Source organism: Tamlana sp. I1 (assembly GCF_015355625.1).
Lineage (GTDB): Bacteria > Bacteroidota > Bacteroidia > Flavobacteriales > Flavobacteriaceae > Pseudotamlana.
This window is the reverse complement of record NZ_JACLAF010000001.1, coordinates 115,344-346,029: the sequence shown is the minus strand read 5'-3', so window position 1 is coordinate 346,029 and position 230,686 is coordinate 115,344. Positions and strand designations below refer to the sequence as shown.

Here is a 230,686-nt window from a genome sequence, read left to right as displayed (position 1 = left end):
TAATGATATCTTCTTTGGTAAGCACTTGCTTGTCCATTCCAATATCAAGACCTAATTTTTTGTTCATTCTATAACGACCAACCTCTCCTAAAGAGTAACGTTGATCTGAAAAGAATAATTTATCTATAATACCACGTGCTGTTTCCTCATCTGGCGGCTCAGCATTACGTAGTTGTCTGTAAATATGTTCAACAGCCTCTTTTTCAGAGTTTGTTGGATCTTTTTGAAGCGTATTGTGAATAATGGCATAATCACCTTGTTCAGTACTTTCTTTGTGTAAAAGAATCGTCTTTACATCAGCTTCAAGAATTTCTTCTATATTATCTTTGTCAAGAATGGTATCACGATCAAGCACAATCTCGTTACGCTCGATAGATACAACCTCTCCCGTATCTTCATCAACAAAATCTTCATGCCATGTATTTAATACACGTGCAGCTAATTTTCTTCCTAAATATTTCTTTAATCCAGATTTTGAAACTTTAGCTTCTTCGGCTAAATCAAAAATCTCTAAAATGTCTTTATCACGCTCGAAACCGATAGCACGGAAAAGCGTAGTAACAGGTAATTTTTTCTTTCTATCAATGTAAGCATACATTACCTGGTTAATATCTGTAGCAAACTCAATCCACGATCCTTTGAAAGGAATAACTCTTGCTGAATATAATTTTGTTCCATTAGCATGGAAAGATTGCCCGAAGAAAACTCCTGGCGAACGGTGCAATTGAGAAACAACAACACGTTCTGCACCATTAATACAAAAAGTTCCAGAAGGCGTCATGTAAGGAATAGTTCCTAAGTACACATCTTGAACAATGGTTTCGAAATCCTCATGTTCAGGGTCTGTACAATATAACTTTAACCTAGCCTTTAGCGGAACGCTGTAAGTAAGTCCTCTCTCAATACACTCTTCAATAGCGTATCTTGGTGGATCTACGAAGTAATCTAAAAATTCTAATACGAATTGATTACGAGAATCTGTAATTGGAAAGTTTTCCATGAAAGTATTGTAAAGACCTTCATCACCTCTTTCCTCTGATTTAGTTTCTAGTTGGAAAAAATCCTGGAAGGATTTAATCTGAATATCCAAGAAGTCTGGATATTCCGTTCTATTTACAATAGAAGAGAAATTTAATCTTTCAGCTTGTGTTGATAACATCAATGGACGGAATTTTGATTAAAAAAAATAATAGTAACGTATATAACTGTTATATACGCAAAATGGTTTAGATCTGAAGACGATTCTTCAGACCTAAACCTTTATGTGTTTAAGGTACTAAGCTTACTTAAGCTCAACCTCTGCTCCAGCCTCTTCTAAAGATGCTTTTAATGCTTCAGCTTCGTCTTTAGAAACTGCTTCTTTGATTGCACTTGGTGCATCGTCAACTAAACCTTTAGCTTCTTTTAATCCTAAACCAGTTAATTCTTTAACTAATTTTACAACTGCTAATTTAGAACCACCAGCCGCTTTTAAAATAACATCAAATTCAGTTTGAGCTTCTTCAGCTTCACCACCTGCAGCAGGACCAGCAACAGCAACTGCAGCAGCAGCAGCAGGCTCGATACCATACTCATCTTTTAATATAGTTGCTAACTCATTTACTTCTTTTACAGTAAGGTTAACTAATTGTTCTGCGAAATCTTTTAAATCTGCCATTTTTCTATCGTTTTAATAATTTTGTAATAATATATTTGTAATAAAGTGCGTACTATTTAAGACTATCCTTCTTTTTCAGATAGTGTTTTAATAAGTCCTGCTATTGTGCTACCACCTGATTTAAGTGCAGAAACAACGTTTTTAGCAGGAGATTGTAATAAGCCAATAATCTCACCTAATAACTCTTCTTTAGACTTGATATCTACTAACATGTCTAACTGAGCGTCACCAATGTAAACCGCTTCCTCAATAAAAGCTCCTTTTAATAAAGGCTTTTCTGATTTCTTACGGAAGGTTTTAATTAATTTAGCTGGTACGTTACCTGTTTCAGAATACATCACAGATGTATTTCCTTTAAGCACTGAAGGTAAATCTCCAAAATCACGATCTGAAGCTTCCATTGCTTTTGCAAGTAATGTATTTTTAACAACTGCCATTTGTACGTTTGCTTTAAAAGCAGCACGACGTAAATCTGAGGTAGTACCCGCGTTTAATCCTGAAATATCTGCTAAATAGATATTTGCGTTATTAGCTAAGTCTGCAGTTAATTCCTCAATTACTAATGATTTTTCTTCTCTTGTCATAATAAAAGTTTTAACTTAATTAACCAACTTTAGGATCAACAGCGATACTTGGGCTCATTGTAGAAGACATAAAGATGCTTTTTACGTATACCCCTTTTGCAGTTGTTGGTTTCAATTTAATTAATGTTGTTAATAATTCATTTGCATTGTCTGCAATTTTATCAGCACTAAATGATGCTTTTCCTATAGCAGCGTGTACAATACCAGTTTTGTCAACTTTAAAGTCAATTTTACCAGCTTTTACTTCTGTTACAGCTTTAGCAACATCCATAGTTACTGTACCTGTTTTTGGGTTAGGCATTAAACCACGAGGACCTAATACACGTCCTAAAGGACCTAATTTACCCATAACGCTTGGCATAGTAATAATAACATCTACATCGGTCCAACCACTCTTGATTTTATCAAGGTACTCGTCTAAACCTACATAATCAGCACCAGCTTCTTTAGCTTCTGCTTCTTTATCTGGTGTTACTAATGCTAATACTTTTACATCTTTACCAGTACCATGAGGAAGAGATACAACACCTCTTACCATTTGATTTGCTTTACGAGGATCTACTCCTAAACGTACTGCGATATCCACAGACGCATCAAATTTCGTATTGGTAATTTCTTTTACTAAGGCCGATGCATCTTCTAATGAATATACTCTTCCTTTTTCTAATTTCGCTAAAGCTTCTTTTTGCTTTTTTGTTAATCTTGCCATTTTCTAATGTCTTTTATAGATTAAGAAGGAAATTTCCCTGTTACAGTTATTCCCATTGATCTTGCTGTACCAGCAATCATTTTCATAGCCGACTCTGGAGTAAATGCATTTAAATCTACCATTTTGTCTTCTGCTATAGTCTTGATCTGATCCCAAGATACTTTAGCTACTTTTTTACGGTTTGGCTCCCCAGAACCCTTCTTCAACTTAGCTGCTTCCATTAACTGAACAGCAGCAGGTGGAGTTTTGATTACAAAGTCAAATGATTTGTCTTTGTAAACAGATATAACAACTGGTAATACTTTACCAGCCTTATCTTGGGTTCTAGCATTGAATTGCTTACAGAACTCCATGATGTTAACACCTGCAGCTCCTAAAGCGGGTCCAACCGGTGGCGACGGATTCGCTGCACCTCCCCGAACTTGTAACTTAACTACTTTACCTAATTCTTTTGCCATTTTTAATAATTTAATTTTGATTTATCTCTCTTTTGGAAGCGAAAGACTCATCTATCTTACTGTAACATTATTATACTTTTTCAACTTGCATATAACTTAATTCTAATGGTGTTTTTCTTCCGAAGATTTTCACCATTACTTCAAGTTTACGCTTCTCTTCGTTAATCTTTTCGATAGTACCATCAAATCCATTGAATGGTCCATCAATTACTTTAACGGTTTCTCCTTTAGTAAATGGAATCGCTACATTTGCGGTTTCCTCTACTGATAATTCATCTACTTTACCTAACATTCTGTTAACTTCAGATTGTCTTAATGGCACAGGATCACCTCCTTTAGTTTCACCTAAAAAACCAATTACATTAGTAACCGATCTTATAATGTGAGGAACTTCACCAGTTAAATTAGCTTGAATCATTATATAGCCAGGAAAAAACACTTTTTCTTTGTGAATTTTTTTCCCGTTACGGACTTGTACAACACGTTCTGTTGGTACTAAAACTTGGTCAACATAATCTTGCATACCTAAACGAGCAATCTCATTCTCGATATAGGTTTTGATTTTGTTTTCCTGACCACTTACAGCACGAACAACATACCATTTTTTTTCGCTTACTTCAGACATAAATATTCTTTTTACTGTTTAGTGTTAACTAATCCATTGAAAGTAAGTCGCTATAACTTTGCTGAATACGGTATCTACTCCCCAAATAGCTAGAGAAAATATAATTGAAAATACAGCCACCAAAACAGTTAAACTCTGTCCTTCAGCCCAAGTAGGCCAAGTCACATTATTTTTTAGTTCTCCGAATGATTCTTTTATATAGTTTACAATTCCAGCCATTTTCTTTATTTTTTTAGTCTAAATTGAAGTCGTACTCCTCTTTATCTTAATAAGCGAGCTTATTAATAATACACGGTTTGATAAATTTCCTTTGACTTGCTCGGGATAAACTTCTCGTATCGTGTGTATGTTTACTATGAAAACACCTTTATTTAGATAGCATTTTCAATTTATGCACGGGCGGAGAGACTCGAACTCCCGACACCTGGTTTTGGAGACCAGTGCTCTACCAACTGAGCTACGCCCGTAAACATAAGTCAAGGTATTCCGATAGTTTACGAAATACCTTAACTTAATATTTATTTAAACTATAATTAGTCTAATATTTCAGTTACCTGACCTGCACCAACTGTTCTACCACCTTCACGGATAGCGAAACGTAAACCTACGTTCATTGCAATTGGTTGAATTAACTCAACAGTAATAGTTAAGTTGTCTCCAGGCATAACCATCTCAACTCCATCAGGAAGCGCAATGTTTCCAGTTACGTCAGTTGTACGTACGTAGAACTGTGGACGGTAGTTATTATGGAATGGAGTATGACGTCCACCTTCTTCTTTTTTCAAGATATAAACCTCAGCTTTAAATTTAGAGTGAGGAGTTACAGAACCTGGTTTAGTAATAACCATACCTCTTGAAATTTGAGATTTCTCAATACCTCTTAATAAGATACCTGCGTTATCTCCAGCTTCACCTCTATCTAAGATTTGACGGAACATTTCGATACCTGTAATTGTAGATGTTAATTTCTCAGCACCCATACCAATAATCTCTACAGGATCTCCTGTTTGAGCAACACCAGTTTCAATACGACCAGTTGCAACAGTACCACGACCAGTAATAGAGAATACATCTTCGATAGGCATTAAGAAAGGCTTATCCATATCACGTACAGGCTCTTCGATCCAATCATCACAAGCTTGCATTAATTCTAATACAGTATCAACCCATTTTTGCTCACCATTAAGTGCTCCTAAAGCAGAACCTGAAACTACAGGACCATTATCCCCATCGTACTCATAGAAAGATAATAAATCTCTAACTTCCATATCTACTAATTCTAAAAGCTCTTCATCATCAACCATATCAACTTTGTTTAAGAAAACAACGATACGAGGAATTCCTACTTGACGACCTAATAAGATGTGCTCGCGAGTTTGTGGCATAGGACCATCAGTAGCAGCAACCACTAAGATTGCACCATCCATTTGAGCAGCACCAGTAACCATGTTCTTTACGTAATCGGCGTGACCTGGACAGTCAACGTGAGCGTAATGACGGTTAGCTGTTTGATATTCTACGTGTGAAGTATTAATTGTAATACCTCTTTCTTTTTCTTCTGGAGCGTTATCAATTTGATCAAATGATCTTGCTTCTGAGAAACCTGCATCAGCTAATACTTTAGTAATAGCAGCAGTTAAAGTTGTTTTACCGTGATCTACGTGTCCAATTGTACCAATATTTAAGTGTGGTTTTGAACGATCGAAAGTTGCCTTTGCCATGTTTTTAAATAATTTTAATCTTAGTTATATAATAATATTAGTGTATTCTAATTTTTTCAATCTCAATATAGAGCCAATGACGAGAATTGAACTCGTGACCTCTTCCTTACCAAGGAAACGCTCTACCCCTGAGCTACACCGGCGTAAAGTTTTTATTCCCTATTCTTTCAAGCATATACCTTAAAAGAAGAGATTCCTGACTTTACAGGAATTGGAGCGAGAGACCGGGTTTACTTCGACTATGCTCAGCATAAACTTCTCACCTGCTCCTCGCTTAGAGCGAGAGACCGGGTTCGAACCGGCGACATTCAGCTTGGAAGGCTGACGCTCTACCAACTGAGCTACTCTCGCATTTTGATAAGCTTTAACTTATCTTGGTTTTCAATATTTCAATTAGATTTCTGCCTGCACAGAAATTTGTTGTGGGGAGAGCAGGATTCGAACCTGCGAAGACGTAGTCAGCAGATTTACAGTCTGCCCTCGTTGGCCGCTTGAGTATCTCCCCGGACCACTTGAAATTTCTATTATAAAATTTCAAAGTTATTTTTTAGTTTTTTTTAAAGAACTTCTCAAAACATTAAAATTTTGAGATTCCTTCATTCGAAGGAATTTAGAGCCGATGGAGGGACTCCCTTCGACCACGCTCAGGATAAACTTCTCGTCCCAAGTTTAACAATGTTTACAACACCATTTAACTTCCTGTTCGCTTTTCAATATTTCAGAGCCGATGGAGGGACTCGAACCCACGACCTGCTGATTACAAATCAGCTGCTCTAGCCAGCTGAGCTACATCGGCTTTTTTCTACCTTTTTTACACATAAAAAAAGTCCGCTATTTCTAACGGACTGCAAATGTATAGTTTTTTTATATTATTCAAAACATTTTTACAAAAATTTTACTATAAATGTGCTCTTAATTTTTCTTTTCGCTTTTTTAGCTGTCTTTCTAACGATGCAACTGCCATATCCGTACCTTCTTCAAAACTTTTACATTGTTTTTTAACTATAAAACTATCCCCAGGAACACTAACACGGGCTTCAAATATTTTATTTTCTTTATCGCTTGTGTTTTCTACTTTTAAAAAAACATCTGATTTAATAACCTTGTCATAAAACAAATCTAATTTATCCATACGTTTTTGGATAAACGTTAACAATTTTTCATCGGCATGAAAATTTACGGATTGTGTGTTTACTTTCATCTGTTTACTTTTAATTTAACAAATAAGTGCTATGAAATTTATCTTGATTAATTAGTAAGATCTATTTAACGCTTCAAAACTAATTTCACACTACTTATTCTTGGTTAGACATAAATTTTTTATTGTTTTTTACTCCTTGGATGTGCATTTACATGCACTTTTTTAAGTTCGGCTATACTGTTATGTGTATAAACTTGTGTAGCAGCCAAACTTGAATGTCCTAGAAGTTCTTTAACAGCATTTAAATCGGCACCTTGGTTTAATAAATGTGTTGCAAAGGAGTGTCTTAGTATATGTGGACTCTTCTTTACTTTCGAAGATGCCAAACTAAAATAATCATTTATTATTCTGTACACAAGTGTTTCATATATTTTAACGCCTTTTTGGGTTAAAAACAATCCCTCACGGTCTACAATCTCTTCTAAGTCACTTCTAACTTTTAAATACCTTTTTACTGTTTCTACAACGGAACTAATTAACGGAATAATACGTTCCTTATTTCGTTTCCCTAATACTTTTAACGTTTTATTGTGTAAATCTAAACTTGATAATTTCAACTCGACGAGCTCAATTCTTCGTATGCCTGTTGAATAAAACAACTCAATAATTAATTTATTACGCAGACTTTCAAAATCGTCGACAAAATTTAAGTCGTCTAAAACTGTTTTAATTTCAGCTTCCGAAAAGGGGATTTGTATTTTTTTGCTCGTTTTTAAAGCTTTATGTTTTGATAAGGGATTCAATTTGATATCGCCAACTTTCAAAAGAAATTTATAATAGGTATTTAAAGCAGAAACTTTTCTGTTAATGGTTCTATTGGAAATGCCTTTTTCATTCAGCAGCACAATCCAAGATCTTATTTGTGAATAATTCACATCATGAATTGAATCTGAATCAAAAGTATTTTTTATAAAATCTGAAAAATCTGTGATATCATTAGAATACGCCTTAACCGTTAACTTTGAATAATTTTTTTCAAGTAATAAATAATCTGTAAATGATTTGAAAGCCATTTGAAACGGTTTAATGCTTAAAGTTAGATGTTTAATAATTGTAGTACAACTTATGCCTGTTAAACTAATTATAATGAAAATATAAAGCAAAAAAAATCCCGCTAATTGCGGGATTTTAATAATCATATTAAGATTGCTGGATATTAAACATTCTCTGCATCTCTTAGTCCTTGAATGTATTGCGCTTTTTGAATTTGTGCTCTACGTGTTACTGAAGGCTTGTCAAATTGCTTACGTGTTTGTAACTGACGTTTTGTTCCAGTTCTATCAAACTTACGCTTATAACGCTTTAGCGCTCTATCTATATTTTCTCCTTCTTTAATTGGTATTATTAACATAGTGTCTTAACCTCCTTTCTTTTAGAATTTTCAGGCTGCAAATATAAAAATATTTATTAATTCTAAAATTATTTTTTAAAAAAATTATTTACCATAATGATACCGACATGCAGCAATCCATATTTGATCATCTTTATGCTTATAAACCAACCGATGTTCTGATGTAATTCGTCTAAACCAATAGCCCTGTAAATCTCCTTTTAATGCTTAAGGTTTGACCTAAAATCTGTGTAATTTACTGTTTCCTTAATACAAAAACAGCAAAAAGTACTTATACAAGTACTTTTTGCTGTTTTATTTATAAAATTCAGAAGAATACTAGCAACCAAAAATTACGTCGCTGGCTTGTATGTTTTTTTATCGATAATAATTTTAGCTAAAATCTCTCTCAAAATCTCTGAAGTTCCACCACCAATAGGACCTAAACGGCTGTCGCGAAGCAATCTTGCCATTGGATAATCTTCCATATAACCATATCCACCTAAAAATTGTAGGCATTGGTAAATAACATCGTCGGCTACTTTGGTTGTTTTTAACTTAGACATCGTTGCTTCTTTTACCACGTACTCCCCTTGATTTAAGCGATAAGTTACCGAATAATTAAAAGCTTTACAGAATTCTACTTCGGTTTGCAAGTCGGCAACAGTATGACGTAAAGCTTGAAATTGATCGATTGACCTTCCAAAAGCATGACGTTCGTTCATATATTTTAAAGCATACTCCAATGCAAATTCTGCACGAGCATGTGCATTAACACCCATTATTAAACGCTCCAATGAAAAATGCTGCATAATATAAGGAAACCCTTTTCCTTCTTCACCTAAAAGATTTTCAACGGGTACTTTTACATTATCGAAGGCTAGTTCTGCGGTATCTGAAGCACGCCAACCTAATTTATCTAATTTGGTTGCCGATATACCAGGCATATCTCTGTCTAGCACAAAAATACTAATCCCTTTTCCTCCAGCTTCAACAGCAGTTTTGGCTGCAACAATTAAATAGTCGCTTAAAATGCCGTTAGTAATAAATGTTTTAGAACCATTAATGGTGTAAAAATCACCTTGTTTAACAGCGGTGGTTTTCATGCCTGCAACATCACTTCCTCCAAAAGGTTCGGTAATGCAAAGGCATCCAATTTTATCGCCAGAAATACTAGGTGCTAAATATTTTTGTTTAATCGCTTCACTGCCTTCCGCATTGAGGTGCGTCATTGCTAAATAAGTATGCGCCCAAATAGCAGCTGCAAAACCACCAGAATTTATTTTTTGAAGTTCTTCTAAAAGAATGATGGTATAGAATAAATCTAAATTCATACCACCATAAGCTTCCGGATAGTTAATTCCAAAAAAGCCCATGTCTCCAAATTTCTTCCAAATAAATCTTTCGATATTTCCAGATTGCTCCCATTTTTCAATGTGAGGAACAACTTCCTTTTGTAAAAAATCTTGAAGGCTCTTTCTAAAAAGATGATGCTCTTCAGTGAAGTACATACTATTCATTTATTTTTTTTTCGAGGAGCAAATATAATCGAATTATATTGATTTTATTTACAGGGAAGTCTTTTACTTTCAATAAATCATTCCACGATTTATAACCAGCTCTCAATTGGCGTTGTTCAATAATTTCATAAGCCAAATCGTAATCTATATAAGGTATGGTTACTAAATCTTCAACTGTTGAAGTATTTAAATCTATTTTCTGAATGATTTTAGGTGTTTTAACAGTAAACGTATTTGTTATTTTCTGAATTACCTCGGGCGATAAACCATAGACTTCTTCCAACTGAACATCTGAAATAAAACCACCAACAAACGTATTTCTATATTTAATAATCCGTTCGGACAGCACTTTCCCTACCCCATTAACCATTTGAAGTTGTTGTGCCGTAACCTTGTTTAAATCGTCTTTTTGGGAATAACTTTTTGGAGTATTGTGATTTGAATACGGTTTCGATTTTTTTTCTGCGGATGTATCTACCCAATTTGGAAATTTAAAATATGGAGATATCACATTAAAAAGAGAATCGGAAATTTGGGTAACAGCTTTAAACTGTTCTGAAGAATTAATCCACTTGTTCTGCTTTCTAAACGCTAACAATCTATCAATCTCATCAGTGGTCATCCCTAGTGCAGAACCTTTATAGTCATCAATATAATTAGGATTGAAAGGTTTCATTTTTGGTTTGGCTTCTTCTAGTTTTAGCAACCTTAAAGAATCGACCTCCTTTTCAAAAAAAGCCAATTGTGTTTTGTTAACTTTTATGTCTTCCGAAGAGAAATCAACAAAAACATAAATACTTTGAAAAACAACAATAAGGACAACCAATAAAAAAATCCCATTTCGCTGATTTTTAGAAAACGTGAAATGGGACTTCATATCGTATAATGTATATTATTTAAACTATTACATGTGCTTAGTTAAGTCTTCGGCACCTTCATCTAATGCTTCTTCTTTTACCTTAATAGCCTTCAAGTATTTTTTTAACTCACGATTAATAACTGGTGATAAAATAACAACACCAATAATGTTTGGCACTACCATAGCGAAAATCATGGCATCAGAGAAATCGATAACTGCTCCAAGACTTATTGATGAACCAATTACTACAAAGATTAAGAATAAAAACTTATAAACTAAATCGCTTACTTTTCCTTTTCCGAATAAGAACACCCAACCTTGCATCCCGTAGTACGACCAAGAAATCATGGTTGAAAAAGCAAACAAAATAACAGCAATGGTTAAAACGATCGAGAAATGCGGAATCACAGAATCGAAAGCAATCGCCGTTAACTCAACCCCCTCTTTAATAGGAACCCCGTATTCCATAAAACCACCATCAAAATTAGTAATTACAATCACTAAAGCCGTCATGGTACAAATAACCACGGTATCTACAAACGGTTCTAAAAGCGCTACAATACCTTCACTGGCAGGGTATTTTGTACGTACTGCCGAGTGTGCAATAGCCGCACTACCAACACCAGCTTCGTTTGAAAAAGCCCCACGACGAATCCCCTGAATCATAACACCTACAAGACCTCCGGCAATTCCTAAACCAGAAAAAGCACCTTCATAAATTAAAGCAAAGGCATCATCAATTAAATGCCAATTTGCTCCTAAAATAATTAAAGCTGCCAAGACATAAATTCCTGCCATAAAGGGTACTATTTTTTCGGTTACCGAAGCAATTCTTTTAATACCTCCAATAATAACAACCGCTACAATGGCAGCCATTACAAAACCAAAATACATGCCTGCATTTGAATTTTCGAAAGCAAATAATTTAGTAAACTGTGCTGCAGCTTGATTGGCTTGAAACATGTTTCCGCCACCAAAAGAACCTCCAATTACAAATATGGCAAAAAGCACTGCGAGTACTTTACCAAAGCCTTTCATACCTTTTTCTTTAAGCCCTTTAGTTAAATAGTACATTGGGCCGCCGTACACTGTACCATCTTCGCCTACATCTCTGTATTTTACACCAAGCGTACATTCGGCAAATTTTGAAGCCATACCAAGCAAACCTGCCACAATCATCCAAAAAGTTGCTCCAGGCCCTCCAATAGACAAGGCTACTGCTACACCTGCAATGTTTCCTAAACCAACGGTTGCCGATAATGCTGCTGTTAAAGCTTGGAAATGCGATACTTCGCCGTGCGCACTATCATCCCTTAATGTTTCTATAATATTTTCGTCTTCATTTGGAGTTTGATCACCATATAAGGTATCGGCACCATGCTTTTCAATATCTTCATATTTTCCTTGTACCACACGCAATGCCGATCTAAATCCTGTGAAGTTTATAAATCTGAAATAAATGGTAAAAAATATTGCACCACCCATCAAAACAATTAAAACCCAAGGGATTTTATAAGTTTCAGAGAATGGTATTTCGTAAAAAATTGCCTCTACAAACCAACCTGTATACTCTTTAAATTTCTTCATAAGGTAGTAATTATAACTTTTTTTTGAGAATTTCGTTTTAAAAGTTAGCAAGATGCTAAAAAAAAATGGTTTTTTAAAACTGAGCTTGTTAAAAAACTAATCTATATTATATAACGAATTTAAAACGGCTATTTGTTCTGGTCTTCCTAAAACGATGATTTTTGAGCTTGGCACCAAGGTTAATTCAGCTTCTGGATTTACAATATAATCGCCATTTTCATCTTTATAACCAATAACGGTACAGCCCGTTTTTCGTCTTAAATCTAAATCTTTTATCGTTTTTAAATCTTTGGTATTATAAAGTTTTTCAACGGCAATTTCTTCAACATTAATATCCGATTTTCCAACAATAGATAAATTATCAATAAATTCCATTAAACCAGGAACTACCACTAAAGATGCCATGTGATCGCCTCCTATTTTATCTGGTAAAATTACATTATTAGCCCCTGCAAATTTTAACTTATCGTAAGACGATTCGTTGGAAGCCCGACTAATAATATTTATTTCACTATTTAATTGTCTTGCCGATAGCACCACAAACAAGTTATCGGCATCGTTTGGCAAAGCCGAAATAAAACAAGCCGCGCGGTTTACGCCTGCTGCGATTAAAATTTCGTCTTCATTGGCATTTCCAATAACATAAGGGATGTCATCAATTTGCATGCGCTCGGTCATCTCCTTATTCTTTTCAATAACAACAAATTGTTTATTATAGGCTTTTAACTTTCTTGCTGCTTGTTTTCCGTTTCTTCCGTAGCCACAAATAACGATGTGGTTTTTAAAACTATCAATCATTTTTTGCATCCTTTTCTGTTTTAATTCTTCAACATCATTTTTACTTAAGATATACTCGGTAATTATGGAAAGGGCATACCCCACAATAACAACACTGGCTAAAATTAAAAAAATTGTAAAAATTTTAGATTCCGCATCTAGCGGAACCACTTCGCTAAAACCAACGGTTGTCATGGTTATAACGGTCATGTACAAAGCATCAATCCAAGGATAATCGGCAATAAAACGATACCCTAAAACACCTATAATTAAAATAATAAAAAGTAATAATACCGCCTTATAGATTCTAATTCTAAAAAATTTTACAACTGGATTCATAGGCTATAAGTCAAAAACCGATGAGCGTTTTGTATAAATTAAGTCTTTTATGCGAATCCAAAAAGCTAAAAATAAATACAAGGCAAAACCAAAACCAACAGTTACAAAAGTGAGGTACATAAAAGAAGTACGTACAACTTTGGCGCGAATTCCAAATTTATCAGCGATTCGCTGACAAACATAATAGCCGCGTTTTTGAAAAAACAATAAGAGTTTGTAAATATTGTTCATGCCGCAATTTAAGACATCCTTTAATGCTTTAAAAGCTATTTACTTAAAAGTTGATTGCCAACCGCGCATTTTAAACATAAATTTTTATCGCAATATTCTGTTTTAAGCTGAATTAAAGCCTGAGATTCTAGAGACGACACAGATACTTTTTTTAAAGCATTAAAAGCGGTGATAATCCCGTTGCTTTCAGAAGCTATTTTATTTGAAATAGCTATTAAATCGGATGAAATTTCTTCGCCACGTTGTTTTGCATACAAGAACTTAAGTGGCAAAATGGTGTTTATTAACAGTAAGTCGACAAATGATTTACTAAGCGTTTTCACGGAAGGTTTAGATGATTTTTGAAATGTGTAATGGTTTTTCCAATAGGCTGAAGTTTCCACATGAAATAACTCATAAAAATGCTGCAATTCGTTTGAAGCTATAATTTTTGAAAACAAATTTTGATGTTTAAAATACAAACTTGCCAATTGCGACAATCGTATGGTTGGAAAATTAGGCGGTCGTAATCTAAAGAATTTCAAAGGCAACACCTGCTGATTTTCTAATTTAAATTTTTGCTTTAAAAACTGATAGTCTTCAACCAAACTTAAATAATAAGCATCTTCAATGTCCTGCTCTAATAAACCAGATTGCCCGAAAAATAAAGCTTCTAGTTTATTTTGATTGTTTTGCGTTTTCCTCACTATTGAAAAATCTATGGATTGAGCCAAAGAAAAAAACGCATCCCCATTAACTTTGAGTCCGAAATTTTTAGCCAACATTTTAAACAAAACCGCTTCCCAATCGTTTTTGGAAGCCTTTAAAAGTTGTTCTATGGTTTTCGATTTTCGCTCTAATCGTTCAAAATACAAACGCTCCAACCAATTCGTTAAAATAAATGGTTGGGTTGAAGCAAAATCGTTTTCACAATTAATCCATCTATTAGTTTTAGAAAATAGCGCTTCGTAACTGTTTAAAATTTCAAGATGTATGTACTTTTTAAGCTCTAAGGTTGGAATTACGCTATTATCTTTGCGGAATACATCAGTGTCGTGTTCCCAAACGACGTGTAGAATCACATTATCGTAAGCCAGATCTTGCTCATGATTATGCACATACCAATCGGAAGACTTTACATGAATTTCTACATTTCCAGCCCAAAGTTGTTGACCAATATTTAATTTTGAATTAAAAAAATCGGGCCCCGAATTAAAATTATGTTGCCCTACCGAAGCAATGGTTACAGCTTCACCTTCAGTAGTTTTTAAATGATGAATTTCAAATTTTTTATTTTTCCAGATGTAATGTAGAAAATCTTCCTTCATAAATTAAATATAAAATTCCTACACAAAAACACCAAATTTTAAAAGCTTATTATTTTAGAAGCAAGGAACTTAGTAAATTTGCCTAAAATTACTTGTACATGCACGAACTTACTTTAAACACGCCAGCGCTATTATTTTCGGCTATTTCACTAATAATGTTAGCTTACACCAACCGTTTTTTAGCCTATGCTTCAGTGGTTAGAGATTTACATGATAAGTACCTTAAAAATCCCGACGAGCGTTATATAAGACAAATAAGAAATATAAAAAAACGCTTGTACCTTACGCGCGCCATGCAAATTGCAGGCATTTCAAGTTTACTGCTTTGCGTGCTTACCATGCTATTAATTTATATTGAACAAAACACTATTGCCATTTGGGTATTTGGTTTTGCCTTACTTCTATTAATTCTTTCGTTGGCTTTATTGATAATGGAAATTCAAATTTCGGTGAAAGCTTTAGAGCATCATATTAGCGATATTGAGAATAATTAATTGGGAATTTTTATCAAAACCATACAAACACCCCTATAATCCCTCTAGGGGATAATCCAAACATAGAATACGAAGAATTAGTACTCTATTTTGAACTTCTGTTCTCGACACCATTTTCTATTGAAAATCACTCGAACTAACATTTGTTTGAAAAGAGTCATCGAAATAAAAGCCTATAAAAACACTTTTCAATCACAACCTACTGAAAACGCATCGCTTTTACAGGTGATATTTTTGTGATGATGTATGAAGGCAATAAAAGCATAAGCAAACACAGTACTAAAGTGCCAATATTTAAAGCTACAATATAGCCTAAGTTTATATAAACTGGTGCTTCGGTTACATAATACACACTAGGATCTAGGGGTAATAATTTAAAATACTTCTGAAGAAAAAGTAATCCTAAACCAATAACATTTCCCCAGAATAACCCTAAAAGAATTAAATAAGAGGCGTTGAACAAAAACAGTTTTCTAATGCTCCAATTGTTACTTCCTAAGGCTTTAAGAATACCAATCATTTGGGTACGCTCTAAAATTAAAACCAATAAAGCAGTTATCATATTTATGCCTGCAATAAGAATCATAATCCCGATGATGCCATAAATATTTTTATCAAATATTTTTATCCATTCGAAAACAGAATAATATCTATCGGTGATGCTTTGGGTATTAAATGTTGAAGGTGTGTTTTCATAAATTTCACGACTCTTTTCGTCTAATTGATTGTAATCTTCTAAAAACACTTCAAAAGTCCCAATTTCATCTTCATCCCAACGGTTTATACGTTGTAAATGCCGAATATCGCCAATAATATATTGCGCATCCAACTCCTGAAATCCTGAATTATAAATACCCACAATTTTAAAAGTGATGATGTTTGGAATTTTCTCAGGATCTTCCTTTGCAAAAACCATTTGCATCTTATCACCCACCTTAAAATTCAATCGGTTTGCTAAATAGGTTGATATTAAAATATCTTCATTACGCTTATTTGTATAGTCTGGCAGGTGGCCTTCAACTAAAAAATCTTTAAAATAACGCCAATCAAAATCACTACCAACCCCTTTTAAAAAAGCGGCTTCAAAATCGGTTTCCGTTCTAATAACTCCAAATTTTGATGCCACTGCTTGCACGTGTTTAACGCCGCTAACCGATTTAAATTCAGGATAAAAATCTTGATTTTTTGAGATTGGGACACTACTTTCATTAGAATGGTTGCTGTCATAATTTGAAATGGTAACATGCCCATTAAATGCTACAACTTTATCACGAATTTTTTGTTGCAAACCAATTCCTGTGGCGATCGCAATCATCATCACCACAATACCAATAGCAATTGCAGCGATGCCAATTTTTATTATTGGTGCCGAAATGCTACTTTTATACGCTTTACTGCCAATAATGCGTTTAGCTATAAAAAATTCGTAATTCAAATTATCTTATGAAGTTTAATATTTTCAAAAATACAGTTTTATTATTTGTTTTGGTAATCATTTCTTGCGCGTCTAAAGTGAAAAATGAAAAGACCGAAACACAAAGTAAAATTGCCCCTCAAAATCAGTCATCAAATAAACTTCAAGTCATCGAAAAAATTGTAGTTGGCGCTAATCAAACAGAAAAATATTTGCCGTTAATTAGCGGAAAACGTGTTGGCATTGTTGCCAATCAAACCTCGGTAATTTTTAAAAACGACGGTACATACACACATCTTGTAGATTCATTAGTCGCTTTAAAGGTTCCTGTACAGAAGGTGTTCGCTCCCGAACATGGTTTTAGAGGCACCGCCGATGCGGGCGAAGTTGTAAAAGATGGTATAGACACGAAAACCAAATTACCAATTGTATCGCTTTATGGGAAAAACAAAAAACCCTCGGCTGAGCAACTTAAAGGTTTAGATGTTGTTATTTTTGATATTCAAGATGTTGGTGCGCGGTTTTACACCTACATTTCATCTTTACATTATGTGATGGAAGCATGTGCAGAACAACAAATTCCTGTTATTATTTTAGATCGCCCCAACCCAAACGGCCAATATATTGACGGACCAATTTTGAAAAAAGAAAACAAAAGTTTTGTAGGCATGCATCCCATTCCTGTGGTTCACGGTATGACGGTTGGTGAATATGCCAACATGATTAATGGTGAAAAATGGTTAGAAAATGCCGTGCAATGCGAACTTATTGTAATTCCGAATAAAAATTACAATCACACATTAAGCTATAGTTTACCAATAAAACCGAGTCCGAATTTACCAAACGACCAATCCATAAATTTATACCCTAGTTTATGTTTTTTTGAAGGTACGAATGTGAGTGCAGGAAGAGGCACCGACCATCAATTTCAAATATTTGGAAGTCCGTTTTTAAATAAAGACTTGTTTTCGTTTCAATTTACACCACAAGCAAATGATGGAGCGAAATACCCAAAACATCAAAATAAATTATGTTATGGCAAAAATTTATCTGAAGAAAAAAATATTGATTTCTTGAATTTAGCATGGCTTATTGAAGCTTATCAAAACACAAAAAATCAAAAAGAATTTTTCAACAACTTTTTCATCAAATTAGCAGGAACAGACAAATTACAACAACAAATTGAAGCTGGTTTAACTGCGGAAGAAATTAGAGCGACTTGGAAGGACGGTTTAGAAGCCTTTAAAAAAACTAGAGGAAATTATCTTATTTATCCTTAGTTTTTGGTTTTTGGTTTTTGGTTTTTGGTTTTTGGTTAAAAAAATATTTCAAAAAATACTAAAAATCATATATTTACAAATATAGTTTTCAAAAAATATTAAGAATTTTCAGTTGGTTTTCTATACTTCTGAAATGGTTGTTTTAGTAAATTTTTAATTGAACTATTTTCTTTTTCATCGGGAAATACATCAACACCATACACAATTTTATGGGGTTCTAATTCCTTATAAGTACCAAATAAACGATCCCAAACCGAAAAAATATTACCGTAATTAGAATCGGTATAAGGCATTTTAAAGTGATGATGGACTTTGTGCATATTAGGAGAAACGATGAAATAACTAAGCCATTTATCTACTTTTTCAGGAAGCTTAATATTGGAATGGGTGAATTGGGTTGCCACAACAGACATCGATTGGTATAATAATACGATCCCAATTGGCGTACCAATAACAAAAACGCCCATTAAAGTAAAAACATAACGAATAACACTCTCGATGGGATGATGCCTGTTTGCCGTTGTTGCATCAACATGATGATCGGAATGATGCACCAAATGCACCATCCAAAGCGGTTTTACTTTGTGTTCAATAAGATGCGGTAAATAGGCTCCAAAAAAATCCATAAATAATATACCAACAATCACGTACAACCAAAGCTGCATTTCTGGTAGCCAGTTTAAAACTCCGAAATGGTTTGCCATCACCCAATCGGCAGAAAGCAACAATAAAAAAGCCATGGGCAGATTAACAAGAATAGTGGTTATGGTGAAGAAAATATTAGGAATGGCATGTTGCCATTTTTTATATTTAAAATTAAAAAGCGGGACAGCACCTTCTAACAACCAAAAAAAGGTTAAACCTCCCACAATAATTAATCCTCTGTGAAGCGACGGAATCGTTTCAAAATAATTTAGAAGTGTTTCCAATAGATTGGTTTTAGTTCTAAATATACTTATTTAATCCGTTTTTTCATAGCTTCAACAATATTAAAGGCGGCAGGGCAAATCGCCACATTTTTTAAAGTTAAATTGGATATTTGCTGAAACTTCTTTCTATCGGTATGCGGAAATTCGCGACATGCTTTTGGCCTTACTTCATAGATAGAACAATAATTATCGGCACCTAAAAAAGTACATGGTACAGCTTGTAAGACATAATCCTGCTCTTCATCAATACGTAAATATTGATTAATAAATTGCTGCGGTTTCATTCTAAAAAACTTAGAAATCCGGTCTATATCTTTATCGGTAAACAAAGGCCCTGTGGTTTTACAGCAATTTGCACATTCTAAACAATCTGTATTTTTAAACTCCTGGTCATGCAATTCTTGCATGATATAATCCATGTTTTTAGGCGCTTTCTTTTTTAGCTTTGCAAAGAATTTTTTATTCTCGTTATGCTTATCTTTGGCCTGCTTTGGAAGGTTGTTTATAATTTCCTGCATGGTGCAAAAATAGTCCTTTTGATGATTAGATGAATTATTATGTGAAATATTACACAGAGTTTCACGAAGAATTTCTCAAAGCACCACAGAGTTCTTTTGTTAAGTTTATATTTATTTACTCAGTGCATTTCGGTGTTAAAACAATATAATTTTTAGTCATTACAGTTATGAAAAGATTTTCGCCTTCGCGGAAATGAAAAATAGTATTATTTATGAAAGACCTTTTCGGGAAAGCTTTACTAGATTATCAAAACGGAAATTATTCTGAAGACCTTATTACAGAAACCAATATTTCTGATGAAGATAGCCTGCCACTGCCCTACTTATTTCGCGATTTCAAGGAGATGCCTAAACTAGAACAAAAGGCCTTAAAACTTTGTAAAGGCAGGGTTTTAGATGTTGGCTGTGGTGCTGGGAGCCATAGTTTATATTTACAAAAAAAAGGTTTTGAACTAAAAGCTATAGACATATCGAAAGGTGCTATTGAAGTTTCAAAACAACGAGGTATTAAAACCGCTGAAGTGATTTCTCTTCTAGATGAAACGAAGCAATTTGATACCGTTTTACTGCTTATGAATGGTACTGGAATTTTCCAAGAAACCAGTCAGGTTTCCAAATATCTAACACACTTAAAAAGTCTTTTAAAACCTAAGGGACAAATTTTAGTGGATTCATCGGACATCAAATACATGTACGAGGATGAAGATGGTGGCTATTGGATGGATATGAATTCCAATTATTACGGCGAATTGGATTATTTCTTATCCTATAAAGGCGAAAAAGAAACCCCAATGAAATGGCTTTACTTAGACTTTGATACTTTAAAATTAGCCTGTGAAACCGTAGGACTAAAATGTGAATTAATTGAAGAAGGCGATCATTTTGATTATTTGGCTCGTATTATTGATGCCTAGAAAAGAATTTCTTGACTTTAGCCTTAATCACTAAAAAAGATTCCCGCTTTCGCGGGAATGAAAAAATAATCTTTTAAAAATCAAACTTATACGTTGCTCCTGCTATAATTTGAAAAGTCTGCACAGGATAATTCATCCATTTTTGGTATGCATTATTTGCAATATTATTGGCTTTCATAAAAACCGAAAACTGTTCATTAACATGGTAACCGCCATTTAAGTTAATATCAAAATAACTATCTAAAGTTACGGTTTCATGTTCAAGCGCTGTTTCTAAACTTCTTTGGTCTTTACGTTTTCCAACATAAAATAAATTAGCGCCCGCAAACCATTGTTCATCAATTTGATAATCGAAAAACACAGACCCTGTAATATCTGGTAAATTCCAAGCTTCTTCTTCTCTATCTGTGTTGTATGCGAAATACTCAAGTTTCGTCCCTAATTTAAAATTTCGATTAATATCTACATTCAATTCGCCAGAAACCCCAAAAGTGGTTACATCATCATAAACAATTCCGAAAGAATTTCCGTAGTCGTAATCATTTTCACCAGAATTCACTTTAATCGTATTCGCTTTATATAAAGGCTTATACTTCTCGGCAGTATAATGACCTCCTACATTATAACTTACCGTGCTTGTTGCTTTACCTTTTAATCCAGCAAAAGCATTATAAGTTTGATCGGTTGGAGAAATAATTAAAGTTGGAGAAACAAACGGATTTTCGTTTGCAAATGCATGATAAGTATTCTGAACTAAATCCCCTTTAACCCCACCATAAGCAATTAATAATTCGTCAACAAATCTATACGAGGCTGAAATATTTGGGTAAACATAAAATTTATTTTCGCCAGCTTCCATATCGTTTAAATAGACTAAATTCACTCCTAAATTAACCGTTACATCGTCTTGTATGTACTGAAAAGAAGGCGAAATACCTAGTTGAAAATTGCTGTATTTATAAGCTTCATCAATTTCGTATAACCTATCAAAATTTCCGCTTAAATAATCCAATTTAAATGCTGTTGAAATTTCAAAATCATTGATAGGCACTTCCATATCTGCTTTTATTAAGGCTCTATTTTCAGCCGAATCACGACTATCTGAAAATCGTCGAAGTAGTACGCTTGCCGAATTCACATAGGAATCTTCAAACGTAAACTCACTTCCTAAATCAATATCAAAATAGGAATGCCCCACATCTAAATAATAAATTAAAACATTATCGCTGGCAATAGGCTCTGGAATTCCGTACCAATTATAGAATTGATGTTGAAATCCGCCATCAACCTTCCATGTTAAATCACGTAAAGTTGAACTGTAATTCATTCTTAATTTTGAATTGGAAAAGCCATTATTAACAACCGCATCTTCAATCCCCCCTTTAGAGGAATGATGACTGATGTAACCTCCAGCACTTTCGCTACGGCTTATCATATGATTGACATAAAACTCCCCTAAAAATGTTCGGAAACTCCCCATGCCAAACGAAGCGTAATTATCGTACAGTCTAACACGTTTTGCCTTTTCTACTGAAGCAGGATTTCCTTTGGCAGGCGTAAAAGTTGAAGCTACCGGAAAAGAAAAAATATTGTATTTAATCTCCTTTTTGGTATCGGTGTTTTCATCATCTAAAGATGGGGTTTCTTTAACTTTAAAAGCATCGGAAATAGTAGGCACATAAGGTTTTACTACATCGATAACACCTGTATTTAAGGTATCGTTTGGCTTTCGCTGGGAAAAACCTAAGGTTACGCTTAATAAGAAAACAACTGAAAATATATTTTGAATGTGCTTGCGCATTGGTATAAATTTACTTTTGTGAATGATTATTTTAATCTTCGGATTGAACTGATGCATTAGTTTTAGCTTCGGCTCCTTTAACAATAGCCAATTCGTTTGTTGCTTCAATTACAACATCGTCAAATTCTGAAAAATTCTGAATGACACTTTCTAATATATAAGTGGCCTGAAAAGCATCTTTTAAAGCATAATAATTCTTTGCCATAAGCACCAACCCTTTTGCACTGTAATACTTATAGCCCGAATAATCTTTTGCTAATTTTTGAACTGCTTGATTAGAAGCTTCAAATTCACCGTCTTGATTTTTAAAATAAGCGTTGTAATATAAAGCTTCGGCAGCTGTTTCGCCAGTAGCAACTTTTTCTACATTTTTATACGCAGCTTTAGCTTTGTTTTTATCACCCGTTCCCATGGCAGAACGCGCAATAATAATGTGTGCATCGGCTTTAATTTTATTATCAATTTTCGGGTTAGCCAAAACTTTATCGGCATAAGCGACAGCTTTTTCGTAAGACTTCAATTGGTAGTTAGCCTTCATTAAGTTAGATTGTGCAAAAACCACATTATGTTGAAAACTAGCTTCGTTTTCTAATCTTTGAAGCAATGGTGTTGCGGCATCCCAATCTTTTTTATTTAAATAATATTGTGATAATCGCATTAAGGCTTCTTCTGTAAACTGACTTTGAGGTGCTTGAACAACAAAGGTATAGTGCTTAGAAGCGTTATCGGTTAAACCGTCTTTATGGTAAAGTTGCGCCACATAAAAATGGGCGTTTAAAGCATGTAAACCGTTTGGAAATTGAATTAAATAACCATTAAACTGCTTTATTGCCTTGTCTGAATTGTTATCTAAATATTGTTTTTCTGCGGCTTCGTAAGTCGTATTATCCAAATCGGAATCTGAAACTTCAACATAATCTAAAGTTTTAACCCAAGAGGCATAAGCATCTACTTCGCCTAAATCGATATAAATTAAACGTGCTGTAGCCACGGCTTGAACCGATTCTGGACTTCCAGGATAATCGCTAGCCACCTTTTTAAATTTGGTTAAGGCCTTAATGTTATCGTTCGCATTATAGTAAACCAAACCTTGACGTAGTAACGCTTTTGGAACAAACGAACTGGTTTTATATTCGGTACTCAAGGCATTGTAGGTTGCCATGGCCTTATCGACATTGTTTTCTTTAACATAGGAATTACCTAATTCGTACATCGCATCATCACGCAATTTCGAATTTGGATATTGATTAATAAACTGCTCTAATTCTTTTATTTTTTTTGAAGATTGCCCCGTATACCCTACACTCATTGCTTTTTGAAAAGCAGGATAATCGGATGCAATTTGGTCTAATTTAATAGCTTTTTCATAAGCTAAAATGGCATTTTCATAAGCGCTAGACACAAAATAAGCATCGCCTAAACGTAAATAAGCATCGTTTAATCTTACCGAATCATCTGTGTTTCCTTCAACAAAACGTGTGAAATACTCAGCAGATTTCTCATAGTTTTTCAGCTTAAAATACGTGTAAGCAATGTTGTAATTAATGTTATTATACTCTGGAGTTTCAGAAGCTTCTGTTTGCTGTTCAAATTGTTTAAACCCTATTAAAGCTTCATCATATTGTGTTAAATCGTAATCGGTTTCCGCTTTCCAAAAAGTTGCTCTTGTTGTAAATTTCGGGTCTCTAGGCTCTTTTAAAGAACCATCAAACATATCTTTCGCAGCAGCGTATTGTCCGTCGTTATATAGTTCTAATCCACGGTAAAAACTCACTTTTTGATAAGCTACTTTATCGTCAAAACTATGTTTGTTTTTTAATAAATTTAAAGCTTCTTGATAGTTTTTTGAGGTGATATACGAGTCGATTAAAAGGGTTTCAATCTCGGTAGTATGACTCGATTTAGGATAAGCATCCAGATAACTATTTAAAACTTGTGGTGCCGATTGATAGGGATTTCCTATTTCGTAACTTAGTCTGGCATAATTTAACCAAGCATCTTCCTGAATTTTTTTATCGAAATCCATTTTAGAAGCATAACCAAAAGCATTTAAGGCTTCTTGTTTTTTATCTAATTGAATGTAACTTTCACCTAAATGATAATAGGCGTTTTGCGCAATATTATTGATGCCATCGACAATTTTATTAAATTCTGAAACGGCATTTTCATAATCTTCTTGCTTGTAATAAGCGTATCCTAATTGATAGAAATCGGTATTCGTCCATTTGCCTTCTGTGCCTTCATAAGCTTTCAAATAAGGAATGGCTTCTGCGTATTTTTCTAAATTAAAATAACTTTCACCTATAATTTTAGAAAGTTGCGATACCTCTTCATCGGTGCTTGAATCTATTCGCTCTTTAGCAAGGGTAATGGCTTTTTCGAAATTACCAAGTTTAAAATTTAAATCGGCCTGATAATAAGACATTTTCTCTTTGTAACGTTCTTGGTCGTTAACTTGATCGAAATATTGGTTGGCAGCATCGTAATCATCACCTTGATAAGCCATATAACCTATATAATACTTCGCTTGAGAACCGTATTCTTGAGAACTTTCAATTTTATTGAAATATTTTTTAGCCTCGCTATATTGTTTTGATACAAAAAAAGAATAGCCTTTATTGAAGTTATATTTCTCTAATTCGTCACGGCTTAATGCACTTTCGTTTACCTTACTATACCATTTTCGCGCATAAGGGTATTTTGCATTTTCAAAATAATAGTTACCAACATCTACATAAGCTGTGTTTCTTTTTGTGCTTGTTGGGTAGTCGGCAACAAAATCTTCAACCAATTGCTCGGCATTGCGTTGATTTAATCGAATAGCACAATTTGCTATATAATAGGAACAATCGGATTCTACATTATATTCATCAGTCGCTTTTTTGGCATCTTGAAAAAGCAAGAGTGCTGCCCCATACTGTTTATCGTCGTAAAGCGTTAGAGCTTTTTGGTATTCGGCTAAGTGACTTGTGTAAATGGCAGTTTCCTGCGCTATAATTTGTAAACTAAAAGGTATTGCCACTAGAAGTGACACCATATTTTTTTTAGTCATTAACGATTAGTTTTTAATTTAAATTCAAAGATAAAATATATAACGTAACTATCTAACCTTAATTATAAACCAAGAGTCTAAATAAGATTCTTAGCAGGAAATAAAGCAAAGTTTTAGGCGTTACCTTTTAAGATTTAACTTTTTAGTAATACATTTACAACGCTTAAAAACTCACGTTATTTCATGTCGAATCCTATTTTACAATTAAAAAACGCATCTATATTTCAAGGAGAGAGTCTTATCCTTTCTGATGTTAATGTGGAAATTAATAAAGGTGATTTTGTTTACCTAATTGGTAAAACAGGTACAGGTAAAAGTAGTTTTATGAAAACCCTTTACGGCGATTTACCGCTTACTAAAGGTGAAGGCCATATTGTAGATTTCGATTTAAAAAACTTAAAAGAAAAGGATATTCCGTTTTTAAGACGAAAACTAGGCGTGGTATTTCAAGATTTCAAATTACTTACCGATAGAACGATTAACGACAACCTGTTATTTGTTTTAAAAGCCACAGGCTGGAAAGATAAAACAGAAATGAATACCCGCGTTGAGGAAGTTTTAACCAAAGTTGCTATGAAAACGAAAGGTTTTAAATTTCCGCACGAACTTTCTGGAGGTGAACAACAACGTGTTGCTATTGCCAGAGCTTTACTAAACAACCCCGAACTTATTCTAGCCGATGAGCCTACAGGGAATTTGGACCCACAAACTAGTATAGAAGTTATGGAAGTACTCCAGGACATTAGCAAAAATGGCAACACCATTTTAATGGCAACCCACGATTATGCATTGCTACTAAAATATCCTAGCAAAACGCTAAAATGCGACGATAGCCAGATTTATGAAGTGGTACAGAGGAAGGGGTAGGTATGTATAATACATTAAAGAATATTGCTAAAGCTTTAATTCCTAATAAGTTTCTAATTAAAAACGAATTGCTTTTCAGGAACGTTTTTAGCTTTTTTTATATTGGGAAAAATCACGAATGTCAGATTTGTAACAACACTTTAAAAGCATTTGTACCTCTAAATGAGAATGATCTAATTTGTCCGTGCTGTGGAAGCTTATCAAGAAACAGAAGGCTTTGGGCGTTAATTAAAAATGATGCTAACATAAACGGCAAAATATTACATTTTTCACCATCAAGAAGTTTATTTAGAAAATTAAAACAAGCCTATAAATCAAATTATTTTAGCAGTGACTTTGAATCTGAATTTATAGCAGATTACAAATTCGATATTACACAAATTAATCAGGAAAATCACACATTCGATTTAATTATTTGCTATCATATTTTAGAGCATATATTAGATGACCAAAAAGCTATGAACGAACTTTATAGAGTTTTAAAGCCTGGTGGAACAATTTATATCCAGACACCTTTTAAAACTGGTGAAATTTATGAAGATGCTTCGATAGTACTTCCTGAAGAACGGGAAAAACATTTTGGGCAAAATGATCATGTTAGAATATATTCAGTTAAAGGCTTAACAAATCGTTTAGAAAACAGTGGCTTTAAAGTAAACGTTAAAACTTATAATAAAGAACAGGATGATTTTTATTTTGGTTTAAAATCTCCTGAAACCGTTTTAATTGCTAGTAAATAGTTAAAAATTTAAACACCATGAAAGGTTTAAGTATTTGCATTCCAGTTTACAATTACAACTGTATTGAAACTATAAAAATACTCTGCAAGCAAATCGAAGAACTTTCTATAAATTCTCAAATTATTGTATTTGACGATGCTTCTCCACACGATTTAAATGATTTATCTGGTTTTAAAAACCCAAATTACAGCTACAAAAAACTACCCCAAAACGTTGGAAGGTCGAAAATTAGAAATTTATTAGCCAATGCTGCGATTTATAATTCTATTTTGTTCTTAGATGGCGATTCTGGCATTCAAGATAACTTTATTAAAAATTACGTTGAAACCATTGCAGCGCACCCAAACTCGGTTATCTGTGGCGGTAGGATTCATTTGTTTACTTCATATCCAGAAAAAAAATTAAGATATCGTTATGGAGTTAAATTTGAAGACACCAAAGCTTTAAAAAGAAATAAAGCACCTTATAAAAGTTTTATGACCAACAATTTTGTTGTTACTAAACAAATTATGGCTTCAATTCCATTCAATGAAAAACTCAATAAATATGGACATGAAGACACATTTTTTGGGTACGAATTAAATAAAAACCATATTAGCATAATCCACATCGACAACGCTGTTATTCATTTAGACCTTGAAAACAGTAACGAATTTATTGAAAAAACTAAAAACGGCATTGAAAACCTCGTACTACTTAAAAACACATATCCTGATTTTATAAGTCATAGTAAGCTATTATCACTAATTGAAACATTCAAAATTTTAAAATTTAAACCTATAAAATATGTTTCAAAAATTTTGGCATCTTACTTCGAAAAGACAACCTGTAAAACAAATAATATTTATAGATTTCAACTTTTTAAGTTATTTTACACCATAACAATTAGCTAAAAGATGAATTCTCAAGCGAATAAACCCTTTTTTTCTGTTATTATCCCACTATATAACAAAGAAGAATTTATAGAAAATACAATAAAAAGTGTCTTAAATCAAACCTTTAAGAATTACGAAATCATAATCGTAAATGATGGCAGTACCGATAATGGCGTTAATATCGCTTTAACGTTTAAAAATGAGAAAACTAGAATAATTAGCCAAAAAAACTCTGGAGTATCTGTTGCCAGAAATCGGGGTATCGAAGAATCGAACGCCACATATATTGCCTTGTTAGATGCAGACGACATATGGCATACTAATCATTTATCAGAATTAAAAAAACTTATTGAAACATTTCCCGCAGCTGGATTATACTGTAACAACTATCAAGTGTTCCGTACCAAAAACATTTATACGCCTGCTAAATTTAATTTTAAATACCATAAAGATTGTGTAATCGTTGATGATTTTTTTAAAGCAAGTTTGGTTAATTGTGTCGCTTGGACTTCGGCAGTTGGGTTTTCAAAAAATAATTTTGATTCTCTAGGAGGATTTAATACACATCTTAAAACCGCACAAGATTTAGATTTATGGATTAGGTTCGCGTTACAATACCAGGTCGCATTTAATCCAGCAATCACGATGTCTTATAATTTATATGTGGGTGATAGTTTATCGAAAAGTGAACTTAATCATATTCGATATGATTTTATAAATAAATATTCAAAAGAAGAACAGCAAAATAAATCTTTGAAACACTATTTAGATTATAATCGGTTTGCCGTTGCATTACGATGCAAAATGAACGATGAAATAGATTTATATAACAAATTAAAACAACAAATAGATCTAAAGAATTTAAATTTCAAACAAAGGTTACTAATTAACCTACCTATAAAAGCACTTGAAATATTAAAAAAAACACAGTTGTTTTTAGTTAAAAGAAAACTTTACCTCACTGCTTTTAAATAATACAACAGGCAATTAATCCAATAAAGTTTTCCATTTTAAGGCTATTTCATTAATAGAAAACCGTTCAACACTTTGTCTACAATTTGATTTACAAAAATTATAAAGCACTTCGTTTTCTATAAAAGAATCAAATGCATTTGCTAATGCTTTTGAATTATAATTTTCTACCAAAAGCCCATTAAATTCATCTTTTATTATTTCTTTAGGTCCCGACTTACAGTCTACAGAAACCACAGGAGTTTCACAGGCTAAAGATTCTATCAACACCCTTGGAAAACCTTCATATCTACTAGTCAAAACCGAAAACAAAGCCTTTTTAACATATTTGAAAGGATTTTTAGTAAATGACTTTATTACAACTAAGTTTTCTAATTCCAACTCACTACTTAATTGTTTTAAAAAACCAATATCTTTTCCATCTCCTACGATATAAAGCTTAATACCTATACTTGGCAACTTAGATTCTTTGTATGATTTAAATAGTAGAGTAAAATTTTTAACTTTTTCTTCTATTCTTCCAAAAAAGATAATAAATCGTTCATTAGGAGCAATATCTATTTTTTCACTTCCCTTTAATTTTATATCATTTAAATTTATTGGATTATAAATCTGCACACAATTTTTAAAATGATACTTTTCAATAAGTGATTTCTGAATTTCTTTACTTACGGCTACAATTTTTGAATTCTTACCATAAAGCACACAAGCTAGAAATTTATTTTTCGGTAAATAATTATTAATATTATAACTACGAACAACCGAAATCATATTTTGGGTTTTAAAAACATGATGATATAAAATATATTCTTTTAAAAACCCAGGTCTAGTACGATTATCAATAATGACATCAAAATTTTGTTGTTTAAAATATGATTTTAGTAGTACTATTTTTTTGAAATTAGATACATCTTTTCCATAGGTCTGCTCCAAATTGAACATAAAACCGCCAAACTCATAATCTATATCATTTTTGGTCATTAAAATATGAACCTCGAAGCCAAGATTTGAAAGCATTTGTGAAAGCATAGCACTAGAACGCTCTGCACCTCCCTTTCCTAAAGAAGTTGTTATTACACAAATTTTCTTCATATTATACTCCAATTAAAACTCAAGTTATCATTCAAGATTACCTCTGTTTATAACTTTGATAAGCTTCAAACTCTCTAATATAATCTTCTTCTTCGTACACATTCGAAGCTAAAACAAGGCAAACTGCTCCTGAAGAAAAATTTTCTAACTCACGCCATATCCCTGGTTTTATTAATAACCCTTTAGATGGGTTATTAAGGGTTAACCTGTTTTGATCTTTACCATCCTTTAATACAACATCAAAACTTCCACTTAAAGCAACAAGAAATTGAGTTAAGTTTTTATGAGCATGACCACCTCTAGCAGAACCACTGGGAACATCGAACAGATAGTAAACACGTGCAATAGTAAAGGGAATCACCTCTTTTTCAATTACCGCTAAATTCCCACGGTAATCTTTTATCTTAGGAATTTCAATAATAGGGCAATCACTTACTGTTAAGTTCATCATTTTGTGATAGAAGTTTTAAATCGAAATAGTGCGGCATCTAAAATAATTAATAATTAATCAATATGCGTTTTTTTTGAATGATTTATTGAAATAGAATCACTAAATAAAACCTTATAGTTTGAGACAAACTTATATATTTGATGAATTGAAAAGCACATAAATGAAAATTTTATTAATAGGTGAATACAGTAGGCTTCATAATTCTTTAAAAGAAGGATTAATAAAAAATGGTCATGAAGTACTTTTAGTAGGTTCTGGTGATGGCTTTAAAAACTATCCTGTTGATATCGATATCTCAGCTAAAACAAAAAAAATTGGAGCACTGTTTTTAATTACAAAGCTAATTCATAAACTAACAAGATTTGACATCTCAAAAATTGAAGTTGCTATACGTTTTTATTTACTATTACCAAAGCTTAAAGATTTTGATGTCGTACAACTTATTAATGAAAACACCATTAAAACTTTTATATCAACAGAAATTTGGTTTCTAAAAAAAATAAAAGAACAAAACAAGAAACTATTCCTTTTATCATGTGGCACAGACTATGTTAGTGTAAAATACGCATTTGATAAAAAAATTAGATATTCAATTTTAACCCCGTTCCACAGCAACCCAAAACTTAAAAAAAAGTATAAACATAGTATTCTTAAATATATTTCTAAACAAAACTATAAACTTCATGATTTTTTATACAAAAACATCAATGGAGTTATTGCATCTGATATGGATTACCATATTCCGTTAGAAAACAACACCGCTTATTTAGGCCTTATACCTAACCCTATAAATAGTGATAAATTAAAATTCACCCCAATGCACATCAAAAATAAGATTACTATTTTTCATGGCATTAATACAGAAAACGCTTTTAAAAAAGGGAATTTATTTTTTTCGGAAGCCCTAAAAAACATTGAGAAAAAACACCCTGACAAGGTGAAAATCATAACAACTGAAGATGTTCCGTATAACGACTATATTAAATCCTATAATGAATGCCATATTCTTTTAGACCAAGTTTATTCGTTTGATCAAGGTTACAATGCACTTGAAGCTATGGCTAAAGGAAAAGTTGTTTTTACTGGTGCTGAAAAAGAATGGTTAGATTATTATAATTTAAAAGAAAATACGGTGGCTATTAATGCGCTTCCAAATACTGATGACATAACAAAAAAACTAGAGTGGCTCATATTAAATCCGGAAAAACTAATTGAAATTTCTAAAAATGCTAGACATTTTATTGAAAAAGAACATGATTTTATAAAAATAGCACAGCGCTATGTATCCTGTTGGGAAAAGTACTAACTGGTTTTCTTTTTTTCTAACTTAAAAAAATAGAACCAGATAGTACATATAATGATAATAAAATAAATTAAACATCTATAAAAATGTGCCATAACCACACCTTCGGCACCATATAAAACAACCAAGTTTTTTGATAAGAAATAAAACACCCCTAATGAAATTAACTCTGTTACAACAAAACTTCCTACCATTTTCTTTGCTAAAAATTGATGAGATATAACAAGTGCTGCAAGCCTAACAAAGTCTCCTAATAACTGCCATTTAAACAAGGGTTCTAAACCAGTAAAATCTGGGTATATCAACTCAATAAACACCCTTCTAAATAGATAAACCAATAGCATTCCTATACCAAATAAGGGTAGTATTGTTTTATATATATTAATCACTTCCTTTTTGAAAAGCGGTAGCGTGTGAATTCGTGCAAATTTTGGGATAACATAAAGTGTAAATAAACTTGATGAAAATGCCATGTAGTTTTTTGATATAAAATTCATGGCGGTCCAATATCCTGCTTCATCAATGTTAATTTTATCAGTAATAATAATCCTTAAATCTAGTTCGATATAATTTAATAATACCGTTGAAATTATAGACATTAATGTAAATGCCAATAATTCTTTAGCAAAAGGTATTTTAAAATCTAAAGATTTAAGCTTAAAATACTTATTTAAGGTGGCTCCAAATACGTAGAGAATTATTACCAATTGAATTATTGGAGCTATTATTATGGCGAATAGTACTCCTTTAAGATTAAATTGATATAGACAAATTACGAGTAATAGAGCAGACAAAACATTACTAAACAAATCAATTTTAGCGAATGTTTTATATTCGGTTAGCCCATTTACAATACCATAAAAAACTCTATTTAAACCAATAATTAAAGGTAGCAAGGTTAAGCACCTAATAACATCAACAAACTCTAAGTCACCAAATAACTCGGTCGTTATAAAAGTCACATTATAATAAAGAACACCTGATGTAATTACAGATCCTATAAAAAGAAAACCAAAAATACTTGAAAACAAACCATCAATTTTCTCTTTATTCTCCTTGTATTCCGAGACATATTTAATAACTCCATTAAACGTGCCTAATGTAGATGAACTCGTTATAATTTGAATTAAATTTCGAAGCTGACCAATTTTAGCTATACCAGCTTCTCCAACCATTATTGCTAATAGCCTTTGAATAAAAAGAGATATTATTAACCTAAAAACTATTACAATAGCATTTAAAGAAGTTATCTTTAATAATAAGTTGTTTTTTATAACTGATTTAAAATTCATCAAGTCAAGTAATAGCTATTTTATGGTTAATATTGATTGATAATTTTAATAACCTTAAGTACTTCATCAATTTCCATTACTGGACTTATAGGCAAACTTACCACCTTATCATGAATCATTTCTGTAATTGGTAAAGGCCTAGTTTGCAAATGCGCTAATGGTAATTGTTTATGCGGAGGAATAGGATAATGTATTAAAGTTTCTATTTTATTCTCAAGCATATAGGCTATAAATTCACTCCTATGGTCTACTAAAACCACAAAAGCATAAAAAACGTGATTGTTAGTAAAATCATAAGAAGGAAGTGTTACCTTCATATTATCAATTCCCAAAAGGTATTGCTTAGCTATTTCACGTCTTTTTTTATTATCAGCATCTAACAATTTCAATTTTATATTCAAAAAAGCTGCTTGAATTTCATCTAACCGATTATTTACACCTTGAATTTCATATTTATATTTAGTAGTTCCGCCGTAATTACGAAGCTTTTTTATGGTGTTAATTAAAATGCTATTATTTGAAACAACGCCTCCGGCATCGCCTAATGCGCCAAGGTTTTTACTCGGATAAAAACTAAATGCTGCTGCATCCCCTAAATTTCCCGCTTTAACTCCATTTTTATTTATTGCTCCATGTGCTTGTGCAGCATCTTCAACAACAATTAGGTTGTGCTTTTTTGCCAGTTTATTTATGTCTTCCGTATCAACGAGCAACCCGTAAAGATGAACTACAAGAATTGCTTTTGTTTTTGGAGTTATATGCTTTTCAATACTAAAAGCAGAAATATTATAAGTTTCAATGTCTGGATCAATTAAAACAGGTTTTAAACCCACTGCTCCAATAGCTAAAACACTTGCTATAAAAGTATTTGCAGGAACTATAACCTCGTCACCCACAGCTAAAACTCCTAATTCTAAGTAGCCTTTAAAAATTAAACTGAGGGCATCAAGTCCATTGCTTACACCAACACAATACTTGCTACCGCAATAGTTTGCAAAATTTTCTTCAAAATTTGAAACTTGGCTCCCCAATACATAATTTGCAGATTCTAAAAATAAATTAAAGACCTCATGATACTCCTGATGAAATCTAGAATTCACTTTGTGTAGGTCTAAAAACTTAATCATATCATGACGTCATTTAAAGAATTATAACTTGAGGTTGAAACTTTATAAAAATCTTGGGTTACAGTTCTTGCGCCAAAACCCTCCTTCCAAAACTGTAAACCCTTATTAATTTGCATACCTTTATTTTCATTTGAAGTCCCAAAATCAAAATACTTCTTATGTTTAAATATATCATTTATGAGTGTTACATGTAAAAAATCTAAACTTCCTAACTCATTATTATCTGCATTGCCTGAAATATATTGAGAATGCACAACATGTTCAGATTCAAAAATTGTTGTACCAGCAACAATCTGGTTGTTTTTATAGACATTAAATTGTCTGATATTATTAGGAAAACGGCTTTTCAACATCCTTATTTCATCTAATGAATGTACTGGTTTGGCATTGTGCTTTTCTTTTAAGTTTTTAATTAGAATCTTGTTCCAAAATAATTCAAAATCATCTTCTTCTTTAAGAAGCAATTGGTGCTTGTTTCCTCGTTTAAATCCTTCCAATCTATTGTTTGAAATTTTCAATTTATTATTCAAATCAATAACTGAAAGCGTATCCCTTTTTATTAAATCAGCATTTAAAATAAACATTAAATATTGAACTTCTTCAGTAAAAAAAGTGTTATAAATTGAAGGGATTTGCTTGATAACAAGAGTGTCAAATCCGTTTTTGTTTAAGAACTCAAGAAGTTCTTTAAAAATTACGATTACACTATCAAACTTAATGGTATGTAACAAAATGAGCCCTCCATAAGTTAATCCTTGATGCGAATAAACAGTATCCCCCGACTTATTAGCTGGTAGAACGGCAATGAGTTTATCTTTTTTAAAAATAAGTAATGAATAATCTTCAAATCGATCTTGATGATACTCCATGAAATCTCTATTAAAAAGAAATGTAGCATTTTTTGATTGCTCTATGAATACATTCCATTCATTTTTAAGATTAGGATTATATGTTTTAATGGTATAAATAACGAATACGGTTTTATGAATTTAAAATACTAATATGAGGATTAAATAATATCATTTAAAAGAGTATGAAAAATTATTTATTGACTGAATCAATATTTGAATCTGCTATAATATACAGCGGTCTATCAATAACATTTTTATTAATACGGCTGATATATTCTCCTATAATACCAATTGAAAATAATTGAATACCACCAATAAACATGGAACTTATAATTAGGGATGACCACCCCGTAACGGTTTCTTTTAAAACAAAATGTGCAAAAATGGTGTACAAAATAATAAAAAATGAAAACACTGAAATTATAAAACCGAGTCTGCTTACTAATGCTAATGGTTTATCTGAAAAACTAGTTACAGCATCAATAGCTAGTTGAAACATTTTACTATAGGAGTAACCAGATTTTCCATATTGACGTTCATCTCTATTAAACAACACATGAGTTTGCTTAAATCCTAACCAAGCAATTTGACCTCTTAAAAATTTATTTTGTTCAGGCATGCTTTTCAAAGCCTGTACTACTTTTTTATCAATCAGCCTGAAATCTCCTGTATCCAGAGGAATTTCAAAAGAAGTTAATTTTCTTAAAATTCTATAAAATATTTTAGAGGTTAACTTTTTCAAAATGGTTTCTCCTTTTCTTTGTTCTCGCTTTGCGTAAACGACATCAAATCCTTCCTGATACTTTAGGTACAATTCAGGTATTAATTCTGGAGGGTCTTGTAAATCACCGTCAATGATTACAGTGCAATCTCCCGACACATGATTAAGTCCTGCTGTAACCGCTATTTGATGCCCAAAATTCCTACTAAAACTTAGGTAATGTACTTTTTCATCTTTTGCTGCAATAGCAAAAATTTTTTGTATAGAATCGTCTTTACTACAATCATTAACAAAAATAAATTCGTAATCATTTGTAATTTTAGTTACCGAATTCACCAAACGTTCGTAAAGCAAATCTATGATTCCAGATTCATTATAAATGGGGATTATTACTGAAAGTTTTTTACTTGTTTTCATATCTAGACCACAATATAAAAAGTTAAACTAATTATTCATGTATTCTTGCTGTTTTATAAATATTAAAATACGCGTTACTCCAAACGATTTCGTAATCATTATCAATTAAAAAGGTTTTTAAAAATTCATTTTTTCTGCCGTCATAGGCATTAATTACTCCATGGGTATTGGTTAAATTTGAATCTAAATAATTAGGTATCGGTTTGGAAAAATCCAATATAGTTTCAAACTTTTGAGCTACAACAATTGGGTATACCTCAATTTCCTTTTCTGCCTGTTTCAGCTTGTTTTCAAAAGTATGACTATCATAAATCCAAACCCATGAATTATACATATACGGTCTAGTTTCTGTTAAAAAATTAATCATCGGTATTTTATCATAAGCTAATAAATAATCATTAGGCTTTACGTATTCTTTCAAATTAACCAACAAATTATTAATTATTTCAGCTCTTCTTTCCGTTGTATAAACCCCTTTGGCTAATTTACTATTAATGGTATATGTTTTATCGAATCGGCTCCCATTGTCAAAATAGGCTTGCTGTGAAATATTAAACCCCTTTGAAAATAGAAATGCTATTGAAATAAATAATACAAATCTTTTAAACCCTTTTTCTGATAAAACTATTTTTCTAGAAGCAACATGTCTGTTTAAATTAATAGTAGTGTTTTTTAAATTAAACAAAAAAGTAAAGAAAAACGGCATTGACAACCAAATACACATGTAACCACTGCTATGTATAGCACCGCCACTTCCCAGAGGTAAAAAAGTTAACATAAGCCCTCCTAAAAAAGCCAAAGTTTTTACCCCTGAACTTTGATTTGTAAACAAAATCAATATTGTTCCTGTATAACTCAAAGCATAAATAGGATAAATTTCACCACTTTTAAACCACAAAAAAGTATAGCAAAATAATAAAACTAAAAAAAACATTCTAAGCCATAAGTTTTTTTTAAAACAACTAGAAAAAAGTAAAAACAAAATGGTTATTATTGAAAGTTGCCCCATCACATCCAACAAAGTCTTGTACCCGCGTAAATAAACTAGTATCAACCCTCTTATGTTATGAGAGCTGTCTTTAGCTGCTCCTAAGTCAAACAGACTAGAAATCGCTTTTACCATAATTTCAAACTGTCCTAAAATCAACAATAGTCCAGTTATAAAACCAAAACCTAAAATAATACCTAAGATAAAATATAAAGATGGCTTAATAGCTTCGTGTAAAACCTTATTTGATATGAAATAATAAAATGGAATACCTAGAATAAAAACAAACAAAGTGAGATTCGGTATTCTTGAAAATACATTAACTCCGATTATAAATCCCGAAATTAATATTAACACCAAACTATTTTTAGTTAAACCTTTTAATAAAAAGTAAACACTAGTTACTGCTAGTAATGCTGTTATATGGTTATGATAATAAACTAAAAACCCATAATCATTAGCAAATAGAGCCATAAATAAGCCTAAAACAATAATAAACTTGGATACAAATGGTTTAAAAACATGATAAGCTACAACAAAGGTTAACGTATTAATAATTACAGTAAAAATCTTAAACCACAAAATACCTCCGTTGGGATACAGCTCGTACCAAATACCACCTATAACACCCGAAAACCAATACACAAAGCTATACTCCACAGTGGAAGGATTATGATATATTTGCTGATAAAATGTAAGTACAAAACCATCATCACAAACATCGAAACCCTGAAACATAAGCAATGCCTGTAAAGCAATAATTACTAAAAAACTAATGTATACAAATTGTTTAGATTCGAAGAAATTTAAATTATAATAGCTTAATTGTTCTGACATAAATGTTAAAAGAAAAACCAAAGATACTATTATCTTACAGTTAATTCCAGTAATTTTACAGCTAGAAATCTAACAATTATTCACTTAAGAAATTGGACGCAAGAGCTATTTTAAAACATCCCATTATTTATAATACGTATCAGAAACTGGTGGGAGGCTATAGAGCAAGACAACTATTTGTAAAAAACAATGTTAATGCCAAAACTGGTCAACGAATTTTAGACATTGGTTGTGGCCCTGGTTATATTTTAGATTTTTTACCAAAAGTGGAATACACAGGTATAGATTTAGATAAAAGTTACATCGAGCAAGCTAAAAAAAAATACGGCAGCAAAGGCCATTTTATTTGCAAAAGTGTAGATGATTTTATTTTAGGAACTTCGCAAACTTTCGATATTGTAATTGCTGCAGGTGTATTACATCACCTAGATGACAATCAATGCATCAACTTATTTAATATAACAAAAAAAGCTTTGAAGCCCGGCGGAAAATTTGTTTCCTTTGATGGTGTTTATGTGAAAAATCAGAATAAGATAGCCAAGTATTTTTTAGATAAAGATAGAGGACAATTTATTAGAAATCAAAAGGACTATGAACAATTGACTGAAACTAGTTTTTCTAAAACATTAAGTACAATAGACCATTCTTATTTTTATATTCCATATACTTCAATAATCATGGAATGTTATTTATAAACCACTTCAATAAGTATTTTATTTCAAAGCATCTCGTTATTCATTTCCATCTCCCTTTAAATCTTTAAATTCGTTTTATCACTAACCTCCACCCCAAAAAGAGTCCCTCCAAAGGTGAGTAAAATAATGCCAAAATACATTATATAACTCACAAAATGTGCGATTACAGCTCCCTGAATGCCATCAAATAAATCTATAAAATAGATGCTTGTGGTATACAGTGTAATAACTAAAAAAGTTTCGGTTAAAACATAGTGCCAAAACATTTTTTTGGCTAGAAACTGGTAAGCAATAACAATAGATAATACTTTAATAAAATCGCCTAACAGTTGCCATAAAAACAAATCTTCTACGGGTTGAAACTCCTCAGAAAAAACCAGTAAAACAATATACTTTCGTAACAGATAAATTAGCAAAAGGCCAACACTAAGTATAGGGATTATGATTTTATAAAACGTAAAAACTTCTCTCTTAAAAATCGCATTATCTTTAATTTCTGAAAAACGCGGCAATAAATACAAGGCTATTAAAGCGCTAATAAACATGAGGTAATACTTAGAAATTCGTGTCATCGCTTCCCAAAAACCAGCATACTTATAGCCTATGTGTTCAATAATATAGGAGCGAATAGAAAGTGTAACAAGTGGTAACAAAACCGCCGTAAAAAACGCCATTAACGAATAAAAACTCATTTTTTTAAGAAAGCCAAAACTACAGGTGCTTGCCTTTATTAACGGCATTAAGCTACGCCTATTAATAATACCTACTAAAGTGATTAAAAATATTAAGGCTTCGGTGATAACCGCGGCTATTAAAGCCCCGTCAATCTTGTTTTGGTAGATTAAAATTAAGGCGATAGAAACCCCTAAAATCTGACCAATAATATTAATTACAATTAGTATTTTATACTTTGAAAAACCGTTCATTATCGAGAATGAAAACATATTCAAAATATAGAAAGGCAGTGCTATGGCAAAAATGCGAATTACATAAGCGTAATCATTGTAAGTTGGAAAAATAAGATCGTTAATCCATTCGGCTTTAAAATAACAGAAAAAACAAACGAGTACTGTTGATATAAACCCAGCGTAGAAAACCGAGGAGATGACTTTACTAAGTTCTAAGGTACTTTCTTTTACCTCGGCTACATATTTTACAATGCCTTTGTAAAAGCCAAGAGAAGCAACCGTTTGAGAAGCAATTACAAAATTTCGCAAATTACCTATTAATGCTAGACCTTCAGCACCAATAAAAACAGCAATAGCTTTAGAAGTTAACAGCCCTGCAAATATTCTAGTTAATACAGCGACAATTTGTAAAGAAGCTACTTTTTTTAAAATCTTGCTCCTAATAAAGTCTATTAATTTCTTCAATTAATATGTTGGTTTGGTTGTTTAATTGACTTTTAGATAAAATACACCCTCATTTATTTTACCATTAAAAACAAAGCTTTTTGTTTTTAATCAACATCTATAAAACCAAATATACAAAATCATTTAAATTAATGCACTGCTTTTAAATTCATGATGATTTACATCATTTTAAAAAAAAAGCAAACTATACTTTTTTAAAAAGTAAATAATATACATTAATGCACGCAATAGCTGAGTTTGTAATGATGATAGGAAGTGAATACGGACTTAACGCCACGCCATAAAACACGAATAGTAAACACCCAATGGTATTTACTATTCGTAATTTATTTAAAGATTTCATTAAAAAGGAAATTAAAACAATAGCCATAGCTAAATAACCAAGCCATTCTACCCATAAAATTCCTAAAAACGTCATCTTACATAGATTTATTTCTTTTACGCTCTACCTCTGTTAGATAAATTTTACGCAGACGTAAAAAGTTTGGTGTTACCTCTACATATTCATCTTTCTGGATATACTCTAAAGCTTCTTCTAATGAAAATTTAATTGCAGGAACAATTTTAGCTTTATCATCGGCTCCAGAAGAACGTACGTTACTTAACTTTTTAGTTTTTGTTACGTTAACCGTCATATCATCACCACGAGAATTTTCGCCAATAACTTGACCTTCATAAATATCTTCCCCTGGATCTACGAAAAACTTACCTCTATCTTGTAATTTATCAATAGAATAAGGAATTGCTTGACCTTTTTCCATAGATACTAACGAACCATTTTGACGTTCTGGAATACCACCTTTTAATGGTTGGTATTCTTTAAAACGGTGTGCCATAATAGCTTCACCAGCCGTTGCTGTAAGTAATTGGTTTCTTAAACCAATAATTCCTCTTGAAGGAATTAAAAATTCGCAAACCATACGCTCACCTTTAGCTTCCATACTTAACATTTCACCTTTACGCATGGTAACCATTTCTACTGCTTTACCCGAAACATTTTCTGGCAAATCAATAGTCATCTCTTCAACAGGCTCACATTTAACACCATCAATTTCTTTGATGATTACTTGTGGCTGACCAATTTGAAGCTCGTAACCTTCACGACGCATGGTTTCAATTAATACTGATAAATGCAGTACACCACGACCAAAAACTAAAAATTTATCAGCACTATCGGTTTCATTAACACGTAAGGCTAAGTTTTTTTCAAGTTCTTTTGTTAAACGGTCTTTAATATGGCGCGATGTTACAAACTTTCCATCTTTCCCAAAGAAAGGCGAATCGTTAATTGTAAACAACATACTCATGGTAGGCTCATCGATAGCAATTGTTTTTAGACCTTCTGGATTTTCAAAATCGGCAACAGTATCACCAATCTCAAAACCTTCTAATCCTACAATCGCACAAATATCACCCGTTTGAACTTCGTCTACTTTTATACGGCCTAAACCTTCAAAAACATGAAGTTCTTTAATTTTATTTTTCACAATACTTCCGTCGCGTTTCACTAAAGAAATATTTTGTCCTACTTTAAGTCCGCCACGTGTTAAACGACCAATAGCAATTCTTCCTGTAAATGAAGAAAAGTCTAAAGATGTAATTAACATTTGTGTATTCCCTTCAGGAATTTTTGGAGCAGGAATATGTTCGATAACCATATCTAATAATGGTTCGATGTTTTCAGTTTGCTTTTGCCAATCGTCGCTCATCCAGTTGTTCTTTGCAGAACCATAAACGGTTGGAAAATCTAATTGCCATTCTTCGGCACCTAATTCGAACATTAAGTCGAAAACTTTTTCATGTACTTCCTCTGGCGTACAGTTTTCTTTATCCACTTTATTTACAACCACACAAGGTTTTAAACCTAAATCGATTGCTTTTTGAAGTACAAATCGTGTTTGTGGCATTGGTCCTTCAAAGGCATCAACTAATAAAAGAACACCATCGGCCATGTTTAAAACACGTTCTACCTCACCTCCGAAATCGGCGTGACCTGGTGTATCAATAATATTAATTTTTGTGTCCTTATAAATTACGGAAACGTTTTTAGAAGTAATTGTAATTCCTCTTTCACGTTCTAAATCGTTGTTATCAAGAATTAAATCACCTGTATTTTCGTTTTCACGAAAGAGTTGACAATGATACATGATCTTATCAACTAACGTAGTTTTACCATGATCTACGTGTGCAATAATTGCAATGTTTTTAATATTAGCCATAATAGTGCCTTATTTTGAGCATGCAAAGGTACGCTATATTTTAACACTTAAACTATAATTTAGTTAATTATATGTTATAATGGAAAATAGAAAAAACTTTTACTGTAATTTCAACGTTACATTGAAAAAGAACAGAATTTAAACATTCTAAAAGTGTTTAAAAAAAATTAATAGCTATGAAACTCTCTCACAATTACACAAAACTCATCCCTTACCTTTATTTTATTGCCATTACCGCATATTGGTTTACTATGGTTAATAGAGAAAACGGCCTTTCTGCCTACCCTATTTTACTATTTGGTATTCCTTTTTTATGGCAAATTATCAAGCCAAACAAAAAATTAAATTTCACTCTTGGTATTACTTTTGTTTGCATTTCCTCATATTTAATTTTGGCTTTTATATCTAATGCTTTAAAAATTATACCTGTTTCACAACACTTAGAACCACTCTGGATTAATGGTGGCGTGTTTATTTTTGGTAGTTTCATAATGGCATTATGGATTATAAGAAATAGTTTAAAGAGACATATTTAATACGTAACTTTGCAGCTTAAATTTTAAGCAACATGAACCTTAACGAAGTTCCTAAGATAAAACATCTCAATTCTAATAATTTCTTTTTATTATGTGGCCCATGCGCTATTGAAAGCGAAGACATGGCACTAAGAATTGCCGAAAAAGTAATAAACATCACAAATAAATTAGAAATACCTTATGTTTTTAAGGGCAGTTTTAAGAAAGCAAACCGCAGTAGAATTGATAGTTTTACAGGCATTGGTGATGAAAAAGCATTAAAAATTCTTAAAAAAGTTTCCGATACTTTTGATGTCCCTACCGTTACTGATATTCATGAAATATCTGATGCTGCTATGGCTGCGGAATATGTAGATGTTTTACAAATTCCAGCTTTTTTAGTACGTCAAACCGATTTGGTAGTTGCAGCTGCAAAAACAGGCAAAGTGGTAAATTTGAAAAAAGGACAATTTATGAGTCCGGAAGCCATGAAACACGCCGTGCAAAAAGTAAAAGATGCTGGCAGTAATAAAGCATGGATAACCGATAGAGGCACCATGTTTGGTTACCAAGATATGATTGTAGATTTTAGAGGGATTCCTACCATGCGCAAATTTGCACCAACAGTTTTAGATGTTACACATTCTTTACAACAACCTAATCAATCGGCTGGGGTTACAGGCGGCAGACCCGATATGATAGAAACCATTGCGCGCGCAGGTATTGTTAATAACGTTGATGGTTTATTTATTGAAACCCATTTCGACCCTGAAAATGCTAAAAGCGATGGGGCCAACATGCTTCATTTGAATAATTTAGAAGGACTTTTAACAAATTTAGTAGCCATTAGAAAAACCATAAACAGCCTGTAACTTCACAACCTTTACATGACATATAAACCCTTATTAGGCTTTGCCTTCTTAGTGCTTTCATTGCACACATTTGGCCAAGATACCAAGCCTATTAAATACACAGCCTCTAATAAGGGAAAGATATTTTTTAGCTGGGGAGGAAATCGAGAATCATTTTCCAAATCCGATATTACTTTTAAAGGTGAAGATTACAACTTCACCATAAAGGATGTTACGGCTAAAGACAAACCCAAAGGTTGGCACATCGACTATATAAATCCGGTTCGATTAACCATTCCGCAAACCAACGCTAAAGTTGGTTATTTTATTTCTGATAATTACACCGTATCAATAGGTGTAGACCATATGAAATATGTAATGTACCGAAATAGAACCCGAACTGTTGATGGTTATATTAACTTACCAGACACCGAGCTAGGAAGTGCATTTAATGGCACTTATAGCAATGAAGCTGTTTTTATTTCTGAAGACTTTTTAAAGTTTGAACACACCAACGGTTTAAATTATGTTTATGCTGAATTTGCTAGATATGATGATATTTCTAAACTCTTCAACATAAGAAACACCGATAAATTTCAAATTAATATCACCGAAGGTTTAGCTGGAGGTGCCTTATACCCTAAAACCAATACAACACTACTAGAAAAGGAGCGCTATGATGAATTTCATGTAGCAGGTTACGGATTTTCGGCTCACGCCGGACTTAACTTCACCTTTTTTAAATACTTTTTTATGCAATTGGATTTAAAAGGTGGTTTTATTAATATGCCCGACATAAGAACCACAAGCAACACAGCCGAAAGTGCCTCGCAGCACTTTTTTTACATACAGCGTGTAATTGCTTTTGGGGGTATTTTTAGAATTTAGTTAAAAAAAACAATCAAGTTTAGAGAACTTATTATTATAACTGATTTCAAAATCCCAACTAATTCACATAATGCCCTTCCTCCTTAAAACACACTATATTTGAAGTATTTATAAAAATCACACTCCATTTTTATTAACTTATTAAAAAATAATAATGTTTATATCAAAACATTTTATTTACTTTGCAATTCAAAGTACTTTAATATGGAATCAAAAGATTATCTAAAAAACATAAGTGAGATTAAAGACTTAATGAATAAGTCTTCTCGCTTTATTTCACTAAGTGGTTTATCAGGTATCATGGCTGGTATTTACGCTTTAATTGGTGGCGCCATCGCATATTGGTTAGTTGACAATTCAGGAAATGACTATTTAATTCTTGATGGGAGAATATTTACTTTGGCCATGCTTGATTTATTCTTAATTGCTTTTTTAAGCATTATTACAGGGATATATCTTACTACAAAAAAAGCAAAAAGAAACGGTGTAAAAATCTGGGATAATACCTCAAAAAGATTAGTCATAAACTTTATAATTCCATTATTAGCAGGCGGACTTTATATTTTAATTATTTTAGGGCAAGGAAAATACGGGCATACCGGTGGACTCATGCTTATTTTTTATGGTTTAGCGCTAATTAATGCCTCAAAATATAGTATTGGAAATATAAGATATTTAGGTTTTACCGAAATCATTTTAGGGCTAATCGCAGCATTACTACCTGGTTACGGTTTCTGGTTGTGGATATTAGGTTTTGGAGTAGCCCATATAATTTACGGCACATGGATGCATTTTAAATATGATAAAAATTAATTTCATCTAAAGCCCAAAACACGAAACCTAGCAGTAAACACCCTAGCTTCAGACCGAAAACATAAAAATGAGCATAATAACCAACATAAATAAAGTATTCGATCATAGAATTAGATTGGGCATCATGTCAATTTTAATGGTTAATGAGTATGCCGATTTTAATATGCTGAAAGAATTATTAGAAGCCACAGATGGTAATCTTGCAAGTCACACCAAAGCTTTAGAAAAAGCAGATTATATCAAAGTGGAAAAACAATTTATTGGTAGAAAGCCAAACACCCGTTACTCTACCACCGAACTAGGCAGCATGGCATTTAAAAAACATATTGAAGCGCTTGAAAAATTAATAAATAAACAATAACAAAAAAATTTATCAACTTACTTTGAATTTCAAAGTACTTTACATTTTACAATTATGGAAACACCCGAAAACACATCTCAAAACAACAAATTTGGAAATTGGTTAAAATATTCAGCTACTGCAAGAATGCTTATGGTAGGCTTCCTTGTTATAATTCTATTAATTCCCTTATCATATATCAAAAATTTAATAGAAGAAAGAGCCTATAGACAAAAAGATGTGGTTAATGAAATCAACGAAAAATGGGGGAACAACGTTTTGGTATACGGTCCTATTCTTAAACTGCCCTATAAAACCTATACCGAGACTAAAACATACAATGAAAAAACTAAAACCTATTTCAAGGAAACACAAACCCATATAAAACACGCTTATATTTTCCCTGAAAAACTTAATACTTCAGTTAACGTAAATTCAAAAACATTAAATCGTGGCAATTTCGAGTCGGCAGTTTTTACGTCAAAAATGGACTTTACAGGACATTATACACCCATTAATTTAGAGTCCAAAGGCATTAAGCCCGAAGATATTATTTGGAATAAAGCCTCTGTAATTATTGAAACCTCCAACTTAAAAGGCATTAAAAGCGAAATACAATTAAAATTTAATAACAAAACCTACAACTTTGAAACCAATCTAAACGAAAGAAAAAACACCAATTTAGACGTTTTAGAATCGAATTATATAAATCAAGAAAATTATTTACAGAATAACAATACAGAATTTAGTTTTTCAATAACTTTTAATGGTAGTAAACAAATACAACTCATTCCAATTGGAAAAACAACACAAATGCAAATGGTTTCCAACTGGGCCGACCCCAGTTTTATAGGTAACTACCTCCCTAACGATGAAACCAAACAAATTTCTAAAGATGGCTTTAAGGCAGACTGGAAGGTACTTCATATAAACCGAGCATTTTCACAACAGCATTTAAAAAACATCCCAAATTTAAAACAATTTGCCTTTGGCACTAAATTTATGGTTATGGTTGATGAATATCAAAAAAGTGAACGCTCCGCTAAATATGGTTTTCTGGTTATTGGGCTAACCTTTTTGATATTCTTTTTAATACAAACCTTAAGCAATATAAATATACACCCCTTTCAATATTTAATGATAGGAGTTGCACTAACCATGTTCTACACATTATTAGTCTCCATATCAGAACACAGCAACTTTTTAAAGGCCTACCTTATCGCAGGCACTTCGGTAATTGTACTCATTACGTTATATGCTAAATCCATTTTAAAAACCTATAAGTTTCCACTGTTCATAAGTGTTAGTTTAGCCGCTTTATACACCTTTATATATGTTATCATTCAGTTAGAAAACTACGCGTTACTTGTAGGAAGCATTGGTCTATTCCTAATTTTAGCAAGTGTTATGTACGTTTCAAGACGTATTGATTGGAATAACGGATAATCAATTTGGGCGTTACCCCCGAGAAAAATCGGGGGTCATGCTTTCCGCTATATCTTTCTTGTGCTGAACTTGTTTCAGTATCACATCAAATAAGTGACCCAGATCTAAGTTCGAAATAATTTAAAATTTTAAACTAAGCACAAAAAAGGATGCCGCTACAATCATTAACGCAAACAGTAACTCCCAATGAAAAACCTCATATACTTAGGAAAAACTACAGCTATTTTAAGTTTTATCATAGGAACAACAATACTTTCCTTGTTCCTATATTTTGACCATTCGAACCTCATAGAAGACATCGGATTTCAATATGTTTTAATAGCCATACCATTTAACTTAATGGTATTTATTATAAGCCTGATAGCACTTATAGCTAATAATAAACACCGCGTAGAATTATTAAAAACATGTGGGATTATGCTTCTAAATATTCCAATCGCGTGCTATTACTTTTATATTGTTATAACCGTTAAATATTAAATAAACAACTTATTCTCATGTCATTTAGCCTTAATAAAACATATATCATAATCACCATACTCCTATTTTTAATAGAAGTAGGAATCGCAACCTTTATAAAAACAGGATTTATACGCCACACGTTTGGCGACTATTTAGTTGTTATTTTACTGTATTACTTTTTTAAAAGTTTTATAAAGGGATATGACTTTAAAATAGCCATTTCTGTATTGGTATTTGCATTTTTTATAGAATTCCTACAACTTATCAATATCTTACAAGCACTTAATTTACAACACAATAACCTTATAAAAATTATATTAGGCAGTACATTTAATGTTTCAGATTTAGTTGCTTATACGCTAGGCATACTAACTGTTTTATGTATTGATTGTGAGTTTAAAAAATCTATACCCAGCTAAAAAGAAGATTTTTAATAGCCTGATATTAGAAAAGCAATTAACACAGCCAAAAGCAGATCAAAGCAAGTCTTTATTGTAGGGCGCGATTACTTTTGGGGGTAGTTTAGAATTTAGTTAATCGCAAATAGCAACGGTAAACGCTCCTTCAAAAATACTTTCTTCTGAAACAGGACTTTCCTCTTTGTTAAGTTTCATTTTTCCAGAGATTTCTGTATCACTTACAGCAGTAATTTCAACGGTACGGTTTAAATTATTTACAGGGGTATTATTTCCGTTTTGTGTTACAATATTAATATCGTTATAAACACCAACTGATTTTGGTACGGTGGCACTAATTTTAAGTCCGTAGTCTAAAACATAGTCTTCACAACCAACAACTTCATTAGTAAGGTTAACCGAATATAAATCTTCATTATTGAATGAGGTTTCAAAAGCTTTACCGGCAACAAAAGTAAAAGATTCACCTTCTACAGTTCCTGTTAAATTTTGATTAGAAATGGAGCTTCCTGAACTGGAATCGTCGGAACTTGAACAGTTAAACAATAATACTAAAACGAAGCATGCTAAAAGTGGAAATTTCATGATTTTTGGGGTTTGGTTGGTTTGTAAAAAACCTAAAAACGCTTTTTTAGGCAGATTTGGGAATTTCGATTAAATATTTTAATCGTTTCTATTTTTGGCCTGTATTTTTCTAACAATGTTAGTGGCTGCATTACGTGTAATAAAACGCGGAATTGTTGCTAAAAACTTATTAAAACCTCCAGGAATTGCATAGGTTTTTCCATTTAACATGGCTTTATAACCGTAAAGTGCAACTTCTTTAGCGCAGGCCGTATTAAATTTGATTTTGTTGGCGGTGGTATTTTTAGAAACCGTTTCTTGAAAAGATGTTTTTGTTGGTCCAGGGCATAATGCCGTTACGGTAATTCCTGTGCCTTTAAGTTCGTTTGCTATTGCCTCTGAAAACGAGAGCATATAGCCTTTTGAAGCATAATAAATAGACATTAAAGGTCCTGGTTGAAAAGCTGCCAAAGACGACATATTTAAAATTTTACCAGAACCGCGTTTAACCATGCCTTTTAAAACCAACTTGGTTAAATGTGTTGTGGTAATAATATGTACGTGTAGCATGGCGAGTTCGCGTTCCCAATTGGTGTTAGCAAACGAACCAAACAACCCAAAACCAGCATTGTTTATTAAAACATCGATTGGAGCGTTGTCAATATCGTCCATAATTTCTTGGGAGATATTAGGCAGGCTTAAATCTTTAGCTAAAGCAATAACTTGAACGTTATAGGTTTGAGTAATTTCTGCTTGAGCTTTTGCTAAACTCTCGGCATTAACATCTACTAAAATTAATTTGTATTGATCTTTGGCTAATAGTAGCGCTAATTCGTAGCCTAATCCTGATGCCGCTCCTGTTATCAATGCCGTTTTTGTCATAGATTTAAGTTCCAATTTGGTAGTCTAAAAAAGCAAAGCTATTATTTTTAGCTTATATAGCATTATTTGGAATAATTTTTTCTCTAAATTTCTAGTATTTTGGAATTTCTATTAAAAACAAAACCCTTTCTATGACATCACAGAAAGGGTTTTTAATATTCTTAATATAAAGACTACTTAATCAACTTATGAGTAATTCGACCTTCTTCGCCTTCAATAACCACTAAATAAACAGAAGTCGCTAATTTTGAAATATCTACACGTTTTTGAACGCCCATGCCTTTTAAATCCTGTACCGTTACTAAACGCCCATTAAAATCATAAATCTCAATACTATATAGATTAAGAGACTTAGGGTTACTTAAATATATCTCTTTCTTTGCTGGATTAGGGTATAATGTAACCGAATTCAAATCTGAGTTTAACGAATCAAGCCCTAGTGTAATATCTCCAATAGAGAAGTCGTCAATAGCTACATCTGCATGATAACCAGTAACCGAAGTAGTATAATCAAATCTAAATTGCACCGAAGCTTCATTAGTATATGCCGAAATATCAACAACCTTTTCTTGCCAAATATCTACATTATCTGTAAATGGAGGAACCAAGTTAACCCAGTTCGCTCCGCCATCTGTTGAAATATCTACGGTTAAATCTCCCATATCAACTCCCATCATATGATACCAGAACGACATCTCGGAAAGAGTTAAAGATGGTGATGTGAGATCAAAAACAGGTGACAAAAGGTGTGAAGTTGTACTAACTAGATGGCACGGATCTGAAGTTTCCACATAAAGATATGTACCCAATTGGGTTCCTAAAGTATGGTCAACAGTTGGTCCTGTATCTGCTGTTGGGGTGGCTGCTTTATTTGTTATCCATTCATCTTGATCGGTATAAACATTGGTCCAAGATTCTTTTAGAGCACAAGGCTCCCCACAGGTATCTATACAATCTACAAAACTATCAAAATTTTGAATGTAAGGATAATTTGAAACCTGCGCACTAATCAACTGAGCAAAAAACAGTATACAGAGTTGAAAACTTAGAGTAATTTTTTTCATAAATTAATTTTTAAAAAGGTTAATATAATGTATTGTAATTCACTATTCGATATACCTCCAAAAGGTTAAAAAATCACATCCCTCAAGCAAAATTAATCCTCAAAACTTGATATATAACAATTCAGTATCCTTAAATACTGTAACAAATATATGACAAAAAATAACAAAAATCTTACTAAACAATATAAAACTCACTAATTACAAAACAAAAAAACTAATGTATTTTTCCATCTACATAAGCTTGTAAATAGGCAAAACGCTTAGTTAATTTTCCGTTTTCGGTAATTTTTGCACGTTCTAAAATACCATTAGCATCCTGATTAAAAAAAGCAGGCATGATGTGTTCTAAAAACATATCGCCAAAACCTTCGCTGGCATCTTGTGGAATTTCGCAAGGCAAATTATTTACCGCCATGACCGCTATGGCGTTTTTAGCTTTAAAATTGGTTTCGGCTCCGGTTTGTTTATCGTAACCATAAATAGGATTTATAATATCTGAAGCTCTAATGGTTGTTGCAATTGGCCCTGCAACATCGCAGCTAATATCGGCAACCACTTTAATATTGAAATCTTCAGACTTCACATCGGCTTTCGTATACAAATACGGAGCGCCTTCTGCATAAAAATGACCTGTAATAAAAAAATCGGTTACTTTAGCGAATCGCATAAAATTGGACTCGTAATTTTCTGGATTTTTATAAAAATCTTGACTGCTGAATGGCTTTTGGCCTTTGTGCTTATTATAATCTGATACATGAATTTTACAATACACACTTTCGTTGAAGCTACCGTTTACATACTCGTTAACCAAAACCTCCCTAATCTCCATGGCATCCAACATGTTTTTTGCTGCATGGGCAACTTTACCGTTTCCTGTTAATAGAATTTTTAGGTTTGGAAGTTTAATGCTTTTTAACGCGTTTAATAAAGCTTCTTGATTTAATAATGTACTTGCTTTGGGCAGTTGCCAGGTATTATATTTTAACCCCCAAGTTCTAAATCCATTATAAACCCCAACAATGCCTGCATATTTACCAAAACCTATTAAGCGTTTTCCGTTTTGGTTTACCATGGTTTCATGATCGTAAAGGGTGATGTTTTTTTCGATTATGGCTTGTAATAAAGCACGATTATGGGGTTGCTTTTTTATGGTATGTGAAAAGAAAATGTATTTTTTATTTGGAATTAAGGCTTGGATGGGAACTTCTTTAATGCCTATAAACACATCACAATCGGAAACATTAGTAGTTACCTCGAACCCTAATGCACTATAAGCCTCGTCTGGAAATACACGAACTGCTGATGATTCTACTCTAAAAATCGCTTTGGGAAACCTTTTTTTTGCCTCCACTAATTTTGAAGGTGAAAATACCACTCGGGGGTCTGCTGGAATTTTACGTTCTTTTATGAGGGCGAATTTCATTTGGTTGTTGGTTTTTGGCTATTGGTTTTTGGTTGTTTATTCTTGAAAACGTTGATTTGTTTTGCTTTAAAAATGAATTGGCATAAGTTTTGAACTAAATTTAAAGGTTTTGAAGTGGTATACAAAGTTTTTTGGTAACTTTGCAGGCCGCGTTAAGGATTGAGGCATTGTTGGAGCTCTTTTTTGTTTTTCTCAAAAAAAGCGACTGCCGAAAGCCTGACCCTTTTTAGGGTAACGCCCACTTCTTGATACAATTTCGACAAAAAAAATCGAAATTAATAGAAGTGAAAAAAATATTTAATTGATGAGTTCCCGAAATACTGAACTAAAATCAGCACAAACATATTCGGGATTAATTCGATTAGATAAATTAGAATTTTACTATTTCATTAATAATGGGGTCGACTGGTTTTGACAGCGAGATTAATTGAACGGTAAGCACGTCGTGTAATGGCATTGAAACACGTAAAAGGCTAGACCAAATTTTAAACGGCGAGAATAACTACGCTTTAGCTGCATAATTCGAATTATAGTAGAATTGGCCTAGTCCCGCAAGGCGGGAAAGCTTTATGTCTCCGGAAAGCCTTGATTGACGGCGTTCCATTTTGAGGCATCGTAAATGTCAATATAGTTTAAGCAGCGCTTTGATGCTTTTACGAAACTAAAGAAGCTAAGTTGTAAGTGGGTTGTCTTTAACCAGCTTGCAATCGAAAAAACAAGAAAAGAATAAACGTGTAGAAAGCCCTTTGGTTACTTGTTTGGACGAGAGTTCGATTCTCTCCGGCTCCACTTTTCGGGTATTAAAACCCAACAAAAACCCTGTAATCACATGATTTACAGGGTTTTTCATTTTGTGTAATATCATATAAAAAACTCAATCGAGACCAATTCGGTGACTCATTTAAGAGTAAGTTTTACATTGACGAGAATTATGCTTTTTTTCCGGCCTTCTTTGTATTACAATCCACTACTAAAACTTAATAAAGGATGACAATAGAAACTAAAACATTTATTATCAGTATTTTATATTTATATTTTTAATTTCTTGAACGAGAATTTTTAACTGCTGATGAAGCACATGAATTATACACTAAAGAATTACATTTTGACCGTTTAAAATTGGTTAGAGGTTACAAAATAGAAGCTTTTAAAAAACACCAAAAATAACATTATCGTGTAGATTCCCTCTTTACTAATGCAGTTTCTAATACAATTTCCTTATAGTCAATAGGTTTGTTTTTTTTAACAGCCTTCATTTCTTTATAGAGTTGTTTAAATGCTGCTTTTCCCATTTCAAATCCTGGTTGGTCAATGGTGGTTAACGTTGGCGAAATAACAGAAGACATAAACCAATTGCTAAATCCAACGATAGAGATATCTTCAGGTACTTTTACACCTTGTGCATTAAATTCTGTCAAAGCTCCAATGGCAACCAAGTCGGTATTTATAAAAATACCATCTACATCTTTGTGGTCTTTTAATAGTTGTTGTGCGTTTTTTTTACCTTCTTCAAAACTCATATCGTCACATTCGCAGATGTATACTAATGATGGATCGTAATGCATGTTATTATCAATCAATGCTTTTTTGTATCCAAGAAATCTATCTATAGAGTTTTGAGGCAAAAGCGCACCTCTAAAATGGGCAATACGTTTACAGCCTGTATCTATTAAATGCTGGGTTGCCATATATGCTGCTTTTCTATCGTCGATTATAATTTTGGAGCATTTAACAATTTTTGCAATTTTATCGAACATTACTAATGGTTTATCCTGGGCAATAACATCATTGAGATGGCTAAAGTTTGCAGTGCCATTGGCGAGTGATATTAAAATACCATCAACGCGTTGGCTCATTAATAAGTCTATTTGTTTTTTTTCAAGTTCATACGATTCATTAGATTGAAGAATGATAACTAAATAACCTTTTTTTTCAGCTTGAGAAACAATACCTCTTATGACATTGGAAAAAAAATGATGAACAATTACTGGAATTATTAAACCTATCGTTTTGGATTCTTTAGTTCTAAGGTTTACCGCAAAAGTATTGGGCTTGTAGTTTAGTGTTTTTGCCAATTCTTTAACTAAAGCTTTTGTTTTAGGGCTAACATCAGGATAATCTTTCAGGGCTTTAGAAACAGTTGTAACAGAGATTTTTAATTGTTCTGCAATTTGTTTTAAGGTTACGGGTTTCATTATTTTTTTCAATTTGAATAAATTAAATATACTAAAAAATCAAAAACGAAATCGTTTTCGGTTATTTCGAAAACGATTTCGTTATCAATATCTTAATTTTAGTAGCCTTTAAATGTAAATTGCATCACATAATAGCTAAATTTTTATTAACTAATTAAATTTAAGACATAATGAAATCAAAAAAATTTACATGGAGTTTATTCCTAATGTTGTTTTCAGTATCGACAATTTTTGCACAATCAACGATTTCTGGAACTGTTAAAGACCAAACAGGTATGCCATTAGGTGGAGTAAACATTGTTTTAGACGGAACTACTAAAGGATCTGTTTCTGATTTTGATGGAAACTATTCTATTAGTAGTGTAGAAAATGGAACCTATACGTTGTCTGCAACCTATTTAGGGTATGCAAAATCTTCTCAGAGTGTGACTATGCAGGATGCTGATATTACTCTAAATATTACAATGACTGAAGATGCAGAATCTTTAGACGAAATTGTTGTAACCGGTGTAGTAAATCCTAAATCTAAGATAGAATCAAGTGTTTCTGTTTCTACAATGGATGTTAAACTTATAGAGCAAGCTTCTCCAAGAAGTTCCGGAGAACTTTTTAGAAATATACCTGGTATTCGCGCTGAATCTTCAGGAGGGGAAGGTAATGCGAACTTTAACGTTCGTGGTGTGCCTATTTCTTCTGGTGGGTCAAGATATTTTCAAATTCAAGAAGATGGGTTGCCATTAAATTTATTTGGTGACACCTCTTTTGGAAACCCAGATAATTTTTTACGTATAGATTCTAATGTTGGACGCGTTGAGGCCATTAGGGGTGGTTCTGCATCAACCCAAACTTCTAATGGGCCAGCAGGTATTATTAATATGATTAGTAAAACAGGTACAACAGAAGGTGGGTCTATAGCAACTACGTTTGGTTTAGATTATCAAACAAGTAGATTAGATTTTGAATATGGTTCACCATTAGGTAATGGATTTTCTTATCACTTAGGTGGCTTTATGAGAACAGGTGAAGGGCCTAGAGAAATTGGTTACGAAGGAAATAAAGGAGGGCAATTTAAAGCTAATCTTACAAAGCGATTTGAAGCTGGATATGTTAGGGTTTACGCTAAGTTTTTAAATGACAAATCTGTAATGTATTTACCAATGCCTATGTTGTTAGAAGGAGACAATTCAAATCCAACCTATTCTAACTTATCAGGTTTTGATATAACTACAGATGCATTACAATCTGCTTATTTACAACAAAGTGCAGGCACTTCTCCATTTACAGGAGAAAGACATGTAAATGATGTTAGAAATGGTAATAATCCAGTATCAAAGGCATTAGGGACTGAGTTTTCTTTTAGTTTACCAAAAGACTGGAAAATAAGCGGTAAAGCGAGATATTCTAATAATAGTGGAGAATGGGTTGCGCCTTTTTCAGCTGTGGTTGGAACAGTTTCAGAAATAGAAATCACAGCAAGAGATGCTTCTAATGCTACAGGAGCTTTAGTGTATACTAATGGAGATAGGGAGGCTTTTAATCCGTCAAATGGATTAGCTCAAATTATTCACATGTTTGATGTTTCAATTGAAGATTTAAGTAACTTTTTTGGAGATGTAAAAATAAGCAAAAAAATAAATGATAACATTGGAGTTACAGCGGGTATATTTACTGCGACGCAAAACACTAAAATTGGTTGGCAATGGAACTCTTTTCTTTCTGAGGTAAAAGGTGGCGGACAAGCAAGATTAGCAGATTTTGATGGTTTTTCAAGAAATGGGCAATTTTCCTATGGCACACCTGTATGGGGTAATTGTTGTCAACGTAAATACAATACAGTACATAATGTGAATTCGCCTTATATTGGTGTTGACGCTGATATTACTGATAAATTGAATTTTGATGGTAGTGTTCGTTTTGAAAATGTTAAAGTTACAGGTAACATTGCAGCAGGTCCTACTACACAAGATAATTTCGATTATAACGGAAACGGAACTATTGAAGGTATTGAAGAAGTTGTGCCAATTATTACAGGTGCAGATGGTCAAATTGTAAACGATAATTATAACTTTATTTCTTATTCTTTAGGACTTAACTATAAATTTAATCAAGGTGCAGCTGTTTTTGCTAGATATAGTTCAGGTGCTTCAGGTAGAGCTGCAGATAGAAATAATTATGGTTTAGATGGCAAAGGAGATGTGCAATTTGATGAGCTTTCTCAACTTGAAGTTGGATACAAGAAAAAATTAAATAACGGGGTGCTTAATCTAACAGGGTTTATGAGTAACACTGATGAAGGACTGAGTAACGAATTAAATCGTGAAGTAGGAAACCCATTTAAAGCTATAGGTTTAGAGGCGGAAACAGCTCTGTCTTTTGGAGAGCACTTCTCTTTTAATGGTTCCTTAACTTGGACTAAAGCAGAAATTAATGGAGGTGATAATAAAGGAAACACCCCAAGAAGGCAAGCCGATTTGATATACAATGTATCTCCATCTTATAACTTTGGTAAATCTAGACAACATAACGTGGCTTTAAGTGTTTTAGGCACAACAAAGTCATATGCTCAAGATGATAATGATTTAGTAATGCCAGGGTACGCATACTTTAATTTAATTGGTCGTGCCGGTTTAACTGATGGACTTTCTTTAGTTTTAAGTATAAATAATTTTTTTGATACTGTAGGTATTACAGAGGTTGAGGGAAATGGTGATGGCGCATTTGGATCTAATCGTTTAGTAAGAGCTAGATCAATTAGCGGGCGTTCTTCTACACTATCATTACAGTACAAGTTTTAAAAATTAAGTTTAGTTTGGTTTTTTAATTAAAGAGTTGGAGCTTATGCTGTACTCCAACTCTTTTCACTCAATTTTAAATATGCCCATATGAAACGTTTAATTTATTCTATTGTTATAATTATTGCCATAACATGTAGTGGCTATAGTCAAGCTCAAGAACAAGTTTTAAGTATATCTAATACAGATAAAAAATCACCAAAGCTAATAATTTATGGCAGTGATACTTGTCATTATTGTATCGATACTAAGGCTTATTTAAAGGAAAAACAAATCGATTTTGTTTACTATGATGTTGATGTAAACCTTTCAAAGCAAAGAGAAATGGTTTTAAAACTACAAAATGCAGGTATATCTTTAGATAATTTGTCACTTCCGGTAGTAGAAAAAAAGGGTGAACTATTAATGAATAATGGTAATTTCGATACTTTTCTTAAAGGACTAACTGAATAAAAACACCACGAAGATGTTAAAAAAACCAAACTTAAGTTTCTGGCAGATTTTCAATATGAATGTAGGATTCTTAGGAATTCAATTCAGTTTTGGTTTGCAACAAACAGCAGTTAACCCTATATTTTCATTTTTAGGAGCACATCACGAAGATTTACCCCTACTTAATCTTGCAGGTCCTGTTACAGGTTTAATCATTCAACCCATAATAGGAGCTATTTCAGATAAAACGTGGTCGCCTCGTTGGGGAAGACGTAAACCCTATTTTTTAATTGGAGCACTAATTGGTAGTTTATGTTTATTCGCTTTTCCTTTTAGTCCAACACTATGGTTTGCCGTTGGATTGCTATGGATTTTAGATGTTGGTAATAATATGGCCATGGAGCCTTACCGTGCCTTTGTGGGCGATAAATTACCTAATAAGCAGTTAAGTTTTGGATATCAAATGCAAAGTTTGTTTGTAGGTGCTGGGATTGTATTAGCCAATGCTTCTATTTTCCTTTTTCAAGATTGGTTTGGTGGTGTAGAAACAGTTACAGAGGCTGTAAGTGCTATTCCAAAATGGTTGTATTATTCCTTTTTTATTGGAGCTGTATTATCAATAGGGACCATATTGTGGTCTGTTTTAAAAACACCCGAAATACCACCTTCCAATGAAGAATTAGAAGATATTAAAAAACACAATGCTTTACCGGTTTCAGATAGGATTAAAACACCGTTTATTGAAATTGTTCATGCCATAAAGGATATGCCCAAATTTATGTGGAAACTGTCGGGTGTTTATCTTTTTCAATGGTATGCGTTATTTGTGTATTGGCAATTTATTTCTCCCATGTTTGAAGAAAGTATGGGTTTTGATAAATCCCAGGCATTAAGTCAGGCAGCAAAAATGAATACGACCTATAATGTTTCTACAATTGTTTTTGCATTGGCCTTGGTGCCATTAGCATTAAAATTTGGTGGTAAAAAAGTATATGTTCTCAGTTTGTTTTTAACAGGAATTGCCATGCTTACCATTCCATATATCCAAGATCCATTCTTGGTTATTTTACCTATGATTTTATTTGGAATAGGTTGGGCAGCTATGATGGGTATACCATACTCCATGGTTTCTAAAATTGTTCCTCAAAAGAGACGAGGTGTATACATGGGAATTTTAAATATGATGATTGTTATTCCAATGGGGATCCAAACAGTAACCTTTGGGCCTATAGTGAAAAACCTGTTAAATAATAGTGCTATTAATGCCATATTGTTTGGAGGCGTATTTTTTATTATAGCAGGTGTTTTGGCTTTACGTTTAAAACAGCCTAAAGTAGAAACAGAGCGTTTGAATATCATTTTACCAGAAGACGAACATTAATATTATTAAAAGAGATGAAAAATAAAATAAAAGATATAGATATATTATGTGTTGGCGAAGTGCTCGTAGATTTTATTGGGCATCAAGCAGGAGTACAGATTAATAATACAAGAGATTATCACAGGTATTTAGGTGGCTCGCCTACTAATGTGGCCATGAATTCTGCCAGATTAGGATTGAAATCTGTTTTGGTGGCAACGGTTGGAAGTGATGGTTTTGGTGAATATATCTTTGAAAGATTAAATGAGGTAGGCGTAAAAACCGATTTTGTTAAACAGGTTGAAAATGAACCCACAAGTGTCATTTTTGTATCAAGAACCGATAGTACTCCAGATTTTATACCGTATAGAAAAGCAGATTTTTGCATAACAGAAGATCAAATATCAGAAAAAACGCTTTCAAATACGAATATATACCATACCACTTGTTTTGCATTAAGTAAAAAACCCGCTCAAACCACTATTATAAAAAAGGCTGGCGATGCACATCGGTTAGGTTGCAAATTAAGCATTGACATTAATTACGCCAAAAAAATATGGGATAGTCAAGAGGAAGCACTAAGTGTAATTAAAGCATATTGCCAGTTAAATCCATTGGTAAAGGTTAGTGAAGACGACATGCTAAGACTTTTCGAGAAAGAATTGCCACATGAAGATATATTTGAATTCTTCCATTCCCAAGGAGTGGATATTGTTTGTTTAACTTTAGGTAGTAAGGGGGTTAAATTATCTCAAAAGGGTGAAGAAGTCATTCAATTGCCAGCAATCCCTATAGACCTAGTGCAAGATGCAACTGGTGCTGGCGATGCGTTTTGGTCTGGGTTTTTGTTTGCTTATATCAAAGAAAAACCTATTGAGAAATGCCTAGAGGTAGCCTTGCAACTTGCCGCTTTAAAACTTCAAAATGTAGGTAGGTTGCCAGATAACATTAATATATTATCAGAACTTTTGTAAATCTTAAAAAGCCATGTCAAAAGAGAATAAAATTAGTAAAGGTGTTATGCTTAATGCCTATCCAGATAGTATAGGATGTAATTTAAGTGATATAATAACGATGTTAAAAATGCCTGAATTTAAGGATGCCTTTTCGTTATTTTATGTATTGCCAACCTTCTTTAATAGCGATTTAGACAGAGGTTTTTCGGTTATTGATTACAACTTAAATAAAGAATTGGTTTCAGAAGAAGATTTAAAGGCTTTAGATAAACTCAATATTCAATTAAAATTCGATATCGTTTTAAATCATTTATCGGTAGCATCACCTCAATTTAGAGATTTGTTAGAACACGGAAATCAATCAAAATATAAAGACTTTTTTATTAACTGGAACGAGTTTTGGGAAGGACATGGTACTATGGATGCTGATGGTGTTGTAATTCCTAACAAAGAATTTCTCAACAAACTATTTATGAGGAAATCTGGTCTTCCTATATTAAAAGTTATGTTTCCAGATGGGACTGAAAAACCATACTGGAATACCTTCTATCAACAAATATCTTATAATAAAATAGCAGAAAGTGATTTGCTAAGTGTTAGCAGGTTAAATAGCCAGGAAGCTAGGTTTGTTACAGATAGAGTAAATAAAGCTATTGAAGAAAACCAAGATTTAACAAAGCTAGATTTTGAAGATTGCAATGATGTTAAAGGCGAGATATTGCAAATTATAAATAAAAAACGCAATTATTTAGGGCAAATGGATGTCAATGCCAATTCTGAATTAGTATGGGATTTTTATGCTGAGACGCTTCAAAAAGTGAGTAATTATGGCGGTAAAATTTTAAGATTGGATGCTTTTGCTTATCTGCATAAAGAAATCGGACAATCCAATTTTTTTAACAAACCAGGAACCTGGGAGCATCTGGAGCGCATCAAACAAATAGCAGATAAAAACAACTTAACGCTCTTGCCAGAAATTCACGCAGAATATGGATTGCATTTGCATGATGAAGTCGCCAGTGAAGGTTATCAAATCTACGATTTTTTCTTACCTGGCTTAACTATTCATGCCATTGAAAACGCTAACAGTAAAGCACTTGTAACTTGGGCTAATGAAATTATAGCAAAAGGTTATCAAACAGTGAATATGCTTGGTTGTCACGATGGTATCCCGGTACTTGATTTAAAAGGAAAGGAAGTAAATGGCACGTATAACAAGGGCTTGTTGGAAGACACCGAGATTGAATCCATTATGAATAAAATCATGGAGCGCGGAGGTAGAGTTAAGAACCTATACGACCCATCTGGTAATAAAATTTCTTACTATCAAGTAAACTCTACGTTTTTTAGCGCTTTAGGTGAAGATGAGCAAAAACTATTGCTTGCCAGAGCCATACAAATGTTTATGCCTGGAATTCCACAAGTATGGTATTTAGATATTTTTGCTGGTAAAAATGACTATGAAGCAGCCGATAAAGGCGGTAGTGCAGGACATAAAGAAATTAATAGAACTACATTATCTCTAAAAGATGTTGACGCTGGTCTTAAAACAAATATTGTGCGTAATCAGCTTGACTTAATACGATTAAGAAATACATCTAAGGCGTTTTTAGGAACAGTAACCATCAACGATTCAAATGATAATGAAATTGATATTTTGTGGAAAAATCAGAATGATTTAGCACATTTAAAAGCTAATCTTAAAGACCATGCATTTACTATACAGTATACTGAAGCGGGGCGGAGTAAAAAAATAACCTTTTGATAGTATATCTACTCTCTAAATTTATTTTAATGATAACTAAATATTTATCCATCTTATCCGTGAATTAATTAGCGTTCTTATTGACCTGAGCTTATTTTTTCGTGAAAAACAAATCAGTTTTTGTTCAAATATTCAATCGTAAAAAACACAAACAACTGATTGTTATCGTTTTGTGTAAAATAAAAGTTATATAATCCCGCGCCAGCGGCTTACCCTCTTGCTACTCCATTCGCATTTAAAACTGTTTGAGAAAACAAAAAAGTAGAGCTCATTAAAGCTAAACCGAATAATATAGTGGATGTTTTCATAACTGTAAATAAGCTTAGTAATCATGTAGCTTTTACGATTTCTACTAAGTCTTTTATTGATTTTAATTGGGAAATTAAATTACAATAACTTTTTCAAAAACTAAATAATACACAACATCTTTATTTATGAAACTTATAAAGTATTCTGTATAAAAAGCCCTTACAAATTTATACGAAGTGCACTTTAATTTAGAATATAAAAACAGCTTTATACCAATTAAAAAGACCATGAAAGAAGCTGTTTCAATTTCAAATTTACAGGATTATTTAGTCTTTAAATTTGTTTATTATATCTTTAGAAACACGAATACAAAAGCGCATTGAAATCATGATAAAAAAACACCTTCCGTACTATCTCCTTATTGTTCTTTTATTGAGTCTATCTTGCAGCAAGACAAAATCCAACAATAATTCAGCTAAAACAGTTGAAGCTATACTAGATAATCGTTACCAAAAATTAGCCGAATATCAAGTCGATTCTACAGCATTTCCACGCAGCCTAAACTTAAAAACAAATACCATACAAAAGGTACCCTCTAGTGACTGGACCAGTGGTTTCTTTGCGGGAAACCTGTGGCAAATTTATCAACTTACAAAAGAAGATCTTTATAAAAATCAAGCTAAAAAATGGACTGCATTTATTGAAAAAGAGAAACATAACAACAGAACCCACGATATGGGATTTAAAGTGTTTTGCAGTTTTGGTAAAAGTTTAGAAGTTGAAAACAACACCAATTATAAAAAAATAATTGTTGAAAGTGCCGAAACTTTAAGCACCAGATTTAATGAAAATATTGGCAGCATTCGTTCATGGGATTTTAATGCTGACATATGGCAGTTCCCTGTGATTATTGATAATATGATGAATTTAGAATTGTTATTTGAAGCAACTAAAATTTCAGGCGATAGCACGTTTCATAAACTAGCTGTTACTCACGCCAATACCACCTTGAAAAATCATTTTAGAGCAGATAACAGTTGTTTTCATGTGATAGATTATGATACCATTACAAACCAACCTAGATTGAAAGTGACCCACCAAGGCTTTAACGATGCCTCTTCTTGGGCACGCGGACAAGGTTGGGCGATTTATGGTTATACCATGGCTTACCGTTACACCAAAGATTCAAAATATTTAGAGCGAGCTAAAGCCACTGCTGCCTTTTACTTAAATCATAAAAACTTACCCGAAGATGGTATCCCTTATTGGGATTTTAACGACCCTGCCATACCAAATGCTCCTAGAGATGTATCAGCAGGTACTGTAGTAGCTTCAGCTTTAGTTGAATTATATGGTTATACCAATAATAAAACCTACCTAGAGTACAGTAAAAAGGTTATTGATAATCTAAAATCTTCAAATTATATTCTAGATGAAAAAAATCCAGCACCATTTATTTTAAATCACAGTACTGGAAATTGGCCAAAAAACGACGAGATAGATGAACCCATTGTCTATGCCGATTATTATTTTTTAGAGACCTTACTTAGATTAAAAGCTTTATAATAAATGACAATATCATCTACAATCAGCAAGCTTGCAGTCTTTTTTTTCCTTAGTGTAATTATACTTGCCTGCGAATACCCCTCTGAAAAAAGCAAGCAAGAACGCCATAAAACGAACATTAATAACGATTGGTTGTATTTAGAAAATAATACACCAAACATTGATGATGCTTTGAAACAAGAAACCTGGCAACCCATTAATTTACCACACAGTTGGAATGCTTTAGATGCCACAGATTTAGAGCCCGGCTACAGACGCACAGGTAGTTGGTATAAAAAAGAATTACACATCCCTGCTGTTATTTCTGGTCAAATCTATCAACTTTATTTTGAAGGCGTTAACATTACCAGCGAAGTTTATATGAATGGCAAAAAAGTAGGCGGTCATATTGGTGGTTATATTGGGTTTAATGTAAATATTACCCAAGCTATTTCTGCCGGAAAAAATAACATACTCGTTCGTGTAGATAATGGTTATAACCCAGAAGTTATTCCGTCTCAAAAAAGTGATTTCTTCATTTATGGTGGCATTACTAGAGATGTTTGGTTGGAAACTTTACCTGCCGAACATTTGTCTAATTTAAAAATCTCAACACCTCAGGTTTCAGTATCAAGTGCCGAAATAAAAGCAGAAGTTTCAGTTTCTAACCCAAAGCATTCAGCATTAAAAGTTAAAGCCACTTTATTGGATACTGAAGGAAATACAGTTCAAACAGAAACATTTGATGTTACTGAAAACACTTCAGAAATACATTTTAAAAACATTGTAAATCCGAAACTTTGGGACACAAAAAAGCCTAACCTATATACCTTAAAAGTTGCCTTGTTAGAAAATGATGTAATTAAAGATGAAATTTCAGATCGTGTAGGTTTTAGATGGTTTGAGTTTAAAGAACATGGTGCCTTTTACCTTAACGGAAAACGTTTATTACTACGAGGCACCCACAGACATGAAGAACATGCAGGCGTAGGCGCTGCCATGAGTAACGCCCAACATCGTGCCGATATGGAGCTTATAAAAGAGATGGGAACCAACTTTGTACGTTTAGCTCATTACCCTCAAGATCCAGAAATCTATAAAGCTTGCGACGAGCTAGGTTTGTTGGTTTGGGACGAGCTACCTTGGTGTCGAGGCGGTTTAGGTAATGCGGCGTGGAAGAAGAACACAAAAACAATGCTTAAAGAAATTATCGAACAAAACTACAACCACCCTAGCGTTATAATCTGGTCTTTAGGAAACGAAATGTATTGGTTACCCGATTTTGAAGGTGGCGATAATACAGAGCACATGAATGCCTATTTACAAGAGCTGCACGACTATGCCCATCAATTAGACCCCTCTAGAAAAACAGGCATTAGAAAATATTACGAAGGGGCAGATATTGTAGATGTTTTTTCTCCATCTATCTGGTCGGGTTGGTATTCTGGAAGCTATAAAAGTTACCAAAAAGCCATCGATCTCTATAAAGCTGAATACCGCCATTTTTTACATGCCGAATACGGCGGATCGAGTCACTTAGGCAGACATACCGAAAACCCGATTACAGGTGAAGGCGAAATTCAAGCCGATGGCTGGGAAGAAGCTATTGTGCAAACCGATGTGGCTAATATTGCGCAAATTGGCGATTGGAGCGAAAATTATATAGTAGATTTATTCGATTGGCATTTACGTATTTCTGAAAACGATTCCACCTTTGTAGGCAACATACAATGGGCTTTTAAAGACTTTGGCACACCATTACGTCCTGAAAATGCTATTCCTTACATGAACCAAAAAGGCTTGGTAGATCGTGCCAACAACCCCAAAGACGCCTTTTATGTGTTTAAAAGCTACTGGAATAAAACAGATTCTTTTACATACATAGAATCGCATACGTGGACAGAGCGTCAAGGGCCTAAAGGAACAAATCGCGATGTAAGCGTTTATAGTAATTGTCCGGAAGTAGAGTTATTCTTAAACGGTAAAAGTTTAGGCACCAAGCAACGTAATATAAAAGCATTTCCTGCAGCAGGACTAAACTGGAATTTAAGTTTTAACGAAGGGGAAAACAACTTAGTTTCGGTTGGAAAAACCAAAGACGGCAAAACAGTAAAAGATGAATTAAAAATAAATTACAGATATACTAAAAACAACAAAGCCATAGGTTTAAAATTAGACTATAAGCTTTTGAATAGCGGCAATTATCTATTAACAGCAACTGCTTATGACGACCAAGGTTTACGCTGTTTAGACTATGAAAAACGCGTTTACTTTCAATGTTTATCTGGCGGAGAAACCCTTAAAAGTATGGGAACGCCAACAGGTAGTGAAGCTTTAGAAATGGCCAATGGAAAAGCATCTATTGAAGTGAAACGTCATTCTAAAGATGAACCTTTAATCATGATGGTTTTAAACCAAAGTTTTAAAGGCACTTATTTAACCATAGAGTAATCATTTTTAGAATATAACAACATAAAAAAGGCTTCTTAATCATCTAGTTAAGAAGCCTTTTTAATGCATTTAAACACAAAATTAGTCCTGACGTAATCCTATTAAATCACGCCCATTATTATCTTTAAGTAATGGCGATTTCTCACTAGGAATGTATAGATTTTTATCTTCCCATCTTGGGTTTTTATAAATAACATCTTCAATTTTAGCACCTTTACTAGCTTTAGGAAAACCACTATCGTTAATTAAACAATTTTGAATGCTAGCTTTAAAACCTTCAATACTCATGGGAGTTTTAATTTTATAACTGTTCATAAACACCGAGTTTTTTATTACGACTTCATGAATCCCGTTAGATCTGATAATTTTACCTTTCTCTTCATTAAAAACCTTATCAAATACACTATTGGTAACGATTAATTTTCCGCCTTCAATATTGGCATCAGGAATAGATCGGATGTAATTTATTGCGAATTCTTTTATGTTAGCAAATACACAATTATCAATTACAATTTCTAAAGCATTGTATTTCCCAAAGTTATCTTTATCATAAGAAAGATTTAAACCTCTATAACTGTCTAAGAATTTACAGTTTTTAAACACTAAACTACGCGCTATGGTACCTTCATAGGCTTTAAAAATACTACCACCATTTTCATTGGTAAAGTTTTTAAAACTGCAATTTTCCGCACTAAGCGCATAATTACCAGATTCCATTTTGTCTGGTGATACTATCGCATATTTAGGCGGACTTTTATGTGACGCATCAAAAGTGATATTTTTTAGGGTTAAAGATGCGTTTTCGCTTACTCTAAAGAAATAATCAAAAGGGCTTTCAATGCCGTCTTGCATGTTAATTATGGTACCACCATTTTCAGCTCCAACAATGGTAATCTTATTTTTAACTTTTAATTTTTTATCAAAACTATAAACACCTTCTTTTAAAATAATAACATCGCCATCTTTGGTTTTACTTAGTGTTTTAGTTAATGTACCAACACCTGGCTCGATCACTAAATCTTCAGCTTTTACAACTGGAGCAACAATATTAGGTTTCCATCCCGGACCATTTCTAGACAAAATGGCCATAGGAATTTTTGTGTTATCAAGGTTAAATGCACCTGCCACATAAGTTTCTCTAGCTGCACCTATCATATCATTTTCTGGACTTTTAGGCGTTTTAGTAACATCTTTCAATACAGGGTTATTGTCGGTAGGCATTGGCATCGATTTTAAAATCGCCCAATCTATTTTTGTTTTAGTAAAATATTTAGGATCAACCTGTGCTTCACTATCTACAATATTTCCTGAAAAAGTTATACCATCAACAGTATCCCCTATTTCAAGAATTTTACCGCCATTGGTATTGGTTATAATATTATTCGCAAAAACGGTATTTATGGCAGCCAGACTTTTTTCTTCATCTTTACCAGCACCAAAAGTCATAGGACCACAGTTAATTATGGTATTATTTTGAATATCTACATTTTTAACCTGATCGTATCGATTTAAAGGTGAATTAGGAACACCATTCATAATTACAATAGGGCCTCTGTAATCATCGCCAGTTAAACCTATTAACAAGTTATTTCTAACCACATGTCCTGCGTTAATAATTCTAATACCACCAGTACTAGGCACATTATTACCTAAAAATACGTTGTTTTCTACAAGCGCATTATCACCATGCCTTAACGTTATGGTACCTTTACTTTCTATAAAAAGGTTGTTTCTAAAAATATTATCGCAAGATTTATTAGAGATAATTTCAATCTCACCATCGCATTGTTTGAAGGTGTTATTTTCAACAATTGTTTTAGAGGATTTCTTAGAATTTTCACTGGTACCAATTCTAATAGTTTCACCCCCATTTTCGCCTAATTCTGGTCGAGGTCCAAAATAATTATGATCTATTTGATGGTTATTTTCAATATGCTCATCCCCTTTTAACCAAACAACAAGTGTAGTACCTGCCGATGTTTTTCCTGTGAAATTATTATGATCTACACGGTTATTTTTTCCCCAGATATCAACCCAATGGTTTTTATTGTTTTCATCTACAACATCAAAATATGAAATTGTAGAATTGGTGAACCTACAGTTATTAGCAAAAGTTTTAGAGTCCTTTCTAAATTGAACCACATGTTTAGAATTTGTTTTTCCGTCTTTAAACCAAAGGCCACTTACAATAACATAATTACCATAAATACTTAAGCTAGAATCTCCGGTTAACATAACCTGTCCTGCGGTTTCTGCTTTAATAACCACAGGGTTTTCCTTGGTTCCGTTACCATGCGCTAAAAGATTAGCGTCCTTCCATTCGCCATTTTTTAAAATAATGGTACCTCCCGAACTTACCTGAGTAAGCGCTGCGTTATATTCAGCGATATTGGACACGGTAATGTTCTGTGCCGTAACCAGATTTATGAATAAGAATGAATAAATTAGTAAAAAAAGTGATGTTTTTTTCATTTGTCTAAAGAGTGAATATTTCATGTGATATAAAATTAATTAAAAGTGGCGCCTCGTTATATGTCAAAAGTCATAATACTTTGGAGTTGAACATATTTTAGGATTATTTTAGGAGTGATTTAGGAAGATTTTAAGATGAGTTGTATGATTTTACTACGCACATATTACAATTTTTTAATAGTTCTATTTATTTATAAAAGTTTAAACGTAAAAAAGGCAGATGAAGAAAACTTCAGCTGCCTTTTACCAAACATTATGAAACGGTTATTTTTTAATAACGCGCTTCGTAATACTTGTGTTCTTTCCTGTAAGTCTGAAAATATATAATCCAGAATTTAAATTTGAAATATCTACAGTTTCACCTTGAATGGGTTGATTAATAACCACTTTTCCAACTTGATCGTAAACGGTAAGCATTTCGTAATCGCTAGCACCACTAATATTTACAGTGTTTACTGCTGGATTTGGCCAAATTGACACCGCAACAACCTCATCTTGTGATTTTAATGTACTGGCTTTTGATGTCGATCCGTTTGCATAACCAAACACGCGCAACTCTTCTATACTTATCCAATCTCCAGAGTAGCTTGCTGCACCAGAAACAGTGATTCTTACATATCTCGCATCAACATTTGAAAATGCATCTGCAATTGGCGAATCGTTAGAACCTCCAGTTGTATTATTCGATCTGTCTACTACTTGAGTGAACGTGTTTCCATCGGTAGACACTTCAATAGTATACTGGTATGCACGATCTTTAAAACAAATAACCTCGGTACTATTTACAGTATAAAGACCACCTAAATCAACTGTTACCCAATTAGGATAAAACTCTCCAGACCATCTAGAATCTGCATCGCCATCAACTAGATTAGATGCTGGGTTTGAAGATTGCTCATTAGAGGTGGTAACCGATTTTCCTAAAGCCACATTCGTTAAAACTACTGGTTCAGAAGTTACTGTAACCTCTGCAGTATCTGTAAATGCCCCATCGGCAGTTGTTACTGTAATGGTAGCGTTACCCGCTGAAACTGCTGTTACTAATCCGTTACCATTCACAGTTGCTACAGTTGTGTTGCTACTGCTATAAGTTACCGCTTGGTTATCAGCGTTACTCGGACTTACTGTTGCCGAAAGTTGTTCTGTTTCATCTTCGTTTAAAGTTACACTAGAAGGTGATAAAGACACCGAAGTCACATTAACTTCTGGATCTACCACATCGCCTTCGCCTGCAAAAACTCTAAGTTCTAATAAACTTATCCAGCTTCCTGTATAATCATTGGCACCAGTTACTGTAATTTTTACATATCGCGCTTCAATACTATCGAAGGTATCGATAATAGGACTTGAAGTAGAACCTGGTGTTGCGTTATTACTTCTATCTACAACTTCTGTATAAGTACCGTTCTCTGATGAAGACACCGAAATAGTGTATTGGTATGCACGATCGTTATAGGTTACTAATTCTGTACTACCCAAAGTGAAATTAGAACCTAAATCGATAGTCGCCGATTGTGGGAAACCTGAAACCGACCATCGGCTACCCGTATTTCCATCAACTAAATTAGCAGAGACATTATCGCCATCGGCAGTTCCAGTTCCTGAAACCGATTTATTTAATGCTAAATTATCGCCCGTTGAAGGTGCTGTTACTGTAACAGATACCGTGTCTGTATAATTTCCTTCTGAAGTGGTTACTGTAATGGTTGCTGTTCCTTCTGAATTTGCTGTAACAACACCATTTGAATTTACAGAGGCCACCGATGAATTACTACTGCTAAAACTAACCGCTTGGTTTGTCGCATTACTTGGCGATACAGTTGCAGAAAGTTGAATTGAAGCGCCTAATCCTAAAGATTCTGTGCTAGAAGAAAAACTAACTCCGGTAACATCAACAGGTTCTGTTGTACCTCCATCACCATGACTCACTGAAAAATCGTAAACTAAAACTTCCCCATAGTTTTCAGGGTTATCTGTTTCATCACCTTCTTTTTCAGGATTACTTTGCGTGTAGTTACCAACTTTAAAATACGATTGATCATAATTTAAGTCCATTACATAATCATTTCCATCTGCTTGTACCAAATACTGTGAAGCATTACCATTGTTATAAGCTTCAAAAAGGTTACCATCTTCAGCATAGTAGCAATAGTGCTTACCATCAACAACTAGAAAAATAACTTCATGTGGAGTTCCTAAAACATAATCTGTTTTAATGGTAACATCATCTCTTAATTTACCACCGTTAAACGAAAGAAATAAATGAGAATTTTCAAGTCTCATTACCATAGAATCATCAATCCCATCGGCTTTATTACCATGAATTTGTGTCGCTACTAAATGTGACTTTACAAGAGGTAAATGTGTAATGGCCTGCTTAACATATAGCATGTGAGACCCTTCAGTTGTCCAATAAATATCAGAGCTTCCTGTTTCTACACGCTCTCTAAGTTCCGAACGGATATAATCGGAATTCGGCGTAGAACCATTATTGCTTCTAATAGGCACACGAAAAACAATGGCATCACCATCATCATTCACATAAAAGAATTCGTTATTAGCTTCACCACATAAGGTTTTATCTTCATCGCCAGTTGGATATGTAATTTTCCATTGGTTACAGTTTTCCATTAAATCTGATGGAATTTGAGCTGTGCCACCACCTGTAGAACCTGCTGTAACTTTAACAGCAACCGTATCGGTAAAACCTCCATCAGATGTTGTAACGGTAATAGTTGCAGAACCAGCTGAAACCGCTGTAACGTTTCCGCTAGAATTAACTGTAGCTACCGATGCATTATTAGTGCTGAAACTAACATTTTTATTAGTTGCGTTTGAAGGACTTACTGTTGCCGATAATGTTTGGGTATCGCCAACCGTTAAACTTGCTGAACTTACAGAAAAAGAAACACCTGTAACATCTATATCTACAGGGTTTTCGGTAGACTCGCCACCTTCAGCATCAATAAAACTAGCACCCACTGATACGCCTACCATACTATTTGTATGTGGACTATAAATTGAAGAACCTTTACCTGCTGCTGGCCCTGAACTGTTTGTTCTAAAAATCTCACCACTAGCAGAGAAACCTGGATTGGCTTCTGTAAAACCGCTATCCGAAATTCCTAATGTCGCACCATAGTAAATGTTTCCGTTGTAAGTCATCCCTTGTCCTGTTCCAGAGATATCACCACCAACAACATCAGATAAAGTGGTATAAATCACATTGTTTTCTAAAACGCCTGTTGGATCGTAACTTGAACGGTCGTTATAAAAAATTGGCGATTCTACATTATATAAAGTATTATTCGCCACGACAATATCGTCTACTTTTTGGTAGCCGTTTGTAATCCCTCCAGAAGTATCAGAACCACCAACTAAAGTAATTCCGTTATTCCATTTATCGCCAGAGCTAATTAAATCTTGGAAATAATTATTAGTAATCACGTGGTAACTATCGGTAATACGAATACCTCCTGTACCTTCAACATTTTCACCTAAAAAATAGTTGCCTTGTACCGTAGCACGTGCACCATGACGCATTACTAAAGACCCTCGACATCTTCTAAAGGTGTTGTTTTTATAAATATTATCGGCACTTTTGTTGGTTATAATTTCATTCTCGCCATCGGCTTTAAAGAAATAATTCCCTTCCACAGTAACACTAGCACTTTTATCTTGAAATTCGCTTGTCCCTACACGAATGGTTTCACTATCGCCAGAGTGTGTTGTTGAAGGATCTCTTTTAATAAAATTATAGAAGTAATTATTTCTAATAATATGTCCTACTGGGTTATAATCATTGTATTCTAATTCTACTAAAACCAAGGCTCCAGGACTGTTTTTATTAAGAAAAGAACAGTTTTCTACCGTATTATTTGTACCATAAAGTACCACCCAACGGTGTTTATCGGTTCCGCTAGGCGTTAGGTTATTAAAAGCACAATTTCTTATAGTAGAGTGGTTCGCATAGGCGCTACTTTTTCTAAATTGCACATGGTTGTTACTTGATCCTCCACCATTCCAGTAGAAGCCATCAACAATAACATAATCTCCAGAAATATCCATATTGGTATGTCCTGTAAAAATAACTCCTCCTGGGGTTTCTGCTTTTAATATAATAGGGTTTGATGCGCTACCGTTTGAAGTGAAGCTAATGGTTTGGTCGTTACTGTAAGTACCATCGATCCAGGTTACCACATCGCCAGGTGATAAACTGAGACTGTTAAACTGACTTGCAGAACTAACAGTATAGTCTGTTGCATGGGCAAAAAAAGCACATAACATAGTTGTGATGCATAATGCCATTCGGCTTATGCGACTCATTAAATAATTTTTCATTTTAATTTAGTTTAGTTTAGGGTTAATAGATTAATTGGGGTTTTAAACTGGTTAATCACTTTGGTTAACCAGTTATGGTTTGGCCAAATTAAATAAAAAAACCACATCTTGCAACTGAAAATCAAATAGTTCTAAAAAATTTATTTAAGCTATATGTTAAAATTTTGATGTTTATAGCCGTATTGCTGATGATTTGGATTAATTATCATGGAGAAAAATTTCAAAAAATTGGTGTAAGTTTTTTTAAATGATGATTTAGACATTAAAAAGCATCTAATTATTAGGTAAGTGAATTTTACGAAGGTAATAATGACACCTTTTTGTTAATTTATTTAGTAGGTCAACAAAAGTCTTAAGATATATATAATGAAGATTGATGGAAAAACAATTATTAATAGCTTTGAAATAATTTAATAAAAAATATTAGTGATGAAATAGGTACTAGTAACCGGAGTAACAGGAAAAACATCTACTACTCTCGCCGAATTTATCACAAGAGAAAAATCGGCATTAAGCCCTACTCCATCATAAATACGAATTCTTTTTGGTGGTGATTAATTTTACCGCACCTTTTAAAAGTTCTATTTCTAATGATTTAAAATCGCCTATCACCTCACCATCCAGTTGTAAAACTTTGGGTTCATCAAATGCTATTTTAGCATGTGTAGTGCTTATAGTGGTTTGATTTTGGCTATCGGAAAACTTCTCATTAAAACTAGAAAGCCCTGCTTTAATTAACATATTGGCATTTATTTTTTCAATTAAAACAATTTCAAACACGCCATCCATAGGATTGCCATTTACATTTAAAGGGACGCCTGTGCCGTATTTTCTAGAATTACAAATACCTAACATAACACCTTCAGCATCTAAAGTTTCCCCATTACAATCCACTTTCATTTTAAAAGGCTGAACGTTATTTAATTCTTCTATAAAATATTTAGCATAGGTAACCATGCCGCGTTTTTCATCATTCTCAAAGGCTTTTACAATTTTCGCATTAATTCCCACATCGCCCATATGAATTGAATAATGTTCTCCGTTTACAACCAACATATCCAAATCGCCAGAAATATGAGACATTAAAATATCCTTCAAAGCCTCTAAAGGTTTTTGTGCTACACCCAATTCTACCGCCATACCATTTGCAGAACCTAAAGGGACAATACCCATAGGAATATTGGTGTTTTTTACTCCTACTGCAGTAAACAAAGTGGTGCCGTCGCCGCCAACCGAAACAACTTTATCGGGTTTAAAATCTTGTAACGCCTTTTCAAGTTTAACAGCATCATCAGTTCCCGTTGTTTTAAAAACATGGTAGTCTATTCCGTATAAATTACAAATTTGCTGGGCTTCTGTTAAAAAAGGTTGCTTATCAATACCGCCTGATATGGGGTTCACTACAAAAAGTAATTTCATACGAGTTCTTTTTTTAAATCTTCAATTTCATTTAAAACAGAGTTGGCATGCTCTGGCACAAAATAAGATGCTGAAACGCCTGTAGCTTTTAACTTTTGCCACATAAGCTGTTGCGTTTCGTTAACTTTTTCTCTGGTTTGTCGAATGTAAACCTTTAAAATTAATTGCGGATAGGCTTTAACAATTTCGGTATAAATAGCCATGTCTTTTTGGCTATCGTCTCCAACCAAAACATAATACTTACTTCTTGAATTCTCTATTAAAAACCGTATCGCGTTCAGCTTAAAATCTACAGGTTTATCGCCTTTTATAAGTTGAAAAAAACTTAAGTAGGGTGTTAAAGTTAACATGCCCTGTGGTAAATTATTATGCTTTATAAATTTAGTTAAGCGTATAAACAAATTGCTTTCACTTTTAGAAACATAAAAAATTCTAGGGTTTACACTTTTCCAAGCTTTAAACATGTTTTGGGTAAATTCGATAACCGCGCGTTTTTCTGGAACCAGTAGTAATAATGTTTTAATGCGCTTATAGAAATGGGCTGTATTAGATACCATAATGGTATCGTCGATATCTGAAATAATATCTAATGTGCGCTGTGGTTCTTTAAAACTAATAGGATATTCCTGTACAATTTTTAAGGGTAGATTTGTTTCGGGTAAAGTTATAGTGAGATTTGCATCCAATTCTTGAGTTGTTATAATTTGAAACCTGCCATAGGCATCAGTCTGCGTTTCTATTATTTCATTATTTGAATGAATACAAATTTTTTGATGCGCATACACCTTTACAAAATAAGATTGCACCACATGAATGGCATTTTTAAAAGCATTGGTTTTACTATCCTTAACCTCATGGTTTCCCTTTAAAATAAGTCCGCCACACCATACTCTATTTTCGGTAAGATCTAAAATTGCGAGTTGCCATACTGTTGCTTCTTTATTAAAGTTCATTTAATGTGTTTAATTTCATCAAAAGATATAGAAAAAAATGCAGGGAAATAAACGCATCCATTTTAAATTTTTAAAGGGTATATTTTTAATCTATTTTTTTAACTAAACTTTAGCCTTCAAAGGAATTAATCAAAAAAAGCTTCAAACAAAAACCAATATATTTGCAGGACTACTTATTTACCCTAAAACTAAACAGAAAGGAATTAAAATGAAATCGGATTCGATTCAAATAAAAAATAAAATAGCTGAAATTTCTACCATAAAAATAGAACCTTTCGACACCAGTAAGCGTTATACCAAACCGCATAAACACAATAAATATTTCGAAATTGTATATTTATCTGAAGGCTCTGGCACACACACTATCGACTCTAAAGTTTATACCATTGAACCGCCTGTTTTTTATTTTGTAAAACGCGAAGAAGTTCACCATTGGGCAATTGATAGCGAACCAAAAGGCTATGTTATTATTTTTAAAAATGCTTTTATTGAACAGACAACCGACAAGCAAATTAATGCGTTATTAATTCAATTATCGAAGTGGAATCATTTAAAAATTGAAGACGCTAGCATTTTCGAACAACTTTTTAATTTATTGTGTTTAGAACAAAAAACAGCCAGAAATAAAGATGTTACCGAAGGTCTCTTAAAAGCGCTGCTTTCTAAAATTGTTTTGTGTTCGAATAAATCGAAAACAAAATCACCTAAAAATAAAGTGGAGCAGCTGCTGGACTTACTCAACGAAAACCCACAAAATAGCGTGTCGTTTTATGCCGAGCAATTGCACATATCGCCACAGCACTTAAATGGTTTATGTAAAGAACATGTATTAAAATCGGCTTCAGAAGTAATTGCTATTTATGTAAACAAGGAAGCCAAACGTTTACTTTTATACACCGATTTAAACATTACCGAAATTGCACATCAACTTCAGTTTAAAGACGTTTCTCATTTTGTAAAATACTTCAAAAAAAACAACCAAATAACCCCGCTTCATTTTCGAAAAACAAGCCTATAAAAAACACCATAAATTTTTCAAATAAACCATAAGTTAACCTAGGTAATCTGTACATTTGCAGCCGTTAATAGCAATATTTGATAAATGACTTTTAAATTTTATTTCTCACTATGTTTTGCCATAGTGTTTTCTTCTATTTCAACAGCTCAAATTACAGGAAGCGTAATAGATTCTCAAGACCAAAAAGGCATCGATTATGCCACAGTTGCCTTATACCAATTACCCGATAGCACTTTAGTTTCTGGTGCTGTTAGTGTAGAATCTGGGCGATTTTCTTTAGAAAACATTAAAAAAGGAAACTATTATTTAGAAGCTTCTTTTATTGGTTACCAATCTACTAAAACCGCCGCTTTTCGTATTTCTAAAAACGGCGAATTAAAAGATTTAGGTCGTATTTTAATTCACCCAAGTAACGAAATGCTTAATGAAGTGGTTATTACGGGGAATACAAATACGGTAATTAATAAATCTGACAGACAGGTTTTTGCTACTAAAAATTTTCAAAATGCTGTGGGCGGTACAGGCGTTGATGTTTTAAGTAATGTCCCCGCTATAACCATTAATGGCGAAGGCGCAATTGCCTTAAGAGGGAGCACCAATTTTGTTTTGCTTTTAAACGGCAAACCTATACAAAGTAGCGCCACTCAAATTTTAATGAATTTGCCTGCAAATGGCATCGAGCGCGTGGAAGTTATTACCGCACCATCTGCAAAATACGATCCTGAAGGAAAAGCCGGAATTATAAATATAATTACCAAAAAAGGCGCTTTAAACGGGGCTTTTACACAGGTTGGTGTTAAACTAGGGCTACCAAGTATTGAAGATTACGACAATGAAGAATTCGCTCAACGCTATGGTGCCGATATTACCTATAACCTTAGAAAAGACAAGTGGAATTTCTCGCTAGGCGGCAGTTACCAACGCAATGATATTGCAGGACGACGCGAAGGCGATGTATATACCATTATAAACGATACCTTAACACGGTTTCCTTCGGATGGTGAGCGTAGTTTTGATGGTATTAACTATTCTGGTCGATTTACGGTCGATTTCACCCCTAATGATAATAATAATTATTCGGTAGGTGTTTATGCTGGAAAACAAACTAAAGACCGAAGAGCTAACATTTTATATTACGACAACCATGCCAATACACCTGCTGATGGTGATGATGTTAACGACCGTATTTACACCATCCAATATTTAAATGATAATTTACGAATTCGAAAAAGTGATTTCTTTGTGGCGAGTTTCGATTATGACCATACCTTCAATAATAAATCAAAATTAGCAACCTCTTTTTTATATGAATACACCATGTTGGGAGGACCAACAACTAATGAAAACCTAGGTTGGCCCGATACCTCCCAAATTCTTCAAGAGGAATACAACACCAACGACAATCCTTTAAATGGTGTTCGTGCGCAGATTGATTATGAAATGAAACCATTAGATCTAGGCGCCATTAGTATGGGCTATCAATACAGAAATTTAGACCACAAAGGGGATTTTGTTTACGAACGAAAAAATTTAACAACTGGCGAATTTGAATTGGTTCCTGAATTTTCAAGTGAAGTTAATTTAAAACGACTTATTAACTCTGGTTATGCACAACTGGATCACAGTTCAGAAAAAATAGATTATAGCATTGGTTTTCGTTTAGAAAGTATGAATCGTGATTTATTTTTGAAGGATAAAGTGGGCGTTGTAGATACCACGTATTATTACGATTATGTGAAGCTGTTTCCATCGGCTTCAATTCAATATAAAGTCAATGATGATTTAAAGTTGAAAGCAGCCTACAGCAAACGTGTGGAACGTACCACCTCTTTTAAAATGAATCCGTTTCCAGAACGCGAACACTCTGAAACTTTAGAGCAAGGCGACCCAACACTAAAACCAGAATTTATAGATTTAGTTGAAGTTGGCGCAGTTAAAGATTTTGAAAACGGTAATTCTGTTTATGCAACAGGTTATTTCCGTTCGGTGCAAAACTTGGTAAATCGTGTAAATACCATTTACAACGACACCATTTTAAATCGTATTTATTCCAATGTTGGAAAAGGAACTTCTTTAGGACTTGAACTAGGTTCGGAAGTGAAATTCACTAAAAATTGGAAAAATGTTTTAGGTGCTAATTTATATTCCTATGCTATTGATGGCGCCTACGATGGTAATAAAATTGACACCAGTAGTTTTGTGTATTCTTTAAATGCAAATTCAACTTACACCTTTAACCCAACAACATCTTTACAATTTACCTTTAATTATTTATCAAAACGTGTCACAGCACAAGGGGAAGATTCTGCTTTTTACTCCCCTAACCTCGCGTTTAAAAAGACGTTTTTTGATAACAAACTGGTAGCCACTGTACAATGGCAAAATATTGATATGGGCTTATTACACACCAACGAGCAGCGTATTACAACAGAAGTTCCGGGGTCGTTTTATACCACAACTAATTATGTTTACGAAGTAGATGTCGTATTTTTAAACCTTACCTACTCCTTTAACAACAGGAAAAACGAATCGAAGTTTATAGAAAGTGAATTTGGAAAGCGTGAGTTTTAATTTAAAACGGATCGTTTAAAAAACTAAAAATCAACACATTCATAAAAACCAAACATGTTGAATTCAAATTAATTAGTTTAAATTCTTCTATATTAAAAATTCAAAGAGGTTTAGTTTGCCCCAAAAAGCGCAATCAGTAAAAAAAAACAAGAAAAAGAAAACACCTTTAATCAAGAGAAAAAACACCATAAAACCTAGACACAATAAGAATTTTATTGATAAAGCTAACCTGTCTTCAAAAAATTAAAGTCTTTTAATTTATAAATTAATCGATTCTCAGCCCACCCATTAAGTAATTTCAAAATCTAAACTAAGATTAATTATTAAAAATGAAATTATGGGTAAAAAACAACTTTTAAAATTCAAATTATTTATAATTTGTTTTATTACATGTTCTCCTTTGCTTTTTTCGCAAAGTAATTGGATAACAATGGCCCCTGGTGGTGGCGGACAAATACAAGATATATATTTAGATCCAGATACACCAAATAAATTGTGGCTATCTAGTGATATGGAAGGCTGTTATGTGTCTAACAACCTAGGCGATTCCTGGGAATTTATAGGAAGAGACTTAAGCCATGGTATGGCCTTCAAAATACGAAAATCACCAAACGGAAACCTTTTACAAGGTAGTTTATGGGGAGCTCATATATCGACTAATAACGGGGAAAATTGGACACTCATACCAGAAACTAAAGCAGATGCTATTGCAACTATTGCCTTTAATACAGACGGTAGTACTATTGTTTTAGGGCCGAGTTGGCTCACAAAAGATCCTCAAAAAATTCAACCAAGTATCTCCGACCCTTTACAACAACTTACAGGTGAAAGATATATTTACTTATCACAAGATGGTGGGAGCACATTCACAAAAATAGTATATGAAACAACGCCGGGATACTATCAAGTTTATAACGCATTTATCCACCCGGTAACATCACTTATTTACCTTGGAACAGCATCTGGTTTATATGTATCAACCGATGCTTCGGGAACAGCATTTAATCGTATTCCTAACCCATCGGATGCTTATTTAGGTGAAGATGCAGGAATTCAAACCATGACGGTTTATAAAAGTGATGGCATTACAATAGATCCTAATGGCTATAAATTTAGTGGCGGTCTTTCAGGACTTGGTGCTTCTCCAGATGGTTCAAGATTATATGCTACTTTTCAAACAGGAAATCGGAATTGGGCCATATACACCATAAAAACATCTAACATGAGTGCATCTACACCAGAATGGGTGAAGGTAAGTGATAATTTATCGGATAAACCACAGTGGTTTAACCCAACTGTAGACCCACGTTCTACGGCAACATCTCATAAAGTGTTGGTTGGCACAGTATTTCTTGGCAGAGAAAATCGCGTGGGCTTGTTTGAAGGCACTATAAATTTTGATGCTTCAGGAAATGTAACAACAAACAGCTGGCAGCAAGTACTCTCTAAAGGCGGCGATTTTAAATTCGAAGAAGGATGGGAAAATGCAAGTCTTATTTCTAGAACTTATGGATATACTCCTGTTAGCTGGCCAGAAAGAAGAATTATATCTGGTGGAGGAAATAATTATTTTTACAGTAATGATCCTGCTGCTAGCGGCTGGCCATATAATGAAGATAGCTGGTTACCTATTTACACAAAAAAATCGACCGAAAGTTTTGGACCAGAGCATACCTGGTACTCTACGGGTTTCGCTAATACAGTATCCTACGATGTAGATTCTTATGGTAATTATGCTATTCAAGGAAATGCCGACCAAGGTATTTTAGAAAGCTGGGATTATGGTAAAAGTTGGACAAAAAACACCGTACCAAGAGGTATTACCAATGCTCAATCGGTTGCTATTACACATACAAGCACACCTATAGTATTAATGGATACACGTCCGGGTTACGGTATAGCCAGTTTAACTATAGGTAAATTCTACGCTAGAAAACTCACCGATTTAACCACCCAACCTGAAAGTAGCGATTGGCGTTTAATTGGTGGTGGATCAGATAAATCTAATATTATTAATGGACTACCTAATAGACAAGTTCAAGGGATTGCATTAGATGAATTACACCCTAGTCGTGTGTATTTAGGATTGAGATCAACCTATAGTGTAGGTGGCATTTTTGCTACAGAAGATATTGAAGCCGTATACAATAACGAGGCCAATTGGGTTGAAATTTCAACCCCTGGAATGCGTAATATAAGTTCGTTTAACGATATTTTTGTCGATCCAAACAATTCAAATGTTATTTGGGCTTCAGGGAAAGATATATACAAAGGAACCCGTACAGCACCAAACACATGGAGCTGGGAAATGTATGATACAACGATTCAAGACATGTATGTTTGGGATGATAATGGAACCACACGTGTAGCTGTTGCCCTAACAAATTCTAGCAATACAGAAGTGTTTCTACTTCAAGACCCAGATCAAGCTGGCTGGAATTCAGAATCTCGATTTATAGGAACTGGATTAACCATTGAAGAAACACTAAATATTCGTCCGCAAGTTTGGGTAGAACCCAATGAAACGATTGCTTTTGGCTTAATGGCTGGTTATAAAGATCAAATTTTTGTAGGTACAGAAAACTCAAAACATAAAAAAGGACTTGGGGTTTTTAAAGGCACCATTTCATCTTTAACACAAGTTGATTGGGTTGATTTTTCAACAGACGATCAAGGTCATGATCTTATCTATTCTAGAGATGCCGGCTCCGATTCTAAAATAATTAAAGAAATTAATGGTGATGTAAATTATTACATTCCTACATTTGGAACAGGAGTTTACAAACGTTTAATTGACACAGGTGTCATGGAAACGGCGGTAAAAGTTGACAAAAGTGCCTTAAGGTTTACTTCAATAATCAATAGTGAAAACACATTAACTATTGAAAGTACAACAAGCTGGAATTTAACAAACCTGCCTAGCTGGTTATCTAGTAACACAGTTTCAGGAACTGGAGACGCAACCATTACATTTACAACAACAGAAGCTAATACATCACCACAAAATCGGATAGCTACTGTAAAGTTAAATGCAGGCTCAAAACAGATTGAAATTTTAGTAACACAAACAGGAACGCCAATTCCAATAAACTTTGTGGATACACCAATAGGAATAGATGGAATTCAAGATGATCAATGGGATGCTATTACATGGCAAAACATAGATGCTAACCTTTTTGGAACAACTACAGATACTAGAGATAAATTTAAACTAGCCTATACAAGAGACAAACTATATATACTTGTAAGAGTTCAAGATGCGACTATTAACAAAGGTTCGGATGTGATGGCTGATCATATTCAATTGGCTTTAGATATCAATAATGATAAAAAAAGCATTATAGGCGACAGCGATTATCAATTTGTAATTACAAGCGACAATACGGTTATAAACCTACAAGGTATGCTTAACAACACCGAATCTGCAGCTAAAACCATAGCAGCTGGTTATGTATATGAAATAGCCATTCCTTGGGATGACTTAGGTACTATACCGGTTAACTTAACAGAACTTGGCTTTGAAATTCAAATAGCAGATAACCAACAAGGAAGTGATGTCGATCAAGCAAACCAATGGTTTTCTGATGTAAACTTAACTGACAACAATCCTTTTTCTTGGGGTACAGCCGCTCTAAATGGACCTGATGTACCTTGGCTAGAAACCTTTGATTTAGTGCCAAATTCAACTGAAGACTTAGGGTACACAGCCTGGTCAATTGATTTTGGAAACACCGATTTAGCCGATGAAAACGATTATGTTAAAGTAACCGACGATGGTATTTTAGAAGCTAGAGATATAGACGGCGTTGCTATTTTTAAAACCGAAGTCATAGACATTTCTCAAATTTCAAAAGTACGCGTACGCTTAGACGCTAAGGAGAAAGGAGACAATTTTAGAGAAGAAGAGTCTAATTTCATTAAATTATATGTCATTTTAGATGGCGGTGAACCACAACTCGTAGATCAATTAGTTGGCGATAGCCCTGAAGACGACATGTTTGTTGAATTGTCTACCAATGGTTTAGAAGGCAACTCTATTCAGGTTCTTGTTGAAATTTCTAACGACAGAGGAGGTACGTTTCACGCCATTGACAATCTTTTAATCGACTTTGGTCAAGACGAAGTATGTAATGCGCCAACAGCGCTTAATGTAGATAGTATCACGTATTCTGCAGTAATTTTATCTTGGGATTTTGAATTAGATGGCATAAACACGTTTCAACTTGAAATTAAAGAAACAGGAAGTGGTGTTTGGGAATCAGCCGAAATTCAAAATCAACTTAATCATCAATTCGACAACTTAATTCCCGAAACAACTTACGAATGGAGAGTACGCCAGAATTGCATTACCGGTACTTCGAGTTGGGTAAATGGTGATAATTTTACAACACCTATACAACCTATATTATCCTCGGTTTTTAGTGAAACTTTCGACGAAACAGGATGCTCACCTTCCAATGATGCTACTGTAGATTCTTATGAATGCTATAACAACCCGACTTCATATTATTCTGGGAATACAGGATTTGATGATAAATCGAATGACGGCACCTATGAAGGGGCTTCAAACGGACATCACATTTTCCTTACTGAAGTAGATCAAACTTTTGAAATAAATGGTATCAATACAATAGGGTATACAGGAACATCATTTCAGTTTTCAGTTAGGAAAAACGGAAACAATCAAGATGGTTCAGATCTTAAATTAGAAATCACTACAGATGGCGTAAATTGGAATAGAATAGATGTTATTTTACCAAAAGGGACAGACACAGCATTGCTTTGGTACCTTATTAAACCAGATGTCATGATAGAAGAAACTTCAAATTTTGGAATTCGATTTACAGCTGAAGGGAGCTCGAAGTATAAAATTGATGATATTAGAGTTAGAGGTGAAGAATTTTCTGAAGACGAATCCGATGATACAACTTTAGATATCAAATCCATTAATAAGTCAACAGGTTTAAGCCTATACCCTAACCCTGTTACAACATCATTAAGAATTAACGCCCAAAATACCACCTTAAATTCTGTTAGTATCTTTAATTCTAAAGGACAAATGATTCAAAATATCATTTCTAATACTAAACAAAATTCTATTTTAGATGTTAATACAGCACATTGGGATCAAGGTGTTTACATTCTGAAAATTCAAACAGACACTGAAGTTAAGATTTATAAAATCATTAAAAAATAATAAAAGAGTAACATATTTTTAATTTAAAAGGCAGTCTTAAGAAATTAAGACTGCCTTTTTTTATAAATCTACTCTTTAAACAACAGAAAAAAGAATCTTAGTTTATTGAGAGTGAATTTGGTTAATATGAATTAAAAAAAATGGAAGGCTGAAACTAAACCAAATGCATTTTACTGAAGGATTTGTTTAAAATAGTTTCATCGTTTACTGCCAGCCATTTATCTAAAATGGTCGCGTAAATAGACCTAAAATCTACCGTATATTTTAAGTCGCCATTGCTATCTAAATTCATTAAATCTGGTACTTCATTGTAAAAACCAGGCGTTTTTAAATTTTTCCCAATTAGAAATACATTATTTGCAGCACCGTGGTCTGTACCTTGCGCTGCATTTTGTTTTAATCGACGGCCAAATTCAGAAAAAGTTAGAATTAAAGTATCTTTAAAGGTATCGTTGGCTTCTAAATCTTTTACAAAAGCATCCATGGCATTTGCATACACATCTAACAATTTTCCTTGCTTGTTTGCCTGTCCTGCATGCGTATCGAAACCGCCCATGGCCACATAATACACGCTAGTACTTAAATGAGAGTTAATAAATTCTGCTGTTGTTTTTAGCTGTTTTGAAAACGGATCGTTAGGATATTCTTGCTTGCTTTTAAACGTTTTCGAGGTTTCGTAAATATATTTTGACGACGATTGAGCTTCAATCATAGTTTGGTATAAATAGCCCAAATTATGCTCACTTAAATGCGCATCACTTTGGGTGTCTAACACCTTTTTAAAATACGGTGTTTGCATATTTCTATTTAAAATAGCAGGATCTTTTGTAGCAATACCGTTTAAGTTTTTTCCTTTTAATATTAAAGACAAGCTATCGTCTATTTCAATGCCACCGTAAGGTTTTTTAATATATTCTTCTACATACCTACCTAGCCATCCGGAAGTTAAAAATTCATCTGAAGCACTTGCTGTTTGCCAAATATCTGTCGATCTAAAATGAGAACGATTAGGATTTGGATACCCCACGTTATTAATAACCGACAAATAACCTTTATCAAACAAATTTTTTAAAGGACCTAAATTTTTATGAAACCCAAGATTATCAGTCACCTTGATAAGATCGGGTTTAGAAAGGCTAATTTCTGGTCTGTTTTGGTAGTAAATATCATTGGTATAAGGTATAATGGTGTTTAGTCCATCGTTACCGCCAGCCAACTGAATAACCACTAATTTTTTATGACCTAAAGTAGCTTTATTTACCTTTTGAAAGGCGCTAATAAAATTAGGCACAAAAAATAAACTACTCGCTAAAGTACTCTGTTTAATAAAATCGCGTCTTTTCATAATTTACATTTTAGCACAGTTGGTATTCTGGAATAGACATTAATTGAATACAATAATTACGTTGATCTTCAAACTTTAAACGCGATAAAAGCGCTTCGGTATCTGGATCTATTTTAGCAATAATAAGCGTTTGCCTTATATCCTTTTGGGATACATCATGGTATTCTTTTTCAAAAACTTCCCAATGTTTAGTTGTTTTTATAAACCGCTGTTTATTGTTTTTTGAAGCGTAATAGGCTTCAAAATCATCTTCTAATTCGCCTTTTTCGTCTATATTAATTACGGCATTATTTAGCAAAATAGCTGGCAGTTTTAGTCGCAACATAAGTGTGTTACTGTCTATCCAGTTTCTGTCGCCTTTCCATCCAGCCACATTGGGCGGATATAGAAGCACTTGTCCCATAACCCGTTGAATGTATAGAAGTTGCTTCTTTTTTTGAAACGTAATAGGTACGGTTTTTTGTATGCCTACCAATAGTTCCATGGGTGATTTTATTTTGGAGCCAATATTTTTTTCATCGTAAAACCAATCGGAATTAAATAGATAAAGCATTAAATCTTTAATATTGTAATTTTTATAAAACTGATTGGTTAAAGCTTCAATATGAATGGTATCTGGCTCTGGATTTACAAAATATCTGTAAATTTTATCACAAATAAATCGTGCACATTGTTTTTGTTGTAAAATGATATCAATAATAGCATCACCATCAAAATTACCAGTTTGTCCAAAAAAAGTTTTTTCACCAAAATCATGATGCCTTTTTCTTAAAAAGAAAGACCCATCGCGCTTAAAAGACCACCCTGTAAAGGCACGCGCCGATGCTTTAATATCGGCTTCAGTATAATTTCCTACCCCTAAAGTGAATAATTCCATGAGTTCTCTGGCAAAATTCTCGTTTGGGCTCGCCTTTACATTTTGCCTATTGTTTAGGTATTTACTCATGGAAGCTTGACGCGCCATTACTTTCACAAAATCGCCAAAATTACCCAATGCAAAACGCCTAAGCATATTGTTATACTGCTGCATGTGATACACCGAATTATCGCGACAAACAAAAACATTGGCCCAGAACAAGGTCATTTTTTCGGCTAAAACAGCTTCTGAAGTTGTTAATCGATTAATCCATGCAGCATTGAATTCTATCGTTTTTTCACGACCTAATTTTTGAAGTTTTCGTTGTTCCGCTTTTTCTTCAACTGTTGAAGGCTTTTTGTAATCTGAATTAAAATACGATTCAAACTCCGAAAGATCCAGACTAAGCGGTTCTACTTTTTTAGAGGCTTCGAATAACTTGGCAACAATTTCTTTTTTAGACTGTTTTTTTAATTGCTGAATGGCCTTATAATCTAAACCAAATCCGGCTCTAAAATACAAATGTTGAAGATGTCTGGTTTTCATAGCTTTGGAGATTTAAAACTTTAGACTGAAATATAAGCAATTGGTTTAATTCTGAATAGAAATAAAAAAAAGGCCATCTAAAAAGTAAGTAAATTTGATTTGTCAGGTTGAGCTTGTCAAAACTGATAGTGATTAGCAATCAGTTAGAAATATTTCGACAAACTCAATATGATATCAATTATACTTTTTAGATAACCTCTATAGTATGCGCTTAATAAAATTCTATGCGCTTTATTTTCTATTTTGCTTAACAGGGTATTGCCTATGGCGAGCAAATTTATTGGTAATGTAGGCCGTTATTAGTAAAATTAAAACACCAATCCCTACTGGGTTAATAACGTATAAAAATCCTAAATCTTTAATTTGAGCACTTCCTATTACGGCTATTAACGCTGTTGCGCCTCCTGGCGGATGCATGGTTTTTGTTATTTGCATAACCACAATAGCTAATGAAACGGCTAAAGCGCAAGCCAACCAACTTAACTCGGGATTTGGAATTAACTTCGCAATAAGTACACCTATAAAAGCACTTAACAGATGGCCGCCAACCAAATTTCTTGGTTGTGATAACGGACTACTAGTCTCGCCATAAATTAGAACTGCCGAAGCACCAAACGAACCAATTAAGAAGATGTTATCCAAAGAGGATAAGGTTATACTTTGTAAACTTCCTATTAAAGCAATTCCAAAAAAGGCACCAATAAAAGACCATAAATGATCGATAGGGTCGATTACGGTTTGCTTTAAAACCATAATTTTTGCTTTGCGATATGTTTTACGACGTTTCATTTTACGTTCCATAATTACAGAGAACTGTTTGTGAATTTTAAAACAAAGGTAAGCCTTCATTATAATACAAATGAAATAAAAAAAGTTATATGTAATAACTTTTAGTTATGATTAAGTTTGATTAATTTCTCGAAAAAATCTTTAGTTTTCGACTGAAACCCTTGGCGGGAAACAAAATAAAACCAACGTTCAAGATTAAAATTCTGAATATCGATAATTTTAAGTTTGTTGTTTATTAAATCGTCGCTTACAGAGTGAATAGATAGTAAAGCATAACTTTTGGAATGGTATAAATAATTTTTAATCGCAATGGTACTGTGCAACGTTACGTTAGAATTTAAATGCTTTATACCGTATTCGTTAAGTTTTTTATAAATAATTTCGCGAGTTCCAGAGCCAAGTTCACGCTCTACCATTGGTAAATGTTCAATATCACTTAATTGCAACATGCCCGTTTTAAACTTGGGGTTATTCGCGCTGGTTACCAAAACAATTTCATCTTTTATAAATTTTTGGTATTGCAATTGTTTGTTGTGGCTGCTGCCTTCAATAATTCCAAAATCTAATTGTAATCCTGTTATTAAATGTTCGATATGCTCGGTGTTCCCACTAATTAACTGAATGCTGGTATTTGGCGTGTTTTTTTCTGATTTGGCTAAAATTTGCGGTAAAATAAAATCGGCTAAAGTCGTACTCGCCCCAAATTTTATATGCTTTTGCTCGTCTTGATCTAGAGTTAAAAAATGATTGTCTAAATCGGCATAAAGGGCAAGGATTTTTTCAACATATTCTAAAAACTCAAGTCCATCGGGCGTGAGTTCTATATTGTTCCCTAAGCGAATAAAAAAAGTCTTTTTATAAGTGTCTTCAAGGCTGCGAATGGTTTTAGACACCGCAGGCTGCGACAGATTTAAAATTTCGGCAGATTTAGTAAAACTCAGGTTTAAAGCAACTTCTTTGAATATTTTAAATTTAACTTTCATAAAAAATTTATATGCGGAACAATTTAAGGATTCCAGTTTATAAACCATAAAAATTATAGTTCTAAAACTTTACTACCGCATTAAAAGTACACAAGTAAAAATCAACCATAATTCGAAACTGAAACAACCGTAATTTCAACACAGAATTGACACAACAAAACCTAAACGCTATAAAAACTAAATATCAACAGTTATTTTTACCCTTTCTAATTCCTTTTTGTTTGATATTAGAAACCATACAAATAGTTCTTAAAAAATTAATTTAACATTTCTTTAATAGGGGAAGAATCAATTTAATGCCTCTATATAATAAAACAACTCACCATGATACAACAACCAAAGTTCAAAATTATTTCGGCAATTGTACTGTTTATGGCAGTATCCTTATTTGGCTATGCTCAAAAAAACAACGCAAACTTTTCAAAAGTAAAAGAACTTCAAGGCATTGAAGAATACCTGTATAAACCAAACAACATGAATATCTTGTTGGTACAGGATAATTCGGCTCCCGTTGTTACCGTACAAATAGTATATCGCGTAGGGTCAAAACACGAAGTAACAGGAAACACAGGTTCAACACACCTTTTAGAACATTTAAATTTTAAAGGCACTCCTACTTTTAACAAACGTAACGGCAACTCAATATCTAAAGTGTTACTAGGTATTGGCGCAAAAATGAATGCTACCACTTGGAAAGATAGAACCAACTACTATGAAACCATTCCAAGCGATCAATTGGAATTGGCACTTCATATAGAATCCGACCGTATGCGTAATTCGTTATTGCTAAAAGAAGATAAAGATTCTGAAATGACTGTGGTTAGAAATGAATTTGAACGTGGTGAAAACAGTCCAAACCGCTTATTAGATAAAGAAATTTGGGCAACAGCTTATATGGCGCACCCATATCACCATAACACTATTGGTTGGCGTTCGGATATTGAAAACATGCCTATAGAAACCTTAAAAGATTTTTACAACACTTACTATTGGCCAGATAACGCCACATTAACGATTATTGGCGATTTTCAAAAAGACCAATTATTCTCACTAATTGATAAATATTTCAGTAAAATATCCAAAGCACCAAATAGCATTCCTGAAATTTATACCGAAGAGCCTGAGCAATTAGGACCACGACGTATCACTATCAAAAAACCAGGTCAGCAAGGCTTAATTTCTATTGCTTACAAGATTCCTGGTCGTATGCATGACGATTTACCTGCATTACATATTTTAGGCGAAATTATTGGCTCTGGAACCTCATCTACCATCAACAAAACTTTTGTTGATACTGGTTTAGCTCTTTATGGTTATGCAGGGGCATCCAATTTTGCAGATGTTGGTCTTTTTAGTGTGAGCCTTGGTTTGGCTGCAGATAAAAATCTTGAAGACATGAATGCTAAAATGTTAAGCATGATTGAAAAAGTGAAAGATGAAGGGGTTCTGCAAGAAGATGTAGACCGTATTGTGGCTAAAATTTCAGCACAAACTATTTTATCTCGTGATGGTTCTGGTAGCATTGCAGGGCAATTAACAGAAGCCATTGCTGGTGGCGACTGGACCGATTATGTTAACAGCGTGGAACGACTTAAAAAAGTAAATGCTGATGATGTAAAACGCGTTGCCAACACCTATTTAGTTGAAGACCAAAGTACCACTGGATTTTTTATTCCAAAAACATCTGGTAGTAACGAGGAAACTACTGAAGAAGCTTCAGAATTTATGCAAAATACGGATAGCAAAAATTACTTCAGAAACCCAAAACACGATCATGATGCTTCCTGCTTCGATGATCATTCTGAAAACGTTTCACAAAAACAATTTACTGAAATTACTTCGGCTTACGAGAGCATTCAGCCAACTGCAAACAACGACCGTTTTACAAGAAAAACTGTTGCTGGAATCGATGTTTTAACCGCTAAAACTGGAGCAAACGATTTCCTTACAGTAAATGCTAGCTTTCCTATTGGAAACTATTTAAACACAAACGGCAATGAACGCATACCTGGGTTAACTACTCAAATGTTAAGCAATGGTACTTTAAAAAATGATAAGTTTCAATTTTCAAATAAACTAGATAAACTAGGGGTAAGACTATTTGTAGGAGCTGGAACTTACACTATTGACATCAATTTTAAATGTTTGAAAAAAGACTTAACTGAAGTTATCAACTTACTTGCTGAAGAATTAAGAGAACCTTTATTTGACCAAAAGGAATTCGATTTGTTAAAAGAACGCATGTTAGGAAACATAAAAAAGAGCTTAGAAAGTCCTGCTGCACAAGGAAGAACTGCACTTTCTCAAGCCATATATCCTAAAGGGCATCCTAATTATACATCAAGCACTGAAGATGTAATTAAAACCTTAGAGTCTGCTACTTTAGCAGATGTAAAAGCATTTCATAAAACCTATTTTGGTCCTGCAGGAATGCACCTTGTTGCTGTTGGAGATGTGGATAACAAAACCTTATACCATGCGATAAACAAAGCCTTTAAAGGTTGGAAAGGCGGTATTAAAACCAAAGCAGAATTTAAAAACCCAACAAAATCTGAGGCCTTAACAAAAGTAATTACCATTGCCGAAAAACCAAGTGCAGAATTGTTTATTGGTGAATATACAGGCATTGAGAGAATGGATAAAGACTACTTACCATTCTATATGGGGACAAATATTTTAGGCGGCGGATTTTCTGGAAGATTAATGCAAACCGTAAGAGACAACGACGGATTAACCTATAGCATTCGCGCACAACACTCAGGTGAAGTTAATACAGGTGGTTTTTGGTTGGTAAATGCTTCTTTTAACCCAAGCTTATTTCAAAAAGGATTGGATGCGACTATGGTTCAAATAAACAAATGGGTTAATGATGGCGTTACTGCTGAAGAATTAGCCTCTTATAAATCAAATCTAAAAGGGAGTTATAAAGTAAGTTTAGCGACAACCACCGGCTTATCGAGTGCTTTATTAGATATTTTAGAACGCGGTCAAGACCCTAGCTATATCGACCAATACCCTAAAGATATTGATGCGGTAACCTTAGAAGCCGTTAATACAAGTATCAAAAAATATATTGATCTAGATAAACTAATCATTATAAAATCTGGTTCGTTAGACGAAAATGGTCAACCTTTAAAATAATATAAAAACATCTTTTATAAACTTTAATGTTATAAAGTTGAGTTAGTCAAAATTAAAGATGCAAAAAGCGGCTGTTTTAATCTAAAAGCAGCCGCTTTTTAAACCAATTTAACCAGTATAAAAAGCCACAATAAGCGTTAACAATAAGCTCCTAAATTGTTTAAGATTGAAATTATTTTCAAAACAAAAAAGAAAGGTTAAAAAAAAGATTTCAATAATAAATGCTGCCGTACACTATGTGGTTTTCGATGCTAATAAAGACTTACCTCCTAAAGCCATACAATTGTTTTTTAATTTGAAATAGAAACTTCTTCAAGCCCTTTTAAAGTTTTCAAAATAAAACATTATAGCCTAAATCAATTAAATTTGTAAGCATTTAAACCCATAAACAACAATTTTAACAACTACAAACTCAATATTATTAAAAAATAATTACCTTTATTTCTTTTTAAATTGAGTGAAGTACTTCACTAAAACAACTATTAAAAATGAATAAAATAAGTAATCTTATAAAAGGTGTTGTTGGTTCGAAAAACACAACATCTCAATCTAAATTAGAAACTCATTTTGCCCCATTTAGAGAAAATATTGTTGGTAACGACACTTATTTTATTTCACCTTACGGAAAGAAAAAAATTATTTATGCCGATTGGACGGCTAGTGGTCGATTATACAGACCTATTGAAGAAAAACTACTCAATGAAATTGGTCCCTTTGTAGCCAACACACATACCGAAACCTCTATTACAGGCTCGACAATGACGAGAGCTTATCATGATGCCAGACACATTATAAAAAACCATGTTAATGCTTCTAAAGACGATGTTTTAATTACGGTTGGTACAGGAATGACGGGTGCCATAAACAAGTTTCAACGTATTTTAGGCATCAAATTAAATGAAAATTTAAAAGACCATGTAGAGATTCCTGATGCCAAACGCCCTGTGATTTTCGTTTCGCATATGGAGCATCATTCTAATCAAACGTCATGGTTAGAAACCATTGCTAGAGTAAAAGTCATTCCTTCAAATAAAGAAGGATTACCTTGTTTAAAAAGTTTAAAAACACTTCTAAAAGAACATCAAGAATCCCCTATTAAAATAGCTGCCGTTACGGGCTGTTCAAACGTGACTGGTATTCGCACAAATTACTACGAAATTGCCAAAATCATGCACCAAAACAATGGTTTGTGTTTTGTCGATTTTGCCTGTTCTGCACCTTATGTAGCTATAGACATGCATCCTAAAGATGAAGACAAATATTTAGATGCCATCACCTTTTCACCACATAAATTTTTAGGTGGCCCTGGCAGTTCTGGAGTTTTAGTATTCAATAAAAAACTATACAAAAATTTAGTACCCGATAACCCTGGAGGCGGTACCGTAAATTACACCAACCCATGGGGCGACCATGATTATATAGATGATATTGAAACCCGTGAAGACGGCGGAACTCCTGGTTTTTTACAAGCCATAAAAATTGCACTTTCTATTCAGTTGAAGGATAAAATGGGAGTTCAAAATATTTTAGATCGCGAGCATGAATTAAATGCTATCGTTTTTAAAAGACTTTCTAAAATTAGTAATTTAAATATTTTAGCACCTAAGCATAAAGACCGTCTGGGTGTGTTTTCTTTTTACATAGAAAATGTGCATTACAATTTAATTGTAAAACTTTTAAACGATCAGTTTGGCATTCAAACACGTGGTGGTTGTTCATGTGCCGGCACCTATGGTCACTACTTATTAAATGTAGATGAAACCACATCAAGATCTATTGAAAAGAAAATATTAGATGGTTGTTTGATAGAACGTCCAGGTTGGATTAGAATGTCTATTCACCCAACCATGACCAACGAAGAAATCAACTTTATTTGTGATGCCATTGAAGACGTTGCTAAAAACTATAAAACTTGGGAAAACGATTATGAGTATAACGCCACCAAAAATGAGTTTACACATAAAAACGACTTAGACATAGAAAAAACAATCACCGAAAATTGGTTTAAATAATTGGTTTAGTAATTAAGGTCTTCGAGGGGAATCGAGTACCCTTTCAGTTGGATAAATTGTTACAGAGTTTCAAAGATTCAAAGTCACAAAGTTTCAGAGCTTCAGAGCTTCAGAGTGATAAAGCATGTTGGAGTTTTGTGTGGAGCACATTTATTTCTGCATCAAATTAAACAAGTTTCTAATCCCATATTTTCAGGGAGCGCAGTTGAGAAGTGATTTTTTGACAAAATTATTGTTCTCGACTCCGCTTGAATACCCAAAACACATCATAAAAAAAGGTAGCCATTTAAAAACAGCTACCTTTTTTAATTTATATAATTTACAATCAAACTCTAAATTAGAGATCTTGATGTTTAGAATAATGTCTCCATTTTTCAATACACTCCTGAATATCATCTGGAATTGGCGTATCAAAACTCATAAATTTTGATGTTTTTGGGTGTACAAAACCTAAAGTTTTGGCATGTAAAGCCTGTCTTGGCAGGACTTTAAAACAATTATCTACAAACTGCTTGTACTTTGTAAAAGTTGTTCCTTTCAATATTTTTTCACCACCATAACGTTCATCGTTAAAAAGGGTGTGTCCAATATGCTTCATGTGTACACGAATTTGGTGTGTACGTCCTGTTTCAAGCTTACAAGACACCAAAGTGACGTAGCCTAAACGTTCTAAGACTTTATAATGCGTTACTGCTGGTTTGCCCTTATCTTCTTCATCGTCTAAAAACACGGTGTTCTGTAATCTGTTTTTAGGATGACGTCCAATATTGCCTTCTATAGTGCCTTCATCTTCTTCAATATTCCCCCAAACTAAAGCTACATATTCACGTTCGCTGGTTTTTTTAGCAAATTGTAAGGATAAATGTGCCATTGCTTCTTCAGTTTTGGCTATTACAAGTAAACCACTAGTATCCTTATCAATTCGATGTACCAAACCTGGGCGTTCGCTAGAATTATTTGGCAAATTTTCAAACCTGTGAATCAAGGCATTAATAAGCGTTCCCGAATAATTTCCATGACCTGGATGCACCACCATTCCGGCAGGTTTATTTACAACCAAAAGGTCGTCATCTTCATAAACTACATCAATTGGAATATCTTCACCAACCAATAAATTTTCATGGGGCGGATGCGAAAACAAGACCCTAATTTTATCGTTAGGCTTCACCTTGTAATTCGATTTTACAGGCTCATCATTCACATAAATACTACCGTTTTTGGCAGCAGCTTGAATTTTATTACGCGTGGCGTTTTCAATAAAATTCATTAAATATTTATCTATTCTAAGTGGTGCTTGCCCTTTATCTACTGTAAAAGCATGATGCTCAAACAAATTGTCTTCGTCTGGTAATTGCGGTGTATAATCATCCATAAATTAAGGGCGGTTGCCGTTTCCTAGTTGTAAATCTATCACAGACGTTTTTTCTAATTTATCGCCAGCATGAAGTGTGTTTCCTTTGTTTGATAATTTTAAAACCATGTCCTTACCAATGTTATCTACATAGGTAATTTTGCCAATTTTAAAACCAAAAGCTTCTAAAGTTGGTTTTACTTGTCGGAAAGTTTTATCAATTAAACCATCTGGAATGGTCATTTTTCGATATCCTGAAGGATTTACGGTAACATAAATTTTTCGATCTTCCTTAACTTTCGATCCCGACACAGGTTCTTGATCAATTACCGAATATTTAGGATAATCGGGGTTGTAATTGGCAGAATCCTGAACTTTAATCTCTAATTTATTATCTTTTAAAATCACTTGAGCCACATGAATCGATTTGCCTTTTAAATCGGGAACGGTTTCAAATTCGCCATGATTGGTTGTAATATTCAACCATTTTAAAATAATATAACAAAGCACAACTACAGCTACAATAGCTAACCCAATTTGCTTTAAAAATGTTTTACTGGTAATAAATTTAACTAAGCTCATTTATAGATTTTTCAGTAGCACAAATATATAAAAACAGAACTGTTTTTTCTTTTGGCATTTATATGATATTTTAGCTTAACTAAAATAAATGTCGATTTATTGCCATTTATAGTCTTAAACCAGGTTTTAATCATATTCCCTACAAACGGAATTCACCAAATAAAAGTAATGATGAAAAAAAATATTGCTATCATCATGGGCGGTTATTCTAGCGAATACAAAATCTCCCTTACCAGCGGAAACGTTGTTTACGAAACTTTAAACCCTAATAAATATACCGCCTACCGCATTCATATCTTTAAAGACAAATGGGTATATGTTGATAAAAGCGACAATGAATTCCCTATGGATAGAAATGATTTTTCGGTAAACGTACAGGGTGAAAAAATCACATTCGACTGTGTGTTTAACGCCATTCACGGGTCGCCAGGTGAAGACGGTTATATGCAGGGCTATTTTAAATTATTAAACATCCCACACACCAGCTGCGACATGTATCAGGCTGGTTTAACCTATAACAAACGTGATTTATTAAGCGTATTAAAACCCTACGGCATAAAAACTGCAGAATCTTTTTACTTAAATCAAGGCGATACCTTTAATGAAGATGCCATTATTGAAAAAGTAGGTTTACCATGCTTTGTAAAAGCCAATAAAGCAGGCAGTAGTTTTGGTGTGAGTAAAGTGCATAAAAAAGAAGATTTGCAAAACGCAATCGATGTGGCATTTAAGGAAGACGACGAAATTATTATTGAATCTTTTTTAGATGGCACCGAAGTTTCGGTAGGCGTGATTACCTATAAAGGAGAAACCAAAGTACTGCCCATAACCGAAATAGTTTCAGAAAATGATTTTTTCGATTACGAAGCTAAATACCTAGGAAAATCGCAAGAAATAACCCCTGCCCGATTAACAAAATCGCAAGAAGAAAATGTAAGCCAACAAGCCAAAAAAGTTTACGAAGTTTTAAAAATGAAGGGGTTTAGTCGCAGCGAATTTATTTTTAAAGACGGTGAACCGCACTTGTTAGAAATGAATACCATTCCTGGTTTAACCCGAGAAAGTATTTTACCGCAACAAGCCGCTGCTGCAAATATTTCTTTAGCTGATTTGTTTGATAATGCTATTGAAGAGGCCTTGAAAAAATAAGCTTAATTCTATTTGAATTTCTTTAGGTTATACTATAATAAAACACTTCATATTTGGAAAAAGTTATCTTTTAAGTTAACTTTGTTTGATGATTAGAAAAATAATCTTCTTTGAAAATCATTTCATTGAGTTTTATCAAAAACAGAATATTAAGGTAAAAGGAAAGATTCAATATACATTTGAACTACTTAAACAAGTGGAACGTGTGCCTGAAAAATTTCTAAAACATTTAACTGGAACAAACGGACTTTATGAAATCCGAATTGAATACCAATCAAATATATACCGAATATTTTGCTGTTTTGATGATGGTAAATTAGTAATACTTCTCAATGCTTTCCAAAAGAAAAAGCAAAAAACACCGAAAAAGGAACTTGAAAAGGCTCAAAAATTAATGAAATTGTATTTTGAAAAAAAAGCTAATGAAAATGGATAAATATAAAAACATAACAGATTTCGATCAACTAATTGAAGTTGAGCACGGAAAAATAGGGACTGAAAGCAGAAACAAATATGAGGAAAATGCCCAAATGTTTATTATTTCCGAAATGCTTAAAGACGCTCGAAAAGCTGCGAACATGACTCAAGAGCAGTTAGCCGAAAAAGCAGGAACGAAAAAAAGCTATATTTCCAAATTAGAAAATGCCAAAGGAAATATTCAGCTTTCTACATTAATCCGGATTTTTGAACAAGGATTAAATAAACGAATCGGATTAACATTTCTCTAAAAACACCATCCTTAATCTCTCCTAAGCAACGAGCGAAACCACTAAGTGAATAGCTATTAGAATTGTATCTTTATAACAATTTACTATCTCCTACAGATTGTTATAAGGACATTTAAAATAAAGAAATTAAATACGATTTCCGCCTTTGCGGGAATGAAAAAAAGGCATTTCTATGAAACGAGCATTATTTCCAGGATCTTTTGACCCCATTACATTAGGACACTACGATATTATTACCCGTGGCGTTACCTTATTTGATGAAATTATCGTAGCCATTGGCGTTAATGCCGACAAAAAATACATGTTCTCTTTAGAAGAACGCAAAAAATTTATAGAAGAAACCTTTGCACACGAACCTAAAGTAAAAGTGGCAACTTATGAAGGTTTAACCGTCGATTTTTGCAAAAAAATAGATGTGGAATTTATTTTACGCGGCCTAAGAAACCCTGCCGATTTTGAATTTGAAAAAGCCATAGCACACACCAATCGCGATTTAGCACCCATTGAAACAGTGTTTCTTTTAACCTCTGCCCAAACCTCATACATTGCATCAAATATTGTGCGTGATGTAATTCGAAATAATGGGGATTATACCAAGTTGGTCCCTAAGAATGTTAGGGTTAAGTAGAAATATTGTTATGGAGTTATGGAGTTATGGAAAATAAGCTTAATTTCAGACAAAGCTAAAACCGTTATCTTAAACTAACAACCAAAAACCATCAACCAAAAACTAACAGCCAACAACCCTAAAACTTATACTCCGAAAGGCCTTTTGTAAACGCCTCTGGGTTTTCAGCTAAATGGTATCTAGGGTCGTCAATATCTTCAATAACAACTTCTCTAAATTTAGGATTCGATTTGTATAAAAGAATTTTACAATCTTCACTTAAGTGTTTCAGTTTGATTTGTTTTCCAGCTTCTTCATATTTGTTCACCAAATTGAAAATAGCTTCCATCGCCGAATGATCACTAACTCTAGATTCTACAAAATCAATTTCAACCTTTTCAGGATCATTTTTAACGTCAAATTTCTCATTAAAAGCCGTAATTGACCCGAAGAATAAAGGCCCCCATATTTCATAAACTTTCGTGCCATCTTCGCGCATACGCTTTCTAGCACGAATGCGTTTAGCGTTCTCCCATGCAAAAACCAAAGCAGAAATAATAACACCAACAAATACTGCAATAGCTAAATCGAAAATTACAGTTACTGCCGATACAACTATTAATACCACAGCATCCGATTTTGGTATTTTACGCATGATACGGAAACTAGACCAAGCAAAAGTTTCAATCACCATCATAAACATCACACCAATTAAAGCAGCAATAGGCACTTGTTCAATTAACTTATCGGTAAATAAAATAAATGTAAGCAAAGTAACGGCCATCATAATCCCAGACAAGCGTCCGCGACCGCCAGCTTTAATATTAATTACAGTCTGACCAATCATACCACAACCACCAGTACCTCCAAAAAGTCCCGACATAATATTTCCTGCACCTTGCGCGATACATTCTTTATTTCCATCGCCACGACTATCAATAAGCTCATCGACTAAATTCATGGTCATTAAAGACTCGATTAAACCAACACAAGCCGCTAAAAACGCATAAGGCAGTATAAAACTAAACGTATCTAAATTAAATGGTAATTTTTGCCAAAGCTCTAAATTAGGCATTGGTAACTCGCCTTTTAATCCGGTTCCTCCGCCTTCAATAATATAAGATCCTACTGTTGATACGTCCATGCCAAATCCAACTACAACCAAAGTGGTAATTAAAATAGCCGTTAAAGCTGCAGGGATTTTAGTAGTTATTTTTGGTAACACCCAAATAATTCCCATGGTTAAAGCTACTAAGCCCATCATAATATAAAGCTCGGTACCTTGCATAAACGTATTCACGTACTCGTTAACGCCTTCTGCCGAAACCTGTAAAGTTTTGTGTGAAAACATTTTTACTTGTGCCCAAAATATAACAATGGCTAAACCGTTTACAAAGCCCATCATAACAGGATGCGGAATAAGTCGCACAAAGCGTCCTAATTTAAAAACACCAGCAAATATTTGAATGATTCCCATTAAAATCACACAGGCCATTAAGTAGAAAAACCCCATATTTTCAATAGGCTGATCGAATAACATCCCTCGTGTATGTCCTTCAGCAATCATACCCACAAAAATAACAGCAACTGCTCCTGCTGCTCCTGAAATTAAGCCTGGTCTGCCACCAAAAATTGCAGCTACTAATCCGATAATAAAAGCACCAGAAAGCGCCATTAAAGGGTCTATTTGCGCCACAAAAGCAAAGGCTACCACTTCTGGAACCATAGCTAAAGATACTGTAATTCCTGCTAAAACATCGTTTTTTGCGTTTGCGGCACGCTTAATAATAAAATCGGTCATGGTTCGTTTTTTGGAGGTGCAAATTTAAGTTTAATATGTTGTCATGCAAGTAGAAGTCTAATAAATTGATTTTAAGAGACACTATAACGTTTGATTTTCTTGACTTTAGACTTTAGACTTTAGACTTTAGACTTTAGACTTTAGACTTTAGTAAAGAAAAAATATTGAAAATGGATACAACTATAATTTGATAAAATTTGAGGAAAAAAAGTGATGAAAAACACACCATAAAAAGGTATCGCTTCTAACTAGAAACAAACTTTAAACCCACAATTGAAGCGATAAGAGTGGTTATAAAAAATAAACGCCAAAAGGTGGCTGGTTCTTTAAAAACTAGGATACCAACTAGAACGGTTCCAACGGCACCAATGCCTGTCCAAACCGCATAAGCAGTACCAATTGGTAATTCCTGAGTCACTTTTACAAGCAAATACATACTGATAGATAAACAGATTAAAAAACCCAAATACCAATAAGTAGATTCTACACCTGTTGCTGTTTTGGCTTTCCCTAAGCAGGCAGCAAAAGCGACTTCAAACAACCCCGCAATGATTAATAAAATCCAATTCATTATTTAAAATTTGTATCGGGCTTAGCCAATTAATCTTAATGTATTTCTTTTTGATATAAATTATAGATAGATAGCGGTAATTCTTTAATTCCAACCTTTTTAAACCCTTGATTTTCGTAATAATTACAAAGTTTTGGGTTTTTAGAATCGGCATCTAATCGCAAGTATTCAAACCCACTATCTTTGGCTTCATGTTCAATTTTTTGAAGCACCAGTTTACCAATTCCTTTGCCTTCAAACTCTTCAATAACCACTAAAGAATGAATATATTTCGATTGATCTTCTTGCTTACCCCAGTACAATAAGTCTTCATCTAAAATCCTAACCATTCCAATCGTTTCAGCATTAGTATTTTTAATAAAGAAAAATTCATTATTAACAATACCTGCTTCAACCCATTTTATTTTGTCAATGGGAGGATTTTTCCAATACTGCCAATGGTCAATTTTCTTTTTTGAAATTTTTTCAGCAGCTTCTTTGAATAGTTTTAGAACCTTATTCTTATCTGTAATTTTTATCGGAGTGAATGTTATCTTCATTTAATTTCGATAATGTTTTAATTTTCATATCCAAAAACAGTATGATCTGAATAAATACAATTCATATCATTATTAAATAATAATGCCTATTTTTAAGATAAACCACTTAATAACACAAAGGCTTAACACCATAACTTTTTTAACTCCCTACACCAACAATTTAATATTGGCATAAGAATTTTGAAGCGCTTCATGGGTTTCATTAGTATTTAGCCATGAAACTTTAGTGATACCTTCCTCCTCTTGCGCATATAAATTTCCTGAAAAATTGGTTTTCATTTCAAACCAATGGGTGATTTTAATTTTATATTGACCATTGCGTTTAAAAATATGGTAAGTCGTATCTAAAGGTTTGGTTATTTGCAAACCAGCCACACCTGTTTCTTCGGTCACTTCTCTAATGGCAGTTTGCTCAATAGTTTCATGTCGCTCTGCCTTCCCTTTTGGCAAATCCCATTTATCATTTCTATAAATGAATAAAATATCGCCATCTTCATTATATACTTTTCCGCCACCTGCAATTACATTAGGCAATTTCTTCAAAAACTTTTTAAGTAATTTATCTGGGTTCTTATGAATTAATCGGGCTTCCTTTAATGACGTCGTGTTCAACTTACGAATAACCTTTACAAGATTTACTGTGTTTAACAAATAATTCCTGAAGTTCGTTTCCTCCTCCACTTGCGTTGTTAAAATTATTGGCTTGTCACCAACAAAAACTTTATACATAGCTCTACTTTATTAACTATTTCTTTAAGGTAAAAATATTAATTTTGTTCACATTGCAAACCATGTTTAAAAATATTTTCATTAAATATAAACTGATTTGATTTAAAATTAAATTTATCCGTAATTTTGCCAACATGATTTTTAACAAAGACACTGCTAAAAAAACGGCTGAAGTTTTACTGCAAATAAACGCAATTAAGCTTAGCCCTCAAGACCCTTTCACATGGGCTTCAGGCTGGAAATCGCCAATTTATTGCGATAACCGCATTATTTTATCATTCCCTCCAGTGCGTAATTATATTCGTGAAACGATGGGGAAACATATTGAAAAAGAATATGGAAAACCCGACGTTATTGCTGGCGTAGCCACTGGCGCCATTGGAATTGGTATGTTGGTTGCCGAATATTTGGGACTTCCTTTTATTTATGTTAGGCCCGATGCTAAAGGTCATGGCCGAAAAAACCAAATTGAAGGTTTTATTGAAGGCGGACAAAATGTTGTGGTGGTTGAAGATTTAATTAGCACAGGAAAAAGTAGCTTAAATGCCGTAAAAGCTTTGAAAGAAGCACATGTAAATGTAAAAGGTATGATTGCTATTTTTACTTATGGTTTTGATGTGGCTGCCGAAAACTTCAAAAAAGAAAACATCCACTTAAATACCTTAAGTAATTACGAAAACTTGTTAGAACAGGCTTTGGAAACCAACTATATTTCTGAAAAAGAACTAAAAACGCTATCAGAATGGAACACCAATCCGAGTGAATGGAATGCTATTTGATAGAAAATCAACAGACCGTTTAAACAGTTCAACAAATAACAGTTTTATATTATGAATTTAGAATCCCCAAAAGTTAAAGTAGGTAAATCGCCAGAAGAAGTTTATAATTTCTTATCCGATGTTAAAAATTTTGAAGCTCTAATGCCTGAAAACATTAGCAAATTTGAAATTCTAGACGATGATAAATTTCTTTTTGCTTTAAAAGGGATGCCAGAAATTGTACTTAAAAAGAAAGAGGTCATTCCGCCAAACAAAATTGTACTTGGTGCTGCAGGTGGAAAAATTGATTTTGCTTTAGTTGTTGCGATAGATAAAATAGATGAAACGTCAAGCGATGTACAATTAAAATTTGATGGCGATATAAATCCAATGATGGCCATGATGATTAAAGGCCCTATTGGTAAATTTATTGAAACCTTGGCTGGAAATATTCCAAGCGCCGTTTAATACATCAGGGTAACTTCTTTTAAATCGAAAGTTTTTATAATGTTATCTTCTAATAAAATTTGAAGATGCCCATTATTTGAAACTCCTTTTATAAATCCAGAAAATAACAAACCTTCAGCATCTTTAAATGTTGAAGGTTTATTTTTTCTGAATAAATAGGATTCGTATTCTGCTTTTATCACTTCAAAACCTTCATTGTTTAAAACTTTAAAATAATCTTTTAGATAATTCAGGATGGTACGCGCCAACTCATCTAAATCGTAAGTAGTTCCTGTTATTTTTTTTAAAGATGAAGCTTTTGGTAGGTTTTCAAAATTTATTTGATTCACATTTAAGCCAATTCCAATAATGGAAGCTGCTATTTGGCTCTGTTTTATGACATTTTCAATTAAAACACCACATATTTTCTTATTAGCTGACAAAATGTCGTTAGGCCATTTGACACTTAATTGCGGAATAGCAAAAATTTGTAATGCTTTTCTTAAAGCTAAAGCCGTAACCATACTCATAGCAAACGGCTTTTCTATTTGAAGTGACTCTGCATCTTTAAAAACGCTAAACGTTAGGTTTTTAGCCTCTTGAGAAGCCCATTTAGCGCCCATTTGTCCCCGGCCATTGGTTTGCTTTTCGGCAATAACCGCAGTGAAATCTTTAACGGTTTGAGAGGCATAAAGGCTTCTTAAATAGCTATTTGTAGAATCGATGGCATTAAGTTTGATAATACACATAAAGAAGTTATTGATACAGGACTAAATCTTATCATATTTTTAAAGTATAAAGAACTAAAAAAATAATAACTTTGCACAAATTAAATCAAATTAATGGCGAAAGAAAATATAAGCGCAGACCAACTAATATCCGTAATTTTAAGTGGTATAGAGGATGTTAAAGGAAAAGAGATAAATATTCTAGATTTAAGAGAGATTGAAAATACGGTTTGTGACTACTTTATTATTTGCGAAGGATCGTCAAATACACAAGTAAGCGCTATTGTTAACTCCATTCAGAAGAAAGTAAGCAAAGAACTTAAGGATAACCCATGGCATACTGAAGGTATGGATAACGCCGAGTGGGTTTTAATTGATTACGTTAACGTAGTTGTTCATGTCTTCCAAAAACACATTAGAGAATTTTACGACATTGAAAGTCTTTGGGGCGATGCAAAAACAACCGTAATAGAAACAAGTTACTAAAAATATCAGATGGCAAAGGATACTAAAAAACCAAAAGAAAATAAACCAAAATTTAGTCCGTACTGGATTTACGGCATATTAATCGCCCTATTTTTAGGGTTTCAATTATTTAGTAGCACAAGTACTGAAGGCGGCAACAAAACAACGCCACAAGATTTCTTTAAATATCTTCAAGAAGGAGATGTATCACGTGTGCTTATTGTAAAAAACACCCGTGTTGCTAAAGTTTACTTAACGCCCGATGCCGAAGCTAAAGAAGAACACAGAAACTCTATCCCTAAAACATTTATTCCATCTGCTACCAAATTACCAAATTATAGATTTGAATTTGGTGATCTTCAGAATTTTGAAAATAAATTAAATGAGATTAATGAAACTCTAGGTAAAGACAAGCAAGCTGAAGTAAGTTTTGATACTGAAACCAACGATTTAGGAAACCTATTAATGGGTATCTTACCTTTTATCTTACTAATTGGGGTTTGGATTTTTATCATGCGACGTATGTCTGGCGGTGCTGGTGGCGGTGCTGGTGGTCAAATTTTTAATATCGGAAAATCGAAAGCTAAACTTTTTGATGAAAAAACCGAAGTTAAAACAACCTTTAAAGATGTTGCCGGATTAGAAGGCGCTAAAGAAGAAGTTCAGGAAATCGTAGACTTCCTAAAGTTCCCTGAAAAATACACAACCCTTGGTGGTAAAATTCCAAAAGGCGCTCTACTTGTAGGCCCTCCAGGAACAGGTAAAACCTTGCTTGCAAAAGCTGTAGCCGGCGAAGCTAAAGTACCTTTCTTTTCATTATCTGGTTCAGATTTTGTTGAAATGTTTGTAGGTGTTGGTGCTTCTCGTGTTAGAGATTTATTTAAACAAGCCAAAGAAAAATCACCTTCAATCATTTTTATTGATGAAATTGATGCTATTGGTCGTGCCAGAGGAAAAAACGCCATGTCTGGAAGTAACGACGAGCGTGAAAATACGCTTAACCAGTTACTAACCGAAATGGATGGTTTTGGAACGAACACAAACGTAATTGTTATTGCAGCAACCAATAGAGCTGATATTTTAGATAAAGCCCTTATGCGTGCTGGACGTTTTGATAGACAAATTTTTGTTGATTTACCAGACGTTAGAGAGCGTGAAGAAATTTTTGAAGTGCATTTAAGACCACTTAAAAAAGCTCCAAATCTAGATTTAGACTTCTTATCGAAACAAACGCCAGGATTTTCTGGAGCAGATATTGCCAATGTTTGTAACGAAGCCGCTTTAATTGCAGCAAGAAACAACAAAAAAGCTGTTGATAAACAAGATTTCCTTGATGCTGTAGATAGAATTATTGGTGGTCTGGAAAAGAAAAATAAAATCATTACACCTAGCGAGAAAAAAGCTGTTGCTTATCATGAAGCTGGTCATGCAACCGTAAGTTGGATGCTAGAACACGCCTCGCCACTTGTAAAAGTTACTATTGTACCTCGTGGTCGCTCTTTAGGTGCTGCTTGGTATTTACCAGAGGAAAGACTTATTGTTCGCCCAGAGCAAATGCTAGACGAAATGTGTGCTGCCCTTGGTGGTCGTGCTGCAGAAAAAGTGATTTTCGATAAAATTTCTACAGGCGCCTTAAGTGATTTAGAAAAAGTGACTAAACAAGCTAGAGCCATGGTTACCATTTATGGTTTAAGCGATAAAGTTGGAAATTTAACTTATTACGATTCTGGACAAAGTGAATATGGATTCACTAAACCATATAGTGAGCAAACGGCTGAGTTGATTGATAATGAAATTTCAGCAATTATAGAAGAACAATACCAACGCGCTATAAAACTGCTTGAAGCCAATAAAGATAAACTAACAGAATTGGCTGAAGTTTTATTAGAAAAAGAAGTTATTTTTAAAGACAACCTTGAAAAAATATTTGGTAAACGTCCCTTTATAAAAGAAGAGGCTACCGCTTCAAAACCAGAGGTTAAAGACTCAGAAGAACAAGCTTAATTTTACAAAAATTTTTAAGCCCAAATTAAAAATCTTAAATTAATCATTTGATTAGTTTAAGATTTTTTATATTTGATAACCCTCTAGATAAAATCAGACAATAGCGACTACTAAATGAGTCTTTTTAGAAAAATATTTGGTTCCAAATCTAAACAACCTGATGAGGAGCTAAAATCGGATAACAGAGGCAAATACATGCCTGAAGTAAAACTCCCCATAGACGAAAGGTTTACCATAAACTTTAAAGCTAACGGCGGGAAGTTCCTGTATTGCGATAATTTGGACGAAGTACATCAAAATTTAGGACTTATCATTAATGAAAATAAGTGGCAAGATGAACAAGTTTTAATACTAGACTCCAATTTAGAAGATAAATTTAAAAACCTGAATTTACAGGCTACAAAAAAACTAAACCAAACTCCTTATTTTTTAACCACCTGCGAGAATCTAATAGCCAACGATGGTTCTATTTTAATTTCTTCAAAACAAATATTTGAAAAAAAACTTATAGAACTTCCTTTCAATTTTATTGTTTTTGCAACAACTAGTCAGCTTGTTGAAAATATAGGCGAAGGTTTACGCGGAATTAAAGCTAAAAACAAAAAACAAATCCCTACAAATATCACGACAATAAAACATTTCAACTCTGGAGAAGACAAAGACTTCTTGAGTTATGGCAGCAGCGCCAAAAACCTATACCTCCTACTTTTAGAAGATTTATAGAATGAAAGAAGTTTTAGTTCGAGCATTTTCCGGGTTACTCTATGTAACTATTTTAATTGTTGCCTTGTTTTTTGAACACCTACTAATCGCGCTTTTTTGTGTATTCGGATTAATCTGCTTAGCTGAGTTTAGTAAACTTATTCAACTAAAAAGTAAAATTCCTTATATCATATTTATAGTGATCTATGGCATTTTTGGGTATTGGCAAACCGTATTAAACACCAATGAAGGTTTAGATGAAGCCACTCAAATACTTATGGTGCTCACCATTTTTGTAAATCTGTTTTTAATTAAAGATTTATTTTCAGAAAAAACAATACCCCTTTTTAGCACCAAACGCTTTTTACTAACCACCTTCTACCTGTCTAGTGCTTTTGTATTTTTAATCCTTATCACAACCAATCACAAAGAATACAATCCTAAAATATTATTTGGCGCTTTTATACTAATTTGGGTGAACGATACTTTTGCTTACTTAGTAGGCAAGAATTTTGGAAAACAAAAACTTTTCGAAACTATTTCACCTAAAAAAACCGTTGAAGGTTTTCTTGGTGGCCTATTCTTTTCCTGTGTAGCAAGCTATTTTATTGCTACCTTTACAGCAACTTTAACCTCTACAAATTGGCTGGTTTTAAGTATTATTATTAGTGTTTTTGGAACGCTAGGAGATTTAATAGAATCTAAGTTTAAACGACAAGCTAACGTAAAAGACAGTGGTGTTATCATGCCTGGTCACGGCGGATTGTTAGATCGATTAGATAGTATTATTTTTGCTGCTCCGTTTATATATTTATTTTTAAGAATTTTACATTATGTTTCATAAAGAAGGCCATAAAATTATATTTATAACATTTGTTATTGTTGTAGGTAGCGCGCTGCTGATTGATAATTTTATTGATATAAACTGGTTAAGAACCATTATTTTACTTGCTTTAATAGCCTTTTTGATTCTAATTCTTCAATTTTTTAGAAACCCTAAAAGACACACGGTTTTAAATGAAAATCAAGTTTTATCGCCTGTAGATGGTAAAGTTGTGGTTATTGAAGAAGTTTATGAAAAAGAATATTTCAAAGAAAATCGCCTTCAAGTTAGTGTATTTATGTCGCCAATAAATGTACATGTCACGCGTTATCCTATTAGCGGGAACGTTATCTTTAGTAAATACCACCCAGGTAAGTTTCTAGTAGCATGGCACCCTAAAGCAAGCGAAGAAAATGAACGCACAACCGTAGTGGTTGAAAACGAAACTTACGGTAAAGTATTGTACAGACAAATCGCTGGTGCTTTAGCAAAACGCATTGTAAATTATGCTGAATTAAACGACAAAGCTGTACAAGGAAGCGATTCTGGATTTATAAAATTTGGCTCTAGAGTCGATTTATTTTTGCCTTTAGACACTAAAATAAATGTAGAATTGAACCAAGTAGTTCGTGGAGGCGAAAGTATTATTGCCGAATTAAAGAAATGAGTAAAAGCAAATTAGATATAGAATTTGATGAAGCGGTAGACCGCGTTAATGCCTATACCGAGCCTTTTCCTGCCGATACTTTATTAAAACTTTACGCTTATTATAAAAAAGCTACAAACGACTACGGGCGTCCGAAAAGTAAAAAGCCCATTATAAACGCTTTTAAAACCAATGCTTTATTTCAAGCCAAAGGCCTTACGGAAGATGAAGCGAAACAATTGTACATCGATTTAGTAAATAAATATTTCTTGTACAGAAAATAATTTAACAACCTTAGCAACCAACCCTTTTAATTATTTGAATTCAAACACTTATGGCTTCAAAAAACAATAAGGCATTATCGCAAGACCAGCAAGAAACCATTCTTGACATTTTAAAATCGCGTTTTGAAAATAACGCAAATCGTCATGAAGGTTTAGATTGGAATTCAATTGAAGCTAAACTTAAAGCAGCACCAAATAAACTTTGGTCGCTTAATGAAATGGAACAAACAGGCGGCGAACCCGATGTGGTTGGTTTCGATAAAAACACTTCTGAATATATATTTTTCGATTGTTCTGCTGAAAGTCCTAGTGGAAGAAGAAGCATGTGCTACGATGCTGAAGCGCTTGAGTCACGAAAAAAATTCAAACCTAAAAATAGCGCTATGAATCTGGCTTCACAAATGGGCATTGAACTGCTTAACGAAGCTCAATATCGCGAACTACAACAACTAGGAAATTTTGATACAAAAACCTCCAGTTGGTTAAAAACTCCAGACAATATTAGAAAGCTTGGTGGGGCCATTTTTGGTGATTTCCGTTTCGATACTATTTTTATTTATCATAACGGAGCAGAATCCTATTACGCTGGCCGCGGTTTTCGAGGCGTTCTAAAGGTTTAAAAGTAACATAACTACTTCTTGTTAATTTAACAGCAAACAAACTCATAAAACAAAAAAGCTTTTCAAATGCGATATGCTCACATTTTGAAAAGCTTTTATATTATTAAACAAAATAGCAAAAATTGTGTTACACCAAACTTGCTAAACTCGCTTTTAAGGTTTCTATTTTAGCTAAAGCATCTGCTTCTTTTTTCTTTTCGCTAGCCACAACTTGCTCAGGAGCACCAGCCACAAAACGTTCGTTAGCTAATTTCTTTTGAACCGATTTTAAGAAACCTTCCGTGTAATTTAACTCTTCGGTTAGTTTTGTTATTTCGGCTTCAACATCAATAGCGCCAACCATAGGAATAAAATATTCATTCGATTTTACCCTAAAAGTTAAAGCGCCTTCAACCGCTTCATTGGTATAGTCCATACGTTCAAGATTTCCTAATTTAGCAATCACACCGTCAAAAGTCGCACTTGAATTTTCATTATTTATGACTGAAAAATCTATAGCATCTTTAAAGGCAATATTTTTTTGTTTTCTAATGTTTCTAATACCCGAAATAACTTCCGAAGCAAACTCAAATTCATTGATTAATGCTTGATTTACCGCTTTACTTTCTGGCCATTTAGCAACGATTAAAGCCTCTTCTGGCGTTCTTTCTTTAATATATTGCCAAATATCTTCCGATAAAAATGGCATAAACGGATGTAAAACTTTTAAATTATTTTCAAAAGCTTCAATAACCGCATTATAAGTTTTTGCATCAATTGGTTTTTGGTAGGCTGGTTTTATAATTTCTAATAACCAAGACGAAAAATCGTCCATAATTAATTTATAAATAGCCATTAAAGCATCACTTAATCTGTATTTACTAAAATGATCTTCAATTTCTAACAATGCTTTTTGGAATTTTGCTTCATACCATTCCAAACCTATTTTAGAGGTTTCTGGTTGTGGAATATCAGCATCAATCTCCCAACCTTTAATTAAACGGAAGGCATTCCAAATTTTGTTTCCAAATCCTTTTCCTTGTTGGCAAAGCGCTTCATCAAACATTAAGTCGTTACCAGCGGCAGAACTTAATAATAAACCAACACGTACGCCATCGGCGCTGTACTCTTCTATAAGTTTTAAAGCATCAGGAGAATTCCCTAACGATTTACTCATTTTTCTGCGTTGCTTATCGCGTACTAAGCCCGTTAAATACACATTATTAAACGGTTTTTCATCTTTGTATTCGTAACCAGCAATAATCATACGAGCTACCCAAAAGAATAAAATATCTGGCCCTGTAACTAAATCGTTTGTTGGGTAATAATATTTAATGTCTTCGTTTTCAGGGTTTCTTATACCATCAAAAACAGACATAGGCCACAGCCATGATGAAAACCAAGTATCTAAGGCATCGGTATCTTGACGTAAGTTACTGATTGTTAGTTTTTGGTTATTGGTTTTCAGCTTTGCTTTTTCTAAAGCTTGTTCGATAGTTTCTGCTACAACAAAATCTGTTTTTCCATCACCATAATAATAAGCAGGAATTTGTTGCCCCCACATTAATTGACGAGAAATATTCCAGTCGCGAATATTCTCCATCCAATGACGATAAGTGTTTTCAAACTTTTTAGGAAATAAATTAATTTCTGATTCTTCTCCTAAAACCGCTTCAATAGCAGGTTTTACAAGTTCTTCCATCTTCAAAAACCATTGATCACTTAAACGTGGTTCAATTACAGCTTTTGTTCTTTCAGAAGTTCCTACCTTATTAATATGTGTTTCCGTTTTCACCAAAACACCTTTTTCTTCTAATTCTTTGGCAATTTCTTTTCTAACCACAAAACGATCTTTGCCTTCGTAATGCAATCCGAAGGTATTTAAAGACGCATCTTCATGAAAAATATCGATAACTTCTAAATTGTGCTTATCGCCAAGATTTTTATCGTTTTCATCGTGTGCAGGCGTTACTTTTAAACACCCTGTACCAAATTCAACATCAACATAGTCGTCTTCAATAATAGGAATCACACGGTTACAAATAGGTACGATAGCTTTTTTTCCTCGTAAATGAGCAAAACGCTCGTCCTCTGGATTAATACAAATTGCGGTATCTCCAAAAATAGTTTCAGGACGCGTAGTGGCGATGGTTAACGTTTCTTCGCTACCTTCTATTTTATACTTTAAATAATATAAATTTCCTTGACGTTCTTCATGGATAACCTCTTCATCAGACAAGGTTGTTTTTGCCTCTGGATCCCAGTTAACCATACGGTATCCACGATAAATAAGACCTTTTTCATATAAATCGACAAAAACCTTAATCACGGCTTCACTCATCTCATCGTCCATGGTAAACTTAGTACGTTCCCAATCGCAAGAACAACCTAATTTTTTCAACTGCTCTAAAATTACGCCGCCATATTCGTGAGTCCAATCCCAGGCATGTGCCAAAAATTCATCTCTTGACAGGTCATTTTTATCGATGCCCTGCTCCTTTAATCGTGCCACAACTTTAGCTTCAGTTGCAATAGAAGCATGATCGGTTCCTGGCACCCAACATGCATTTTTTCCTAATAATCTGGCACGACGAATTAATACATCTTGAATGGTATTATTAAGCATGTGTCCCATATGTAAAACTCCCGTAACGTTTGGTGGCGGGATAACTATGGTATAAGGCTCTCTTTCATCGGGTTCTGAATGAAAATAATTGTGTTTCATCCAGTAGTTGTACCACTTACTTTCTACCTGACTTGCATCATATTGTGATGGAATTTGCATGCTTTGGAATAATTTTTGAATAATGAAGTGCAAAAGTACTTATATTTCTTTTTCTGTGAAACTATAAAATGGATTGATGCTAGGGAAGAAATTAATATTTTAACAGTTTTTATATAATATCATTTAGAAGCTATCCGTACATTTGGTTTGAAAATTCTGTTACTAGCTAAGTATTACAACTATAATTCTTGCAGATTGCAGAAAAAGTAAGTATGTTTGATTCCATTTGTTAGGAATTAACTGATAGCTATTTAAAAAGGAAGAAACCCTAAATGACACATTAAAACCATAAAATTTAAACCATGAAACAATTATTAACAATTTTATTTATCGGATTACTAAGTTTTTCGATAAATGCACAGGCTAAAATTGATTTTGAATCTGAAACCATAGATTATGGAACTATAGAAAAAGGTTCTAACGGTGTTCGCGTTTTTAAATTCACCAACACAGGAGACGAACCACTTATCATTTCTAAAGTATCTTCAAGCTGTGGATGTACAATTCCTAAAAAACCAAAAGATCCTATTTTACCTGGAAAAACTGGCGAAATTGAAGTAAAATACGATACTAACAGAGTAAACCCTATTAGAAAAACCATAACTGTAATTTCTAATGCCGCCGATACACCAACGGTCGCCTTAAAAATTAAAGGTTTAGTAGTAGACCCTGATAAAGCCAATATTCTTGAGAAAAAAGATAAAAGTGTTATGCAATAATTAAATGATTGCAACCCAAAAAGAATAAAAAGGCTTAAACAAATGTTTAAGCCTTTTTATTTAACCTTAAACCAAACTGTGTTTTTAACAAAAACTCGTTCTAATTCGCAACAAGCCAAAACATTCCTTACATATTTCTTTAGATTTTGCTTAACGATTTAAAAAAATATCAATAATATTTTTGCAACTTTGCACCTTAAATTTTTATAAATGCCAACCATATCAAACAAAGGCCACCAAATGCCTGCCTCACCTATTAGAAAACTTGTTCCTTATGCTGAGCAAGCTACTAAAGACGGCAAACACATTTACTATTTAAACATAGGACAACCCGATATAAAAACACCAGAAGTCGCCCTTAATGCGGTAAAAAACAACGATATTGACATCCTTTCTTATTCAAGATCTGAAGGTTCTGAAGAATACCGTTTTAAATTAGCGCATTATTACAACAAACACGGTATTAAGGTTACCCATGAAGATATTATTGTAACTACTGGAGCTAGTGAAGCTTTGCTGTTTTTATTTAGTAGTATTATGGATCCTAATGATGAAGTCATTATCTCGGAACCATTTTATGCTAATTACATTGCTTTTTCAACGGCCAATGGCGTGAAAGTTGTTCCTGCAATTTGTAATATCGATGATAATTTTGCTTTACCATCGGTTGAAACTTTTGAAAAATTAATTACACCTAAAACTAAAGCCATTCTTATTTGTAATCCAGGCAACCCAACGGGCGCCTTGTATTCAAAAGAAGAAGTTGAGCAACTTGCCGCATTAGCCATAAAACACGATTTGTTTTTAGTGGCCGATGAAGTTTATAGAGAGTTTATTTACGATGGCGATAAACACTACTCGATTATGCAAGTTGATGGTATTGATGAACACGCCGTTATTATCGATTCTGTTTCTAAACGCTATAGCATGTGTGGTGCACGTGTAGGCTGTCTTGTTTCAAAAAACAAAGTGGTTATGCAAACGGTTCTTAAATTTGCTCAAGCCAGGTTAAGTCCGCCAACATACGCCCAAATCGCTAGTGAAGCTGCTTTGGAAACACCTCAAAGTTATTTTGATGAAGTGATTAACGAATATGTACAGCGTAGAAATACTTTAATTACCGAGTTACGTAAAATTGAAGGCGTAAAAGTTGCCAAACCAAAAGGGGCTTTTTATTGTATCGTAGAATTGCCTGTAAAAAACACCGATGATTTTGCACAATGGCTTTTAGAAAAATTTGATATTAATGGCGAAACCATTATGGTTGCTCCAGCCGGAGGATTTTATTCTACGCCTGGTCAAGGTTACAATCAAATTAGAATTGCTTACGTGCTTAACCAAGAAAGCTTGATAAAAGCGGTTCATATTTTAAAAGAAGCTCTTAAAGTTTATAAAGATTAATGCAAATTCAAGAAAACATATCTCTAAAACCTTATAATACTTTTGGTATTGATGCTAAAGCAAAACACTTTGTTACTGTAGCAAATATTTCAGAGTTAGAACAGGTTCTTACTTTAAAAAACTACCCCAACAAACTCATTTTAGGTGGTGGTAGTAACATGCTACTCACTAAAGATTTTGATGGTTTAGTGATTAAAATGAATTTAAAAGGCATTGAGATAGTTTCAGAAGATGAAACCTTTGTTACCGTTAAAGCACAAGCTGGCGAAGTTTGGCATGACTTTGTACTTTGGACGATAAAGCATGATTTTGGAGGTATTGAAAATTTATCTTTAATTCCTGGAAATGTTGGCACAGCACCCATTCAGAATATTGGTGCTTACGGTGTTGAATTAAAGGACACATTTGAATCTTGTGAAGCCATGGCTATAGATTCTAAAACCCTAAAAACTTTTGAAAAAAACGACTGTAATTTTGACTACAGAAACTCGATTTTTAAGCAAGAAGCCAAAGGGAAATACATTATTACAAGTGTTAATTTTAAACTCACGAAAAGCAACCATAAACTAAATATTCATTATGGTGCTATAAGCTCTGAATTAGAAAAAGAAGGCATTAAAACCCCAACTATTCAAGATATTTCTAGAGCGGTGATAACAATTAGAGAGAGTAAATTACCAAATCCGAAGCTTATAGGAAACTGTGGAAGTTTTTTTAAAAACCCCGTAATTTCTATCCAAGAATACGAAAAACTGACTAAAAACTTTAACGACATACCCAATTATCCGGTTTCAGATGATACGGTTAAAGTTCCTGCAGGCTGGCTTATCGAAAAGGCAGGATTTAAGGGCAAGCAATTTGGCAATTATGGAGTACATAAAAATCAAGCCTTAGTCTTAGTTAATTATGGAGGCGCTTCAGGAACCGATATTTATAATTTATCAGAATTAATTCAAAAAACAGTAAAGCGTCTTTTCGGCATATCAATTGAAGCCGAAGTAAACATCTTATAATCAAAAAGAAATTTCTAACTTTGTGAGCTTCAACTCCCATAAGTTTATCTATAAACGCATTATAAATTGATTTCAGCAATAGAAAAAGAAATAGTTACCCTTCTTAAGAAAGAAGACAAACGGGCCATAAGTTTGCTTTATGAAAACTATGCCGATGCGTTGTATGGTGTTATCCGAAAAGTGATTATAGACGAAGACATTGCGCAAGATGTGCTTCAAGAAACTTTTGTAAAAATCTGGAGATACGCCAAAAAGTACGATTCTAGTAAAGCAAAACTATTCACCTGGCTTTACAGAATTGCGTATAACACTGCGATAGACAAAGTTAGGTCGCTTAAAAATAAAAACACCAATGAAGTCCAGATAGAAACTTCAACCGTATATAAAGTAACATCCAACGAACTAAATCAGGATGTTTTAGATATCAAAAAACATCTAAGCAGTTTAGATGAAAAGTATCAAATAGTGATTAATGCGCTCTTTTTTGAGGGCATGACGCAGCAAGAAGCAAGCGAAGAATTAGATATTCCATTAGGAACTATAAAATCAAGATTAAAAATTGGATTACGCGAATTGAAAAAAATTTACAATCCTTAAAAAATGAAGTCATGAATGAGAAAGTAAATACTTTTTTAAATTCTGGCCTATTAGAAAAATATCTATTAGGAGAAACTACTTCTGCAGAAACAGAACTGGTGGAGTCTCACATTTCCAGATATCCAGAAGTACAGAATGCCTACAACACTTTACAATTTAACCTAGAAGTGGTTGCTAAAAGTAATGCTGTTGAAGCCCCTAAAAGCATCTTAAATAATATTTTAGATGAACTTGACGAGAAACCAGTAATAGCATTAAAGCCTCAAAGAAATTATAGAAAATGGTACAAATACAGTATTGCAGCTAGTATAACTGCTTTACTTTTTGCGGCGACATCCTATATTTTTTACAATCAGAATCAAAAACTTGCGCAAGAAAACCAAGTGGTTGTTGAGGAAATTTTTGATTTGCGCAACGACATTGACAAACACAACGAGATGCTTGACAAAGTAATGCGACAACTGTTAAAGCTTAACAACCCTGAAACTGAAAAGTACATTATCAAAGGAAACGAACGTGCTAAAAACTTAAAAACGGTTGCTTATATTAACGCCAAAGAAAAAACATCGATGATAGATGTTGTTTCACTTCCTCAACTACCAGAAGAACAATGCTATCAAATTTGGGCAGAGTTACAAGGTAAAATGGTAAACCTTGGTATTCTAGATAAAGCAGACCGAAAGCTTAGAAGCATTCCTTACATGGAAGATGTGCAAGGCTTAAGTATTACCATAGAACCTAAAGGCGGTAACAACATCGCCTCTAAAGAAAATTCGGTTGCGAATATTACTTTACATTAATCCCGTTGAACTATAATACCAAAAAAGCCTCGTTTTAATTTAAAACGAGGCTTTTTTATATGATTAAATTCAGCTTATTCTTTATCGAATAAAGCTTTATGAATAAATCCTGCAACTAAAGCGCCTGCAATGGGAGCAATCCAAAACAACCAAAGCTGCGCAGGATAATCGCCTCCTGCAAAAAAGGCTTGACTTGTAGAACGAGCTGGATTAACCGATGTATTTGTAATTGGAATACTAATTAAATGAATTAAAGTTAATCCCAATCCAATAGCAATAGGAGCAAATCCTTTAGGAGCTCTTTCATTTGTACTTCTTAAGATAATAAGCAAGAAAAATAGAGTGAGTAAAAATTCTGCAATCAAGGCTGCAGTCATAGAATAACCATTTGGAGATAACGCACCAAAACCATTCGCAGCAAAAGCGCCTGCCTGAGCACTATCTATAATAAAACCTGCTTTACCTGATGCAATAACGTACAAAGCTCCAGCTGCTAAAAAAGCACCTATAAGTTGAGCTATGATGTACCCTACTAAGTCTTTGCCTTCAAATTTACCACCTGCCCATAATCCAAATGAAACAGCAGGATTAAAATGACCACCTGAAATATGCCCTACAGCATACGCCATAGTTAAAACTGTTAAACCAAAAGCCAAGGCTACGCCAGCAAACCCAATACCTAATTCGGGAAATCCAGCAGCAAAAATAGCACTACCACAGCCCCCAAAAACAAGCCAAAACGTTCCAAAAAACTCTGCAAATAATTTTTTCATAATTAATTTAAAATTGATTAGTAATTTAAATGTACAAATAATTAACATACAAAACCTTACTTATTTCGTTGTCGCACAAACATTTTTAGTCATAGAACTATTAAAAAAACTTATCTAAAAACCTTATCTTTGCATAAATAATTACTTTTTTAAAATGAAACTTTTCATAATCACCATCATCGTGTTAGGACTAGGTATTGCTGGTATAGCAATAAAAATTTGGGCAAAAAAAGACGGCAAATTTGCAGGCACTTGCGCCAGCCAGAACCCTATGCTTAATAAAGAAGGTGAATCTTGTGGGTTTTGCGGAAAAACACCAGATCAATTTGGCGATTGTAATGAACCAAAACATTCCTAAGTAGTATATGGCATGTCTTTATGTTTTGGGCTACGTGTTTTATGTCGTAGTTGGTATTCAAATTTTATTTTATTTTGGATGCTTCGCAAAATTTGCCTTCTCTAAACAAAATAAAAGCGAAGAAAAAACCATCCCTGTTTCTGTTATCATTTGTGCAAAAAATGAAGCTGAAAATTTAAAAACATTTCTACCTTCAGTCATTTCTCAAAATTATTCCGATTTTGAAATTGTGCTTATTAATGATGCTTCAACTGATGATACACTAGAGGTTATAGAAGACTTTGCCAATCTTCACAACAACATTAAAATTGTGAACGTTAAAAGTATTGAAGCCTTTTGGGGCAATAAAAAATACGCCTTAACTTTAGGGATTAAAGCTTCAAAAAACAACTTTTTATTATTTACCGACGCCGATTGTAAACCGCTATCGGAAAACTGGATAACCGAAATGTGTTCGCATTTTTCAAATACAAAAAGCGTTGTTTTAGGTTATGGTGCCTATGCTAAAATTAAAAATTCGTTACTAAACAAACTCATCCGTTTTGAGACTCTAATCACTGCTACCAACTATTTTTCTTTTGCCATGGCAGGCATGCCTTACATGGGTGTTGGGCGAAATCTAGCATATACAAAAGATGAGTTTTTTAAAGCTAACGGATTTATCAATCATATAAAAGTTCGTTCTGGCGACGACGATTTATTTGTGAATCAAGTCGCGACTTCAAAAAATACAGCAACCTGTTTTTCACAAGGTAGTTTTACAGAATCACTTCCTAAAACAACTTTTAGAGACTGGTACAAACAAAAAAGAAGACATGTTTCAACTGCAAAACACTACAAAAAAAGGGATAAAATATTACTGGCCACCTTGTTCGCAACTAACTTCCTTTTTTGGGTTTTAGCGCTCATTTTATTAGCAACCCAATTTCAATGGAAAATTATCTTAGGCCTTTTCGTGTTTCGTTTAGTCCTTCAATATATCATAATAGGCTGTTCTTCAAAAAAACTTAATGAAACCGATTTAATCATTTTGTTACCTTTTTTAGAAATTTTTCTAATTATCGCACAATTAACTATCTTTATAAATAACCTCATATCAAAACCCAATCATTGGAAATAGAGAAAGCTATTAAAAGTGCGAAAGCAAACAACCAAAAGGCCTTTAATTATTTGTTAGATGTTTTCTGGGACGACGTTTATGGTTTTCAACTAAAACGTACTCAAAACGAAAATGACGCTGAAGATATCACCATTCAAACCTTCTCTAAAGCCTTTGATAAAATTGAAACATTCGACGAGCAATACACTTTTAAAACTTGGCTCATCACTATTTCTAAAAACATTCATATTGATTTACTTCGGAAGGAAAAACGTTCTATTTCACAATTCATCTCAAAAGATAATCGTGAAGTTTTTGAAGTTTTAGATGAATCGCCTTCACCTGAAGACATCTTAATAACCGAGCAACATTTAGCCAAACTGCTTCGAGACATCAAGAAATTAAAACCACATTATCAGGAAGTTATAAACCTACGTTATTTTCAAGAATTGAGTTACAAGGAAATTTCGGAAGAACTTAACGATCCTATAAATAATGTAAAAGTGAAACTTCTTCGCGCCAAAAAACTACTCGCTGAAATTATTCGAAAAAAATAAATGCTTTCTAGACTTAAAAATTTAGGACCGGGTTTATTGTTTGCTGGTGCAGCAGTAGGCGTTTCACACTTAGTTCAATCTACGCGTGCAGGTGCCGATTTTGGCTTAGGCTTACTTTGGGCTTTGCTTTTAGTAAATCTATTCAAGTATCCTTTTTTTCAGTATGGCCCACGCTATGCAACAGCAACCGGAGAAAGCCTTTTAGATAGTTATAAAAAATTAGGAAAAGGTGTTTTACTAATTTATTTTGTGGTAAATCTAGCCACCATGTTTACCATACAAACTGCCGTAACCATTGTTACAGCAGGATTAGCAAGTTCTTTATTTGGCGATTTTATAAGTCTTGAACTCTGGACGATTATCATCCTTATTATTTGTGTGAGTCTTTTACTTTTAGGACGCTACAAATTGTTGGATCGCATGATGAAAATTATCGTAATCACATTAACATTAAGCACATTAATTGCTGTTTCAATCGCGTTTTCAAAAAACACAACTGAAATTTCCGTGCTGCAAATACTCCCCAAAAACCAATTAGAAATTGCTTTTTTAATCGCTTTTATGGGTTGGATGCCCGCGCCTTTAGACGTTGCAGTTTGGCAATCATTATGGACTATTGAAAAAAATAAAACCGTTAAAAAATACGATACCAAAACAGCATTATTCGATTTCAATATAGGATATATCGGAACTATTTTTTTAGGAATCGGCTTTGTACTGTTAGGGACTTTAGTCATGTTTAATAGCGGTGAAACCTTTAGTAATTCGGCCAGTGTATTTTCTAAGCAATTAATAAATATGTACACCTCCAATTTGGGTAATTGGGCTTATGTTGTAATTGGCTTAGCGGCTTTTACTACCATGTTTAGCACCACATTAACAACCTTAGATGCATCTCCTCGGGCAATGACTAAAACTACACAGTTGTTATTCAATAAAAAAACAGCTCTCAATTATAATTTTTGGATGGCCATACTTTTTATAGGGTCTATTTTAATCTTTTTATATCTAGCTTCAGAAATGGGGTTTTTAATAAAAATAGCTACCATTTTATCGTTTATAACCGCGCCTTTCTTTGCGATTATCAACTATAAACTAATTTCAAGCAAGCATACTCCTAAAGCGTGGCGCCCTTCCCTAGCCTTTCATATATTAAGCTGGCTAGGCATTCTATTTTTAATCGGTTTTTGTGCTTGGTATCTCTTCACCTTATAAGCACATTTAAAAGAATACTTTGTATCTTTGCAGTCATATTTTTTATACTATGAACAGCGAAACTGCGTCAAATATATTACCAGAAAGACAAGCAAAACCTAAATGGCTTCGTGTTAAATTACCAACAGGAAAAAAATACACCGAATTAAGAGGTTTAGTTGATAAATATAAATTAAACACCATTTGCACCTCTGGAAGTTGTCCAAACATGGGCGAATGCTGGGGTGAAGGCACAGCAACTTTTATGATTTTAGGGAATGTTTGCACGCGCTCTTGTGGTTTTTGTGGCGTAAAAACCGGCCGACCTGAAACTGTTGATTGGGATGAGCCTGAAAAAGTAGCCCGTTCTATAAAAATTATGAATATTAAACACGCGGTGTTAACGAGTGTAGATCGTGATGACTTAAAAGACATGGGAAGCATCATGTGGTCTGAGACTGTAAAAGCAGTAAGACGCATGAACCCAGAAACAACTCTAGAAACCTTAATCCCAGATTTTCAAGGCATTGAAAAACACATCGATAGAATTATTGATGTGGCTCCCGAAGTGGTTTCGCATAATATTGAAACCGTTCGTCGTTTAACGCGTGATGTTAGAATTCAAGCACAGTACGACCGTAGTATGGGGGTTTTAAAATATTTAAAACAACAAGGACAACGTCGAACTAAATCGGGAATTATGCTTGGTTTAGGTGAAACGCGCGAAGAAGTTATACAAACGCTTCACGATTTAAAAGCTCATGATGTTGATGTGGTTACAATTGGGCAATACCTTCAGCCTAGTAAAAAACATCTTCCTGTGAAAAAATTTATAAATCCAGACGAATTTAAAGAATTTGAAAACATCGGATTAGAATTAGGTTTCCGTCACGTAGAAAGTAGTGCGCTTGTAAGATCATCTTATAAAGCTCAAAAACACATTAATTAGTCATGATTCAGGTTGCTATCAATGGTTTTGGTAGAATTGGCAGGCGCGTTTTTAGGTTGCTTCAGGATTATTCAAACATCCAAGTAGTTGCTATAAACGATTTAGCCGATGCTAAAACTTTAGCCCATTTACTAAAATACGATAGTGTACACGGTATTTTAAAAGGTGATTTTTCTTCAGATGACAATCATATTATTTTCAATGGTAGAAAAATTCCTTTATTCAACAAAAAACATCCAAAAGATATCGATTGGGCGCCTTATAAAGTTGATTTTGTAATTGAATCAACAGGAAAATTTAAAAAGCGTTCCGAATTAAATCATCATATAAAAAACGGTGCATCACAAGTTGTTTTAAGCGTGCCTTCAATTGATGAAGACATAAAAACAATTGTTTTAGGAGTTAATGATAGCATGCTTAATGGTTCGGAAACTATTGTTTCAAACGCTTCTTGTACTACAAATAATGCCGCACCAATGATTGATATTATTAACAAACTTTGCGGCATCGATCAAGCTTATATTACTACAGTGCACTCCTATACCACCGACCAAAGTTTACACGACCAACCGCATCGGGACTTACGCCGTTCTAGAGCTGCTGGACAATCTATAGTTCCAACAACTACAGGCGCTGCAAAAGCATTAACAAAAATTTTTCCTGACCTTTCTGATGTTATTGGAGGTTGTGGCATACGCGTTCCCGTAATAAATGGCTCGTTAACAGATATTACGTTTAATGTAAAAAAAACGGTTTCAACCGAAGATATAAACCAAGCTTTTAAGGAAGCTGCACAACATCAATACAAACATATTCTAGAATATACAGAAGACCCTATTGTTTCTATCGACATTGTTGGTAACACCCATTCTTGTGTTTTTGATGCACAAATGACTTCGGTAATCGGAAATATGGTTAAAATTATTGGTTGGTATGATAATGAAACTGGGTATTCAAAAAGAATAATTGATTTAATGCTGTTTATGTCGGAAAAAAAACACGCTTAAACGTCAAAAAGATTATATTTGATTGTTAGTATTACAAATATGGCAAAAATTAAACCCCACCTATTTATTATATTATTGCTCTTAACTTCAACTGTTTCAGCTCAAAGAACGCTTGAAGAAGATCCAGAAATTGTTCAAAACAACATCAATTATCGCATTACCCAATCTCAAACAGAGCTTGAAAATTACCATTATTATAATGCTCAAAAAAATCTTGATGAAGCTTTAGAACTTGCCGAAAAAGTAGGAAACAAAAAAAGTATTGGTGTTATTTATGCTTTAAAAGGACGCTTGCAACTCATCATCCAGCAGGAAGATAAAGCTATAAAATCGCTTAACAAAGCCATTGAAATTCAACGTATTATCAACGACAATAAGAACCTAGGGCACTCTTATAAAACCTATGGCGATGTATATGTTGCAAAACAAGATTACTTCGCCGCTTTAGACTCGTATACCGCAGCGAAATCTAAATTTGAAGAAGAGAACCTAAACGAATCTCTTGCCGAAACTTTACTACGCGAAGGAAAAGCCTATTATCAATTAAGAAATTATAAAAAATCGAGAGATGTAATCGAGCAAGCTTTAGCGATTTCAAAAAAATATGATTATTACAAAATACAAAGCGAAGCCTTAAATAATCAAGCCATTGTATATAGTAAATTAGGAAATACCGAAAAAGCTATAGTTGCTGCTTTAGAAGGTTTAAACATTGCAAACAAACATAACTTCACAAATATCACCAATGATAATTACCTAATTATTAGCGATCTATACAGTAATATTGGCAACTACAAACTGTCGTTAAAATATTTAAAAGACCATTTAAAACTTTCGGACTCCATTAGAGGGTTAAATCGAATATATGCTTCAAACAACCAAGAAACACAGTATTTACTTAACGAAGAAATCGAAAAGAATAATGAAATTGTAGAAAAATTAGAAAAAGCCGAAGACGATAAAAGTTTAGGTACTTTAATTTCAATTTTAAGTGTGGCTTTAATCACCATATTATCACTACTTACCCTATCGCTCTATAAAAACAATAATATTAGGCTAAAAACCAATAATATGCTTCATAAAAAAAATGGAGAATTAATTATTGCCAAAGAAAAAGCCGAATTAGCCTCTAAAACAAAAGCCAACTTTTTATCTACTGTAACCCACGAGCTTCGAACACCGCTTTATGCCGTTACAGGATTAAGTAACATGCTTTTGGAAGAAGACCCAAAACCAGAACAAGTACAGCATTTAAAATCGTTAAAGTTTTCTGGCGATTACCTTTTAACCTTTATAAACGACATTCTTCAAATTAACAAAATTGAAGCAAACAAAGTGGATATCGAGCCCGAACCGTTTAATTTAAAAAAGAAAATTAACAATATTATTTTGGCTTTAAATAATTCGGCAGAAGACAATGACATTAAAATTCACTTTGAATACGACCAAGAACTCACCGAAAACTTTATTGCCGATCAATTAAAAATTTCTCAAATTTTAATCAATTTAATTGGAAACTCTATAAAGTTTACCAAAGGCGGCGATATCTGGATTCGCGTTTATAAAATAAACGAAGCTGGTAAAATTTACACCCTACGTTTTGAAATTGAAGATAACGGCATTGGCATTAGCCAGGAGAAACAAGACCATATGTTTGAAAGTTTCTCACAAGGTTCCATTCAAATTAACCGAAAATATGGAGGAACTGGTTTAGGCTTGTCCATTGTAAAAGGGCTTATCGACATTTTAAAAGGGAAAATTTACGTAAAAAGTGAATTAAACAAAGGCACAACTTTTTATTTTGAAATCCCTCTGGAATACACTTCTGTGGAAGAAGCCCAAGAAACACAAAACAATTATTTTAATATTGACAAAACCGATTTAGACCTATCTAATGTTAAAATTTTGGTTGTTGAAGACAATAAAATCAATCAAATGATAACCAAGAAGATTCTAAGCAAAATGGATCTTCAGTGTGATATTATTGATAACGGTGAAGAAGCTGTTAAAATGATTCGTGAAAACAATTATAACATTATTTTAATGGATATTCACATGCCTGGAATAAGCGGTATTGAAGCCACAAAACAAATAAGAAGTTTCGATAAAACACTAACTATTTTCGCACTTACTGCCGTTACTATTGAAGATAAAATGCACGAGTTTGAAGAGGCTGGATTTACGGACATCATCCCGAAACCTTTTAAACAAGACGAGTTTGAGAAAAAACTTTACAACGCTTTAGCGAAAAAGAAAAACGCCTCGTCTAACGCTTAACAAAAGCTTCAATGAGCTTATTAAACTTTTGGGCATCATCTATCTTTACATGAATTGGCAAATAGTAAAGTTTATCTTTTAAAACTTCATATTGCTTTAATCGCATAAAATCTTTTTCGGTGGTAACAATGTGTTGCTTTTTACTAAGTTGCTCAATTTCTTGAGCTGTAAAATCATGATGATCGCTAAAATTTAAATGTTCAAAACTCAAACCTTGTTCATTTAAAAACTGTACTAAAGGCGTCGCGTTGGCAATACCTGTAACCAGTGTAAAGCTTTTTAAATCATCAAAAGTTTTGGTTTTAGTTTCAGAATATAAAGTTTCAGAATAAGCAATGCTGCTAAAAAAAACATGCTGATGTTTTTCAGGATTTATTCGGTTTATAAACACTTCTTTTTGAATCGAATTTAAATCCGAAGGACATTTAGTTACCACTATAACATTCGCGCGCTTGGCTCCTGCTCTTGGCTCTCTTAAATCGCCAGTTGGTAAAACTATATCTTTAAAATAAGGATTAGAAAACGTAGTTAAAAGCACATTAAAACCTGCTTTTACTTTTCTATGCTGATAGGCATCATCCAATAAAACAACTTCTGGTTTTGGTTGCAATTCTTGCAGTTTCGAAATTCCGTGTTGCCGGTTAGAATCTACTGCAACTGCTATGTCTTTTTTGAATTTATTATAAAACTGAAACGGCTCATCACCAATAGAATCGGCTGCAGCATTTTCATCAGCCAACACAAAACCTTCCGTTTTTCGTTTATATCCACGGCTCAAAGTAGCCACTTTATAATCAATCTTCAAAAGCGTTACCAAGTACTCTATCATAGGTGTTTTTCCTGTTCCACCAGCACTTAAATTTCCAACACAAATCACAGGAAAATCATAAGATTTAGATTTTTTAATCCCTAAATCGTATAATTTATTCCGCAGCCAAGTCACCATAAAATAAATGGGCACTATTGGAAATAATAGGTATCTTAAAATTTTCATGACAACGAAAATATAATATTTATATTTGTTTTAAACCAATACCCTAAAATTAAATGATCGTTCAAGAGGTTATAAATCATTTAGAAGAATTAGCGCCTTTAGCTTACGCAGAAGATTTTGACAATGTAGGTCTTTTAGTTGGCGATAAAAACGCTAAAGTAACAGGCGTTTTAGTGAGTTTAGACACCCTAGAAGCCGTTGTTGATGAAGCGATTTTAGAAAACTGCAACCTTATAGTTAGCTTTCATCCCATCATTTTTAAAGGTCTTAAAAAAATTACAGGAAAAACATATGTAGAACGTGTGGTTTTAAAAGCGATTAAAAACGACATTGCCATTTACACCATGCACACTGCGTTAGACAATGCCTTACAAGGGGTGAATGATAGAATTTGCACGCAGTTAGAATTAATTAATAAGCGCATTTTAATTCCGCAAAGTAGTACCATAAAAAAACTTACCACCTATGTGCCAAAATACGAAGCCACACTGTTAAGAAACGCCTTGTTTCAAGTAGGTGCTGGCAGTATTGGCAACTATAACGAATGCAGTTTTAACGTAGAAGGTTATGGCACTTATAACGGTAATGAAAACTCGAACCCAAGCCTTGGCGAAAAAGGGCAAACACACACCGAGGAAGAAACTAAAATTAGCATTACCTATGCCAAACATTTAGAATCTAAGGTGCTTCAAACCCTTTTTAAAACACATTCTTACGAAGAAGTCGCGTACGAAATCACCACGCTAGAAAACAAAAATCAGCATATTGGCATAGGCATGATTGCCGAATTGGAACAGCCTATGGACGAATTGAGTTTCCTAAGTTATTTAAAATCCAAAATGAATACAGAGTGCATTCGTCATTCTGCTTTTTTAAACAAAAACGTAAAAAGAATTGCCGTTTTAGGAGGCTCTGGAAGCTTCGCAATTCAAGCTGCTAAGGCTGCTGGTGCTGATGTATTTATCACTGCCGATTTAAAATACCACGACTTTTTTATGGCCGAAAACAACATTCTTTTAGCAGATATTGGGCATTATGAAAGCGAGCAGTACACAAAAAGCCTTTTAGTTGCACATCTTAAGAAAAAAATTACTAATTTTGCAATCATTTTATCGAAGACAAAAACCAATCCCGTTAAGTATTTTTAAAGTATGGCTAAAAAGAAAGAAGTAACTGTTGAAGAGCGCTTAAGAGCTCTATACGATTTACAACTCATAGATTCTCGTGTAGACGAAATAAGAAATGTTCGTGGGGAACTTCCTTTAGAAGTTCGTGATTTAGAAGATGAAGTTGCTGGATTAAACATTAGATTAGATAAACTTGTTTCTAATTTAGAAGTAATAGACAACGATATCGCAGGAAAGAAAAATTTAATTGAAGAGTCTAAATCTTTAATCAAAAAATATAGCGAACAACAAAAAAATGTTAGAAATAACAGAGAATTTAATTCTTTAACTAAAGAAGTTGAATTTCAAGAATTAGAAATTGAACTGGCTGAAAAACACATTAAAGAATTTAAAGCTCAAATCGAACAGAAAAAAGAAGTAATCGCTGAAACTAAAGAGCGTTTAAAAGAACGTGAAAATCACTTAAAGCATAAAAAGAACGAATTAGACGCGATTTTAGCTGAAACTGAAAAAGAAGAGCAAGCTTTAATTCAAAAATCTGAGGATTACAAGCAACAAATTGATGCTAGATTAGTTGCAGCTTATACAAGAATTAGAACTAATGTAAAAAACGGATTAGCCGTTGTGCCAATTGAAAGAGGTGCTTCAGGAGGATCTTTCTTTACTATTCCACCACAAGTACAAGTTGAAATTGCTTCTCGTAAAAAAGTAATTACAGACGAGCACAGTGGACGTATTTTAGTTGATGCTGTTTTAGCTGAAGAACAAAGAGAAAAAATGGAGAAAATGTTTTCAAAACTATAATCCATTTTAAACCATATTTTAAAGCCTTCATAAACTTATGAAGGCTTTTTTGCTTTAAGACATTAAGGTTTTACATATTATTTCGTCTATTTATACAGAAATTTAAACTTTATGAAACAGATACTTCCTCTTTTAGCGATTACTTTATTTTTTAGTTGCCAGAATAATGCACAGTCTAAAACCGCACAACAAGCCGTTATAAATGCAAAACCTGTAGAAGTCCCTCTTGTAAAAGGCAAAGCCAAGGCCTATTTTGCAAGCGGCTGCTTTTGGTGTGTTGAAGCCATTTATGAAAACGTTAAAGGCGTTGAAGAAGTTATTTCGGGATATTCTGGAGGTCATACCAAAAACCCAACCTATGCCGAAAGTAACACTGGTAAAACTGGTCATGCCGAAGCTGTTGAAGTAATTTACGACCCTAAAAATGTGAGTTTTGAGACCTTAGTTGATGTTTATTTTGCTTCTCAAGATGTTACACAAGTAAACGGACAAGGAAACGACAGAGGCTCGCAATACCGTTCAATTATTTTTTATCAAAATGAAGCGCAGAAGCAAATTATTTTAAACAAGAAAAACGCCCTAGCTGAAAAATTAGGCGTTAAAATTGCTGCTGAAGTTTATCCGTTTCAAAAATTTTGGATTGCTGAAGATTACCATCAAGATTATGAAAAACGCCATCCTAATAACAGTTATATAAAAAATGTTTCGATACCGCGACTTAATAGATTTAAAGCCAACTTTCCTGAAGCACTACTTAAAGCCACTCATTAATACAAAACTCAAAGCATAAAAAAATCTCTTCTTATAATTTCTGCAAAATATGATCACTAACGTATCTTTGCTGAAATTCTAAACCTATGAAAAATTGCATTCGTATTACATGTTTAGCCTTATTGCTAATGGCTTGCAAAAACGACAAACCGCTAACACCCGAAGCTGTTGCCGAAAAAATTGCGCAAGCACACGGTTTTGAAAACTGGAAAAATGTATCTGAAATCGAATTTACTTTTAATGTCGATAAAGACAGCATGCACTTTCAACGCATTTGGAGCTGGAAACCAAAGGCAAATCAGGTTACACATTATCGCAGACGTGACACCATTCAATACCTTAGAACCAAAATAGATTCTACCTTCGCACAAACCGACCGCGCGTTTATAAACGATAAATTTTGGCTACTTTTCCCGTTTCAATTAGTTTGGGACCACAACATTACTTTTTCAGAAATTACAAAAGCAGAAGCACCTATTAGCAAACTTCAACTAAATAAGTTCACGATAACCTATCCTGCAAAAGGTGGTTACACCCCTGGCGATGCTTATGATATTTTTTTCAACAACAATTATATCATTCAAGAATGGATTTATAGAAAAGCCAATCAAATAGAACCTTCTATGATAACAACTTTTGAAGATTATCAAGATTTTAAAGGCCTAAAACTGGGCTTAGAACATAAGAAGGCAGAAGGGAGCTGGAATCTTAATTTCACAAATGTTAAAGTGATTACCAACTAATTTTTAGGATAAAAACATCCAAGAACAAAGACCTCAACGTATATAAAATATATTATTTTTCCGCGTTATGCGTCTATATATATTAAAGCGCTTAAACCAATGGTTTAAGCGCTTTTCCTTTTTAAAAGACTCTTAAATACTACAATCAATGCCTTGTTTAGAGTTATGATTTCTAAAATTATAATGCTTATTTTTGTTAGAAACCCTAAACACGTACACTTTGTCCACATACAAAACGGGGCTTGAATATGCCTTAGAGCAAGATCAAAACGACCCATTAAATTCATATCGAAGCCAATTTCACATACCAAAAAACGCTGCTGGTAATGAATTAATTTATATGACGGGCAATTCCCTTGGTTTACAACCCAAACACACCAAGGCTTACGTTAACCAAGAACTTGACGACTGGGCACAATTAGGTGTAGAAGGACACACGACTGGAAAAACACCTTGGCTACCTTATCATGAATTTTTAACCGAAAACATGGCAAAAGTTGTAGGTGCAAAACCCATTGAAGTGATTGTGATGAATACCCTCACGGTAAACCTTCATTTTATGATGGTGTCTTTTTACAAACCCACAAAAAAACGCTATAAAATCCTTATTGAAAGTGATGCTTTCCCTTCGGATAAATATGCCGTAGAGTCGCAATTAAGACATCATGGTTTTGATGATAAAGAAGGTTTAATCCTTTGGAAACCTAGAACAAATGAAGAATTATTGCGATATGACGATTTAGAAAACATCCTAGAAAATGAAGGTGAAACCATTGCACTAATCCTTATTGGTGGGATAAATTATTACACAGGGCAGTTCTTCGATTTTAAACGCATTACCAAAATAGGACATCGTTATGGCTGTAAAGTAGGTTTCGATTGTGCCCATGCTGCAGGAAATGTCGCTTTAAAATTACATGACTCTGGAGCCGATTTTGCAGTTTGGTGTACCTATAAATATTTAAATTCTGGTCCAGGGAGTTTAGCAGGATGTTTTATTCACGAGCGCCATGCACACGACAAAAACCTCAACCGTTTTACAGGATGGTGGAGCCATAATAAAAAAACACGTTTTAATATGCGTGATGAATTTGACCAACTTCCAGGAGCCGAAGGCTGGCAATTAAGCAATCCGCCTATTTTATCCATGGCTGCTATAAAAGCATCTTTAGATTTATTTGAAGACGTTGGCATGGATAAACTCAGCGAAAAATCTAAAAAACTAACTGGTTATTTTGAATTTTTGCTGAAACAATTAGGTGACGAAACCATTAGAATTATAACACCAAACAATCCTGAAGAACGCGGCTGCCAATTATCCATACAAGTAAAAAACGGTAACAAAAAATTACACGATCAATTAACTGAAGCTGGCGTAATAAGCGACTGGCGCGAACCTGATGTGATTCGATGTGCGCCAACACCTTTTTACAATTCGTTTGAGGATGTTTACCTTTTGGTTGAAAAATTAAAAAAAATAGTAAACGCTTCATTAAAGCCTATTTAATAAAGTAATGCAAAACAAGCCACAAAACATATTAATTATTGGCGCAGGCTTATGCGGTGCCCTACTCGCTTTACGTTTGGGACAACGTGGTTTTAAAGTTTCCGTTTACGAAAAACGTCCAGATTTACGAAAAGTAAACCTTAGTGCTGGACGCTCCATTAATTTAGCATTTTCAAATCGTGGCAATAAAGCCATAAAACTCGTGGGTTTAGAAGAGCAGGTTAAAGCCCTTTGCATCCCCATGTACGGCCGCATGATTCATGATAAAAATGGCCATACCAAACAATCCAATTACAGTGGTAAAGGTTTTGAGTACATCAACTCTATATCTCGAAGCGATTTAAACGGACTACTTTTAAATGAAGCTGAAAACCATGAAAACGTTCAGATTTATTTCAATAAAAAATGTAAATCGGTCAATTTTGAAAAAACAACAGCCCTATTTCATGATTACGAAACTAAAAAAGAATTTGTAGAAGATGCCGATGTTATTTTCGCCACAGACGGTGCAGGCTCTGTTTTACGTCAGAGTTATGCGCTGGGCAAAAAATTTCTGTTCAGCTTTTCCCAAAACTATTTAACACACGGCTACAAAGAACTTAGTATTCTACCAGATTCTAACGGTGGTTTTCAAGCCTATAAAAATGCCCTTCATATTTGGCCTCGAAAAAGTTTTATGCTAATTGCATTACCCAATTTAAATGGCAGTTTTACCGTTACTTTATTTCTAAGTTATGATGAAGGCACCTACAATTTCAATAATTTAACTTCTGAAGAAAAAGTACTGGATTTTTTCAAAAAAGAATTCCCAGATGCTTTAGAAATCATGCCCAATTTGGTTGCCGATTTTTTTAAAAACCCAACCTCACCACTCGGCACCATAAAATGTGCGCCATGGCATTACAAAGGAAACACCCTTTTAATGGGCGATGCCGCGCATGCTATTGTTCCGTTTTACGGACAAGGTATGAACGCGGCTTTTGAAGATGTAGTTGAGCTAGATAATATTTTAAACTTGAATTTAGAAAACTGGGAAGCCACTTTTAAAGCCTTTGAAGCACAGCGAAAAAAAGACACAGACGCTATTGCTGATTTGGCTATCGATAATTTTCATGAAATGAAAGACCATGTTTCCAACCCCATATTTCAAGAAAAACGCAAGTTAGAAATGCTTTTAGAAAAAGAGTTTCCTGAAGAATATGCCTCTAAATATGCTTTAGTAACATTTAACGAAAACATAGGCTACAAAACAGCCATGTTACAAGGGCGCGCCCAAGATAAAGCCCTTTTAAATTTGCTTTCCGATGGTGAAATTTCAACTACGGTCGATTTGAATAAGACGGCTTTAAAAACAATTTTAAATAAAATTAAACAGGAAACCCATCGTATTCTTGAAGACGATAGAATTGCTGGTTTAAAACAATAATTTATGAAAACATCTGTAACACCTCGCGGCGCATACCCACATACCAAACGAGTAGGCGATTTCATTTTTGTTTCTGGAACAAGTTCTAGACGCCCAGACAACTCTATTGCTGGCGTTGATATTATTGACAACTTGGGCACCAAACAATTAAATATTGAAGTGCAAACTCGTGAAGTTTTAAAAAATATTGAACGAAATTTAAATAAAGAAGGTGCTGCTTTATCAGATATTGTTGACGTTACGACCTTTTTAGTGAATATGAACGATTTTGCTGGTTACAATAAAACCTATGCTGAATTTTTTGAAGCTGAAACAGGCCCAACTAGAACTACAGTTGCTGTTCATCAATTGCCTCACCCCGATTTGCTTATCGAAATTAAAGTGATGGCTTATAAAAAACAATCATGAAAATTAAAAACTTCATAAATGGCAGCTTTCAAAATCCTGTAGCTAATGAGTGGTTAGACAATTACAACCCTGCTTATGGAAAAGTTTATGGACAAACGCCAAACTCTTCAAAAACCGATGTTGAATTAGCGTTTCAAGCTGCTAAAAACGCTTTTCCAAGTTGGTCGCAAACATCTGTAGACACACGCAGCAAAATTCTAATTAAAATTTCAGAATTATTAGAAACCCATTTACAACGCTTCGCAGAAGCCGAAAGTAAAGATAATGGCAAACCGCTACATTTGGCCAAAAGCATCGATATTCCTAGAGCTGCAAGCAACTTTCGTTTTTTTGGAAATGCCATAACACAGTTTTCAAGCGAAAGTCATGAAAGTATTGGCGAAAACGCCATAAACTATACATTACGTCAACCCATCGGCGTTGTTGGTTGTATTTCGCCATGGAATCTTCCGCTATATTTATTCACATGGAAAATTGCTCCAGCATTAGCATCAGGCAATTGCGTTGTAGCAAAACCTAGCGAAATTACACCTGTAACCGCTTTTTTATTAGGTGAGATTTGTAACGAAGCAGGACTCCCAAAAGGCGTTTTAAATATTGTTCACGGTTTAGGCACAACCGCCGGACAAGCCATTGTTGAACACCCCGAAATTAAAGCCATTTCGTTTACAGGAGGCACAAAAACAGGAGCAGCCATTGCTAAAATAGCAGCCCCTTTATTTAAAAAATTATCATTAGAATTAGGTGGAAAAAACCCCAATATTATTTTTGCCGATTGCGATTATGAAACCATGTTAGAAACAACGCTGCGTTCTTCATTTTCAAACCAAGGTCAGATTTGCTTGTGTGGAAGCCGCATCTTTGTTGAAGCTTCCATTTATGAAAAGTTCAAAACCGATTTCATTGCAAAAACACAACAACTCAAAGTTGGACATCCGTCGCAAAATTCAACAGATATTGGCGCCCTCGTTTCAAAAACACATTTAGAAAAAGTTTTAAATTATATTGAAATCGCAAAAACAGAAGGCAAAATTTTGTGTGGCGGAAATCAAGTTATTATTCCAAGTTTTAAAAATGGCTATTATTTAGAACCTACAATTATTGAAATAGACAATAACAACTGCCGCATCAATCAAGAAGAAATATTTGGTCCCGTAGTAACCATAATGCCTTTTGAAACTGAAAACAATGTATTAGAAATGGCAAATCAATCGGAATATGGCTTATCTGCCACCTTATGGACTAACAATTTAAAACGCAGTATGCAATTTACGCAACAGCTAGAAGCTGGCATAATTTGGGTAAATTCTTGGATGTTACGCGATTTAAGAACCCCGTTTGGAGGTGTAAAATCATCAGGAATGGGGCGCGAAGGCGGTTTAGAATCGTTACGTTTTTTCACGAAAACTAAAAATGTTTGTATAAAATATTAATTCCTAGATTCTGTAATCTTTGAAATTATAAAAAATAAAAATTATGGATTTAAAACTAAACAACAAAAACGCTCTAGTTTGCGGAAGCACACAAGGCATTGGAAAAGCAACGGCTATAGCGCTTGCTGAAGAGGGTGTTAACGTTACCCTCGTCGCGAGAAATAGAGAAAAACTTAAAGCCGTTTTGGCTGAATTACCTCAACACAGAAACCACAGTTATATTGTTGCCGATTTTTCTAACCCTAGAGAATTACAAGAACAAGTCATCAAATTTATAGAGAAAAATCATGGTTTCCATATTGTTATTAACAACACAGGAGGGCCACGAAGTGGAGCGATTTTAACAGCGAGTTTAGAGGAATTCGAAAATGCCTTCACCATGCACCTAAAATGCAATCATGTGCTGGCTCAAGCCACAATTCCTTTTATGAAATCTGAAGGTTTTGGGCGTGTTATTAATGTTATTTCTACTTCGGTAAAAGAGCCCATTCCTGGTTTGGGTGTAAGCAATACCATTCGTGGCGCCATTGGCAATTGGAGTAAAACACTTTCGGTTGAAGTGGGCGCATTTGGTATTACTGTGAATAATGTACTCCCAGGTTTTACAGACACCGAACGCTTAGCTGAAATTATAAAAATTAAAGCAAAAAATGAAGAAACTACGGTTGAAGCTATGGCAGAAACTATGAAAAATTACACTCCAGCCAAACGTTTTGCACAACCCGAAGAAACTGCTAATGTGATTACGTTTCTTGCTAGTGAAGCTGCAAGCTATGTTAATGGGGTTAATATTCCTGTGGATGGCGGACGCACAAAATCATTGTAAAAGCTGTTTTAAGCTTTCAAAAGAAAATCGAAATTAGCGTAATCCTAAGATGTTTTTTATCTTTAAACTAAATTTCAACCACATGTTTAATATTTACTCAAACTTCCCGTTTTGAGTAGCTCTCTTTTTGGGAGATTAAAAGGGACTTTCCTATGAGTCATTTAACTTCACCTATAAATTTTAAAGCTTGGATAGAGGAAAACAGACACCTACTTAAGCCCCCGGTTGGCAATAAAGTGGTTTGGAAAGATGGCGATTTTATCGTCATGGTAGTTGGTGGGCCAAACAGCAGAAAAGACTATCATTACAATGAAACTCCCGAATTTTTCTATCAAATTGAAGGCGATATCATTTTAAAAATTATTGATAATGGCACGCCTAAAGACGTTAATATAAAAGAAGGCGATATTTATTTACTGCCGCCTAAAGTACCGCACTCTCCGCAACGTGGCGCTAACACTGTTGGTTTAGTTATTGAATACAAACGCCCCGAAGGCACTCGCGATGCGCTTTTATGGTTTTGCGAAAACTGTGTCACCAAACTTTATGAAGAAGATTTTACCCTAGAAAATATTGAAACCGACATGCCTAAAATTTTCGATAAATTTTATGGAGATAAAGCTAAACGTAGCTGCCCAAACTGTGGTGAAATTATGCAAGCGCCCCAAAAAGTTAAAATAGATTAACCTCTCGAATATCCTGAAATTTGTTTTTCAGATAACATCATGACAAAACGTAAACTACGCATAAACGGCCATTCGCATTTACTGCCTTACCCAGAAGACATTCCTGATTTCATGAGAGAAAAGGAAATTTTTTGGGTAGATAAAGAACGTAAATTCATGCTTCAAAAAGATTGGAGCCGCCCCGTAACACACTCTAGTTTTTTTCTAGACGAGAAATTAGAATGGATGGCGCATAACCAACTTGATCATGCTGTAGTTTTAAATCTTTCGCAATTATACGGCAATGGTTTACGGGTTGAAGAGATGAAAAAAGCCCTGCGCTTTCAAAACGATTTTAATGCAAAAATTCAGCAGGAACATCCGTCTAAATTTACTTGTGGGTTTGTAGTTCATCCCGGATTTGTAAATAGTGCCTGTTGGGAAATTGAACGTTGTGTGGAAACTCTTGGTCTGCAATTACTTTGCCTACCAACGCATTATATGGATACCATAGGAACTTGGCGCTGTATTTTTGATGAAGAAAACGAGCCCATTTTTGAATTGGCTAATAAGTATAATTTAGCGGTTGAAATTCATCCTTATGATGGCGAAAAATTTATAAAATTAGAAAACACATCTTGGCGTTTTCATCTTATTTGGATGCTTGCTCAGTGCGCCGATGCCTATCATTTTTTAACCTTAAATGGTTACCAAGAAAAATATCCCAATATGAGAACTTGTTTTGCGCATGGCGGACAATTGGCACAAATTAATTTAGGAAGACGTATTCAAGGTTTTGATGGCAGACCCGATTTATTTGAAGGCAAGCACCACCCCAGAAAAGCTGTTGGACATAAAAACATCTTTTTTGATACTTTGGTTCACGATACAGGAAGTTTGGAATTGCTTATTAAAAATCAAGGATCGAAACAAGTAATTATGGGCTTAGACGACCCCTACCCTTTAGGCGAAATGGAGAGCGAAAAACAATCATCCTACCCCGGTAAAATATTAGACTTAGCCAAAGAACGAAAAATAATAACCGAAATTGAATACGACGCTATTTGGGAAAATAACGTGATTCAATGGTTATGTGGTGATGATAAATTAGCTAAAGAAAATTTAATTAATAGAATTTTAAGTTAATTTTGAAGTGTCTTAGCGTAAAACATCAAATACGCAATAAACGAAAAAAGCATGCATTTTATTCCTGAAAAACTAGATGATTATGTTGTAGCCCATTCTGAAAATGAACCAGAATTATTACAACAATTAACCCGAGAAACTTATCAAAAAATATTGCAACCCCGTATGCTTAGTGGGCATTACCAAGGACGTGTTTTAAGTATGATTTCTAAACTCGTTAATCCAAAAAACATTTTAGAAATAGGTACATACACAGGATATTCAGCGCTTTGTTTAGCGGAAGGCATGCAAGATTCAGGAGAATTTCACACTATGGATGTGAATGAAGAACTGTTTGATTTTCAGCGAAAATATTTTGATAAATCCGAATATGGTCATCAAATTTTTCAGCATTTAGGCAATGCATTAGACATTATTCCTGAGCTTGATAAAACCTTCGACTTAATTTTTATTGATGCCGATAAAGAAAACTACCCCAATTATTTCAATCTGATTATAGATAAACTTAATGTAGGCGGTATTATTTTATCGGATAACGTGCTTTGGAGTGGTAAAGTGTTAGAACCTTTAAAACCCGATGATGCTTCAACAAAAGCCCTTTTAGAATACAATTCGCTATTAAAAGAAGATTCACGCATTGAAACTGTGCTATTGCCTATTCGAGATGGATTAACAATTAGCAGAAAATTATAATCTGCTTACTGGAAATACTCAGGGCTTAAAAAAAATAAAAGGAAGCTGTCTGAAAAGCTAGTTAAATTTAATTTGTCAGGTTCAGCTTATCAAAACCATAATTGATTAACAAGCAGTTAAAAATGTTTTTGACAAGCAATATGACATCAAATACCCTTCTTAGAAAGCCTCCTTTTTAGGTTTTAAATTGAAAAATAGCGCTTATTTAATTAGGCATAAATCGACTATGATCTTCGGTAACAACAGGTGCAGGTGTTTCGGTATTCGAAATAACTGTTTGTGGTTTTTTAGCGATTTCACTCGTATATTTAGCTAATAATGCATCATATTGACTTGAAGTTAAATCCAATGCTTTTGCCATTTTTTTCATGAGTTTAATTTCTGATTTATCTACATTTCCATCAGAAGCAGCTACTAAAAAAGCACATCTCAAAATCAGTTCTTTCCCTTGAAAATTTAACATCGAACCAATTTTCTTTAAATAAGTTGATACATCCTCACGGTCTCTTTGCACTTCCTGTATATAACTAGTTAACTGGTGCATATCTAGCTTATGTTGGCAAAACTTATTAATAATCTCTAAAACTTGTTGCTTTTCATTGGCATCAATTTCACCATCGGCAAGCATGGTTAAAACCATGGAATGTTTTATTGCTTTTTCGTGTAATACTTGAAAAATTTCTTTATTCTCAGCAGTGTTGTTTTCAAGTACTCTTGCAATGTATGTGTTATTGCATCCCTTACATTCTACATACTCGCCTTTATTACCCAAAGGAATAATCGGGATAAAATAAAGTGTAAAAAACTTGGTAACTTTACGGTGTCTAAATGGTTTAATTTGATTGCATTGCGGACAATTAAAATCTCCTGTTTTAATGGTAGATTTTACGCCTCTGGTTCCAAAAATAATCATAGGTTAAATTTAGTTGGTTAATTGGTGGTTTAAATAATTTTCAAAATTTGATGGCCTGTTTTTCTGAAAAAAATAGTTAATAAAAGTTCAAAAAAAAACAAAAGCACAATTTTAAAAATACTAAATTAAAAGTTTTAGTGAGCTAAAAAAATTGATAAATATTCAAACTAATCTTATAACTAAAGTAAGTTTACTCACGTTTCTTAGGAAAACTATTTTTGTAGGAGGCTAAATAATCTGTGGTTTGTTTAAATGTTGCTACCCAAATTTTATCGCGGTTAGCATCTAAAAATTTCAACATTTTTTCGTGATCTTCTTTTGATACGCTTAAATATTCCGCGCCAATACCATGAAATGTAAAGGTGCTAAAAGTTTCATTTTCGATAATATTTTGAATATAACCAATAAGCGCTTCTGCATTATGGCCGTTTGGCGCCCAAGATGGCACCTTATTCAAATCGATATCTAATAGCTCTAATAAGGCTTCACGTGCTTCCGAACTATCTCTTGCCGACAAAAATTGCGATGCTACAAATGGTCTATAACTTTTTCCACTGGCTATATGATGCGCACATGGATAAGCAAAAGTACGGTCTTTTTCTCCATCGATTGCCATTAACATGGTATTTGCCAATTTAATTTCTTCAGATATTTGATCTAATGTATAGTTGTCTAAATCATGATAAGGTTTTACCCAATCCATCCCTGCTGCAGATTTCTGACACGGATGATAAACGGTATGATTTCCCAATTCATGGCCGTTGTTAGCAAGCGCTTTCCACTTATCCATGTCTTCATAAATTGAAGATGAAGCCAATGTTGGATAAAAAGTGCCTTTAAAATTGTATTTTTTAAGTGCAGGTACTACAGTTTTTATATGACTGGGAAGTCCGTCGTCGTAAGTTAAACAAACGGCTGCTTTTGCTCCATTTGGCCAAGAAAAATCTTTTTTTGACTGCCCAAAAGCGACTGATAGTGTTAAAATAAGGCAACTATATATTATTAGTTTTGAGTTAATCACGCTTTATTTAGAGGATTTATAGGCTGGCTTTCCATTTATCATTAATGTCTTGGTGTTAATGATGTAGTTATAATTTCCTGAAGTGTATTTGCCCTTTTCTAATGCACTTAAAATAACCGTCGATTTTTCATTAGGTAAGAATAATTCAAGTTTAGACTGGTCATCATTAAACAAAACAAACACCGGTTTTTCAGTCTCATCAATAACTGAATTTAACCGTTGTCCTGCTTCAAATAGGCGTACACAATCTTGTTTCAATTCGCTCCATGTATATCCTGCAGAGCCAACACAATCATGCTCATCTTTATCGTTACCAACAATTTTTTGTGTATTAATATCACTGTCTTTGCTCTTACTCGTATTTCCACATGAAATAAGAATAAATATTCCGAAAAATAAAAGGCCTGCTTTCTTCATTTTTGTTTTATAATTTGAAACTCAGTTTTAAAGGTATAAAACATAGTTCATACAAGAAATAAAGTGGCTATAATTTTATTAAGGATTCTAATGAACAAACATTGAAAAAGTAAACTTAAACTTTATAAGTCTACATTTAGTTGTTGTATCTCTCGTTATGAATTGAAGTACTGTTAGAATGCCTAGTAAAAAGTAACTGCAGAAATATTATGCTTAGAATTTTCGGCGTACAGAACCTGTAAACTCGTTTAAGTCGTCTTTAACTTTGTCGAGTTCTTTTTTAACATCGGTAGTAATGCTAGTATCTATACCACTATTTTCGGCAGTTTTGGTGATTTCTTGCTTAATGTCGTTTGTGGCATCTTTAAGTGTACGCATGCCTTGCCCTAAGCCCCTAGCTATTTCCGGAAGCTTATCTGCTCCAAAAATCATGATAGCAATAAATAGGATAAACGCTATTTCTGCTCCGCTAATAAATAAAAATGTTGCTTGCTGTATCACAATACAAATATACTAAGTTGTTTGATAAGAATAAAAAAAAGCCGATTTTAAAAATCGACTTTCTTTTAATTATTCTAAAGCCTTATTTTACGGCTGTCTTTTAGCTTTTTAATTTATTGTCTTTAAACTGATCGAATTCACTTTCTTGAGCTTGTTTTGGCCATGAATTATTACTTGTATCTATATCGGCCGTTTCTTCGTTTGGATCGATTTGAATTGATTTAATCTCCTTTTCGGAAGCAATAGCCTTAGTAACTTCCTTATCGTTTAACCTCCAAATTTGTGCCGGATAAGTTTCCGTTTTTGAAGTACCATCTACATAATTGTATTTCACGATAATTGGCATAACTAGACCTCCTGGCTTATTGAAAGTGATGTTATAGAAAAATTTTGGCGTCTTTAAATTTTTACGCTCTTCCGGCGTAAAATTATCCATAATATATTCCTTTAAAGGTATACTATTTTCTATAACCGTTCCAGATTTAAGTTCTTCTTTATAATCTTCACTACCTTCTTCAACAATAAAAACTAAAGGACGTAAATCTTTAACATCAAATCCGTTTTTCTTAGCGATATCTTTAATATAGGTGTTTGGCTCTGAAGTAACATATAATTTCTTTACGTCTTTAATGCCTATATCAACCCAATCGGTGGTGTAAAACCAACCTCTCCAATACCAATCTAAATCGAATGCTGAAGCATCTTCCATGGTTCTAAAAAAGTCTTCTGGAGTTGGGTGTTTAAATTTCCAACGGTTTGCATATTCTTTAAAAGCATAATCGAACAACTCGTGTCCCATAACCGTTTCTCTTAAAATATTTAAAGCAGTTGCTGGTTTTCCGTAGGCATTATTACCAAATTGGTAGGTATTTAAACCTTTTGTCATTATTGGTGCAATAAAATCTTGATTACCGCCCATGTATGGCACAATCATTTTTGCTGGACCACGATCGGATGGGAAATGTTTATCGTTGGCCGATAAAGCTGCCGGGTACTTTTTACCAAAATCTTGTTCGGCAATGTATTGTACGAAGGTATTTAATCCCTCGTCCATCCAAGTCCATTGACGCTCATCACTATTTACAATCATTGGAAAAAAGTTATGTCCAACCTCATGAATAATAACGCCCATCATACCATATTTTACACGATCGCTGTAAGTACCATCTTCTTTTGGGCGCCCATAGTTCCAGCAAATCATAGGATATTCCATCCCTTGACGCTGTGCATGTACTGAAATCGCCTTATGGTAAGGATAATCGAAAGTCATACGCGAGTACGATTCCAAAGTACTTCCAACGGCTCTGGTAGACCATTCTTCCCAAAGTGGGTTCCCCTCTTTAGCGTAAAGCGAAACAGCCATAACATTTTTTTCGCCAATTTTTACAGCCATCATATCTAGGATATATTTTCTAGAAGTTGCAAATCCAAAATCGCGTACGTTTTCAGCCTTTAATTTCCATGTTTTTGTGTCTTCAGAAAATGACTTCTCACGTACTTCAGCTTCAGCTTGATTGGCTATAATTACAGGCTTATCAAAAGATTTTTTAGCAGCTTCATAACGCTGCATCATATCTTTTGAATATACCTCTTTTCTATTTGTTAAAACTCCTGTGCCATCTAAAATATGATCGGCAGGAACTGTAATATTCACCTCATAATCTCCAAATGGTAAAGCAAACTCATCGCGTCCCCAAAATTGAGAATTTTGCCAACCTTCAACATCGCTATACACAGCCATTCTTGGAAAAAACTGAGCAATAACGTAGGCTCTATTACCATCTTTTGGGAAAAACTCGTAACCCGAACGGCCACCATCTTCAACGTGATTATTGATGTTATACCACCATTTTATTGAAAATGAAAACTTGTCACCAGACTTTAAAACCTTAGGAAGCTCTACACGCATCATGGTTCTATTAATCATATAACTAAGTGGCTTACCGTTTACGCTAACTTCCTGAATATTAAATCCGAAGTTAGGTCCATCAGTTAAATATTTTGAAGCAAAATCGTCTGGTTGAAAAACAGGTGCTAAGGCACTAGATTCTATTAAAGGTGATTTTGAATCTTTGGCTCTAACATTCTGGTCTAGCTGAACCCATAAATATTTAAGATTATCGGGAGAATTATTGGTATACGTTATCGTTTCAAAACCAGAAAGCTTAGCATTTTTATCATCTAAAACAATATCCATTTTGTAATCGGCTTGCTGCTGATAATATGCAGATCCTGGTGCTCCAGAAGCCGCCCTATACATGTTGGGTGTTGAAAACTCATCGTACAACTGCTTAAACTTATTGGTGTTTGTGTGTCCGACTTTAGGTTGTTCCTTTTCCTGTTCTTTTTCCTGGGTTTGGGCAAACACTCCAGAAGTAAAAAATACCAATGAAAGACAGAAATAAGCGATTTTTCTCATATGAACTCTTATTTTTCAGTTTTAAAAATAATTGATTTTGATTAATTTTATTGAAAAAATAACATCAAAAACGCACGAAATTACTAAAATTTAAAAGCAATACCTCAAAATTAATCAAATTTTAACACCGCATGATCTTTTTGAGGGTAAAACATAAAACTTTTCTGCTTCGAATTTATGTTAGTTTTAACGATATTTTGCTGATCTTCAAACAAATCAAACAACACTCTATTGCTTATTTCAATAGACTTTATAGCATTAACTTGTTCTATTTCTATATAACATTTCATAATATCGGCATCATAGGCTTTCCCTATAAATTGAAGCTCAACAGGCTTACCGTTAATTTTAATCTTCAATTTATCACTTAAATAACGGGCAATATACAAATCGACATTTTCGGTTTCATTATCGCCAGCTAGGGTAATATTTTCATCATAACGCTCTCGTAATAAGCGTTCAAAGTCATCGATAAAAATTCTAGAAATTATCTGTACCGCTTGCTTGTCTTCAACATAATCTATTTGAGTCACACTTACATAATATTTGTGTACGCCCGTAAATGCGCAAAGCGGAATAATAAACAATAGCAGAAATAACCTGTTTAATTTCATTGAATTTGTTTTTGCAAAAATAATTATTTTAAAACCATAAACTGCGGCAATTTGTCTTTATAAACATCACTGCTTTTGATTTTCAATGTATTCTACATACTTTTTCTCTAAAAAAAGTAAAACTTCAAAATCGCTTTTGTTTTCACAAGCTTCAAGAAAATGGATGTCTTCTTCACAGAAATAAAAAAAGTCGATTCTCTTTTCTTCAGCTAGCGGATTAGATTCAAAAAAAGTTTTTGAAAATGTCACTTTTATACGACGCATTAAATTGGCTTTCCTTTCTATTTCAACATGACTCTTTAAAGTTTTAGTTCTACCAGAAATCGCATTAATTATTGGATCTACAGCAACATTTAAAGTTAATGCTTGAAGTAATAAGGTTTTAAAAGCAACGCCCTCTCCATTAGCCTGATCTAATCGGCGTTCGCTTTGCGTTGCAATTTTGCCTGTATAACCTGGAATGCCAAGGTCGAAAAAATTTAAAGGTGCTTTTCCTGTAGTGTTTTTGATATCAGCCATTAAATCACCCGTTAAAACTTTACCAACACGAACTTCTTCAAGCTGATTAACTTGCTCTTCTAAAGTTACAATTACGGTTTTTCGAGTTAAAATCTCTTCTGAAATAATAAGCGTTTTGGGTATATGCTGAATGGAAGTAAAACGTAAAGTATCATTTAATTTTACCAAAATATGAAATTCGCCATGCGTATTTGTTATCGTGAAAAGCTGCTGAGTTGCATTAACAACATGAATGTTTTCAATATTTGCAGTACTTATCACTTTTCCTGATAATTCAACAGATTGTCCAGACATTAAACCTGTCCAACAAATGGCTATTATAAAAATGAATTTACGTTTCAAGCTTGTAAGATTAGTTTACAAAAAACGCAGATAAACTCTTAAAAGACTATTAAACAGATGGTAATGTTTTGTTAATACAAAACAAAAGTATTCTTAAACCTCAATTAAAAAATAAATATTGCTAATATTTTTGGCGGTTATATCTATTATTCACCCTTCAAAAATGCAATACTTTTTTTATTTAAAAGCTCAAGAAACTCCATTTCCTTACCGTAGTTTAATAATGTAAAATCGAAATCGTCTGCTTCAACATATTGAATAAATTCATGCACACGATGCTCTGGAATATTAAAATTAGTAACTAAAAAATCGGAACCAAAATAATGTTTAACCGATTCTATTGGCACATCTGGCACACCCGCTTTCTTTTTATCTACAACACTCGAACGGAATAATGGCAGTAATAATTGATCGACTACATTTACAATATTTAACCCATTTATCATGTGTTGCTGTTGGTAATTCATCCCTAAATTACTTACTCCAGATTTATTATCGGCTGTAAATTCATGCTCCATATTATGCTTAATTCCAAAATACAAAGCATCTAATTTGGGGTTAAAAGTTTCAGCTTCTTCAACATCTACAGCTAAATTCCCCGTTAAATGCTTGGTTTCAACAACAACCTCTTCCAACTTATTAATTTCTTCAATTAAGAAAACATGCATTCTTTTAGAAGCCATAATAGCATCATTAACTTGAAAACTAATATTTTGATATTGCAATGCGCTCACTTCAATAGTATCATTTAAAGTAACAGGCATTTCAAACTCACCCAAATCGTTAGTAACTGTGCCATCCTTTGCCGATTTATTATACACCGTTATTCCCGAAATATCGTTGCCTTCAACAATAATTCTACCCTGAACCAAAACCCTTTTAACATCCTGAGCATAAACATGTAAGGACGCTAAAACAACAACAAAAAGTAGTATTTTTTTCATATAAAATTTTTACTTCAATTTACCAATTTTAATCCTGTCCTTAAAGTAAAATTGATTAAAGTTTTATTAAAAATTAATTTTAACTAGCTTTATCTTCAAATAAATTTTTCATGAAAAATATAATTATTGCAAGTACTTCCACCCTACATGGCGGTGGTTATTTAGACTATATTATAGACGAACTAAACGTATTTTTTAAAACTGCTAATACCATTATATTTATTCCCTATGCAAGACCTAGCGGAATTTCACACGATGATTATACAAAACTTGCCCGTACCGCATTCGCAAAAATTAACAAAAAAGTAAAAGGGATTCATGAATTTGAAAACCCCGCTGAGGCCATAAAAAATGCTGAAGGTATTTTTGTTGGCGGCGGTAACACCTTTGTTTTAACCTACCAATTGTACAAGAACAAACTTATTGAAGCTGTGCAAAACTCGGTTAAAAACAGCACCCCTTATTTAGGAACAAGCGCCGGAAGCAACATTTGTGGCCTAACCATAAAAACCACAAACGATATGCCCATTGTTTACCCACCAAGTTTTAACGCATTAGGGTTTGTACCGTTTAATATTAATCCGCATTATTTAGACCCCGACCCCAAAAGCAAACACATGGGCGAAACTCGAGAAATGCGCATTAAAGAATTTCATCATTACAACACACCACCTGTAATTGGCTTAAGAGAAGGCAGTTGGCTACAGGTTAAGGGCAATTCCATTATTTTAAAAGGTGATTTAGACGCTAGAATTTTTGAATACAACAAACCACCCTACGAAATTGAAACAGGCACAGAATTAAATAAACTGTTTTAAAATACAAGTTTTTAGGCGGGTTTTTAAGAAAAATAAAAACCGCGCTATCCGTTACTAGTTTTGTAAAACCATAGATGGTAGTTTTACAAAAGCTATCCTCTTCTATCGCTCCCGCATCTACCTGCTAGGGTTCGGAACACAAAATTTTAATTAAAATAGATCAATTAGCTTTAATCTGTTCTATAAAACATTAATAAAACTTGCTCCTCACTTCGTTTTGAAGGGAGAAAAATTTCGATTTCATCGAAATTAGGAGGGTTAAATTATAAAAAAATATAAAGGTTTTCAACTTCCGAACAGTAGTGCTTTAAAAACCTGAAGGATCTACGAAATGCGACCATGAATAGGCTAGCGTTTTGATGATTTCTCAATATAAAAACTCCATAAACTTCTCACCCCTTTTTTCACTCCTGACTCTTGACTCTTATTGTCTAAAAATCTAAAAAAAATGTGCATAAAAAAAAGCTCCATCGTTCTGATGAAGCTTTTCGAGCGAGAGACCGGGTTTACTTCGGCTACGCTCAGCATAAACTTCTCACCCTAATTTTTAGACATATTCAAATTTTGGGCATAAAAAAAGCTCCATCGTTTTTGATGAAGCTTTTCGAGCGAGAGACCGGGTTTACTTCGGCTGCGCTCAGCATAAACTTCTCACCCTAATTTTTAGACAAATTCAAATTTTGAGCATAAAAAAAGCTCCATCGTTTTTGATGAAGCTTTTCGAGCGAGAGACCGGGTTCGAACCGGCGACATTCAGCTTGGAAGGCTGACGCTCTACCAACTGAGCTACTCTCGCATTATTCCGGTTGCAAATATAGAGAAACCCAATCATTTTTTCCAAGAAAAATTTACAACTTTTTAAAAAAATGATAGCCAAGAATCCTAAACCCCTGATTATAATAAAACTTATGCGACGAAAAATTATTCACATAAGTATTTAATTCCATCGATTCAAAGCCTTTTTCCTTAACATAATTGGAAATCCAACCAAAAAACTGCTTACCTAAACCACTATTTCTATACGATTCTTCAATAAACACATGATCGGGTTCCACGCTTTTCCCAGAGTAATGTCGGGTACAAAACCACAATCCGCAAACACCAACTAAATCAGTACCATCAAACACGCCAGCGCATTCATAATTCTGACTAAACATTTCGGTAAAACGCGTAGTAAGCAATTCATCCGAAATTTTATAATCATTCAACACGCTTACCAAAGGCACAATCAATTCAATGTGTTTACGTTCTAAAATTTTAAAAACTAAAGCCATGATTTTTTTTGTATGAAGATAATTAATATCTACCATTTTTTTATTTAAGTTTGAATAAACACTAAACATCAAAACAGATTAATACACACCATTTTCATATAAAAACAATCACTTCCGCTGAAACATTTAAAGTGCGACATGCGGTTTTAAGACCAGGAAAACCAATTGAAACTTGCGTTTTTGAAGGAGATGATTTAAGTACAACCTTTCATTTAGGCATTTACTTTAACGATACGCTTGTAGGTGTTTGTTCCTTTTTCAAAAACAACCATCCCGAAAAAAGTGATGCTAAACAATACCAACTTCGAGGCATGGCCGTTTTATCTGATTATCAAGGAAAGCAGCTTGGCAAACAGCTTCTAAATTATGGTGAAGCTATATTAAAATCAAAAAAAACAACAATGGTTTGGTGTAATGCCCGAGAAGTCGCTTTAACTTTTTACAAAAAAAGTGGTTATCATATTTTCGGAGAACCCTTTGATATTCCAACCATTGGGAAACATTATAGTATGTCTAAACAATTACAATAAAAAAACGCCCATTTTACAAGGCGTTTCTTCTAAGGACTAACTCAAAAAATAATTATAATAACTACTTTTATTTTTTTGATGCTAAATGCGTGTCAATAACAGCTTTTGCATCGTGAGCACCATGCATTTCAGCATATTTTGCAGCCGTGTTACCTTTATCGCATTTGGTTTTTAAATCTGCGCCATTTTCAATTAATAAATTTAAAATTTCGACACGATTATATTTAGCCGCATACATAGCTGGTGTCATTCCTGCAGATTTAGCATTTACATCGGCACCGCGTTCAATTAATATTTTAACGGTTTCAAAATCGCCTTTTGCAATAGAAACACAAAAGGAATTCACTTTATAAATTGCTTCGATTTTATAATCTTTAAACGTTAAATGTTCAGGGGTTGCATAAATACTCCCCACAGATAAGCATAATGCCATGGTTGAAATAATGATTGATTTTTTCATGATGAAAGATTTTAAGTGTGATTTAATTAATTATGTTTTTTGATATACTAAAGAGACGACTAAAATTTTAATTTGTTACACTAAAAAATAATTAATAATAAATTTTTAACACCTGACTTACAATCTCTTAACAAATAAACACTTCATAAAAAAAACACCTAAACCTCTTAATTCTCAATACTTTTCGAGTGATTTTATAAACCATATTTTAACAAACTTCCGTATCTTTGCGACGTTTTAAAATTTATAAAAAATGAACAAAAAAGTTATCTTAATGATTCTTGACGGATGGGGAAACTCTCCAGATCCAAAAGTTTCTGCTATCGATCATGCAAACATTCCATTTATTGATTCTTTATATAAAAAATACCCTTACGCGACATTGCGTACCGATGGTTTACACGTTGGTTTACCTGAAGGCCAAATGGGTAATAGCGAAGTAGGACATATGAATTTAGGTGCAGGCCGTATTGTGTACCAAGACTTAGTGAAAGTAAATTTAGCTGTTGAAAACAAAACACTTAACAAAGAAAAAGTACTTGTTGACGCTTTTGAATATGCTAAAACTAACAATAAAGACGTTCATTTTTTAGGATTATTAAGCGACGGTGGTGTGCATTCACACATCAACCATTTATTTGGTTTGGTTGATGCTGCCAATGATTATGGCTTAAAAAACACCTACATCCACGGATTTACCGATGGTCGTGATGTCGACCCTAAATCTGGTGCTGGATTTGTAAAACAATTAGAATCGCATATTGAAGGCACAAATACCGAAATTGCAACTATTTCTGGGCGTTACTATGCCATGGATAGAGACAAACGTTGGGAACGTATTAAATTAGTTTACGATGCTGTAGTTAATGGCGAAGGTGAAAAATCTACCAATATCACAGAAAATATTGAAGCCAATTACGCGAATGATGTGACCGATGAGTTCATCAAACCTATTATTGCTGTTGATGATAATAACGAACCAATCACCAAAATTAAAGAAGGTGATGTGGTTATCTTTTTCAACTTTAGAACCGACAGAGGCCGTGAATTAACCGAAGCTTTATCGCAAACCGATTTTCATGAGCAAAACATGCATAAACTTGATTTGTATTATGTAACGCTTACCAATTATAACGATACATATAAAAACATCAATGTCATTTTCAACAAAGAAAACCTAACTGAAACCTTAGGTGAAGTCTTAGAAAAACATAACAAAAAGCAAATTAGAATTGCTGAAACTGAAAAATATCCACACGTAACCTTCTTTTTCTCTGGCGGAAGAGAACAAGAGTTCGAAGGTGAAAGTCGTATTTTAAGAAACTCACCAAAAGTTGCCACATACGATTTAAAACCAGAAATGAGCGCTTACGAATTACGTGATGCTTTAGTGCCCGAACTTGAAAAAGGTGATGTCGATTTTGTTTGCTTAAACTTTGCAAATGGCGATATGGTAGGACATACCGGTGTTATGGATGCTGCAATTAAAGCTTGCGAAACCGTAGACGAATGTGTGAAATCTGTAGTTACTACAGCTTTAGAAAACGGCTACACTACGCTATTAATTGCCGACCATGGTAACTGTGAAACCATGATAAACCCAGACGGTTCACCAAATACAGCACATACCACAAACCCTGTGCCTGTTATTTTAATAGATAACGAATTGAAAGAAATTAAAGATGGTGTTTTAGGTGATGTAGCACCTACCATTTTAAAATTAATGAATGTACCACAGCCAGAGGCAATGACGCGTCATGCATTAGTTTAATTCACTTTATTATATACAAATTGCAAAACCCTACATTAGTGGGGTTTTGTCGTTTAACAGGCCAATAGAACACAATTGTTAATAAAAATTGCCTAAAAATTATTGTATTTTTGCTACAAACCCTATCCTAGTATTTATTTATGACCTTTAACCAACAGTTAATTATTGCAGTCGATTTTGATGGAACTATAGTTGAAGATGCTTATCCGAACATTGGAAAACCCATGATTTTTGCGTTTGAAACACTTAAAAAACTTGAAGAAGATGGTCATCGCCTAATTTTATGGACCTACAGGTCTGGTGAAAAATTAGATGAAGCTGTTAAGTTTTGTGAAGATAATGGCATCCACTTTTATGCCGTAAACCAAAGTTTTCCTGAAGAAGTATTTGATCATACCGTAAGCCGAAAAATAAATGCCGATTTATTTATAGACGACAGAAATGTTGGTGGTTTTATAGGCTGGGGTGAAGTGTATCAAAAACTCACGAATACAGAGCCGCCATTTCCTGAAAGGAAAAAAAGCATTTTTGATTGGTTCAAATAAATCATAAAATGCAGCATTACTTATTATGTTAACGTCTTAAGCTAAGATACATTTCTGTTTTTAAGTATCTTTGCAGCCTATATTTATAATTATGATTATTGTTAAAACACGAGAAGAGATAGAATTAATGCGCGAAAGTGCTTTAATCGTTTCAAGAACTTTAGGTGAATTGGCTAAAGCTATTAAGCCTGGGGTAACCACACTTCAATTAGATAAAATTGCTGAAGAATATATTAGAGATAACGGTGCCATTCCTGGCTTTTTAGGGTTATACGATTTCCCTAACACGCTTTGTGTGAGTCCGAATTCACAAGTCGTTCACGGTATTCCTAATGGCGAGCCCTTAAAAGAAGGCGATATTATTTCGGTAGACTGTGGTGCCTTAAAAAATGGATTTTACGGCGACCACGCCTATACTTTTGCTGTTGGAGAAATTGCTCCTGAAACTAAAAAACTACTTCAGATTACTAAAGAATCGTTGTATGAAGGCATCAGAGAATTTAAAGCCAATAATCGTGTTGGCGACGTTGGCTATGCCATTCAAAAATATTGCGAAGATCATGATTATGGCGTTGTTCGCGAACTAGTAGGACACGGATTAGGAAGCAAAATGCACGAAGATCCAGAAATGCCAAACTACGGAAAACGCGGACGCGGAAAGAAATTTGTTGAAGGTATGGTAGTGGCTATCGAGCCTATGATAAATTTAGGTACCCAACGCATCAAACAACATCGTGATGGCTGGACTATCACTACAATAGACAATAAACCTTCGGCGCATTTTGAACATGATGTGGCTTTAGTTGATGGCAAACCAGAATTGCTTTCTACTTTTGCTTATATCTATGAGGCTTTAGGTATTGAAAGTAACGAAGAAGATGAGTTTCGTCGTGAAGCTTTAGTGTTATAATTGCTACACTGAGATTAGCAGAGAGACACAGAGATACACGGAGCGTTCATTGCTTTTATAAAAAACTAAACCTCATTGTTAATAAGATTTCAGAAAATATTATTGGCGTAGCTCTTGAAGTGCATAAAGCTCTTGGTCCTCGCTTATTGGAATCTGCTTGTCAAGAATACCTTTTTTATGAGTTAAAAACTGTTGAAAATTTTACAGATGTACATTCTACACAAATTCTAACTTATATGAAGCTGGACGATTTCCCATTAAGCTTGTTAATTAACTTGCATACAAAACTTTTAAAAAACGGTATTAAAAGATTCATAAACACTACCGAGTAAAACCTCTGAGAGACTCTGTGTCTCTCTAAGAATCTCGGTGTAACACCTATGAAAAAAACTTTCAAATTCATTTTAAACACCATCCCAAGGCCTTTATTAATAAGGCTGAGCTATGTTATTCGCCCTGCTTTAGCATTATATCTAAAAGGAAGCTCTTTCACAGACCCTATAGATAATAAAAGCTTCAAAAGTTTTTTACCTTATGGCTATGGCAACCAACGTAACAACGTATTATCGCCTTCCACGCTATCTTTAGAACGCCACAGATTGCTTTGGATGTTTCTTAAAAACGAAACCAATTTCTTTACAGACCAACTCAAAGTTTTACATTTTGCTCCCGAACAAGCCTTTTATAAGCGCTTCAGAAAGATGAAAAACTTAGAATATGTTACTACAGATTTAAATTCGCCTTTAGCTGATGTAAAAGCCGATATCTGTAACCTTCCTTTTGAAGATGACGAATTTGATGTTATTTTATGCAATCACGTTTTAGAGCATATTCCAGATGATACCAAAGCCATGCAAGAACTTTTTAGGGTTTTAAAAAAAGGAGGAATGGGCATTTTTCAGATTCCTCAAGATTTAAATCGTGCTGTTACTTTTGAAGACGATACGATAACCGATAAAAAAGAACGCGCTAAAATATTCGGACAATACGATCATGTTCGCGTTTATGGTCGTGATTATTTTGATAAGCTTAGAAGCATCGGTTTTACTGTTGATGAAGTTGATTATACTTCAAAATTCACTGAAGAAGAAATAACAAAATACTGCTTAGCAAAGGGAGAAATTATCCCCATAGTTTACAAAAACATTTAAATACTATATGACTCCACAAATAATTATAGCAACAGGCGCTTTATATGGAATGTTAGCTGTTATTTTCGGTGCTTTTGGTGCACATGCTTTAAAAAAGAAATTATCAACTTCACAATTACAAAGTTTTGAAACGGGTGTAAAATATCAAATGTATCATGCCATCGTTTTATTGGCACTTGGTTTTAGCACAAGCATTAGTATTCCTGAAGCGGTATACTGGTGTTTCAGCATAGGCATCTTACTATTTTCATCTAGTATATACGGATTAGTTTTATCCGACGCCAAAGGCAAAAAACTTAAATTTTTAGGCCCTGTAACCCCGTTAGGCGGACTACTTTTAGTAACGGGTTGGTTATTGCTAATTATTCACGTATTTTAATTAAACGGAATTATTTTTCAGGAAATCCATTTAAAGCTAAAGTTTCTAATTCCTGATTGTCATTTTCAAAAATTAAAAATACTTTAAGCTCTGGGTGCGACTTTAAAAACGATTTTACATTCTCCAAGCCCATTGCTTTAAAAGCAGTGGCATAGGCATCAGCAGTCATACAATCTTCTGCAATTACAGATATACTTAACAAATTCGTCTTGCTAGGATAGCCCGTTTTCGTATCGATAATATGCGCGTAGCGATTGCCGTTTTCATCAACTTTAAACTTTCTATAAGTTCCTGAAGTAGCCATCGCTTCGTTATTTAAGGTTACCACTTCAAAAATAGACTGTTCACCTTCAAAATTAGGACGCTCTACGCCTACTTTCCAATGCGATTTCTTTTCAGCATTCACGCCTCTTGTACGAATCTCTCCGCCTATTTCAACTAGATAATTTGAAATATTCTGCGATTCTAAAAATGCTCCAATCACATCGACGCCATAACCTTTTGCAATGGCATTAAAATCTATAAAAGTGCCCTGAGGCTTCAAAATTTGATCTTGATTTCTAGAAACTTTAGACAAGCCAACCGAAACCATTAAAGAATCGATTTTAAGACTATCCAAATTCACAATTTTACCTTCAGGACCAAAATCCCAAGCATTAACAACAGCGCCAATAGTGGGATCGAAAGCTCCTTTAGTTTCTTTATAAATTTCTTTTGAAGCTTCAAAAACCTTAATAAAATGCGCATCAACTACATTCAACTCATTTCTGTTCAATTTTGAAATAATTGAATGGTCTTGATAGGTAGACATCGAATTATTAATAACCGTAAACAAGCTGTCAAATTGTGTTTTATATGACACTTCAGAATTGTAAATAATAGAATACGTAGTTCCAAAAACGTCTCCTGAAAGTTTAGAATTTTTAACTTCTGTTTCGCAAGAAAAAAACGAAACAAGTAAAACAAATAGAGCTAAATGCTTCATGATACAATCGGTTTAATTTAGATTGGTTTCCAAAAATTGAATCCCGTTATACTCTAGCAAATAATCCTTATTCAAATAAATAGGTTCTTTTTCGCCTTCTAAACTACCTATCCCTACGCCTGCATAAAGTACTTTGGCATCTTGTTCTCTAGCGTGATTTTTAAAAGATTCCATCCAAACCACATCGTAATTATTAGGGTTTTCAGGAAGAATTACAGCACGTACAATCACAAAAAAGTACTGTTTATTTTTATCCATACACACAAATTGCGGATGTTTTTTAAGTTTACTATTTATCGCGATGAATTCGAAACCACGTTCTTCCAAATCTTTACCAACGTGATTCATAGCCAAATTATGTAGTTCTTGTTCCGAAAGGGGTATACTCATAGTATCAAAATATAATCTCTTGACAAACTTAAGAATATTTTAAATATCACGCAGTATACAATAGCTTTTGAATAGCAATAGTTATGATGAAAATCAAATTTTCGTCCTTTTTTTCTTCGGAAGACGATAGCTTACAATCAGGATGATTTACTTCGTTGACAGCAGGATTATTTCCGTTTGATGATTTTTTCTTATCTTAATACATAAAAAAATTTCATTATGAAAACGAGTTTTAGGTTTGAATCCACCATAAAAAAATTATATAGCGCCTTTCATAACAACACCCTAAATCCAGAATGTTGTAAGCAATGTGCCGTTGGAAATATATTGGATAATTCGGATGGCTGGAAACACCTTTCAGACCATCATGGCAGTCTAGATTTAAATTACGTTGGCAAAGTTAATCAAACATTAAACAGAAAATTTAACGGCTATTCCCCTATTGAATTACTACAAATAGAACATACTTTTTTAGAGGCCTGCGGATTTAAAACCCCGCTACATCACACAAATTTCAAACCTAAAAACCCAACAGATAAAAATGTTTTATTTGAAGGGTTATCAGCCGTGATTACTTTGCTTTGTGAAATGGATAATATTCCTAATGTAATGAGCTACAAAAAACTATTTAAAAATAATGATAGTGCTGTAAAACACGAATTAGAAATATATTAACAAGCTTAATTAAAGTTCTTATAATAACAAAAGCCCAACATCACATGCTGGGCTTTCTTTTTATAATGATTTGCTGAATTTAAATCAGCATAAAACTTCATTTTGATTAAATCACGTAGCGACTTATCCTCCAAAGTCATCAAATCGAATATGCTCATCTGGGATTCCAAAATCTTCTCCCATTTTCTGAACCGCATTGTTCATTAATGGTGGTCCACAGAAATACAATTCGATATCTTCTGGAGCGTCGTGTTTGCTTAAGTAATTATCTATTACACAATTGTGAATAAATCCAACAAACCCATCACCTGGAGAATCAATATCGGCTTTAACTTGCCAGTTATCTTCTGGTAAAGGCTCAGATAATGCTAAGAAGAATCTGAAGTTAGGGAACTCTTTTTCTAAATCACGGAAGTGCTCTAAGTAGAATAACTCACGTTTTGAACGTCCACCGTACCAATACGTTACTTTACGTCCTGTTTTTAAAGTTTTAAATAAGTGGTATAAGTGTGAACGCATTGGTGCCATACCAGCCCCACCACCTACGTAAAGCATTTCGCTATCCGATTCATTGATAAAGAACTCACCGTAAGGTCCTGAAATGGTAACTTTATCTCCTGGTTTTTGGTTAAAAATAAAAGATGAAGCAACCCCTGGGTTTACATCCATCCAACCGTTTTTAGCACGATCCCATGGCGGACAAGCAACACGAACGTTCAACATAATTTCACGTCCTTCAGCAGGGTAAGAAGCCATAGAATAAGCTCTTTCAACCGTTTCGCTATTTTTCATAACTAGAGGCCAAAGGTTAAATTTATCCCATTCCGCTTGAAATTTATCTGGGGTATCATGTTCTTCTGGATGCGCAGTAATATCCATATCTGAATATTTCACTTCACATGGAGGAATTTCAATTTGAATATACCCACCAGCTTTGTAGCCCATATCTTCTGGAATTTCAACAACGAATTCCTTGATAAAAGAGGCAACGTTATAATTACGAACAACAGTAGCTTCCCATTTTTTAATACCAAAAACCTCTTCAGGAATGGTAATATTCATGTCTTGCTTAACTTTAACTTGACAAGCTAAACGTGCGCCATGCTGTAATTCTTTTCTTGTAAAATGAGGCACCTCAGTTGGAAGTGCTTCTCCACCACCTTCTAAAACATGACATTCACATTGAATACAAGTTCCTCCTCCACCACAAGCCGATGGTAAGAATATTTTTGAATTTCCTAAAGTAGAAAGTAAACTTCCTCCTGAAGCTACTTCTATTTCTTTTTCACCATTGATTGTAATTTTTACAGGTCCTGATGGTGAAAGTTTCTGTTTTACAACTAATAATAAGGTAACTAGTAAAAGGGTAATAATTAAAAACGCTATTACTGTTACTACGATAGTTCCTGTTGTACTTGCAGCTAAAATCATATTACTCATTTACATTTATGTTGTTAGCGATCACTTTTATGTTTTCTGAACCGTCCTTAGAAGTTTCAACTTGAGCTGTTTTTTCTTCTTTTGGCGCTTCATCATCACCTCCTGTTAACATTCCACCAAAACTCATGAAACCAATGGCCATTAATCCTGTAATGATGAATGTAATACCTAAGCCTCTTAAAGCTGGTGGTACGTTAGAATATCTAATTTTTTCACGAATGGCAGCAATAGCAAGAATGGCTAAAAACCAACCAATTCCTGAACCGATACCGTAAGTTGTTGCCAATCCTAAAGAAGGAATTTCACGAGACTGCATGAATAAAGAGCCCCCTAAAATAGCACAGTTTACAGCAATAAGCGGTAAAAAGATACCTAATGAATTATATAATGATGGCGAAAATTTCTCTACTACAATTTCTACCAATTGTACCATGGTTGCAATCGTTGCAATAAACATGATAAATGATAAGAAGCTTAAATCGTAATCGGCATACTCTGCACCTAACCATTTTAATGCTCCTGGTTGTAAAAGATACTGATCTAATAACCAGTTTAAAGGCACGGTAATAGCAAGTACAAATATAACTGCAGCACCAAGACCAACAGCCGTACTAACTTTTTTAGATACCGCAAGGTAAGAACACATCCCTAAGAACGTGGCAAATACCATGTTATCTATAAATATTGATTTTAAAAATAATTCTAAATGTTCCATATTTTTTAGTTTTTAGTTTTTTGTTTTTAGTTAGTGGTAAATGACTATCAACCAATAACTATCAACTATCAACTATTTAATGATCTTCTACTAAAGCTTTATTTCTTGTACGTTGTACCCAAATAATAATACCTACCACAATTAAAGCCATTGGCGATAACAACATAAAACCATTGTTTTCGTAACCAAAAGCATATAATCCTGTTTTAGCAATAGGGTCTCCTAATACAGGAAAGCCTAATAAAGTACCAGATCCAAGTAATTCTCTAAAGAATCCTACAATGATAAGAATTACGCCATACCCTAAAGAGTTTCCAATACCATCTAGGAAAGATTTCCAAGGTCCGTTTGCTAGAGCGAAAGCTTCAAAACGTCCCATGATAATACAGTTGGTAATAATTAATCCTACGAAAACCGATAAGGTTTTACTTAACTCGTAAGCAAAAGCTTTAAGCACCTGATCTACTATAATTACTAAAGCAGCAACTACCGTTAATTGTACGATAATTCTAATTTTAGAAGGTATGATGTTACGCATTAATGAAATAACAACGTTTCCTAAACCTAAAACGAACATTACCGAAATAGACATTACAATTGAAGCTTTCAACTCTGCTGTAATGGCTAATGCCGAACAAATACCTAATACTTGAATAGTAATAGGGTTATTATCCGCTAATGGGTCTGTGATTAACTTTGTGTCTTTTTTTGATAAAAGTCCCATAAATTAATTATTTTTTAAATTATCGAAATAAGGTTTGTAAAGCTTTAAATCGCTTTTAATCATTGCTGTTACGCCATCACCTGTAATAGTCGCTCCTGCAATGGCATCCACCGCGTTATCTGTTTTGTCTTCGTTTGTTGGATCGGCATTTCCTTTAGCAACTTCAACACCTTTAAAGTTTCCGTTGGCATCTAAAAGATGTTCTCCAATAAAATCATCCATAAAGTAACGTTGCTTAATGTTAGCTCCTAATCCTGGAGTTTCACCTTTATGATCGAAATAGGCACCTTGAATCACCATGTTATCATCTAAAGAAACATAACCCCAGATAGCATCCCATAAACCTTTTCCATAAATTGGAATGATATGAAATGTAGTGCCATCCTTTTCTCCTATAAATAAAGGTAAATTACGCTTTGAAGCATCGCCTGCTGCTGCCGCTTTATCCTTTTTAAGATCTATTAAATAAGCTTCTTCATCTTCTGAAGCTTGTCCGTTTTTAATCACTAATTGCTTCGTGATGTATTTATCAAATAACTCTTGAGCTTCTTTAGTTGATACAAATACAGCACTAGATTCATCATTTTGATTTACGCCCATAGCATATAGAATGTTTTGTTGTTTTTCTATACGCTGATTTTCTGAAATCTTCGGACTTAATGAAGACGCCGTAAATGCTAATACCGCTCCTACAATTACTACCATGGCAATGGCAAATAATATAGTATATGAATTTTTATCCGTTCTATTTTCCATGGTTAAGCCGTTTTTACTTTTAAACGTTTCCTTCTTTTCTTCACATTACCCTGAACTACATAATGATCGATGGTTGGTGCAAACACATTCATTAATAGAATCGCTAACATCACACCTTCTGGGTATGCTGGATTAAATACGCGAATCAAAATAGAAATAAATCCTACTAAGAAACCGTAATACCATTTTCCTTTATTAGTTTGAGAGGCTGTTACAGGATCTGTAGCCATAAACACCGTACCGAAGGCAAAACCTCCAATTAGTAAGTGGTGCCAAAACGGCGTACTCATTAATCCGTAAAACTTGCTGCTTTCTGTTACAATTCCAGCATCAACAACCTGGTTAAAAATTAATCCCATTACGATGGCTCCTATTGCTGAAGACAACATAATTCTCCAACTTCCAATTTTAGCGAAGATTAAAAATAACCCACCTAATACAATTAAAAGTGTAGAGGTTTCTCCTATCGAACCAGGAATAAATCCGTAGAACATATCGGCTACAGAATGCATAACCTCTTTACCTTGTGCTAAAGTACCTAAAATGGTTTCACCTGACACGGCATCTAGATTTTGTCCTGCTGCAATAGCTTGGTCTCTTCCAACGGCACCTTGAACCCATACTTTATCTCCAGACATCCATGTTGGATAAGCGAAGAATAAAAAGGCTCTAATAGTTAATGCAGGGTTTAGAATATTCATTCCTGTTCCTCCAAAAACTTCTTTACCAATTACAACACCAAAAACTACGGCTACAGCTAACATCCATAACGGAATATCGATTGGCACAATAAGTGGCACTAACATTCCTGTTACTAAGTAACCTTCTTCAACTTCATGACCTTTTATGATGGCGAAAATAAATTCAATACCTAAACCAACACCGTAAGACACTATAACTAATGGTAATATTTTCCAAAAACCAACTAAAAAGTTATCTAGCGTCCAGAACTCGGCACTAAAAAAACCTCCTGAAACGGCTTGAATACCATCAAAAGCTAAATGATGCTGATAACCAGCGTTAAACATACCAAAGATTAAACATGGTACCATAGCCATAATTACGGTATTCATGGTACGTTTTAAATCGTCGGCTACTTTTATATGAGTCCCGTTATGTGTGGTCTCATCTGGTAAAAATAAGAATGTGTGAATTGCTGAAAACGCAGGCAACCACTTTTTATCCTTATTTTTTACTTTAAAATCGTGTAAATTCTTTTTTAAACCCATTATCCTATCTCTTTAAGCATTAAGTCTAAACCATCTCTTATTATTTTTTGATGCGGTTGTTTTGACACACATACAAACTCTGTTAAAGCAAAATCTTCTGGAGCTACTTCGTACATCCCTAAAGCTTCCATTTCATCTAAATCTTTATACAAACAGGCTTTTAAAATTTGTAATGGGAAAATATCTAAAGGAAAAACTTCCTCGTAAGTTCCTGTTGTTACAAATGCTCTATGCTCGCCGTTTGTATTGGTATTTAAATCGTAAACTTTATTTGGCGCTAACCAAGAAAAGGTTAATGCTCTAGAAGTAGACACCTTATTAAAGATAGGTTTAGTCCATCCGAAAAACTCATAATCATCACCTTCTGGAATCACAGAAATTACATTGCTGTAATAATCTAAACTTCCGTCTGGTTTAATTTCTTTTCCGCTTAAAACATTTCCTGAAATAATACGATCATGACCTGCTTTATCGACACCTTTGTCGTAAATCATAGTCGCTACTTCGCTTCCAATACGTGTTTTAAAATATCTAGGTTTTTGTACTGAAGACCCCACCAAAGCCACAATACGCTCGGCGTTGAATTTCCCAGTTAACAACAACTCACCAATAATCACCAAGTCTTGAGGATTAACTGTCCAAACAGTTTCTCCTTTATTAACCGGATCTATTTTATTGATTAGCGTTCCCACATTCCCAGAAGGGTGCGGCCCAGATACTTTGTGTAAAGTAATGCCTTGTAAACCTGAAAGCGGTGAATTGGCATTTTTACCAACCGAAACATGTACTTTACCCGCTGTAAGTTTACCTAAAGCGGTAACTGCAGCTTGTAATTCGGCTTCTTTACCTTTTAAAGTAAAATCTAAATCTGCAGCTAAAGGAGCACTGGCGTATCCAGAAATAAAGATCGCTTTTGGCGTTTTATCTGGGTTTGCAACAACATCATAAGGACGTTGTTTTACAAATGGCCAACATCCCGAAGCAAGTAAATGTGCTTTAACTTCATCTGGTTGAGCGGTTTCAACATTTAGCGTTCCAAAATCGACAAAAGTTTGCGATTTATCAGCTTGAATTTTAATGGCATCAATGCGCCTTTTTGGTCCACGAACCACCTCTATGACTTTTCCAGAAACAGGAGATGAAAACCTAATATTTTCATTAGTCTTGTCATAAAACAAAGTACTTCCAGCCTCGACTGTAGCACCTTCTTTAGCAATAAGTTTAGGGATAACCCCGTGGAAATCTTCTGGCCTTATGGTGCAGTACGTACTGATAACTGCCTGTTCAACAGTTTTCTCAGCCTCACCTTTAAGTTTAATGTCCAGACCTTTTTTAATACGAATGTCGTTTGACATATTTATATTTATTGAAATTAGTTGTCTAAAAATCGATGCAAAAATACAAATTAAAAATACAGATTTCACAAAAAAACATATAGAATTTTACTCAATTCGAAATCATAAGATTATAGGCACAAAATTTGATTATATTTACCAAAAAACACGACACAATGCCCCATAAATATCTGCTTTCATTTTGCTTATTATTATTTCCTATAATCCTTTTTTGTCAAGTTGATGAAACAAATCCGCCAGAATATATAAAAACCATAAATTTTAAAGGCGAAACCAACGAAAACCAACTGCCTATTATAAGAGTTAATGATGAAGTTACTTTGGAATTTGATGCTCTTAACGGCGATGAAGCTGATTTTTACTATAAAATTAAATATTACAATGCCAATTGGACACCTTCTGTATTAGTACAATCGGAATACATGGAAGGTTTCGACAACCAACGCATTCGCGAATACGAAAACTCATTTAATACCTTTCAAATATTTTCGCATTATAAACTCACCATTCCGAACGCACAAACTAGGGCTTTAAAAGTTTCAGGAAACTATATGTTATTCATTTATAATAGCGATAGCGAACTTGTTTTTTCAAGAAAATTCATGCTTTATGAAAACAATGCCGATATTGGCGTGCTTATAAAACGCGCTAGAGACATCGCTAATATTGAAGAAAAACAACGCGTAGAACTTGTTATTTCTTCAAACAAAATCCCTTTTAATAACCCCGATCAAACTATTAAAACGGTTATCATTCAAAATAACAACTTAAAAACAGCCATAACCAATTTAAAACCACAATACATTCTTGGCAAACAATTGATTTATAAATATGACACAGAAACCAGTTTCTGGGGTGGTAATGAATATTTTTATTTTGAAAATAAAGATGTTCGTGGCGCAAACAACAACATTCAATACATCGATTTAAAAGATTTATATCACAATTATTTATATACAAACATCCGTCGAGCATTTCGCCCCTACACATACAACCCTGATATAAACGGCAATTATGTTATTGGCAACATAGACGGATCAAACCCAGATATCGAAGCCGATTATGTATGGATGCATTTTTCGTTAGCTGCAGATAATAATCTGATAGACAAAAAAATTCATGTGTATGGAAGTTTCAATAATTATGCGATAGACGACAGCACATTGATGACTTATGATGTAGAAAAAAACAGATACACAGCCAGTTTATTACTAAAACAAGGGTTTTACAATTATAAATATGTTGTTGAAGAACCTAATGGCATGATTAACGAAGGATTTATTAGCGGTGATTTTTGGCAAACAGAAAACAGCTACAAAGTTTTAGTTTATTACCGACACTTAGGCGGGCGATACGACAGAATAATTGGTGTTAGTGAAGGAAATTCCATAACAATTACCAATTAAAATTCATCTTTTAGTCGATTTTAACGTCAATCACGTTAAAATTTGCGCTAGACCCGTAATATTTGCTATTTTAGCAACTGTAAACATATTGCAAATCAACAGTTAACATGGTTCAACAGGTTACAAAAGGCATAAAAATTTCCGTAAAAACCACTTACGAAGGCTCATTTTATAAAAACTATAAGATACACTATGCCTTTGGATATACGATAACTATTGAAAACCAAAGCAAAGATTCCGTACAGCTTTATGCACGCCATTGGGAAATTCTAGATGCTTTAAATAACATTGAAACTGTTTCTGGTGAAGGTGTTATCGGCAAAAAACCCGTTTTAAAACCAGGCGAATCACACACCTATACTTCGGGCTGTTTACTAACATCGCCATTTGGTGCTATGCAAGGCTATTATAGTATGGTAAATTTTACAACCACAAGAAAGTTTCAAGTGGCCATACCTGCTTTTAAATTGAGTGCCCCATTTGCCATCAACTAAACGTTTTAATCTTTTGTAATAATTCTTTTTTCAGATTTGTGCAGCGTATGAAAAAACTTAAATTTCCATCAGCACAAACCATTTTAATCATCATCGCAGGTTTTGTTGCTCTCCTAACATGGATTATTCCTGCTGGAAAATATGACACCCTAAGTTATGATGCTTCAAAAAACACTTTTATAAAAACGAGTTTAAATGAATTTGAAGAGTTACCTGCAACTCAAGAAACACTAAATTCATTAAACATAAAAATCCCTATTGAAAATTTTACAAGCGGTGCGATTTACAAACCTATTGGCATCCCAAATACCTACAAAGAACTTGAACCAAATCCTCAAGGCATTTCAGATTTAGCCAAATCGCCTATTAAAGGCATTATTGCAGCTTCCGATATCATTTTTCTAATCCTTATCATTGGAGGACTAATTGGCATTATGAATCTTACAGGAGCTTTTGATGCTGGAATTTCTTGGATGGCTGAAACCTTAAAAGGCCGAGAATACCTTTTAATTATTGTAGTTACCACACTCATTGCCGCAGGCGGCACTACATTTGGGCTCGCTGAAGAAACCATGGCCTTCTACCCCATTTTAATTCCTGTTTTTCTTGCTGCAAAATACGACGCCATGGTTGGTGTTAGCTGTATTTTCTTAGGCTCAGCGGTGGGTACGATGTGTTCGACTACAAATCCGTTTTCTACCATTATTGCTTCTGATGCAGCCGGAATTAGTTGGACAACTGGTTTACAAAGCCGTATTATTATGTTAGTAATTTGTTTAACTATCACCATTTTATACATTCTTAGATATGCTAAACGTGTAAAAAACAATCCTTCAAAATCACTTATTTATGATCAGAAGGAAACTATAGAGCAGTTATTCAAATTAAATACTAACACGACAACTAAATTCACCCCTAGATTAAAACTGATCACTTTTGTGTTTTCGTTAGCATTTGTAGTTATGATTATTGGTGTTTCTTTTTTCAGTTGGTGGTTTGTAGAAATGACAACCACATTTCTAATTGCAGCCATTATTATAGGTTTTATTGCTAAAATTAAAGAAGGGCTTTTTATTGAAACTTTTGCTAAAGGCGCTGCCGATTTGCTAAGCGTTGCGTTTATAGTTGGTATTGCTAGAGGCGTGACTATTTTAATGGAAGATGGTCTAATTAGCGACACATTATTATATCATGCGAGCACCATAACCCAAGGCATGCACAAAGGTGTATTTGCCAATTTTATGCTAATAATTTATGCAGGATTATCCTTTTTTATGCCATCATCATCTGGCATGGCGGTATTAACCATGCCTATAATGGCACCACTTGCCGATACAGTTAACCTAGGCAGAGAACTTATAGTAAACACCTACCAATACGGCATGGGATTACTTTATTTAATTAGTCCAACTGGTTTGATTTTAGCTGCTTTAGCCATTGTAAAAATTGGTTTTAACAAATGGCTAAAGTTTGTAACACCGCTACTACTAATTTTATTTTTCACCACAATAGGTTTTCTTACGCTTTCTGTTTATTTGTAATTTTCATCTGAAAGCAAACACCAAAATCAACTTAAAAATTTAATACATTTTATTAAATTTTAACGTGTATTTAAGAGCATAGGTGCTATTTCTCATTTGAAAATTATTAGATTTGTTCAATAACTAGTGAAAAATCAATAACAAAAATCCGAAAATTATGGGAAAAGGCTTTTTCAATGTACCAATTGCTATTAACGAACCTGTAAAATCTTACGCTCCAGGAAGTCCTGAACGCAAAGAGGTTTTAGAGGCTTACAAAACCATGTTTAACAGCAAAATTGATGTACCATTATATATTAATGGTCAAAATATAACAACTGGAAATACAAGAACGATTTCGCCTCCCCATGATCACCAACATATTGTTGGCACGTATCACTTAGCTGAACAATCGCATATTGACGAAGCCATTTCTACGGCTTTAGAAGCTAGAAAAACGTGGAGTTTAATGCCTTGGGAGCAACGTGCAGGTATCTTTTTAAAAGCTGCCGAACTAGTTGCAGGTCCATACAGAGCAAAAATAAATGCTGCAACCATGATTGGGCAATCTAAAAACATTTATCAAGCTGAAATTGATTCAGCTTGTGAATTGGTTGATTTCTTACGTTTTAATGTTCAGTACATGACGGACATTTATCACGAGCAACCTGAAAGCACAAGTGATGCTTGGAATCGTATTGAATACCGTCCTTTAGAGGGTTTCACCTATGCCGTATCGCCATTTAATTTTACAGCAATTGCTGGAAATCTTCCGGCTTGTATGGCTTTAATGGGCAATGTTGTGGTTTGGAAACCTAGCGATAGCCAAGTGTATTCAGCTAAAGTTATTATGGATATTTTTGAAGAAGCAGGTGTTCCTCCAGGGGTAATTAATGTGGTTTTTGGAGATCCTGTAATGATTTCAAACACCGTATTAGCGAGTCCAGATTTCTCTGGCTTACACTTTACGGGTTCTACATTTATCTTTAAAGAACTTTGGAAACAAATAGGAAACAACATTCATAACTATAAAACTTACCCTAGAATTGTTGGCGAAACTGGTGGGAAAGATTTTATCGTCGCTCACAAATCAGCCAACCCAAAACACGTGGCTACGGCTATTGCTCGTGGCGCTTTCGAGTTTCAAGGACAAAAATGTAGTGCCGCTTCTAGAGCTTACATTCCAAAAAGCATCTGGGCAGAAGTAAAAGCATTGGTCTTGGAAGATGTAAAATCCTTTAAAATGGGTTCTCCAGAAGACATGAGCAACTTTATTACTGCTGTAATCCACGAAGGTTCTTTCGATAAATTGGCTAAATATATAGATCAAGCTAAAAAGGATTCAGAAGTTGAAATTATTGCAGGTGGTGGACATGACAAAAGCAAGGGTTATTTTATAGAACCTACTGTAATTGTAACCAAAGACCCGAAATATACAACCATGTGTACCGAATTATTTGGCCCTGTAATTACCATTTATGTTTATGAAGATAACGCTTACGCGGAAACCTTAAAACTGGTAGACGAAACTAGCGAATATGCTTTAACAGGCGCCATTATTTCTAAAGACCGTTATGCTATTACACAAGCAACTGAAGCTTTACAAAACTGCGCAGGAAACTTTTATATTAATGACAAACCTACAGGAGCTGTTGTAGGGCAGCAACCTTTTGGAGGCGCAAGAGCATCTGGAACAAACGACAAAGCAGGAAGCCCTCAAAACTTATTACGTTGGGTATCTCCTAGAATGATTAAAGAAACATTCGTAACGCCGTTAGATTACAGATATCCGTTTTTAGGCGAATAAAACATAAAATAACACCAATTAGCAAGAGGCTGTTTAAAAAGTAAGTAAAATTTGATTTGTCAGGTTGAGCTTGTCGAAACCGATATTGATTAGCAATCAGTTAGAAATATTTCGACAAGCTCAATATGACATCAGGTATACTTTTTAGACAGCCTCTTCTTTTTTTATATTTTGATTAGAAAACATACCCCATTGTATTTATATCTAAAATAATCATTAACTTTATTTTTCTAAAACGGCACATTTATTGCTCATATAAATCCTTATGAAAAAACTTTTTTTTACCCTACTCGTTATCATGCCACTAATTTCTATCGGGCAAGCTAATAAGCTTTACAGACAAGCATTAAAGACTACCGATTTAAATAAAAAAATAGCATTATTAAATGAAGTTATAGATTTAGAGCCTAAAAATCTTGATGCTTATTTTCAAAGAGGACTTGCAAAAAATGATTCTGGCGATTATTCTGGAGCCATTGTAGATTATTCCAAAGTTATAGTTGAACAACCTGATGCAGACACCTACTACAACCGCGGAAATTCTAGATATAGCATGAAAGATTTCAAGGAAGCTAAAGAAGATTATGCTAAAGCTTATATTTTAGATGAAAATTTTATTGATGCGCTGTATAGTCTAGCCTGTGTTCGATTTGATTTAGGCGAATATGAAAAAGCCATAATTGATTTCAATAAAGTTATAAAAGCGGTACCGTCACAACCAAAAACTTATATTTTAAGAGCTTCAGCATATAAAGCTTTAGAAAATTATCAAAAAGCTCTTGAAGATTATTCTACAGCCATTTTAATTGAAGCTAGCTCTGATAATTATTTCAGTAGAGGAGAATTCTTCATGGAAATTAAACAATACCAAAACGCAAATATCGATCTTACAAACGCCATAATTCTCAATAAAAATAATGCCTTTGCTTATTTTTATAGAGGGGTTTCTAATTTACTTTTATCAAAATACAAAGATGCTGTTTCAGATTTTTCAACAGTATTAAATTTTGATTCGAACGATTTTGATGCCAACCTTGGCTTAGCCATGGCGTACAATAAATTGAACGATACTGCTAAAGCTAAACAACATTTTGACCGTGCTAATGCTATTTTAAACCTACACGAAATAACAAATATTGCGCAGTATAGTAACACCTATTGGTTTGAAAATCAATATCACTATTTAAACATCGAAGTTTCTAAACTAGTGAAGCTTTAAAATTTAACCACGGTATTTTAAAGGCAGATGAACCACTTTTTTAGTTTCATAAAAATCTTCCGAAAAATAATCGGATAAATTATAAATAGTTGTAGTTCTGTAATCTTTAAGCTCTTCGGTTAAATCGCCACCTTTTAAATAAAGGATCCCATTTTTTAAGTCGTTATTTTGGGTTCTAGCAATTTTACCCTTTACCCAATGCACAAAAGTTGGCATAATGGCCACAGCTCGACTTACAATAAAATCAAACTGATCATCAATCGCTTCTACTCTACTGTGGGTTGTTTTTACGTTAGTTAAACCTAAACCTTCAACCACTTCATTAACCACTTTCAATTTTTTCGCGATACTATCAACCAAGTGAAAAGAGCATTCTGGAAACATAATAGCTAAAGGAATTCCAGGAAACCCACCACCTGTTCCAACATCTAAAATTTTGCTTCCATCATTAAAAGTCATCACTTTAGCAATACCTAAAGAATGTAAAACATGACGTAGATAAAGTTCATCTATATCTTTTCTAGACACGACATTTATTTTAAGATTCCAATCCTGATATAACGATTCTAACTGTTTGAATTTGTTAATCTGATCTTCGGTAAGGTCAGGAAAGTATTTTAAGATGAGCTCCATTATTGTTAAATTTTCAACAAAAATATACTTTTTAAACCCATTTTTTTACATAAAATTGGGATTACTTAAAATTGATTATGACTATCTTTGCGCAGAATATGGCAAAACGAATTCATTTCTATGCCGTATTAATAATTTTTATAGTATGACTAAACAAACATTATCCTTTTCAAGAACAGATTCTGCAAAATTTTTTCGAACACTAAATAAGCGTGTTAATGATTATTTTAAAGAAAATAACATTAAACGCACCGGGAACTGGAAACTCTATGTAAAAGCAGTAATCATGTTTGCTTTACTCATTACCCCTGTCGCTTTAGTATTAACGGTAGATATGCCATGGTGGGCACAAATATTATGCATGATAATCACCGGCATAGGTATGGCTGGTGTTGGTATGAATGTGATGCATGATGCCAATCACGGATCGTTTTCTAGCAAAAAGTGGGTAAACAAATTAATGGGAAGTAGCATTTATATTTTAGCCGGAAACGACTACAATTGGAAAGTGCAGCACAATGTTTTACACCATACTTACACGAATATTCAAGGTCATGATGAAGATATTGATGCCGGAAGAATTATTCGTTTTTCAAAGCATACCAAATGGCTTAGAATTCACAAATACCAACGTTTTTACGCTTTCTTTTTATACGGATTGCTAACTGCAAATTGGGCGATAACAACCGATTTTATTCAAACCGCCAAATACTTAAAAAGAAAATTAGCCTACGGTAAACTTCCTAGTCCTGCAACACAATGGACCAAACTTATTATTGGAAAAATAGTATATTACTTAATCTGGATTGTTTTACCGCTATCACTAGGGTTTGCATGGTGGCAAGTTTTAATAGGCTTTTTAGTGATGCATTACACGGCAGGCATCATATTAAGTGTTATTTTCCAGCTGGCGCATGTTATGCCTAACACAGAAATGCCTACACCCGATGAAAATGGCAACATGAAAAACACATGGGCCATTCATCAATTATTTACAACATCAAATTTTTCACCTAAAAGTTGGTTTGCCGAATTTTATACTGGCGGATTAAACAGACAAGTGGAACATCATTTATTTTCTAATATTAGTCATATTCACTACAGCAAAATAGCTAAAATTGTTAAAGAAACTGCCAAAGAACACCGTTTACCTTACAATGAATATTCTACATTTTGGCAAGCTGTTTCAGAACATTACAGACAACTAAAAGTATTAGGAAAAAAACCTAATTTCGCATAAATTTTAAACTTACCATATAACAAATATTTTTAAATGCAATTACTATCTGATAGAATTTTAAACATGGCTACCTCTGCAACGTTAGCCATGGCTGCTAAAGCAAGAGAACTTAGAGGCGAAGGAAAAGATATTATTGGACTAAGTCTTGGTGAGCCAGACTTTAATACGCCAGATTTTATTAAAGAAGCCGCTATTCAAGCTATTAACGACAATTACAATTCATATTCGCCAGTTGATGGCTATCCTGAATTAAAAGAAGCTATCATCACAAAATTTAAACGTGATAATAACTTAACCTATTCGCCTGCTCAAATTGTTGTTTCAACAGGAGCAAAACAAGCTTTAGCAAATATTGCTGGAGTGATGATTAACAATGGTGATGAAGTTATTTTACCATGCCCTTACTGGGTAAGTTATGCTGATATTGTGAAATTACACGACGGTGTTCCTGTAGAAGTGAAAACGACTATTGACACTGATTTTAAAATGACACCAGCACAACTAGAAGCAGCGATTACTCCAAAAACAAAAATGCTTTGGTTTAGCTCGCCTTGTAACCCAAGTGGATCGGTTTATAGTGCATCTGAATTAAGAGCTATTGCCGATGTATTGGTAAAACACCCTAATATTTATGTAGTTTCAGATGAAATTTACGAACACATAAACTATGGTGAAAAACACACAAGTATCGCTGAATTTGAAGATATGTACAACAACACAATTACTGTAAACGGTGTTTCTAAAGCCTTTGCAATGACTGGTTGGCGTGTTGGTTACATTGGTGCTCCAGAAAAAATTGCACGTGCATGTAACAAACTTCAAGGTCAAATTACAAGTGGTACAAACTGTATCGCACAACGTGCCGTTATTACAGCTTTAAACGAACCACCTGCTCGTGTACAATACATGATTGATGAGTTTAAAGTACGTCGTGATTTAATTCTAGATTTATTAAACGATGTGGAAGGTTTTAAAACAAACGTTCCTGATGGTGCTTTTTACGTGTTCCCTAATGTGACACATTATTTTGGAAAAACCTTAAGAGGAAAAAAGATAAACAATGCAACAGATTTTTCTTTATACTTATTGGAGGAAGCCTTAGTAGCAACCGTTACTGGTGAAGCTTTTGGAAACCCTGATTGTATTCGTATTTCTTACGCCGCTTCTCAAGAACAAATTATTGAAGCGATTAAACGTATTAAAGCAGCTGTAAGCGAATAAAACTTACACTTATAATATATTAATTAAAAAAAGCTGTCTGTGAAGGCAGCTTTTTTTGTTATAAAGAACAAATATTATTCTTTAATTAATCCTTATATTGACCTGCCCAATATTAAAAACCTCATTATGTTTAATTTGAAAATCCTACTTATCAGTTTATGTTACTTCCCCTTTTTACTAGCTTGTAGATCGGAAGATAACCAAGATAAAGTTTTAGAAAACGAGCCAATTGAAGACTTATCAACTAGCACTACTGCAACAGACTCTAACGGAAATTCCTATGAGGTTGGTTTTAATCAAGTAAGTGCCATTAACCAAGACCCTTATGTAAGAAAGAAAAATGCAAAAGGCGAAAGCATCTGGTATATTGAGCATGAAAAATCTGAAGTTGATGGTAGAGCAACACTAATTTTTATAGATAATGAAGATATTCCATGGGTTGTTTTTACACTTGTTGGTGGAAGTTATAATGAAGAATATCTTACCAAACGCGAAATTGCCAATTCAGATTCATTTAAAAATGTTTATGCGCCTAGTTATGGTAATGGTGGTGGTCCCAAAGTTTCAATTATCGCTCAATTAAATCCTGAAAACGGTAAAATTATCAAAGGGTCGTTTGTTGTTGCTAAAAAAAATGATGGAAAAACAAATGGTTTTACAATAAAGAGTTTTGGAATGAACAATAACATGCTAGCTTTTACAGCTAGTACAGCCGCTTGGCCTCCAGGAGTAGGCACATCTTATAGTAAATTCCCTAACATCACCGACGCCGATCGTGTAGATAATGCCTTTAAATTGTATTATGAAATGGATACAGATCTTAAGGCAATTACAAAAGCAAGCCTAAACAAAGAATAACAGGAACTAGAAATATCAACTGATAAATATCAGAAAGCACGACATACTAAGTTAATAACTGTAAAAGGATAAATCTAATTTAGTTTTAGGAATGTACTTAAAGCTACTTAGGAAAAACAAAACTGAGTGCTACTCCAAAATTATTTGCATTGTATGTTTTACCCAATTCATCTTTATACTCCATAAGTGTATATCGTAAACCTACCCATCTCCAAGCTAATTCAAACATAGCGCCTTTTGCATTTTCAAATTTGATGTCTTCGCCCAATCCATCAGCTCTAAACTTAACACCAGTTTGAAATGCGACCCCAGACCCCACACGAATGTTTCTTGTAATCATCCAGTTCGCAGTTAGATTAACAGGGATTCTAGTCAAAGTAATATGGGCATTATCAGCCTGTGTTGTTAAAAACTTATAACCAATCCAACCTCTAAATTTAAGTTTCTCTAAACTAGGAACTATATATTCTCCTCCTATTGCAATAGCAACCCCCTGTCCTGCTTTAACCGATTGATCTTCTCCGTTTGTAAAGTACACCTCTGCAATTGGGTCTCCTCCAAACTCGGCTGTAAAATCAATCAACGCTCGAAAAGAGCGCTGAGTATTCTTATTTTGCGCAAAAGCTTGTAATGGTAGTAGGTTTACATATATTAAAAAACAAATAATAAATTTAATTCTCATTGTAGACTAGAAAAAATAGGTTTTATTTTTTTGTTTATAGATAAATAATTAATCTATATATTTTTACAATTAACTAAAGAGGAAAATCTAAGGAGTAACTTCCTGATCTGCTTGTTGACGATTTAAAAATTTCTTAAAATAATCAAACAAAGTAGTGTTCTTATTTGATTCTGCTTCAAAGGCTGCAAGTAGCTCTTTGTCACTTGAGATAAGTTCTCTTAAACTATCCTTATCTAATTCAACTGCTTTATTATTTTCCATATCAATCAACCCTTGACCAAGCGAATGCGAACTAGATGATTGAGACCCTACAGAAGTCGTGAGTGTACTTAAATACTTAAAGTAACAAAAGTTATAAATGAACTGACAATTATAAAAACGGGCATTAGAACTTAATATGGGGGAGCCAGGGTTAATAAACACTTTTTTTCCATCAGAAAAACCAAATACATGCCCTATTTCTTTACCTTTTTTGTTTTTCACTTTCACATAATTTACAGGAACACTTCCTCCAAAACCAAAAAGACCATATTTCATATTCTTTTCTTTAAATTCATAATCAAAAGGAATAGAAGGACTATTATTAAGAAACTCCTGGTAGGTTTTATAAATTCCTGTTTTATACTCAGTAGTCGAAAATATTTTAGTTTGGCCAATTAAATTTAGTCCAAAAAGCATAAAAAATGTAACTGATAAAATGCACTTCATTGTAATAGTTTAAAATTCAGGGTTTTAGATTTGGTTTTACATAGCTTCTTACAAAAAGTGGCATACTTAATTTTATAAAATCTTGAAAAACAGGGAATTATTAATATTTTTCTTTCATTAATGGTAAATAAGCATGTAAACACTACATAAAAAGATATATTTTCGGTCAAATATAAAAAAATATCTAATTTAGACATAACCTAAAAATTGGTTATGAAATAAGTTAAATTAGTCAACAGTAATGTAAATACTAAAATTCAGCAACTTCAAATCAAAAAACACTAACTCAAATAAAAAATCCCAGTGTATAAAACCTATCTATTACGCCAAAAGAAAGGTGTAAATAAAATAAGTACGGTAAACAACTCCAAACGCCCAATTAACATTAAAAACGAAGCCCACCATTTTCCTAAAGCAGGCAAGGCAGCGTAATTGTTAACTGGTCCGAAATCGCCAAAAGCAGGTCCCACATTCCCTAAAGTTGAAGCAGCTAAGCCTACAGATGAATGAAATTCTAATCCAAACATAGAGAACACTAAAGATCCTATAATAAAAGACAACATGTACAGGATAAAGAAAGCCAAAACATTAAAAACGATAAATCTATTAATTGCTTTTTTATTATATCGCACAGGAATAATAGCATTAGGGTGCAGTGTACGTTTAAACTCTAAAAAACCATTTTTTATCAAAATTAAATGACGTACCACTTTAACACCTCCTGAAGTACTTCCTGCCGAACCTCCCAAAAACATCAATCCGAAGAAGAAAACCACCAAAAAGGGCGTCCATAAAGTATAATCTGCCGAAACAAATCCTGTCGTTGTTATAACAGATAAAACTTGAAATAAAGCATGCCTAAAAGCACTTTCCCCTTTTCCCCAAACCATAGGATGATGAATGGTCGAAGTATTTAAATCAGCTTGAAAATAAATAATTAAAGCCGCAATTGCCGTAAATACAGCGATGAATTTAAAGTACAATCTAAACTCTTCATCATGTAATATTTTTTGAAATTTTCCTTTGAAAGCAAAATAACTCAATACAAAATTCGCGCCTGCTAAAAACATAAACAAACAAATAATGTATTGAATAATTGGTTGATGATTCCAATAAGCAACACTTGCATTTTTAGTTGAAAATCCTCCCGTAGATAATGTACACATGGCATGATTTATCGCATCGAAAAAAGACATGCCCGCAACATTTAAAAGCAAGGTTTCGGCAGCTGTAAACCCGAAATAAATAAGCCATAAACGCTTGGCTGTATCTGTTATTCTAGGGTGCAATTTATCGGCACTAGGCCCTGGCGCTTCAGCAGCAAAAAGTTCCATCCCACCAATACCTAATAATGGTAAAATAGCAATGGCCAAAACGATAATTCCCATACCGCCAATCCAGTGCGTTAAACTTCTCCAAAATAAAACTCCTTTTGGAACAATTTCTATATCATTTAAAATAGAAGCTCCCGTTGTGGTATAACCAGACATGGTCTCGAAAAAAGCATCTGTAAAACTGGGTATGCTTTCTGTTATTACATAGGGCAAGGCTCCTGAAAGCGACATGAAAATCCAACCAAAAGTCACCACAATGTAACCTTCACGCTTGTTCATTTCCTTTTCGTGTTTTCTTGTAAACACCATGGCAATAACACCAACCAACATGGTTAATAATCCTGCGATTGCAATTTGAAGCGTAACCCCGTCTTGATAAATTAAACTCACCAAGGCAGATAAAAGCATAAAACCACCATTAAATAATAATAGTAATCCTAAGAAGTGAAAAATTATTTTAAAATTGAGTTTCAAAATGGTTAATTAAGTAAGTTTAAATGAATAGTTTTTCAACTCGTTTTATCGATTTCAGTAAACAACAAACCACCACACGATCGCCTTCTCGAATTTTGAAGCTTCCTAAAGCAATCATACCTACTCCATTTCGTATAACACCACCAATAATAGCACTTCTTGGAAAATCGATAGATTTAATGGTTTTATTACAAACTGCCGACGAGCCTTTAACTTCAAACTCTAACAATTCTGCATTTAAATTGCTAAGCTTAGTCATGGCAACCACTTCACCCCTACGGATGTATCTAAAAATATTATTTGCGGCAAGTAACTTTTTATTAATTAAAGTATCAATTCCAATGGAATGCGACAAATCGAAATAATCCATGTTTTCAACCAAGGCAATAGTTTTTTTAACGCCTTTAGTTTTCGCTACTAAGCAAGACATGATATTGGTTTCAGAGTTTGGCCCAACAGCAATAAAAGCATCCATATCACCAATATTTTCTTCATCCAATAAATCGACGTTTCTACCATCGCTATTAATAACCAAAACTTTAGTTAACTCATCTGCAATATCGAAAGCACGATCTCTATTTCCCTCTAAAAGTTTCACATTAAAACCTTTATTACTTAAATCGCGTGCTGTTTTAAAACCTATTTGTCCGCCACCTAAAATCATGACGTTTTTAATTTCTCTATTAACCTTCCCTGTAAGTTTACAAAGCTCATCGGCACCACCTTCAGAAGTTATAAAAACCACGCTATCGCCGCGTTTAAACTTGGTATCACCTCTAGGAATGGTTGTAAACTGTGTACCAAAACGCTGAATAGCAATAGGTACAAAATGTATTTCTGGGAAAATTTCGGCAGCTTCTTTTACAGTTTTGCCAACAAAAGAAGCCGATCTAGAAAGTGTTAATCCTGCCATGGTTAAAGCACCTTGCTCAAACTCGTAAGTTTCATTGAATGAGGATTGCTTTAAGGACAATTCAATCTCTGCAGCCGCTAAAGCTTCGGGAGAAATTAACTCATCGATACCAAATTTGGTAAAACCAACTTCATCTTTATGACGAATAAATTCGGTATTGGATATTCTGGCAATGGTTCTTTTTGCACCTAGTTGCTTGGCTAAAACACAAATAGTAATGTTAGTAGTTTCGCTTGAAGTTACCGCAATAAACAAGTCGCAAGTATCAATTCGAGCTTCTTTTAAAATAGCTATAGAAGTGGCATCACCTTTAACAACACGAATGTCTAAATGGGTGTCTGCATACGCTAAACTTTTTTTATTGGGGTCTATTAATGTTATCTCCTGAGATTCGTAAGACAATAATTTTGCCAAATGAAATCCAACCTCACCAGCTCCTGCAATTATTATTTTCATTTTTCTATAATCATAAAAGTAGCACAAATATAATATAAAATAGAGGGCGCTTCATTAAATTGAATCAATATAATTATTTAGAAACCTAATTATGTAAAGCTTTTTTAAAAGTTTATATTTGTCAAAAAATCGAAAACTTGTCAAAAGTAAAACCATACAAAAACAGCGAATTAGGCAAAAAGGAACAGGTTACTAAAATGTTTGATAACATTTCTGGTGATTATGACGGTTTAAATCGCGTGATTTCTTTTGGAATTGATATTAAATGGCGACAAAATGTTGTTAAAATCATAAAAGAAAGCAATCCCCAAACTATTTTAGATATTGCCACCGGAACAGGCGACTTAGCTATTAATCTTGCTGAAACTGATGCTACAAAAATTGTAGGTTTAGACATTAGTAGCGGTATGCTTGAAATTGGCAAAGAAAAAATTAAAAAGAAAGGATTAGAGTCTAAAATTGAAATGATTTTAGGCGATAGTGAAAATATGCCTTTTGAAGACAATACCTTCGATGCAATTACTGTAGCTTTTGGTGTTAGAAATTTTGAAACTTTAGAAAACGGTTTGAAAGAAATCTATAGAGTACTTAAACCAAACGGTACTTTTGTAATTCTTGAAACTTCTATCCCAACAAAAACGCCGTTTAAACAAGGTTATAATTTCTATTCTAAAAATATATTACCGCTTATTGGTAAAATCTTTTCTAAAGACCGAAGTGCCTACAAATATTTATCGGAATCGGCTTCTGTTTTTCCTTATGGTGAAGCTTTAAACAATATTTTACGAAAAATTGGGTTTATTAATGTTGAAGATTTTCCACAAACTTTGGGTGTGGCAACTATTTACAAATCATCTAAGTAAACATATGAAGCATTTTTTTGCACTAATCGTATTTCTTTTTCTTTTCCAAACCACACACGCTCAACTCTTTAATAAAGAAAAAGTGATTTATGATGCCAATCAAGGGAGAGGAACAACCGACTATAATTTATTCCGTTGGGGCTATTATTTAGGAGTAAACGTTTACGATTTTAATTTTGACTACAACACCGATTTACGTGATATTTACGTAAAACGAAACCCAGGTTTTAGTGTTGGTTTAATAGGAAACTTACGTATAAATAACTTTATAGATTTACGTTTAGAACCCGGATTAAACATTACCACAAGAGAATTACGCTACAGCAAAACCTACTTTGACGGATATCCTTATACCGAAGCCGACTTGATAAGAGAAGTTAAATCGACTTATATACACGTTCCTTTATTACTGAAAATTTCCGCCAAACGTGTTAATAATTTTAAACCGTTTATTGTAGGTGGTTTTTCTACAGCTATAAACTTATCGAGTAACGAAAACAACCCTGAAGATAATGACAACGGACAGTTTAGAACCAAAACAAGTCCTTTGTTTTACGAACTCGGTTTTGGTATCGATTTTTATTTATACAACTTTAAGTTTACCCCTTCTATTCGAGGCATTTTCGCGATTAGTGACGAACTGGTTAGAGACAACGACCCTGATAGTCCGTGGACAAGCAATATTTCAAGCATGAAAACGCGAGGTGTTTTTATAAACTTTACTTTTCAGTAGGATATATTGTTGTTGGTTGTTGGTTGTTGGTTGTTGGTTAAAATAATAGTCTTACTTTTTAATTAACCATCAACTTTAATTCAGAAAATCACACCTTAAAAAACTTTCTACAAACGTTCTCAACCGCGCTTAAATTCGCTTAGTAAAATGGCGGTTGCAGTGGCGACGTTTAAACTTTCGGTTGCTTGTAACTCACCAAATCTAGGAATAGATACTTTTTTGGTTATTAAGTTTTCAACAGCTTCAGAAATTCCGTTAGCCTCGTTCCCCATTACTAAAACTCCTTGATCTGGAAGCGCATTTTTATAAACATTTTCACCTTCCATAAATGCTCCAAAAACAGGTTGGTTTTGATTTTTTAGAAAAGATTCTAAATCCAAATAACTAATGTTAACACGGGTTATAGACCCCATTGTAGCTTGGATAACTTTTGGATTAAAACAATCTACCGTGGCCGTACTACAAACCAAATCTTTAATTCCAAACCAATCGCAAAGTCTTATAATGGTTCCTAAATTACCAGGATCACGTACATCATCGAGCGCAACAATAAATCCGTTGTAATCTACTGCTTTGGGAGTTGGCATTCTAAAAATTGCTAATGCTTTATTTGGCGTAGTTAAAAAACTAATTCGTTTTAAATCGGTTTCCGAAATTAAAACTTCTGCACTTAAATTAGCATCAAAAGATTCTGTGGTATAAAGAGCATAAAGTTCTAAACTAGACTCTAAAAGTTCTTTAATCGTTTTTAATCCTTCAACAACAAAAAATCCGTGCTGTTGTCTATATTTTTTTTGCTTTAAACTCGTTATTAATTTTATCTGACTCTTAGAAAGCATGTACGTTTATTAAATTTTTATAAAGAAAAGAAAATAATTATAAGATTTGCTTAGACACGAATTAATTAAATACTTTTTTTAGCTTAAATACCGTATTTTTGAATCTTAATACGCTTATAAGGCAAATTCGGAAAACAAAAAACACCTTTTAAACCCTGAATAACTTCGATTTCATTTGAAAAAACAACTCTTAAAAATAGTCATTTTAGTATTATTCGCAGGACAACTTTTCTCATGTGATACGGTGAAAAGAGTTAAGGAAAATGAGTTGTTATTAACTGAAAATTCGGTATATATTAACGACAAAAAAGATAAATCCGAAGCCACTGAAAAACTATTATACCAACACCCTAATAAAAAAATTGCAGGCCTCCCTTTACGCCTTCATATATATAACACTGCACGCCCAAATAGAGACTCCATTTTTGAAGCATGGTTGGATAAAAACCCGAAGCGTCGAGAACGATTAAAAAGAAGATACTCACAAAAGCAGGTTGACAATTTAAAAAATTCGGCTATTGGCTTTAATAATTGGCTTAAAGAAACTGGTGAAGCTCCTATTATTATAGATGAAAAAAAGGCAAAAAAATCGGTTAAGCGTTTAGAAGACTATTACATCAATAACGGTTGGTTTAATGTTAATGCCAACTACAACATCGTCAATCTAGAAGATAAACGCGGTGAAATAGAGTTTCAAGTTAAAACTGGCACAGGTTTTCTAATCGATTCCATTTCAGAAACCATTAAATCGCCTATAGTAACAGACCTATATCAAAAATACAAACCGGAATCCTTCATCAAATCAAACGAGCAATACAAAACAAGTAATTTTGATGAAGAACGTAAAAGAATTTCCGCAAGTTTAAGAAATTCTGGGATTTATCATTTCAATCAAGATTACATCACTTTTGAAATTGACACCATTGGCACCAATAGCAAAGTTAATGTTGGATTAACCATTCAGGATCGAGCTATAAGAACTCCAGACTCCATACGCCGAGAACCTTTTGAAGTCTATCATATTAGCGATGTTAATATTATTACCGATTATACTTTTGAAAATAGAGGCAAGCCATTTCAAGACTCAGTAAGTTTTAACGGATATAAATTTTACAGTTATGGCAAAATGAGGCACAAACCAAAAGCCATTGCAGATGCTGTTTTTATAAAACCAGGCGATGTTTTTAGAGACCGCGACATGGTAAACACCTATAGGCACTTAAAAGAATTACGTACTTTTAGGTATCCTAATATTGAATTAACTGAGCATTCGAATAACACGATAACAGACACTATTTTATTAACCCCACTGAAAAAATTCAGTCTTGGTCTTAATGCCGATGTGTCTCAAAACAACATTCAAACCTTAGGTTTATCTTTAAGCCCAAGTTTGCTTGTTAGAAATATTTTTAGAGGTGCCGAAACTCTTGAAATTTCAGGAAAAGGATCTATAGGTGCTTCAAAAGAAAAAAACAACTCGAAAACCTCATTTTTTGATATTATTGAATATGGCGTCGATTTCCGTCTCACCTTTCCTAGGTTTTTCTCGCCATTTTACACCAAGCATTTAATCCCAAAATACATGTCGCCAACCACCAATATTAGTTTATCTATGACCAGCCAAACTAATATCGGGTTAGATAAACAAGCGTTTAGCGGTATTTTTAATTACAATTGGTCGCCCAACAAAACGGTTACCAATAGATTGGATTTATTTAATGTTCAATATGTTCAAAACTTAAATGTAGATGCCTATTTTGATGTTTATCAAGATTCCTATAACACGTTAAATGATATCGCAAGAGACATTAATTATATAGGACCTGATGATTATTTAGAAATACCAACCCAGGCAGATGAATTTATTGATTACGCCACAACAATTCCACCGCCACCTGGCATTACATTAAACGAATTTGAAACCGTAAATAGCATTGGCGAACGTAAAAGCAGATTAACCGAAAACAACTTAATATTCTCTACAAGTTGGAGTGTTATTGTTAATGAACGCACCAGTCTTTTTGATGAAGACTATTCAATTTTTCGTTTTAAACTAGAACCTGCAGGGAACTTACTATCCTTAGGCTCTAAGATTTTCAATATGAAAAAAGACAGTGAAGGACGTAACACGCTCTTTAACGTAGCCTATTCTCAATTTATAAAAACTGAAATTGAATACACCAAACATTGGGACTTTGGCAAAAAAAACATTTTTGCCATGCGTAGTTTTTTAGGTATCGCTGTGCCTTATGGCAACTCCAACAGTATCCCCTTTTCTAGTAGTTTCTTTGCTGGTGGTCCAAACGATAATAGAGCATGGACGGCATATAGTTTAGGCCCAGGAAGTTCGCAAACTACTGATGAGTTTAATGAAGCCAACCTAAAAATCGCGTTTAATATTGAACAGCGATTTAATATTTTCGACGAATTCTACGGCGCCGTGTTTATTGACACAGGTAACATTTGGAATGTTTTCGACAACGTAACTGATGAAGACGCCACATTTACAAGTTTCAAATCTTTAGAAGATTTAGCTGTAGGTTCAGGATTTGGTTTAAGATATGACTTTAGTTTCTTTGTATTTCGTTTAGATGTTGGTTTTAAAACCCACGACCCTGCATACGACAAAGAAAACAGATGGTTTAACGACTATAACTTCGCTAACGCTGTTTATAATATTGGTATAAACTACCCTTTTTAAGCACATTAGATTCCCTAAATTACTACAACGTTTTAGTATTGTTTTAACGATTTCACAGCAAAAAACCACCAAACATTACTTCAAAAATGATTACTTTTATACCTTACTAAATTAGAAATAAAATTTATTTAAAAATGGGACACAACATAAAACCAGGTGTAGCTACAGGACAAGAAGTTCAAGCGATTTTCAAACATGCAAAAGATAATAATTACGCGCTTCCAGCGGTAAATGTAATTGGTTCAGACACTATAAATGGTGTTTTAGAAACGGCAAGAGATTTAAATGCTCCTGTTATTATTCAATTTTCTAATGGTGGTGCGCAATTTAACGCCGGAAAAGGTTTAAGTAACGACGGACAAAAAGCTGCTATTGCTGGTGGTGTTGCAGGTGCAAAACATGTTCATACCTTAGCAGAAGCTTATGGTGTTCCTGTAATTTTACATACAGACCACTGTGCAAAGAAATTATTGCCTTGGATTGATGGTTTATTAGATGCTAGTGAAAAACATTTCGCTGAAACTGGAAAACCTTTATTCAGTTCTCATATGATTGATTTATCTGAAGAACCTCTTGAAGAGAACATTGCTATTTGCAAAACGTATTTAGAGCGTATGAGCAAAATGGGAATGACTTTAGAAATTGAACTTGGTATTACAGGTGGTGAAGAAGATGGTGTTGATAATACAGATGTTGATGATTCTAAATTATACACACAACCAGAAGAAGTTGCTTATGCTTATGAAGAATTAAGCAAAGTAAGCCCGCAATTCACTATTGCAGCTGCTTTTGGAAACGTTCACGGGGTTTACAAACCAGGTAACGTTAAATTAACGCCGAAAATTTTAAAGAATTCTCAAGAATATATTTCTAAAAAATATGGTGTAGAACACAACCATATCGATTTCGTATTCCACGGTGGTTCAGGTTCTACTGTTGAAGAAATTCGCGAAGGTATTAGCTACGGTGTTATCAAAATGAACATTGATACCGATTTACAGTATGCATTCATGACTGGAATTAGAGATTACATGGGTGAAAAATCTGAGTACTTAAAAGCACAAATTGGAAACCCTGAAGGTGATGATTCTCCAAACAAGAAATACTACGACCCAAGAGTTTGGTTACGTGCTGGTGAAACTACTTTTGTTGCACGTTTAAAAAAGGCTTTTGAAGACTTAAACAATGTAAACACCTTATAATCACAAGGTAATTTTACTACAAATAGATAACAAAAAGACTCTGCTTTAAGTAGGGTCTTTTTATTTACACAGCTATTTTACAGATAATTACAATTGTAGCTTCAATAAAATTCCAATGAGACTACTATAAAATTAAAAAATGCTTAATTTTGTAGGCAGACTTCATGTTAAATCTTTTTATTATAACTAATTCATTTTAGTTGTTATGTAAAAGACAAGGCACAAGTTTGCTACACAATAGGTGTATTTTAAATAATATTAAATCTGAAATCGGAGTTCTTTAATTAAATAAAGAAACAAAAATATACTAATCAATATGAGTTGGTTTAAAAGAAAAACAGCAGGAATTACAACAACCACTGAAGAGAAAAAAGACACGCCCAAAGGCTTGTGGTACAAATCTCCAACAGGTAAAATTGTTGATACAGAAGAACTAGAAAAAAACTTTTATGTAAGTCCGGAAGATGGTTACCATGTTAGAATAGGCAGTAAAGAATATTTCGAAATCCTTTTTGACGATAACACTTTTGAAGAGTTAGACGCTAATTTAGAGTCTAAAGACCCTTTAAAATTTGAAGACACCAAAAAATATCCAGACCGTTTAAAATCGGCACAAAATAAAACCAACCTAAAAGATGCTGTACGTACAGCCATAGGAAAATCTAAAGGGAAAGATTTAGTTGTTGCTTGTATGGATTTTGCCTTTATTGGAGGTTCGATGGGAAGTGTTGTTGGTGAAAAAATTGCAAGAGCTGCAGATTATTCTCTTAAAAACAACATACCACTAATGGTTATTTCAAAATCTGGTGGTGCACGTATGATGGAAGCTGCACTATCGTTAATGCAATTAGCAAAAACTTCGGTTAAATTAGCACAATTGGCTGATGCTGGAATTCCATATATCTCGCTTTGTACAGATCCTACAACAGGAGGTATCACGGCTTCTTTTGCCATGTTAGGAGATATTAACATTGCCGAACCAGGAGCATTAATTGGCTTTGCGGGACCTAGAATTGTAAAAGATACTACAGGAAAAGATTTACCTGACGGTTTCCAAACTTCAGAATTTTTATTGGAACACGGTTTCTTAGATTTTATTACACAACGTAAAGAATTAAAAAACAAAGTTAATCAGTATATCGATTTAATAACAAATCAACCTTTAAGAGCTTAATCAATTAAGTTTTGAACAAAATATTAAACCTGTCTACTCCAGACAGGTTTTTTTATGCGCTTTAAAATAAATGGAAAACGTGGTGCCCACATCAACCTCACTACAAACTTTCACTTTTCCGCCCATAGATTCGATATGATTTTTTGTGATAAATAAACCCACGCCAATAGCATCTTTATTTAAATGAAAGGTTTTATACATTTGGAAAAGTTTCTTACCATATTTCTCTAAATCAATGCCTTGACCATTATCCTCAATCTTTAAAATAATATAATTACCTTCTTCAGCTGATGATAATTTTACTTCAGCAACGCGATCTTCATGTCGATACTTTATAGCATTGGTTAAAAAATTCAAAATAATACTATCCAAATAAGCAGGAATCCCTTTTATTAATAAATCTTCATCAACCTCATTTTTTATTACAGTTTTCGTGTTTTTAGCAAATGCCGCCACGGTATAAATAGCTTTTTCAACATAATCGTAAAGATTTAGTTTTTGAACTTCACAAGCTTCAACTTGTTTAATTTTAGCTACTTCAGTTAAATGTGAAACGGTTTCGGCAAGATTTCCAATGGCATGGTTTAGTAAAGTGAAATTTTCATTGTCTTTTAACCACGGAAATTCTTCAGCTAAAAACCCCTCTATAGTGGATAAATTTCCTGAATGCGACCGTAAATTATGTGTAATAATTTCAGCAAAGGCGGTTAAACGTTCGTTTTGTTCGCGCACTACGCTTAGCATTAATTTAAGTTTGTCTTGGTTTAATTTTCGATTTGTTATATCTGAAAACTGCCAAATCATCTGTCCAGGGCTTCCATCAGCATTTGCAATTAACGATACCGAAATAAGCACCCAAATTATAGAGCCATCTTTATGAAAATACCGCTGCCTGACCCGGTAGCGGTTAATTTTTCCTTGTAATAACCTTTCATATTTTATTTGATGTACCCCTAAATCTTCTCTAAAAATAATATGTTCAATATTCATATTAAACAATTCGAGTCGCGTGTAACCAAATAGCTCACAAACACTATCGTTTACCTTTATCCAATCGCCGTCTAAGGTTAAAATAGCAATCCCATTATAAGTGTTATTAAAAATGCTTTCTAGAGAATCATAAGTATCAGGAAAGTTTTTTTGAGAGAATAATGCTTTCATATATATACTGTTCTGGTTATTAACAATGAATAAGGTCTTGGACTACAGCGTAATTCTAGGGAAATAATTAGTAAAAGTTACGGAAAAAAACTTTCAAACACAAAAAAGTTAGTATATTTGCCGCTCGAAAGAAAACCTTTCGTATACATAAAAATCATTTATAATAATATTAGCATGTATTTAGCAAAAGAAGCAAAAGAAGAACTTTTCGCAAAACACGGTAAAGGAAAAAACGATACCGGTTCAGCAGAAGGTCAAATCGCGTTATTTACGCACAGAATTAATCACTTAACAGAGCACTTAAAAAAGAATCGTAAAGATTTTAATACTGAGCGTTCGTTAGTAAAATTAGTAGGAAAGCGTAGAGCTTTACTAGATTACTTAACTAAGAAAGATATCTTAAGATATCGTGCCATAGTAAAAGAATTAGGATTAAGAAAATAAGAAAAATCGAGGCTTTAATTAGCCTCTTTTTTTTATCTTAGCATCAAATCTTTTAACCTTATTTTTCAAGGTTAAAGCACAAATATAACTCGTGCGTAAGAGTTTAAACTACGCATTGAAGAAGCTAAATTACAGTTTTTCATTGGTCAAACACAACAACTACACACAACAACACAACGACCATTGTTTAATTTAGAATTAAAAAAATTTATGATTCCAAAAGTTTTTAGAGAGGTCATAGACCTAGGTGACGGTAGAGAAATTTCTATTGAAACTGGAAAGTTAGCAAAACAGGCACATGGTTCTGTTGTTGTTCAATCAGGAAAATGTATGTTATTATGTACAGTCGTTTCCAACTACAAACAAGCTGATGTTGATTTTTTACCATTAACGGTAGATTATAGAGAAAAATTTGCAGCGGCAGGACGTTACCCAGGTGGTTTCTTCAAAAGAGAAGCAAGACCAAGTGACGGGGAGGTTTTAACCATGCGTTTAGTAGACCGTGTTTTACGTCCGTTATTCCCAAAAGATTACCATTCAGAAACTCAGGTAATGATTCAGTTAATGTCGCACGACGAAAACGTTATGCCAGATGCTATGGCTGGATTAGCCGCTTCTGCAGCGATTCAATTATCTGATTTCCCTTTTGAATGTCCAATTTCTGAAGCTAGAGTTGGTCGTATTAACGGTGAATTTATCATCAACCCAACAAGAGCACAATTAGAAGAATCTGACATCGATATGATGATTGGAGCATCTGCTGATTCTGTGATGATGGTTGAAGGTGAAATGGATGAGATTTCTGAAGAAGAAATGACCGAAGCAATCAAATTTGCACACGAAGCCATTAAAGTACAATGTGCTGCTCAGGTAAAATTAGCCGAAGCATTTGGTAAAAAAGAAACTCGTGAGTACGAACCAGAACGTGAAGATGCTGATTTAGCACAAAAAATTCACGATATGGCATACGATAAAGTATATGCTGTAGCAAGAGCAGCTTCTGCAAAGCACGAAAGAAGTGCGGCTTTTGAAGCCATTAAAGAAGAAATTATCGCTTCATTTTCTGAAGAAGAATTAGAAGATTTTGGTGGTTTAATTTCTAAATATTTCTACAAAGCTGAAAAAGCTGCAGTTAGAGATTTAACTTTAAATGAAGGTTTACGTTTAGACGGTAGAAAAACCGACGAAATCAGACCAATTTGGTGTGAGGTAGATTACTTACCATCAACTCATGGTTCGGCAATCTTTACACGTGGCGAAACTCAAGCATTAGCAACTGTAACTTTAGGTACTTCTAGAGAAGCAAACCAAGTAGATATGCCATCTTTTGAAGGTGAAGAACGCTTCTACTTACACTATAACTTCCCTCCTTTTTCAACTGGTGAAGCACGTCCTATTCGTGGAACATCACGTCGTGAAGTAGGTCATGGTAACTTAGCACAACGTGCCTTAAAAGGTATGGTGCCTGAAGATTGCCCATATACAGTAAGAGTTGTTTCAGAAGTTTTAGAATCTAATGGTTCTTCTTCTATGGCAACGGTTTGTTCTGGAACAATGGCGCTTATGGATGCTGGTGTTCAATTGAAAAAACCTGTTTCTGGTATCGCTATGGGATTAATTTCTGATGCTGAATCTGGAAAATACGCAGTACTTTCTGATATTTTAGGTGATGAAGATCACTTAGGTGATATGGACTTTAAAGTAACTGGTACTGCCGATGGTATTACAGCTTGCCAAATGGATATTAAAGTAAAAGGACTTTCTTATGAAATTCTTGTAAATGCTTTAAAACAAGCTCGTGACGGACGTTTACATATTTTAGGTAAGATTACCGATACGATTGCTGCTCCGAATGCAGATGTTAAAGCACATTCACCAAAAATGATAACCCGTAGAATTCCTAACGAATTTATTGGTGCATTAATTGGTCCTGGTGGAAAAGTAATTCAGGAATTACAAAAAGAAACCAACACTACTATTGTTATTAATGAAGATCCTGTTACAGAAGAAGGTATCGTTGAAATTTTAGGTGTAGGTAACGAAGGTATTGCTGCGGTTCAAGCAAAAATAGACTCTTTATTATTTAAACCTGAAGTAGGTAGCATTTACAAAGTAAAAGTTATTAAAATGCTTGATTTTGGTGCTGTTGTAGAATATCTTGACGCACCAGGAAACGAAGTATTATTACACGTAAGTGAATTAGCTTGGGAACGTACTGAAAACGTTAGCGACGTAGTTAACATGGGTGATGTTTTTGATGTGAAGTACTTTGGAGTTGATCCAAGAACTCGTAAAGAGAAGGTATCTCGTAAAGCCATTTTACCAAAACCAGAAGGTTATGTAGCAAGACCACCTAGAGAAAATAATGATCGCGGTGGACGCGATAACAGAGGTAGAGATAATCGTGGACGTGACAACCGTCGTGACGATAGAAAACCTAGAGAAGATAAATAAGATTAATTACTAATCTTTTAATCATATTTAGAGCCAATTTTGAAATTCAAAATTGGCTCTTTTTTAATGCCTTAATTAAAATTCAATTCCAGAATCAAAATTTGGTTTTGCAAAAACAGCAATAAGCCCACCTACAACAGCTAAAGGAATAAGTACATTATAAACGGTAGACATTGTTTTATTTTGTAAACGTATACGTTTAACATCATCCTCAACAATTTTAACTTTTTCTAGTTGCCCATTCGATTTAATCAAACCATAAAACACCTCATCTTCTTGAACGATGCGCTTAAATTTAAAAACAGTATCTGAAGATGTGTATAATTTAGCAGGACTTCCACTTAAAACGGCATCACTTAACGCTGTATTTGTTTTATAATACACCTTACAAGATTGAAATAAAATCCCCAAGGAGATTACAATCGCAAATAATTTATATGTCCCAAAAACTGTTTTCATTTTAAACAGTGTAAAGAATTAATTATCAAACACAAACAAGATAAAATCTCACCACTAAAGTTACAAAATTTAATCGGATTTAGTGAAATCCCTTTATTCAACACAGCTGAAACAACTTCACATAACGTTAAATTTTTCAAAAAAAGCATCTAAACACCACATAAGCCCGTATAAAGTACAAACCCATTCGATAAGAATATGAAAACAAAAAAAGCAAAAATTCAAGATCAAAATCCTACACCTCCTTCAAAAAAAACAAGTCAATTCCAGAGTTATTTCAATAAAATTAAAAACCTTTCAACGAACAAAACCGGAAGCGCATGGGGCATTTTGGTTTTAGTTTGCACCTTTTTATTGATGATTGATGCGGTATATCTCTTTTACTTACTTCAGAATGATTTTTACGATTTTAATTTAGAACAATCTCAATCTATTTTTGGTTCTATTTTTATGATGATTGGTGCTGGTTTACTTCTTTTTAAAACCAGTTTTTTCATGTACACTCTGTATAAATATTTTTGCTATAAGGCTGTCGAGTCGGTTTCAGATGAAGAATTACCAACCTGCACCGTAATTGTCCCTGCTTACAACGAAGGTAAATTGGTTTGGGATACCTTAATAAGTTTAGCTAACAGCGAATATCCTGAAGAAAAACTACAAATTTTAGCCATTGATGATGGTAGTAAAGATGATACATGGCAATGGATGCTTAAAGCTAAGCAACAATTAGGAAACCGATTAGAAATTTGTCAACAACCTGAAAACAAAGGAAAGCGTCATGCTTTATACCGTGGATTTAACGAAGGTTCAGGCGAAATATTTGTAACGGTAGATAGCGATTCTGTAGTAAACACAGATACCTTAAGAAATTTGGTAAGTCCGTTTGTAAACAATGAAAAATGTGGTGCTGTTGCAGGAAATATTCGTGTTTTAAACAACAAAAAAGCCTTACTTCCTAAAATGTTAGACGTCAGTTTTGTTTTAAGTTTCGAGTTTGTACGTTCTGCCGAAAGCACCCTTAACTCGGTACTTTGTACGCCTGGTGCCTTAGCCGCTTACAGAAGAACTGCTGTTTTTGCTTGTCTTCCAGCTTGGATTAATCAAACATTTATGGGACAACCTTCTGATATTGGTGAAGATCGCGCCATGACCAACATGATTTTAAAACAAGGACTTCACGTATTGTTTCAACGTAACGCCTACGCCTATACCAATGTACCTGAACAATATAAAGGGTTATATAAAATGTTTATTAGATGGGGACGCAGCAATGTTCGTGAAAATCTTGAAATGTCTAAATACGTGTTTACAAATTTCAAAAAAGAATCGAAAACAGGAACTCGTCTTTTATTTTTAAGTCAGTCACTTGAAATTATCATGACTTATCCGTTTTTAATTTTCATGTTATTTTTCGTTTACACACACCCTTTACTTTTTATAAGTTCAACGTTATTAAGTATCTTGGTAATCTCAACATTTTCTGTAATATTTTACGCAAACCGATATAAAGTATCCGAATCTTTTTGGGCCTACACCTACAGTATTTTATACACATTCGGTTTATTCTGGATTACGCCTTATGCCATTGTAACAGCTAGTAAAAGAGGTTGGTTAACCCGTGATATCCCTGTAAAAAAATAGATTTACTTCTCCTAAAACTGAAGTTACTTTTAGGTATTCAAAAATAATTTACAAAAATAGATTACACTTTTTGTAACAAAATCTGTTATGTTCACGTATAACTATTGAATGCCCTATTTATTCACATCTAAAATTACAGGAGAATATTAAATGAGACAGCTAAAAATTACGAAGCAGGTAACCAACAGAGAAACCGCTTCGTTAGACAAATATTTGCAAGAAATTGGAAAAGTTGATTTAATTACTGCAGACGAAGAAGTAGAATTAGCACAACGTATTAAAGCAGGAGATCAAATTGCTTTAGAGAAATTAACAAAGGCTAATTTACGTTTCGTTGTATCGGTAGCAAAACAATACCAAAATCAAGGTTTAACCCTACCCGATTTAATTAACGAAGGAAACTTAGGTTTAATTAAAGCGGCACAACGTTTTGATGAAACCCGTGGTTTTAAGTTCATTTCTTATGCCGTTTGGTGGATTCGTCAATCGATTCTTCAAGCCTTAGCTGAACAATCTCGTATTGTACGTTTACCTTTAAACAAAATTGGCTCGATTAACAAAATTAATAAAACATTTGCCTTTTTAGAGCAAAGTCATGAGCGTCCGCCTTCTGCTGAAGAAATTGCAAAAGAATTGGACATGACGATTAACGATGTTAAAGAGTCTATGAAAAATTCTGGTCGCCATGTAAGTATGGATGCCCCTTTAGTTGAAGGTGAAGACTCTAACTTATACGATGTATTAAACAGTGGTGAATCTCCAAATCCAGATCGCGAATTATTACACGAGTCTTTACGCACTGAAATCGAACGTGCTTTAGAAACGCTTACGCCTCGTGAGGCAGACGTTATTCGTTTATACTTTGGTTTAGGAAACCAACACCCAATGACTTTAGAAGAAATTGGTGAAACTTTCGATTTAACACGTGAACGTGTTAGACAAATTAAAGAAAAAGCAATTCGTAGGTTAAAACACACCTCTAGAAGCAAAATATTAAAAACCTATTTAGGATAGTAATTACTTAAAATTACGACCTATATACAACAACAAACAGTTACATCATAACTGTTCGTTTTTTGATTGATGAAAGAACCCTCGGCTGATTACCGGGGGTTTACTTTTTAGGTGTTTTTCAACTATAATATAACTATCTTTATAGTCAACTATAAACAAGCCCTCAAAAAACAATCATGCTAAAAACCATTTGTTACATTAGCGATTCCTCTAGAAATCTTACTTTTGATGTTCAAAAGGACATTTACAAAAAAGCTAAAATAAACAACTCAAAAAATCATATTACAGGTGTTCTTATCTACAAAAACTATAATTTTTTACAGGTTTTAGAAGGCCCTAAAGATATGGTCGATGCCACATATAAAAGAATTAGTAGCGACCCTAGACATGGTAATATTTTCAAAGTTATTAACACAAGTATAGAATCCCGTATTTTTGAAGATTATAATTTTGGCTTTACCGTAATTGACGACAAAACGGAAATTAATAACCTACACGACTATTTAAAATGGCTCAAACTAGGACATAACAAGCTAGCGAATGAAGTTATTGGAATGGTAGAAAATTTTATTGAAAACTAATATCATTCCTAAATCAAAACCTTTATTTTTGCACAAAATTATAAGACACAATCTAATGAGTTCAAAATTAATTGCTCCATCGGTTTTAGCGGCAGATTTCGCAAACCTTCAACGTGATATAGAAATGGTTAACAACAGTGAAGCCGATTGGTTTCATATCGATATCATGGATGGTATTTTTGTTCCAAACATCTCTTTTGGAATGCCTGTTTTAGAAGCTATTGCTAAACACGCTAAAAAAACCATTGATGTTCATTTAATGATTGTTGATCCTGACAGATACATTAAAACTTTCGCTGAATTAGGAAGCGATGTTTTAACGGTACACTACGAAGCCTGTACACATTTGCATAGAACACTTCAAGCGATTAAAGCAGAAGGCATGAAAGCTGGTGTTGCACTTAACCCACATACCAACGTTAATGTTTTAGAAGATACAATCAACGATATTGATTTGGTTTGTATTATGAGTGTGAATCCTGGTTTTGGAGGTCAAAGTTTTATTGATAACACCTTTAAAAAAGTAAGACAACTTAAAGAATTAATTGTAACCAAAGGTGCAAATACTTTAATTGAAATTGATGGTGGTGTAACGAATAAAAACGCCAAGCAACTCACAGATGCTGGTGCAGATGTATTGGTAGCAGGCAGCTATGTTTTTAAAAGCAATACACAAATTGAAACTATTAAGGATTTAAAAGCTCTTGCTAATTCTTAATACTCAAATTTATAATTATTAGACGCGGCTGACAGAGAAGCATATTTGATGTTAGCCTCGCCTAATAAAACACGCTAATACCCAGCAAAATTAAAATTAAGCATTTGCTTAGTTTTATTGTACACCTCAGGGAATTTTGTTCTAAACTCTAAAGGTGTTTCGATAAAAGTTTCCATAATTACGGCTAAAAACTCAAATTGATTGGTAAACGCATATTTTCTAAAATAATGTGAATCTACCAACTTGTCTCGTAAACCTGGCGTGTTTTGTAAAAGCTCCGTTAATTCATTAAAAGAGTCGCTAAATATGGTGGCGCTTATGTCGCGTTCTTTAATACTATTTATATGAATGGCATGCGTAAACTCATGAATGCCTAAATTTAAATTATCATTTCTGATATCTAGACCTGTTTTAAAATCGCTCCAGCTTAACACCAAAGCGTGTAATTTTGGATTAAACTCACCTTTATGATAGGTTTTATTTAAATTAGAATAATACACTTCTGGATAAACCACAATTTTAGAAATAATACCAATATAATAATCTCTAAAACCAAAAGTAAGCATAACAGCTGTTGCCGAGATTAACACTTTAACCTCGTCGGTAATTACAAAACCATTTCTTGCAATAAAATCTTTATCCTTAATAAAAGAAGCCACACGATGCTCAAAATAACCTTGATGTTTTGGATCTAATTTATTATAAAACGGAAAACTTGCTCTTAAAATAGATTTTTGAGAAGCGTTAAGCTTCTTCGGAAATAAATAAAAATGTGTATACCAAGGTTTACGCCTTCTTAAAACATAACCCATTTCTAGAGTCTTGAAGAAAAAATGCAATATCATATAAAACAATATGGCGAATATTCCCCCTAAAATAATTTGGCTCATAAAATTATCGGTTTCTATGACTAAAAGTAAGTTCATACCATTATTACTTAAACACCAATAATAAGATTATTTTCACAAATGAACTAACATGTCTTGAAAATAACACATTATACTTTGATATAATTCCCACTCGGTTTTACAACAAAAAACCATCAATTAAACCCTCTGGGTGGCTGGTTTGGCTTACTGGAAACTCAAACCAATTTTGTAAGTTTTCGTTAAATCCGGCTTTGTTTAAATAATTATGTAAGGCCAGGTTTAATCCTTTGGTGTATTTAGGGTGGTTGGCGCCCTGAACATCTTTGTGATATAAATCGTTTTGGGCAAAGCCTTTAAATTTAGGCCCTGTAATTGTTATTCCAAAATCCTGAGGATTCTTACCAATAGGACTATGAATCGTTGTTGTAAATTGATGCCAATATGCTGATTGAATACAGTTTCTTTCAAATAATTGTCTAACAATTTCTAGGGAATCGATGGTTTCTTGTTCAGTTTGCGTTGGAAATCCATACATAAGGTAAGCATGAACCATGATGTTGTTTTTAGAAAAATTATGAGTAACTCGTGTTACCTGCGCGATATCTACTCCCTTTTTCATTTTAGCTAACAATCTATCTGAAGCAACTTCTAAACCTCCTGTTACGGCAATACACCCCGATTTAGCCATGAGTTCACATAATTCGAAATCGAATGTTTTTTCAAATCGAATGTTTGTCCACCATGTGATATTTACACGTCTTTCTAACAGTTTATTGGATAAAGCTCGTAACATTTTCGGTGGCGCAGCTTCATCAACAAAATGAAACCCTGTTATTCCTGTATCTTTAACTATTTTTTCAATTTTATCAACTAAATCATCTGCTGTTGTATTTTGATAATTGGCAATGTAATCCAAATTCACATCGCAAAACGAGCATTGTTTCCAATAGCACCCATGAGAAATGGTTAATTTATTCCACCGAGCATCTGTCCACATCCGATGCATGGGGTTTACAACATCTAAAAAAGACACATATTTATGGAAAGGCAAGCCTGAATAATTTGGTGCAGGTAAGTTCCTGTGATGAAAAATCGTATTGGATGTTTTATTTTTGTAAACCACTTTATCGCTTTCTAAAACGAAGGTTCTTTCCAAGTCATCACTTTCAATTTTACCTTCAAGATAACGCACTATTTTTAGTAAAGGCCCTTCCCCATCGTCTAATGAAATAAAATCGACAAATTCAAAAATTCTAGGATCTTCAAGCGAACGTAGCTCGGTATTACAATAACCGCCACCAAAAGCCACATGAATATCTGGAAAAAGTTGTTTTATAAATTGCGCACATCTTAAGGCTGCGAATAAATTCCCTGGAAAAGGAATGGTAAAACATACTAATTTTGGCTGAATCTTTTCAATTTGCTCAACCAATAAGTCCAACATTTTTTCTTCAATAAGTGTTGGTTGATAACTTAAAAACGAATCAATTTCATCGAAACTACTAGCTGAAGTTGCAATTTGTTCAGCATATTTAGTAAACGCAAAAAACTCATCGACATTGGCTTGAATAAAATCGCCAATTTCTTCAATAAACAAAGTGGTATAATGCTTGGCTTTATCGATAACCCCCATATCGCCCGTAGCCCATTCTATTTGCGTATTAACCTTTTTTAATCGGTGCCCCTGCGGTAAAAAATTGGGTTCTAAAATTTTTCTTGCGGTTTTAATATCGTATTTCTGAAGAAAACTTATAACCAAATCAACCCTAGATATATACAAGGACTTCATTTTACTAACTTCAGGGTATTGGAAATTCTTTAAATCTTCAGCTTCCTGAAAAACATCAGATAAAAAATCACTTTTAAAAACAGCGGTAAATAACTCAATGCTTAAATCGCAATGTGTCGCAGAAATTTCATGTGCTTCCAAAAAACCTTTAAGATAGGCTGTTGCTGGATAAGCAGTGTTTAATTGCGTAAACGGTGGTGTGATTAAAAGGACATTAAATTTCATCGTACAAAGATAGCTTTCTTTAAAAATAAACAACTACCCTTTTAAAGCATAACATGATTTTCTTATTTAAACGAACATCAAAAATCAACAAAAAAATAATCCCAAGAAACCTAAGTCTCTTGGGATTTTAAAACAAACATTTTCTTAATAAACTAAACTAAATTAAGGTCTTAAATTCGCTTCAATTAAAGTTAAATTATCCATGTAAAACTTAAGCGCTTGAGGGTTATTTTGGTTGTCCCCTCTAATATTTATAGCTTTCTCTCCAGAGTCAAAAAACGATACAATTTGTGAGCTGTATACCCATTGACCTACTTGGTAATCTACAGTAAATGTAGGGTTCCCTCCTACAGACCAATCGGTACCTGGGTTCCAATAAAAACGCACATCTGGAGGGTTAACACCATCAAGTATAGTTCCTAGAGATTCTACATAAATCCAAACCCCTAACTCGTAAGATTTCCCAGCTTCAACGTTAAACTTTGCTGGAATACCGGCAGCATCATTCTGACCTACAATCATACCACCACCTGGATTAACTACCACATAAGCACTTTTATCGCCATCGTAGGCCTGTGCTTCACTAATGTTTAACGTATAATTATCCCAAGGTGCTCCCCATCCTCTGTATTTCCAATCGGTATCCATAGTTGTTTCAAACCCATAATCGAAAACACCATTGTCAAATATATTTTTTCCTACAAAAACTAATGGTTCGTCTATTAAAGCTTCTGCTTTAACACCATCTAAAGTGGTTAAATTACCTGGTGTGTAAGACACGGTTATCGTATCATCATTATAGATAGCTTCGTTATCTAAAGTTAATAACACACGTGTACCTTCACTTTCGTTAATAGTTGCCGTAGCCACAGAAGGTGTTAAAATCGTTCCTTTGTTATCAATAGTTACACTAAAATCTGCAGCATTTAAAGTAGCAGGATCCATTTCTCTACTAAAATCTAAAGCTATTGACTCACCATCATTAAAAACACCATCTAAAGTTACAGGGTCTGTAGAAGGCACTACTTTAATAAAGTTCTCTAAGCTTAATAAAGCCTCTCCAAATGGACGTTCTCTACCTGCAGAAAGTTCTAGATTAAAAGTCCCCATTTTTTTATACTTCACATCGATAGTCTCTGTATTCTCTACTGTCTCAGGAGTTCCACCGTCGAAAGTCCAAAGCGTATTTTGTGGACCACCAGCAATAGCATAGGTATATCGCACAGAACGACTAGCTTCTAAAACATTTTCCGCTTTATCTGAAATGTTTAAGTCTGCACCTAATGTACCATCTGGATTAATATAATTTGCTTTTATAGAAATATTCAATGGTTCAAATACAGTAACTACAATAGTAGTATCCAGTTCTTTTCCCATTAAAGTCTCATCTACATAAGCATCCTTTTTAAAGACTTGATGTAGTTTAACATCATATTGTCCAGATTTATTAAAGTAGGCTTTAACAATATCGTCACTAGAAGTTCCATTTTTTACACTAGTAATGTTTTCAGGAAACGTCCAAGTACGTGAGCTTACTCCTGGTGAAACATCTCCGAATGTAATATAATTACCAACCTCGATTTGATTATCAAAATCCATTTGGCTTGTATAAATCACCCTTTGGCTTGGCTCCTGCAAATTTAATTCATCATCCTCATTACATGCTGTAAAACCTAAGACAGCAAGAAATAAGTATTTCGCTATATTTTTATTTAATTTCATAATTTTTGGTTTAGTTGTTTAACATGTCGTTAATTTCTACTTCTTGTGCAGGTATAGGGAAATAATCATGTACTGATGATTGATAATTCACACTAGACAAGTTAAAATCTGGTCTTATACGTTCTGCTATAAACAAAGGTGCTATTCCTCCTGTTGAGATTTCTAAGGCAGCGGTATTTTCTTGTCTCCATACTTCGTCGGCCCGCAATTCATCAAACACTTGTTTTACAATTCCCCAACGTACAAGATCCTTCCAACGGTGCCCTTCGAAAGCTAATTCTAATGGACGTTCAACACGTTGAATGTGAGTTAACACGTTTTCTTTAGTAGGCGCTACTAATGGCTGTGTTGTATGCACTTGCTTACTAATATGTAATTGTGGAAATTCTCCAGCATATAAAGTCATATATTGTTGCAACGTAATAACACCAGCACGTGCTCTTACCATATCTATATATTTAATCGCTTCATTAACATCACCCGTACTTTGTAGCACAGCTTCTGCATACATTAAATAAACATCGGCTAAACGTATGTGTCTGAAGTTAATACCAGAACGGCTATTAGCATCTTCCTGAGGTAAATGATACCAATTGGTATGCTTTTTAATGTAGGCACTTTGTCCAAAAGCCCATCCACCACGGTCTCCAATAGGTAATAAATAATAATCGGTTTCTCCGTTTATAGGTGCTATACTAGACGATAAACGCTTAGAATGCATATTTCCATTATTAATAGAGTTTTGATCATCCACTTCATCATTCACGTACAATTCATGTAAATAATAAGAAGGTAAAAGCGTATTGTAAGCACCAAAACTTAGTTGTCCTAATGCCGTAGCAATAGCTGTAGCTTCAGCACCTGTTTCATTCACATTATCATCTACAATTGCACCGTTTGCTCCTGGGTTTGCATCAGCATTATAAGCTACTTCTAAAATAGACTCTTCATTAAACTCATTCACATCAGTAAAATTATCCATAATATCTGGTGTTAAAGCATAGATACCAGAATCGATAACTTCTTTAAAGAATGAAGCTGCTTCGATATATTTTTCATCATATAAATACACTTTTCCTAATAAACTTGTTGCAGTACCCCAAGTCATTCTCCCTGAACTTCCAGTTGGCCAACTTTCTGGTAAGTTTGCTTTTGCAAAGTTTAAATCTGGAATAATAATTTGATTTGTAACTTCATCAATAGAACTAAAAGGTTTTTGAAAATCTTCTTGTGTTTCAGCGATATTGGTATGAATTACAGCACCTCCATAAGAATGCGCCAACTGAAAGTAAAAAAAGGCTCTTAAGCAACGTGCTTGGGCTTCAATACTTACCTTTTCACCATCTTCAAACTGAACATCTTCTGTATGAAGTTTTTGAATTACTTGATTGGCTCTAAAAATTCCAATATAAAGCTCGTTCCACTTTTCTCTAACATAATCACTACCGTCATTATATGTTAAGTTTCTGAAGGCAAACGGACGGTACCATGATTCTGTACCTCCAATATCTCCCATAATCATTTCTGAAACTAACCCAGTACCGCTAACACTTTGAAACTGTAAAGCGCCATACACGGTATTTAGACCTGTTTGAAATTGATTTGAAGTTTTCCAAAACGTTTCCGTTGTAATGGTATTCGGATTGGTTTGATCTAGAAATGAATCTTCGTTACAACCTAATAGCATTGAAAAGCCAACCATAGGAAGTAGCATATATTTTTTTATAGTATTTTTCATGTTTATAATCTTTTTCACATTAAAAGTTAAATTGTACACCAAGAATAAATCGACGTGTTACTGGGTAATTTCCACGATCTACACCACGTGTAAATATTCCATCTCCACCAACTTCCGGATCGTACCCTGTATAGTTTGTGAATGTAAATGGGTTCATTGCTGTAAAATAAACTCTAGCACGCTTTAAGATATTGGTATCTTGTAGTGGTACTGTATAACCTAAAGTGATGTTTCTAATTCTGAAATAAGAACCATCTTCTAAAAAGTAATCTGATCTTGCTCTTACGTTGTTATGATATGCACTTTCTCTATCTGTAGGCACATTAGAACCGGCATTTTGAGGCGACCACATATAGTATTGTTCCTGATGTCTACCTTGTGTATAAGCATATAAACGTGCCCCGTTATATATTTCTGCTCCTTGAGAGAAATAGGTTTGCGCATATAAATCGAAACCTTTGTAATCTAGGTTAAAGTTGAAACCCATTTCGTACTCTGCTTGTCCTGAACCAGAATATACACGGTCATTATCATTAATTACACCATCACCATTTTCATCAACATACATCATATCTCCAATTTGAGCACTTGCTTCAATTTTTCTATACTCTGCTAATTGCTCATCGGTTTTAATAATACCTGCATGCTGTACTAAGAAAAATGCACCTGCTTCGTAGCCTTTCGCTAAATAAGTTGTGTAATCAATATTTTCACCTAACGACACTACAGGACGACCATTACCGTAACCACGTTCAACACCGTTTAAGTCGGTTACTTCGTTTTTATTTTTAGTAAACGTAGCGGCTAAATTATATTTTAAGCCTCCAGAAGTTTCATTTTTATAAGACATCGCTAACTCCACACCACGGTTTACCATATCACCAGCATTGGTTGTACGTACATCGTAAACTCCTAAAGCTCTTGTGTGATAAGTTCCAGATGATGGTGGTAAACGCTCTTCAATAAGCATATCTTCTTTCTTAGTTTCATAAATATCAGCAGTAAAGCTTAAACGGTTTTTAAACATGTTTAAATCGATACCGATGTTTGAAGAAATACTTGTTTCCCATTTGATGTTAGGATCAGCATAACGTCTTTGGATGGCACCAACAGCTAATTCCTCGTTAGGTCCAAACGGATAATTAATACCACTTTCTATTTGTGAAGAATATGAATACGGTGGTATACTTTGGTTACCAACTTCAGCCCAACTGGCTCTTAACTTTAAGCTGCTAATCGCATCAACATTAAAGAAATTTTCTTCACTAATGTTCCAACCTGCAGAGAATCCCATAAAGTCACCATAACGGTTAGATGGCGCAAAATTTGAAGATCCATCACGTCTGTAACTTGCAGAGAATAAATAACGCTCGTCGTAGTTGTATTGTAATCTTACTAACTTACCAGTTAAGTTGTTTACAAAATCGTAACTACTTGGCTTAGTAGCCTCGACTCCCGCTCCTAGAACTGGCGTATCGTTACTTAACAAGCCTATTACGCCTGTACTTAATGTTTTGGATGTAAATTCCTCATAACTTAATACCCCTAATAAGTTGATATTATGTTTTCCGAAACTTTTGTTGTATTTAAATAAGTTTTCTAAAACACGACGCTGAGTAAAAATAAAATCTTCATCTAGCATAGCATCTGGTCTAGAAGCAGTTGGGTTATAATTACCCTGATAATCATTCACCAAATACTGTGGCCTAAAAAATTTACGTGCATAATTCCAGGTATTCATACCTAAATTAGCTTGATAACTAAAGCCGTCAAAAAATTCATACTCTAAGTTCACAGCAATGTTGGTGCTATTTACTTCACGATCGTCTTGATTCTGCAACTCTCTTGATAAATAACTGTAAAGAATAGCATTACGAACAGGAATATCTACTGTATTTTCCCCTGAACTTTTAATTTGATTGATTGCAGGCTGCCAAGGTCTTTGAGAAATCGCATACTCGTATAAGGCCCATGGTTCTTGTTCTCTATTTTCTTGCGAGATTGCCAAACTAGCAAAAGCTCTAAATTTACCTTTAGTGAACTGCCCATTTAAACGTGTACTTAAACGGTTGAAGCCCGAATTAATTAAAACACCATCTTGATTAAAATAATCGGCACTTAAATTCATAGTTAAGTTATCCGATCCGCCAGAAACACCTAAACTATAATTTTGAATACCAGCATTGTTATTTTGAACATCGCCAACAAAATCAGTATCATAATCCAATGCGTCTGGATTAAAGAAAAAGATTAAAGGCTCTCTACCTAATGCTTCAAGCTTTACTTTCTCGGCATACATTTGTTGTTTTGTATTCATTAAAGGGGTACCAGAAGTAATGTTTTGAATACCTCCATAAGTACTAAAGTTTACTTTTAACTCACCCTTCGAACCTTTTTTAGTCGTAATGATAATTACACCATTGGAAGCTCTTGTCCCGTAAACCGCAGCTGCAGCACCATCTTTTAAGATGTCTATTTTCTCAATTTGCTCTGTTGGAATGTTCGGGTTTCCTTGAAAAGGCACACCATCAACTACATATAAAGGTCCTAAAGCGGTATTACTAACAGATCCTAAACCTCTAATTTGGATGTTTGCAGCCTCACCTGGTCTACCACTACTAGATTGCACATTTACACCAGCTACTTGTCCTTGAATAGATTCTCCCAAATCGGCTACTGGTGCTTTAGCAATAACATCTGAAGTTACTAAACCAACAGCTCCTGTTACTTCTTTCTTCTTTTGTGTACCGTAACCAACTACGACAACTTCTTCTAAGCTTTGTGCATCTGGCTCTAAGCTTACATTTAAGAATGTTTGATTAGTTAATGTGATTTCTTGAGCTTTGTAACCTAAAAATGAAAATACTAGTGTATTACCAGAACTCGCATCTATTGTAAAAACACCATCGAAATCTGTAGCAGCTCCCGTATTTGTGCCTTTAATTATAATGGCAACACCTGGCAAAGGCACGCCATTTTCGTCTAATACTTTTCCGCTAACACCTTCTTGAGCGAAAGCATTAGTCATTGTTAGTAGCAAGAACGAACAAACCAGTAAAAATCTGTTCCTCCAAAGTTTTTGTTTTTGTTTCATATTGATTTAATTAGAATAGTTAGTTATTGTTTCTCTTTTAGAATTGAAACATTAGATTTTACCTAATTGATAATTACTAATGCGGTTTGTTAACAATTCTTTAAATTAACTGATGCTAATTTATAAATACATCAATAGGACACATTAAATTGATACTAGACTTAAACTAGACAAACACTAAAAAGACTGATATACAAGGGTTTATATCGTGTATTTAAGCCGATATGTACAGTTATATCGAGTGAAAATCTATTAAAATGAACAAAAATTCTGGGAATATTTTTAAGCAACCCCTAACCACACACATTTTTTTACACTTTATTTTTTAATTTTCAATCATATACACATAAACAATAACAACAATTTAACAAATTCAACAAAATAGCTCTCGATTTATAGTAAAATCATAAAACCACAGTCCTTTAAATTTAATAAATTTTAACAAAAACTGCTAATAGACCATGCTAATGGTTATTGAAGATTTAAAAAACCATCTATATCATGTTCAGTTTCTATTATTATCCTAATTAAGAAATAAAGTACTGCTTCATGATAGCTTGTTTGGTAATTCAAAGTAATATGGAAACAATAAGGTATATAAAAATTATATGTAAAAACTTACATTTAACAGGTAAAATATAATTTGTAACGCTATATAGCATGCTTAAAGGATACAATACTGAAATTCATTCTGAATGAAAACAACATGACATCTAAAAAAAGTGATTAGTCCGCATATATAGAACTAAGAATAAAATCTGTTGAATATTTTGACGCTATTGAGGTTGAGAGAAGATCATGTAAAAACCTCAGAAAAGCAATACTGTATATAAGACTATGTTATTTCTACACTGTCGTTTTATCATTAATTTAAATTTCGATGAAATGAAGAACACACTACAAACAGTATTTCAAAAGATAAAAAAACAACCAAAGTATATAAAAATTAAGAGGGATTATTATCTATACAGGTCACTTTTTTAAATAAAAAAAAACCTTCTAAAATGAATTAGAAGGCCTTTAATCAAGTGTTAATTATAACTATTTACTACTACTTTCTCCTTTAGCAACATGAGTTGTTTTTCTATGCGACTCAAAACGCATAATACTTTGATAATCGTAAGAATTATAAATATGTGATAAGCCCCAACGTAAAATTTCTGTTGGTTCTTTTTCTACTTCTGCCGTTCTATTTAATCCAATAGCGTGTGCATTTACTCCTGGAATTACCGACATAATTTCGAAGTTTATACCATCTTCCGCCCATTGAATGGTATTTTTCTCAGGACCATCGGTTGTAATTAATGAAGCAATACCGCCATTGTAAGGCCATACACAAATTTCATGACCACTATTACTAATTGGGTTATACGGTGATTTTACATAAGGTCCTTTAGGATTATCGGCAATAGCCACACCATGACGAATTTGACGTCCGCCAAAAGTAATCGCTTCACCCATTTGTTCACCTTTATAATACAAGTAGAATTTCCCTTTGTAAGGAATAATACAAGGATCGTGTACTTTATGACTATCGAAATCTCCTTTTTTCTCTACTAAAAATCTGTTTTGCTCAGTTCCTTTCCAAACCCCATTATCTGCAGGACTTAAAATTGGCTCTTCACTTTTGGTCCAAGGCCCATTTGGTGAATTCGACCAAGCTAAACCTACTTGATTTTTAACACGCACATTGTAAGGTGACTTCACGGTCTGGTAACATAAGTAGTACATACCATCGTGTTCCATAATTTCTACAGTAAATACCGAACGGTCGTCGTAACTACCTTTTTCTCCTCTTGATACTGCCATACCTTCTTCTTTCCATGTCCAACCATCTTCTGAAGTGGCATACCAAATATCACATCGATCCCATGGGAATACTTTATCATTTTCAATATCTCCCGCAAAACCATCTGTTTTTCCTGTAGATTTTGAATACCACACATAGTATTTCCCGTCATGCTTAATCATCGCACTTGGGTCACGACGCACCACACCTTCTTCATATGCTAAATCTCCTTTTAAAGGTTTTAATGGTGAAAACTCAATAAACCATTCATTGCCTAAATCGGTTGGCCATTGTAAAGCTCTTTTTGAAGCAGCACTAAGGTGATTGGCATCGGTGATTCCTAAAAAGTCAATTTGTGCCTCTGTTGGCGTTGTGTCTGCTGCTTTGGTTTCTTCAGTTTTTTGATGGTTCTCTGGTTTCTGATTACAAGCACTCATCATAAGTATTAAAGCTAATACGGTTAAATTTATTTTATGTCTCATGTTAATATATAGTTTTTAAATTTATAAAAAAGCAATGATTAATACACCAATTATCATGGCTGCTAATCCCAAATATAAAGCTGATTTTGCTTTTACGGGTGCCCCTTTCCATTCGTGAGCAAATACCCCTGCGGTTACTGCTGTTACTACCGACAAGGTATTGAAAATAGCATAACCAATAGACCCGCCTTCACTACCTAAAACAAAGGAAGAATAGGCAAATACGATTGAGGCCGCAAAATTTAAGGCTGCCATAAGCCCGGTTAAACTGATGTTTTTTCCAGCTTCTGGTACTTTAAAACTGCCCCACAGTTTCTTTTTGCTTAACATAATAACGAAGTACGGTACCACAAAAACACCACCAGATACATACACGATAAACATAGAAGCTACAGATGTTAACCAAGCCGCATTGCCTTGGGCTACAACCATGTCGCTAATAATATTTTTAGCCACTTCACCTTCGTGTGTAATTTCTAAAGCCACATTAAAACCAGTACATAGAACACCACCAATTATGGCAATTATAATACCTGTAAGCATGGAACCATCATAAGTTTTATTGCCATCGGTATTCTCTTTAGCCGAACGCAATATTCCTGCTCTACCGTTTAACATGATACCAGTAAAAATGATGAGGATGCCTACTAAAATGGTTATGATTTTCGTTCTATTGATACCTCCGGTTTCTAACTCTGGAAGACCAGACAGTCCCCATGGTAATAAGGAACCAACAACGATAATAGTGCCTATAAAAATGGAAAAACCCAATGACATTCCTATATAGTTGATGGCCTTTCCCCAAAGCATCATACCTACACCCCATAAGAATCCTGGAATTAACATTTTTAGGAGTACTGGAGCTCCCACATCGGTTAGCACTTGACTAAAGTTATTAATCATAGAAAAGGCTACCACAAATGGTATAACCCATAACATAAATAAGTAACATAAGCCCCATGCATTTTCGAAGGCATAGTTTTTTATGTATTTTTCAGGCATGGCCCAAAAGCCGAGCATAATGCCCGCGGTAATCGCTAATAAAATTCCCATAGTTTAATTTATTAAGTTAATGGTTTAATTGGTTCTTGTTTCTACCACCCAAATTTAAAAATGGTGGTACTTTTAAAGGTGTCGCCAGCCTTGGTTACAGACTTTGGAGCCCCCTCAATGTTTGGTCCGTTTGGATAGCGGTGTGTTTCGCAACAAAATCCGCGGTATTTTCCAAATTTCTGACCGTTTTCACGTTGTAAATCGTCTGATGTGTATTTGCCCGTGTACAGTAGCATACAAGGCTCGGTGGTGTACACATCTAAACGTCTTTTTGTATTTGGATCTGTTATAGATGCCGTGTGTTTTAACTTAGAATCGTCGGCATCAAAAATGTAAAAATGCTCGAAACCATCGTTCATTTGTTTATGCACATCGCCAATAACTTTTCCGTCTCTTAAATCGTCGGCTTCACCTTCTACATTTAAAATCTCGCCTGTAGCAGCTCCAGTTTCATCGGTTGCCAAGCGTTTATCGGAAAACACTTTGGCGATATGATTTTCTATATTTTCTGAAAAACCAGATAAGTTAAAGTAGGTATGATTGGTTAACGACAATGGTGTGTCTTGATCTGGCGTTCCTTCATACTGAATCGTTAATTCGTTATTGTTATTAAGTGTAAAGCTTACTGAAACATTTACATTCCCCGGAAACCCTTCTTCTAAATCCTGACTTAACAAAGTCATTTTAATGGCTGAAGCATCTTTAGTATCGACTAAGGAAGCCTCCCATATTTTTTTATCGAAGCCTTCAACACCACCATGTAAATTATTATCGCCTGCGTTTTTTGCCAACTGAAATGTTTTTCCGTTTAAGGAAAATTCAGCATTTTTTATTTGTGAGCAATAACGTCCAACAGTGCCTCCAAAATAAGGCGAATTGTTTTTATAAGCTTCAGAAAAATAACTCTCTAAAGTATCAAAACCACAAGTGATGGTTTCAATGGTTCCGTTAGCTTTAGGCACTTTTATAGAAGTGATTGTCGCGCCGTAATTGGTTATTTTTACTTCAACACCATTGGCGTTTGATAAAGTAAACAACGCAATATCTTGATCTTTTAATTGTCCGAAATTCGTTTTTGATATCTTCATAAGTAGGGTTTAGTTTTGTTCGTACGGACTTAACTTTTCCCAGTTGAAAACAACACCAACACCTGGATAATCTGGTGCTACGGCACGGTGATTCTCCACCACTAAAGGTCTAGTAGTATATTGGTCTATCGGGAAACTATGCACTTCTAACCAACCTGAATTTGGTTGTGCAGAAACTAAACTTACATGTAATTCTTGCATCCCATGCGAGCAAGCTGGAATACCATGTTTATCGGCTAATCTAGCTGCTGCTAACCATCCCGTAACCCCACCACAATTGGAAGCATCGGGTTGTACAAAAGATAGTTTTGATTGCTCCATAGCATACTCAAACTCGTGAATGGTATGTAAATTTTCACCCATAGCTAAAGGAAATCCTGTAGCATCAACAATTTCGGCGTAGCCTTTATAGTTATCTGGAATAATAGGCTCTTCAAACCAAGTAATATTTTGGTCTTTAAATCCTTCAATAGCTTTAATAGCTTGCTCTACGGTCATCGAATAATTCGCATCTACCATAAAGGTTACATCTGGTCCAATATATTCGCGAACCGCTTTGATACGCTCTAAATCTTCCTCTAAATTTTCACGTCCGATTTTAATTTTTACGGCATTAAATCCGCTTTCCAAATAACCTTTCATATTACTTAAAAGCTTCTCAATTGGAAACATTAAATCGATACCACCGCAATAGGCTTTACAAGTATTTCCAGCGCCACCAGCCATTTTCCAAAGTGGTTGTCCTGCTTTTTTACAACGAATATCCCATAAAGCAATATCCACTGCTGAAATCGCAAAAGAAGCGATCCCACCACGACCTACATAATGAATGTGCCATTCTAAGAAATCGTAAATACCTTCTACATCGGTACCATCTTTACCAATTAAAGCTTCAGTAAAATCGTGTTCTACCATGGCCTTAATGGCAAATCCGCCTTTTCCGCCGGTGTAAGTATATCCTGTGCCCTCAGTACCATCTTCTAAAGTGATGGTAACGGTTACCAATTCAAAATGGTAGTGATCCCCATGTTTAGCGTCGGACATTACCTCTGGCAAAGGCACAGTGAATAATCTTGTTTTTATGGTTGCTATTTTTGTACTCATAATTTTATGCTTTTTTAATGTAATTTAATCCCAAATTCAACCGGTTTTGAAGCGCCTAGCTTAGCACTACGCTCGCTTGGCAAGGCATTAGAAATCGCAATTTTATGCCGTCCTTTTAGCCATGCTTTTTTGCCTTCTAAATCGGTTTGATAAAAATCTTTATCGGTTAAAGTAAATGTCAATTCTTGTGACGCATTAGGTTTCAAGGCAATTCTTTTGAAGGCTTTTAAGGCATATTTTGGAAGAAAACCATTGTCGTCTTCAGGAATTAAATAAACCTGTACTACATCTTCTAAATAGATATCACTTTGATTTTTTACGTTAATTGAAAATGAAACCTCTTCCCCTTTTTTAATCGTTTTAGACTTTGGCGAAACGGCTTCAAATGAAATTTTACCATAACTCAATCCAAAACCAAAAGGATACATCGGTTCTTTTTCCATGTATTTATACGTACGTCCTTTCATGCTATAATCATCGAAAGGCGGTAATTGCTCCACGTTTTTAGGAAATGTAATAGGTAAATGCCCTGAAGGTGATACATCTCCAAAAATAACATCGGCCACCGCGTTTCCGCCTTGTTCGCCAGGGTACCACATTAAAACTATGGCATCTACATAAGGCTCTACTTCTTCTAAAGACACCGGACTTCCTGTACCTAGAACAAGAATTAACGGTCCCTTTTTGTTTTTACTGACATCTTTTATGTAGTCGATTTGACTTTGCGGTAATTTTAAATCTTGCCGATCGCCTTTATGTTGCGAGGCAATAGCATCGACTTCTTCGCCTTCAATTTCGTTTGAAATTCCAGCAACTAAAATGGTAGCATCAACGGTTTTTGGTACTTGAACTGCCCAATTTAAAGGGTTTAAATTATTTTGAAAAGGTAAAACACCAAGACGGTATTCTACGGAAGTGCCTAGTGACACCTTATCGGCAACACCTTCTAAAACGGTTACCATATTTGGAGACATCCCGTAATAATTCGCGATTAAAATTTCGGTTGAAGCTGCGAATGATCCTGTAACATACAGGGATTTTATATTTTTATCTAATGGTAAAACGTTGTTCTCATTTTTCAATAAAACGATTGATTGTTGAGACGCTTTACGCGCGATATTTTTATGCTTTTCGGAGTTGATAACTTCCGTTCCCAGTTTGGTATACGGGTTACTAGCATCAGAATCAAAAAAGCCTAGTTTAAAACGGATTAAGAATAATTTTCGTAAACGCTCATCAATCAAATCTTCAGAGATAAGTCCTTTTTTAACGGCAGTTGCTAACTTTTGGTAAACCCATCCGCAGTTTAAATTCACCCCAGCCAACATGGCAAGTGCAGCTGCTTCTTCTTGAGTTTTTGCTTTTTTATGACCTTTCATAATATCGCCCAAAGCCCCACAATCGGAAACAATATAACCGTTGAAACCCCAAGCTTTCTTCAAGGTTTCATCCAATAAAAACGTACTACTTGTTGAAGGCTCGCCGTAAACAGCGTTGTAAGCGCCCATAACCCCTTGTACATGACCTTCTTTCACCAAAGCTTCAAAGGCAGGGAAATAGGTTTCATACAAATCTAATTTGGAAGGATTGGCATTGAAACTATGACGTAAAGCTTCCGGACCAGAATGCACTGCAAAATGTTTAGCACAAGCGGTCGATTTAAAATACTTCTCATTATCGCCTTGTAAACCTTCAACAAAGGCTACGCCTATTTTAGAAGTTAAAAACGGATCTTCACCATAGGTTTCTTGTCCGCGACCCCAACGCGGATCTCTAAAAATATTCACATTTGGCGACCAATAGGTTAAACCGGCATACATACCACGATTACCAATCGATTTTGATACTTGAAATTTTGCCCGACCTTCATCTGAAATCGCATTAGCAACTTCCTTAATTAATTCTGGGTTAAACGTGGCGCCCATGGCAATCCCTTGTGGAAAAATAGTAGCTTTTCCGTTTCGGGCAACCCCATGTAAGGCTTCATTCCACCAGTTATATTCAGGAATTCCTAAACGTGTTATGGCTGGAGAGTCTGACATAAATTGACTGCATTTCTCCTCTAAAGTCATAGCATCAAGCAAGGCGTCTACCCTTTTATCAAAAGGAAGCGCTTCATCAAACCAAACAAAAGATTGCTGGCTATTTGCTTGAAACAGACTTATAAAAAGACTTAAAATGAAGACAGATTTACGCATAAATTTTATTTTAATTCTAAATCTTCAATGTTTGAATAGGCATTGCCACGCTTTGCATTGAAATGCTCAACCATCAGTTTTAACTGTTCTGGGTTGGATTCTGCTAGGTTTTTTTGCTGACCAGAATCTGTTTTCAGATTATACAATTGATATTCTGGAGCAATCCCGATTTCTATTTGAACATCTTCATAATAACTTTTGCCTTCGTATGGAGGTATCATAATCCAATCGCCTTCACGATACGCAGTTCTAGTATTCGCTTCTAAAATTAAAGACTCACGTCCCTTTTGACTTTCGCCTAAAAATGCTTTTAAAATATCTTCGCTATCTGAAGGTTTCATCTCTCCATGGATTAATGTTGCAAAAGAGGCCATTAAATCCACCTGACATACTAAAGCATCAGACACTTGTGGTTTAATTTTTCCTTCCCAATAGGTAATGAATGGTACATGCGTACCTGCTTCAAACAAACTGTATTTTCCGCCACGTAAGCCACCTTTTGGATCGTGATCTCCTAGTTTTTCAACCGCATCATCTTCATAGCCATCATTTAAAACAGGGCCATTATCACTTGAAAAAACGATTAAAGTGTTTTCTAAAAGTCCTTCAGATTTAAGGGTATTTATAAATTCACCAATAACCCAATCCGCTTCTAAAATCACATCGCCGCGAGGCCCTAAACCAGATTTTCCTTCAAAACGCGGATGAGGCGTTCTAGGCACATGCGGTTGTTGTAGGGCGTAATACAAGAAAAAAGGTTGATCTTTATGGTTTTTCACGTAGGTCTGTGCCTTCTCTAAAAAGTGATCGGCCATATCGATATCTTTCCACTTGGCTGCTTCACCACCTTTCATATAACCAATTCTAGGAATACCGTTTACGAGGCTGTTGTTATGTCCATGATGCCATTTCATTTTAAGCATTTCAGGGTTTGAAATTGCTGTTGGCTCGCCTTCAAAGTTTTTATTATAATTCACTTCAATAGGATCGTTTGGATCTAATCCAATCACATCACCGTTTTCAATATACACCGTTGGTACGCGGTCTTGAGTCGCTGCCATAATGTATGAATAATCAAATCCTACTTCGTTAGGACTCGGTGAAATGTGTTTATTCCAATCGACATGCCCAGAACCTAAACCTAAATGCCATTTCCCTACAACGGCTGTTTCATAACCTTTAGATTTAAAAAGTTTTGGAAGTGTTTCCTGAGTAGTCGAAATTAATAAAGGTGCCGTTCCCGGAAGGATTTTAGCATCCTTATTACGCCAAGGATACACCCCAGTTAATATGCCATAACGGCTTGGTGTACACGTTGCAGAGGTTGCATAACCATTAGTAAAGCGTACACCACCGTTAGCCAATTTATCTATATTTGGTGTTTGTAAAGCCGTTGCACCGTAGCAACTTAAATCGCCATACCCTAAATCGTCTAAATAAATAACCACCACATTAGGTTGTGTTATGGTTTTTTCAGCTTTAATTTCAGCTTGTTTTTTATCGCTTTTACAATGTATAAAAGTGATGCTTAACACCGCTAAAAGGAGGTATTTGAATTTATTCGGATTAGGGAAAATCATAATATTGACGTTTTAATTAAGCTTTATGTTTAATGTAGAATGTTTTCTTTTCTAAATACTGTTCGAAACCGTATTTACCATCTTCACCACCAGAACCTGATAATTTATATCCGTTATGGAAACCTTGATGTTGTTCACCATGTCCTCTATTTACATAGATTTCACCGTATTCTAACTCATCATTACACTTCATAATGGTGTTCATATCGTTAGTGAAAACCATGGCTGCTAAACCGTATTCACAGTCGTTTGCATAACCAATAACTTCTTCAAAAGAAGCGAATTTAAGTACTGGTAAAATAGGTCCGAATGACTCTTCATGAACAATCGTCATATCCTGTGTTACATTGGTTAAAACCGTTGGTTCGAACCAGAAACCTTTTTCAAATTGAGCGCCTTCAGGACGTTTTCCTCCTGTTGCTACTGTAGCGCCTTCTTCAATAGAAACGGCCACTAAATGCTCCATGTGCTTTAATTCTGAACCGTTTACTTTTGGCCCCATATCGGTTTCTTCTAGCATCGGATCTCCCACTTTTAAAGTTTTCACTTTAGCAATGAATTTTTCCATAAACACATCGTAAATACCTTCATACACATACATACGTTCGTTACAGGTACATACTTGTCCGCAGTTATCAAAACGAGAATGTAAAGCCGCTTCAACTGCTGCATCGATATCGGCATCTTCAAACACGATAAATGGTGCTTTTCCACCCAATTCTAATTGAACATGTGTTAAGTTATTCGCTGCTAATCTTGCGATTTGCTGTCCTACAGGCGTAGACCCTGTCATGGTTACCATTTTGGTAATTGGATTTTCCACTAAAGCATTCCCCATAACACGACCTGGGCCGGTAAGGATGTTGATAACACCAGCTGGAATCCCTACTTTGTTAGCTAAAGTTCCTAATTCTAAAGTTGCTAAAGGCGTTTCGGAAGTTGGCTTAATAACAATCGTATTTCCTGCCACTAAAGCAGGACCTAATTTACGACCAGCTAGAGCTAATGGGAAATTCCAAGCGGTAATGGCAACAACCACACCACGAGGTACTTTTTGAATCCAAATTTGCTCATTAGGGTTGTCTGAAGGAATGATATCCCCTTCAATACGACGTGCACCTTCACAAGCATATCTAATAAATGAAGCCGTAACAGAAACTTCAAAACGGGCTACCTTTAGAAGTTTTCCTTGCTCTTTAGTTAATAAATTGGCTAAATATTCGTTATTAGCGTCTATTTCATCCGCCAATTTATATAATAATTCAGCACGCTTACGCGCTGGTAATTTTTTCCACTCTTTTTGAGCTTTATCGGCAGCTTCTAAAGCTTCATTAGCTTCTTCGGCAGTCCCGTTTTGTACGCGCGCAACAACTTCTTCAGTTGATGGGCTTACAATATCAATCGTTTCTCCTGATGTTGATGTTCTCCATTCTCCGTTAATGAATAACTGATAGTCTTTTATTTTTGTCATAATTAACCGTTTTAATTATTAGTTTCTGTATTTATCTAATCGCTCTATGGCGTCTTTTTCATATTGATGTTTTAGCATCCAACGTGGGCGTTCCAAAGACACTTCCCATTCAAAAAATTGTTTATATAAGTCGTTTACAATGTCTGGATGCGTTGTCGCTAAATTGTTAACTTCCGATTCATCTTCAGCTAAATTGTACAATTCTACAGGGCGATCTGGATAACGAATTAATTTCCAATCCTGATGTCTAATGGCTCCTCTAACCTCTTTCTTCCAATACAATGTTTCGTGTGGTCTCGATTTGTTTTCCCCTGTTACGAAAGGCAACAGATTAACACCATCTAAACCTGCAATTTGCTTCTCATTTCCTCCTGCTAGATTGTAAAACGTAGGAAATAAATCTAAGGTGCTTATTGGGTATTGGAAAATTGTATGCTTGTGTTGTTGATTTGGTAAGGCCATTAAAAATGGTACGCGAATACCGCCTTCCAAATGATTGGCTTTTGTACCGCCTAAAGGTTTATTTAAAGACGCATTGGTATCTGAAGGACCGCCATTATCATTGGTAAAAACAATAATGGTGTTATCTCGTAAACCTAGCTCGTCTAATTTATCGAATACTTTTCCGCAGGCACGATCTAAAGCCAAGGTCATAGCTGCTAAAGTTTTTCGTTTGCCTTTTAACTTTGGAAACTTTTTTAAATCGTCTGGATGCGCTTCCATGGGTGTATGCACCGCATTAAAAGACAAATAGACAAAAAATGGTTGTGCTTTGTTTTCTTCAATAAATTGAACCGTTTCATGAGCCAAGGCATCGGTTAGATACTGTTTAGACTCTTCAAAAGTGCCAAAACCACGTTCCATGCGGTCTTCTTTTCTAGAGTTTTTATTATTCTCGTCAAACGCGTAATAACTTCTCGCGCCACCCCTAAATCCGTAAAAGGTATCGAAACCGCGTTTTGTTGGATGAAAACGGTCGGCGTTGCCCATGTGCCATTTTCCGAATAAAGCCGTTTTATAACCTTGTTCCTTAAGGTATTCTGAAATTAATTTTTGATCAAGTGGTAAGCCCATATCATCGCCTGTAGTTCCAGAAGCACTCATGTAGCCAGGCACATTGTTTTCTTCGTAACCAAAACGTTGTTGGTATTTCCCGGTTAAAATCCCGGCTCTTGAAGGACCGCAAACCGCAGCAGATACGTAAGCTTGGGTAAAGCGAATGCTTTGTTCAGCCAGCTTATCTAAGTTTGGAGTTTTGAATTCCTTACTGCCTTGAAAACCAAAATCGGCATAACCCGCATCATCAGATAAGATGAATATGATATTAGGCTGATTTTGACCATATACAAATGAAAACACTCCAAAAATAAACGCTGTTAAAATTGGAAATTTATAAGGTATTATGTTTAGAGTGTTTTTCATATTTATTTAATTGTGGAATCCATTAGCGTCCCATCCAACCGCCGTCTACCAATACGATAGAACCGTTCATGTAGCTAGCAGCTTCTGAAGCTAGGAATACGGTTGGACCAGCAAAATCTTCTGGTTTCCCCCAACGTCCCGCTGGAATACGTGATAAAATGGACTCTGCACGCGCTGGATCGTTTCTTAAAGCTTCAGTATTATCTGTAGCGATATATCCTGGAGCAATAGCGTTTACATTCACACCTTTTCCTGCCCATTCGTTAGCAAAAGCCATGGTTAACTGACCAATGGCACCTTTACTAGCCGCATATCCTGGTACGGTAATCCCACCTTGGAAGGTTAATAATGAAGCTGTGAAAATGATTTTTCCAGCACCTCTAGCTACCATTTCTTTACCGATTTCGCGAGTTAAAATGAATTGTGCATTTTGATTTACCTCAATCACTTTATCCCACATCTCATCTGGATGTTCTGCAGCTGGCGTTCTTAAAATAGTTCCTGCATTGTTTACTAAAATGTCAATTTGTGGATGATCGGCTTTAGCAGCTTCAATAAATTTATAAAGCGATTTTCTATCTGAAAAGTCACATTGGTATGCCGAGAATTTTTTTCCTCTAGCTTCCACTTCTTTAGCGACATCACTTCCCGATAATTCTAAAGATGCCGAAACACCAATAATATTTGCACCAGCTTCGGCCAAACCAATAGCCATAGCTTTACCAATTCCTCTTTTACAACCTGTAACTAAAGCTGTTTTTCCTTCTAAACTGAATGTATTTAAAATGCTCATTTTTATTTATTTTTTAGAATTTATAACTGACAATCCATTAATACTTTTAAGCCATCAGGATTTCTGTCTATGTTTTCGAAAACTTGTTGAATGTTACTTAAAGGCTGTACATCGGTAATCATCTCTTCAAACGGTAATTCGTTAGCTGTGATCAGTTCGATAGATTTTTCGTAATCTTCCTTCTCATAAACTCGAGCCCCTATTAAGCTTAGTTCCTTCCAGAAAAATTTAAATAAATCCACTGGTTTTTTCTCTCCGTGAATAGCCACCATCACGATACGACCGCGAATTCCAGCAACTTCACACATAATATCTAATGCAGGTTGTACGCCAGCCACTTCAAAAACCACATCGGCTCTACGGTTTTCTGTTTTACTTTTTACGTATTCCACTAAATCGACATCAATCGGACTCACAGCATCAAAACCAAGAGCTTTTGCTTTTTCAATACGCTTCGGGTTCACTTCAGAAATAATTACTTGTGCGCCAACTTCTTTAGCCACCATAGCCACTAATAAACCAATTGGACCACCACCTAAAACTACAGCAGTTTCACCTTTTACTAAACCACTTCTACGTACATCGTGTGTTGCCACCGATAAAGGTTCAATTAAAGCAGCCAGTTTTAAATCGGTTGATTCTTTTAATTTGTGTAAAGTAAATGTTGGAACGTTCCAATATTGTTGCATTGCCCCTTCACTATCGATTCCAATAAATTTTAATTCTTCACAAATGTGATTGAAACCTTTATCGGAAGCTTTTACTTTTCTATCATCCAACGGACGAACTACAACTTTATCGCCAACAGCATAATCGGAAACACCATCGCCAACAGCATCAATAACCCCAGACATTTCATGCCCGATGGTTACAGGAATGTTTACACGTTTGTCCATCATACCGTGGTAAATATGAACATCGGTTCCGCAAACACCAACATAAGCGACTTTAATTCTAACTTCGCCAGCAGCTGGATCTGCCATTTCTTTTTCAATTACTTTGAAGGTTTTATCCCCTTCGTAACGTGTTGCTTTCATATCGTTTTAAATTTTTTATTTACTTTTTATAGAAATCGTTTCCGTTTTTAATCCGCGACCTTTAGCCTTAACATGAATGGTTCCTGGTGTTCCTGTAGCCTGAATAACTAATAAGGTTTTACCGTTATGCGTGGTGTTTTTGTTAGACTGAAAAGGTTGTACACTCTTTTTCCAACCGTTATCGACACCTAATAATTTGGCAGGTCCAGAAATTTCAAAATGAATTTCACGATCGTCTGTAGCAACAGGATTTCCATGTTTATCTTCCAATTGCAACACAATATTTGATACGTCGTAATGATCTGCATCAAGTGTTAAATCATCAGCAATTAATTCGATTTCAGAAGATTTGGTAGCCGTAACAATTTTCGATTCTGTTACAACACCATCTTTAGAGCCTTTAGCAAGTAAAGTTCCTTTAGTGAAAGGCACACCCCACTTATAGATATGATCTTCGAAATCTTTTAAATATTTTTTACCTAGAGATTTGCCATTTAAAAACAATTCAATTTCATCGCAATTTGAGTAGATTTCAACAGCAATCATTTCCCCTTTTTCATAGTTCCAATAGTCATTAACATCTTGCCATTCCCAAAGGGCGTGCTTCCATTTATTCGGGTTTTTAGCCACGATATTGCCGTTGTCATCAATTTTATTTAATGACTTTTCAATGGTTTGTGTCGCAATATGAATCATTGGTTTTTCGGTCCATAAGGATTGCATCATATAATACGACCCTTTAGGAAAACCAGCTGATGTTAACAAGCCTGAAGGTTGCACGCGCACTGGCCAAGGTTCTCTAATTTCACCCATATAATCGATACCTGTCCAAAGAAAAGTTCCAGAAATAAACGGACGCTCCATAATAGCTTTCCATTCGTGATACTGCGCTAAATTTTCGGTTCCCATGATTGGTTTATCTGGGTAGTTTGTGTGTCCGTAATCATATAAAATACGGCGGTAGCTATACCCAACTACATCTAAAGCATCGGTGTAACCAGACAAATGACTTACCGACGGTAAAATTAAATTTGCTGTAACAGGACGTGTTGTATCTAAAGCTTTTGTCCAACGTGATAACTTTTGAGCCGTTTCACCAATATCGTATTTACCTCTTGGTAGGGTTTCTAGCTGTTCCTTGATTTTTTCTGGAGAATATGGCGGCTGATCCCAAAAGTAATTTCCGTTCCAGTTCATGTTTCCAAAAAAACCGGTTGCATCGGCATTTCTTGGGTAGGTCCACTCGATTTCATTACCAATACTCCACTGAAAGATTGAAGGATGGTTACGATGACTTAACATGATTGCTGTTAAATCTTTCTTTGCCCATTCTTGAAAATGTTCTTGATAACCACGAGTAACGTAATCGACACTTTTTTCGTTAGTGTTTAAACGTTTATCTTTAGGGTTATCCCATTCATCAAAAAACTCATCTTGCACCAAAAAGCCCATTTCATCACATAATTCTAAAAATTCCTTTGAAGCTGGATTATGAGAAATTCTTATGGCATTCACACCACCATCTTTAAGAATTTTAAGGCGTCTTTCCCAAACATCTTTTGGTACTGCAGCTCCTACGAGTCCGCCATCATGATGTAAACACACCCCTTTAATCTTCATGTTTACACCATTTAAAAAGAAACCTTTATTGGTATCAAACTTAATCGTGCGGATTCCGAATGGGGTTTCAACCACATCGATAACCGTATTGTTTTTACTAATAGTTGTTACTGCTTTGTATAAATATGGAGAGTTAACATCCCAAAGTTGAGGATGGTTCACATTTAAATCCTGAGTGATTTCAGCATTTGATTGCGCTTTGATAGCTAATTCAGTACTTGTTTTTGCGATTTCATTTTGGTTGGCGTCAAAAATCTTAGTGGTAACAAAAACTTTTTCATCTGAATTATATGCATTAGAAAAACTCAAATCCATTTTAACCTTTGCAAGATCTTTGGAAACAGAAGGCGTTGTAACAAAAGTCCCCCAAATAGGAATATGAAGTTTATTGGTAGTAACTAATTTAACGTTCCTGTAAATTCCTGCTCCAGTGTACCAACGGCTATCGGCAAAGCGGCTATGATCTACCTTTACTATAATAGTATTAGGTTTACCATTTGTATTTAAATGCGGTATTAAATTGTAATAGAAAGGTGAATAACCATAAGGGTGAAATCCTAATTTGTGACCATTTATATATACCTCTGAATTATTATATACCCCATCAAAAAGAATATAGGTTAATTCATTTGATTCAGTTTTTAAACTAAATTCCTTTTTATAATAGCCATAGCCCACACTTGGAATAAAACCAGTAGCTTTAGCATCATCGCCTAAAGATTCATCAAAACCATTTTCTACAACCCAATCATGAGGCAGATTAACTTTTTTGAATTTAGATTTGTTTATAGTTTTATAATCTACATCGGAATCGCTTAAATAAAAGTTCCAATCTAAATTAAAGTCCAATTCTCTATCAAATTCACTATTATTTTGAGAATAAGATAAAAATTGAACACAAATAATAAAAACAACACAAAATAGATTCTTCATTTTTAATAAATTATTAGAATACAAAAATGGTTTATAATATTAGATCAACAGGGAATTAGCACTAGACTAGAACTGTACAATAGTTAGCATACCTCGATTTTTAACTACAAAAACACTCAACAAGCTGTTAATAAGTCATGTTTTTCAGCTTAATTATCGAATTGATGAATTGAATATTTCAAAAATAATAAGAGCCCAAAAACGCCTTTTTTTAATTTTCAAGAAAAGCAATTAAAACAAATTGAAACGACATCATTTATTTTGATGCCATTTAAAGCAGACTGATTAGATCATTTGAAACCAAGGTTGTGTTGCAATTAATTAACCATTTTATGAAACCTAAGATTCAGTATGAGTAAAAATATTTTACTTTAATAATTAATGTCTTTAAAAATCGACGGAAGCAAAAACCCAAAAGCAAGACTAATCTTTAACAGTACATTTAAGCCCTAGACACCTACTTTGCATTATATAAACATACTACAAATAGGTTTTACCTCACTAGACAACACCACCATACATCCCTTACAAAGCAAACAAGAAGCTAACTATTTACACAAGCTGTATCATAATCAAAAAACTATTAATACAATTGTTAGCACTAAAAACCAAGTAGACGCTTCAGAAATTGTTCATTAAAATTTAGAAAAACACAAGCAAAAAATAAAAAACACTACAAACTTGACACACAATACGCTACTCAACTAACAAACAAAAAGTACACACAACACATCAAATTCACAACGGACACACCCGTCATTCAATAAAAAAACAACTAAGAATTTCTCTGTAAAACTTAATAATTTTTAACTATTTCGTACTATAAATTAAATTTATTGACAATTTAATACTAGACAACAACTGAACATTTAAAAAAAATCAAACAAATACAAACACAACACGATAAAAACAATACGATTGTACAAAATCTTGATTACCAGTGAATTAAATATATTTTTAAAGTGTAAAAACTGAAAAATAAATAAATTAAACTAGACAATTGAAGAAAAACCACCTTCCAATAACACCTTGTGCACCTATATTTTTTCTTTACATTTGAAAACCAGAACTACCACTACCACAACTAACTAAACGAATAAATTAAACTAACAATTAATTATTATGAAGCCATTAAAATTCTTCCTACTTATTTTTTTAGCGCTTTTTCATGTTCAGATGCTATGCAGTCAAAATCCAGCTGAACGTGATTCATTCTATCAGAAAGCAGAAAAATTAAAATACGACAAACCAGATAGCGCTGCAGTTTACTTTCAAAAAAGTGTCGATTTTCAACTGAAAGTAAAAGACACATTAGCAGCCATAAACAGTTTAACAGATTTATCTTTTTTATATGCTCATAACGTTAATTATGGAAAATCTTATGATGGTTATTGGAACGCCCTTCTTTTAGCTGACAAGTCTAAGGACTCAGTTTCTATAGCCAGTATTTACAACGAATTAGGATGGCTTTATAGTTATTATAAAAGAGATGATGAAGCCTTAAAATATTTTAATAAATCTATTGCAATAGATAAAACACTACGATTAGATCCTGTTGATTACAACACTAATTTAAGAAGCGATTATTTTTCGATTGCTGTTTTCTACAGAAATAAAGAGGAATTTGATTTGGCTCGTAAATATCTTGATAGTAGTAACGTGTATCATAGCAAATTAACCGATAATCCGCCATATTTTGCAGCTTCCGAACTTGGATACATCCAATGTAAAGAAGGCAGCTGTAAGGAAGGCATTGACATGTTAAAAGAATCTGAAGCTTATTTTAAAAGAGTTGACCCCTCCTACCTGACCATTATTTACTATTTATTTGGTGAAGTATATCGCGATTTAAATGATTTTGAATTGAGTGAAAGCTATTTTAAAAAATCGCTAGAATTGGGCGAAAAATACCATACGCATAGCAATTACGCACCTAGAAACTACGAGTCATTGTCAGAATTATATCAAGCAAATAACAAATACAAAGAAGCTTACCAAGCGCTTTTGCATGCTAACGAGCTAAACAATAATATTTTTGGTGGTCGTAGTAAAAACAATCAGCATTTATTAGAGATTAAAGATGATTTTAGGGTTGAAAAACAAAAACAAGAGGCTTTATTAAAAGAAAAGCGACTAGCTGAACTAGAGCATGAAGACAAAATCTGGCTGCTTAAAACCATTCTTTTAGTGGTGGTTGTTTTATTTATCTCTTTGTTTGCCACAGTTTTTATAAGAAACTTAAGGATAAAGCATAAATCGGAAAAACAATACATTAAAAAGCAACAAGAAATTGAGCGTAAAAGGCAAAATGATATTCTTGAATTAAAAAACAAACAATTAGCGTCTTCTGCATTACAACTTATTGAAAAAGATGAATTTTTAGAGTCTATAAACTCAAAATTATCTAAACAGAATAACCAAATTGATACCACGATTATAAAGCGTATGGTAAAAAGTATTCAAGGTAATACGGCGAGTAACTGGAAGGAATTTGAAGCTAGATTTACAAATATTAATCAGAGCTTTTACGCTAACATCACAGAAAAATTCCCAAAACTTAGTCAGACCGACCAAAAGTTATGCGCTTTAATAAAGTTGAATTTTTCAAGCAAGGAAATGGCATCCATTTTAGGAATAAGCGTAGAAAGTGTACACACATCGCGTTACCGTTTACGCAAAAAATTAGGCTTAGAACGCAATGATAACTTAACCGATTTTATCAATGAATTCTAGCCTAATAAATATTGCAAATGCCTAATTGATTTAGAGAAAATCATAGGCTATAAAACACGCCACGAATACACAAATTTTTAACTCTGTTTTTATTTAGTCTACTGTGTACTCGTGGCTATTTAAAACTTAGGAAATTACTCCTGTTCTAAGGTCCAGGTTCTTACCCAATCCACCTTCATAGTATTTATACTGTTATCATTTAAATCGGATTTTGGTGGCAAACCACCTAACCAACTTTCATCTGCGGTCCATAAATCAAAAATAATCTCTAAATCTCTTGTAAACTCACGATCGGTGTACACATTACCAGAACGGTCATGCCCTACTTCAACACGACCTGCAGGCTCGCCATCTAAATAAAACTGAATGTGTTTCGAGTCTATCCACCACACACCAAACGTATGGTAGCCTTCATTCCACTTAATACCTTTACTTGGGTTAACATCTGATAAATTACTTTGATTAAAATTATCTTCATCACGTATAACCCCAGGTGTTTTGTTTGAATCGGCTTGGAAGTATTGCGAATTCATTTGCATAGGAAAATCTGGTTGACAACCACAAGATGGTTTCGAATTGTTTTCTATAATATCAATTTCATCACGGTTTGCCGAATCGCCATTATTCAACCAATAAGTATTATAAGCTGAAATGTGCGCTGCTTTTATACGTGCTTCGGTATACATTGGGTAATTCGCTTTTGTTCTAGAGTGAATTCTAGCTGTTTGAAACCATCGACCATCCACATTGGTTTCGTTTAAAGTGGCTTTAATCCATAAATTTCCATCTGCAACTCCAGAGTTTGTATTAGCCGTTGTCATGAGTACAGGTACGCCGTAATTCCAAGTCGATTTAAACCATTTGCTGTTGTCCCAAGCATCAAATTCATCAGACATAGCTTCATTTTTCACCCATTTTTTACCTTCTGGCGTGGTGTTATTAATAGACACAAAAGACGGAAAATTGGGGTCTATGTTTTCAAAATCTTCAGCTGTTAGTCCACCAGCTGGGTTTACTGTAACATGAACTGTCGCTGTGTCTGAATCGCCATCTTTATCCTTTAAAGTATAGGTAAAGCTGTCTGCTCCATTAAAATCGACATCAGGAATGAATTCAAAAACGCCATCACTAACTTCATTTACATCGCCATTTTTAGCGTTGGCAAACAAACTGTAATTATCGTCATCACCGCCATCTTTTCCAACAGTATCATTTTCAGAAACATCAACTTGATTGGCTTCTCCTGCACTGCTATTTTCTTCAACAGTAAGTACATCGTCAACTGCAGTGGGTTTATGGTTTTCTGGATTAGAATCTGAATCGTTGCAATTAAAAAGGGTAAAGCATAAGCAAACCAATACTATCAAGTTTACTTTTTTGTTTAAAACGCTTGTGTTTTGAGTCATTTTTATCATTTTATATTGAAAAATCAAAATTAGGCCACTTATACATAAACCATATGTTTTATCACTAGACAAGAACTATACAGGGTTGCATTTTATGAATTATTTAGGACCTATTTATGTCTTTTTTAAGAGTTTTTTAAACTTTAAAACCTAAAATTCTAATATTTCTTTTACCGGAGAATACCGTTGCTTAATCAAGAAATTCAGAATAAATAGTCCGCAAGTGAACGTTGAATAAAATGGAATAAAATTTTATAATACCACATTTTCAATTTTTGGAACCCGTAAGGTTCTTTTAAAAGACACTTTAAATTCATTAAAATGAAAGAAGGATTTGATTGATATTTTTACTACTTTCGGATGTGTTAAAATTTCTAAAAAACCAACGCTCTCATTACTAATTTTAATGCATACAAAGCGTAACACATATTTTTTTATCTCCCCTGAAGCATTAACACTCTATGTATAAATGAAAGAAAGAATTACATTAAAACATATTGCTAAAGAATTTAATGTCTCCATTGCGACTGTTTCTAGAGCTCTTAAAAACAGTTATGAAATTGGTGAAGCTACAAGAGAAAAAATTCAAGAATATGCTAAACATCATAACTACAAACCCAATAGTATTGCTTTAAGCCTACTCAATAAAAAAACTAAAACCATTGGTGTAGTTATGCCTACAATTCTCAACCATTTTTTTGTTAAAATTTTTAATGGCATTGAACAAGTAGCCAATGAAAAAGGCTATAATTTAATTACAATTATTTCTAACGGAAAACTTGAAAAGGAAATCGCATCTTTAGACATGTTAGAAAATGGTTTTATTGATGGTTTACTCATTTCTTTAAGTGAAGAAACGCAATCCAAACAACATTTTAAACATATTGAGGGTTTTATAAATAATGCAGGGCCTGTAGTTATGTTCGATAGAGTTTCAGATTCGGTTGAGACTGACAAAATCATTGTAGACGACTTTAATTGTGCTTATAAAACCACCGAACATCTTATAAAAACAGGATGTAAACGCATTGCCATTGTTTCTGTTTTAGATAATTTAGGCATTATAAAACTACGCATTGAAGGTTATAAAAAAGCTTTAGAAGATTATAACATTCCTATAAATGAAAAAATAATTACATTAATAAAAAAAGACTACGATTTTGAAACAGAGATAAAAACCATGTTAGACTATCAAAAAATTGATGCTATTATAGGTCTTGAAGAATTCTCTACTGCCGAATCCATGCTAATCGCTAAAAAAAGAGGTTATAAAATTCCTGAAGATATTTCGGTAATTGGTTTTACGAGTAGCGAGTTGTTTCGTTACACCAATCCGTCTATCACATGTATTAGTCAACACGGTGTATACATGGGAAAAAATGCTGCTGAAAAACTTATTGAACGTATTGAACAAAAAGACATAGATAAATCTACTTTTGAAACTAAAGTTATAAAAACAAGTCTTTTAGAACGTGAATCTACACGACCTTTAGATTAAAGTAAAGGACTTAATTAAACTTCTGTTTTTTAAAAATTAATCACGATACAACACATCATACAAGTTTTCTGAGGATTTAATATACTTAGGTTGACTCGTAATTTTTTTCCAACGCTTACTTAAGGTATCGCTTAATTGCAAACGAGAATCGACATACTGAAAAGTAGGATTGTCTTTCCACATAGGATGCGACTCCCAATAACAATTAATATAACTTACCGCTTTTACAACATCAGGATTATCGTCGATGGTTTTAAACAACGGAAGAAACCATTTTTGCCAAGCTTCTTCTGCTTGTTCTGGATTCCCCAATTTAGTTTCCTTTGTTTGTCCAGTAAATTTAGTATTGAAATCTGAAATAGTTGGTGCCGCTTCCGCAATAAAAACAGGTTTTCCTTTCTTTCGAGCAAACTCAATCATTTCTTGTTCTTTCCATCGGTTAAAAAACGAAAACGAACACCAATCCACATAAGCATCACCTGGATACCAAGCTTCTAACTGCTCTTGATTAGACACAAAACCTGTAGATTGCCATACATAAGCAGTGTTTGTAACTCCTTTTTCGCGTAACTTATCTACGATACGTTGATAGGCTTTTATGGTTAATTTTCTATCGTAATGATTCCATGGATCGCCATCAAACTCATACGCAATACGTAAAAACACAGGACGTTTCCCTAAGGACAGTAAAAAATTAGCAAGTTTATCAATATATGCATCATGGGTGCCATTGGCCACTTTTTCTTCATGATTTACAAATTGTAAGCCTATGGCTAAAATCATGTTTTCAAAATCAGGATCATTCAATTGAAGCGTCGCATTATAATCGTTATCACCCCAATCATTGGTTTCATAAATCCCATCCAACCCTTCTTGAGTACGGCCAAAGGACGTTTCGCCTGGATTAATATTAGTATAGGTGGTCCATCCTGCAGGGCGTTCAAAATAATCTAAATACCCATCATTATAATCGGATAACCCACCTACGGCTTCTAATTCTTGTCCTGCAAAAAGCAATACTTCGCCATCTTCAGGTTCAAATTTAGCAAGTGGTCGTTTAGGTTGTACTGCTTGTTCTGTTATCTCTAAAGTATTCGATTTCTTTTCAGCATCAGCACAACTTAAAACCAGGAGTGCTAGTGAAATGATGATGTATTTTGATTTCAATTTTAAACATTTTAATGTATCCATTTCCGAAGTCATTCAATTTAATAGTTTATAACATTTTATTTAAGCGGAAGTGCTTTATATTCAAACCACTCAAAATCGGCGTAGTTTTTATTTTGTGCTAAATCTTGACAACACATCCCTACAAAACTCCCCGTAAATGCAGGACGGTAACGATCGCTACCATCCCGCACGTGGTCGTCGGACAAAATACTAGCATCTAAAAGTTCTCCCAATTTTTGATAGGTTCTATTATCGAAACTATAATAAAACTGCAGGTCTTCCAAATGCATAATACCCTTTAAATAAATTTTCTCTTGCCCGGTAACATCAATTAATTCTTCTTGTGAAGATGATTCGCCATTGTTTGCTGAAAAAATAGAAAGATGATTTTCAGAGCCATCATAATTTGCAGTAATACAAGCATAATGCGAATGATCTGTATTATAATAAAACACCAAACCTGCCATTTGCTGTAAGTTTTGTGACTGAAACACTATGGCTGTTGTTACCTCAACGTGAAAATCTTGTACACGTCTGGCGATTAAACTTTGTTGAAATTGCGATGCTAAGGATTCTTTCCCATACAACCTTAAATATCCAGGTCGCGCCTGTAATGAACACCATTCTTCGGAAACAGGGATACGTAAAGACTGAAAATCGATTGGTAACTCCAATATATTAAATCGTATCATGTCTTCTTCTTTTTTAAACGGTTGCAGCTTTAAATTAGGAGTTGGAATATAGGTTCTAGGCACACAACCTCCTTGTTTTAAATAGGGCCATTGGTTTTCCCAAATCACTTCTTCAATAGCTGTTTCACGTCCTAAAGTACATTTTCCCAATTTAGAAATAGGGCGTCCAATTAAAAACACGGCATACCAATCGCCATGCTGCGTTTGAAAAATATCGCCATGACCTGCCTTTTGCAATTCGTTATCTGGATGATTTCGAGAAGACACCAGAGGATTATTTGGATGCATTTCATAAGGGCCGTAAATGGAAGAACTTCTTGCAATAGTCATGGCATGCCCATATTCGGTACCGCCTTCGGCCATAATCATATAGTAAAAACCGTCTTTAAAAAAAATATGAGGCCCTTCTGACAAACCCAAACTACTTCCTTCGGTTAAGTAATACACATCTCCAACAAGCATTTGTTGCGCTGGACAATATTCTTGCATTTCTATGCCTCCAAAAAACTTTCCCTTTCTATGGTCTACAAGCATATTTAAATACCATTTTTTACCCTTGGGTTCATGAAACAACGACCCATCGAAACCTCGCGACGACAAATAAATAGGTTCGCTCCAATCTCCAAGAATATCTGTGGTTGTTACCAAATAATTTGGCGTGTCTTTACAAATACCATCAAACGATCGCACATTGCTATACACCAAATAAAACACCCCGTCGTTATACGACAAACAAGGAGCCCAAACACCACAAGAATCGGGATTTCCTCGCATATCTAATTGCGACACGCGGTTTAAAGGCCGTGCTACTAATTTCCAATTTACAAGGTCTTTTGAATGATGAATTTGCACTCCGGGAAACCACTCAAAAGTAGAGGTTGCGATATAGTAATCGGAGCCAACACGTATTATAGAAGGGTCTGGATTAAATCCTTTTAATATGGGATTTTTAATCATATTTATATATTTTTTACTAAATCATTCTCTATTTGTTCTAAGGATTTTCCTTTGGTTTCGGGAAGTAATTTTAAGAGTAACAGAAATCCTATTACTGCAAAAGCACCAAAAATGTAAAATGTTGCTGCACTTCCTAAATTAGCAAGTTCTATGGGGAATACGAATTGAACCCCCCAACTTACTAATGAATTTATAAAACCAACTACCGAAATGGCCATACCACGCACCCAATTTGGAAACAACTCTGATAGTAATACCCACATCACAGGGCCTAGGGATATGGCAAAAGAGGCTACAAAACCAAGAATAGCAAGTAAAACCAGAATGGAATTCATATTAATGGCCGACTTTAGAATATCGCCTTCGTGTTTGGCGTAAATTTTAGAACCTAAAGCCTGTTTGATATCGTTTTTAAAAACTACATCACTATGGTATGTTTTATTTAAAACGGACGTGAGTTTTGAAGGTTCAATATCCTCGGAAAATGCCGAAATATTAGCTTCTGTTAGTTTGTAAGTTGCTTGACTAAACCCGTAACCCGCCACACACATACTAATAGCAACACCAGCAACACCAAATAACATTAATGGTTTTCGGCCAGCTTTATCTATTAAAAACATGGCTACTAAGGTGAAAACAACGTTGATAATTCCAATCCAAATAGCCTGAGCAAAAGCTGCGTTAGAGCCTACACCCGATTGTTCGAAAATGGTAGTCGCATAAAAATAAATGGCATTAACCCCTGTTATTTGTTGCAATACACCAATTATAATTCCAATAGTCATTACATATAACAGTGCTGGTTTAAGTAAATCTTTAAACCGAAGGGAAGATTTGGTTTCACATTGTCCGAGATTATTTAATATAACCTCAGATTCTTTTTTTGCTTCGGCTGCACCGTAAATAGATTTTAATACTTCATTTGCTTCCGCATCACGTTTTTGGGTAAAAAGCCAACGTGGACTTTTAGGCACCATAAACAGTAAGAAAAAGTATAAAATGGCAGGCACCAACTCAATCCCCAACATCCAGCGCCATGCATTCGTTTCGTTTATAAATTGAGAAACACCAACCTGCTTCAATAAAAAATAATTACAGAAATATGCTGCTGAAAACCCTAGTACAATATTAAGTTGCTGAATAGACACTAATTTCCCTCTACTTTTTGCAGGTGAAACCTCAGCAATATAAACTGGCGCTAAAACTAATGCTGCACCAAAAGCTGCACCACCAATCATTCTTGCAATAACCAACATGAGATAACTTGTTGCAAAAGCCGATAATAAAGCTGATAAGGCATACAAAAATGCCACACCAAGTAAAATGCGTTTTCTCCCCATCAAATCACTTAAGCTACCCGCTAAAAGCATGGCAAACATGGATGCAAATGAAGGCGAACTAACCACCCAACCTAATTGTACATCTGTTAAGTTAAATTGTGGTACAATAAACTTTATAACTCCTGAAACTACTGAAGCATCAAACCCAAAAAGGAAGCCGCCTATAGATACTACAAAAGCAATAAAAATGTGTTTTCTCGACATAAATATTAAATTTCTAAACGCTTTAATTAATTATTCTGATGGAAATTTCAATCCCGTTTGTTCCCTTACGGCATCAACAATTTCAATTAAATCTAAACTATTTTGGTGCGACCACAAGGCACTTTCAATTTGATTATTCCAGATACACTTATGACACTCTTCAATTTCATATGTAAATCCTTTTCCTAACGTTGGCAAAGCATAATCTACTTTATGATTATTTTTTATTAGGGAATAACTTTGTGCTTCATGCCAAATGGCATTCAAATTAATTCGCCCTTCTGTACCACTAATTGTTGCTACCATATTTGAAGGCGACACAAAACTACTATGTAAAATGGCCTGTGCATTGTTGTATTGTAAAACTATTGAAGTTTGTTTATCGGCACCATTTTCGTAAAAATTTCCAGCAGCCAGAACCTGTTTAGGCTTTCCTAGAATGGCATAGGCTAAAAACAAAGGGTATACACCCATTTCTAACAATGACCCTCCGCCATGTTTTAGCTCTATCATTCGTGGTGTTGGCATAGGAACATGAAAAGCAAAATCGGCATTTACATATTTTATTTCTCCTAATTCTTGTTGTTTGACTTTAAAAAGCGCTTCGGATATCGATGGGTTAAATCGTGTCCAGAAAGCTTCCATAAAAAACACCTTTTGGGCTTTTGAAACAGCAACCATCGCATTTGCTTCATTGGCATTTAAAGCTATTGGCTTTTCACAAAGAACATGTTTTCCGTGTTGCATCGCTTGAATGCTTAAAACAGCATGAGAGTCATGGGGTGTTGCTATGTAAATAATATCAATGTCATCATTATTAAACAAATCTTCATAATTCCCATAATAATTTTGGGCTTGAAAAATTTCAGCGAAAGCTTTGGCCTTTTCTAAACTTCTTGAAGCAACTGCATAAAGTTCGGCTTGCTCAACTAATAGCAAATCAGCACAAAACTGATGCGCTATATTGCCTAGACCGATGATACCCCATTTTATTTTTTTATCCTGTTTCAATGCTTAATTTTTTATATAAAACGGTATGTTTGCATTTCCTGCTTTATTTTTAGAATCGTATACATACGATAAAATGCGGTATGCTCCTGTTTCTTTTGGTGTTATGAATGTAAAATAACCTTCTTCTGAAGATACTATTTTCACAGCAATACGAGGTGGCTGGACTTCTTTTTCGCCACCTTGACTACGTTTATCGACTTCTTGAGCCACTTCCCAGGAGTAGTTTAATGTGTCCTTATTAGGGTCTGAAGCGAATACTTGTGCCGTGTATTCTGTATTTGGTTTCAAGTACACGTTATCTACAGCGTGTAAACTATTTAAAAGCAGACTATCCACACGTGGAGCTCTATTTTCAGGATAATTTCCTGTCCAAAGTTTTGTGAGGATATCTATATATTCTGTTTGTTTTCCGTCGGCATGATGCATCCCATACCATGTTGGGGTGCGCTCATGTTTTTGTCCCCAAACAAATGCAAAACCACCTAGACATTTCCCCGAAGTATTGTTTGCTAACCCCACCTTCATGCGGTGTTTTATACCATCGGCTTTAGGACCACTAGCTTCTTCAATTTCCCGATTCCATTCAGTTTTAGGCATTTCCCAGAATCCTTTTGGTCCAAATTCTGTAATCATATATGGTTTTTCTACATCTACCTCCTTCATACGTGCTTCAACATTTTCTAAATCGGCATATACTTGAACCGAAACGATATCTAATTGAGGTACACGTTCCAATGCTGTTTGTAAATGTTCTGGAATGACACCTGCGAATGTCATAGTAACAGGATGATTTATATCTGTTTCATGAATATAATCTACGATATCAGATATGGCATCATATACTTTAGGGTTTACTGTTTTTAAGGTTTCACCATCAGCTTCAAATAGCAAATTCAGTTCATTTCCCACCACCCAACACAATAAATTGGGGTGGCTTTTATAGGTTTCAACAATGCTTTTCACTTTTTCAAATTGATTAGCCACAGCTAACGAATCTTCATAATTAAATCCCCAGAGTTCCTTGCCCATACTAATGCCTAAAGCCACCATGACTCCCTGTTTTCTAGCAGCCTTTAAAATGGTATCTGCATATTTAGTAGACCAAGTTCTAATTGCGTTTGCACCTGTTTTTTTAAGGCTTTCTAAATTGGAATTATACTCAAAATTAAAGCCTATACCCTTAAGTTGAAAAAGGGAATCATTAACATAAAAATGACTTTGACCGTTAACCGATTTCACTTCAACTTTAGAAGACTGACTTCCATTCTCAACCTTTTCTGATTGATATTTACAGCTTATAAACGTTAAAATTATAAATACTATTAATATGATATTCTTCATTATTTTCGTTCTTCAATAACTTCTTCCGTAGAAAATTTATAACGCATATTTCTATACACGCAAACATCGGTAATATCCTCTGGCACGCCTTTTGGAACCGCTCTAAAATTAGATGAAATACGGTCTTTTTTAACTGGCATGACGCGATGAAAACAATGACCATGAAGTAAAATCACGGTTCCTTTTTTAGGCTGAAAAACAATCTGTCCATCAAGATCTTCATTAGGAACTCCAACAGGCAATACGCCTGCTTTATGCGATTTAGGCATGATTACAATAGCGCCTCCTGTTTCATCATTTATATCGTGTGTATAAACCAAACGGTTTAAATTAAACTTGGTTTTGTCTTCTGGCGGACAATCTTGATGCCACGCCTGACCTTTACTTCCCGCTTTAGAGAACATCATCATACAATACAAATTATCCCAACCGTCTTTTAATACAGCATCTGTAATAGCATTAAATTTTTCGTTTTTATCAATACCATCAAAATACGGTTGACCCTCACGGTATGGAAACCACGGAATAACTTCTACAGCCGATTTACTAATAAACTCGTTGGTGTGTTCCCAATTAGGATTTACACCAAAATGAGCTTGAATTAAGGCATTATATTCATCCATAAGCGCATCTTCAAAAAAATGCTCCAAAATGATATAACCTTCTTCCCAAAAGGATTTTATTGCGTTTTCAATGTCCATAATTTTAATTTTTGAACGTTACTCTTTTTGATAAACTCGAATATAATCGACAATTAAAAATGCTGGAAATTCTTCTGGAATTGGATTAACAGTTGGAAGATTTCCGCCAACAGATA

200 protein-coding genes, 6 tRNA genes, 1 other RNA gene and 1 pseudogene (2 of these 208 only partly in view) are annotated in these 230,686 nt (G+C 34.1%); 96 read left to right on the top strand and 112 right to left on the bottom strand.

Features of this window, described 5'->3' with window-relative positions; all coding sequences use genetic code 11:
• The 23 genes and pseudogenes from rpoB to H6X70_RS01355 all read right to left on the bottom strand — a co-directional run.
• Positions 1-1,159, bottom strand: partial view of a DNA-directed RNA polymerase subunit beta gene (gene rpoB, locus H6X70_RS01465; protein ID WP_194765914.1) — the start only. It extends 2,654 nt beyond the left edge of the window; the window shows 1,159 of its 3,813 coding nt (coding positions 1-1,159); the start codon lies at positions 1,157-1,159; its stop codon lies beyond the left edge, outside the window.
• A gap of 123 nt (positions 1,160-1,282) precedes the next feature.
• Positions 1,283-1,657: a 50S ribosomal protein L7/L12 gene (rplL, locus tag H6X70_RS01460; protein ID WP_067148782.1), complete on the bottom strand. Its 375-nt coding sequence runs from the start codon at positions 1,655-1,657 to the stop codon at positions 1,283-1,285.
• Positions 1,658-1,719: 62 nt separating this feature from the next.
• Positions 1,720-2,241: a 50S ribosomal protein L10 gene (rplJ, locus tag H6X70_RS01455; RefSeq protein ID WP_194765890.1), complete on the bottom strand. Its 522-nt coding sequence runs from the start codon at positions 2,239-2,241 to the stop codon at positions 1,720-1,722.
• Between the two features lie 19 nt (positions 2,242-2,260).
• Positions 2,261-2,950, bottom strand: coding sequence for a 50S ribosomal protein L1 (rplA, locus tag H6X70_RS01450; protein ID WP_194765889.1), 690 nt, complete (start codon positions 2,948-2,950; stop codon positions 2,261-2,263).
• A gap of 20 nt (positions 2,951-2,970) precedes the next feature.
• Positions 2,971-3,408 (bottom strand): 50S ribosomal protein L11, encoded by a 438-nt coding sequence (rplK, locus tag H6X70_RS01445; RefSeq protein WP_194765888.1) that lies wholly within the window; start codon positions 3,406-3,408, stop codon positions 2,971-2,973.
• A gap of 70 nt (positions 3,409-3,478) precedes the next feature.
• Entirely contained in the window at positions 3,479-4,033 is a 555-nt protein-coding gene (gene nusG / locus H6X70_RS01440) for a transcription termination/antitermination protein NusG (RefSeq protein WP_194765887.1), read from the bottom strand.
• A gap of 24 nt (positions 4,034-4,057) precedes the next feature.
• Positions 4,058-4,252 carry a preprotein translocase subunit SecE gene (gene secE / locus H6X70_RS01435; protein ID WP_194765886.1) on the bottom strand — a complete coding sequence of 65 codons (195 nt, stop codon included), beginning with the start codon at positions 4,250-4,252 and terminating at the stop codon, positions 4,058-4,060.
• A gap of 175 nt (positions 4,253-4,427) precedes the next feature.
• Positions 4,428-4,500: transfer RNA gene (locus tag H6X70_RS01430), tRNA-Trp, on the bottom strand.
• A 66-nt stretch (positions 4,501-4,566) separates the two neighbouring features.
• Positions 4,567-5,754 (bottom strand): elongation factor Tu, encoded by a 1,188-nt coding sequence (tuf, locus tag H6X70_RS01425; RefSeq protein WP_194765885.1) that lies wholly within the window; start codon positions 5,752-5,754, stop codon positions 4,567-4,569.
• A 71-nt stretch (positions 5,755-5,825) separates the two neighbouring features.
• Positions 5,826-5,897: transfer RNA gene (locus tag H6X70_RS01420), tRNA-Thr, on the bottom strand.
• 135 nt (positions 5,898-6,032) lie between these two features.
• Positions 6,033-6,105 (bottom strand) — tRNA-Gly (locus tag H6X70_RS01415).
• Positions 6,106-6,177: 72 nt separating this feature from the next.
• A tRNA-Tyr gene (locus H6X70_RS01410) sits at positions 6,178-6,259 on the bottom strand.
• Between the two features lie 217 nt (positions 6,260-6,476).
• A tRNA-Thr gene (locus H6X70_RS01405) sits at positions 6,477-6,550 on the bottom strand.
• A 102-nt stretch (positions 6,551-6,652) separates the two neighbouring features.
• Positions 6,653-6,955: a ribosome hibernation-promoting factor, HPF/YfiA family gene (gene hpf, locus H6X70_RS01400; protein ID WP_194765884.1), complete on the bottom strand. Its 303-nt coding sequence runs from the start codon at positions 6,953-6,955 to the stop codon at positions 6,653-6,655.
• Positions 6,956-7,074: 119 nt separating this feature from the next.
• Positions 7,075-7,968 carry a tyrosine-type recombinase/integrase gene (locus H6X70_RS01395; protein ID WP_194765883.1) on the bottom strand — a complete coding sequence of 298 codons (894 nt, stop codon included), beginning with the start codon at positions 7,966-7,968 and terminating at the stop codon, positions 7,075-7,077.
• Positions 7,969-8,111: 143 nt separating this feature from the next.
• Positions 8,112-8,306: a 30S ribosomal protein S21 gene (rpsU, locus tag H6X70_RS01390; protein ID WP_194765882.1), complete on the bottom strand. Its 195-nt coding sequence runs from the start codon at positions 8,304-8,306 to the stop codon at positions 8,112-8,114.
• An 84-nt stretch (positions 8,307-8,390) separates the two neighbouring features.
• Positions 8,391-8,498 (bottom strand): annotated as a pseudogene (locus H6X70_RS16855) (type II toxin-antitoxin system YoeB family toxin); the annotation flags it as partial.
• Between the two features lie 140 nt (positions 8,499-8,638).
• Complete coding sequence (locus H6X70_RS01380) at positions 8,639-9,805, bottom strand: acyl-CoA dehydrogenase family protein (RefSeq protein WP_194765881.1); 1,167 nt, start codon at positions 9,803-9,805, stop codon at positions 8,639-8,641.
• On the bottom strand, positions 9,798-10,682 hold the full coding sequence (locus tag H6X70_RS01375; RefSeq protein ID WP_194765880.1) for a ComEA family DNA-binding protein: 885 nt from the start codon (positions 10,680-10,682) through the stop codon (positions 9,798-9,800). The genes H6X70_RS01380 and H6X70_RS01375 overlap by 8 nt, the downstream gene beginning before the upstream one ends.
• A 27-nt stretch (positions 10,683-10,709) precedes the next feature.
• Positions 10,710-12,251 carry an alanine/glycine:cation symporter family protein gene (locus H6X70_RS01370; protein ID WP_194765879.1) on the bottom strand — a complete coding sequence of 514 codons (1,542 nt, stop codon included), beginning with the start codon at positions 12,249-12,251 and terminating at the stop codon, positions 10,710-10,712.
• 96 nt (positions 12,252-12,347) lie between these two features.
• A complete protein-coding gene (locus tag H6X70_RS01365) occupies positions 12,348-13,367 on the bottom strand; it encodes a potassium channel family protein (protein ID WP_194765878.1) in 1,020 nt (339 codons plus the stop codon).
• Positions 13,368-13,370: 3 nt separating this feature from the next.
• A complete protein-coding gene (locus H6X70_RS01360; RefSeq protein WP_194765877.1) occupies positions 13,371-13,598 on the bottom strand; it encodes a PspC domain-containing protein in 228 nt (75 codons plus the stop codon).
• A 35-nt stretch (positions 13,599-13,633) separates the two neighbouring features.
• Complete coding sequence (locus H6X70_RS01355; protein WP_194765876.1) at positions 13,634-14,905, bottom strand: DUF2851 family protein; 1,272 nt, start codon at positions 14,903-14,905, stop codon at positions 13,634-13,636.
• A 98-nt stretch (positions 14,906-15,003) separates the two neighbouring features.
• On the opposite strand from H6X70_RS01355, the gene H6X70_RS01350 reads away from it, so the two are divergent.
• On the top strand, positions 15,004-15,399 hold the full coding sequence (locus H6X70_RS01350) for a DUF2721 domain-containing protein (RefSeq protein WP_194765875.1): 396 nt from the start codon (positions 15,004-15,006) through the stop codon (positions 15,397-15,399).
• A 199-nt stretch (positions 15,400-15,598) separates the two neighbouring features.
• On the opposite strand, the gene H6X70_RS01345 is transcribed toward H6X70_RS01350, so the two are convergent.
• Positions 15,599-16,834, bottom strand: a complete 1,236-nt coding sequence (locus tag H6X70_RS01345; RefSeq protein WP_194765874.1) for an ABC transporter permease — start codon at positions 16,832-16,834, stop codon at positions 15,599-15,601.
• Positions 16,835-16,842: 8 nt separating this feature from the next.
• Between H6X70_RS01345 and H6X70_RS01340 the strand changes: the two genes are divergently transcribed.
• On the top strand, positions 16,843-18,093 hold the full coding sequence (locus H6X70_RS01340; protein ID WP_194765873.1) for an exo-beta-N-acetylmuramidase NamZ domain-containing protein: 1,251 nt from the start codon (positions 16,843-16,845) through the stop codon (positions 18,091-18,093).
• A 98-nt stretch (positions 18,094-18,191) separates the two neighbouring features.
• Here H6X70_RS01340 and H6X70_RS01335 read toward each other — a convergent pair whose 3' ends face one another.
• Positions 18,192-19,022 (bottom strand): sterol desaturase family protein, encoded by an 831-nt coding sequence (locus H6X70_RS01335; RefSeq protein WP_194765872.1) that lies wholly within the window; start codon positions 19,020-19,022, stop codon positions 18,192-18,194.
• 26 nt (positions 19,023-19,048) lie between these two features.
• Entirely contained in the window at positions 19,049-19,540 is a 492-nt protein-coding gene (locus tag H6X70_RS01330) for a YkgJ family cysteine cluster protein (protein WP_194765871.1), read from the bottom strand.
• Positions 19,541-19,752: 212 nt separating this feature from the next.
• Between H6X70_RS01330 and H6X70_RS01325 the strand changes: the two genes are divergently transcribed.
• On the top strand, positions 19,753-20,454 hold the full coding sequence (locus H6X70_RS01325; protein WP_194765870.1) for a class I SAM-dependent methyltransferase: 702 nt from the start codon (positions 19,753-19,755) through the stop codon (positions 20,452-20,454).
• A gap of 73 nt (positions 20,455-20,527) precedes the next feature.
• Here H6X70_RS01325 and H6X70_RS01320 read toward each other — a convergent pair whose 3' ends face one another.
• A complete protein-coding gene (locus tag H6X70_RS01320; protein WP_194765869.1) occupies positions 20,528-22,255 on the bottom strand; it encodes a TonB-dependent receptor in 1,728 nt (575 codons plus the stop codon).
• A 31-nt stretch (positions 22,256-22,286) separates the two neighbouring features.
• Entirely contained in the window at positions 22,287-25,307 is a 3,021-nt protein-coding gene (locus tag H6X70_RS01315) for a tetratricopeptide repeat protein (RefSeq protein ID WP_194765868.1), read from the bottom strand.
• 183 nt (positions 25,308-25,490) lie between these two features.
• On the opposite strand from H6X70_RS01315, the gene H6X70_RS01310 reads away from it, so the two are divergent.
• From H6X70_RS01310 to H6X70_RS01295, 4 genes are read left to right on the top strand one after another with little or no spacing between them, the layout of a single operon-like run.
• Positions 25,491-26,174, top strand: a complete 684-nt coding sequence (locus H6X70_RS01310) for a cell division ATP-binding protein FtsE (RefSeq protein WP_194765867.1) — start codon at positions 25,491-25,493, stop codon at positions 26,172-26,174.
• A gap of 2 nt (positions 26,175-26,176) precedes the next feature.
• Positions 26,177-26,914, top strand: a complete 738-nt coding sequence (locus H6X70_RS01305; protein ID WP_194765866.1) for a class I SAM-dependent methyltransferase — start codon at positions 26,177-26,179, stop codon at positions 26,912-26,914.
• A gap of 17 nt (positions 26,915-26,931) precedes the next feature.
• Entirely contained in the window at positions 26,932-27,807 is an 876-nt protein-coding gene (locus H6X70_RS01300) for a glycosyltransferase family 2 protein (protein ID WP_194765865.1), read from the top strand.
• A 3-nt stretch (positions 27,808-27,810) separates the two neighbouring features.
• A complete protein-coding gene (locus tag H6X70_RS01295) occupies positions 27,811-28,764 on the top strand; it encodes a glycosyltransferase (protein WP_194765864.1) in 954 nt (317 codons plus the stop codon).
• A 12-nt stretch (positions 28,765-28,776) separates the two neighbouring features.
• On the opposite strand, the gene H6X70_RS01290 is transcribed toward H6X70_RS01295, so the two are convergent.
• Entirely contained in the window at positions 28,777-29,853 is a 1,077-nt protein-coding gene (locus tag H6X70_RS01290; RefSeq protein ID WP_194765863.1) for a glycosyltransferase, read from the bottom strand.
• Positions 29,854-29,890: 37 nt separating this feature from the next.
• Positions 29,891-30,301 carry a sugar 3,4-ketoisomerase gene (locus H6X70_RS01285; protein ID WP_410529800.1) on the bottom strand — a complete coding sequence of 137 codons (411 nt, stop codon included), beginning with the start codon at positions 30,299-30,301 and terminating at the stop codon, positions 29,891-29,893.
• Positions 30,302-30,464: 163 nt separating this feature from the next.
• On the opposite strand from H6X70_RS01285, the gene H6X70_RS01280 reads away from it, so the two are divergent.
• A complete protein-coding gene (locus tag H6X70_RS01280; RefSeq protein WP_194765861.1) occupies positions 30,465-31,610 on the top strand; it encodes a glycosyltransferase in 1,146 nt (381 codons plus the stop codon).
• Here the strand turns inward: H6X70_RS01280 and H6X70_RS01275 are convergent.
• From H6X70_RS01275 to H6X70_RS01255, 5 genes are all read right to left on the bottom strand, one after another.
• The gene (locus H6X70_RS01275) at positions 31,607-32,899 is read right to left on the bottom strand and encodes an O-antigen translocase (protein WP_194765860.1); all 1,293 of its coding nucleotides are present in this window, start codon (positions 32,897-32,899) and stop codon (positions 31,607-31,609) included. The genes H6X70_RS01280 and H6X70_RS01275 overlap by 4 nt on opposite strands.
• 26 nt (positions 32,900-32,925) lie before the next feature.
• Entirely contained in the window at positions 32,926-34,026 is a 1,101-nt protein-coding gene (locus H6X70_RS01270; protein ID WP_194765859.1) for a DegT/DnrJ/EryC1/StrS family aminotransferase, read from the bottom strand.
• Positions 34,023-34,895: a GNAT family N-acetyltransferase gene (locus tag H6X70_RS01265; protein ID WP_194765858.1), complete on the bottom strand. Its 873-nt coding sequence runs from the start codon at positions 34,893-34,895 to the stop codon at positions 34,023-34,025. The genes H6X70_RS01270 and H6X70_RS01265 overlap by 4 nt, the downstream gene beginning before the upstream one ends.
• A gap of 172 nt (positions 34,896-35,067) precedes the next feature.
• Positions 35,068-36,015, bottom strand: a complete 948-nt coding sequence (locus H6X70_RS01260) for a glycosyltransferase family 2 protein (protein WP_194765857.1) — start codon at positions 36,013-36,015, stop codon at positions 35,068-35,070.
• A gap of 31 nt (positions 36,016-36,046) precedes the next feature.
• On the bottom strand, positions 36,047-37,360 hold the full coding sequence (locus H6X70_RS01255) for a hypothetical protein (protein WP_194765856.1): 1,314 nt from the start codon (positions 37,358-37,360) through the stop codon (positions 36,047-36,049).
• A 572-nt stretch (positions 37,361-37,932) separates the two neighbouring features.
• Here H6X70_RS01255 and H6X70_RS01250 point away from each other — a divergent pair.
• Positions 37,933-38,535 carry a class I SAM-dependent methyltransferase gene (locus H6X70_RS01250; RefSeq protein ID WP_194765855.1) on the top strand — a complete coding sequence of 201 codons (603 nt, stop codon included), beginning with the start codon at positions 37,933-37,935 and terminating at the stop codon, positions 38,533-38,535.
• Between the two features lie 56 nt (positions 38,536-38,591).
• On the opposite strand, the gene H6X70_RS01245 is transcribed toward H6X70_RS01250, so the two are convergent.
• The 3 genes from H6X70_RS01245 to typA form a co-directional block, all read right to left on the bottom strand.
• Entirely contained in the window at positions 38,592-39,908 is a 1,317-nt protein-coding gene (locus H6X70_RS01245) for an O-antigen translocase (protein WP_194765854.1), read from the bottom strand.
• 184 nt (positions 39,909-40,092) lie between these two features.
• Positions 40,093-40,326 carry a uroporphyrinogen decarboxylase gene (locus H6X70_RS01240; RefSeq protein WP_194765853.1) on the bottom strand — a complete coding sequence of 78 codons (234 nt, stop codon included), beginning with the start codon at positions 40,324-40,326 and terminating at the stop codon, positions 40,093-40,095.
• A 1-nt stretch (position 40,327) separates the two neighbouring features.
• Positions 40,328-42,127, bottom strand: a complete 1,800-nt coding sequence (gene typA, locus H6X70_RS01235; RefSeq protein ID WP_194765852.1) for a translational GTPase TypA — start codon at positions 42,125-42,127, stop codon at positions 40,328-40,330.
• Positions 42,128-42,303: 176 nt separating this feature from the next.
• Here typA and H6X70_RS01230 point away from each other — a divergent pair, with 176 nt between their 5' ends.
• From H6X70_RS01230 to H6X70_RS01200, 7 genes are all read left to right on the top strand, one after another.
• A complete protein-coding gene (locus H6X70_RS01230) occupies positions 42,304-42,663 on the top strand; it encodes a hypothetical protein (RefSeq protein ID WP_194765851.1) in 360 nt (119 codons plus the stop codon).
• A 32-nt stretch (positions 42,664-42,695) separates the two neighbouring features.
• The gene (gene kdsA, locus H6X70_RS01225; protein WP_194765850.1) at positions 42,696-43,514 is read left to right on the top strand and encodes a 3-deoxy-8-phosphooctulonate synthase; all 819 of its coding nucleotides are present in this window, start codon (positions 42,696-42,698) and stop codon (positions 43,512-43,514) included.
• A 15-nt stretch (positions 43,515-43,529) separates the two neighbouring features.
• Entirely contained in the window at positions 43,530-44,381 is an 852-nt protein-coding gene (locus H6X70_RS01220) for a hypothetical protein (RefSeq protein WP_194765849.1), read from the top strand.
• Positions 44,382-44,585: 204 nt separating this feature from the next.
• Positions 44,586-45,194, top strand: a complete 609-nt coding sequence (locus tag H6X70_RS01215; RefSeq protein WP_194765848.1) for a hypothetical protein — start codon at positions 44,586-44,588, stop codon at positions 45,192-45,194.
• Positions 45,195-45,261: 67 nt separating this feature from the next.
• Positions 45,262-45,555, top strand: coding sequence for a winged helix-turn-helix domain-containing protein (locus H6X70_RS01210; RefSeq protein ID WP_067148881.1), 294 nt, complete (start codon positions 45,262-45,264; stop codon positions 45,553-45,555).
• Positions 45,556-45,609: 54 nt separating this feature from the next.
• Complete coding sequence (creD, locus tag H6X70_RS01205; RefSeq protein ID WP_194765847.1) at positions 45,610-46,980, top strand: cell envelope integrity protein CreD; 1,371 nt, start codon at positions 45,610-45,612, stop codon at positions 46,978-46,980.
• A gap of 497 nt (positions 46,981-47,477) precedes the next feature.
• Complete coding sequence (locus H6X70_RS01200) at positions 47,478-47,861, top strand: DUF2809 domain-containing protein (RefSeq protein WP_194765846.1); 384 nt, start codon at positions 47,478-47,480, stop codon at positions 47,859-47,861.
• A gap of 114 nt (positions 47,862-47,975) precedes the next feature.
• Here the strand turns inward: H6X70_RS01200 and H6X70_RS01195 are convergent, their stop codons facing one another.
• The 4 genes from H6X70_RS01195 to H6X70_RS01180 form a co-directional block, all read right to left on the bottom strand.
• The gene (locus H6X70_RS01195; RefSeq protein WP_194765845.1) at positions 47,976-48,443 is read right to left on the bottom strand and encodes a hypothetical protein; all 468 of its coding nucleotides are present in this window, start codon (positions 48,441-48,443) and stop codon (positions 47,976-47,978) included.
• 78 nt (positions 48,444-48,521) lie between these two features.
• Positions 48,522-49,304: an SDR family NAD(P)-dependent oxidoreductase gene (locus H6X70_RS01190; protein ID WP_194765844.1), complete on the bottom strand. Its 783-nt coding sequence runs from the start codon at positions 49,302-49,304 to the stop codon at positions 48,522-48,524.
• 173 nt (positions 49,305-49,477) lie between these two features.
• Positions 49,478-50,368, bottom strand: a complete 891-nt coding sequence (locus tag H6X70_RS01185; protein ID WP_194765843.1) for a T9SS type A sorting domain-containing protein — start codon at positions 50,366-50,368, stop codon at positions 49,478-49,480.
• Positions 50,369-50,582: 214 nt separating this feature from the next.
• Positions 50,583-51,791 (bottom strand): NAD(P)-dependent oxidoreductase, encoded by a 1,209-nt coding sequence (locus tag H6X70_RS01180; protein ID WP_194765842.1) that lies wholly within the window; start codon positions 51,789-51,791, stop codon positions 50,583-50,585.
• Positions 51,792-52,188: 397 nt separating this feature from the next.
• Between H6X70_RS01180 and ssrA the strand changes: the two genes are divergently transcribed.
• Positions 52,189-52,583: a transfer-messenger RNA gene (ssrA, locus tag H6X70_RS01175) on the top strand.
• Positions 52,584-52,960: 377 nt separating this feature from the next.
• Here ssrA and H6X70_RS01170 read toward each other — a convergent pair.
• Positions 52,961-53,986 (bottom strand): LacI family DNA-binding transcriptional regulator, encoded by a 1,026-nt coding sequence (locus H6X70_RS01170; protein WP_194765841.1) that lies wholly within the window; start codon positions 53,984-53,986, stop codon positions 52,961-52,963.
• Between the two features lie 170 nt (positions 53,987-54,156).
• Between H6X70_RS01170 and H6X70_RS01165 the strand changes: the two genes are divergently transcribed.
• The 7 genes from H6X70_RS01165 (at position 54,157) to H6X70_RS01135 (ending at position 65,536) form a co-directional block, all read left to right on the top strand.
• Positions 54,157-56,781: a TonB-dependent receptor gene (locus H6X70_RS01165; RefSeq protein WP_194765840.1), complete on the top strand. Its 2,625-nt coding sequence runs from the start codon at positions 54,157-54,159 to the stop codon at positions 56,779-56,781.
• A gap of 87 nt (positions 56,782-56,868) precedes the next feature.
• The gene (locus H6X70_RS01160) at positions 56,869-57,231 is read left to right on the top strand and encodes a glutaredoxin family protein (protein ID WP_194765839.1); all 363 of its coding nucleotides are present in this window, start codon (positions 56,869-56,871) and stop codon (positions 57,229-57,231) included.
• A gap of 13 nt (positions 57,232-57,244) precedes the next feature.
• Positions 57,245-58,591 (top strand): MFS transporter, encoded by a 1,347-nt coding sequence (locus H6X70_RS01155; protein ID WP_194765838.1) that lies wholly within the window; start codon positions 57,245-57,247, stop codon positions 58,589-58,591.
• A gap of 14 nt (positions 58,592-58,605) precedes the next feature.
• Positions 58,606-59,544, top strand: a complete 939-nt coding sequence (locus H6X70_RS01150; protein WP_194765837.1) for a carbohydrate kinase family protein — start codon at positions 58,606-58,608, stop codon at positions 59,542-59,544.
• Between the two features lie 13 nt (positions 59,545-59,557).
• Positions 59,558-61,291, top strand: a complete 1,734-nt coding sequence (locus H6X70_RS01145) for a glycosidase (protein WP_194765836.1) — start codon at positions 59,558-59,560, stop codon at positions 61,289-61,291.
• A 636-nt stretch (positions 61,292-61,927) separates the two neighbouring features.
• Positions 61,928-63,106 carry a glycoside hydrolase family 88 protein gene (locus H6X70_RS01140; protein WP_194765835.1) on the top strand — a complete coding sequence of 393 codons (1,179 nt, stop codon included), beginning with the start codon at positions 61,928-61,930 and terminating at the stop codon, positions 63,104-63,106.
• Positions 63,107-63,109: 3 nt separating this feature from the next.
• On the top strand, positions 63,110-65,536 hold the full coding sequence (locus tag H6X70_RS01135) for a glycoside hydrolase family 2 protein (RefSeq protein ID WP_194765834.1): 2,427 nt from the start codon (positions 63,110-63,112) through the stop codon (positions 65,534-65,536).
• 81 nt (positions 65,537-65,617) lie between these two features.
• Here the strand turns inward: H6X70_RS01135 and H6X70_RS01130 are convergent, their stop codons facing one another.
• The 4 genes from H6X70_RS01130 to H6X70_RS01115 all read right to left on the bottom strand — a co-directional run bounded on the left by H6X70_RS01130 (position 65,618) and on the right by H6X70_RS01115 (position 74,721).
• A complete protein-coding gene (locus H6X70_RS01130; protein WP_228530226.1) occupies positions 65,618-68,032 on the bottom strand; it encodes a polysaccharide lyase 6 family protein in 2,415 nt (804 codons plus the stop codon).
• Between the two features lie 240 nt (positions 68,033-68,272).
• Positions 68,273-72,349 carry a chondroitinase-B domain-containing protein gene (locus H6X70_RS16990; RefSeq protein ID WP_194765832.1) on the bottom strand — a complete coding sequence of 1,359 codons (4,077 nt, stop codon included), beginning with the start codon at positions 72,347-72,349 and terminating at the stop codon, positions 68,273-68,275.
• Positions 72,350-72,874: 525 nt separating this feature from the next.
• Positions 72,875-73,768: a diacylglycerol/lipid kinase family protein gene (locus H6X70_RS01120; protein ID WP_194765831.1), complete on the bottom strand. Its 894-nt coding sequence runs from the start codon at positions 73,766-73,768 to the stop codon at positions 72,875-72,877.
• On the bottom strand, positions 73,765-74,721 hold the full coding sequence (locus tag H6X70_RS01115) for an App1 family protein (protein ID WP_194765830.1): 957 nt from the start codon (positions 74,719-74,721) through the stop codon (positions 73,765-73,767). The genes H6X70_RS01120 and H6X70_RS01115 overlap by 4 nt, the downstream gene beginning before the upstream one ends.
• A 208-nt stretch (positions 74,722-74,929) precedes the next feature.
• On the opposite strand from H6X70_RS01115, the gene H6X70_RS01110 reads away from it, so the two are divergent.
• The 3 genes from H6X70_RS01110 to H6X70_RS01100 all read left to right on the top strand — a co-directional run bounded on the left by H6X70_RS01110 (position 74,930) and on the right by H6X70_RS01100 (position 83,507).
• Positions 74,930-75,739, top strand: a complete 810-nt coding sequence (locus H6X70_RS01110; RefSeq protein ID WP_194765829.1) for an AraC family transcriptional regulator — start codon at positions 74,930-74,932, stop codon at positions 75,737-75,739.
• Between the two features lie 84 nt (positions 75,740-75,823).
• Entirely contained in the window at positions 75,824-78,310 is a 2,487-nt protein-coding gene (locus tag H6X70_RS01105) for a TonB-dependent receptor domain-containing protein (protein ID WP_194765828.1), read from the top strand.
• 337 nt (positions 78,311-78,647) lie between these two features.
• Complete coding sequence (locus tag H6X70_RS01100) at positions 78,648-83,507, top strand: sugar-binding protein (RefSeq protein ID WP_194765827.1); 4,860 nt, start codon at positions 78,648-78,650, stop codon at positions 83,505-83,507.
• A gap of 154 nt (positions 83,508-83,661) precedes the next feature.
• Here H6X70_RS01100 and H6X70_RS01095 read toward each other — a convergent pair whose 3' ends face one another.
• The 4 genes from H6X70_RS01095 to H6X70_RS01080 form a co-directional block, all read right to left on the bottom strand.
• A complete protein-coding gene (locus H6X70_RS01095) occupies positions 83,662-84,852 on the bottom strand; it encodes a DUF1501 domain-containing protein (protein WP_194765826.1) in 1,191 nt (396 codons plus the stop codon).
• A gap of 10 nt (positions 84,853-84,862) precedes the next feature.
• Positions 84,863-86,254, bottom strand: coding sequence for a DUF1800 family protein (locus H6X70_RS01090; RefSeq protein ID WP_194765825.1), 1,392 nt, complete (start codon positions 86,252-86,254; stop codon positions 84,863-84,865).
• A gap of 231 nt (positions 86,255-86,485) precedes the next feature.
• On the bottom strand, positions 86,486-87,055 hold the full coding sequence (locus H6X70_RS01085; RefSeq protein WP_228530225.1) for an HPP family protein: 570 nt from the start codon (positions 87,053-87,055) through the stop codon (positions 86,486-86,488).
• Between the two features lie 89 nt (positions 87,056-87,144).
• The gene (locus tag H6X70_RS01080; protein WP_194765824.1) at positions 87,145-88,026 is read right to left on the bottom strand and encodes a LysR family transcriptional regulator; all 882 of its coding nucleotides are present in this window, start codon (positions 88,024-88,026) and stop codon (positions 87,145-87,147) included.
• Positions 88,027-88,350: 324 nt separating this feature from the next.
• Between H6X70_RS01080 and H6X70_RS01075 the strand changes: the two genes are divergently transcribed.
• The gene (locus tag H6X70_RS01075) at positions 88,351-91,167 is read left to right on the top strand and encodes a M16 family metallopeptidase (RefSeq protein WP_194765823.1); all 2,817 of its coding nucleotides are present in this window, start codon (positions 88,351-88,353) and stop codon (positions 91,165-91,167) included.
• Between the two features lie 488 nt (positions 91,168-91,655).
• Positions 91,656-93,179, top strand: a complete 1,524-nt coding sequence (locus tag H6X70_RS01070; protein ID WP_194765822.1) for an aminotransferase class V-fold PLP-dependent enzyme — start codon at positions 91,656-91,658, stop codon at positions 93,177-93,179.
• A 337-nt stretch (positions 93,180-93,516) separates the two neighbouring features.
• Here H6X70_RS01070 and H6X70_RS01065 read toward each other — a convergent pair whose 3' ends face one another.
• Complete coding sequence (locus H6X70_RS01065) at positions 93,517-94,551, bottom strand: RluA family pseudouridine synthase (protein WP_194765821.1); 1,035 nt, start codon at positions 94,549-94,551, stop codon at positions 93,517-93,519.
• A gap of 3 nt (positions 94,552-94,554) precedes the next feature.
• Complete coding sequence (locus H6X70_RS01060) at positions 94,555-95,112, bottom strand: PASTA domain-containing protein (RefSeq protein WP_194765820.1); 558 nt, start codon at positions 95,110-95,112, stop codon at positions 94,555-94,557.
• Positions 95,113-95,283: 171 nt separating this feature from the next.
• Here H6X70_RS01060 and H6X70_RS01055 point away from each other — a divergent pair, with 171 nt between their 5' ends.
• From H6X70_RS01055 to coaD, 4 genes are all read left to right on the top strand, one after another.
• Entirely contained in the window at positions 95,284-96,261 is a 978-nt protein-coding gene (locus H6X70_RS01055; RefSeq protein WP_194765911.1) for a D-alanine--D-alanine ligase, read from the top strand.
• A gap of 88 nt (positions 96,262-96,349) precedes the next feature.
• Entirely contained in the window at positions 96,350-96,697 is a 348-nt protein-coding gene (locus H6X70_RS01050; protein WP_194765819.1) for a type II toxin-antitoxin system RelE/ParE family toxin, read from the top strand.
• Complete coding sequence (locus H6X70_RS01045; protein WP_194765818.1) at positions 96,690-96,989, top strand: helix-turn-helix domain-containing protein; 300 nt, start codon at positions 96,690-96,692, stop codon at positions 96,987-96,989. The genes H6X70_RS01050 and H6X70_RS01045 overlap by 8 nt, the downstream gene beginning before the upstream one ends.
• Positions 96,990-97,161: 172 nt before the next feature.
• Positions 97,162-97,617: a pantetheine-phosphate adenylyltransferase gene (gene coaD, locus H6X70_RS01040; protein WP_194765817.1), complete on the top strand. Its 456-nt coding sequence runs from the start codon at positions 97,162-97,164 to the stop codon at positions 97,615-97,617.
• A 118-nt stretch (positions 97,618-97,735) separates the two neighbouring features.
• Here the strand turns inward: coaD and H6X70_RS01035 are convergent, their stop codons facing one another.
• From H6X70_RS01035 to H6X70_RS01020, 4 genes are all read right to left on the bottom strand, one after another.
• Entirely contained in the window at positions 97,736-99,397 is a 1,662-nt protein-coding gene (locus H6X70_RS01035; RefSeq protein ID WP_194765816.1) for a SulP family inorganic anion transporter, read from the bottom strand.
• A 244-nt stretch (positions 99,398-99,641) separates the two neighbouring features.
• Complete coding sequence (locus H6X70_RS01030; RefSeq protein WP_194765815.1) at positions 99,642-99,968, bottom strand: DMT family transporter; 327 nt, start codon at positions 99,966-99,968, stop codon at positions 99,642-99,644.
• 35 nt (positions 99,969-100,003) lie between these two features.
• Positions 100,004-100,507, bottom strand: coding sequence for a GNAT family N-acetyltransferase (locus H6X70_RS01025; RefSeq protein ID WP_194765814.1), 504 nt, complete (start codon positions 100,505-100,507; stop codon positions 100,004-100,006).
• 147 nt (positions 100,508-100,654) lie between these two features.
• Positions 100,655-101,236, bottom strand: a complete 582-nt coding sequence (locus H6X70_RS01020; RefSeq protein WP_194765813.1) for an NUDIX hydrolase — start codon at positions 101,234-101,236, stop codon at positions 100,655-100,657.
• A 134-nt stretch (positions 101,237-101,370) separates the two neighbouring features.
• Between H6X70_RS01020 and pyrE the strand changes: the two genes are divergently transcribed.
• Positions 101,371-102,015 carry an orotate phosphoribosyltransferase gene (gene pyrE / locus H6X70_RS01015; RefSeq protein WP_194765812.1) on the top strand — a complete coding sequence of 215 codons (645 nt, stop codon included), beginning with the start codon at positions 101,371-101,373 and terminating at the stop codon, positions 102,013-102,015.
• Between the two features lie 51 nt (positions 102,016-102,066).
• Positions 102,067-102,462, top strand: a complete 396-nt coding sequence (locus H6X70_RS01010; RefSeq protein WP_194765811.1) for an SRPBCC family protein — start codon at positions 102,067-102,069, stop codon at positions 102,460-102,462.
• Here the strand turns inward: H6X70_RS01010 and H6X70_RS01005 are convergent.
• Entirely contained in the window at positions 102,459-103,190 is a 732-nt protein-coding gene (locus tag H6X70_RS01005) for a biotin--[acetyl-CoA-carboxylase] ligase (protein ID WP_194765810.1), read from the bottom strand. The two genes, H6X70_RS01010 and H6X70_RS01005, sit on opposite strands and share 4 nt — an antisense overlap.
• A 93-nt stretch (positions 103,191-103,283) precedes the next feature.
• On the opposite strand from H6X70_RS01005, the gene rsfS reads away from it, so the two are divergent.
• From rsfS to H6X70_RS00970, 7 genes are all read left to right on the top strand, one after another.
• Positions 103,284-103,655, top strand: a complete 372-nt coding sequence (gene rsfS, locus H6X70_RS01000; protein WP_194765809.1) for a ribosome silencing factor — start codon at positions 103,284-103,286, stop codon at positions 103,653-103,655.
• Positions 103,656-103,664: 9 nt separating this feature from the next.
• Complete coding sequence (ftsH, locus tag H6X70_RS00995; protein ID WP_194765808.1) at positions 103,665-105,638, top strand: ATP-dependent zinc metalloprotease FtsH; 1,974 nt, start codon at positions 103,665-103,667, stop codon at positions 105,636-105,638.
• Positions 105,639-105,752: 114 nt separating this feature from the next.
• Positions 105,753-106,361: an LUD domain-containing protein gene (locus H6X70_RS00990; protein ID WP_194765807.1), complete on the top strand. Its 609-nt coding sequence runs from the start codon at positions 105,753-105,755 to the stop codon at positions 106,359-106,361.
• Between the two features lies 1 nt (position 106,362).
• Complete coding sequence (locus H6X70_RS00985; protein ID WP_194765806.1) at positions 106,363-107,184, top strand: phosphatidate cytidylyltransferase; 822 nt, start codon at positions 106,363-106,365, stop codon at positions 107,182-107,184.
• Positions 107,174-107,830, top strand: coding sequence for a phosphatidylserine decarboxylase family protein (locus tag H6X70_RS00980; RefSeq protein WP_194765805.1), 657 nt, complete (start codon positions 107,174-107,176; stop codon positions 107,828-107,830). Before H6X70_RS00985 ends, H6X70_RS00980 begins: the two co-directional genes overlap by 11 nt.
• On the top strand, positions 107,827-108,093 hold the full coding sequence (locus H6X70_RS00975) for an acyl-CoA-binding protein (protein ID WP_194765804.1): 267 nt from the start codon (positions 107,827-107,829) through the stop codon (positions 108,091-108,093). The genes H6X70_RS00980 and H6X70_RS00975 overlap by 4 nt, the downstream gene beginning before the upstream one ends.
• A 50-nt stretch (positions 108,094-108,143) precedes the next feature.
• Positions 108,144-108,713, top strand: a complete 570-nt coding sequence (locus tag H6X70_RS00970) for a DUF4256 domain-containing protein (protein ID WP_194765803.1) — start codon at positions 108,144-108,146, stop codon at positions 108,711-108,713.
• 127 nt (positions 108,714-108,840) lie between these two features.
• Here H6X70_RS00970 and H6X70_RS00965 read toward each other — a convergent pair whose 3' ends face one another.
• Positions 108,841-111,477, bottom strand: a complete 2,637-nt coding sequence (locus H6X70_RS00965) for a valine--tRNA ligase (RefSeq protein WP_194765802.1) — start codon at positions 111,475-111,477, stop codon at positions 108,841-108,843.
• Between the two features lie 302 nt (positions 111,478-111,779).
• Between H6X70_RS00965 and H6X70_RS00960 the strand changes: the two genes are divergently transcribed.
• From H6X70_RS00960 to H6X70_RS00940, 5 genes are all read left to right on the top strand, one after another.
• Positions 111,780-112,196, top strand: a complete 417-nt coding sequence (locus tag H6X70_RS00960) for a DUF1573 domain-containing protein (protein ID WP_194765801.1) — start codon at positions 111,780-111,782, stop codon at positions 112,194-112,196.
• 210 nt (positions 112,197-112,406) lie between these two features.
• Positions 112,407-113,597 (top strand): pyridoxal phosphate-dependent aminotransferase, encoded by a 1,191-nt coding sequence (locus H6X70_RS00955; RefSeq protein WP_194765800.1) that lies wholly within the window; start codon positions 112,407-112,409, stop codon positions 113,595-113,597.
• Positions 113,597-114,610, top strand: coding sequence for a UDP-N-acetylmuramate dehydrogenase (gene murB, locus H6X70_RS00950; protein WP_194765799.1), 1,014 nt, complete (start codon positions 113,597-113,599; stop codon positions 114,608-114,610). The genes H6X70_RS00955 and murB overlap by 1 nt, the downstream gene beginning before the upstream one ends.
• Before the next feature lie 66 nt (positions 114,611-114,676).
• Positions 114,677-115,207: an RNA polymerase sigma factor gene (locus H6X70_RS00945; RefSeq protein ID WP_194765798.1), complete on the top strand. Its 531-nt coding sequence runs from the start codon at positions 114,677-114,679 to the stop codon at positions 115,205-115,207.
• Between the two features lie 11 nt (positions 115,208-115,218).
• On the top strand, positions 115,219-116,007 hold the full coding sequence (locus H6X70_RS00940) for an anti-sigma factor domain-containing protein (protein ID WP_194765797.1): 789 nt from the start codon (positions 115,219-115,221) through the stop codon (positions 116,005-116,007).
• A 74-nt stretch (positions 116,008-116,081) separates the two neighbouring features.
• Here the strand turns inward: H6X70_RS00940 and aqpZ are convergent, their stop codons facing one another.
• Entirely contained in the window at positions 116,082-116,780 is a 699-nt protein-coding gene (aqpZ, locus tag H6X70_RS00935; RefSeq protein ID WP_194765796.1) for an aquaporin Z, read from the bottom strand.
• Between the two features lie 154 nt (positions 116,781-116,934).
• Here aqpZ and H6X70_RS00930 point away from each other — a divergent pair, with 154 nt between their 5' ends.
• The 7 genes from H6X70_RS00930 to H6X70_RS00900 are packed head-to-tail and all read left to right on the top strand — an operon-like array spanning position 116,935 to position 124,221.
• A complete protein-coding gene (locus H6X70_RS00930) occupies positions 116,935-117,138 on the top strand; it encodes a membrane or secreted protein (RefSeq protein WP_194765795.1) in 204 nt (67 codons plus the stop codon).
• Positions 117,139-117,145: 7 nt separating this feature from the next.
• Positions 117,146-118,258, top strand: coding sequence for a glycosyltransferase (locus tag H6X70_RS00925; protein WP_194765794.1), 1,113 nt, complete (start codon positions 117,146-117,148; stop codon positions 118,256-118,258).
• Complete coding sequence (locus H6X70_RS00920; RefSeq protein ID WP_194765793.1) at positions 118,249-118,794, top strand: RNA polymerase sigma factor; 546 nt, start codon at positions 118,249-118,251, stop codon at positions 118,792-118,794. The genes H6X70_RS00925 and H6X70_RS00920 overlap by 10 nt, the downstream gene beginning before the upstream one ends.
• Complete coding sequence (locus H6X70_RS00915; protein ID WP_194765792.1) at positions 118,795-120,009, top strand: NRAMP family divalent metal transporter; 1,215 nt, start codon at positions 118,795-118,797, stop codon at positions 120,007-120,009.
• 49 nt (positions 120,010-120,058) lie between these two features.
• Positions 120,059-120,937: a lipoyl synthase gene (lipA, locus tag H6X70_RS00910; protein WP_194765791.1), complete on the top strand. Its 879-nt coding sequence runs from the start codon at positions 120,059-120,061 to the stop codon at positions 120,935-120,937.
• Positions 120,938-120,939: 2 nt separating this feature from the next.
• Positions 120,940-121,944 (top strand): type I glyceraldehyde-3-phosphate dehydrogenase, encoded by a 1,005-nt coding sequence (gap, locus tag H6X70_RS00905; protein ID WP_194765790.1) that lies wholly within the window; start codon positions 120,940-120,942, stop codon positions 121,942-121,944.
• Between the two features lie 39 nt (positions 121,945-121,983).
• A complete protein-coding gene (locus H6X70_RS00900; protein WP_194765789.1) occupies positions 121,984-124,221 on the top strand; it encodes an ATP-binding protein in 2,238 nt (745 codons plus the stop codon).
• Here the strand turns inward: H6X70_RS00900 and lpxK are convergent.
• Positions 124,211-125,215, bottom strand: coding sequence for a tetraacyldisaccharide 4'-kinase (gene lpxK / locus H6X70_RS00895; RefSeq protein ID WP_194765788.1), 1,005 nt, complete (start codon positions 125,213-125,215; stop codon positions 124,211-124,213). The two genes, H6X70_RS00900 and lpxK, sit on opposite strands and share 11 nt — an antisense overlap.
• Before the next feature lie 53 nt (positions 125,216-125,268).
• On the opposite strand from lpxK, the gene H6X70_RS00890 reads away from it, so the two are divergent.
• From H6X70_RS00890 to H6X70_RS00835, 12 genes are all read left to right on the top strand, one after another.
• A complete protein-coding gene (locus tag H6X70_RS00890; RefSeq protein WP_194765787.1) occupies positions 125,269-126,363 on the top strand; it encodes a Nif3-like dinuclear metal center hexameric protein in 1,095 nt (364 codons plus the stop codon).
• Between the two features lie 3 nt (positions 126,364-126,366).
• Positions 126,367-127,146: a zinc ribbon domain-containing protein gene (locus tag H6X70_RS00885; protein ID WP_194765786.1), complete on the top strand. Its 780-nt coding sequence runs from the start codon at positions 126,367-126,369 to the stop codon at positions 127,144-127,146.
• 111 nt (positions 127,147-127,257) lie between these two features.
• Complete coding sequence (gene msrA, locus H6X70_RS00880; RefSeq protein WP_194765785.1) at positions 127,258-127,917, top strand: peptide-methionine (S)-S-oxide reductase MsrA; 660 nt, start codon at positions 127,258-127,260, stop codon at positions 127,915-127,917.
• 86 nt (positions 127,918-128,003) lie between these two features.
• Positions 128,004-128,660: a hypothetical protein gene (locus H6X70_RS00875; RefSeq protein ID WP_194765784.1), complete on the top strand. Its 657-nt coding sequence runs from the start codon at positions 128,004-128,006 to the stop codon at positions 128,658-128,660.
• A 220-nt stretch (positions 128,661-128,880) separates the two neighbouring features.
• Positions 128,881-130,167, top strand: a complete 1,287-nt coding sequence (gene kynU / locus H6X70_RS00870) for a kynureninase (protein WP_194765783.1) — start codon at positions 128,881-128,883, stop codon at positions 130,165-130,167.
• Positions 130,168-130,174: 7 nt separating this feature from the next.
• The gene (locus H6X70_RS00865; protein WP_194765782.1) at positions 130,175-131,593 is read left to right on the top strand and encodes an FAD-dependent oxidoreductase; all 1,419 of its coding nucleotides are present in this window, start codon (positions 130,175-130,177) and stop codon (positions 131,591-131,593) included.
• A gap of 3 nt (positions 131,594-131,596) precedes the next feature.
• Positions 131,597-132,001 carry a RidA family protein gene (locus H6X70_RS00860; RefSeq protein WP_194765781.1) on the top strand — a complete coding sequence of 135 codons (405 nt, stop codon included), beginning with the start codon at positions 131,597-131,599 and terminating at the stop codon, positions 131,999-132,001.
• Positions 131,998-133,434: an aldehyde dehydrogenase gene (locus tag H6X70_RS00855; RefSeq protein WP_194765780.1), complete on the top strand. Its 1,437-nt coding sequence runs from the start codon at positions 131,998-132,000 to the stop codon at positions 133,432-133,434. Before H6X70_RS00860 ends, H6X70_RS00855 begins: the two co-directional genes overlap by 4 nt.
• A gap of 43 nt (positions 133,435-133,477) precedes the next feature.
• Positions 133,478-134,260 (top strand): SDR family oxidoreductase, encoded by a 783-nt coding sequence (locus H6X70_RS00850; RefSeq protein WP_194765779.1) that lies wholly within the window; start codon positions 133,478-133,480, stop codon positions 134,258-134,260.
• A 152-nt stretch (positions 134,261-134,412) separates the two neighbouring features.
• Positions 134,413-134,946, top strand: coding sequence for a 3-hydroxyanthranilate 3,4-dioxygenase (locus tag H6X70_RS00845; protein ID WP_194765778.1), 534 nt, complete (start codon positions 134,413-134,415; stop codon positions 134,944-134,946).
• A gap of 39 nt (positions 134,947-134,985) precedes the next feature.
• The gene (locus tag H6X70_RS00840) at positions 134,986-136,071 is read left to right on the top strand and encodes an amidohydrolase family protein (protein ID WP_194765777.1); all 1,086 of its coding nucleotides are present in this window, start codon (positions 134,986-134,988) and stop codon (positions 136,069-136,071) included.
• Positions 136,072-136,122: 51 nt separating this feature from the next.
• On the top strand, positions 136,123-136,764 hold the full coding sequence (locus H6X70_RS00835; protein ID WP_194765776.1) for an O-methyltransferase: 642 nt from the start codon (positions 136,123-136,125) through the stop codon (positions 136,762-136,764).
• Between the two features lie 205 nt (positions 136,765-136,969).
• On the opposite strand, the gene H6X70_RS00830 is transcribed toward H6X70_RS00835, so the two are convergent.
• The 8 genes from H6X70_RS00830 to H6X70_RS00795 form a co-directional block, all read right to left on the bottom strand.
• Positions 136,970-137,677 carry a TerB family tellurite resistance protein gene (locus H6X70_RS00830; protein WP_194765775.1) on the bottom strand — a complete coding sequence of 236 codons (708 nt, stop codon included), beginning with the start codon at positions 137,675-137,677 and terminating at the stop codon, positions 136,970-136,972.
• Positions 137,678-137,867: 190 nt separating this feature from the next.
• Positions 137,868-138,698 (bottom strand): polysaccharide deacetylase family protein, encoded by an 831-nt coding sequence (locus H6X70_RS00825; RefSeq protein ID WP_194765774.1) that lies wholly within the window; start codon positions 138,696-138,698, stop codon positions 137,868-137,870.
• Positions 138,699-138,701: 3 nt separating this feature from the next.
• Complete coding sequence (locus H6X70_RS00820; protein WP_194765773.1) at positions 138,702-139,115, bottom strand: hypothetical protein; 414 nt, start codon at positions 139,113-139,115, stop codon at positions 138,702-138,704.
• A gap of 213 nt (positions 139,116-139,328) precedes the next feature.
• Entirely contained in the window at positions 139,329-139,616 is a 288-nt protein-coding gene (locus H6X70_RS00815) for a twin-arginine translocase TatA/TatE family subunit (RefSeq protein ID WP_194765772.1), read from the bottom strand.
• 100 nt (positions 139,617-139,716) lie between these two features.
• On the bottom strand, positions 139,717-142,035 hold the full coding sequence (locus tag H6X70_RS00810) for a M1 family metallopeptidase (protein WP_194765771.1): 2,319 nt from the start codon (positions 142,033-142,035) through the stop codon (positions 139,717-139,719).
• Between the two features lie 110 nt (positions 142,036-142,145).
• Complete coding sequence (locus H6X70_RS00805) at positions 142,146-142,649, bottom strand: DUF6702 family protein (RefSeq protein ID WP_194765770.1); 504 nt, start codon at positions 142,647-142,649, stop codon at positions 142,146-142,148.
• 66 nt (positions 142,650-142,715) lie between these two features.
• The gene (locus tag H6X70_RS00800) at positions 142,716-143,510 is read right to left on the bottom strand and encodes a hypothetical protein (protein WP_194765769.1); all 795 of its coding nucleotides are present in this window, start codon (positions 143,508-143,510) and stop codon (positions 142,716-142,718) included.
• Positions 143,511-143,656: 146 nt separating this feature from the next.
• The gene (locus H6X70_RS00795) at positions 143,657-144,454 is read right to left on the bottom strand and encodes a carboxypeptidase-like regulatory domain-containing protein (protein WP_194765768.1); all 798 of its coding nucleotides are present in this window, start codon (positions 144,452-144,454) and stop codon (positions 143,657-143,659) included.
• A 110-nt stretch (positions 144,455-144,564) separates the two neighbouring features.
• On the opposite strand from H6X70_RS00795, the gene pepE reads away from it, so the two are divergent.
• Positions 144,565-145,272 (top strand): dipeptidase PepE, encoded by a 708-nt coding sequence (gene pepE / locus H6X70_RS00790; protein ID WP_194765767.1) that lies wholly within the window; start codon positions 144,565-144,567, stop codon positions 145,270-145,272.
• Positions 145,273-145,995: 723 nt separating this feature from the next.
• On the opposite strand, the gene H6X70_RS00785 is transcribed toward pepE, so the two are convergent.
• A tRNA-Gly gene (locus H6X70_RS00785) sits at positions 145,996-146,068 on the bottom strand.
• Between the two features lie 52 nt (positions 146,069-146,120).
• Positions 146,121-146,546, bottom strand: a complete 426-nt coding sequence (locus H6X70_RS00780; protein ID WP_194765766.1) for a GNAT family N-acetyltransferase — start codon at positions 146,544-146,546, stop codon at positions 146,121-146,123.
• A 131-nt stretch (positions 146,547-146,677) separates the two neighbouring features.
• Between H6X70_RS00780 and H6X70_RS00775 the strand changes: the two genes are divergently transcribed.
• Positions 146,678-147,076 (top strand): GNAT family N-acetyltransferase, encoded by a 399-nt coding sequence (locus H6X70_RS00775; protein WP_317171432.1) that lies wholly within the window; start codon positions 146,678-146,680, stop codon positions 147,074-147,076.
• A 67-nt stretch (positions 147,077-147,143) separates the two neighbouring features.
• Here the strand turns inward: H6X70_RS00775 and H6X70_RS00770 are convergent, their stop codons facing one another.
• Positions 147,144-147,536: an ankyrin repeat domain-containing protein gene (locus tag H6X70_RS00770; protein WP_194765765.1), complete on the bottom strand. Its 393-nt coding sequence runs from the start codon at positions 147,534-147,536 to the stop codon at positions 147,144-147,146.
• Positions 147,537-147,789: 253 nt separating this feature from the next.
• On the opposite strand from H6X70_RS00770, the gene gpmI reads away from it, so the two are divergent.
• The 6 genes from gpmI to H6X70_RS00740 all read left to right on the top strand — a co-directional run bounded on the left by gpmI (position 147,790) and on the right by H6X70_RS00740 (position 152,292).
• On the top strand, positions 147,790-149,307 hold the full coding sequence (gpmI, locus tag H6X70_RS00765; protein ID WP_194765764.1) for a 2,3-bisphosphoglycerate-independent phosphoglycerate mutase: 1,518 nt from the start codon (positions 147,790-147,792) through the stop codon (positions 149,305-149,307).
• A gap of 140 nt (positions 149,308-149,447) precedes the next feature.
• On the top strand, positions 149,448-149,852 hold the full coding sequence (locus H6X70_RS00760; RefSeq protein ID WP_194765763.1) for a BT0820 family HAD-type phosphatase: 405 nt from the start codon (positions 149,448-149,450) through the stop codon (positions 149,850-149,852).
• A gap of 91 nt (positions 149,853-149,943) precedes the next feature.
• Positions 149,944-150,762, top strand: a complete 819-nt coding sequence (map, locus tag H6X70_RS00755; RefSeq protein WP_194765762.1) for a type I methionyl aminopeptidase — start codon at positions 149,944-149,946, stop codon at positions 150,760-150,762.
• On the top strand, positions 150,759-151,094 hold the full coding sequence (locus tag H6X70_RS00750) for a GxxExxY protein (protein WP_317171435.1): 336 nt from the start codon (positions 150,759-150,761) through the stop codon (positions 151,092-151,094). The genes map and H6X70_RS00750 overlap by 4 nt, the downstream gene beginning before the upstream one ends.
• 48 nt (positions 151,095-151,142) lie before the next feature.
• Complete coding sequence (locus H6X70_RS00745; RefSeq protein WP_194765761.1) at positions 151,143-151,913, top strand: class I SAM-dependent methyltransferase; 771 nt, start codon at positions 151,143-151,145, stop codon at positions 151,911-151,913.
• A gap of 7 nt (positions 151,914-151,920) precedes the next feature.
• Positions 151,921-152,292: a DUF423 domain-containing protein gene (locus H6X70_RS00740; protein WP_194765760.1), complete on the top strand. Its 372-nt coding sequence runs from the start codon at positions 151,921-151,923 to the stop codon at positions 152,290-152,292.
• A 10-nt stretch (positions 152,293-152,302) separates the two neighbouring features.
• On the opposite strand, the gene H6X70_RS00735 is transcribed toward H6X70_RS00740, so the two are convergent.
• Together H6X70_RS00735 and H6X70_RS00730 are read right to left on the bottom strand one after the other, a co-directional pair.
• Positions 152,303-153,277 carry an FAD:protein FMN transferase gene (locus H6X70_RS00735; RefSeq protein ID WP_194765759.1) on the bottom strand — a complete coding sequence of 325 codons (975 nt, stop codon included), beginning with the start codon at positions 153,275-153,277 and terminating at the stop codon, positions 152,303-152,305.
• Positions 153,278-153,289: 12 nt separating this feature from the next.
• Positions 153,290-153,667, bottom strand: a complete 378-nt coding sequence (locus H6X70_RS00730; protein WP_194765758.1) for a Na(+)-translocating NADH-quinone reductase subunit F — start codon at positions 153,665-153,667, stop codon at positions 153,290-153,292.
• 219 nt (positions 153,668-153,886) lie between these two features.
• Between H6X70_RS00730 and H6X70_RS00725 the strand changes: the two genes are divergently transcribed.
• The gene (locus H6X70_RS00725) at positions 153,887-154,342 is read left to right on the top strand and encodes a Na(+)-translocating NADH-quinone reductase subunit F (RefSeq protein WP_194765757.1); all 456 of its coding nucleotides are present in this window, start codon (positions 153,887-153,889) and stop codon (positions 154,340-154,342) included.
• Between the two features lie 123 nt (positions 154,343-154,465).
• On the opposite strand, the gene nqrF is transcribed toward H6X70_RS00725, so the two are convergent.
• The 6 genes from nqrF to H6X70_RS00695 form a co-directional block, all read right to left on the bottom strand.
• A complete protein-coding gene (nqrF, locus tag H6X70_RS00720; protein ID WP_194765908.1) occupies positions 154,466-155,773 on the bottom strand; it encodes an NADH:ubiquinone reductase (Na(+)-transporting) subunit F in 1,308 nt (435 codons plus the stop codon).
• 1 nt (position 155,774) lies between these two features.
• Positions 155,775-156,497, bottom strand: a complete 723-nt coding sequence (nqrE, locus tag H6X70_RS00715; protein WP_194765756.1) for an NADH:ubiquinone reductase (Na(+)-transporting) subunit E — start codon at positions 156,495-156,497, stop codon at positions 155,775-155,777.
• A 76-nt stretch (positions 156,498-156,573) separates the two neighbouring features.
• Positions 156,574-157,221, bottom strand: a complete 648-nt coding sequence (locus H6X70_RS00710; RefSeq protein ID WP_194765755.1) for an NADH:ubiquinone reductase (Na(+)-transporting) subunit D — start codon at positions 157,219-157,221, stop codon at positions 156,574-156,576.
• A gap of 3 nt (positions 157,222-157,224) precedes the next feature.
• Positions 157,225-157,977: a Na(+)-translocating NADH-quinone reductase subunit C gene (locus tag H6X70_RS00705; protein WP_194765754.1), complete on the bottom strand. Its 753-nt coding sequence runs from the start codon at positions 157,975-157,977 to the stop codon at positions 157,225-157,227.
• A gap of 2 nt (positions 157,978-157,979) precedes the next feature.
• Positions 157,980-159,206: an NADH:ubiquinone reductase (Na(+)-transporting) subunit B gene (locus H6X70_RS00700; protein WP_194765753.1), complete on the bottom strand. Its 1,227-nt coding sequence runs from the start codon at positions 159,204-159,206 to the stop codon at positions 157,980-157,982.
• Positions 159,206-160,561, bottom strand: coding sequence for a Na(+)-translocating NADH-quinone reductase subunit A (locus H6X70_RS00695; protein WP_194765752.1), 1,356 nt, complete (start codon positions 160,559-160,561; stop codon positions 159,206-159,208). The genes H6X70_RS00700 and H6X70_RS00695 overlap by 1 nt, the downstream gene beginning before the upstream one ends.
• Before the next feature lie 155 nt (positions 160,562-160,716).
• Here H6X70_RS00695 and H6X70_RS00690 point away from each other — a divergent pair, with 155 nt between their 5' ends.
• The 5 genes from H6X70_RS00690 (at position 160,717) to H6X70_RS00670 (ending at position 167,007) form a co-directional block, all read left to right on the top strand.
• The gene (locus H6X70_RS00690) at positions 160,717-161,967 is read left to right on the top strand and encodes a DUF5103 domain-containing protein (protein ID WP_194765751.1); all 1,251 of its coding nucleotides are present in this window, start codon (positions 160,717-160,719) and stop codon (positions 161,965-161,967) included.
• A 107-nt stretch (positions 161,968-162,074) separates the two neighbouring features.
• Positions 162,075-162,461: a Co2+/Mg2+ efflux protein ApaG gene (apaG, locus tag H6X70_RS00685; protein ID WP_194765750.1), complete on the top strand. Its 387-nt coding sequence runs from the start codon at positions 162,075-162,077 to the stop codon at positions 162,459-162,461.
• A gap of 47 nt (positions 162,462-162,508) precedes the next feature.
• On the top strand, positions 162,509-164,002 hold the full coding sequence (locus H6X70_RS00680) for a YfcC family protein (RefSeq protein WP_194765749.1): 1,494 nt from the start codon (positions 162,509-162,511) through the stop codon (positions 164,000-164,002).
• A 157-nt stretch (positions 164,003-164,159) separates the two neighbouring features.
• Positions 164,160-165,788: an L-glutamate gamma-semialdehyde dehydrogenase gene (gene pruA / locus H6X70_RS00675; protein ID WP_194765748.1), complete on the top strand. Its 1,629-nt coding sequence runs from the start codon at positions 164,160-164,162 to the stop codon at positions 165,786-165,788.
• A 265-nt stretch (positions 165,789-166,053) separates the two neighbouring features.
• Positions 166,054-167,007 carry a tetratricopeptide repeat protein gene (locus H6X70_RS00670; protein WP_194765747.1) on the top strand — a complete coding sequence of 318 codons (954 nt, stop codon included), beginning with the start codon at positions 166,054-166,056 and terminating at the stop codon, positions 167,005-167,007.
• Between the two features lie 3 nt (positions 167,008-167,010).
• Here H6X70_RS00670 and rsmG read toward each other — a convergent pair whose 3' ends face one another.
• Positions 167,011-167,640 (bottom strand): 16S rRNA (guanine(527)-N(7))-methyltransferase RsmG, encoded by a 630-nt coding sequence (rsmG, locus tag H6X70_RS00665; protein ID WP_194765746.1) that lies wholly within the window; start codon positions 167,638-167,640, stop codon positions 167,011-167,013.
• Positions 167,641-167,785: 145 nt separating this feature from the next.
• Between rsmG and H6X70_RS00660 the strand changes: the two genes are divergently transcribed.
• From H6X70_RS00660 to H6X70_RS00650, 3 genes are all read left to right on the top strand, one after another.
• Entirely contained in the window at positions 167,786-168,880 is a 1,095-nt protein-coding gene (locus tag H6X70_RS00660) for a fatty acid desaturase family protein (RefSeq protein WP_194765745.1), read from the top strand.
• A gap of 33 nt (positions 168,881-168,913) precedes the next feature.
• Entirely contained in the window at positions 168,914-170,101 is a 1,188-nt protein-coding gene (locus H6X70_RS00655) for a pyridoxal phosphate-dependent aminotransferase (protein ID WP_194765744.1), read from the top strand.
• Positions 170,102-170,227: 126 nt separating this feature from the next.
• On the top strand, positions 170,228-170,959 hold the full coding sequence (locus tag H6X70_RS00650; RefSeq protein ID WP_194765743.1) for a hypothetical protein: 732 nt from the start codon (positions 170,228-170,230) through the stop codon (positions 170,957-170,959).
• Positions 170,960-171,062: 103 nt separating this feature from the next.
• Here the strand turns inward: H6X70_RS00650 and H6X70_RS00645 are convergent, their stop codons facing one another.
• The 4 genes from H6X70_RS00645 to trkA form a co-directional block, all read right to left on the bottom strand.
• Positions 171,063-171,542, bottom strand: coding sequence for a hypothetical protein (locus H6X70_RS00645; RefSeq protein WP_228530224.1), 480 nt, complete (start codon positions 171,540-171,542; stop codon positions 171,063-171,065).
• 186 nt (positions 171,543-171,728) lie between these two features.
• Positions 171,729-172,349, bottom strand: coding sequence for a hypothetical protein (locus H6X70_RS00640; protein WP_194765741.1), 621 nt, complete (start codon positions 172,347-172,349; stop codon positions 171,729-171,731).
• 314 nt (positions 172,350-172,663) lie between these two features.
• Entirely contained in the window at positions 172,664-174,160 is a 1,497-nt protein-coding gene (locus H6X70_RS00635; protein WP_194765907.1) for a TrkH family potassium uptake protein, read from the bottom strand.
• Between the two features lie 16 nt (positions 174,161-174,176).
• Entirely contained in the window at positions 174,177-175,553 is a 1,377-nt protein-coding gene (trkA, locus tag H6X70_RS00630; RefSeq protein ID WP_228530222.1) for a Trk system potassium transporter TrkA, read from the bottom strand.
• A gap of 110 nt (positions 175,554-175,663) precedes the next feature.
• Here trkA and ubiE point away from each other — a divergent pair, with 110 nt between their 5' ends.
• Both ubiE and H6X70_RS00620 read left to right on the top strand, forming a co-directional pair.
• The gene (gene ubiE / locus H6X70_RS00625; RefSeq protein ID WP_194765739.1) at positions 175,664-176,389 is read left to right on the top strand and encodes a bifunctional demethylmenaquinone methyltransferase/2-methoxy-6-polyprenyl-1,4-benzoquinol methylase UbiE; all 726 of its coding nucleotides are present in this window, start codon (positions 175,664-175,666) and stop codon (positions 176,387-176,389) included.
• Between the two features lie 4 nt (positions 176,390-176,393).
• Entirely contained in the window at positions 176,394-177,122 is a 729-nt protein-coding gene (locus tag H6X70_RS00620) for a porin family protein (RefSeq protein WP_194765738.1), read from the top strand.
• Between the two features lie 119 nt (positions 177,123-177,241).
• Here H6X70_RS00620 and H6X70_RS00615 read toward each other — a convergent pair whose 3' ends face one another.
• Positions 177,242-177,961: a TrmH family RNA methyltransferase gene (locus H6X70_RS00615; protein ID WP_194765737.1), complete on the bottom strand. Its 720-nt coding sequence runs from the start codon at positions 177,959-177,961 to the stop codon at positions 177,242-177,244.
• 175 nt (positions 177,962-178,136) lie between these two features.
• Between H6X70_RS00615 and H6X70_RS00610 the strand changes: the two genes are divergently transcribed.
• From H6X70_RS00610 to accD, 3 genes are all read left to right on the top strand, one after another.
• Entirely contained in the window at positions 178,137-180,662 is a 2,526-nt protein-coding gene (locus tag H6X70_RS00610; RefSeq protein WP_194765736.1) for a BamA/TamA family outer membrane protein, read from the top strand.
• A 134-nt stretch (positions 180,663-180,796) separates the two neighbouring features.
• Positions 180,797-181,864, top strand: coding sequence for a class II fructose-bisphosphate aldolase (gene fbaA / locus H6X70_RS00605; protein WP_194765735.1), 1,068 nt, complete (start codon positions 180,797-180,799; stop codon positions 181,862-181,864).
• A 316-nt stretch (positions 181,865-182,180) separates the two neighbouring features.
• Complete coding sequence (gene accD / locus H6X70_RS00600; protein WP_194765734.1) at positions 182,181-183,038, top strand: acetyl-CoA carboxylase, carboxyltransferase subunit beta; 858 nt, start codon at positions 182,181-182,183, stop codon at positions 183,036-183,038.
• A gap of 33 nt (positions 183,039-183,071) precedes the next feature.
• On the opposite strand, the gene H6X70_RS00595 is transcribed toward accD, so the two are convergent.
• Complete coding sequence (locus H6X70_RS00595) at positions 183,072-184,199, bottom strand: sensor histidine kinase (protein WP_194765733.1); 1,128 nt, start codon at positions 184,197-184,199, stop codon at positions 183,072-183,074.
• A gap of 174 nt (positions 184,200-184,373) precedes the next feature.
• Here H6X70_RS00595 and rpsO point away from each other — a divergent pair, with 174 nt between their 5' ends.
• Together rpsO and H6X70_RS00585 are read left to right on the top strand one after the other, a co-directional pair.
• Entirely contained in the window at positions 184,374-184,643 is a 270-nt protein-coding gene (rpsO, locus tag H6X70_RS00590; RefSeq protein ID WP_067149941.1) for a 30S ribosomal protein S15, read from the top strand.
• A 210-nt stretch (positions 184,644-184,853) separates the two neighbouring features.
• Positions 184,854-187,097 carry a polyribonucleotide nucleotidyltransferase gene (locus tag H6X70_RS00585; protein ID WP_194765732.1) on the top strand — a complete coding sequence of 748 codons (2,244 nt, stop codon included), beginning with the start codon at positions 184,854-184,856 and terminating at the stop codon, positions 187,095-187,097.
• Between the two features lie 75 nt (positions 187,098-187,172).
• On the opposite strand, the gene H6X70_RS00580 is transcribed toward H6X70_RS00585, so the two are convergent.
• Entirely contained in the window at positions 187,173-187,556 is a 384-nt protein-coding gene (locus H6X70_RS00580; protein WP_194765731.1) for a hypothetical protein, read from the bottom strand.
• A gap of 198 nt (positions 187,557-187,754) precedes the next feature.
• On the opposite strand from H6X70_RS00580, the gene H6X70_RS00575 reads away from it, so the two are divergent.
• The 4 genes from H6X70_RS00575 to rpe all read left to right on the top strand — a co-directional run bounded on the left by H6X70_RS00575 (position 187,755) and on the right by rpe (position 191,510).
• Positions 187,755-189,197 (top strand): glycosyltransferase, encoded by a 1,443-nt coding sequence (locus H6X70_RS00575; RefSeq protein WP_194765730.1) that lies wholly within the window; start codon positions 187,755-187,757, stop codon positions 189,195-189,197.
• A gap of 150 nt (positions 189,198-189,347) precedes the next feature.
• Positions 189,348-190,211 carry an RNA polymerase sigma factor RpoD/SigA gene (locus H6X70_RS00570; protein ID WP_034041378.1) on the top strand — a complete coding sequence of 288 codons (864 nt, stop codon included), beginning with the start codon at positions 189,348-189,350 and terminating at the stop codon, positions 190,209-190,211.
• A gap of 176 nt (positions 190,212-190,387) precedes the next feature.
• On the top strand, positions 190,388-190,792 hold the full coding sequence (locus tag H6X70_RS00565) for a BLUF domain-containing protein (protein WP_194765729.1): 405 nt from the start codon (positions 190,388-190,390) through the stop codon (positions 190,790-190,792).
• A 55-nt stretch (positions 190,793-190,847) separates the two neighbouring features.
• Positions 190,848-191,510 (top strand): ribulose-phosphate 3-epimerase, encoded by a 663-nt coding sequence (rpe, locus tag H6X70_RS00560; protein ID WP_194765728.1) that lies wholly within the window; start codon positions 190,848-190,850, stop codon positions 191,508-191,510.
• Between the two features lie 74 nt (positions 191,511-191,584).
• Here rpe and H6X70_RS00555 read toward each other — a convergent pair whose 3' ends face one another.
• The 16 genes from H6X70_RS00555 to H6X70_RS00480 all read right to left on the bottom strand — a co-directional run bounded on the left by H6X70_RS00555 (position 191,585) and on the right by H6X70_RS00480 (position 217,517).
• Positions 191,585-192,436, bottom strand: a complete 852-nt coding sequence (locus tag H6X70_RS00555) for a zinc-dependent peptidase (protein ID WP_228530221.1) — start codon at positions 192,434-192,436, stop codon at positions 191,585-191,587.
• 100 nt (positions 192,437-192,536) lie between these two features.
• Positions 192,537-194,393 carry a B12-binding domain-containing radical SAM protein gene (locus tag H6X70_RS00550; protein WP_194765727.1) on the bottom strand — a complete coding sequence of 619 codons (1,857 nt, stop codon included), beginning with the start codon at positions 194,391-194,393 and terminating at the stop codon, positions 192,537-192,539.
• A 162-nt stretch (positions 194,394-194,555) separates the two neighbouring features.
• Complete coding sequence (locus H6X70_RS00545; RefSeq protein WP_194765726.1) at positions 194,556-196,115, bottom strand: SwmB domain-containing protein; 1,560 nt, start codon at positions 196,113-196,115, stop codon at positions 194,556-194,558.
• A gap of 10 nt (positions 196,116-196,125) precedes the next feature.
• A complete protein-coding gene (locus H6X70_RS00540) occupies positions 196,126-197,853 on the bottom strand; it encodes a RagB/SusD family nutrient uptake outer membrane protein (protein ID WP_194765725.1) in 1,728 nt (575 codons plus the stop codon).
• Positions 197,854-197,872: 19 nt separating this feature from the next.
• Entirely contained in the window at positions 197,873-200,881 is a 3,009-nt protein-coding gene (locus H6X70_RS00535) for a SusC/RagA family TonB-linked outer membrane protein (RefSeq protein WP_228530220.1), read from the bottom strand.
• A gap of 1,107 nt (positions 200,882-201,988) precedes the next feature.
• Positions 201,989-203,218, bottom strand: coding sequence for a glycoside hydrolase family 117 protein (locus H6X70_RS00530; protein ID WP_194765723.1), 1,230 nt, complete (start codon positions 203,216-203,218; stop codon positions 201,989-201,991).
• 21 nt (positions 203,219-203,239) lie between these two features.
• Positions 203,240-204,271 (bottom strand): L-rhamnose/proton symporter RhaT, encoded by a 1,032-nt coding sequence (locus H6X70_RS00525; RefSeq protein WP_194765722.1) that lies wholly within the window; start codon positions 204,269-204,271, stop codon positions 203,240-203,242.
• A gap of 41 nt (positions 204,272-204,312) precedes the next feature.
• A complete protein-coding gene (locus H6X70_RS00520) occupies positions 204,313-205,359 on the bottom strand; it encodes an aldose epimerase family protein (protein ID WP_194765721.1) in 1,047 nt (348 codons plus the stop codon).
• Between the two features lie 9 nt (positions 205,360-205,368).
• Complete coding sequence (locus H6X70_RS00515; RefSeq protein ID WP_194765720.1) at positions 205,369-206,463, bottom strand: mandelate racemase/muconate lactonizing enzyme family protein; 1,095 nt, start codon at positions 206,461-206,463, stop codon at positions 205,369-205,371.
• Between the two features lie 14 nt (positions 206,464-206,477).
• Positions 206,478-208,661, bottom strand: a complete 2,184-nt coding sequence (locus tag H6X70_RS00510) for a glycoside hydrolase family 3 C-terminal domain-containing protein (protein ID WP_194765719.1) — start codon at positions 208,659-208,661, stop codon at positions 206,478-206,480.
• A 5-nt stretch (positions 208,662-208,666) separates the two neighbouring features.
• A complete protein-coding gene (locus tag H6X70_RS00505; protein ID WP_194765718.1) occupies positions 208,667-210,241 on the bottom strand; it encodes a sulfatase family protein in 1,575 nt (524 codons plus the stop codon).
• Between the two features lie 16 nt (positions 210,242-210,257).
• Complete coding sequence (gene aldA / locus H6X70_RS00500; protein ID WP_228530219.1) at positions 210,258-211,712, bottom strand: aldehyde dehydrogenase; 1,455 nt, start codon at positions 211,710-211,712, stop codon at positions 210,258-210,260.
• Positions 211,713-211,730: 18 nt separating this feature from the next.
• Positions 211,731-213,134, bottom strand: a complete 1,404-nt coding sequence (locus tag H6X70_RS00495; protein WP_194765717.1) for a sulfatase — start codon at positions 213,132-213,134, stop codon at positions 211,731-211,733.
• Between the two features lie 22 nt (positions 213,135-213,156).
• Positions 213,157-213,921, bottom strand: a complete 765-nt coding sequence (locus H6X70_RS00490; RefSeq protein ID WP_174545283.1) for an SDR family NAD(P)-dependent oxidoreductase — start codon at positions 213,919-213,921, stop codon at positions 213,157-213,159.
• 26 nt (positions 213,922-213,947) lie between these two features.
• Complete coding sequence (locus tag H6X70_RS00485) at positions 213,948-214,964, bottom strand: zinc-dependent alcohol dehydrogenase (RefSeq protein WP_194765716.1); 1,017 nt, start codon at positions 214,962-214,964, stop codon at positions 213,948-213,950.
• A gap of 15 nt (positions 214,965-214,979) precedes the next feature.
• Entirely contained in the window at positions 214,980-217,517 is a 2,538-nt protein-coding gene (locus H6X70_RS00480; protein WP_194765715.1) for a glycoside hydrolase family 2 TIM barrel-domain containing protein, read from the bottom strand.
• A gap of 1,122 nt (positions 217,518-218,639) precedes the next feature.
• On the opposite strand from H6X70_RS00480, the gene H6X70_RS00475 reads away from it, so the two are divergent.
• Positions 218,640-220,250, top strand: a complete 1,611-nt coding sequence (locus tag H6X70_RS00475) for a tetratricopeptide repeat protein (RefSeq protein WP_194765714.1) — start codon at positions 218,640-218,642, stop codon at positions 220,248-220,250.
• 134 nt (positions 220,251-220,384) lie between these two features.
• On the opposite strand, the gene H6X70_RS00470 is transcribed toward H6X70_RS00475, so the two are convergent.
• Positions 220,385-221,656 (bottom strand): Ig-like domain-containing protein, encoded by a 1,272-nt coding sequence (locus H6X70_RS00470; RefSeq protein ID WP_194765713.1) that lies wholly within the window; start codon positions 221,654-221,656, stop codon positions 220,385-220,387.
• 469 nt (positions 221,657-222,125) lie between these two features.
• Here H6X70_RS00470 and H6X70_RS00465 point away from each other — a divergent pair, with 469 nt between their 5' ends.
• Positions 222,126-223,154 carry a LacI family DNA-binding transcriptional regulator gene (locus H6X70_RS00465; protein ID WP_194765712.1) on the top strand — a complete coding sequence of 343 codons (1,029 nt, stop codon included), beginning with the start codon at positions 222,126-222,128 and terminating at the stop codon, positions 223,152-223,154.
• 36 nt (positions 223,155-223,190) lie between these two features.
• Here the strand turns inward: H6X70_RS00465 and H6X70_RS00460 are convergent, their stop codons facing one another.
• The 7 genes in view from H6X70_RS00460 to H6X70_RS00430 are tightly spaced (at most 59 nt apart) and all read right to left on the bottom strand, a layout consistent with a single transcriptional unit that may run on beyond the window.
• Complete coding sequence (locus H6X70_RS00460; protein WP_194765711.1) at positions 223,191-224,321, bottom strand: glycoside hydrolase family 26 protein; 1,131 nt, start codon at positions 224,319-224,321, stop codon at positions 223,191-223,193.
• Positions 224,322-224,380: 59 nt separating this feature from the next.
• Complete coding sequence (locus H6X70_RS00455) at positions 224,381-225,973, bottom strand: glycoside hydrolase family 43 protein (protein WP_228530218.1); 1,593 nt, start codon at positions 225,971-225,973, stop codon at positions 224,381-224,383.
• Positions 225,974-225,975: 2 nt separating this feature from the next.
• Positions 225,976-227,517 (bottom strand): sugar porter family MFS transporter, encoded by a 1,542-nt coding sequence (locus tag H6X70_RS00450; protein ID WP_194765710.1) that lies wholly within the window; start codon positions 227,515-227,517, stop codon positions 225,976-225,978.
• Between the two features lie 30 nt (positions 227,518-227,547).
• Entirely contained in the window at positions 227,548-228,528 is a 981-nt protein-coding gene (locus H6X70_RS00445) for a Gfo/Idh/MocA family protein (protein ID WP_194765709.1), read from the bottom strand.
• A gap of 3 nt (positions 228,529-228,531) precedes the next feature.
• Complete coding sequence (locus tag H6X70_RS00440) at positions 228,532-229,869, bottom strand: glycoside hydrolase family 2 TIM barrel-domain containing protein (RefSeq protein ID WP_194765708.1); 1,338 nt, start codon at positions 229,867-229,869, stop codon at positions 228,532-228,534.
• Positions 229,869-230,570 carry a phytanoyl-CoA dioxygenase family protein gene (locus H6X70_RS00435; RefSeq protein WP_194765707.1) on the bottom strand — a complete coding sequence of 234 codons (702 nt, stop codon included), beginning with the start codon at positions 230,568-230,570 and terminating at the stop codon, positions 229,869-229,871. The genes H6X70_RS00440 and H6X70_RS00435 overlap by 1 nt, the downstream gene beginning before the upstream one ends.
• A gap of 18 nt (positions 230,571-230,588) precedes the next feature.
• A protein-coding gene (locus H6X70_RS00430; protein ID WP_194765706.1) for a family 16 glycosylhydrolase crosses the window boundary here: on the bottom strand, positions 230,589-230,686 show its final stretch. Its footprint extends 940 nt past the window's final position; only the last 98 of its 1,038 coding nucleotides appear in the window; its start codon lies off the right edge, out of view; its stop codon occupies positions 230,589-230,591.

What these genes read in the sequence shown, in the direction of transcription:
- H6X70_RS00695 (WP_194765752.1), bottom strand. Translation starts at nt 160,561, where the DNA reads ATGTCAAACGACATTCGTATTAAAAAAGGTCTGGACATTAAACTTAAA.
- H6X70_RS01215 (WP_194765848.1), top strand. Translation starts at nt 44,586, where the DNA reads ATGGAATCAAAAGATTATCTAAAAAACATAAGTGAGATTAAAGACTTA.
- lipA (WP_194765791.1), top strand. Translation starts at nt 120,059, where the DNA reads ATGAACAGCGAAACTGCGTCAAATATATTACCAGAAAGACAAGCAAAA.
- H6X70_RS01360 (WP_194765877.1), bottom strand. Translation starts at nt 13,598, where the DNA reads ATGAACAATATTTACAAACTCTTATTGTTTTTTCAAAAACGCGGCTAT.
- H6X70_RS00585 (WP_194765732.1), top strand. Translation starts at nt 184,854, where the DNA reads ATGATTCCAAAAGTTTTTAGAGAGGTCATAGACCTAGGTGACGGTAGA.
- H6X70_RS01375 (WP_194765880.1), bottom strand. Translation starts at nt 10,682, where the DNA reads ATGAAGTCCCATTTCACGTTTTCTAAAAATCAGCGAAATGGGATTTTT.
- H6X70_RS00680 (WP_194765749.1), top strand. Translation starts at nt 162,509, where the DNA reads ATGAAAAAACTTAAATTTCCATCAGCACAAACCATTTTAATCATCATC.
- nusG (WP_194765887.1), bottom strand. Translation starts at nt 4,033, where the DNA reads ATGTCTGAAGTAAGCGAAAAAAAATGGTATGTTGTTCGTGCTGTAAGT.
- H6X70_RS00930 (WP_194765795.1), top strand. Translation starts at nt 116,935, where the DNA reads ATGAAACTTTTCATAATCACCATCATCGTGTTAGGACTAGGTATTGCT.
- H6X70_RS00970 (WP_194765803.1), top strand. Translation starts at nt 108,144, where the DNA reads ATGGCTTCAAAAAACAATAAGGCATTATCGCAAGACCAGCAAGAAACC.
- H6X70_RS00555 (WP_228530221.1), bottom strand. Translation starts at nt 192,436, where the DNA reads ATGAACTTACTTTTAGTCATAGAAACCGATAATTTTATGAGCCAAATT.
- H6X70_RS01145 (WP_194765836.1), top strand. Translation starts at nt 59,558, where the DNA reads ATGTCAAAAGAGAATAAAATTAGTAAAGGTGTTATGCTTAATGCCTAT.
- gap (WP_194765790.1), top strand. Translation starts at nt 120,940, where the DNA reads ATGATTCAGGTTGCTATCAATGGTTTTGGTAGAATTGGCAGGCGCGTT.
- kdsA (WP_194765850.1), top strand. Translation starts at nt 42,696, where the DNA reads ATGAACCTTAACGAAGTTCCTAAGATAAAACATCTCAATTCTAATAAT.
- H6X70_RS00565 (WP_194765729.1), top strand. Translation starts at nt 190,388, where the DNA reads ATGCTAAAAACCATTTGTTACATTAGCGATTCCTCTAGAAATCTTACT.
- H6X70_RS00865 (WP_194765782.1), top strand. Translation starts at nt 130,175, where the DNA reads ATGCAAAACAAGCCACAAAACATATTAATTATTGGCGCAGGCTTATGC.
- H6X70_RS01180 (WP_194765842.1), bottom strand. Translation starts at nt 51,791, where the DNA reads ATGAAATTCGCCCTCATAAAAGAACGTAAAATTCCAGCAGACCCCCGA.
- H6X70_RS01115 (WP_194765830.1), bottom strand. Translation starts at nt 74,721, where the DNA reads ATGAACTTTAATAAAGAAGCAACAGTATGGCAACTCGCAATTTTAGAT.
- rplK (WP_194765888.1), bottom strand. Translation starts at nt 3,408, where the DNA reads ATGGCAAAAGAATTAGGTAAAGTAGTTAAGTTACAAGTTCGGGGAGGT.
- H6X70_RS01030 (WP_194765815.1), bottom strand. Translation starts at nt 99,968, where the DNA reads ATGAATTGGATTTTATTAATCATTGCGGGGTTGTTTGAAGTCGCTTTT.
- gpmI (WP_194765764.1), top strand. Translation starts at nt 147,790, where the DNA reads ATGAACAAAAAAGTTATCTTAATGATTCTTGACGGATGGGGAAACTCT.
- rplL (WP_067148782.1), bottom strand. Translation starts at nt 1,657, where the DNA reads ATGGCAGATTTAAAAGATTTCGCAGAACAATTAGTTAACCTTACTGTA.
- H6X70_RS01260 (WP_194765857.1), bottom strand. Translation starts at nt 36,015, where the DNA reads ATGAAAACAAGTAAAAAACTTTCAGTAATAATCCCCATTTATAATGAA.
- H6X70_RS00530 (WP_194765723.1), bottom strand. Translation starts at nt 203,218, where the DNA reads ATGAGACATAAAATAAATTTAACCGTATTAGCTTTAATACTTATGATG.
- H6X70_RS01340 (WP_194765873.1), top strand. Translation starts at nt 16,843, where the DNA reads ATGAAGTTTAATATTTTCAAAAATACAGTTTTATTATTTGTTTTGGTA.
- H6X70_RS01380 (WP_194765881.1), bottom strand. Translation starts at nt 9,805, where the DNA reads ATGAATAGTATGTACTTCACTGAAGAGCATCATCTTTTTAGAAAGAGC.
- H6X70_RS00710 (WP_194765755.1), bottom strand. Translation starts at nt 157,221, where the DNA reads ATGGGACTTTTATCAAAAAAAGACACAAAGTTAATCACAGACCCATTA.
- H6X70_RS01280 (WP_194765861.1), top strand. Translation starts at nt 30,465, where the DNA reads ATGAAAATTTTATTAATAGGTGAATACAGTAGGCTTCATAATTCTTTA.
- H6X70_RS00670 (WP_194765747.1), top strand. Translation starts at nt 166,054, where the DNA reads ATGAAAAAACTTTTTTTTACCCTACTCGTTATCATGCCACTAATTTCT.
- H6X70_RS00795 (WP_194765768.1), bottom strand. Translation starts at nt 144,454, where the DNA reads ATGAAAAAAATACTACTTTTTGTTGTTGTTTTAGCGTCCTTACATGTT.
- H6X70_RS00485 (WP_194765716.1), bottom strand. Translation starts at nt 214,964, where the DNA reads ATGAAAGCAACACGTTACGAAGGGGATAAAACCTTCAAAGTAATTGAA.
- H6X70_RS00655 (WP_194765744.1), top strand. Translation starts at nt 168,914, where the DNA reads ATGCAATTACTATCTGATAGAATTTTAAACATGGCTACCTCTGCAACG.
- lpxK (WP_194765788.1), bottom strand. Translation starts at nt 125,215, where the DNA reads ATGAAAATTTTAAGATACCTATTATTTCCAATAGTGCCCATTTATTTT.
- H6X70_RS00835 (WP_194765776.1), top strand. Translation starts at nt 136,123, where the DNA reads ATGCATTTTATTCCTGAAAAACTAGATGATTATGTTGTAGCCCATTCT.
- H6X70_RS00470 (WP_194765713.1), bottom strand. Translation starts at nt 221,656, where the DNA reads ATGACTCAAAACACAAGCGTTTTAAACAAAAAAGTAAACTTGATAGTA.
- H6X70_RS01070 (WP_194765822.1), top strand. Translation starts at nt 91,656, where the DNA reads ATGAATAAAATAAGTAATCTTATAAAAGGTGTTGTTGGTTCGAAAAAC.
- H6X70_RS00805 (WP_194765770.1), bottom strand. Translation starts at nt 142,649, where the DNA reads ATGAAATTAAACAGGTTATTTCTGCTATTGTTTATTATTCCGCTTTGC.
- H6X70_RS01095 (WP_194765826.1), bottom strand. Translation starts at nt 84,852, where the DNA reads ATGAAAAGACGCGATTTTATTAAACAGAGTACTTTAGCGAGTAGTTTA.
- typA (WP_194765852.1), bottom strand. Translation starts at nt 42,127, where the DNA reads ATGGCTAATATTAAAAACATTGCAATTATTGCACACGTAGATCATGGT.
- H6X70_RS01050 (WP_194765819.1), top strand. Translation starts at nt 96,350, where the DNA reads ATGATTAGAAAAATAATCTTCTTTGAAAATCATTTCATTGAGTTTTAT.
- H6X70_RS01170 (WP_194765841.1), bottom strand. Translation starts at nt 53,986, where the DNA reads ATGAAACCCGTAACCTTAAAACAAATTGCAGAACAATTAAAAATCTCT.
- pruA (WP_194765748.1), top strand. Translation starts at nt 164,160, where the DNA reads ATGGGAAAAGGCTTTTTCAATGTACCAATTGCTATTAACGAACCTGTA.
- H6X70_RS01060 (WP_194765820.1), bottom strand. Translation starts at nt 95,112, where the DNA reads ATGAGCTTAGTTAAATTTATTACCAGTAAAACATTTTTAAAGCAAATT.
- H6X70_RS01025 (WP_194765814.1), bottom strand. Translation starts at nt 100,507, where the DNA reads ATGAAGATAACATTCACTCCGATAAAAATTACAGATAAGAATAAGGTT.
- H6X70_RS00510 (WP_194765719.1), bottom strand. Translation starts at nt 208,661, where the DNA reads ATGCGTAAATCTGTCTTCATTTTAAGTCTTTTTATAAGTCTGTTTCAA.
- H6X70_RS00575 (WP_194765730.1), top strand. Translation starts at nt 187,755, where the DNA reads ATGAAAACAAAAAAAGCAAAAATTCAAGATCAAAATCCTACACCTCCT.
- H6X70_RS00450 (WP_194765710.1), bottom strand. Translation starts at nt 227,517, where the DNA reads ATGTCGAGAAAACACATTTTTATTGCTTTTGTAGTATCTATAGGCGGC.
- H6X70_RS01355 (WP_194765876.1), bottom strand. Translation starts at nt 14,905, where the DNA reads ATGAAGGAAGATTTTCTACATTACATCTGGAAAAATAAAAAATTTGAA.
- H6X70_RS01010 (WP_194765811.1), top strand. Translation starts at nt 102,067, where the DNA reads ATGAATTTAGAATCCCCAAAAGTTAAAGTAGGTAAATCGCCAGAAGAA.
- H6X70_RS00545 (WP_194765726.1), bottom strand. Translation starts at nt 196,115, where the DNA reads ATGAAATTAAATAAAAATATAGCGAAATACTTATTTCTTGCTGTCTTA.
- H6X70_RS00850 (WP_194765779.1), top strand. Translation starts at nt 133,478, where the DNA reads ATGGATTTAAAACTAAACAACAAAAACGCTCTAGTTTGCGGAAGCACA.
- H6X70_RS01230 (WP_194765851.1), top strand. Translation starts at nt 42,304, where the DNA reads ATGAAACTCTCTCACAATTACACAAAACTCATCCCTTACCTTTATTTT.
- H6X70_RS00705 (WP_194765754.1), bottom strand. Translation starts at nt 157,977, where the DNA reads ATGGAAAATAGAACGGATAAAAATTCATATACTATATTATTTGCCATT.
- H6X70_RS01365 (WP_194765878.1), bottom strand. Translation starts at nt 13,367, where the DNA reads ATGAATCCAGTTGTAAAATTTTTTAGAATTAGAATCTATAAGGCGGTA.
- H6X70_RS01295 (WP_194765864.1), top strand. Translation starts at nt 27,811, where the DNA reads ATGAATTCTCAAGCGAATAAACCCTTTTTTTCTGTTATTATCCCACTA.
- rplJ (WP_194765890.1), bottom strand. Translation starts at nt 2,241, where the DNA reads ATGACAAGAGAAGAAAAATCATTAGTAATTGAGGAATTAACTGCAGAC.
- H6X70_RS00855 (WP_194765780.1), top strand. Translation starts at nt 131,998, where the DNA reads ATGAAAATTAAAAACTTCATAAATGGCAGCTTTCAAAATCCTGTAGCT.
- H6X70_RS01220 (WP_194765849.1), top strand. Translation starts at nt 43,530, where the DNA reads ATGACATATAAACCCTTATTAGGCTTTGCCTTCTTAGTGCTTTCATTG.
- H6X70_RS00940 (WP_194765797.1), top strand. Translation starts at nt 115,219, where the DNA reads ATGAATGAGAAAGTAAATACTTTTTTAAATTCTGGCCTATTAGAAAAA.
- murB (WP_194765799.1), top strand. Translation starts at nt 113,597, where the DNA reads ATGCAAATTCAAGAAAACATATCTCTAAAACCTTATAATACTTTTGGT.
- H6X70_RS00975 (WP_194765804.1), top strand. Translation starts at nt 107,827, where the DNA reads ATGAGTAAAAGCAAATTAGATATAGAATTTGATGAAGCGGTAGACCGC.
- pepE (WP_194765767.1), top strand. Translation starts at nt 144,565, where the DNA reads ATGAAAAATATAATTATTGCAAGTACTTCCACCCTACATGGCGGTGGT.
- H6X70_RS00745 (WP_194765761.1), top strand. Translation starts at nt 151,143, where the DNA reads ATGAAAAAAACTTTCAAATTCATTTTAAACACCATCCCAAGGCCTTTA.
- H6X70_RS01190 (WP_194765844.1), bottom strand. Translation starts at nt 49,304, where the DNA reads ATGACAAAAACGGCATTGATAACAGGAGCGGCATCAGGATTAGGCTAC.
- apaG (WP_194765750.1), top strand. Translation starts at nt 162,075, where the DNA reads ATGGTTCAACAGGTTACAAAAGGCATAAAAATTTCCGTAAAAACCACT.
- H6X70_RS01160 (WP_194765839.1), top strand. Translation starts at nt 56,869, where the DNA reads ATGAAACGTTTAATTTATTCTATTGTTATAATTATTGCCATAACATGT.
- tuf (WP_194765885.1), bottom strand. Translation starts at nt 5,754, where the DNA reads ATGGCAAAGGCAACTTTCGATCGTTCAAAACCACACTTAAATATTGGT.
- H6X70_RS01105 (WP_194765828.1), top strand. Translation starts at nt 75,824, where the DNA reads ATGACTTTTAAATTTTATTTCTCACTATGTTTTGCCATAGTGTTTTCT.
- H6X70_RS00960 (WP_194765801.1), top strand. Translation starts at nt 111,780, where the DNA reads ATGAAACAATTATTAACAATTTTATTTATCGGATTACTAAGTTTTTCG.
- msrA (WP_194765785.1), top strand. Translation starts at nt 127,258, where the DNA reads ATGAAACAGATACTTCCTCTTTTAGCGATTACTTTATTTTTTAGTTGC.
- H6X70_RS00980 (WP_194765805.1), top strand. Translation starts at nt 107,174, where the DNA reads ATGTTTCATAAAGAAGGCCATAAAATTATATTTATAACATTTGTTATT.
- map (WP_194765762.1), top strand. Translation starts at nt 149,944, where the DNA reads ATGATTATTGTTAAAACACGAGAAGAGATAGAATTAATGCGCGAAAGT.
- H6X70_RS00580 (WP_194765731.1), bottom strand. Translation starts at nt 187,556, where the DNA reads ATGAAAACAGTTTTTGGGACATATAAATTATTTGCGATTGTAATCTCC.
- pyrE (WP_194765812.1), top strand. Translation starts at nt 101,371, where the DNA reads ATGATTTTTAACAAAGACACTGCTAAAAAAACGGCTGAAGTTTTACTG.
- H6X70_RS00570 (WP_034041378.1), top strand. Translation starts at nt 189,348, where the DNA reads ATGAGACAGCTAAAAATTACGAAGCAGGTAACCAACAGAGAAACCGCT.
- H6X70_RS01210 (WP_067148881.1), top strand. Translation starts at nt 45,262, where the DNA reads ATGAGCATAATAACCAACATAAATAAAGTATTCGATCATAGAATTAGA.
- H6X70_RS01165 (WP_194765840.1), top strand. Translation starts at nt 54,157, where the DNA reads ATGAAATCAAAAAAATTTACATGGAGTTTATTCCTAATGTTGTTTTCA.
- nqrF (WP_194765908.1), bottom strand. Translation starts at nt 155,773, where the DNA reads ATGATTTTAGCTGCAAGTACAACAGGAACTATCGTAGTAACAGTAATA.
- H6X70_RS01350 (WP_194765875.1), top strand. Translation starts at nt 15,004, where the DNA reads ATGCACGAACTTACTTTAAACACGCCAGCGCTATTATTTTCGGCTATT.
- H6X70_RS01200 (WP_194765846.1), top strand. Translation starts at nt 47,478, where the DNA reads ATGTCATTTAGCCTTAATAAAACATATATCATAATCACCATACTCCTA.
- rpe (WP_194765728.1), top strand. Translation starts at nt 190,848, where the DNA reads ATGAGTTCAAAATTAATTGCTCCATCGGTTTTAGCGGCAGATTTCGCA.
- rplA (WP_194765889.1), bottom strand. Translation starts at nt 2,950, where the DNA reads ATGGCAAGATTAACAAAAAAGCAAAAAGAAGCTTTAGCGAAATTAGAA.
- H6X70_RS00955 (WP_194765800.1), top strand. Translation starts at nt 112,407, where the DNA reads ATGCCAACCATATCAAACAAAGGCCACCAAATGCCTGCCTCACCTATT.
- H6X70_RS00845 (WP_194765778.1), top strand. Translation starts at nt 134,413, where the DNA reads ATGAGTCATTTAACTTCACCTATAAATTTTAAAGCTTGGATAGAGGAA.
- H6X70_RS00505 (WP_194765718.1), bottom strand. Translation starts at nt 210,241, where the DNA reads ATGATTTTCCCTAATCCGAATAAATTCAAATACCTCCTTTTAGCGGTG.
- H6X70_RS01100 (WP_194765827.1), top strand. Translation starts at nt 78,648, where the DNA reads ATGGGTAAAAAACAACTTTTAAAATTCAAATTATTTATAATTTGTTTT.
- H6X70_RS00740 (WP_194765760.1), top strand. Translation starts at nt 151,921, where the DNA reads ATGACTCCACAAATAATTATAGCAACAGGCGCTTTATATGGAATGTTA.
- H6X70_RS01265 (WP_194765858.1), bottom strand. Translation starts at nt 34,895, where the DNA reads ATGGAGTATCATCAAGATCGATTTGAAGATTATTCATTACTTATTTTT.
- H6X70_RS00640 (WP_194765741.1), bottom strand. Translation starts at nt 172,349, where the DNA reads ATGAAGTGCATTTTATCAGTTACATTTTTTATGCTTTTTGGACTAAAT.
- rsfS (WP_194765809.1), top strand. Translation starts at nt 103,284, where the DNA reads ATGGCGAAAGAAAATATAAGCGCAGACCAACTAATATCCGTAATTTTA.
- H6X70_RS00885 (WP_194765786.1), top strand. Translation starts at nt 126,367, where the DNA reads ATGGCTAAAAAGAAAGAAGTAACTGTTGAAGAGCGCTTAAGAGCTCTA.
- H6X70_RS00620 (WP_194765738.1), top strand. Translation starts at nt 176,394, where the DNA reads ATGAAGCATTTTTTTGCACTAATCGTATTTCTTTTTCTTTTCCAAACC.
- H6X70_RS00690 (WP_194765751.1), top strand. Translation starts at nt 160,717, where the DNA reads ATGCCCCATAAATATCTGCTTTCATTTTGCTTATTATTATTTCCTATA.
- H6X70_RS01330 (WP_194765871.1), bottom strand. Translation starts at nt 19,540, where the DNA reads ATGCAGGAAATTATAAACAACCTTCCAAAGCAGGCCAAAGATAAGCAT.
- H6X70_RS00495 (WP_194765717.1), bottom strand. Translation starts at nt 213,134, where the DNA reads ATGAAAAACACTCTAAACATAATACCTTATAAATTTCCAATTTTAACA.
- H6X70_RS01270 (WP_194765859.1), bottom strand. Translation starts at nt 34,026, where the DNA reads ATGATTAAGTTTTTAGACCTACACAAAGTGAATTCTAGATTTCATCAG.
- H6X70_RS00650 (WP_194765743.1), top strand. Translation starts at nt 170,228, where the DNA reads ATGTTTAATTTGAAAATCCTACTTATCAGTTTATGTTACTTCCCCTTT.
- aldA (WP_228530219.1), bottom strand. Translation starts at nt 211,712, where the DNA reads ATGACAAAAATAAAAGACTATCAGTTATTCATTAACGGAGAATGGAGA.
- ftsH (WP_194765808.1), top strand. Translation starts at nt 103,665, where the DNA reads ATGGCAAAGGATACTAAAAAACCAAAAGAAAATAAACCAAAATTTAGT.
- H6X70_RS00990 (WP_194765807.1), top strand. Translation starts at nt 105,753, where the DNA reads ATGAGTCTTTTTAGAAAAATATTTGGTTCCAAATCTAAACAACCTGAT.
- H6X70_RS00890 (WP_194765787.1), top strand. Translation starts at nt 125,269, where the DNA reads ATGATCGTTCAAGAGGTTATAAATCATTTAGAAGAATTAGCGCCTTTA.
- H6X70_RS01195 (WP_194765845.1), bottom strand. Translation starts at nt 48,443, where the DNA reads ATGAAATTTCCACTTTTAGCATGCTTCGTTTTAGTATTATTGTTTAAC.
- H6X70_RS01080 (WP_194765824.1), bottom strand. Translation starts at nt 88,026, where the DNA reads ATGAAAGTTAAATTTAAAATATTCAAAGAAGTTGCTTTAAACCTGAGT.
- H6X70_RS00615 (WP_194765737.1), bottom strand. Translation starts at nt 177,961, where the DNA reads ATGCTTTCTAAGAGTCAGATAAAATTAATAACGAGTTTAAAGCAAAAA.
- H6X70_RS01140 (WP_194765835.1), top strand. Translation starts at nt 61,928, where the DNA reads ATGATAAAAAAACACCTTCCGTACTATCTCCTTATTGTTCTTTTATTG.
- coaD (WP_194765817.1), top strand. Translation starts at nt 97,162, where the DNA reads ATGAAACGAGCATTATTTCCAGGATCTTTTGACCCCATTACATTAGGA.
- H6X70_RS01240 (WP_194765853.1), bottom strand. Translation starts at nt 40,326, where the DNA reads ATGACGTTTTTAGGAATTTTATGGGTAGAATGGCTTGGTTATTTAGCT.
- H6X70_RS01110 (WP_194765829.1), top strand. Translation starts at nt 74,930, where the DNA reads ATGAAATCGGATTCGATTCAAATAAAAAATAAAATAGCTGAAATTTCT.
- secE (WP_194765886.1), bottom strand. Translation starts at nt 4,252, where the DNA reads ATGGCTGGAATTGTAAACTATATAAAAGAATCATTCGGAGAACTAAAA.
- H6X70_RS00725 (WP_194765757.1), top strand. Translation starts at nt 153,887, where the DNA reads ATGAAAACGAGTTTTAGGTTTGAATCCACCATAAAAAAATTATATAGC.
- H6X70_RS00860 (WP_194765781.1), top strand. Translation starts at nt 131,597, where the DNA reads ATGAAAACATCTGTAACACCTCGCGGCGCATACCCACATACCAAACGA.
- H6X70_RS01065 (WP_194765821.1), bottom strand. Translation starts at nt 94,551, where the DNA reads ATGGATGATTATACACCGCAATTACCAGACGAAGACAATTTGTTTGAG.
- H6X70_RS00535 (WP_228530220.1), bottom strand. Translation starts at nt 200,881, where the DNA reads ATGACTAATGCTTTCGCTCAAGAAGGTGTTAGCGGAAAAGTATTAGAC.
- nqrE (WP_194765756.1), bottom strand. Translation starts at nt 156,497, where the DNA reads ATGGAACATTTAGAATTATTTTTAAAATCAATATTTATAGATAACATG.
- rpsU (WP_194765882.1), bottom strand. Translation starts at nt 8,306, where the DNA reads ATGTTAATAATACCAATTAAAGAAGGAGAAAATATAGATAGAGCGCTA.
- H6X70_RS00820 (WP_194765773.1), bottom strand. Translation starts at nt 139,115, where the DNA reads ATGAAGAAAGCAGGCCTTTTATTTTTCGGAATATTTATTCTTATTTCA.
- H6X70_RS00520 (WP_194765721.1), bottom strand. Translation starts at nt 205,359, where the DNA reads ATGAAGATATCAAAAACGAATTTCGGACAATTAAAAGATCAAGATATT.
- rpsO (WP_067149941.1), top strand. Translation starts at nt 184,374, where the DNA reads ATGTATTTAGCAAAAGAAGCAAAAGAAGAACTTTTCGCAAAACACGGT.
- H6X70_RS01370 (WP_194765879.1), bottom strand. Translation starts at nt 12,251, where the DNA reads ATGAAGAAATTTAAAGAGTATACAGGTTGGTTTGTAGAGGCAATTTTT.
- H6X70_RS01005 (WP_194765810.1), bottom strand. Translation starts at nt 103,190, where the DNA reads ATGTGTATTATCAAACTTAATGCCATCGATTCTACAAATAGCTATTTA.
- accD (WP_194765734.1), top strand. Translation starts at nt 182,181, where the DNA reads ATGAGTTGGTTTAAAAGAAAAACAGCAGGAATTACAACAACCACTGAA.
- H6X70_RS00875 (WP_194765784.1), top strand. Translation starts at nt 128,004, where the DNA reads ATGAAAAATTGCATTCGTATTACATGTTTAGCCTTATTGCTAATGGCT.
- H6X70_RS01120 (WP_194765831.1), bottom strand. Translation starts at nt 73,768, where the DNA reads ATGAAATTACTTTTTGTAGTGAACCCCATATCAGGCGGTATTGATAAG.
- H6X70_RS01150 (WP_194765837.1), top strand. Translation starts at nt 58,606, where the DNA reads ATGAAAAATAAAATAAAAGATATAGATATATTATGTGTTGGCGAAGTG.
- H6X70_RS00465 (WP_194765712.1), top strand. Translation starts at nt 222,126, where the DNA reads ATGAAAGAAAGAATTACATTAAAACATATTGCTAAAGAATTTAATGTC.
- H6X70_RS00475 (WP_194765714.1), top strand. Translation starts at nt 218,640, where the DNA reads ATGAAGCCATTAAAATTCTTCCTACTTATTTTTTTAGCGCTTTTTCAT.
- H6X70_RS00595 (WP_194765733.1), bottom strand. Translation starts at nt 184,199, where the DNA reads ATGAAAGCATTATTCTCTCAAAAAAACTTTCCTGATACTTATGATTCT.
- H6X70_RS01300 (WP_194765865.1), top strand. Translation starts at nt 26,932, where the DNA reads ATGAAAGGTTTAAGTATTTGCATTCCAGTTTACAATTACAACTGTATT.
- H6X70_RS00700 (WP_194765753.1), bottom strand. Translation starts at nt 159,206, where the DNA reads ATGGGTTTAAAAAAGAATTTACACGATTTTAAAGTAAAAAATAAGGAT.
- H6X70_RS01395 (WP_194765883.1), bottom strand. Translation starts at nt 7,968, where the DNA reads ATGGCTTTCAAATCATTTACAGATTATTTATTACTTGAAAAAAATTAT.
- H6X70_RS01135 (WP_194765834.1), top strand. Translation starts at nt 63,110, where the DNA reads ATGACAATATCATCTACAATCAGCAAGCTTGCAGTCTTTTTTTTCCTT.
- H6X70_RS01325 (WP_194765870.1), top strand. Translation starts at nt 19,753, where the DNA reads ATGAAAGACCTTTTCGGGAAAGCTTTACTAGATTATCAAAACGGAAAT.
- H6X70_RS01305 (WP_194765866.1), top strand. Translation starts at nt 26,177, where the DNA reads ATGTATAATACATTAAAGAATATTGCTAAAGCTTTAATTCCTAATAAG.
- H6X70_RS01285 (WP_410529800.1), bottom strand. Translation starts at nt 30,301, where the DNA reads ATGAACTTAACAGTAAGTGATTGCCCTATTATTGAAATTCCTAAGATA.
- H6X70_RS01085 (WP_228530225.1), bottom strand. Translation starts at nt 87,055, where the DNA reads ATGGAACGTAAAATGAAACGTCGTAAAACATATCGCAAAGCAAAAATT.
- H6X70_RS00480 (WP_194765715.1), bottom strand. Translation starts at nt 217,517, where the DNA reads ATGAAGAATCTATTTTGTGTTGTTTTTATTATTTGTGTTCAATTTTTA.
- H6X70_RS00900 (WP_194765789.1), top strand. Translation starts at nt 121,984, where the DNA reads ATGGCAAAAATTAAACCCCACCTATTTATTATATTATTGCTCTTAACT.
- H6X70_RS00840 (WP_194765777.1), top strand. Translation starts at nt 134,986, where the DNA reads ATGACAAAACGTAAACTACGCATAAACGGCCATTCGCATTTACTGCCT.
- creD (WP_194765847.1), top strand. Translation starts at nt 45,610, where the DNA reads ATGGAAACACCCGAAAACACATCTCAAAACAACAAATTTGGAAATTGG.
- H6X70_RS00810 (WP_194765771.1), bottom strand. Translation starts at nt 142,035, where the DNA reads ATGAGAAAAATCGCTTATTTCTGTCTTTCATTGGTATTTTTTACTTCT.
- H6X70_RS01090 (WP_194765825.1), bottom strand. Translation starts at nt 86,254, where the DNA reads ATGAAAACCAGACATCTTCAACATTTGTATTTTAGAGCCGGATTTGGT.
- H6X70_RS01045 (WP_194765818.1), top strand. Translation starts at nt 96,690, where the DNA reads ATGGATAAATATAAAAACATAACAGATTTCGATCAACTAATTGAAGTT.
- H6X70_RS01290 (WP_194765863.1), bottom strand. Translation starts at nt 29,853, where the DNA reads ATGAAGAAAATTTGTGTAATAACAACTTCTTTAGGAAAGGGAGGTGCA.
- H6X70_RS00435 (WP_194765707.1), bottom strand. Translation starts at nt 230,570, where the DNA reads ATGGACATTGAAAACGCAATAAAATCCTTTTGGGAAGAAGGTTATATC.
- aqpZ (WP_194765796.1), bottom strand. Translation starts at nt 116,780, where the DNA reads ATGAAAAAATTATTTGCAGAGTTTTTTGGAACGTTTTGGCTTGTTTTT.
- H6X70_RS01310 (WP_194765867.1), top strand. Translation starts at nt 25,491, where the DNA reads ATGTCGAATCCTATTTTACAATTAAAAAACGCATCTATATTTCAAGGA.
- H6X70_RS00730 (WP_194765758.1), bottom strand. Translation starts at nt 153,667, where the DNA reads ATGAGTATACCCCTTTCGGAACAAGAACTACATAATTTGGCTATGAAT.
- H6X70_RS00965 (WP_194765802.1), bottom strand. Translation starts at nt 111,477, where the DNA reads ATGCAAATTCCATCACAATATGATGCAAGTCAGGTAGAAAGTAAGTGG.
- H6X70_RS00770 (WP_194765765.1), bottom strand. Translation starts at nt 147,536, where the DNA reads ATGAAAAAATCAATCATTATTTCAACCATGGCATTATGCTTATCTGTG.
- H6X70_RS01075 (WP_194765823.1), top strand. Translation starts at nt 88,351, where the DNA reads ATGATACAACAACCAAAGTTCAAAATTATTTCGGCAATTGTACTGTTT.
- H6X70_RS00760 (WP_194765763.1), top strand. Translation starts at nt 149,448, where the DNA reads ATGACCTTTAACCAACAGTTAATTATTGCAGTCGATTTTGATGGAACT.
- fbaA (WP_194765735.1), top strand. Translation starts at nt 180,797, where the DNA reads ATGGGACACAACATAAAACCAGGTGTAGCTACAGGACAAGAAGTTCAA.
- H6X70_RS00540 (WP_194765725.1), bottom strand. Translation starts at nt 197,853, where the DNA reads ATGAAAAATACTATAAAAAAATATATGCTACTTCCTATGGTTGGCTTT.
- hpf (WP_194765884.1), bottom strand. Translation starts at nt 6,955, where the DNA reads ATGAAAGTAAACACACAATCCGTAAATTTTCATGCCGATGAAAAATTG.
- H6X70_RS00925 (WP_194765794.1), top strand. Translation starts at nt 117,146, where the DNA reads ATGGCATGTCTTTATGTTTTGGGCTACGTGTTTTATGTCGTAGTTGGT.
- H6X70_RS00550 (WP_194765727.1), bottom strand. Translation starts at nt 194,393, where the DNA reads ATGAAATTTAATGTCCTTTTAATCACACCACCGTTTACGCAATTAAAC.
- H6X70_RS00915 (WP_194765792.1), top strand. Translation starts at nt 118,795, where the DNA reads ATGCTTTCTAGACTTAAAAATTTAGGACCGGGTTTATTGTTTGCTGGT.
- H6X70_RS01155 (WP_194765838.1), top strand. Translation starts at nt 57,245, where the DNA reads ATGTTAAAAAAACCAAACTTAAGTTTCTGGCAGATTTTCAATATGAAT.
- H6X70_RS01185 (WP_194765843.1), bottom strand. Translation starts at nt 50,368, where the DNA reads ATGAAAAAAATTACTCTAAGTTTTCAACTCTGTATACTGTTTTTTGCT.
- H6X70_RS00525 (WP_194765722.1), bottom strand. Translation starts at nt 204,271, where the DNA reads ATGGGAATTTTATTAGCGATTACCGCGGGCATTATGCTCGGCTTTTGG.
- H6X70_RS00985 (WP_194765806.1), top strand. Translation starts at nt 106,363, where the DNA reads ATGAAAGAAGTTTTAGTTCGAGCATTTTCCGGGTTACTCTATGTAACT.
- H6X70_RS01320 (WP_194765869.1), bottom strand. Translation starts at nt 22,255, where the DNA reads ATGCGCAAGCACATTCAAAATATATTTTCAGTTGTTTTCTTATTAAGC.
- H6X70_RS00780 (WP_194765766.1), bottom strand. Translation starts at nt 146,546, where the DNA reads ATGGCTTTAGTTTTTAAAATTTTAGAACGTAAACACATTGAATTGATT.
- H6X70_RS01020 (WP_194765813.1), bottom strand. Translation starts at nt 101,236, where the DNA reads ATGTATAAAGTTTTTGTTGGTGACAAGCCAATAATTTTAACAACGCAA.
- H6X70_RS00455 (WP_228530218.1), bottom strand. Translation starts at nt 225,973, where the DNA reads ATGATTAAAAATCCCATATTAAAAGGATTTAATCCAGACCCTTCTATA.
- H6X70_RS00660 (WP_194765745.1), top strand. Translation starts at nt 167,786, where the DNA reads ATGACTAAACAAACATTATCCTTTTCAAGAACAGATTCTGCAAAATTT.
- H6X70_RS01055 (WP_194765911.1), top strand. Translation starts at nt 95,284, where the DNA reads ATGAAAAAAAATATTGCTATCATCATGGGCGGTTATTCTAGCGAATAC.
- H6X70_RS00735 (WP_194765759.1), bottom strand. Translation starts at nt 153,277, where the DNA reads ATGAAGCATTTAGCTCTATTTGTTTTACTTGTTTCGTTTTTTTCTTGC.
- H6X70_RS00440 (WP_194765708.1), bottom strand. Translation starts at nt 229,869, where the DNA reads ATGAAGAATATCATATTAATAGTATTTATAATTTTAACGTTTATAAGC.
- H6X70_RS01035 (WP_194765816.1), bottom strand. Translation starts at nt 99,397, where the DNA reads ATGACCGATTTTATTATTAAGCGTGCCGCAAACGCAAAAAACGATGTT.
- H6X70_RS00830 (WP_194765775.1), bottom strand. Translation starts at nt 137,677, where the DNA reads ATGATTATTTTTGGAACCAGAGGCGTAAAATCTACCATTAAAACAGGA.
- H6X70_RS00515 (WP_194765720.1), bottom strand. Translation starts at nt 206,463, where the DNA reads ATGAGTACAAAAATAGCAACCATAAAAACAAGATTATTCACTGTGCCT.
- H6X70_RS01315 (WP_194765868.1), bottom strand. Translation starts at nt 25,307, where the DNA reads ATGACTAAAAAAAATATGGTGTCACTTCTAGTGGCAATACCTTTTAGT.
- rsmG (WP_194765746.1), bottom strand. Translation starts at nt 167,640, where the DNA reads ATGGAGCTCATCTTAAAATACTTTCCTGACCTTACCGAAGATCAGATT.
- H6X70_RS01275 (WP_194765860.1), bottom strand. Translation starts at nt 32,899, where the DNA reads ATGAATTTTAAATCAGTTATAAAAAACAACTTATTATTAAAGATAACT.
- H6X70_RS01130 (WP_228530226.1), bottom strand. Translation starts at nt 68,032, where the DNA reads ATGAAATATTCACTCTTTAGACAAATGAAAAAAACATCACTTTTTTTA.
- H6X70_RS16990 (WP_194765832.1), bottom strand. Translation starts at nt 72,349, where the DNA reads ATGAAAAATTATTTAATGAGTCGCATAAGCCGAATGGCATTATGCATC.